The sequence below is a fragment of the Streptomyces sp. SID13031 genome, from assembly GCF_010548305.1.
GTDB lineage: Bacteria > Actinomycetota > Actinomycetes > Propionibacteriales > Kribbellaceae > Kribbella.
In genome coordinates, this window is record NZ_JAAGLV010000001.1 from 515,533 (window position 1) to 746,218 (window position 230,686).

The window sequence follows — 230,686 nt, forward strand, 5'->3', positions numbered from 1 at the left end:
GCCAGCTGGTGCGCCTCGACCAGGCGGTCGGCGATTTCGTCCTCCCGGCGCAGGCGCCGCGCAAGGTCCTCTTCGTCACCGGTGGCAGTGGCATCACGCCCGTCATGGGCATGCTGCGCTCCGGCCTCGACCGGCTCGACGATGTCGTCCTGGTGCATTCCGAGGCTTGCCCCGAAGACGTGATCTTCGGTGACGAGCTGCGTGCCATGGCCGACACGGGCCGGCTCCGGCTGGTCGAGCAGCACACCGACACCCACGGCCGGCTCGACGTCGCGGCGCTCGCTGACGTAGTACCGGATCTGGCTGAGCGGGAGACGTGGGCTTGCGGGCCTGCCGGTCTGCTCGATGCGCTCGAGGAGCAGTGGGCGGCCATGGACCTGCCCGGTGGCCTTTTCACCGAGCGATTCCGTACTGCGCTCGCTGAGCCCGGCGAGGGCGGTACCGTCCGTTTCACCGGGACGGGAACCGTCGTCGAGCTCGACGGCACCACCCCGATCCTCGACGCCGGCGAGCAGAACGGCGTCCTGATGCCGTCCGGTTGCCGGATGGGGATCTGCTTCTCCTGCGTACTGCCGCTGAACTCCGGTACGGTCCGCGACCTTCGCTCCGGCGACCTCACCACCGCCGCGCCCGGCGACGGCGTCCTCATCCAGACCTGCATCTCGGCCGCGGCCGGCGCGTGCGACATCGACTGTTGAGAAAGAGAATCCGATGACTGTGCTGCAGAAGAAGGCCGACAACCCGATCGCTCACCTCACGGCTGACGACATCGAGGAGATCGGCCGCCGGCTCGACGCGATCCGCGCCGAGATCATCGCCGAGCGTGGCGCGTCCGACGCGGCGTACATCCGCAAGGTGATCAGCGTCCAGCGCAAGCTGGAGCTGGGCAGCCGGGCCGTCCTGCTGGCGTCGCTGTTCCCGCCGGCCTGGATCATCGGTACCGCCGGGCTGTCGGTGGCCAAGATCCTGGAGAACATGGAGGTCGGCCACAACATCATGCACGGCCAGTGGGACTGGATGCGCGACCCGAAGATCCACTCGACCAAGTGGGAGTGGGACCACGCGTCGCCGTCGGAGCAGTGGAAGCACTCGCACAACGAGCTGCACCACACCTACACGAACGTGGTCGGCAAGGACAACGACCTCGGCTACGGCATCATGCGCGTCGACGAGGACCAGAAGTGGTACCCGGCGTATCTCGCGCAGCCGGTGTGGAACTTCATCAACGCGATGTTCTTCGAGTACGGCATCGCGGCGTACGACCTGGAGCTGGGCAAGAACCTGGCGACCAAGAAGCGCCGCCAGAACCCGGACTTCAAGGCCCGTTACAAGCAGGTGTTCAAGAAGATCCGCGGCCAGATGACGAAGGACTACGTCGTCCACCCGCTGCTGTCCGGCCCGTCGGTGCTGCACACGCTCGCCGCCAACTTCACCGCCAACGTCGTGCGCAACGTGTGGGCGCACTCGGTGATCATGTGCGGTCACTTCCCCGAGGGCGTGCAGACCTTCGAGAAGAAGTCGATCGAGGGCGAGACCCGCGGCGAGTGGTACCTGCGGCAGATGCTCGGCTCGGCCAACATCTCCGGCGGCCGCGCGATGCACATCATGACCGGCAACCTCTCGTACCAGATCGAGCACCACCTGTTCCCGGATCTGCCGAGCAACCGGTACCAGGAGATCGCCCCGCAGGTGCAGCAGCTCTTCCGCGACTACGGTCTTGTGTACACCACCGGCCCGCTCCCGAAGCAGGTCGCCTCCGCGTGGTCGAAGGTCTTCCGGCTGTCGCTGCCGAACGACTTCGCACAGAAGCTCGGTACGGCGGCACGGCTCGGCCTGGGACGCGAGCCCACCGGCCAGCTGACCGCCTGACTCATCAGCTGGCCGCTACCGCGAGTAGGAACCAGCCGGTGTGCGGGATCCACTGCTCGGCCCAGCGCCAGGAGTCGCCTTCGGGGGCGTCGGCGGGGAGGAACGCGATGTCCTCCTCGTCGGCCCACCCCGAGGTGACGCCGTTGACGATCCCACCCGGAAGGTTGGGAAAGTCGGACGAGTAGTCGGCGTTGTTGCGGCCGCGGCCTTGCAGCATCGAGCTGTCGAACGGGTTGCGGCCGGTGATCCAGGCGAGCTGGTCGTCGGCGAAGGCCTTCAGCCGTGCGCGGTCGTCGTCGGCGATCCCGTCGAGGCGGGCGCAGATGCTGGCGGCGGCTGACAGCGAGGCGATCGCCGCGTTCTCGCCCTGCCACCAGTAGCCGGTCTCGTTGGCGTGCGGGAAGAAGAACCCTTCGCGCGGCTCGCCGCCGAGCGGTTGGGCGAGAGAGCGCGGATACCCGAACGGGTTGGGGACAGCGGCCGTACGGTCCAGTACGTCGAGCATCGCGCGGACTGCGGTCTCGCGGGCCGGCGCTGCCTCGGGGGAGTCAGGCAGGACCTCGGCGAATCGCAGCAGCGCGAGGATCGGCAGGCCGGGTTCGGCAGCATGAAAGAACGGCCTACCGGCCTCATCAGCCTGAAACCACCCCGGATCGCCATCGCTCGACCGATACCGATCAACCAGCAGCCGCGCCCGCCGCTCCGCGGCGGCTTGCGTCGTGCCGGTTTGCTGTGTGGCGGCGTCCGACTCCGCCTTCGCCAGTTCGGTGGCGGCCAGCAGTGCTGCGTAGTCGTCGATGATCGACTCGGTGTTGTCGAAGAGGTACGCGAGGTTGTGTTGCTCTAGGTGTGCGAAGGCTTCGCGGGCTGCGGTCAGGTAGTTGGCGCGGGTGTGGTCGCCGTCGGTGTCCAGTGTTGAGGCTCGGGCGAGGGCTGCGATTGCGAGGCCGCCGCCTTGGCGGTACGCCGCCTGGTAGCGGCTGGTTCGGACGGAGTTCTGGAGGGGCGCGGTGATCACGCGCTCCTCCAGGCGCTTGGTGAGGGCGTCGAAGATGCCGGTGTAGAAGTACCCGTCGGGGGAACGGAAGCGGGTCAGGAAATCTGCACCCCAGAGTGCCTCATCGCGCAACCGCGCGCCCAGGACCGGTACCAGCGCAGGGGTGTGAGCGGCCAGCTCGTCGCGAGCCGCGAGCATCGCCCAGGCGCACAGCGGGATCTGCTGCGGGCTCATCGTCGAGGTGTAGGTGAGATGCGAGAGGAACTTGCTCGTATCACCGCTGGCATCGAGCCACCCGCCGCGCGCGTCGACGGTCGCGCCGGACGAGTCGTCCCAGAACCGCGCGGCCCGGTCTTTGCGGTCGATCTCGCCACTGGATCGCATCGCCTTGAAGTAGGCGAGAACGTCCGACATCGTCTGCCGCTGCAGGCGTTCCGGGCCGACCACGAACGGTTCCGACGTCAACTCACCCGCACCGCTGACGACCCGCACGACATAGGTGCCTTCGGCAAGTACTTCGGGCAGCGGGATCCGCGAGTAGGGGCCGCCGGTCCAGCCGGGCACCCGTTCGAGCGGGCCGGGAAGGAGTACCGAGATCCCGTCCGGTCCGTGCAGCTCGGCGGTGAACGGAGCAGCCGGCAGCACGGCGATCACCGCCTTGGTTACCTCGGTCCCGTACCCGAGGTGGGCGACCAGTACGGCGGGGCTGTTCTCGTCTTTTGCCTGCACCGGATCATCCAACAGCACGGTGACGACCGCTGATAGCTTCGGCCGGGAAGATTCGTCGAGAAGGAGTGAGGGCGCATGCCGGGGACACTGGGAGAGCAATCGGCGGTGCGGGTGTGGGAGGAAGGCGGCGTCCGGCTGACGTTCGTCGTCGACGGCGCGATGGGGCTGGTTCCGCACGAGTTCTTCCCGACCATTCCGGAGTCGTACTGGGCGGCACATCCCGAGACCCTCGACGAGCACGGCCTGGTCGCGATGTCGGCCGGCGGCCTGCTGGTCGAACGCGACGGCCGCGCGGTGCTCCTCGACGTCGGTCTCGGGGACTACCAGGGGCCGATCCCACTGGGCAAGAGCGTCATCGGTTACGCCGACAGCGGCAGCCTGCCCGACGTGCTGAAGAGCGTCGGGCGCACGCCGGAGGACATCGAGGCCGTCGCCTTCACTCACCTGCACGTCGACCACACCGGCTGGGCGTTCACAGCCGGTGACGACGGCCGGCCGCGCAAGTACTTCCCGAAGGCCCGGTACCTCGTCGCCGACTCGGAGTGGGCGCCACATGGCCGCGGGGAGCTGATCCCCGGCGCGCCGCCGAGGTCCGCTGTGATCGAGCCGCTCATCCCCGAGCACACCGAGATCGCGGACGGGGAGGAGATCTTCCCCGGCGTCCACGCGCTCGTGACGCCCGGCCACAGCCCCGGCCACACGTCGTACGTGATCCAAGCGGGGGACACCCGGGTGATCGCCTTCGGCGACGCGTTCCACATCCCGACGCAGATCAGCAACCCCGGCTGGCCGTCCCGCCCGGATGTCGACGGCGAAGCGGTTCTCAAAGCCCGCGCGACCCTGCTCGCCGAGCTCGCGAAACCCGGCACGCTGGGCTTCGCGTGCCACTTCGGCGACCAGCCGTTCGGCCGGGTCCGGACCGGCGAAAGCGGCACCTCGACCTGGGAGCCGGTCCCGTCGACGGTGCTGCAGCCGACCCCACGGCTCCTGAAGGTCTGACCTTGTTCGCCGAGCTGTGACCTCAGCTTCGAGGCGCTGAACCGGTGACTGGACTAATCTAGCCAGATGCGCTCCGCCAGGACGGGCTTACGCACCGTCGCTCAGGCCATGGTGAAATTCCTTGGTGTGAGCGTGCTGGCCGGTGCGCTCGCGGCCGGGCTGGTGATCCCCTTCGCCGGGTTCGCGGGCAGTAGCACCAGCGGGGTGGCCGGGTCGGTGCAGGACCTGCCGGTCGAGCTCCAGACGGTGCCGTTGCAGATCCGGAGCCGGATCCTCGCGTCGGACGGCAGCCTGATCGCCACCCTGTACGAGCAGAACCGGATGCCGGTCCCGCTGAGTCAGGTCAGCCCGATCATGCGCAAAGCGATCATTGCGATCGAGGACGACCGGTTCTACCAGCACGGCGCGCTCGACGCCAAGGGGACGTTGCGCGCGATGGTCCGCAACCAGTCCGAGGGTGCGGTCCAGCAAGGCGGGTCGAGCATCACCCAGCAGTTCGTGAAGCTGAGTCTGATCGCGAAGGCCAAGACGGAGGCGGAGCGCGAGCAGGCGACAGCGGTCACGTATGAGCGCAAGCTGACCGAGCTGCGCTACGCGATCGGCGTCGAGGACCAGTACTCCAAGGACGAGATCCTGGAGAAGTACCTCAACCTGGTCAACTTCGGCGACGGCGCGTACGGCGTACAGGCTGCTGCTCAGCACTATTTCAGGACTTCGGCCAAGAACCTGACCCTCGCGCAGGCGGCGATGCTGGCCGGCGTGGTGAAGAACCCGACGGGCTACGACCCGACCAACGACCTCAAGCGGTCCAGAGAGCGCCGCGACGTCGTCCTGCGTCGGATGGCCGAGCTGCAGGTGATCACGCCCAAGCAGGCCGCCGCCGCGATCAAGACGCAGATCGACCTGAGCAAGCTGCGCAAGGTGCCGAACGGCTGCGCGAGCTCCAACTACCCGTTCTACTGCGAGTACGCCGTCTCGAAGCTGCTGGAGAATCCGGCGCTCGGGGCGACCGTGAAGGACCGCGACCACTACCTGAAGACCGGCGGCCTGACGATCAGAACCTCGCTGGACCCGCGGATCCAGGCGGCAGCGCAGGCATCGATCAGGTCGCATACCAAGACGACCGACACCGCCGTCGCGGCCATCACGATCGTCCAGCCCGGCAGTGGGCTGGTGAAGGCGATGGTGCAGAGCCGGCCGTACGGGATCGGCAAGAACCAGACGTCGTACAACTACAACGTCGAGAAGTCGTACGACGGTGGTTACGGCGGGTTCCAGAACGGCTCCACGATGAAGGCGTTCACGATCGCGGGAGCCCTGGAGAAGGGGCTGCCGATGAACTACAAGATCAACTCGCCCTCGCCGATCGACCTCAGCGGGAAGAAGTTCAGCACCTGCAAGGGGACGACGGAGGACCCGGACTACACGCCGAAGAACTCCACCAAGAGCGGCTACCTGACGATGCTCGAGGCGGCCCGGAACTCGACCAACACGTACTTCCTCCAGCTCTCCCAGCGCACCGGGCTGTGCGCGCCGGCCACCATCGCGGCCAAGCTCGGGATGTACAACGCGCAGACGCTCGGCCCGCTGGACCAGGTGGTGTCGTTCACGCTCGGCGTCGGCTACACGACGCCGCTGATGCTCTCGAACGCTTATGCGAGCTTCGCGGCCCGGGGCAAGTACTGCGCGCCGCTGGTGGTCACCTCGGTCCTGGACAAGGCGGGCCGGGCGATCAAGACTCCGGGCGTCAACTGCAAGCAAGCCATCCGCCAAGACGTGGCCGACGGGGTCAACCGGGTGCTCAGCGCGGTGATGGAGCCCGGTGGTACCGGTGGACGGCTGAACTTCGGCCGTTGGGATCTGGCCGGCAAGACGGGCACGATCCAGGACAACCGGGCCGTCTGGTTCGCCGGGTACGCACCCAACCTGGCCGCCGCCGCGGTGGTCGCCGACGCGACGTTGCCGTACACGAACCTGATGTACCGCCACACGCTTGACGGCGAGGACATCTCCGACCCGACCGGCTCCGGTACTGCGGGACCGCTGTGGAAGTCGGCGATGGAGGGCGCGCTGAAGGGCCTGCCGCTGCGCCGGTTCGCCGCGCCGACCGCCCGGATGGTCAACGGCACCCCCGCGCAGCAGAAGGCCCAGGCGGAGCAGGACAAGAAGTACGAGCTGTCGAAGAAGCCCAAGAAGCCACCGGTGAAGCCGGGCACGCCGCCGGTGGTTCCACCGCCCGTGATGCCACCGGTGATACCGCCACCACCGGTGATGCCGCCGCCGGTGAAGCCGCCCACGAAACCGACCGCGCAGCGCTGACGAACCAGCTCAGGAGCCGACAGTGAGCACCCCGGCGACCCCCGCCCCAGATCTCGTTGCCCAGGCGAAGGCCGACCTGGCCACCCGCCTCGGGATCGACGCCACCCAGGTGACCGTGGTCAGCTCCACCGAGGTCACCTGGCCGGACGGAAGCCTTGGTTGCCCCAAGCCCGGGATGTTCTACACCCAGGCGCTGGTCGACGGGACTCGTACGGTCCTCGAGGTCGAGGGCACCCGGTACGACTACCACTCGGGTGGCAGCCGGTCACCGTTCCTCTGCACGTCTTGAGCTGGACATTCACCCCTACCGGTTACGGTGATTGAGGATGTGAATCACCGACCGGAGGGCGAGTCATGCTGGGATTGCCGGCGCAGGTCAGCGTCTGCCTGTTTGATCTCGATGGAGTGCTGACCGATACCGCGGCGGTGCACGCGGCGGCGTGGAAAGAGATGTTCGACGCCTTCCTGCGCGACCGCGCGGCGGCGACCGGCGACGAGTTCGTGCCTTTCGACGCGCACCACGAGTACGACGCCCACGTCGACGGCAAGCCTCGCGCCGACGGTGTCCGCGACTTCCTCACCTCCCGGGGCATCACGCTGCCCGAGGGCGATCCGGACGATCCGCCGGGCAAGCAGACGATCAACGGTCTCGGCAACCAGAAGAACGTCGCCGTCCTGCGCCGCATCCACGACGACGGCGTCCGGGTGTTCGAGGGCTCCACGCGCTACCTCGAGGCGGCCAAGGAGGCGGGGCTGCGGCGAGTGGTGGTCTCGTCGAGCGCGAACACCCGCCAGGTCCTCGAGGTGACCGGCCTCGCCCCGCTGGTGGAGCACCGGATCGACGGGGTGACCATCCGCGAGCAGGGTCTGCGCGGCAAGCCGGCGCCGGACACCTTCCTCGAAGGGGCGAAATGGTGTGGCGTGGAGCCGTCCGAGGCGGTCGTCTTCGAGGACGCCCTGGCCGGCGTACAGGCAGGGAGAGCGGGCAAGTTCGGGTACGTCGTGGGCGTGGACCGAGTGGGCCAGGCCGATGACCTGAAGACGCATGGCGCCGACACCGTGGTGACCGACCTGGCCGAGTTGCTCGACCGTGCTGACCCGGAGGCGCTGCGATGATCGACCGCGGACCACACCCGATCGAGCCCTGGCAGCTGCGCGAGACCGAGCTGCCGCTGGACAAGCTGGCCCAGGCGGAATCCCTGTTCGCGCTCTCCAACGGCCACATCGGCCTGCGCGGCAACCTCGACGAGGGCGAGCCTTACGCGATCCCGGGCACCTACCTGAACTCCTTCTACGAGCAGCGCCCACTGCCGTACGCCGAAGCCGGCTACGGCTACCCGGAGTCGGGCCAGACCCTGGTCGACGTCACCAACGGCAAGCTGATCCGGCTGCTCGTCGACGACTCGCCGCTGGACGTCCGGTACGGCGAGCTGCACTCGCACGAGCGCTGCCTCGACTTCCGCACCGGGATCCTCAATCGGGAGGTCGACTGGACCTCGCCGGCCGGCAAGCGGATCAAACTGCGGACGCGGCGGCTCGTCTCACTGACCCAGCGTGCGGTGGCCGCGATCGAGTACGTCGTGGAAGCGGTCGACCAGCCGGTCAGGTTCGTGGTTCAGTCGGAGCTCGTCGCGAACGAGACCCAGCCGACGCTCTCCAAGGACCCGCGGGTGTCCGCCGTCCTGGAGAACCCGCTGGTGGCGGTCTCGCAGGACAGCGATGACGAAGAAGTAGTACTGGTTCACAAGACGAGGTTCAGCAACCAGCTGATGGCCGCGGGGATGACGCACGTGGTCGAGTGCCCCGCGCGGACCGAGGTGGACGTCGACGTCCGCGAGGACTGGGGCCGGACCACGGTCGTCTGTGAGCTGGCGCCCGGGCAGTCCATCCGGATCCTGAAGTTCCTCGCCTACGGGTGGTCGAGTCTGCGGTCGGAGACCGCGGTCACCGACCAGGTGTCGGCGGCACTGGTCGGCGCGAAGTTCTCCGGCTGGGATGGCCTGGTCGAGCAGCAGCGCGCATTCCTGGACGACTTCTGGGACGCGGCCGACGTGGAGGTCGAAGGCAACCCGGAGCTACAGCAGGCAGTCCGGTTCGCCTTGTTCCACGTCCTGCAGTCCGGTGCGCGCGCCGAGCGGCGGGCCATTCCCTCCAAGGGGCTGACCGGCGCCGGGTACGACGGGCACACTTTCTGGGACACCGAGGGCTTCGTACTGCCGACGCTGACCTACACGATGCCGGACGCCGCGGGGGACGCACTCCGCTGGCGGCACACCACCCTCCGGATGGCGAAGGAGCGCGCGGAGGTGCTCGGGCTGCGCGGCGCAGCCTTCCCGTGGCGCACGATCCGCGGGCAGGAGTGTTCGAGCTACTGGCCGGCCGGGACCGCCGCCTTCCACATCAACGCCGACATCGCGGCAGCCGTCAGTCGCTATCACATCGCCACCGGCGACGACGAGTTCATCAAGGACTGTGGGCTGGAGCTGCTCGTCGAGACCGCCCGGCTGTGGATGTCGCTCGGGCATCACGACCGGCACGGCAAGTGGCACCTGCCCGGCGTGACCGGCCCCGACGAGTACAGCGCCGTTGCCGACGACAACGTTTTCACCAACTTGATGGCCGCCCGCAACCTGCGGACCGCGGCCACCCTCGTGGCCCGGTTCCCGGATGACGCTCGCCGGCTCGGGGCGGACACGGAGGAGGAGGCGTCCTGGCGCGACGCCGCTGCCGCCGTCTACATCCCGTACGACGAGGAGCTCGGGGTGCACCCGCAGTCGGAGGGTTTCACCGACTACGCGCTGTGGGACTTCGAGGGCTCCCGGGAGAAGTACCCGTTGCTGCTGCACGCCCCGTACTTCGAGCTGTATCGCAGGCAGGTCGTCAAGCAGGCGGACCTGACGCTGGCGATGTACTGGTGTGGCGACGAGTTCACCGCGGAGCAGAAGGCCCGCAACGTCGACTACTACGAGCGGATCACCGTCCGCGACTCGTCCTTGTCGGCGTGCGTGCAAGCGGTGACGGCGGCCGAGGTGGGTCATCTCGACCTCGCCTACGACTACGCGTACGAAGCCGCACTGATCGACCTGCTCGATCTGCACCACAACAGTGGCGACGGACTGCATATGGCGTCGCTCGCGGGCGCTTGGACCGCTCTGGTGGCCGGCTTCGGTGGACTCCGGGAGCGCGAGGCCGGGCTTTATTTCGACCCGGCCCTTCCGATCGGTCTGAACAGGCTGAAGTTCAACGTCCGCTGGCACGGCGTCCGGCTGACTGTGCAGATCAGCCAGGACCAGGCCACGTACTCCGTGCACGACGGCCCGGACGCGAGCATCACGGTCTTCCACGCGGGGGAGAAGCTCAAGGTGACCGCCGGCAAGCCGGTGACCCGCCCGGTACTCCCGCGCAAGCCGTTGCTGGACAGGCCGACTCAGCCGGTCGGTCGCGAACCGTTGTCCGCCCTCGGCAACAGCACGTCGACCCGCCATCCACGCCACTAACCCTCTCGTCCGGGCGGAGACGAGAGGGCTAGCCGCGATCACGGGGTAGCTACGGAGTACAGGTCGGCTCGCCTGGCTGGGCGCCGAGGCTGACGGCGGTCCAGGCGGCCTTCACCTTGTTGTACTGGACGCAGGTCGCGTCGAGGTTCTTGGCCGAGTTCAGGGTGGCGATGCGCCACTTCGGGTAGCTCATCCCGGAGGTCTTCAGCATCATCGCGTTGTAGAAGATCCGGCCGGCTTCCTTGATCCCGATCCCGGTCAGCGTGCTGCTGTTGCAGGTCGGGCTGACCGGCTGGCCGTTGGTGGGATTGGAGCCCTCGGCAAGCAGGTAGAACCAGTGGTTCATCGGGCCGGCCGCGGCGTGCACCGACGAGGGCAGGCTGGTCGAGTAGCAGTTCGGATGGCCCGAGACCTTCGACGGGTTGTACATGTAGCGGATCGGGCCGTTGCCCTGCAGGTTGATCAGCTCGCCGACCTCGTAGTCCGGCTTGTCGTTCGGGTTGTTCAGGAAGTTCTCGGTCAGCGCGCCCCAGATGTCGGCGACCGACTCCTGGCTCGGATAGCCCGAGATGCCACCCGGCGTCTTGGCGTCGAGGCCGTGCCCGTACTCGTGGGCCACCACGTCGGTACCGGTGATCCAGGAGTTGACGTTGTTGCGGCCGAAGACGACGCCGCCGGGGTTGCTGGAGTGGTTCCAGTAGGCGTTGACGTCCGGCAGCCCGACCTCGGCGTCGGCCCAGTTGCCGCTGCCGTCGAGTCCGTTGCGGCCGTACCAGGTCTTGAGCAGATCCCACTCGCCCGCGGCGATGTACATGACGTCCACGCAGCCCGAGACCTTGTCGGTCTTGCTCGTGCTGCCCCAGACGTTGTCGGCGTCCGTCATGATCGCATTGGTGCTGTAGTCGATGCACGACAGGCTCGGGCGGGCCGGGTCCGTCATCCGGTACGAGCCACCGGACGACGTCGTACCGAAGTTCAGGCCGGCGCCGTTCCAGATACCGCGGCCGGAGCCGGAGGCGGTCTGCTCGGCGGAGTAGGCGACCTTCGCGGTCGTCGCGTCGACATAGACGAGCTCCTGCGCGAGCCCGTCACCGTGGTCGTGCGTGGCGTGCTTCGCCTTGCCCGCAACAGGGACTTCCCAGGCCAGTACAGGCTTGGGCTGACCAATCACCAGTACCACGAGCTTGGGCGTGCCCGAGCCGGTGACGGTGGTGAACGCCTTGCGCGCTGAGGCTGTCGCCTGCGCCGGCGTGAGCTTCGGGGTCGTCCCCACGGAGATGGTGGCCTGGGAGGCGGCCACCGTGGTGAGGACGTTGCCGGCGGCATCGGTCGAGACGACGGCATCGCCACCGACTACCTGCAGACCTTGATACGTCTTGTTGTACGAGACATAAAACAAGTCCTGGGTGTTGGCGTCGCCACCCTCGAAAACGCCGAGGCGCGAGTACTTCTCCTGGCTGCTCTTGCGCAGCGTGCCGAGGCCGGCGTTGACGGCGTGGTCGGCAGCCGCGACCGCGATGGCGGTGGCATCGGGCGGGTCGGCCGGAGCGGCCGCGCCGACCGCGACGCCGCCGTTGGCCATGGCACCGGCGATCAGAGCGGCGGCCAGACCGGTTGCCGCGGACAACTGGACGGCACGGCGTTTGCGCTGGGGTTTCGGAACTCTCACGTTCGTACTCCTCACGGGGGCGGTGTGAGAAGAACGGTGGCGAATCGGCCGGAATCCCGGCAAGCAATAGTCACCCTCGGTTGGCTCCACTCACCCAGAGCAAGGGCAACCCTTCAGGTGAACGGCTCTGCACCCCACGAACAGCTATGTCCGAACGAATGAACAGAGGGTGATCACTCGTTGACAATCCGCTCCCGGCTGTGGTCCGAACCAGCGGTGGCCGGCTGAGGCGCGACCTGCACAGAACCTTCACGAGTCGTCCGCCAATCCCGACCGGCCGGACTCCTAGGCTCAGGGCATGTCAGTCAGCGCAGGGGCCAGGATCCTCGTGGTCGAGGACGAGCCGGTGATCAACCAGGCGGTCACCGACCGGTTGCGCGGTTCGGGGTACGAGGTCGTCCAGGCCTGGGACGGGCCTGGCGCAGTCGCCCGGTTCGCGGAGACGGCGCCGGACCTGGTCCTGCTGGACGTGATGCTGCCCGGGTTCGACGGTCACGAGGTGTGCCGGCGGATCCAGGCCACCCGGCCGGTCCCGGTGTTGATGCTGACCGCGCGCGACGACGAGGCGGACATCCTGGTGGGTCTCGGTGTCGGCGCGGACGACTACCTCACCAAGCCGTTCCGGATGCGGGAGCTGGTGGCCCGCGTCGGCGCACTGCTCCGCCGGGTCGACCGCGCAGCGGAACTGGCCACCCGGTCGACGACCGACCTGGGCGACCTTCGGGTCGACGCGGCCTCCCGCCGGGTCTGGGTCGCGGACGCCGAAGTACACCTGACGCCGACCGAGTTCGATCTGCTGATCTGCCTGGCCGCGAGTCCCGGCGTAGTACTGACCAGGGAGAGCCTGTACTCCGAAGTGTGGGGCTGGCCGGGTGCCTCCGGGACCCGCACGGTCGACAGTCATGTGAAGGCCTTGCGCGCCAAGATCGGCGCCGACCGGGTCCGCACTGTGCACGGCGTCGGCTATGCGCTGGAGCCCGGCGGTGCAGCGTGAGCAGCCCGATCCTCAACCAGGTCACGTCGGTCAAGGTCAAGCTCGGGCTGCTCGTCGCGGTCAGTGTCACGGTCGCGTCGATCCTCGCGGCGACCGGCGCCGTCGGTAGCGTGCCGTTCTGGCTGACCGTTCCGGTGACGGTCGCGCTCGCCCTAGGCGTGACCCAGTTGCTGGCCGTCGGGATGACTTCGCCCCTGCGCGAGATGACCGCCGCGGCGCGAGGGATGGCCCGCGGCGACTACTCGGTCCGCGTCACTGCGACGTCGAGCGACGAGGTGGGAGAGCTGGCCCGAGCTTTCAACCGCATGTCCGAAGACCTCGCCGCCGTCGACCGCCAGCGCCGAGAGCTGGTGGCGAATGTGAGTCACGAGCTCCGTACGCCGCTCGCCGCCTTGTGCGCAGTACTCGAGAACCTCGTCGACGGCGTTGCCGAGCCGGATCCCGTTGCCCTCCGGACTGCGCTCGACCAGGCTGAGCGCCTCGCCGCCCTCGCCTCCGACCTGCTCGATCTCGCCCGGGTCGACGCGGGCAAGGCCAAGCTGTCCACCACCGAGGTGCCGATCCGCTCGTTGCTGGAGCGCGCTGTGGCCGAGGCGAAGGTGTCCGGCCGTGAGGTTCGGTACGAGGTCAGCGTCACGCCGTCGGCGCTCACGGTCCCGGCTGATCTCTCGCGACTTCACCAGTTGGTGGCCAACCTGCTCGACAACGCGTCCCGGCACAGTCCGGCCGGCGGGGTCGTGCGGCTGACCGCAGTGGAGACACCCGACGGCTGGCGGCTGGAGGTCACCGACGAAGGGCCGGGGATTCCTATCGCCGACCGGGATCGCGTCTTCGAGCGATTCGGGACGCTGGCCGAGACCGATGGCGGCGGAGGTACAGGTCTCGGCCTGGCGATCGCCCGTTGGGTGACCGACCTGCACGGCGGCACCATCCACTTCGTCGAGCCCGAGCCGCGCAGTTCCGGCGCCCGCGTACGGGTCGACCTCCCGCGCGAACCCAGACAGCAACACCACCTCCCCAGCAACAACCGGCCCAGCAACAACCTGCCCAGTAAGGCCAAGGAGTCAGCCATGACCCAACCGGTCAGTCCCGCACCGCCGTTACCGCCCGCACCCGCTGAGCCTCGCGTGCCCGAAACTCCGATGGACGCGCTGTTCGGCAAGTTCTGGCCCGACGCGCGCATTCCCGGGAACGTCCGGGCGGTCCTCTACAGCCTCGGCGTCGGCCTGCTGGGCGGCCTCATCCTGCCGTACCACGACCTCGGGATCGGGACGACGATCGTGTTGCTGGCCGCGGGTGGCGTGATCCTGCGCTTCAGCGCCAACCGGCACTCCCGCTTCACTCAGGCGTGCGCCGTGCTCTGCGGGCTGCTGGCGTTGACGACTGTCGTCCGCGACGCGGAGTGGATCGTGATCCTGTGCCTGCTGGCCGGCGGTGTGCTCTGCGTGGCCGGGCTGGTCAATGGCCGGAGCATGCCCGCGTTCATCTTGGCCGGTATCGCGTTGCCGCTGTCCGGATTGCGTGGGCTCCCCTGGCTGGGGCGTTCCCTGCAAGCCGTGACGAGCTTCAGGAAGAGCGCGGCGGCGGTTCGTACGGTCGTCTGGTCGCTGCTCGCCGTGGTCGTCTTCGGCCTGCTGTTCGCGTCCGCGGATGCGCTCTTCGCGAAGTGGGCGGGTGCGCTCGTCCCGGATCTGCAGCTGGATACCTTTGTTTTGCGGGCCTTCGTGGCCGTCTTCGTCGGTGGCGTAGTGCTGGCGGCGACGTATCTCGCGCTGAACCCGCCGAACGTCGAGACGGGCAATCGCACCGTCCGCCCGGTCGCCCGCCGCTACGAGTGGCTCGCGCCGGTACTGATCGTGGACGCCGTCTTCCTGGTCTTCCTGGTTGCCCAGGCGACCGCGAGCTTCGGCGGGCACGAGTACGTCGAGCGCATCACAGGGCTCACCTACGCGGAGTACGTGCACCAAGGCTTCGGTCAACTCACCGTCGCCACCGCCCTTACGTTGCTAGTGGTGTGGGCCGCAGCACGCAAAGCACCCCGTACTACGACCGCTGACGTGGTCTGGATGCGCAGCTCGCTCGGGCTGCTCTGCGTGCTGACACTGGTGGTCGTCGCCTCGGCCCTCTACCGGATGCATCTCTACCAAGAGGCCTACGGCTTCACCGAACTGCGTTTGCTGGTCGACGTTTTCGAGGGCTGGCTCGGTCTCCTGGTGGTCGGTGTGATCGTGACGGGCGTGACCCTCAAGGCGAGCTGGCTTCCCCGCGCGGCCCTGCTCAGCGGTGCCACCTTGTTGCTGGGGCTGGCAGCGATCAACCCGGACGCCTGGATCGCCCAGCAGAACATCGATCGCTACACCGCCACCGGCAAGATGGACTGGATGTTCCTGCACGGCCTGTCCGACGACGCCGCACCGACACTGGCCACGCTTCCGGAGAAGGAAGCGCACTGTGCCCTGCAGAGTCACAGCATCGATCGGCACGACTGGCTGGAGTGGAACTTCGGCCGCCACCGCGCCGAGCCCGTCCTGGCCGCCCAGCCCACGGGCACCGACAACCCCTGCGCCACCTTCAGTTCCAGGTGAGCTCGGTCTAGTAGGCGGCGACGACGTCGAGGACCCAGACCACGCCGAAACGGTCCTTCAGCATGCCGTAGAGGGAGGACCAGCCGGCTGGGGCGAGGTCCTCGACGATGTCGGCGCCTTCGGACAGGGCCTTCCAGTAGGTGGTGATCTCCTCGGCGCTCTCGCCGCGGATCGAGACATAGACCGGGTTGACGCCTTGGAGCAACGGGATGGTGGCGCCGGTCGACCACGCAGTACTGACGACGCTGGCGCTTGGTTGCCGGGACTCCGAGCGGGTCCGGTTCGGCTACCAGGCTGCCAACGGGACGCGATCGGAGCGGCTGGTCGAGCCGCTGCAACTCGTCCCGCTCGGCAGTCGCTGGTACCTGGTGGCTTATGACCTCGACCGGCATGACTGGCGGACCAACGGCGGTAACGGTGCTCATCTGGTCCTCAGTCGGGTCGTGTCGAGGAGGTCGAAGGCGCCGTCGGTGACGGCTGTCGCCGGGACCATGGCGAACGGCTGCGAGTCACCGAGCAACGGCGAGTGCAGTGGCACGAAGCCCTGATCCAGCAAGGCCACAGAGAAGTCGTCTGTCACGATGCCGCGGGCATCGATGACGCCGGTGGCGTGGGAGGGTGCGACCGACCTGCCACTCAACGGGCCGAAGGCAGCCCGCCCCGGACGCGGCCGCTGGACGAATCTGAGCGACCCCGGCACGAGGTTGTCCTGATACCCGTACTCCGCGTCCGCAGTGGACGTGCACAGATACTCGAGCGCAGCCGCCCACCCCGCCAGCAGCACTTCCTTTCGCGCAGCCCGCAGGTCGGACAGTACAGCCGGGCCGACGTCGTACAGCTCGGCGAAGACCCGTTGCGACCATCGCGGATCGGGCTCGCCCGGGACCGGCACCGAGAACACCAGCGACCGGAACAGCGGGACGAAGTTCTGTATCGGATCGACCGCCGCCGCCCGGTGCAGGGTGCTGATCGGGTCGTGGGTGACGTCCAGCCCGCCGAAGATACTGAGGTACGCCTCGCGGGTATCCGCCTTCAGTTTGGCATGCCCGCTCAGCACGTGCGGTTCGTAGTTGCGACGGGCCAGGTCGTCGATGTGCCCGAACCGGACGAAGTCGGCGCCGACGGCATCGGCGTACCGGCGGAGCGTTCGCAGGCCGTCGCCGAAGGGGGCGCCCGGATGGGAGCGGTAGTGTTCGCCGTCGTTGATCAGGTGGAAGTCCTGGACCCCCGGCGGATACACAGCGCGCAGCGTCGCGGCCAGCTCGACGATCCTGACGAGCATCGCGAGCTCGGCCAGATCGGGTAGCGGACCGGCAGCCTTCAGCCGGTTGCCGCAGTGTTTGACGGCGAACAAGAGCAGGTTCAGCCGTAGCGGTTCGCCCCGGGCGACCGTGGCTCCGAGGTCGCGCCGGACGTCGGCCGGCTGGTAGTTCGCCCGCGATCCGGCCCGGAACGGCCGCCGCTGGATCACCTCGTAGACCCGCTCGAGTGGATCTGTTGTTGCCCGGCGCACCTTTTCGGCGAGCGCGGCCGCGGACCGGTGCGCCGTGCTGACCAGCCGGTCGACCAACTCGTCGGTCTGCCTGGCCGACAGCCGGACGCCGCAGCGAGCGGCAAGCGGACCTGGCCGGAGATCACCCAGTCGCAGTGCCGACAGCGTCGTCTGGTGCGAGGTCGCCGGTTCGTCGCCCCAGTTGCGCGGAGCGTGGTCGAGGCTGTGACCGCGCAGTTCTCCGACGGTCTGAGCAGCTGATTCCTCACCGACCAGGCGGCCACCGAGATGGAAGAGCTCCGCCTCGAAACGGGCCCAGCCGGGTGGCCGCGCTCCGACGTACCGGACGACTGGAGCAGGAAGGTCCGCGCCTCGCCGCCGTGCCGCCTGCCGGCTTCTGACCAGCTCGGCGACCGCACGGACGGCTTGCTGGTCGGCGGCCGGTACGGAGTGGACGTATGGTGCCCAGCGCTCGTCCGCGCCGAGCAACTCGGCTGTCTCTGGCCGCAGGAACCGCAGCTCGGCGCGGATCAGTTCGGCGACCGCGGCCTCCCCGAACATCTCGGCCAGCAGGCCGACCGCTGTTGGTCCGCTGGTGGTCAGCTTGCTCGGCGAAGTGACCAGCACCCGGCCGGTGGGTCGCTGATCGTCATCGAGTTCGAAGTGGTTCAGCGGCGATCCGGCGTCGGCCAGCAGTAGGCCGTACTTGTCGAGGCCGGTCCGGAAGACCCGCAGCAGTGGGCGGACGAAGTACTCGAGCGGGTCGGCGCAGGCCACACCGGTGAGCTGGTCCAATGCGACTCCGCTGCTGCCCGGCGGAGCGGCGTACAGGCGGAGCATCGGGTCGGAGGCGAGTAGCTGTCCGAGGTCCATCCGTCAGTCCGTCGGCCGGCGGCCGATCAGGACCTGGGTCCAGATCGGTTCGACGAAGTGTCTGTCGGGGAGGGGCTCATCGGGCTGAGCCGCGAGCAGTGCCTCCCGCAGGTCGGCGCGGAAGTCGTCGAGGCGGTCGCCGAGCGCGGTCGGCGTGAGGTCGGGAACGGTCATCAGCAGGCCTATCAGTTCGTCGACTGTGTGACTGCGCTGCCAGTGCAGCTCGTAGCTGTCGATGCCGGCGAATGCGGATGCCGCTAGGACAGCCCGGCTCTCACCGCGCTGCAGTGTGTAGGTGCTCTGGCTGCTGGACGCGTCATCGCGCCAGCGTCGCCGGGACGGTACCCAGCGCTCTCGCGTCGCGTAGGCGGCCTCGGCCCAGACGGGCCGGTTGGGGGTGTCCGGCGCCAGTCCGCTCATGCTGCCGGTCACGATCACCACCGCGCCACCCGGATTGATCAGCTCGTCCAGAGCCGCCAGCGTCGCCGGCCGGTCCATCCAGTGGAAGGACGCCGCCATCAGCGCCAGGTCGAACGGACCGACCCCCAGCCCGGACAGAGTCTCCGAGCTGCCCTCCCGCCAGTCGATGCCGTCGGCACCCTTCTCGGCCGCCAGCGCGCGGCCGGCGGCAAGCATCTCGTGATCCGGGTCGACGGCGGTCACGGCGGCGACGTGCGCCGCCAGCCCGAACGTCGCCATCCCCGGCCCGCAGCCGAGATCGAGCGCGGTCTGCCGGCCGTCCAGACCGAGCCGGGTGGCCAGCTCGGTGAAGATCACGGCCGGATACTCGCTGCGGTACCGGACGTAGTACTCGGCCGCGCCGGCGAACAAACTCGGCAGATTGTTGCTCAAGGCATCGATCCTCACTGTCGTCTCCCTAGAGCGGCCACGCTAGCCGCCGGCGGCGGTCAACCGCCCGACCTTTCGAGCAGGATCGAAAACTTGGGTGCGGTGGCCTCTCGCCGACGTAATCTGCGGCCGGAGCAGTCCCGCGAGCCGAGGAGACAGATGCAGCCCGCCCGGATCACCATCGGCAGTCGGATCGCGCAACTCGCCGCCGAGCACCCGGACCGGACCGCCGTCGTCAGCGTGCCGCCCCGAGGCGAGCGCGCCGCACTGACGTGGGCCGAGCTGGAACGCGACACGAACCGGGCGGCCAACGGCCTGGCCGCGCTAGGGGTGACCGCCGACAGCACGGTCGCCATCGCGCTGCCGGCCGGGCTCGATCATGTGCGCGCGACGATCGGCGCCTGGAAGCTCGGCGCGCTGGTGATCCCGATCGACTCAGCCGCCTCCGCCCGCGAGCTGGACGCCTTCCGTGGTGCGATCGGTGACCACTTCCTGATCGACTCGCTCGACTGGTACGGCGACGACCCGCTTCCGCGCGAGGTCGTCGGCACCCCGCGCTCGGCGTCGCTCACCGGTGGCACGACCGGTCAGCCGCGGGTGATCCTCCGATCCAAGCCTTGGGTCTATGACGACGATCAGTTCCTGTCCGCGAGTGACCTCTCGCACGGTGTGCGGGAGGGGCAGGTGCAGTTGGTCGTGTTGCCGATGTATCACGCGGGCTTCGGTGCGCTCTACCAGGGATTCGCGCTCGGCCACCTGCTGGTGATCATGGAGCGCTTCGTTCCTTCGCTGTGGCCGAAGCTCGTGGCGGAGTACGGCGTGCAACACGTCCGGATCGTGCCGGCGTATCTGCGGATGCTGCTCGACGTGCCGGGCCTGGCCGATCACGACCTGTCGAGTATCGAGTCGCTCTACCACGGCGCCGGCCCGTGCCCGGAGCACGTCAAGCGGCGCTGGATCGGATTGCTCGGCCCGGAGCGGGTCTACGAGGATTACGGGAGCCAGGAACGGGTCGGTGCGGTGGCCATCCGGGGTGACGAGTGGCTCGCGCATCCAGGCAGTGTCGGCCGACCCGCCGACGGCGCGATCCGGCTCCTCGACGAATCCGGTGAGCCGGTCGGGCCGGGGGAGATCGGCGAGATCTACTTCCGTGGCGCGCGGCAGCCGCAGTACGTCGGGACGGGGGCGAAGCTCGCCGAGCGCGACGGCCACCTGTCCATCGGCGACCTGGGCCGGCTCGACGCCGATGGCTATCTGTACCTCGCCGACCGGCGGTCCAGCGTTCTCAACGTGGGTGGACAGAACATCTACCCCGCGGAGATCGAAGAGGTGTTGTCAGCACATCCGGGGGTTGCCGATGTCGCCGTCACCGGGGTGCCGCACGAGTATCTCGGCCAGAGCGTGCACGCGCTCGTCGTCCCGGCCGCTCCGATCGAGGTGAGCGAGCTGGAGGACTTCTGCCGGGCCAACCTGAGCGCGGGCAAGGTACCGCTGTCGTTCGCGCTGGTCGACGAGTTGCCTCGCCGGACCAGTGGAAAACTCCGCCGCGACCAGTTGACGGGACCGATCCGATGAACACTCCGGCCGTACACGACATCGACCTGGCCGCGTCGGCTTTCTGGCGGCTGCCCGAGGCGGAGCGCGACGCTGCGTTCGCCGTACTGCGCTCGGAGGCGGCGCCACGGTTCTACCCAGGTGACAGCGAGGCCAAGTGGGGGCTGCCGAGCGGGCAGGGGTTCCACGCGCTCGTCACGCATGCGGATGTCGGCGAAGCGACCCGGCGACCCGACGACTTCCGGTCCGGGCAGGGAGCAGTCAGCGTGATGGACCTGCCGGTGGAGTTCAACGAGGGGTTCAGCTCGCTCCTCAGCATGGACGGCGAACGGCATCGGCGGGTCCGCCGGATCGTCACCCGCGCGTTCGCGCCGCGCACGCTGGCCAAGCTGTCCGGCACGATCGACCAGGTCGCCGCGGAGCTGGTGACGGCGGCGGTGCGAGAAGGCGAAGGGGATTTCGTCGCCCAGGTCGCGGCGCCGCTGCCGTTGCGGATCATCTGCGCGATGACCGGCGTACCACCGTCGGAGTACGAGTTCGTCTTCAGCCGGTCGAGCCGGATCCTGGGCGCGTTCGACCCGGAGTACGCCGCCGGGCACCCGGATCTCGCGACGAACGTGCTCAGCGCCGGGGCTGACCTGATCGAGCTGATCGACGCCCTGGTCAAGGAACGGGAGACCGATCCGCGCGACGATCTGGCCAGCACGCTGATCCAGGCCGAGATCGACGGCGAACGGCTGACCCGGGCCGAGGTGGCGTCGTTCTTCATCCTCCTGCTGGTCGCCGGCAACGAGACGACCAGGCACGCGATCAGCAACGGCCTCCTGCTGTTGCAGGACAACCCGGACCAGCGCGACGTGTTGCTCGCCGACTACGACCGGTACGGCGGGACCGCGGCCGAGGAGATCGTCCGGCTCACCTCACCGACGGTCTGGATGCGCCGAACGGTCAGCCGCGACTGCGAACTCAACGGAAACCGGTACGCCGAGGGCGACCGGATGCTGCTCTTCTACTGGTCGGCCAACCGGGACGAGTCGGTGTTCGCCGATCCCACCCGGTTCGACGTGACCCGCGATCCCAACCCGCACGTCGGTTACGGCGCCGGCGGACCACACCATTGTCTCGGCGCGTTCCTGGCCCGGATCGAGCTGGTCGCCGTCTTCCGCGAGTTGCTGCGGCAGGCTCCCGGACTCCAGCTGACCGGTGAACGGGCGCGGCTGGAGTCGAGTTTCGTCAACGGCTACAAGCGCATCGGCTATCGGGTCTGACCAGGTTCGGAGGCGCTCACCAGTTCGGCGAACTCCGCCGTACTGGGATCCTCGAACAGCTCATAGACCTCCAGCCGGACGCCGAACTCGGCCTCCACCCTGGCCAGGATCCGGAAGGCGGCCAGGGAGTTCCCGCCGGCCTCGAAGAAGGTCGTCGCCGGTTCGCACTCGACGCCGAGCACCTCCGACCAGATCCGTCGTACCTGGTCCTGGTCGGTCATCGAGCGGCTCCGTTCGGGGTGAGGAGTGAGCGGGCGTAGCTGCCGACGAGCCGGTCGAGCACGTCGTCGGGGACGGTCGGCGGCTCGTCGATGCCCAGCGCGGGCAGGTTGTCGCGGCGGAACTTGAGTGATCGCGAGATGTACTTGCCGGTGTAGGTCATCCGCGCTTCCAGTACGCGTTCGAGCTGGTTCAGTGGAGCGGTCGCCACCTCGTCCTGCGGGGCGATCCGCAAGTCGACGGGAAGGTGCGCGCTGATCAGCTCGGCCACCTTCGCAGCGGTCACGGAGACGCTGTCGACGAGGTGGATGACCGGGGGATCGAGGTGGCCGAGATCGCGCGTCGCGATCTCGGTCATCCAGCGCACACAGGCATCCACCGGCACCAGATGCAGCTCGGCCGCGGGATCACCGATCACCCGGAGCAGTTCGTTCGGGCGCCGGCGAGTGATCGTGTGGATCGCGCGGATGTAGTCGTAGAGGCCGTAGTCGGTGGCCGCGCGGCCGGTGCGCGAGTCGCCGACGATCTGGCCGAGTCGCAATACGGCGCCGGGGGTATCGGCGTACAGCAGCTCTGCTTCGCGTTTGGTGTACTCGTAGTAGTTCCGGAACTCCTGCGGCTCAGCGGCCTGGTGCCAGACCTCTGGTACTTCGTCGGTGACGAGCCCGCAACTGTAGGCGGAGCTGACCTGGAAGAACCGCGAGCCGGTCGGGGCGTACTTGTGAAAGACCTCCAGCGCGGTCCGGGTGCCGTCGACGTTGACCCGCTGCAGCTCCTCGTGGTTGCCCGGGCGGAAGGTGATGGCCGCGGCGAGGTGCCAGTAGTCGCAGGGGTCGGCGAACAACTCCTCCACCTCCGCCTGCGTCAGCCCCAGGTCTGGTTCGTCCAGCGACCAGTTCAGCACCCGGAGACCGGTCAGGTCGAGGTCACCATCGGCGATCGCCGCGCCGGAGATCTGGTTGCGGACGGCATCGACAGGCTGCCTGGCCAACGCGACGACTTGGTTGCCATTAGCAAGGAGTCGGTGGATCAGGTTGGCGCCGACGAATCCGGTGCTCCCGTCGACGATCTGCAGGCGTACTGGTGTGCTCATCCGCTGTACCGCTGCCACAGCTCGCGGCGTCGCGTTTTGCCGCTCGACGTGCGCAGGACGAGACCGCGGGGGCCGGTCTCGATCCGTACGTCCGCTCCGCCCGTCTCCCGGGTCAGCACCGCCTCGGCTGCCGCTCGTTGCCCGTCGGTCAGGGTCTGCTCACACACCAGTACGGCGGTCTCGCGCCCGGCCGCGATGCCGAGCGCGATCGCGATTCGCCCGGCCGGCAAGCCGGTCTCGGTGGCCAGGCGGGCCTCGAGTTCCTCGGCGAACAGGTGCCGCCCTCGGACCTTCAGGCTGTCACCGGTCCGGCCGACGACGACCAGCTGTCCGGCGTACAGGAAGCCTGCATCGCCTGTCCTCAGCTGGGTTCCCGTCAGGCGAGTTGCCGAGGTCGAGCCGCCGAGGTGGGCCATTGTGCTCACCGATGGGCCGGACACGGCCACCTCGCCGAAATGCCCGGGTGGTAGCGGCTGTCCTTCGTCATCCAGTACTTCGAGCAGCAAGGCGGGATGTGGTTGGCCGCAGCAGGTCACCCAGCCCGGACCGGCGGGGACGGCGCCCAGTGGGCCCTGGTCGAGCACTGAAACGGGTTGACCGGGCACCATCGTGGACCAGTCGGGGCGGACCGCCAGCGGAGTCTCGCCGTGGGTGCCGGTGACGGCCAAGGTCGCTTCGGCCAGGCCATAGGCGGGGCGGAAGGTGCCGGGCTGGAAACCGTGCGGTTCGAGCAGGGTGGCGAATCTCTGCAGGACGAAGGGATCCACTCGCTCGGCGCCGACGATGGCGACTCGCCAGTTCGAGAAGTCGAGGCCCGCCAGGGCTTCCGGCTTGATCCGGCTGAGGCTGTAGGCGAAGCCGAAGGTGGGGGAGACGGCGACTGAAGCGCCGTCCGCGCCCAGGCAGCGCAACCAGCGCAAGGGATCGCGGATGAACTGGTCGGGGCGCATCGTGCGCAACGGGCTCTGGTTGACGATCGGGGTGAGCAGGCAGCCGATCAGGCCCATGTCGTGATGCAGGGGAAGCCACGTGACGGTCAGCTCGTCGCGGCCGAGGGCCAGCCAGCGGCGGATCATGCCGATGTTCGCGCCGAGGTTCGCCACCGTCAGCCGGATGCCGCGGGGGCGTCCGGAGGAGCCGGAGGTGAACTGCAGCAGCGCGACCGCTGCCGGGTCGGGGTTCGTGATGGCTCCGTCGGTCGCATCAGATGCTGGGTCTACCTTGAGGAGTGGTTGGGAGACTTGGCAGGTGAGGGCTGCTTTGGCGACGGCGGCAGTCAGGTGCTCGGCGATGCCCGCGTCGGCGATGACCAAGCGTGGGTCGGCTAGGGCGAGGAGATGGGCGGCGTGATCGACGTAGTTGTCGAGTGAGCCGAGCGCCAGTGGGGGAGCGAGTGGTGACGGTACGCCGCCGGCCGCGAGCACACCGAAGAAGGCAGCGACGAAATCGTCGACGCGGGCCAGCGTCAGCGACACCACGTCACCGGGCTCGACGCCTTGGTCACGAAGCCAGGCTGCGGTGCCCAGTGCGGCGGCCGCGAGTTCGGCGTACGACGAGGAGATCCACTCGCCGTTGTCGTCGAGCCAGGAGATACCGGCATCCGTCCGCGGCGAACCGAGCCATCCGAGCAGCGCACCGGAATCACTCAACTCAATGCCCGTTTCAGGGCCGGTTTCAGGCCTGATCCGACTGGTGACGAAAGTGGTGAGGTCGGCGACCGAGCTGAGGCCGATCAGTTCGGCGTCGTCGAAGGGCTCGAGGCCGAACTCGACCTGCAGGCTGACGAGCAGCTCCATCAGGTGGAGTGAGTCGAAGCCGAGGTCCTCCACCAGCCGCGCCGGGCCGGCCGGGGTGGCCGTCCCGACGGGTGCGTGGTCAAGGACGAGCTCGGCGACGCGGGCCGCGATGGGCATGCGATCTCCTTTTCGGTCCGGGGGTCGCGAGACTACGGACCGGAGAGGTTCATCCGGGGACCTGTTCGTCCTGGTCGAACTGTCTTGACAGGGCCGCCGGTTTTTGGTTTCGTCCGGCCCTGACACCGATTCGGGAGGGTTCGTGACGCGGGTACCACTGGCGTTCCCGCAGCACCTGCTGCGCTTCTTCGACGTGTTGCATCCGGGCCAGGCCACCGGCCCGGCGTTCGTGATCAGCGCGGCGTACCGGGTGACCGGTCCCGTTGACGAGGAGTCACTGCGGCTGGCGGTCACCGAGCTGACCGGCCGGCACGACGCATTGCGCGCCACCCTGCACGGCGGCGACGGAATGCCCTGGCAGGAGATCCATGAACCTGGTGCCGGCCGGTTCGAGGTGATCGACCTCACGGGCGGGGATCCCGATGAGCTGCTGGACGGCCTGGACGCCCGCGACCATCCGGGTAACCGTTCGCCGCTGCTCTGGGTCTACTACGCGAAGCTGGCGCCGGCGGACGGCGTACTGGCGCTGGTCGCGCACCACTCGGCGGCCGACGCGTGGTCGATGGATCTGCTCGTCCGCGATCTCGCCACTTGCTACGCCGCCCGCATCGACGGCGCACCGGCGCCACCTGTTGCCGCTAGCACCTATGCGGACTTCGCCGTCGACGACCAGGCTCGGCGCGACAGTCCGCGGTCGGCGCAGGCGCTCGACTATTGGGCGGCCAAGCTGGCCGACGTGGACGGTACCTCGTTGCCGTCCGATCGGCCCAGGGAGCTGAAGGACGACGGGATCCGGGCGCAGCTCCGGTTCGGCATCGACTCGACGCTCGCCGGCCGACTCGCGGCGGCTGCGCGTCAGGCGAGGTGCTCGCCGTTCATGATCCACCTGACGGCGTACCTGCTGACCCTGCGCGAGCTGACCGGTGCCACCGACCTCACCGTGCCGACGCTGACCTCCGGCCGTGGCCGGCCGGAGCTGGACGAGACGGTCGGCTTCTTCCTGAACGCGCTGCTGCTGCGGACGGATCTCAGCGGCGTGAAGTCACTCGGCGACGCACTGGCCCAGGTCCGCAAGACGTGTTTAGATGCCTACCGCAACGAACTCCCCATCCTGCGGCTGCTGGAGGAGGTCCCGGACGCCGGCCTGCTGCTGGCCGACGACTCCTTCGTGCTGATGCCGTTCCAGCACATCCCGCTGGGACGGCGGCAGCCCCGCCCGTTCGGTCCGGCGGCGACGTACGTCTCGTTCGACCGCCGGCCAGGCTCCCGGCCTCATGGCGTCGCTGTTCCACTGGACGGACTGTGGACCATCGACGAGCGCCCGGGTGGCCTGCTCACCGGCAAGATCTCCTATGCTCCGGCGCTGTTCGACGCGGCGACGCTGGCGGCTCATGCGGACACCTACCTGCGGCAGTTGGACGCGATCGCGGCCGGCTGAGGGCTGACCGGATTGCTCAGTTTTTGCCGTGATTCAGGGGTTCCGGGCAGGGATCGGCTGACCTAGACTCCGAGCCTCCGACTCGGATACAGGGAGGGGGCGTCATGCGCTGCATCGAGCCGCCAGACGAGAGCTGACCGTCGTACGACCCTGAAGTGTGGCGCTGCGCCCGGCGGTTCCGGCCCCGGGCGCAGTCGTCGAGGCACCCGGTATCGCTACCGGTCGACCGTGCGAGGACCGATGCCTGCCGTATCCGTTGACAGCCAGCAGCTCGATCAGAACATCAAGCGCTTTCATCAGCAGGTGGCGGCTGCTGGTTGCACGACCAGAGCGCACCTGAAGGCACATCGCACCATCGAACTGGCAGTGCGGCAGGTTGCGGCCGGTGCGGTGGGTGTTGCCGTGCACTCCGCGCAGGCCGCTCTCGACCTCGCCGCAGCCGGCGTGACCGACGTCGTGGTGGCATGGCCCTGGCAGGAGCCGTGGCGCTGGCCGCTGTATGTCAAGGCGGCCCACGAGCTCAAGCATTTCGCCGTCCACGTGGACACCGCGGAAACGATCACCGGCCTGGGGCGAGTGGCGGCCGCGGACGCCGTACAGATCGGTATCCGGATCGACCTGCGGCATACCCCGGCGGCCGACCTGCTTCTACTGGCCCGCTTGGCCGATGCCACCGCTGGCGTGCACCTCGAAGGGCTGACCGGATACCGGGGTCCGGAGACCCCTCAGGACATCGTCGACTTCTCCCTGCTCGGGCAGAGTCATGCCGAACACCTGGTCGAGGTTGCGGAGTCGATCCGGGCCGAGGGCATCGACTGTCCCGTGGTGAGTGCGGGTGGTACTCCGACCGCTGCGGGCGCGCTCCGCGTCGCCGGCGTCACCGAGATCGTCGCGGGAGCGTACGCGACCCTGGACGCCGGACTTGCCACCGCGGGCGCCTGCGACCTGACAGAGGTCGCCATCAGCGTCGCGAACGATCGCGCGGATCTACTGACCGATTGCGGCCAGCCCTGGGCTCCCGAGTCGGTGTCGGTTCCGGTGAACGGCCGGCTGGTGCCCGGCCACGTCTGCCCCTTGGCGAAGAACCTGATGCGCGGCAAAGTCGAGATCACCGTGCTGGATGGTGGTGTGCCGGTCGATCGCTGGCTGCCGCGCGGCCGTCCTGATCGCGAGTAGCCAGTGCCGACCCGGTTCTGGCTCTTCCTCTGCGCGCGAACGGTTTCAGTGCTCGGCAACTCTTTCGGGCCGATCGCTTTGGCGTTCGGAGTTCTCTCACTGCCCGGTACGACGCCCGCGACGCTTGGCGTAGTACTGGCTGCTCAAGGCGTTCCCCAGTTGGCGCTGCTACTGCTGGGCGGGGTGATCGGCGACCGGTTCCCCAGGTACCGGGTGCTCGTGATGGCCGAACTCGTGTCGGGTGTCGCGTACGCCGGTCTGGCGGCGATGTTGCTGACCGGGCGAGCACCGATCGCCGGGTTGTGCGCGGCTGCATTTGTCGCCGGAGCAGCCTCGGCCCTGCTGCTGCCTTCCCTCACCGGAACCGTGGCCGACCTGGTGCCCGCCGACTCGCTGCAAAGCGCCAACGGACGACTCCGGTTGGGCACAAACTCCGCCCGCATCGCCGGCGTGGTCGCCGCGGGGGCAACCGTCGCCTGGCTCGGGCCGGGGGTGGCGCTCGCGGTCGACGCTGCAACGTACTTTGTCGCGGCAGTGCTGCTGAGCGCGCTTCGGTTACCTGGTACGGTCCGCGCCGGCCGCCGGGACCTGGTGGGCGACCTGCGGGTGGGCTGGCGCGAATTCGCGAGTCGGTCCTGGTTGTGGACCACGGTGGCGGCGGCCGGTCTGATCAACGCGGCGTCTACGGCTGCTTTCGGCGTCCTCGGTCCAGCGCTGGCCAAGGACCGGCTCGGTGGTGCGTTGGCGTGGTCGCTGGTACTGGCGGGCTATGCGATCGGCATGCTGGCCGGTGTCGTCGTGGCGATCAGGTTCAAGCCGGCGCGGCCGCTGCCGACGGCACTCCTCTTCGCGCCGCTACTGTCGCTGCCGCTGCTGGCTCTCGGGTTCCGCGCGCCGTTGCCACTCATCGTCGTCGCAGCCGTCTGCGCCGGCGTCGCCACGGATGTCTTCGGCGTTCTGTGGGACACCATCATGCAGACCGAGGTCCCCGCCGACGCGTTGTCGCGGGTCAGCTCGTACGAGTATCTGTTCGCGCTGTCGCTGAAACCCGTCGCCGCGGTGGTCGCCGGGCTGGTGGCCACCGGCCTCGGTCCGGCCGCCGGGCTGCTCCTCTTCGGCAGCCTGATCGTCGTGGCCGCGGCGGGTGCGCTCACCAATCCGGCGGTCCGCCGCCACCTACCCCGACAAGACCTTGGAGTCCGCCCATGAGCGAGGGATACGTCGAAGGATTCGCCCAGGCCTACGACCAGTTCTGGCGCCCCTACCCGACCAAGTCGGCGCAGTCGCTGCTGAAACTGCTGGAGAGCTCAGCGCCGGACGCCCGCCGGGTCCTGGACATCGGCTGCGGCACCGGAATCGTGGCCGAGCAGTTCCAGCAAGCCGGCTTCGAGGTGACCGGGCTGGACAAGTCGCCGGCCATGCTCGCCCTGGCCAGGGCGCGTCTCGGCGAGGCGCCGGTGCTGATCGAGGGGGACGCGGCGGACTTCACCGTCGACGAGCAGTTCCCCGTCGCGGTGTCGACGTACGACATCCCGAACCACCTCGCGGACCTGGACCAGATCGCGGCCTATCTCCAGTGTGTGTACGCCGCCGTCGAACCGGGTGGGCTTTTCGCGTTCGACCTCGCCACCGTCGCGGGACTGCGTGGGATGAACACGGTCCAGATCCGCGACACCGAAGAGGCCATGCTGCTGTTCCGCGGTGCGTTGAACGAGAGCGCGGGTGTCGGCTTCTATCGCATCTCCGGAGTCGTCCGCGCCGAGGACGGCCGCTACGACCGGTTCGAGACCACAATGACCAACATCGTCGTACCGATCGACCACTTGCTGAAGCTGCTGGCCGACGCCGGTTGGGCCGACAGTTACCTGGCCGCCCAGGACGACCTGCTCACCCCGCTCGCGGAGGTGCCCGACACCTTGCGGCACGTATTTGTCATCTCTCGCAAGCCCTAGAGTCCCAGTGAGTGGAACTCCAAGCTGTCGGGGATCAGCTGTCACGGTGACGATGAACCATGACCGATACCTCTCTGGACCAAGCGGTGGTGGAGGCCTCGGACCGGCTCGCCCTGGCTGCTAGTACAGGATTCGCCTGTACGCCGGTACGCGACCTGATCGGGGCTGACGTCGCGGTGGCGTACGCCGTGCAGCAGCGTGGGCTCGCCGGCCGGATCGCGGCCGGCGCTTCGATCGTGGGGCGGAAGATCGGGCTGACCTCCGAGGCAGTGCAGCGGCAACTCGGGGTGGATCGGCCCGACTTCGGGGTCCTCCTCGACGACATGGCGTACCGCGACGCTGCCGCGCTGCCCCTCGAGCGCTTGCTACAGCCCCGGGTGGAGGCAGAGGTGGCGTTCGTCCTTGCCACTGGCCTGACCATTGGGCCGTTCGACGCTGCGACCGTTGCGGCGGCGGTTGACTATGCGGTTGCGGCCTTGGAGATCGTGGACAGCCGGATCGAGGGGTGGGACATCACCTTCGCCGACACGGTGGCCGACAACGCCTCGGCCGGGTTGTTCGTACTTGGCATCAAGCACGTCGGGCTGGATGGATTCGTCCCGCGGGAGGCCGCGATGGAATTGCGGCTCAACGATGAGGTGGTGTCGACGGGTTCTGGTGCTGCTTCGCTGGGAGATCCGTTGGCTGCGTTGGCCTGGCTGGCCACGACGGCGGTGGAGATGGGTGCTCCGTTGCGGGCGGGCGACGTAGTACTGAGCGGTGCGCTCGGGCCCGTCGTACCGGTCGGGGCCGGTGATGTCGTGGCTGCGACCATCAGCGGGCTCGGTTCGGTACGGGCCTCGTTCGTGGGGGCGGCCGGATGAAGGTCGCGGTGATCGGGTCGGGCAACATCGGCACGGACCTGATGATCAAGGTGCTCAAGGTGTCGTCGACGCTGGAGCTGGCGGCGATGGTCGGGATCGATCCGGCCTCGGACGGGCTCGCCCGGGCCGCTCGGCTAGGCGTTCCGACGACGGCCGGCGGGGTTGCCGGTCTGGTCGCGATGGACGGGTTCGACGAGATCGGGCTGGTCTTCGACGCGACGTCGGCGCCGGCGCATGTGGCGAACGCGGCCGTGCTGGCGGCGTACGGGAAGCGGATGATCGACCTCACCCCGGCGGCGATCGGGCCGATGGTGGTACCGGCCGTGAACCTCGATGTGCACCTGGACGCGCTGAACGTGAACATGGTGACCTGCGGCGGCCAGGCGACGATCCCGATCGTGGCCGCCCTCGCGGACGTCGTACCGGTCCCGTACGCCGAGATCGTCGCGTCGATCGCGTCGCGGTCGGCCGGGCCGGGGACGCGGGCCAATATCGACGAATTCACCGAGACGACGGCGCGGGCGATTGTGGCGGTCGGCGGCGCGGGCAAGGGCAAGGCGGTCATTGTGCTGAACCCGGCCGAGCCGCCGATGATCATGCGGGACACCGTGCTGGCCCTGGTCAATGCGCCGGAACCCCTTGCTCTGGAGGCGATCCGGGCATCCGTCGCCGAGATAGTTCAGCGGGTGGCCGGGTATGTGCCGGGCTATCGGCTGAAACAAGAGGTCCAGATCATGCCGGTCGACCAGCCTGTGCACCTGCTCACCCACGAGCCGGTTACGCATCAGGTGTCAGTCTTCCTGGAGGTCGAAGGCGCTGCGCACTACCTGCCCGCATACGCGGGGAATCTCGACATCATGACGAGCGCTGCGCTACGGATGGCCGAAGCGATGGCGCACCGACTGGAGGTCCGGGCATGAGGCTCTATCTGCAGGACGTCACCTTGCGGGACGGGATGCACGCCCTGCGGCATCGCATCGAGCCCGCGCGCGTCGCGGAGATCGCCTGGGCACTGGATCAGGCCGGGGTGGATGCGATCGAGGTCTCGCATGGCGACGGGCTGGGTGGAGGGTCGCTCGTCTACGGACCCGGCAGTCATACCGACTGGGCTTGGATCGAGGCCGCGGCGAGTGCGGTGACTTCAGCGCGGCTGACGACCTTGTTGCTGCCGGGGATCGGGACCGTCGAGGATCTGCGGCACGCGTATGACCTCGGGGTGCGATCGGTCCGGGTCGCCACGCATTGCACGGAGGCCGATATCAGCGCTCAGCACATCGCCGCCGCGCGAGAGCTCGGGATGGACGTGTCCGGCTTCCTGATGATGAGTCATCTCGCGCCGCCGGCCGACCTGGCGCGACAGGCGGCGCTGATGGCGTCGTACGGGGCGGACTGCGTCTATGTCACCGACTCGGGTGGGCGGCTGCTGATGCGCGAGGTGCGCGATCGGGTGCGGGCCTATCGCGAGGTGCTCGACCCGGCGGTCGAGATCGGCATCCATGCGCACGAGAACCTCTCGCTCGCCGTGGCCAACTCGGTGATCGCGGTCGAAGAGGGCGCGACCAGGGTCGATGCCTCGCTGGCCGGGCTCGGAGCGGGCGCCGGCAACTGCCCTCTCGAGCCGTTCGTCGCGGTGGCGACTTTGAATGGTTGGGAGCATGGCGCTGATCTGTTTGCTTTGCAGGATGCCGCCGAGGAATTGGTACGGCCATTGCAGGACCGTCCGGTGCGGGTCGACCGGGAGACGCTGACCCTCGGGTACGCCGGGGTGTACGGGTCGTTCCTGCGGCACGCCGAGACGGTGGCCGAGCGCACCGGTACCGAGGTCCGCGCCATCCTCGTCGAGGCCGGCCGCCGCCGATTGGTCGGCGGCCAGGAAGACCTGCTGACCGATATCGCGCTCGACCTCAGTCGACGGTGAATGTCGTACCAATGCCCATGCCGGTGATCCATTCGGGGACCGGTTCGTAGCTCGACCAGGCCAATGGCAGGCCGGCCGCGACCTGGCCGATCAACCAGCAGCGGAGCTCGTGGCCGCCCGTACCGGCGTTGGCCTCGAGCTTTTCGTGGCCGAGGTCGGCGATGGCTGACGGGTCGTTGTCGGTCAGGCGGTCCAGGAACCACTGGTCCCAGTCGGCGTTGACCGGCGCGCTGGGGTTGCCACCCATCGCGCGGACGCGCGGCTCGCGAACTGCCGCGAAGGCCTGGGCGTCGGCGCGACCGTGGATCAGCGCGTCACGACGGTCGCCGGTGACAGCAGGGTCGCGGGGGTCGTTGGACGGCAGCCAATGGGAGAGCCCGCCGCTGGCCGCGATCAGCACCCGGCCGCCGTACGGCGAGTTGCGCAGTGCCTGGCCGAGCGCGTGGCCGAGGGCGAAGCAGCGTTGTAAGGGCGGCAGGGGAGGGGCGGCGGTGTTGACGACCAGTGGGACCATCGGCAGGTCGACTCCGCCGGTGATCATCTCGTACCCCTGGACGACGCCGTGGTCGACGGTGAGCGAGTAGGACAGCGAGACGTCGAACCCGGCATCCGCCAGCCCGTCGTACGCCGACCAGGCGAGCTGGCTCGCCACCGGCAACGGGCCCGGAGTACTCCCGAAGTCGCCGAAGCCGACGGCCTGCTCGACGCCGAGCACGAACGGCGGCATCACGTCGTAGAAGTTGGCGTGGAAGTGATCGGGGCCGATGACAACGATCGCGTCCGGCTCCAGCCGCTCGACCGCGCGCCGGACCCGCTCGGCGTCCCGCAGGAACCGGCCGCCGGGAGCGGTTTCGTCAGCCGGCGGGAGCAGGGTCGCGAAGGGGCTGTGGGACATCCCGACGAAGCCGATCAGCTCAGCCATCGGACGGGTTCTTCCCGAGCAGGAGCCAGCTCCGGTGCGTTTCGAGGTACTCCGGAACCTTCTCCCACTGCGGCCAGTGCCCGGCGTCTTCGATCACGTGCAGTCGCGCGTCGGGCAGCCAGCCGAGCAGCAACTCCGCCTCGTCGAGTCCGCCGGTCGGATCGTGGTCGGTCCACAGCAGCAGGGTCGGCGCCTTGACCAGCGAGGCCCAGCTCGGGTCCCACGCGAAGTCCTTGCGAACCTCGGGATCCTGCAGCACCAAGGTGTTGGTGATGGCCTGGACGAACCCCGGCCGCGAGTAGACCTGGCGGCGGAGGTTCACCAGCTCATCGGTCACCATTTCCTTGTGGTGGAAGAGGAATTCCACCCGGCGCCGGACGGTCTCGTCGCTCGGATCCTGCACCGCGGCCATCGTGCTCTCCCGCAACCGCTGCATCACCTCAGGCTTGTTGGCGATGTTGCCCGGTGTGTTGAGCACGAGGCGATCCACCCGATCGGGATGCCCCGCGGCCGTCCACGCGACGACCCAGCCGCCGAGCGATTCACCCGACAGATGGGCCTTGTCGATGCCGAGCACGTCGAGCAATCCGATCAGGTGTTGCGTCAGTACGTCGATCGTGTACGGATAGTCGGGGAGCTCGGACCAGCCGTGGCCCACCATGTCGTACGCCGTGACGTGGAAGTCCTGCGCGAGGCCGGCCAGGTCGCGCGCGTACGCCTCGAGATGACCGCCCGTTCCGTGCAGGAGAACGAGTTCGGGGCCGGCGCCTGCCTGCAGTACCCGCGTACGGACGTTGCTGCCGGCAACCGGTACATCGACGTGGCGCAAGGTGTGATCGAGATCGGCGAGCTCGGCCCACACGCTGATGTGGTCGGGGATCGTCATGTCTCCTCCTGATGGTCGAAGCGGGCCCGCGCCTCGGTGAAGGTCGCGAGTCCGGCGCTTTCCCGGCGGGCCAGTCCGAACAGTCCGAGCAGCCGGGAGTTCTCGATGGTGAGGAACTCGACCGGCAGTTCGGGCGAGTCGTTGTAGTGCCGATGCCACGCCCACGGCGGGGTGTAGATGAAGGATCCGGCGCTCCACCCGACGGTCTCGGTGCCGTCGCCGGCCTCGATCTCGCTGTGGCCGTCGCCGGTGATCACGTAGTGCACGGTCTCGTGGTAGTGCCGCTGCATATCCGAGCTCTGGCCAGCCGGGATCGTCTGCCGGAACAACTCGAAGGTTGCTGTCGGCAACTGGCCGGCGATGCGCAGGGTGGTCGGATTGGGGACTGCGCCGGCCGGGATCGTGCTCAGCTCGTCGTCGTGGACGACGAGCGGGCGCTGCTCGCCGGGGCGGACGGTATGGGTGAGACCGGCGAGGAAGTCGGTCATCGTGAAGTCGGGTCCGGAGCTGGCCATGGAAGTCCTCTCAGGTGCTTTCCGTGCGGCCGCCGTCGACCGTCAGCACGGTGCCGTTGATGTAACCGGCTCCGGGCGAGGCCAGGAAAGCGATCGCGGCGGCGATCTCGCTGGCATCGGCCGGACGACCGGCCGGGATCTCGGCTTGGTCGTCGGCGACCGCGGCGGCCAGGTGGATTCCTGCAGCCTGAGCACGGCTCCGCAGGATCGCCACCCGTCGTGGCGTGAGTGTCGCACCTGGAGCGACGCAGTTGACGGTGACACCACGGTCGGCGTACCGCCGGGAGGCGAGCTTCGCGGCTGCGGTCGCCGCCGACCGCAGTACGGTCGAGCTGGCCAGCTCCGGCTGCGGCTGCCGGACCGCGGTCGACGTCACCACAACCACCCGCCCGAACCCACGCTCGGCCATCGCCGGCAACGCGGCCCGCATCAACGCCAGCGGACCGAGCAACAGCAGGTTGAGATCCTGATGCCACTGCTCATCCGAAACGTCGAGAACCCGACCAGGGGCCGGACCACCTGAGTTGGCGACCAGGACATCGAGAGCCCCAAACCTGCTCTGTACTTCGGCCACGAGGTCGGTCGCCTCGGCGGGGTCGGAGAGATCGCAGACGAGGTAGTCGGTGTCGCCGCCGAGAGCGCTTGCGGTTTCCTTCAGTGTGGCCAGCGTGCGTCCGGTCAGCACAACACGATGGCGGGCCTCGAGGAGCGCGGCGGCCGCTGCGGCCCCGATGCCACCCGCACCGCCACCAACCAGCGCAACCCGCCGTGTCGCCTCACCAACGGCGGCGGTGGGCGGGGGACTCGCGGCGTAGGGGTGACTGGTTTCCATGATGGGCTTAGATTCGTCTCATGGCTGAGGTAGACCAAGGATGAGTCCCGCTCCCCGGGACTCCGGATCCCCGACCGCCGACGCGGCGATCGGCTCGCTGGAGCGGGCCGGCGCGTTACTGGACGCGTTCGACGCCACGCATCGCGAGCTGGCGTTAGCAGACCTGGTCCGCCGGTCCGGCCTGCCGCGCTCGACCGTGCACCGGACGGCGACCCGGATGATCCAGCTCGGCTGGCTCGACAAGCCGCAAGACCGGTACCGGATCGGCAACCGGCTCTTCGAGCTATCCGGCCTGGCTCCGGTCAGACATGAGTTGCGCGAGGCCGTACTGCCGTTCCTGCAGGATCTCTTCGGCGCGGCCCGCACGACGGTGCAACTCGGCGTCCTCGACGGCGCGCAGATCCTGGTGGTCGAGAAGATCACCGGGCACCGGCCGATGCCGATGCTTTCCCAGGTGGGCGGCACGGTACCGGCCTACTGCTCCGGTCTGGGCCGGGCGATTCTGGCGTGGTCGGACGAGTCGACACTGCAAGACGTGCTGGCTGCAGGTCTGCCGCGACGGACGCCGCGGACCATCACGAGCGAGACAGCGCTGCGCCGGGAGCTGGCGCTGATACCGGATCGAGGTTGGGCGCACGAGCGCGAGGAGGGCAACGTCGGGATCAGTTGCGTCGCGGCACCCATCTTCGACTCGGCCGGTGAGGTGGTCGCCGCTTTGTCGGTCACCGGTCCCAGCAGCGTCGTCCTGCCCGACCGGATCGGACCGGCCGTACGGATGGCCGCGGCCGCCGCGAGCCGGGCCTATTCGACCCGCCGCTGGGCGCCGCGAAGCCGGCCGGAACCCGATTCCCAGGCCCGGTCCCAGCCCCAGTCCCAGCCACCGGGACAGTCTGTTGGCAGCTGATCAGACCTCCACCAGGCTGTGACCCAGACCACGCCGGATGGTGAAGGAGTAGGCCAATGCGCGTTGCGATCATCGGGGCAGGTGTCGCCGGACTGACCACGGCCAAGGTGCTGAGCCAGGCCGGTCATGAGGTCGAGGTCTTCGATAAGACGCCGGACGTCGGTGGAGTCTGGAGCAGCACCCGCCGGTACCCCGGTCTGACCACGCAGAGCCCGAAGGCGCAGTACTCGTTCTCGGACTTCCCGATGGCCAAGGCGTTCCCCGAGTGGCCGACCGGCGCGCAGGTGCAGGAGTACCTGGCGGCGTACGCGAAGGAGTTCGGGCTGGAGCCCGTACTGCGGTTGGAGACGACCGTCGAGTCCATCGTCCCGGATGGCGTCGAGTGGGTGCTGACCTCGCGGTCGAAGGGGACGCCGGGACAGGCGCAGTCCACCGGGACCTTCGACCGGGTGGTCGTCGCGAACGGGGTCTTCTGTGAACCGGCGATGCCGACTTATCCCGGGCTGGCCGAGTTCGGGGCCGCGGGCGGGAAGGTGATCGCGGGGACGTCCTTCCATGACGCGGAAGATGCCCGGGGCAAGCATGTGCTCGTCGTCGGCTACGGCAAATCCGCCTGCGACGTGACCGTGCCGATCAGCGAAGTTGCCGCGAGCACCGAGGTGATCGCCCGGCAGCTGCTCTGGAAGGTGCCGCGCAAGATCGCCGGCCGGGTGAACTTCAAGATGCTGCTGCTGACCCGGATGGGGGAGGCGCTCTTCAGATACCGGTACCTTCGCGGCTTCGAGAAGTTCCTGCACGGCCCCGGCAACCGCACCCGGCGTTCGATGCTGAACTCGATCGGGTCGGTCTCGGTGCGTCAGTTCGGGCTGGCCAAGCACGACCTGGTCCCGCGCGGGCAGATGGAGGGCATCGTCAAAGGGGCGATCGGCCTGGCCACCGAGGGCTTCTTCGAGGCGGTGGAGACCGGCGCGATCCGGGTCCGCCGCGACTCGACGATCAGCCGGCTGCTGGCTGTCGACGGCGAGCCCGCGGCGGAGCTTGCCGATGGCACCGTTCTGCCGGCCGACCTGATCGTCTGTGCGACCGGCTTCGTCCAGGGCGTTCCGTTCCTGCCCGAAGAGACCCAGCAGCGGATCTTCGATGCCCGCGGCAACTTCCTGCTCTACCGGCAGATCCAGCCCGTCGGCGTACCGGGCCTCTACTTCAACGGGTACAACTCGTCGTTCTTCAGCCCGCTCAACGCGGAGATGGCGGCGCTGTGGATCGCGGCCGACCTGGCCGGCGCCCTCGAGTTGCCGGACGACGCAGTACGGCGTACCGAAGCCGCCGCGCAGCTCGCCTTCATGGATGAGGCGACCGACACCCACCACTGCCGTGGGACGAAGATCATCCCGTTCTCGATGCACAACGTGGACGAGGTGCTCGGCGATCTCGGTCTGCAGATCAGCAAGGCCACCCGCGCCTCGCACTGGCTCAACCCGATCGCCCCCGCGGCGTACCGCAAACTGACCCCCGCTCTGCTCACCCGCCTCACCGAACTCGATCTCAAGAAGGAGCCGACCAACCATGGAAACCGACACGAGTTCTCCGGCCCAGCACCGGGCCGTCCGGTCCGGTGAGGGCACCAACGTCGGCGCGATCGGCCTGGGGATCTACACCCGGCTGACCGGCGCGGACACCAAGGGCGCCTACTCGCTCTTCGAGTACGTCGTACCGGCGGGGCTCGGTGGACCGCCGACCCACATCCACTCGCGCGAGGACGAGCTGTTCATCTGTATGCAGGGGCAGGTCCGGATCGAGCTCGACGGCCAGGAGCACGTGCTCGGCGCGGGCGATTCGCTGTTGATGCCGCGCGGGGTGCCGCACATGTTCCACAACCCGTTCGACGACGAGACCAGGATCGTCGCGGTGGTCTCGCCACCCGGGCTGGAGAACTACTACCGCGAGCTCAGCGAACTGCCGCCCGGCCCGCGGGACATGACGCTGGTCGCCCAGGTGATGACGCGGCACGGATTGTCGCTGAAGAAGTGACCACGCAGCCCCGCCAGGAGATGGTCCACGCGATGTGCGCGGCCGTCGACAAGGGCGACGCGGAGTCGTTCGGATCCTGGTTCGCCGACGACGCGACGTACCGGTTCGGCAACCAGGAGATCCTGACCGGCAAACCCGCCATCGTCGCCGCGACGGCGGGCGCGGCCGATGCGTTGCCATGGGTCCGCCACACGATCGACCAGATCGCCGAGCTGGGCGACCAACTCTTCTGCCGCTTCACCATCGAGACCGAATCGCCGGACGGCGCGGCATTGAGCCTCCCGTGCGTAACGGTGATCTGGCTCGCCGACGAACAGGTGGTCCACTACCGCGTCCACATGGACCTCACCCCGGCTTTCGGCTGACCCCGCGCGGGGATTGCTGCCCAGGCGGCGGAATCCTTGCCCGGGCGCGGGTAGAGGGCGTGGTGCTGTCGCGAAGGGTGCTGTGGATTCGTGGTGCTGTCGCGAAGGGGGCTGTGGATTCGGGGTGCTGTCGCGAAGGGTGCTGTGGATTCGGGGTGCTGTCGCCAAGGGGACTCTGGATTGCGTCGCCGGGCTGCGAAATGGTCCTAGTCGCGGCGATGCGCGTCAAGAGCGCCTCCGGCGTCCCTTCGGGATCGAACAAGTTCGACTCTTGACACCCACCACCACGACCAGGCAAAGACGCAGCTATCCCGGAGCCGCTGGAAAGACTGACCACAATGGATGGATCACCACCATCCCAAGGCCAGCCACCATCCGGGCACCATAGGCACCCAAGATTCCACCCGGCGAGTCACCATCCGAGTGACCCCGACGCCCCCGCCCCGCCGAACCACGCCCGGGCGGCATCCCACCAGGCTCGGCGACCCCGATTCCTCAGCCACTAGCGCGTTATCCGACCACTAGCGCCCTACAAGACGCTAGCGGTACAACAACCCGCCAGCCGACCCCCACCCGAACGATCCCAGCCCCCAAAACAGCACCATCACCGACAGACACACCTGTCACGTTTGGCCGCGAGGGCCGACCGGGACCGCCACGCACGCACAACTCGCCGCGAGCGCCCCGACACACCGAGGTAAGCGCTTGCCTACCGAGTTAGGTATGCACAGCAGCCCGTCGCCCCCAGCAACCCCGCCGCGGTGGAAACAAACTTGCACCTGGCGACCAAAAGTTACCCACTCAGCCCCCACTCAGCCCCCACCCCGCCCGACCCCGCAACCCGGCCGACCTCACCACCATTCCCCCGCAACCCGGCCGGCCTGACCCAAGATGGCCCCCGGCTCACACCTCCCCGCGGGATCCACATAGCTGCGTCCTTCCCTGGTCGAGACGATGAGGGTCAAGAGTCGAACTCGTTCGATCCCGAAGGGACGCGAAGCGCTCTTGACGCTCATCGTCTCGACCAGGACACTCCCGCAGCGGAGACCGCGAACCACAGTCCCCTTGGGACAGCACCACGCACACACCCCAACCCACGCCGAGCACCCCGCATCCACCCCAACCCCCACGCCGAGCACCCCGCATCCACCCCAACCCCCACGCCGAGCACCCCCGATATCCACAAAAGGCCGGGCTAGTTGCTGTTAGCAACTAGCCCGGCAGTGGGGCTCAGCTGAGGTAGTCGCGCCAGGGGCCGGTGATGGCGAGGGTGATGCCGGGGGTCTGGATGTTGACGAAGAGCACCTTGCCGTCCTCGGAGAAGGCCGGGCCGGTGAACTCGGAGTCGTTGAGCTGGTTGCGGGCGATCGCGTAGGTCGGGCCGCCGGGGACGGTGCTCAGGACGTGGCTGCTGGCCAGGCCGTCCTCGGCGAGGATGAGCGATCCCCACGGGGTGACGGTGACGTTGTCCGGAGCGTCGAAGTTGAAGTCCTCGTACTTCGCCGCGGCGCCCTTGTCGGCGGCCGGGTTCGCCGGGAAGTACGTGGTCAGCTGGATGGTCTCCGACTTGTAGTTGTAGAACCAGATCATGCCCTCGTGCGGGACGCCGTCGGCCGGGATGTCCGTGGTGCCGATCTTGGCGAACGAGTTGACCACGTAGACGCCGTCGTGGGTGCCGTAGACGCCCTCGAACTTCTTGCCGCGGGTGACCTGGCCGTCGGTGAGCTGCTTGCGGACCGAGACCGAGACCGCGTCGCGGTCGGGCACAGCAACCCACTTGACCCGGAACGGGCGGAGCAGTTGCGCCGAGGTCAGGTACGCGACGTCCGGGATCGGCTTGCCGTCGTCGTTGAGGATCGCCATCGCCTCGAAGGTGCCGAAGTTGACGTCCTGCAGGTCCTTCCAGCTCTCCTTGCCGAGCCGGTAGCCGGTCGGCGCGGTCCAGCGGTAGAAGGATCCGTTCGGGCCGGACGCGTCCTCGGACAGGTAGATGTGCTCCTTGTCCCGGTCGATCGCGACGGCCTCGTGGGCGAACCGGCCGAGCGCCTTGAGCGGCACCGGGTGGTTGGTCTTGCCGTCGGTCCAGACCTCGAAGACGTAGCCGTGGTCTTTCAGCCGGGTGGTGCCGTTGGCCTTGTTCTCGGTCTCCTCGCAGGTCAGCCAGGTGCCCCACGGCGTCGGGCCGCCGGCGCAGTTGGTGAGAGTGCCGGAGATGCCGACCCACTCGCCGTAGTTGGTGCCGTCACGGTCGACGTCGATGACCGTGCAGCCGCCCGCCGCGCCGACGCCGGAGTCGTAGACCGTGCCCGGGATCTGCGGGACGCCGAGCGGGTCGTTGCCGCTGATCTCGTGGTTCTGGATCAGCTTGTACCGCTTGGTGCCGTTGCCGAAGACCGCTGTGCCGTCGTGCAGCGTCGGGGTCGGCTGACCGGTCTTGAGGGTGGTCTTGCCGGCCTCGGTGACCACCGCGTACTTGAAGCCCGGCGGCAGCGCGAGGATGCCGTTGGGGTCGTCCATCAGCGGCGGGAACGGGCGGTCGGTCGGGAACGGCCGCGGGGCCGGTTCGGGAGTCGCCTGGGCGAGCGAGGGGACGGCGCCGACAGCGGCGAACCCGACCCCCGCGGTGCCGACTGCGGCACCACGGAGTACGGAACGGCGATCGAGTGACATGACTGGTGCTCCTTGGACATCGATGGGCCCCGATGGTGGACGCCCAAGGCAAACAGAACTTGAACAGTTCAGCGAGGGGTCAGCCGCAGTACCGGGTAGACCCGCTCGGACTTGGCCTGGTATTTCGCTATCCGTGGCTGGGCGGTCGCGATGAGCTGCCAGGCCTGCTCGCGATCGGTGCCTTCGAGTCGGTCCGCGGTGACCGGGACGCTCTTGCTACCGGGAAGTTCGATCGCCACCTGGTCGGGGTGGGAGATCAGGTTGGCGAACCAGTCGGGGTGCTGATTCCCGCCTCCTGACGCGATAATCAGCCTGCTGTCGCCGTCGGCGAACCACGCCAACGGGGACTCCCGCCGCTCGCCGCTGTGCCGGCCAACGGTGTGCAGGATCAGCACGTCCATCCCCATGAAGGTGCCGCGGTCATTGCGGACCTTGGTGTTCATCCGGGCGTTCATCCGGTGCTGCATCCAGCGCGAGAACCGTCCGGGCTTGCTGCTCTTCTGCTGCTTCGTGTTCTCCATGCCGCTGACGCTAGACGCCGCCCGCGGACCGCCGCTTCTCGATTCGTGATCGATCTGGGAGCGGGGTCCAACTGGCCAGTACGAACCGGTACGAGGGGAGCGGGTGGATTCGCAGGACGTCGATCCGGCGAACCGTTTCGCGGCGCAACCGCAGCATCGGGAGGGCGAGCCGGACCTGCTGGATCGCCATCGCCGGGGTCTGGCAGCGGGTCCGGAGGGTGAACTCGACGTCGCCTTCGACGTAGCAGAGGGTGGAGAGCAGGCGCATCGGTCGCGGCAGCCGGCGAGCGGCGTACCGGGTCGCGTAAAGGTCGCCCGCGGACGCGGGCCAGCCCGTTCGTACCCGCACCCGTACGTGGTACCGCGCCATACAGCCGATGATGCGCCTGCGGCGGCCAGCCCGCCAGCCTTGCGATGGTCCCGATCTGGTGACCAGGGGGTCGAGTGGTGCGAGAGTGGGGCTGGATCTGGGGGTTCGTAGTCGTACTCAGGAGGACGCGATGAGCGGTACCGAAACCAGTGACGATGCGAGCACGAACAGCGGCGCCGGGGTCGTCGACCTGAAGCTCGAGGCGATCGTCATCCCGGTCACGGATGTCGATCGGGCGAAGGCGTTCTACGGCAACCTGGGCTGGCGGCTGGACGCGGACTTCGCCTTCGACAACGGCTTCCGGGTCGTCCAGTTCACCTCGCCGGGCTCGCCGGCGTCGGTGCAGTTCGGGTCGAAGGTCAGCTCGGCGCCGGTCGGTTCGGCTCAGGGCCTCTACCTGATCGTCTCCGACATCGACGCGGCCCGGGCGGAGCTCGTTGCGCGTGGAGCCGAGGTCAGCGAGGTGTTCCACCCGGTGGCGCCGGGGGCGCAGTTCCTGTCCGACGACGGCGGCGCCGGTCGCGGCAAAGGCCGGGCGGAGGACGGCGCCAGCTACGGCTCCTTCGCCACCTTCAGCGACCCGGATGGCAACACCTGGCTGCTGCAGGAGATCACCCAGCGCCTGCCCGGCCGTATCGACTCCGGTGAGACGTCGTACGCCTCGGTGAAGGACCTCGAGGACGCGCTGGTCCGGGCGGCGACCGCCCATGGCGAGCACGAGAAGCTCACCGGCGAGCACGACGTGGAGTGGCCGGCCTGGTACGCCGCCTACATGGTCGCCGAGCAGACCGGCGCGGAGCTCCCGAAGTAGCCCACCGAAGTAGCCCACCGAAGGAGCTCAGCAGGGCGAGGCGAGGCGGCCGCCATCCCGCCTCGCCGGCGCTATCGTACGAAGATGGCCACCATTCGCTTCACTCAGACGACCACCGCGACGCCTGAGCAGTTCATCGCCGGCCTCACCGACTTCGGCCCGGGTCGTGGGGAGCTGTTCGGCAACAGCACCGACAACTACCTGAAGGTGCACGACCAGGGGCCTGGCCACGCCGACGTCACCGAAGGATCGAACGGGATCTGGGAGCGGCTGACGTACGACTGGACCGACCCGCACCACATCGTCCTCAAGACCACCGAGTCCAACCTGTGGGGACCCGGCTCCGGCCACGCCTACACGCTGACCGAGCGGCCCGACGGCAAGACCGACGTGGCCGTCACGGTGGACCGGGTGGGGATGGGTCTCAAGGGCAAGGCGCTGGGGCTGCTGCTGTCCGTCGCCGGCCAGAGCATCCTCGGCAAGGCCTTCGGGAAGACGCTCCGCGCGATCGAGCAAAGGGCGGCCAACGCCGGCTGAGAGGGAAGTCATGTTCGCAGGGCTGCACATGCCGTCGTTCGACCGGGCGACGGGCTGGCTGAACTCCGAGCCGGTGACGTCGGCCTCGCTGCGCGGTCGCGTCGTGCTGGTCGATTTCTGGACGCTGACCTGCATCAACTGGCTGCGCACCGAGCCGTACGTCCGGGCCTGGTCCCGGGCGTACCGCGAGGACGGCCTGGTAGTCGTCGGCGTGCACACCCCGGAGTTCTCGTTCGAGCATCAGCTCGAGCGGGTCCGGCGGGCGGTCGCCGAGCGGGAGATCGACTACCCGGTTGCCCTCGACAACGACTATGGGGTCTGGACCGCTTTCGCCAACCACTACTGGCCCGCCCTGTACTTCGTGGACCGCGACGGCGTCATCCGCGACCACCACTTCGGCGAAGGCCGGTACGAGCAGTCCGAGCGCGTCATCCAGCAGCTGCTCGGGATCGATCGTGAGCTGGTCTCAGTCGAGGGAATCGGCGTGGAGGCGGCGGCGGACTGGGCGCAGCTGCGGACTCCTGAAACGTATCTGGGGTACGCGCGGGGTGAGCAGTTCGCGGGCCTCGCCGGCGAATGGACGATCGGGCGAGAGCAGGTCGTCCTCGATCGACCCGGTGGAAGTATCGCCTATCGCTTCCACGCAAGGGATGTACATCTCGTCCTGTCGTCGAGAAGGCGGGATCCCATTCCCTTCCGGGTACGTCTCGACGGCGAGGCCCCCGGCGCGTCACACGGTCTGGATGTCGATGCTGATGGCAACGGATTTTTGCGGGACGGCCGGTTGTACCAGCTCGTGCGGCAAGGTGACGCGATCCGGGAGCGGACGGTGGAGATCACCTTCCTGGCGGCCGGCGCCGAGGCCTACGCGTTCACCTTCGGCTAGTCGTCCTCCTCAGTGCGCGGTCGTCGTCAGCGCCTGCAACCGGTGCTTGGCGGCGCGTTCGACGAACAGCGGCACGTAGTCGCGGATGGGATTGCCGTCGAACTCGGGCCGGCTCTCGACGACGGCTCGTTCGACGGTGTCGGGAGAGAGGCCGGGAAACACCTCTGTGAGTCGCCCGACGATCTCACGGATCGCACGGTCTTCCTCTGAGCGGTTCATACTTCTACAAGTACGCCGTCAACCGGTTTGGTTCAATCCCGTTCATGAAGTGTTCACCTGCTGCGTGCTCAGCCAATCGAGGAGGGCCGCAGCGATCAGCCCGCACGACCGGGACGGTGGTCACTCTGACACCCTGAAACGCCTGATAGCGCGAGTTACGATGGAGGTGCGCGGATCGCTCGAGTTCGCTGAGGCCGGCCCGGATTCACCCTGCCGGCGGCATCGATTCGTGCGGGGAGCAGAAGTGATCATCCTCTACGTACTCATCACGGCACTGGTCGTCGGCCTGATCGGGTCGGCTATCAGCTTCCGCGTCGTCAAGCAGTTCGAGCGCGGCGTCGTGTTCCGGTTCGGACGGGTCCGCCCGGAGGTCCGGGGCCCGGGGCTGGCGATGCTGATGCCGATCGCCGATCGGCTGCAGAAGGTCAACATGCAGATCGTCACGATGCCGGTGCCCGCCCAGGACGGCATCACCCGCGACAACGTGACGGTCCGCGTCGACGCGGTCGTCTACTTCAGCGTCATCGATCCGGTCCGGGCCACCGTCGACGTCCAGGACTACATCTCCGCGATCGCCCAGGTGGCCCAGACCTCCCTGCGATCGATCATCGGCAAGAGCGACCTGGACGACCTGCTGTCCAACCGGGAACGGCTCAACCAGGGCATGGAGCTGATGATCGACAGCCCCGCACTCGACTGGGGCGTGCAGATCGAGCGGGTCGAGATCAAGGACGTCGCGTTGCCGGAGACGATGAAGCGTTCGATGTCGCGCCAGGCCGAGGCCGAGCGCGAACGCCGGGCCCGGATCATCACCGCCGACGGCGAACTGCAGGCGTCGGAGAAACTCGCGCAGGCCGCCGAAGTGATGGCAGACCATCCGGCCGCGCTGCAACTGCGCTTGTTGCAGACTGTCGTCGAGGTCGCTGCCGAGAAGAACTCGACGCTGGTGCTGCCGTTCCCCGTCGAGTTGCTCCGGTTTCTGGAGCGCTCGACGCCGGCAGAGAGCGCCAAGCCGGCCGCGGCAGCACCGGTCGAGCAGGCACCAGCCGTGAAGAACGGCACGCCGGTACCGGCGGTGACGTCATCGGCTCCACCGGTCGCGGAACTGGCTGCGGTCCCCGAACCGACCGAGGCTGTCCCTACTTAGGAACAGTCCCCAAGCCCTATTGTCAGGGGATGCGAAGACGGTCGGCGTTCGCCTCGAGGCTGGTGCGGAGTGTCGGCGCCGGGGAGACGCCGCAGCTCGAGAACGACCTGCGGCGTGCCATCCTCACCGGCGAGCAGCCGCCCGGCACGCCGATTCCGATCGATGAGGTCGCGGCCTTCTTCGGCGTGAGCCCGATCCCGGTCCGTGAGGCGCTCAAGACCTTGCTGGCCGAGGAACTGGTCGAGCACCGGCCGCACATCGGCTACAGCGTGGCGAAGCTGACCTTCCACGAGTTTCGCGAGCTGTACGACGTACGGCAGGCACTCGAGTCGGCGGCGCTGAGGGCGGCGACGGCTACCGCTCGTCCTGGTGACGACGAGCGGCTGCTCGCCGTCCGCGAGGAGCTCGCGCGGGCCGTGGAGCGTGGCGACGAACGCGAGTACGACGTCGCCGCGCGCCGTTTCCACCTGGCGCTCATCCAGCCATCCGGGATGCACCGGCTGATCAGGATGTACGAGTCCGCGTGGAACATCACCCAGTCGGCCAGGCCGATGTCCCGCGTACCGGAGCAGGAGCGGGCCGAGTTGCACGCGGAGCATGAGCGGATGGTCGATGCGTTCCTGGCCCGCGACGCGGATACGCTGGTGGCCGAGTCGGACCGGCACTATGCGCACCTCGGCGAAGCGATCGCGCGGTTCGCCGACGACCCGGAGTGCTTCGCCGACCCGGCGTAATCCGGTGTTCATCGATGGCCGCTCCTATATTTGAGCGGAAATCCCGGCTAAACCCGCGGCGCACCCGGACGAAACGAGTGCTCCCTACCGTCGCTGCCATGACAGAGACCCTGACCGTCCCGGAGCGTGGGTACGATCCCCGGCTGACCAACGAGGATCTGGCGCCACTGCGGCAGCAGACCTGGTCGTCGTACAACATCTTCGCCTTCTGGATGTCCGATGTGCACAGCGTCGGCGGCTATCTGACCGCGGGCAGCCTGTTCGCGCTCGGCCTGACCAGCTGGCAGGTGTTCGTCTGCCTGATCGCCGGCATCTGCATCGTCCAGTTCTTCGCCAACCTGATCGCCAAACCGAGCCAGCTCACCGGGGTCCCGTACCCGGTCGTCAGCCGGGTCTCCTTCGGGGTCCGGGGCGCCAACATCCCGGCCATCATCCGCGGCCTGATCGCGGTCGCCTGGTACGGCGTGCAGACCTTCCTCGCCGCCGCGTCGCTCAACATCGTGTTCCTCAAGCTCTGGCCCGGGCTCGCGCCCTGGGCCGACGTCGACCAGCACGGGTTCCTCGGTCTGTCCACGCTCGGGTACGCCGGATTCGCCATCCTGTGGGTCGCCCAGGCGGCCCTGTTCTGGCGCGGGATGGACAGCATCCGCAAGTTCATCGACTTCGCCGGCCCGGCCGTCTACGTCACGATGCTCGCGTTGTGCGTCTACCTGCTTTTCAAGGCCGACTTCAAGATCGACCTCAACCTGGCCGACCACCACCTGTCGGGCTGGACGACCGTCGGCACGATGTTCGGCGCGATCGCTCTGGTGGTGTCGTACTTCTCCGGCCCGATGCTGAACTTCGGCGACTTCTCCCGCTACGGCAAGAGCTTCGCCGCGGTGAAGAAGGGCAACCTGTGGGGGCTGCCGCTGAACTTCGTCTTCTTCTCGCTGCTGACCGTGCTCACCGCGGCCGCGACGGTGCCGGTGTTCGGCGAACTCATCACCGACCCGATCCAGACCGTGCAGCGGATCGACAGCACCTTCGCGATCCTGCTCGGCGCCTCCACCTTCGTCACCGCGACCGTCGGCATCAACATCGTGGCGAACTTCATCTCGCCCGCCTTCGACTTCTCCAACGTCAGCCCGCAGCGGATCAGCTGGCGGATGGGCGGCATGATCGCGGCGGTCGGTTCGGTCCTGCTGACGCCGTGGAACTGGTACAACAACGACACCGCCATCCACTACACGCTCGGCATCCTCGGCGCGCTGATCGGCCCGCTCTTCGGCATCCTGATCGCCGACTTCTACCTGATCCGCAAGCAGCGGCTGGTGGTGGACGACCTGTTCACGATGGCTGAGGACGGCGAGTACTACTACTCGAAGGGCTACAACCCGGTCGCCGTCTACTCCGTGATCGCCGCCGGGCTGATCGCCGTCGGCTCGGTACTCGTACCTCGCTGGCTCGACGCGGCCTTGTGGGTCAGCGATTACAGCTGGTTCATCGGCTGCGGTGTCGGCTTCGGGATCTACACGCTGCTCGCGAAGCGGGCCGGCGTCGGTGCCGTCGAGCGGGTACCGGCTTGAGGATCAAGGTCATCAACGCCAACACGACGGCCTCGATGACGGCCAAGATCGGGGAGTGCGCTCGAGCCGCCGCAGGCCCGGGCGTCACCGTCGACGCGGTGAGTCCGCGCCAAGGCCCCGCGGCGATCGAGAGTCACACGGACGAGGCGTTCGCAGTACCGGGTGTACTGGAGGAGATCGCCGCCGGAGAGGCCGCCGGGTACGACGGTTATGTGATCGCCTGCTTCGGCGACCCGGGCCTGAAGGCGGCTCGCGAGCTGGCGGTCGGCCCGGTGGTCGGCATCGCCGAGGCCGGTATCCGGGTGGCGAGCTATCTGGGCCGCGGCTTCAGCATCGTCACCACGTTGTCCCGCAGCGTCGGGCACACCCGCGACCTGCTCGACGAGTACGGCGCCGCACGATCCTGCCTGGGCATCCACGCGACCGACCTCGCGGTGCTCGATCTCGAAACCGATCCGGTCGCCCGGGCGACCATACTGCGCGCCTGCGAGGAGGCGCTCGCCAAGGACGGCTCCGACGCGATCGTGCTGGGGTGCGCGGGAATGGCCGACCTGTGTCACGACCTGTCGGCCCAGCTGGGCGTCAGCGTGGTCGACGGGGTGGCAGCGGCGACAATCACCGTCGAGGGATTGATCCGGATGCGCCTCACGACCGGCAAGGGAAACGAGTTCGCGTATCCGCCCGCCCGGCTCGAGGGCGAGCGGCTGCTCTCAAGCTGAGTACGTCCGCGCGACCAACGAGATCAGCGGCGTCGAGGACATGTTGCCTGGGGCAACCAGTGGCACTGATCCCTAGCGGGTGACCCGGTCCACGCGGTGACCGGATTCGTCGAAGATGTGCAAGCGGGAGGTGTCCACTGCGAGGTGGACTCTGGAGCCCGTCTGCAGGCCGGCGGCCGGATTGATCTCGAGGACCAGGTCGGCTCGCCGGTGGGTCGCGGTGGCGGTCGGCTCGGGCTCGGTCGACAGGTCCAGCCGGCCCAGGCGGGTTCTGGCCTTGGACCGCAAACCCGCCAGCCGGCTGGTGAGGCGGGACAGGTGGGGCGCCGCGTGCCGCGTTCGCGGGCCACCGTCGGCGAAGGCCAGTCGTTTCGGCGTACGGGGTAGTGCGATCACCCCGACCAGATCCGGGTTGAGCATCTCGACGCCGCACTCGACGAAGGCGATCCACTGGTTTCCGTGGAACTCCAGTGTTCGCAGCTTGCCCGCGAGCTGGCCCGGTCCGCTGCCGGCAGCCGCCACGGTGAACGCATCCGAGCGGGCGCCCACGATGACCTTGGCGCCGTCGTGGCTGCTGAGGATCAGCGACCGGCGGTCGATCGGCGGCAACGGGATCGACTGGTCGCCGAAGTCGAGACTGACCCGGTGATGAGCGGTCACCCGGACCACCGCGGACATCAGGTTGATCCGCGGAGTGCCCAGGAATCCGGCGGAGAACGCGGTCGCCGGATCGTTGAAGACCTCGTCGGGAGTCCCGACGTCCTCGATCCGGCCGTCGCGCATGACGGTGATCCGGTCGGCCAGCGTGAGCGCCTCGATCTGGTCGTGGGTGACGTAGACCGTGGTGACGTTGAGGTCGCGGGCCATCGCGCCGATCTCCTGCCGCAGCTCGGTTCGCAGGGTCGCGTCGAGGTTGGACAGCGGCTCGTCCATCAGGAAGATCCGCGGTTGCCGGACGATCGCCCGGCCGATCGCGACCCGTTGCCGCTGGCCGCCGGACAGCGTCCGCGGCAACCGGTCGAGAGCGCCCTCGATCCGCAGGATCCGGGCCAGCCCGGCCGCCTTCGCGCTCGCCTCGGCCGGCTCCTCGCCGGCCATCCGCAACGGGAACATGATGTTCTCCCGCGCGGTCCGGTTCGGGTACAGCGCGCCGTTCTGGAAAACCAGCGCGACGCCGCGGTCCTTGGGAGACAGCTCGGTGCCATTGGTGCGCCCGAACCACAGGTCGCCGGCGGTGACCTCCTCGAGGCCCGCGATCATCCGCAACAGCGTCGTCTTGCCGCAGCCGGATGGTCCGAGCAGCACCATGAACTCGCCGTCGGCAACGTTCAGTGACACGTCGTTCACAGCCGGATACTTGCCGTCGTACGTCTTCGAGACTGAGTCCAGCCGGATAGCCGTCATCCCCACCCCTTTCGGGCTGAGGTGAGTACACCGCCCCACGCGAAGCTTGTCCAGGCCTCCGCGAATACGCTTGCAGGATGGACAACGAGGCGAGCTGGCGGGACAGGCGGCGGGAGGCATCGGCGGCCCAGGGTGAGGCGCTCCAGCGGCGCAAGGCGGCCGAGACCGCCCAGGCCCGGGAGTTGCTGGCCGGCTTCATCGCGAAGATGGAGGCCCTGGGCATCGAGCCGCGCCCGCTGAGAGCCCCGGTGGTCGGATCGGGCGCCAGCTACCGGACCGGCATTACCGGCTGGTACCTCCGCCGGAACGAGTCTCTCGCCGTGGATGCCGACGGCAACTTCTACATCCTCGGCACCCAGTCGAGCCTCAGGTCCCGCCTCGCCGGTGTCCACGTACTTCCCTCCGACCCGCCCCTGATCGTCGGTCTCGGCGCCCGCGACGGTGAATCGCTGCCGCTGAAGCAGTTGCTGGAGCTCCGGCTGGGTGAGATCGAGGGCTGATTCTTCTCAGCTGAAGTCGACTGAGAAGTACTGGGTCTCCTGGTACTCGCGGATGCCTTCGCGGGCGCCCTCGCGGCCGAGGCCGCTCTGTTTGAGACCACCGAACGGAGCGGCCGGGTCGGAGACGACGCCACGGTTCACGCCGACCATGCCGGCCTCGACGGACTCGGCGATCCGCAGGGCGTCCTGCAGCCGGCCGGCGTACACGTAGGCGGCCAGGCCGTACTCCGAATCATTGACCTGGGCAAGCATCGCCGCCTCGTCGGTCCAACTGATGATCGGCGCGACCGGCCCGAAGATCTCCTCCCGCACGATCCGCTGGCCGGGGCTGACCCCGGTCAGCAGGGTGGCGGGGTAGTACCAGCCGTTCGCCGGGACCGGCCCGGTGTTGGTGATCCGGGCGCCCTCGGCGACTGCCTCGTCGACGAGGCCGCTCACCTCCGCGACCGCCTTGGCATTGATCAGCGGTGCGACCTCTAGCTTGTCGATCGCCTCGCCGAACCTGGTCGCGAACTCGTCGGCCACCGCGGCGTGCACGAAGAACCGGTTGGCGGCGGTACAGGCTTGGCCGCCGTTGCGGAACTTCGCGATCAGCGCGCCGCTGACGGCCGCTTCGAGGTCGGCATCGGCGGTCACGATGAAGGGCGCGTTGCCGCCCAGCTCCAGGCCGGTGTTGAGGACGCGGTCGGCCGCCTGCGTGAGCAGCAGTTTGCCGACCCGGGTCGAGCCGGTGAAAGACAGCGCGCGGACCCGGGGATCGGCCAGCCAGGTGCTCACGACCTCGGCGGAGGACTCGGACTGGACGACGTTGACGACTCCCTCGGGGACGCCGGCCGCGGTCAGCAGGTCGGCGATCGCCTGTGCGGTAAGCGGTGTCTCGGAGGCGGGTTTGAGGACGACGGTGCAGCCGGCGGCGAGGGCGGGCGCGATCTTGCGGGTGGCCATCGCGGCGGGGAAGTTCCACGGCGTCACGAGCGCGGCGATGCCGACCGGGCGATGGGTGACGATCGTCCGGGTTCCACCGGCGGGGGAGGAGCCGTAGGAGCCTTCGGTCCGGACGGCTTCCTCGGAGAACCAGCGGAAGAACTCGGCGGCGTAGCTGACCTCGGCGCGGGCGTCGGCTTCGGACTTGCCGTTCTCGGCGGTGATCAGGGCGGACAGCTTGTCGATGTCCGCGACGATGAGTTCGTAGGCGCGGCGTAGAACCTCGGCGCGTGTCCTCGGTGCGGTGGCGGCCCAGGCGGGGCCGGCGGCGGCTGCGGCGTCGACCGCTGCAGTTGCTTCGGCGGCGGTGCCGTTCGGTAGTTCGGCGATGATCGCCTCGGTGGCCGGGTTGTAGACGGGGAAGGTGCGCAGGCCGGGCATCAGGTGAGTTCCTTGAAGACGGAGTCGAGGAGGTCGAGGCCCTCGGTGAGCAACTCGTCGGAGATCGCGAGCGGTGGGAGGAACCGCAGGACGTTTCCGTAGGTGCCGCAGGTGAGGACGATCAGGCCGCGCGCGTGGGCGGCGGCTGCGATCCGGCGGGTCAGGTCGGCGTCGGGCGTGTGGGTGCCCGGCTCGACCAGCTCGACCGCGATCATCGCGCCGCGGCCGCGGACGTCACCGATCCTCGCGTCGCTTGCCTGCAGGGCTTCGAAGCGATCGGTCAGGAGCCGGCCGAGCTCGCGGGCGCGGCCACTCAGGTCGTCGGTCTCGATCAGGTCGAGGACCGCGAGGGCGGCCGCGCAGGCGAGCGGGTTGCCGCCGTACGTGCCGCCGAGGCCACCGACGTGAGGAGCGTCCATGATCTCGGCGCGGCCGGTGACGGCGGACAACGGCAGACCGCCCGCGATGCCCTTGGCGGTCACGATGAGATCGGGGACGACGCCCTCGTGATCGCAGGCGAACAGGTCACCGGTCCGGGCGAAGCCGGTCTGTACTTCGTCGGCGATGAAGACGACGCCGTTCGCCTGGCACCAGGCGGCCAGCGCGGGCAGGAACCCGGGCGCGGGGACGACGAAGCCGCCCTCGCCCTGGATCGGCTCGATCACCACGGCGGCGAGGTTCTCGGCGCCGACCTGCTTCTCGATCACCTCGATCGCGCGCTGCGCCGCCGCCGGGCCGTCGACGCCGGAGTCCCGGAACGGGTACGACACGGGTGCCCGGTAGACCTCGCTCGCGAAGGGGCCGAAACCGTTCTTGTACGGCTGGTTCTTGGCCGTCATGGCCATCGTCAGATTGGTACGCCCGTGGTACGCGTGATCGAAGGCGACCACGGCCTGCTTCCTGGTGTACGACCGAGCGATCTTGACGGCGTTCTCGACAGCCTCGGCGCCCGAGTTGAACAGCGCCGTCCGCTTGTCGTGGCTGCCCGGAGTGATCCGGTTGAGCGCCTCCGCGACCTGGAGATAGCCCTCGTACGGGGTGACCATGAAGCAGGTGTGGGTGAAGGCATTGAGCTGGTTGCTGACGGCGGCGACCACCGCCGGGGCGCTGTTGCCGACCGTGGTGACGGCGATGCCGGAGCCGAAGTCGATCAGCGAGTTGCCGTCCACGTCGACGACGACACCGCCACCTGCGGCCGCGGCGTAGATCGGGAGCACGGTGCCGACGCCCTGGGCGACGGCGGCGGTTTTCCGGGTCTGGAGTTCGCGAGAACGGGGGCCGGGGATCTCGGTGATCAGGCGGCGCTCCTGCGGGAGTTTCGGCCCGCCTTCGATGAGGTCTGACATGCGCCCACGGTGACGCGGGTGGTTGCTGTCTGGCGATGGCAGCTCTGCACAACCTTGCTGGCTGGCCTGTGCAAAACTGGCAATATGATCCCGCTGTCTGCGCTGCTTGAGGAGGAAGGCCTCACGCTGCGACCGCTTCACCTTCCTCGGCCTGACGCGCGCCTGCGGTGGGTGGCGACGAGCGAACTGGTGGACCCCACGCCGTACCTCGAAGGCGAGGAACTGCTGCTGACCACCGGCCTGGCCATGTCGGGCTGGCGAGGTGAGTGGACCGCGTACGTCACCCGCCTCCGCGACGCAGGCGTGGCAGGACTTGGCCTGGGCACCGGCCTGACCCATCGAGTACCACCCCGAGGCCTGATCCGAGCCTGCGAGGAACTCGGCGTCAACCTGATCGAAGTCCCGCGCCTGACCGCCTTCGTCGCCATCAGCCGCCGCGCCGCCGACCTCCTGGAGAAGGAGGAGTCTCAAGCAGCCCGTACTGCCCTGGAACTGCAACGCCAACTGACTGCCGCAGCGGCGGGCTCCGATCCCGCCACCGCGATCCTGCGCCAACTCTCCAAATCCCTGAACGGCGTCGGCTGTCTACTGGCGCCGAATGGCCAGGTGCTGGCGGGGTCGCCGGGAGCTGTCGAGCTGGAGGAGATCCGGAACCGGATCAAAACGATGCGGCCGCAAGGCAGGCACGCGGCGCTGACGCTGAGCGAGCCGGGATTCGTGACCGTCGTCCAGCCGATCGGCCTGCACCAGCGCCCAGAAAGCTACCTCGTCACCGGCACCCCCGGACGTCCCACCGAGCCACAGCGGCGGGCGGTCGGTACTGCGGGCGCCCTGCTCTCCCTCGTCTCCCAACAGCAACGCGACCAGACCGACACCCGCCGCCGAGTAGCCGCCCGCGCCTTCGCCCTCCTCCTCACCGACGACCAACGCACCGCCGAACTCCTGCTGGACATCGCCCTACCCCACAACCCCACCATCCTCGCCGCCCATGCGCCAACAGCCTCCGCCGAACAGTCTGTCGACGACGCAGTTGTCGACGGGCTGGTTGTGGCGGAGGCTGCGTGTCCGCTTGCGGTGCTCGTCGAGGGGGAGCTGTTCGTCGTCAGCACAGCGGAAGGCGCGGAGCGCATCGCAGCTGAACTCGCGAGACTGGGGCTCCTCGTCGGAATAGGCAACCCAGCCGGCCCGCAGGGCCATGGCCGAAGCCCCCAGACTGCCGGACCGGACGGTCTCGGTGCGAGTCGGGAAACCGCCGTGCTGGCTCTCGCTCAAGCGACTGCCGCCTCGCCCGTGGTGCGGTGGAGCCAGCTTGTCCGCGAGGGGCTCAGCGCTCTGGTGGACGATCACCTTGCCGCCGCGTTCGCGGCTTCGTACCTGGAGTCGTTGACGGAGGAGCAGTTGGAGGTACTGCGGACCTTCCTCCGCCATCACGGGTCGCGGCTGAAAGTGGCTGAGGAGTTGGGGCTGCACCGGAACACGGTCCGCAACCGCGTCCGGCAGATCGAAGCGCAGCTGGGCGATTCGCTGGACAATCCCCAGGTCAGGATGACGGCCTGGTTCGCGCTGCAATATTCGGTGGCGGGTGGTCCGGGGCGCTGGTAACGTCCATCGTCTGTCTTTTCAGATCGAATCGAACCGGATGGCCTCCGGGGCGGGATCTTGCTCACAGCTGCCCACCCCCGACGATTCGAGGCTCTTTGTGATGGCCGAAACCACCCTGCTGCCCGCCGATCTCCAAGCCGAGCGAGACTTTCTCACCGAGGCGCGCGCGGCGCTAGCCCGCATGCACCACGTGGTGGAGGAGCGCGACGTCCCGCTGATCGGTGGCGAGGACAACGACGAACGCTTTACCAACGAAGCGAGCGAGCGGGCCAAGAAGCAACGCACCCAGGCGCTCGTCGACCTGCCCGACGTTCCGCTGTTCTTCGGCCGGCTCGACTACGAGGCCGGCACCATCGAAGGCCACGACCAGATCCACATCGGTCGACGGCACGTGCACGACGGCAGCGGCGTACCACTCGTCATCGACTGGCGCGCGCCAGTGTCCGTGCCGTTCTACCGCGCCACCCGCAGCGACCGCCAGCGACTCCTCATGCGCCGCCGCTACGGCTTCTCCGACCACGCCGCGCTGACCGGTTTCGAGGACGAGTCGTTGATCGGGGCCGTCGAGACCGATCAGGCCGAGACGTTCCTGCGCACCGAGATCGAACGTCCGCGCACCGGACCGATGCGCGACATCGTCGCCACGATCCAGCCGGAGCAGGACGACCTGGTCCGGGCACCGCTGCACCCGAGCGTCTGCGTGCAGGGCGCGCCCGGCACCGGCAAGACCGCCGTCGGCCTACACCGCGTGGCCTACCTGCTCTACACCGAGCGCGAGCGGTTGAGTCGCGGCGGCGTCGTGATCGTCGGGCCGAACCGCTCGTTCCTGTCCTACATCCGCAAGGTCCTGCCTGCGCTCGGCGAGGTCGACGTCCGCCAGATCACCATCGACGAACTGATCAGGCAGCCCGCCACGGCAGTGGACGAGCCCGCGGCCGCGCGGCTGAAGAGCGACGCCCGGATGGCACTCGTACTGCGACGAGCACTGTGGTCGCACGTCGGCGTACCGGCCGAGGGAATCCTTTACAGCAAGGGATCCCAGCGCTACCGGGTGCACGACTACGAGTTGGCGGAGATCGTCTCGGCCCTGCACGAGTCGACGAGATACGCGGCGGGGCGAGACGCCCTCGCGCAGCGGGTCGCGCACGCGGTACTGGTTCAGATGGAGCGGCGGGGCGAGTCGCCGGATGATCGCGTGCAGAATGCCGTGGCCCGCTCGAAGCCCGTGAAGACCTTGCTCGACGCGGTCTGGCCCAAGGTCGTACCGGAGCAGATCCTGCATCGGCTGCTCTCGAACGCCGAGTTCCTGGCGCAGTCGGCGGGGGAGGAGTTCACCGCGGACGAGTGCGCTGCCTTGCTTTGGGGCAAGCCGGTCCGCTCCTGGAAGTCGGCGAAGTGGTCGGTCGCGGACACCCTGCTGCTCGACGAGCTCAACGACCTGATCGAGCGCAGCACTGGCTCGCTCGGCCACCTCGTCCTGGACGAGGCGCAGGACTTGTCGGCCATGCAACTGCGTGCGCTGGCCCGCCGGTGCCGCACTGGCTCGGCAACAGTCCTCGGCGACCTCGCACAGGCGACCACGCCCTGGGCCGCGGGCTCCTGGGATCGAGTGCTCGGCCACCTCGAGAAGTCCGACGCCGTCGTCGCCGAGCTGGACCGGGGCTTCCGCGTACCGGACCAGATCATCGACTTCGCCGCGAAACTCCTGCCCCAGATCGCCCCCACCCTCGGCGTACCGCACGGCGTCCGCACAGTCGCCGACTCACTGAGCCTCGTCGAGACCGACGAGCAGTCCTTGGCCGGCACCCTCGTCGCCTCCTGCCGAACAGCCCTCGCCGGCGAAGGCTCGGTCGCCCTCATCGCCGCCGACGACCAGATCACCGCCCTGTACGACGTACTGGTGGCCGCCGGTCTCCAACCCGCTCTCCTCGGCGCGACAGAGGACGAGATGGACACGACCCGCCTGGTCTGCGTCCCGGCGACGCTCGCCAAGGGACTCGAGTTCGACTCCGTCGTGGTCGCCGAGCCGGCTCAGATCGTGGCAGCCGAACCTCGCGGCCTCCAACGCCTGTACGTCGTCCTGACCCGCGCCGTCAGCTCCCTCCGAGTCGTCCACGCAACCCCGCTGCCTGACGCCTTGAGCGTGGCAAGGTGAGGTGATGACCATCGAGGTTCGCCCGGCGTCGGTCTTCGAGGATGTCCGCGCCCTGGTCGGTCCGAAGTCGCTGACCGCCAATGTTTGCTGGTGTTTGAGTTATCGGATTCCGTCCAAGGTGAACAATGAGCTGCGCGGTCCCGAGCGTGGTGAGTACGTCGAGAAGCTGTGCCGTCAGAAGCCGGCTCCTGGGGTGCTTGCGTACGAGGGTGATGAGCCGGTGGGGTGGGCTGCGGTGGCGCCGCGGGCGGAGACTCAGTTCGCGGGCAATCGGCGGATCCCGCACGTGGACGACCTGCCGGTGTGGTCGCTGTGGTGTATCCGGGTTCGGCCTGGGCACCGCAAGTCGGGGCTCTCGCATGTGTTGATCGAGGGTGCGGTCGAGTTCGCCCGCGCCAACGGAGCGCCGATGGTGGAGGCCTATCCGCTCGACAACGGCGACGCCAAGGTCGACCTGACGATGGCCTACGCCGGGATCCGCAAGAACTTCGAGCGGGCGGGTTTCGTCAAGACCGCCGACACCACGTCAACGCTGGCAGGCCACCGCCGTGTTCTGATGCGCCTCGACCTGCGATAGCGCAAAGTCAGCTCAGCTGGCAGGGGCAGCCGATTCCGCCGTCACTGGCGGGTTTTTGTAGCACTGGCGTGCTGCATCATGCCAGCGGTACAACAACCCGCTAGTCGGCGCGGCGAGGGCCGTCTTCGCGCCCTCCCGCCGTGGGTGAACGTAAAGGGAGCCCGGGCGAGTGGTCGCCGGGCTCCCTTTGCGGGTGGTGTCAGGTCAGCTGAGGGTTGCGAGTGTGTCGTTCCAGGTCTTCGAGGGGCGCATGATCGCCTCGGCCTTGGCGGGGTCGGGCTGGTAGTAGCCGCCGAGGTCGACCGGGCTGCCCTGGACCGCGAGCAGTTCGTCGATGATCGTCTGCTCGTTGGCCGCGAGGGTTTCGGCCACCTGGGTGAAGGACTTCGCCAGGTCGGCGTCGTCGGTCTGCTTGGCCAGCTCCTGCGCCCAGTACAGGGAGAGGAAGAAGTGGCTGCCGCGGTTGTCGATGCCGCCGACGCGACGGGTCGGGGACTTGTCCTCGTTGAGGAAGGTCGCCGTCGCGCGGTCCAGGGTGTCCGCGAGGACCTGGGCGCGCGCGTTGCCGGTGGTCTGGGCCAGGTGCTCGAAGCTCGCGGCCAGGGCGAAGAACTCGCCGAGGCTGTCCCAGCGCAGGTAGTTCTCCTTCACCAGTTGCTGGACGTGCTTCGGCGCCGAACCGCCCGCGCCGGTCTCGAACAGGCCGCCGCCGGCCATCAGCGGGACGACCGACAGCATCTTCGCGCTGGTGCCCAGCTCGAGGATCGGGAACAGGTCGGTCAGGTAGTCGCGCAGCACGTTGCCGGTGACGGAGATGGTGTCCTCGCCCCGCCGGATCCGGTCCAGCGAGAACTTGATCGCGTCCACCGGGGCGAGGATCTTGAGGTCCAGGCCTTCGGTGTCGTACTCCGTCAGGTACTCGGTGACCTTGGTGATCAGCTTCGCGTCGTGCGCGCGCGTCTCGTCCAGCCAGAACACGGCCGGGTCGCCGGTGGCCCTGGCCCGGGTGACGGCGAGCTTGACCCAGTCGCGGATCGGCGCGTCCTTGGTCTGGCAGGCGCGGAAGATGTCGCCGGCGGCGACTTCCTGCTCCAGTACTACGTTGCCGTCGGCATCGACCACGCGGACCGTACCGGCCTGGGCCAGCTCGAAGGTCTTGTCGTGGCTGCCGTACTCCTCGGCCTTCTGCGCCATCAGGCCGACGTTCGGAACCGAGCCCATCGTCGACGGGTCGAAGGCGCCGTTCGCGCGGCAGTCGTCGAGTACGACCTGGTAGATCCCGGCGTAGCTGCTGTCCGGCAGGACGGCGAGGGTGTCGTGCTCGCCGCCGTCCGGGCCCCACATGTGGCCCGAGGTGCGGATCATGGCCGGCATCGAGGCGTCGACGATCACGTCGGACGGCACGTGCAGGTTGGTGATGCCCTTGTCGGAGTCGACCATCGCGAGCGCCGGGCCGTCGGCCAGCTCCGCGGCGAAGGACGCCTTGATCGCGTCGCCGTCGGGCAGCGCGGCCAGGCCGTTGTAGATCCCGCCGAGACCGTCGTTGGGGGACAGGCCGGCCGCGGCCAGCGTCTCGCCGTACTGCGCGAAGGTCTTCGGGAAGAACCTGCGGACCACGTGCCCGAACACGATCGGGTCGGACACCTTCATCATGGTGGCCTTCAGGTGCACCGAGAACAGCACGCCCTCGGCCTTGGCCCGGGCGATCTGGGCGGTCAGGAACTCGTCCAGCGCGGCGACGTGCAGCACGGAGGAGTCGACGACCTCACCGGCCAGCACCGGGATCGACTCACGGAGTACGGACGGCTGGCCGTCGGCGCCGGCGAACTCGATCCGCAGCGTGCCGTCGGCCTCGATCACGGTTGACTTCTCGGTCGAGCGGAAGTCGCCGGCGTCCATCGTGGCGACGTTCGTCTTCGAGTCGGCGGTCCAGGCGCCCATCCGGTGCGGGTGGGTCTGCGCGTACTTCTTCACCGAGGCGGGCGCGCGGCGGTCGGAGTTGCCCTCGCGCAGGACCGGGTTCACGGCCGAGCCCTTGGTGCTGTCGTAGCGGGTGCGGATGTCGCGCTCTTCGTCGGTCTTCGGCTCGTCCGGGTAGTCCGGGAGCGCATAGCCCTGGCTCTGCAGCTCCGCGATCGCGGTCTTGAGCTGCGGGGCCGAGGCGGACACGTTCGGCAGCTTGATGATGTTCGCGCCCGGCGTCTTGGTCAGCGCGCCGAGCTCGGCGAGCGCGTCCGGGACCCGCTGGGCCTCGGTCAGGTAGTCGCCGAAGACGGCGATGATCCGCCCGGCCAGCGAGATGTCCCGGGTCTCCACGCCCACCCCTGCCTGCGCGGCGTACGCCTGGATCACCGGCAGGAACGAGTACGTCGCCAGGGCCGGGGCTTCGTCAGTGTGGGTGTAGATGATGGTCGACTCAGTCACTCGCGTCTGTCCTCTGCTCCGTCGATGTCGCTCCTCGGGCCACCCCGTGGAGGCAACCCCACCTTAGTCGGCGGTGCGAGCGACTCCCTCAGTGAGTGGTGATGCTCACTGATTGGTCTGTTCGGAGGTGGCCGACCCCTTCCGCAGGCGGCTGATGAGGTTTACCTTCAAGGTCCATGTGAGCGCTCTCACGCGGACCATTCCCCCTCTCGCCCCCTTCCGCCCCGGAGGTGCAGTCGTGATACCCACCCCTGTCAAGAACCGTCGACGCCGCATGCGTTGGCGTGCGGCCGTCGCCGCGCTCGTCCTGGCCGTCTGCTCGACCCTCCTGGTGGGCGGCGTAGCGACAGCAGCTGACGACTACACCCAGTCGGCCACCTCGCTGAATGCGACTCAGGCCCAGATTTCGTTCACGCCGACCACTTCGGCGCTCTACGTCGACGTGCACTACATCGTCACCGGCCAGGGTCAGCAGAACTTCCGGATGGACCTCACTGGCGGCACCTGGCGCAAGACGGTCAGCGGGCTGTCCACGGGCAGCGTGATCGACTACTGGTTCACGTACGAGAAGAGCGGCCCGCAGTACGACACCCCGCACTTCAGCTACACGCACGGCGGCGGTACTACGACGGTCGCGACACCGACCTTCTCCCCGGCGGCCGGCACCTACGCGACCGCGCAGTCGGTGACGATCTCGACTGCCACGTCGGGTTCGACCATCCGCTACACGCTGGACGGCTCCACGCCGACGGCGTCCTCCGCGCTCTACAGCGGCGCGATCTCCATCTCCACCAACACCACGGTGAAGGCGATCGGCCTGAAGTCCGGCTCGACCACGTCCGCGGTCGCCACGGCCGGGTACGTGATCGGTACGCCGGTCGCGACGCCGACCTTCTCCCCGGCCGGTGGTAGCTACACGACCGCGCAGACGGTGACGATCTCCACCGCGACGTCCGGCTCGACCATTCGGTACACGGTGGACGGGTCCACGCCGACGGCGTCCTCGACGCTCTACAGCGGGCCGATCAGCGTGCCGTCGACGCGGACGGTCAACGCGATCGGCATCAAGTCGGGTCTCGCGAACTCCGCCGTCGCGAGTGCGACGTACACGATCGGTACTGCCCAGAGCTGCACGACGCAGCCCGACGTACCGAACTTCGGCCCGAACACGCGGATCTTCGACCCGAGCATGTCGGCCGCGACGATCCAGGCGCAGCTCGACGCGGACTTCAACGCGCAGAAGGACACGCTGACCGCGCAGATGGCGAACCGCCGGGTGGCGCACCTGTTCAAGCCGGGCGCGTACAGCGTGCACGACGACGTCGGCTACTACACCTCGGTCGCCGGCCTCGGCCAGAACCCCGGTGACGTCGTCATCAACGGCGCGATCACGGTCGACGCGTTCAACGAGTCCGACCAGGGCGTGGCGTTGCAGAACTTCTGGCGGTCCGCGGAGAACATGGCCGTGAACCCGATCGGTGGCTCGAACCGCTGGGCCGTCGCGCAGGCGGCGCCGTTCCGCCGGATGGACATCCGCGGCAACCTGCAGCTCTACCCGGCCAGCTACGGCTTCGCCAGCGGTGGCTACATCGCTGACACGAAGGTGTCGGGCGAGACCGCGTCCATCTCGCAGCAGCAGTGGTACACCCGGGACAGCAACCTCGGCAGCTGGGCCGGCGGCGTGTGGAACATGGTGTTCTCCGGTACGCCGGGCGCTCCGCCGACCACCTTCCCGAACCCGCCCGAGACCACGCTGGCCACGACTCCGGTCTCACGCGATGTGCCGTACCTGTACATCGACAGCGCTGGGAAGTACCGGGTGTTCACGCCGTCGCTGCGGACCAACGCCTCGGGCGCCAGCTGGGCGAACGGGTCCACTCCTGGTACCTCGATCCCGATGAGCCAGTTCTACGTGGTGAAGGCGGGCGACACGGCGTCGACCATCAACTCGGCGCTCTCGTCGGGGTGCAACCTGTTCTTCACCCCGGGCGTCTACCACCTCAACCAGACGCTCAACGTGACGAGGGCCAACACCGTCGTACTGGGTATCGGCTACCCGACGCTGATCCCCGACGGCGGGGTCAACGCGATGCAGGTCGCGGACGTCGACGGCGTCCGGATCAAGGGCATCCTGTTCGACGCCGGTACGACGAACAGCGCCGCGCTGCTGACCGTCGGCCCGTCGGGATCCTCCGCGAGCCACGCGGCGAACCCGACCACGCTGCAGGACGTGTTCTTCCGGATCGGCGGCTCGATCGCCGGTCACGCGACGACGAGTCTTGTTGTCAACAGCAACAACACGATCATCGACCACATCTGGGCCTGGCGCGCCGACCACGGCAACGCGGGCACCTGGGGCTGGACGCAGGCCACCGGCGATACGGGATTGCTTGTCAACGGCAACAATGTGCTGGCGACCGGGTTGTTCGTCGAGCACTACCAGAAGACCCAGGTGATCTGGAACGGCCAGGGCGGCAAGACGATCTTCTTCCAGAACGAGATGCCGTACGACGTCCCGAACCAGGCCAGCTGGAACCGCCCGAGCGGCCGCAACGGCTTCGCGGCCTACAAGGTCGGCGACAACGTCACCTCCCATGAGGCATGGGGTCTGGGCAGCTACAACTTCTTCAACGTCAACCCTTCGGTGAGCGCCTACAACGCGTTCGAGGTACCGAACAACGCGAACGTCCGCTTCCACAGCCTGTGCACGGTCTCACTCAACTACCAAGGCCTGATCACCCACGTCATCAACGACACGGGCGCCGTCACACCACCGGGCACAGTCCCGGTCAACGTAGTCAGCTACCCGTAGCTGACAGCGCGGCCTTCGATGTCGGCCGGGCGGACCACAAGGTTCGCCCGGCCGGCGACGGTCCGAGGTGGCGGCTACACCGGCTCAATCAGGAAGACCGGGAGGATTCGGTCGGTCTTGGTCTGGTAATCGGCGTAGTCGGGCCAGGCCTCGACCGATCGCGCCCACCACAGCTCGCGCTCCTCGCCCTCCAGTTCGCGGGCGGCGAAGTCACTGGTGACCTCGCCGTCCTGCAACTGGAGCTTCGGCTCGGCCTTCAGGTTGTAGTACCAGACCGGGTGCTTCGGTGCACCGCCGAGCGACGCCACCACGGCGTACTGGCCGCCATGCTCGACCCGCATCAACGGCACCTTGCGGACCTTGCCGGTCTTGGCGCCTCGCATGGTCAGAAGCACCACGCCCTTGCCCTGGTCGATCACCGTGGTCGTTCCGGCCTGCTCGATCTTCTCCACCATGTCCGCGACGAACGACATCGGGCTGGGGGCATACTCGGTTTCTGATGACATGCCACCCATCATACTGATGACGCGTCACCAATGCCAGAGCTCGCTAGGGCGAGCCATTCGCTGCGGGCTGGTCGGTCCGGTCGAGTGGCAGCGCTACCTCGATCACGGTGCCGTAGCCGATGTGGCTGACGAAGTCGATCGATCCGCCGAGCGCTTCGACCCGGTCGCGCAGCCCGATCAGACCCGACCCACGCCGAGGCTCGGCCCCGCCGAGGCCGTCGTCACGGACCCGGAGCCGCAGCCTGCCGTCGTGTTCGCCGAGAGTCACCTCGGCCTGCGACGCGTCGGCATGTTTGGCGACGTTGGTGAGTGCCTCGGACACGACGTAGTACGCCGCCGCTTCCACCGGCGGTGAATAGCGGGAGGCGGTGCCGATACTCAGCTCGACCGGGACCGCCGATCGCCGGGCAAGCATCCGGAGCGCCGCACCGAGGCCGCCTCTGGACAGGATCGAAGGGTGAATGCCGCGCGCCATCTCGCGAAGTTCGTCCACCACCTCGGTGAGGCCTTCGGAGAGCCGTTCGAGGTCGTCCCGGATCATCGGCAGGTGGCCGGGTACTCCGTCCTGGATGAGGCGCACTTCGAGCGCCAGTGAGACGAGCCGCTGCTGGGCCCCGTCGTGCAGGTCCCGCTCGATCCGCCGGCGGGTCTCGTCGGCGGTGGCGACGATGCGCGCGCGGGACCGGTTCAGCTTGGTGTGCGCCTCGGCGTTCGCGATGGCGGTGGCGACGAGTTCGGTGAAGGCGGCAATCTGTGCCTCCGTGTTCGCCGCGAAGGGAGCGTCTCGTTTGGTCGAGGCGGCGATCACGCCCCAGAGCTTGCCGTCCACCACGATCGGGCAGCCGATCGACGAGCGGATCCCCAGCGCACGCGCTTCGTCGGCGATCCCTCCGGTGGCGCCGGCGAAGCTGTCGAGCCGGACCGGTCCGCCGGTCCGCCGGACGTCCCGGGCCACGCTCAGCCCTTCGAGGTCGAACCGCGTGTCGACGGCCAGCTGAGCCGGCCCGCTGCTCCAGGCGGCGACCGCGGACACTGTCCCGTCCACCTCGTAGCGCTCCATCCGGGCGAGATCGGCCCCGCACAGCAGCCCGACCTCCCGGGTCACGGCCTTGAACACCGCCGGCGACTCGACCGACTCCGCGACCAGCGTCGCGACCCGCCGTAATCCGGACTGCTCCATTGTCAGCCGCTCCGCCTCGACGGCAGCCCGTCGCGACCGTGCCGCCAGTTCGGCCACCACGGCTGCAGTCACCAGGAACACGCCGAGCGCCACCGCGTCCCGCGCCTCTGCGATCCGGAAGGAACCCGCCGTCCGCAGGAACAGGACAGCGAAGACGCAGACACTGATGAGTGAGGTCAGCGCGGCCAGCCGTGCTCCCCACCCGACGGCGACCGGCATCACCGCGAACAGATAGAGCACCAACAGGCTCAGCGGCGGAAGAGCCGGCTCGAGCAGTGCGATGACCCCGGAGACGGCAGCCACCAGCGCCACGCTGGTCAGTACCCCGCGCAACCAGCGAGCGATAGGCAGATTCAACCGGGTCCAGGCCATCTCGTCGCCATCCTTCAGCCGAACGCTAGCAGTTGCCGGGTACTGCGCGATTCCCGCTAACCGGTACGGGAGTGGGCGTCTGCCAGGATGATTTGCGACCCTGGTCGGTCGAGTGTGGCAGGTATGAAGGCTTCCATGCACGTACTCCGAACGGCCGTGGCGATGACGGGAGTCGTCGTCGCGGCGACGGCCGGGCTGACCGCCTGTGGCGACAAGACGACGTCCACGGGCAGCGCCCCGCCCGCGAACACGAAAGTGGGCATCCTGCTGCCCGACACGGCGACCTCGCCGCGTTGGGTCTCCGCCGACCCCACCGAACTCCGCAAGCAGTGCACCGCGAACAACCTCACCTGCTACATCGACAACGCGAACGGCAGCGCGACCACCCAGCAGTCCCAGGCGCAGGCCCTGATCAACAGCGGCGTCGGCGTCCTGCTGGTCGTGAACCTGGATTCGGGTTCCGGCAAGGCGATCGAGGCTCTCGCCCAGCAGCACAACGTCGTCACGATCGACTACGACCGGCTGACCGCGGGCGGCACCGCGTCGTACTACGTGTCCTACGACAACGTGAAGGTCGGCGCGGACCAGGGAACTGCGCTGACTCAGGCCGCTGAGGTGAAGGGCAAGACTGCGGTCGGCTACGTCGAGATCGACGGGGCGCCGACCGACAACAACGCGGCCCAGTTCGCCCAGGGCTACAACTCCGTACTCTCGAAGCAGCCTGGCTGGACCAAGCTGGCCGATCAGACCGGCAACTGGGACGCCGCCACCGCGCAGACCGTGTTCACCACGATGCTCGGCCAGCACCCCAACCTCAACGCGGTGATGGTTGCCAACGACACCATGGCGCAATCCGTCATCAACGTGCTCAAGGCCCAGGGCCTCGCGGGCAAGGTCGCCGTCTCCGGGCAGGACGCCAGCGCCGGTGGACTCGACAACGTCATGGCCGGTACCCAGGCCTTCACCATCTACAAGCCGGTCGCCGGTGAGGCGGACGTGGCCATCAAGCTCGCCGGCCAGATCCTCGCGGGTCAGAAGCCGACCGCGCCGACGACGGTCAAGGATCCGACGAGCGGCCGCGAGGTTCCCGCGTACCTGGCCGATCCGACCGTGATCACCAAGGCGAACGTGGCCCTGCCCGTGACCGATGGCTACGTGACCGCCGCGGCCGTCTGCCCCACCCCCGCGCTGGTGAGCCTGTGCGCGGCCAACGGCATCAAGACGCCATGACGTCCCAGCCCATACCGTCCCAGCCCAGCCTGGAACTGCGGGGCATCGACAAGTCCTTCGGTCCGGTCCACGTGTTGTCGTCGGTGAACTTCACCGCCAAGGCCGGGGAGGTGACCGCCCTCGTCGGCGACAACGGGGCAGGGAAGACGACCCTGGTCAAATGCATCGGCGGCATCTACCGGGTCGACGCGGGGGAGTTGATCTTCGACGGCACGTCCCGCACCGTCAACGGACCCCGGGACGCCGGGCTGCTCGGGGTCGAGATCGTCTACCAGGATCTCGCGCTGGCCGACAACCTCGACATCGTCCAGAACATGTTCCTCGGCCGCGAGCAGGTCACCCAGCTGCGCACGCTCGACGAGAACTCGATGGAGAATCTGGCCCGGCAGGCGCTGACCTCACTGTCGGTGCGGACGGTCCGATCGGTGCGGCAGCGGGTGGCGAGCCTGTCCGGCGGCCAGCGCCAGACGGTGGCGATCGCCAAGTCGGTGCTCTGGCAGTCGAAGGTCGTCATCCTGGACGAGCCGACGGCGGCACTCGGCGTCGCCCAGACCGAGCAGGTTCTCGACCTGGTCCGCCGGCTGGCCGAGCAGGGCGTCGCCGTGATCCTGGTGTCGCACAACATGAACGACGTGATGCGGGTCGCAGACTCCATCGGCGTACTCTTCCTGGGCCGGATGGCGGCCCAGGTCAGACGCAAGGACGTGACCCAGACGCAGGTGGTCGAGTTGATCACGGCGGGTCGATCGGGTGACCTGGGGTTGTCGCCCGAAGAGTCTTCCGGAGCGGCCGTATGAGCGCGCAGGTCGACGACCTCGTCCAGCAGGACGAGCCCGGGCCGGACGAGCCGAGCGAGGGACTGGCCGCGCTGGGCGCCTACCTCAGGGACTATCTCGCCCGGGTGCGGGGCGGCGAGCTCGGCTCGATTCCGGCGCTGGTCGGCCTGGTCGTCATCACCGGCGTCTTCGCGTGGGTGCATCAGGGCTTCCTGAGCGCCTACAACCTGGAGGCGCTGGTGATCCAGGCGGCGCCGATCATCGTGATGGCGATGGGCCTGGTTTTCGTGCTGCTGCTCGGCGAGATCGACCTGTCCGCCGGCACGACGGGTGGCCTGTGCTCGGCCATCACGGCCGTCCTGATCCTGCGGCACGGGGCGTCGTGGTGGCTGGCGCTGGTCGTCGGTCTGGCCGTCGGTCTGGTCATCGGTTTCGGCATGGGCTGGCTGCGCGCCCGGGTGGGCATCCCGTCGTTCGTCATCACGCTGGCGACGTTCCTGGCGTTCCAGGGCGTCACCCTGATCCTCATCGGCGGCCAGGGGTCGGTGATCCTGCCCGACACCTCGCCGCTGATCAAGCTGGAGAACAGCTTCGTACCGCTCTGGCTCGGGTGGGTCCTGCTGGCGCTGGTCATCGTCGGATACGCCGCGATCAAGGTCAACGACGAGCTCCGGCGCCGGCGCTCCGGACCCTCGAGGGCACCGTTCTCCGTGATCGCGGCGAAGGTCGTCGTACTGGCGGTGCTCGGTGCGGCGTTCACGTACGAGATGGGGGTCAACCGCAACCTGTCCACCAACGCGTTCTTCAGCAACAAGGCGCAGGGCATGCCGTGGGTCGTGGTACTGCTGCTGATCCTGTTCACGGGGTGGAACTTCGTCCTCGGCCGGACGCGGTACGGCCTTCACCTGTACGCCGTCGGCGGTAACGAGGAGGCGTCGCGGCGGGCCGGCATCGTCGTGTCCCGGATCCGCATCTCGGTGTTCGTCATCTGCTCCGGTATGGCCGCCGTCTCCGGCGTCATCGCGGCCTCGCTGCTGCAGTCGGTGCAGTCGAACGCCGGCGCGGGCAACACCTTGTTGCTGGCCGTCGGCGCCGCGGTCATCGGCGGCACGTCGCTGTTCGGTGGGCACGGCCGCATCATCGACGCCGTTCTCGGCGGGCTGGTCGTCGCCGTCATCATCAACGGTATGAGCGACCTCATCCAGGGTGCGAACTCGGCCGGCTACGAGTGGGTCGTCACCGGCGCCGTGCTGCTCCTCGCCGCGGGCTTCGACGCGGTGGTCCGGCGAGCGCGGGCGACCTAGCGCGGTTCGATCGGAAGGTCGACGAGCAACGTGGTGCCCACACCGACCGGGCTGGAGACCGAGATCGTGCCATTGAGCGCCTCGACCCGGTCCGCCAGCCCGGTCAGGCCTGACCCGCGATCGGGCGCCGCGCCGCCACGTCCGTCGTCGCGGACCGACAGGCGCAAATGGCCGCCGCTGACCCGGGCGTCGATCCACACCGTCGATGCGCCGGCGTGCTTGGCCGTGTTGGCAAGCGCCTCGGACACGACGTAGTACGCACAGACCTCGACCGGCTCCGGTGGTCTGTCCACTACCTCCACGGCGACTTCCGACACGACCGGACTGCGGCGAGCGAGCGCCTTGAGGGCCGGACCAAGGCCGCCTTCGGTCAGGATCGCCGGGTGGATGCCCCGGGACAGCTCGCGCAGCTCGTCGAGCGCGGTGGTGAGTTCGTGTGCGGCGTCGGCGAGCTGCGCGCGTACCTCCGGGTGCTCAGCCGGTACCGCCGCCTCGCCCGCGCGGAGCTGCAGCGCAAGCGACACCAGCCGCTGTTGGGTGCCGTCGTGCAGGTCGCGCTCGATCTTCTGCCGGGCCCGGTCCGCAGCCGCGACGATCCGGACCCGCGAACCGGCCAGCTCCCGCCGTCCTTGCTCGACTGCCGCGGCCATGGTGTTGAAGCTCCGCTGCAGTACTCCGATCTCGCCCACGCCACGGCCGGGCACCCGGGCGCCCAGATCGCCCGCTGCGAGTCGCCCGGCCATGGCGGCGGTACGGCGTACCGGACGGAGGATTCTCGAGTTCAGGTACCAGGTGAACAGCGCCACCAGCAGGACCGAGCCGGTCAGGCCCGCGGCTGCGGCGATGATCGCGCGGCGGGCCACGTCGTCCGCGCTGTCCTGCCGCGCGACCGCCAGTTGCCCCTCGGCCGCGAGCAGCTGGTCGAACTGCGTTCGCATCGCGTCGACCCGCCGCTTGTCCTCCTCGGTCGCCGCCTGGACGTTGACGGAGGTCCTGTCCCGTCGGGCGGCGGCGATCAGCGGTTCGGAGTATTCGTGCAGGTAGGAGGTACCGGCCTGGTCGAGGCGCTCGGCACGGGCGTGCTGCTCGGCACTGCCCGCGACGAGGGCCTCCAGCGCGGTGGCCTGCTGCGGGAACGCCGCGCGCGCCTGCAGCCAGGGCTGCAGGAACTCCTCGGACCCGGTCAGCAGGAACCCACGCTGGCCGGTCTCCAGGTCGACGACCAGCCGCTCCAGCCGGTTGGCGGCGACCAGCACGTCTTCGGATTGCTGCGCCCGCTGCTCCATTGCCTGCAGGTCCGCCACCGATGAGAGCAGTACGGCGAAGGTTGCGCCGATCATCACGGCAAGCAGGCCGGTCGCGATCATCGTGCGAACGGTCAGGCCGCCCCTAAGGTCCACTGACACCATCGAGCGTCTCTGTGATGGCGGTGCCGGACAAGGCCGTCTTCGAGAGGAACCCGATCGCCGGGCTGGCGGCGATCAGGTCTGCGTAGTCCTCCTCGGAATGGAGGGAGATCAAGATGATCGGAGCCACGGCCCCGCCGGCCTGCTCAGCCAGGCGCCCGGCCAGCCGCAGCCCGCTCTCGCCGCCGAGGTCGATGTCGACCAAGAGCACATCGGGCCGCAGCTCGGCCGCGAGCCTGAGTGCCTGCGCACCGGTCGACGCCGTACCGATCACCGAGATACCGTCACGTTCCAGCACCGTCCGCGCGACCGCGAGAAAGTGGGCGCTGTCGTCGACGATCAGGCACCGAAGCATGTTCTTACCATGTCAAGGCGTTCCGCCGGCCGCATTCCCGGTAGCCGGAATGCGGAACCGGCTCCTCGCAACGAGCGGTGCGAGCCGGATCTGCTCACCGGTGACGAACCTCGAGGAGTGCGGCATGGGCCGCATCCGCGGTGAGCCGTCGCGCGACATCCTTCGCCAGCAGCCCCGCGATGACCGGCCCCAGCCGGCCCGTGCGCGGTGATGGCCGCAGCGGGTCCTCGACCAGCGCGGTCAGCGTCGCCAAGACGTCGGCCTTGGCGAACGGAGCGCTGCCCTCGATGACGGCGTACAGCGTCGCGCCGAGCGAGAAGAGGTCGGCCGCCGGCGCGGGCTTGTCGCCACGGAACTGCTCGGGTGAGATGAAGGCGGGGCTCCCTTCGAGCACCTCCCGCGGACAGTCCAGTTCGTCGTCATCCAGGCAGGCGATGCCGAAGTCGGTCAGCACCACCCGGCCGTCGTCGCAGAGCTGCACATTGGCGGGCTTGACGTCGCGGTGGACGACACCCGCTCGGTGGACGGCCCGCAGCGTGTCGAGCAGCCGCAGCCCGAGGTCGGCCACCTGGTCTATCGACAGCGGCCCGTCGTGCGCGACTGTGTCCGCCAAGGTGCGGCCTGACAGTGGTTCCATCACGATCCAGGGGAGGCTGCCCTCCCGCAGGACGTCATAGATCCGGACCACCCCGTCATGGTTGACCCGTGCGGCCGCCCGTGCTTCGTTGACGGCGCGCACCCGGGCCGCTCTGTTCGCATGCATCGACTTCGCATCGCGAGCGAGGTACTGCTTGAGAGCGACCGGCCGGCGCAGGAGTTCGTCCTCCGCCAGCCAGACCCGGCCCATGCCGCCTCGCCCCAGCAATGACTGGAGCCGGAATCGACCTGCGATCAGTCGACCGGCCGGCTCGTTCGCCGGTCCACCGAAGGGGCCGAGAGCTCCGATCGTCGGCCCGACCGCGACCGTGCTCTCCGTCAGTAGGTTCACTGGACTGATCGCAGGTCGCCGGTTTCTGAGCGAAGTATTCATACGCCAAGCGTCTGATGTCGCTGACCACGGAGTCGTCACCGGCTGCGGGCATCCCCTTTACCCGCTAGCGGGAAGTCGCGCTGGGCGGCAGCCGCAATCCTCCCACGTTCCTTGAACGCGACCGTCCGACCCGACGTATGAAGGGTAGAGAAAGCCCAATAGATCAAGGAGAAACGTCGAAATGAAACGCATCGCATTCGTGCTCGGTACGGCTGTGATCGGGCTGTCCACCCTGACCGCCTGCGGGGGTGGCGCCAGCGCGGCGCCGGCCGCGCCGAACACGCCCGCGCAGAGCACCCCCAGCCCGTCGGCTCCGGCCACCGGTGGCGCGGCCGCGTTGTCCACGGCCACCGTCGGGAACTTCGGCAAGATAGTTGTCGACGGCACCGGTCGCACCCTGTACGTCTACGACCTGGACACCGCGAACCCCTCGAAGTCGAACTGCGACGGCTCATGCGCGACGGCCTGGCCACCGCTGCTGGCCGGAACCGGTACGCCGAAGTTGACCGGCGTCGCTGCCACATCGGTGGGTACGGTGACCCGCACGGACGGCACCAAGCAGGTGACTCTTGCCGGGTGGCCGCTCTACTACTTCGCCCAGGACACCAAGGCCGGTGACGCGAACGGTCAGGCCGTCGGCGGGATCTGGTGGGTCGTCGGCCCGAACGGCCAGAAGATCACCACGAAGGCAGCCGCGAGCAACTCCTCCGGAACCTCCGGCCACTGATCCGCTCGTCCGGCGGCGCTCCGCGTAGTCGTTCGTGACCGAAAGGTCCTGGTACCCGGAATGTCTGGGGGAGCGGCGTACGAGAAGCTGGTCTTATGGTTCTGCGTTGCTTCATCGTCGACGACAGCCGCCACTTCCTGGCGGCCGCCCAAGCTCTCCTCGAGCGGGAAGGTTTCTCCGTGGTAGGCGTTGCGTCCACCACCGAGGAGGCGCTGCGACGGGTGGAGGAGGCCGAGCCGGATGTCGTGCTCGTCGATCTCGATCTCGGCGGCGAGAGCGGTTTCGAGCTCGTCCGGCGGTTTCAGCACGAGACCACCCTGGACCAGTCGAAGGTGATCCTGATCTCCACCTACTCCGAGGAGGACCTCGGGGACCTGGTCAGCGCCGCCCCGGTCGCGGCGTTTCTGTCCAAGACCCACCTCTCGGGCCGCGCCATCCGGCGGATCCTCGGTACCTGCTAGCAGGTACGACGGATTCCGGCCAGCGGTCCGACGGGATGGGCGCTCACCTGGACGACGCCGCTCGCCAGGCGGGCGATGCTCAGGAGGTGAGATCCCTGTGCCATACCGAGGACCTGAGGGACCGCTTCGAGGCCGAGGCGGTTCCGCTGCTGCCCCGACTGCGGGTCGCGGCCCTGCGGCTGACGAGGAATCACGCCGATGCGGAGGACCTGCTGCAGGAGACGTACCTGCGGGCCTACCGCGGCTTCGCCCGCTTCGAGCGCGGCACGAACCTGACCGCCTGGCTGCACCGGATCCTGCGGAACACGTTCATCAACGGTTACCGCAAGCGACAGAACGAACCGATGATGGTTCCCGCCGACCCGTGGCACTTCGACAGCTCCAGGGGCCACGTCGAGGCGTCCGCTGAAGCCACCGTGATCGACTCGATCGCGGACGAACGCCTGACGCAGGCGCTCGCGGCGCTGCCCGAGCGGTACCGGCGGGTGGTCCTGCTGTACGACGTCGACGGCTTCAGCTACCGGGAGATCGCCGAAATCGTCGGCGTACCCCGCGGGACCGTGATGTCACGCCTTCATCGGGGCCGAAGGACCCTCAGGGCGCGGCTGCAGCCGGCCGCCGACGGCGTGCACCTCGCCGCCTGAGCTGATGGCTGGTCCAGGCTCGGCGGGTGGCGCGGTGGCGATACCCTGGGGCATGACGATCAACTCGTCGGGCGAGCTGTCCGGGAGCAACGAGGGTGCCGGCCGCGCCCGGGTTCTGCTGGCCGAGGACGATGTCCTGCTGCGCGAGGGGCTGGCCAGCCTGCTCGAGCGGTCGGGGCTCGAGGTCGTCGGGCAGACCGGCAACAGCCAGTGGATCCTCCCGCTGGTACGCGAGTTGAAGCCCGACCTGGTCGTGCTGGACATCCGGATGCCGCCGACGAACACCACCGAAGGGCTGGACGCTGCCCGGGAGATTCGCAACGAGTTCCCGGCGACCGGCATCCTGGTGCTCTCGGCCCATGCAGAGGTCGAGCACGCGATGGAACTGCTGGCGACCGGTCAGCGGATCGGCTACCTGCTGAAGAGCCGCGTGACGGATGTGGACGAGTTCATCGACACGCTGGGGCGGATCGTCCGGGGCGGCTCGGTGATGGACCCCGCGCTGGTGCAGGAACTGGTGAGCGCCCGCCGCCACAACGACCCGCTCGCCGGGCTCAGCCCGCGGGAGCGCGAGGTGCTCGAGCTGATGGCGGAGGGCCGATCGAACGCCGGCATCGCCCGGCGGCTCTGGGTGACCGAGGGCACCGTGGAGAAGCATGTCCGGCATGTCCTCGCCAAGCTGAGCCTGCCCGAGACCGACGAGGACCATCGCCGGGTGCTCGCCGTGGTCACCTACCTGGAGACCCGCTGACCGGCTGATAGGTGATGCCGAACGGAGCGAAGACCTCGTGCAGGTAGCGGTCGCTCTGCTCGTCGTACGTCACGGTGTAGACCGCCGCCTCGCGGAGTTGCTGGATCGTCAGCGCGACGCCGGCCTTGCGGGCCACGATCATCTCGACGGAGATCAGCATCGCCATCGCGGAAGGCATCGTGGACGCCTGCGGAGCGGACTGCGAGAACTTCAGCCAGACCGGCCGGGTCGTTGCCTGATGCAACATCGAGCGCCGGACAGTGCCGTCGTGGTGAGGGATCGCGCCGCGCGATCCGGCGCGGGCAGCTGTCAGTTTTCGGGTGAGCAGCCTCGACCGGGCCGCCAGGGTACGGAACAGGGTCATGCTCTCGATGGTGGTCGACGCACGTTCGTTCGTCGTTGACGCCAGCCTCCCAATCGAGTTCCCGCTATCCGGTAGTCAGGACGGCCGCTGGCGGTGACGAAACCCGCGCGCGAAACCGGCACATTTGCAGAAAGCAGCGGCAGATGTCGCCGTCGAACCCGTCAGGAGGCTGCGGTCGTGCGGAGCAGAGAATGGGCCGTGGTGTCGGTGGCGCTGCTTCCACTGCTGGGGCCCGGCGTGCTCGGCAGCGGACCGGCCGGCGATCGGCTGCCTGCCGTGACCCACGTGACTTCGCCCGCGGACCGAGCCGAGGTGGCCGCCGCAGCGGTGGCGGCCGGTTCGCTGCAGCGACCCTATGTTCTGAAGGCGTTCGCAGCGGGACACAGCGTCGACGAGGTGGTCCGGTTCGCGAGCTTGATCCGGGGCAGGAAACCGATGTGGCTGCGGACCCACCTCAACCTGGTCGACCCCGACGGGTCATGGCTTGTCACCTACCACGCAGCTCTGGTGCGGCAGGTCGACAACACGACGTGCGGGTCGACGGTGATCCTGATGGCGCGAGCGATCGCCGATCCGATCTATGCGTTCTCCCTGACCAGCGGCGGCAGCGGCGACCGCGCGGCGGCAACGACCGACCAGTTCGAAGCACGTCTCGGCGCCGAGGAACAACGCATCCACGACGCGACCAACACCATCTGGCCGAAGAAGTTCGGTACCACACCATCGGGGGTGGCGGCCGAGCTGAACCGGTACGCAGGCGCGCTCGGTACGCGGTACGACGCCCAGCTCGTCGGCCGCCATGGTCAGGTGCTCCGCAACGCGGTGACGGCTGCTCGCTCCGGCCTGCCCGTCCCGGTCCTCATCGGCGATTGGCTCCCGCGCCACTACGTCCTGCTGATCGGCGTGGACTCGGAAGGCCTACTGTTCTACGAACCGGACCAGGCCACCCTGATCCGGGTCGGCGTGCAGGATTTCCTTGACGGCAAGGCGGACGCACTGGGATTTCCGCACGTCCAGGCCGTGATCGCACCGGTCAGGACAGGGTGATCAGGCGGGAGCCGTGGGCGGGGACTGCCTTGGCGGTCCAGGACTTGTTGGCCTTGCCGAGGTCCTGGCGATTCACCAGATCGCGGACCTTCTGCTTGCCGTGCAGACCGAGCTGGTTCCACTGCACGGTGATGTCGGATGGCTGGTCCCCGAGGTTGTAGACGGCGACGGCGAGGCGGCCGCCGGGGAGGCGCTTCTTCCAGATCTGCAGGGTTCCGGTGGCGACCTGGGTCGGGATCACGCCGGCCTGGTCGACCGCGATCACTTCACGATTGGTCAGGATCGAGACAGCCTTGCGGTCGATGTTGGCGAGGTCGCCGCCGACGTACAGGGGTGACGAGGCCATCGACCAGAACGTCATCACGCTCTGCCGTTCGGTGTCGTTGATGCCGTCCTGGATGCCCTTGCCGGTGTTGTTGTTGATCGGCATCGAGTCGAGGTCCGGCCAGTAGTTCGGCTTGACCACGTCGAGCCAGTTCGGCAGGTCCTCCCACCGGTTGTCGACCGAGCTGGTCCAGGTCGCCACGGTGTTGCAGTAGCACTCGACGTCGGTGTCGACGCGGACGCTGTTCGCCCAGGGGGCCAGCCCTTCGCCGGCGTCGCGTGGTACCGGCCAGGCGCTCGCGGTCAGCCACATCTTGCGGCAGCTCTGGTCGATCGCCTTGGACCACGCCTTGATGTCGGCGATGTTGTCGGTGGTGACGCCGTCGACCTTGACGAAGTCGACACCCCAGGAGGCGAAGCGCTTCGCGATCGAGTCGAAGTACGCCTGGGCGCAGGGTTTGGTGAAGTCGATCTTCCAGTCGCCGCCCCACATGTTGGTCTTGGTCAGCGGGTAGACGGTGATGTCCTGCGTGGTGCAGCCAGTGCCGAGGATCGGGGCGTTCTTGTCGTAGATCGCAGTCTGCAGGCCGGCACCGCCGTACAGGCCGATCTTGAGTCCCTTGCTGTGGACGTAGCGGGCCAGGCTGGCGATGCCGTTCGGGAAGCGCACCGGATCGGCTTCGGGAATGCCGTTGGCGTCGGTACGGAACTCCCAGCCCCAGTTGGCGTTCCAGCCGGCGTCGAGGTTGATGTTGGTGTAGCCGGCGTGTTTGAGGTTCTTGGCCATCGAGTCGGCGGTGGCCTTGATGTGGTCCTCGGTGAGCCACTTCGTTCCGTAGTCGGGGTTGCTGGAGGACTGGACGCTCCAACTGCTCCACCCCATGAACGGTTTGACGCTGAAGTCGCTCTTGGCTTCGGCCGTTGCACTGGTGGACACCAGCGTCGTGGCCAGGACAACGGGAAGGGCAGTCGCCAACGCGACGGCACGGCGGAAGAAACGGGCGGTGGGCATGGCGGGGTCACCTTTCGTCACAGGTCCGGTCGACCACGGATCCATGCCCGGCACCGTACGGTCAGTAACTTAACTCCGTCAAGAATCAGGCAGGCCTGGTGGGGTCAGCTTCTAAGCCGTCGACGTCCATTTGACAGGGTCGAGATGGGCTAATACGTTTCAAATCCGCCAGTATGTAAGGCATTCACGTATGTGAATTGAGGTTTGATGATCGCTGCGCTCTCCCCCCGCGTGCACACCTATCCGCTGCCCTCCATCTATCCCCTCTCCGAGGACTTCGCCGTGACGGTCAACGGGGAGAACGTGCCGGTGACCGCGTTCGCGCCGGAGCCGGGTGGTGGTGGGGTCGAGTACCACTACGCGCACTTCTCCTTCCGCGGCATGGTGGCCGTCCAGGTCAGTACCAGGCGCAGGATCACCTCGTACTCCGTCAGCCCACTCGCGTTGGAGATCCCGGCCGAGGTGACCGGGAACCGGCTGACCATCTCGCTCGACCGCAGCCGGTACCTGATCGTGAAGATCGACGACCTCCGGGAGCTGGTGATCGCGGCGGACCCGGAGGAGGTGGACCCGCCGGACGCCACCGGACCCGGGATCTTCAACGTCGTCACGGACTTCGATGCCGACCCGACCGGCCAGGCGTCGGCCACGACCGCGGTGCAGTCGGCGATCAATGTGGCGCACGAGGCCGGTCGTGGCGTGGTCTACGTGCCGGCCGGCGTCTTCAGCATCGGCAATCTCGTCCTGCGTTCGCGGGTGCAGCTCTACCTGGCCGGCGGATCGGTGCTGCGGGCAACGGGTAACCCGCTGGTCTATGCGACGAAGTTCCGCCACGACAGCCTCTCGATGGACGGCACCTGGCTGATCTCGACCGAGCCCGGGTCATCCGACGTCACCATCTCCGGGCGCGGGACGATCGACGGCCAGGGCGCGCGGATGCGCAAGGAGAGCGGCTACCTCAACCATCTGCTGGTGCCGGTCGGCACCAGGGGAGTCACGGTCGACGGGGTGATCGGCCGGGACTCGGGCTCCTGGGCGTTCCTGCCCAGCCGCTGCTCCGACGTGAAGATCACCAACTACAAGGGTTTCCAGACCCAGCGCCAGTTCGAGAACGACGTCCTCGATATCAACGAGTGCCAAGATGTCACTGTCCGGCACGTCATCGCGATCTGTGAGGACGACCCGTACTCGACCAAGGCGTGGGCAGAGGATGCCAACATCGCGCTCAGCTGGCCGCAGCCGCGGCAGCCGGTCGAGCGGGTGCTGTTCGACGACGTGGTCGCCTGGACCCACTGCGCCGCGTTCAAGGTCGGCAACGGTCACTACTCACAGCAGAGCGACATCACCTATCGCAATGGCTACGTCTACAACGCGACCCGCGCGATCGCGATCGACCCCTGCTACGGCAGCGAGCCCTGCACCCGGATCGTCTACGAGGACATCGACATCGAGTCCCTCGACCACGACCGCGGCAACCAGAGCTGGCTGCTGATCAACACCCGCGAGCGCGGCCTCGGGATCGGCCCGGTCTCCGGCGTACGGATCGAACGGGTCAACGTCCGCGACCCGGGCGGCATGAAACCTCTGGTTGCCGCAGGCAACGCGGATGGCGCGATCGACGACGTCGTACTGCGAGACGTCGTCATCGAAGGAACGCCGCTGCGGACCTTCGACCAACTCGGCATCAGCCCCGACCCACACGTCGAACAACCGACCGTCGACTTCGGCAACGGCTGAGGAGCCCGGTACTGTCGTAGGGGTCTGACGCGATGGTGATGCGAGGTGTGGGTGAGTAAGGGCTGGTGGTGGCTCGCGGTCGGTGCCGTCGTCGTGGCGGCGTGGGCTGCGCGCGGGGACGATTCGCCGGCTGACACTGCCGCGCCGGCTCAACCCACTGCCACGCCTTCGACGCCGAAGCCGTCCGAGTCCGAACCATCCGAGTCCAAACCATCCGGGCCGTCGAAAGCTACGCCCACGGGGATTCCTTCGGACTGGTACCGGAACTACGACCCGGCGCAGTTCGCAGTGCAGGTGCGGAAGTCGGCCGGCCGGGCGGACGTCAGCGCGCAGTTGCTGATGGCAATCCTCTACAACGAGGACTACAAGCCGCACGATCCGTCGCTGGAACGCTCGTGGCAGCGGATCAAGGAAGGCGCGGCGTTCGGGATCGCCAACATGCATCGGGCCGCCTTCGACGAGACCAAGCGTGGCCGCTTCGCCGGCCGGCAGTGGGAAGAACTGCCTGACCATCCCGAGCTCGCCATCGAGGCCGCCGCCTGGCATCTGCACGACCTGACCGCGCGGCTGGGCAGCCGGCGCGGGAAGTTCAGCAAGGACGAGTTGCTTGCCCTCGGCTACAACGCCGGCGGGGGCAACATGCGGTCCTTCGCGGCTGGTGCCAAGCCCGGTGCTCAGGCGCAGTCGTATCTCGACAACCTGCACGAGAACTGGGACAAAGCCGCGAAGGCCGTCAGGAACTAGCTAGCAGGGCAGAGTTCCGGCGCGCAGCGCATGGTTGCTGGTGTTGTCGTCGTCCGACCAGACGACTGCCTTGCGACCGGCCGAGCAGGTCGACTGCGGGGCGATGGCGAAGCCCTCGTTGTTGAGGTTGGACATCCCGGACGGCCGGTTGTACGTCGCTGTGACAGCGAACTTGCCCTGCGCGTTGAGGTCGAGCGTCTTCGTCTGCCCCTGGCAACTGTTGTCGCAGACCGCCCACAGGTGACCGGTCTCGGACTCGAACTCGAGGTCCATCACCGCGGAGAAGCCAGTGGCGATCGTTGCGACCCGGGTGTACGCGCTGCTGGACTGGTTGAGGGCGTAGGCGTAGATCGTCGCGTTGTCCTCGAGGCCGACGAAGTACAGGCCGGTGCCGTGACCGGCGTAACTGGCGGGGGAGTAGACCGCGCCGGTGTGCTCGTCGCGGAAGCCGTGCGCGGTGAGGAAGGAGTCGGGGATCCAGGAGATGCCTTCGAGGCCGCCGTTGGGGTCCACGTCGGGCAGGTCATCGGTGAGGTTCCACTCGCGGTTCGCGTTGAGCGAGGACGCAGTCGAGGTGGCGTCGAAGCGCAGTACCTTCAGCAGGCTGTTGTCGTCGTCCTTGTTGTCCCGCTCGGTCGCGGCTACGAGCCCATCGGGAGTGATGACCACACCTTCGGCATCCGGATCGCCCTTGCCGTTGCTGTAGTGCAGCGTGCGCCCACCGACCGAGTCCGGCTTCCACGTCGCCCCGCTGGGGACAAGGCGGTAAGCCTTCCCAGGGCCGTTGTTCACCGCCCACAGGACAGTCGGGGTCTGGAAGGAGAGGCCGCTCAGGTTCTTCCCGAACACGTTGCTGCCGTCAGCGGTGGTGACAGCGGATCCACCCGGCCAGCTGGTCGCCGCCTGAGCGCTCCAGCCGGCCGAAGTACCGGAGATCCCGAGTCCCGCAACAGCCAGAGCCACCACCGTGAGTCGTGCTTTTCCGAGCCAGCTCATCTCAGTCCTCTCTAGAAGGGCAACCGCCCGAGTCTCTATTGCCCCGACGACCACCATCTGAACAACCGACGTCGAGAAGTAGTCGGCTCCGAGCGAGGTTCGCGGTGGCGCTCCGGGTGCATGATCGGACCCATGGAGAACAGCGGCGACCTCGAGTCGATGCTCATGGGGTACCGGGTCTCCGCGGCGCTCAGCGTCGCGGCCGAGCTCGGACTGTCGGATGAACTGGCCACCGGGCCGCGGACTGTCGCGGAGCTGGCGACCGCGGTCGGGGCGGACGAGGAGACGCTGGCCCGGTTGGTGCGCGTGCTGGTCACGGTCGGGGTGTACGCAGACAACGACGGTGCCGTCAGCAACACGCCGCTCGGCGAAGGGCTGCGATCGGGCGTCCCCGGTACGCAGCGCCCGCTCGCCCGGACGCTCCAGGATCCAGCGCTCTGGGCGGCCTGGGGGCATCTCGGTCACAGCGTCCGTACCGGTGAGACCGCGTTCGAGGCGCTGCACGGTGTCGATGTCTGGACGTATCGGCAGCGGCAGCCGGAGCACAACGCGATCTTCAACGACAACATGACCGCGCGCAGCTGGAAGATCGCGGGAGCGGTCGCGGCCGCGTATGACTTCTCCGGGTTCCACACGGTTGTCGACGTCGGCGGCGGCCAGGGGATCGTGCTCGACGCCGTACTACGCAGCAACGACCACCTCACCGGCACGGTGTTCGACCGCGAACACGTCGTCGCCACCGAGCCCGAGACCGCGGCCCTCGCGCCGCGATGGTCAGCCGCGGCCGGTGATTTCTTCGCGGAGGTCCCGCCCGCGGACGTCTACCTGCTCAAGTCGATCCTGCACGACTGGCCGGACGACCGTTGCGTCGAGATCCTCCGCGTCTGCGCCGAGTCGCTGAACCCGGGCGGCGCGATCCTGGTCATCGAGGCGGTCCTCGGCCAACCCGGCCACGAGGCCGACGCCGCGTTCTCCGACCTCAACATGCTCGTACTCCCGGGCGGCCGCGAGCGGACCGAAGACCAGTACGCCGCCCTCTTCGCCGCCGCCGGCCTGCAACTGACCCGCCTCGTCGACACCCCCACCAGAATGTCGATCCTGGAAGCCGTCAAGGCCGGGCCGCTGGATCGCGCGTGACAGGATGTCGAGGTGCGTTTCTACTCTGGTGCGTCCGCTGCTGGTGACGAGGCGATGGAGCTGGCGATCGCCCATGCGATGGTGCGACGGGCTTCGAGTGGTGGGGTGAGCGAGGCGCTGCGGATCTACCGGCCGGCGGCGCCTGTGGTGGTGTTCGGGCGGCGGGATACGCGGCTGCCCGGTTTCGGGGCCGCGGTGCGGGCGGCACGGTCGGCTGGGTTCGAGCCGGTGGTACGGGCTGTCGGTGGGCGTCCGGTCGCCTATACGCCCCAAGCGCTGGTGGTGGACCACGTCAAGCATGAACCTCTCGCCCCCGATGGACTGGAGAGCCGGTTCCAGTACTTCGGTTCGTTGTACGCGGGCATCCTCGGCGACGTCGGCGTCGACGCGCGGGTGGGGGCCGTGCCAGGGGAGTACTGTCCGGGCGCCCACAGCGTCAACGCCCGGGGCGTCGTGAAGCTCGTCGGCACGGGCCAACGCGTCGTCCGCAACGGCTGGCTCTTCAGCACGCTCATCGTGCTAGGAGACGACGACCTGCTCCGGCCACTCCTGACCGACATCTACGCCCAGCTCGACCTCCCCTTCGACGCGGCGTCGGTCGGCTCGCTCTCGTCGGAGGTCCCCGGCTTCGACGCGGACACCTTCGAGCAGCGGGTCACCACGGCGTACGGCGTACTGGAACAAACGCCTATCGACGAGGCGACAAGAGAACTCGCGACCTCACTCGTCACCGACCATCGGGCGTGATGGTCTTCTCGAAGAAGGCCTGTACGAGAGCGGGCGCGATGCCGTGGGGGTGGTGGTCGGCGCCGGGACGGACAACCGCCTCCGAAGGGCCGCCCAGCTCGGTGTACTTCGCCAGGAGGGGCTCGGAGTTCTCGTCGGCCGGTACCGCGTGGTCGGCGTCTCCATAGGCGACCAGGAGTGGGATCCGGGCGGCGGCCAACGGGGCGAGCTTGCTGATCGGGCTGACGGCCGCGACGCCATCGAGGTCGGTCGCGTCCAGCCCGTAGATGTCGAGCAGCTGCCGCCACTCCGCGGGCGCACCCTTGCCGCGCCCGAGACCGCCCGGCCAGCTCCGCAGGTCGCAGACGGCGTTGTCGAGATAGATCCCGCCGACGCCCTCCGGGGGAGCTGCCACTCGGACCGTGACACCGTCGATCTCCCGGGTCCGCGACGGGTAGCGTTCCCGGTAGCTGCCGGCGGGTGTCCAGGAACTGAGCATCGTGACCCTTTTCGATCTGGGTGCGGACGGTTAGTTAACTGCGTCAATAATCTCGGGTCCCGATCTTGACTTCGGGTTCCTGAGGCCTCAGGGTTCCAATATCCTATCCGATATGCGGCTGTTGCCCCGCCGCTAAGTGAGGTCACCGAACATGGCCAGGTTCCTTCGTAACAAGGTGGCGCGAGGTGTGCTCGTGGGGGTGCTCGCTGCTGCCGTCCTCCCGGTCGGCTTGACCGCCTCGGCTGCTCAGGGTCCGCACGGGACGCCGCCCGCGCCGGGCGCTGCCAAAGCCGACACCACGACGAGTACCACGAACAGCAGCATCTCCATGCCGGCGAACGTCATCACCACGGGGAGCCCGTCGCTGGGGCCCGCGGGGGCGGCGGCGGCGAAGCCCTACATGGGGTGGAGCAGCTACAGCATGCAGGTGTACTCGAACGACGGCGGCAACTGGATCAATGCGGCCCAGATCATCGCCCAGTCGGATGCGATGCACCAGAAGCTTCAGCCGTACGGCTACAAGAACATCAACATCGACGCGGCCTGGAACGGCGGCACCGACGAGTACGGCCGGCCGGTGCCGAGCACGAAGCTGTACCCGAACGGGTTCCAGGCGGTGATCGACCACATCCATGCGAATGGCCAGAAGGTCGGCATCTACAGCATTCCCGGGATCTCGAAGGAGATGCTGGACGCCAACCTTCCCGTCTACGGCCACCCGGAGTGCCGGACGGGCAGCCTGGCCAAGCAGCCGCTGCAGCAGGGCGACTACTGGGGCTTCGGCTACCGCGTCGACATGGCGAACCCGTGCGCCCAGAAGTACATCGACTCGATCGTCGACCTGATGGCCTCGTGGGGTATCGACTTCCTGAAGTTCGACAGCGTCACGCCGGGCTCCGGCAAGAACGACCTGTCGCTCGACGCCCGTGACGAGGTCAAGGGCTGGTCGCAGGCGCTGGCCCGGCACAAGATCTGGCTCGAGCTGTCCTGGGCGCTCGACATCAACTACGCCGACTACTGGAAGTCCGTGGCCAACGGCTGGCGGGTCGACTGGGACGTCGAGTGCTACTGCCCTGGTGAGGCACTCACGGCGTGGCCGAACATCTCCCGGCTCTTCCCGAAGGCGGCCGACTGGTGGCGGCACGCGGGACCCGGTGGCTGGAACGACTTCGACTCCCTGAACGTCGGCAACGGCACGATGGACGGGATGACCAAGGACGAGCGCCGGACGGCGGCAACGCTGTGGGCCGTCTCCGCGGTTCCGTTCTATATCGGCAACGACATGACCAAGCTCGACCAGTACGGCGTGGAGCTGCTCACCAACCCCGAGGTCATCGGGGTCAACCAGGCCGGGCGTCCCGCGCAGCCGGTGTCGACCAAGACGAACCGGCAGGTCTGGTACTCGCTGAACGCCGACAGCTCCTACACCGTTGCCATGTTCAACCTCGGTACCACCGAGGCCAACATGACGGCGAACTTCGCGGATCTCGGGCTGGACAGCCCGGCGACGGTGCGCGACCTGTGGGCCAGGAAGGACCTGGGACAGGCCACCACCAGCTACACCGCGGCGGTCGTCCCCCCGCACGGCGTCCGGCTGTTCAAGGTCACGCCGAACAAGAAGGGCGCGATCCGCGTCAACGACGATGACCTGCGCGTCGCTTACCAGGGCGCCTGGCAGCGCAACGGCAACAACGAGGTCCCGGCGGTCTCGGAGCCGCTGGCCGTCACGGTGACCGACTCGGGCGCCCAGGCACCCCAGGCCGCCGCGACCTCCGGCGTACGGACCGTCGAGTTGAACAACGACGACCCGGGCATCGTCTACACGGGTTCGTGGAGCCGGAGTACCGGCCGTGGACTGGGCGACTACCAGGACGACGTGCAGTACACCGAGGGCAATGGCGACGCGTTCTCGTACAGCTTCGTCGGGAACGGCGTCGACTACATCACCGAGAAGGACACCTCGCAGGGTGAGGTCGAGATCTATGTCGACGGCGCCTTGAAGGCGACCGTGGACACCCACGCCGACTCGCGGTCCGCGCAGCAGCTGGTCTACAGCATCTCGGATCTGCCGAACGGCAGCCACACGATCCGCGGGGTGAAGAAGTCTGGCCAGTTCATGCTGGTCGACAAGCTGGTCGTCCGGCAGGAGAGCCTGCTGAACCCCGGTACCGCGGGCTTCGACAAGGCGGCTCAGGCTGACGTGACCACGGAGATCGGTCGCGATCCGGGCGAGCTGGTCTCGATCGCCAACGCCGGCAAGGTGCTCGTCAAGGGCACCGACTACACCCTCGCGGGCAAGGTCGTGACGATCAAGAAGGCGTACCTCGCGACGCAGCCGGTCGGCAGCACGAAGCTGGACTTCAGCTTCCGCGGCGACTACCGCGACGACGTCCACGCCGCGACGGTGAACGGCGCGGCCTTCGAGTTCGCCTTCAAGGGAACCGGCGTCGACTGGGTCACCGCGCTGGCGCCGGATCAGGGTGAAGCCGACGTCTTCATCGACAACGTGCTCGTCCGCCGGGTGAACCTGTCCAACCCGGTTCGGGTCACCAACCGCCAGGTCTTCACCCAAGCCGGGTTGAAGGATGGCAACCACACCCTGAAGGTGGTGAAGGTCTCCGGAGACGTCCTCCGCACAGACCAGCTCCGCTACACGTTCGGGAAGTAGGCAGAACCCCTTGGGGTGGTCCCCTTCCGGGCCACCCCAAGGGCGTTTGGGTTACCGGCGTGGCAGGTAGTCGGCGAAGGCCGCGGTGACTTCGTCGACGAACGTTTCCGGTGACTCCAGGGCGAGGAAGTGCCCGCCACGGGTCAGCTCCCGGTGGCGGAACAGCTGCGGGTATGCACGCCGTAGCGCCGACTCCGGCGGTGCGGGGAGATCTGGTTCGTTCGGTACGAGGACCGAGGCTGGTACGAGCACGGGACCGAATTCGTCACGGGGTTGGTCCTGGAGTGCGTAGAGCCGCATCGAACTGCCGATCGTCTGCGTGCACCAGTAGATCATCACCGTGGTCAGCAGATCGTCATCGCTGAGGCCGGTTCGGGTCGCCGGGTCGCTCCAGGTCAGGAACTTCTCGAGGATCCAGGCGGCCAGGCCGGTCGGGGAGTCGTTGAGCGCGTACGTCAGCGTCTGCGGCCGAGTCTCCTGAACGTGCGCGTAGGCGCCATGCGTCTGGTCCCATTGGGTACCGGCGGCATCGTAGGCAAGCGCTGCGTCGTCCAGCACCTCGTCCGGGGTGGGCAGAGTGAACCAGTTCGCGGTCTGGATGGCCCGCACGTCGGCTGAGTGGTGGATGCCCAGCCGGCTGACGACCCGGCCGCCGATGTCGTCGCCGTGCGCCACGTAGTGCCGGTAGCCGAGCACGTCCACCATCAGCTGATTGAACAGGTCGGCGAGGCCCGAACGACTCAGCGGCAGGTCGAGACATCGGTCGCTGAATCCGAGCCCGGGCAGCGCCGGGACGACCACCGAGAACCCGGCCTCTGTCAGCGGCTCCAGTACTGCGAGGTATTCCACGAACGAGCTTGGCCAGCCGTTGGTGAGCAACAGCGGCAAGGGATCGGGCCCGGAGCCCCGGACATGCAGAAAATGCAGCCCCACGCCGTCGACGGTGGCGCGAAACTGCGGAAACTTGTTGAGACGGCGTTCCTCGGCGCGCCAGTCGTAGCCGTCCCGCCAGTAGGCCAGGAGCCCCTCGATCCGCTCGATCAGCTCCGGCGTCTCACCGCCGTCAAGGATGGCCGGTGTCGCTGGTCGCGCCGCCTGCAGCCGTGCCCGCAGATCGTCAAGGACGGAGTCGGGCACCTGGATCTGGAAGGGAGTCACCTGGGTCGACGGCACTCCGTCACAGTACTTGCCCTTAGACGAAGGCCGACTGTCCGGTGATGGCTCGGCCGACGATGAGTGTGTTCATCTCGCGCGTACCTTCGTAGGAGTAGATCGCCTCGGCGTCGGCGACGTAGCGGCCGACGTTGTGTTCGAGCAGGATCCCGTTGCCGCCCAGGAGTTCACGGGCGTACCCCACCGTCTCGCGCATCCGCACGGTGCAGAACATTTTCGCGAGTGACGCGTGTTCGTCGTAGGCGAGGCCGGCGTCCTGAAGCTGGGACAGCCGGGTACAGAGAGTGGCGGACGCCGTGGTGTTGGCGAGCATCTTGACCAGCAGATCCTGGACGAGCTGGAACGACGCGATCGGCCGGCCGAACTGTTGCCGCTCGCCCGCATAGGCCAGAGCGTGACGGTAGGCGCCGCGGGCACACCCGACGGCCATCCAGGCGACGCCGGCCCGGGTCATCAGCAGCACCTTGGCGGTGTCCCGGAAGGACTCAGCGCCCGCCAGCCGGTTGGCCTCGGGTACGCGGGCGTCGGTGAGCGTGATGAGGGCGTTCTGGACGACCCGCAGGGCCATCTTGTCCTCGATCTTGGTGGTACCGAACCCAGGCGTGTCCTTCTCGACCACGAACCCCTTCACCTGCCCATCGGCCTCGTCCCGGGCCCAGATCACGATCAGGTCGGCGAAGGTCGCGTTGCCGATCCACTTCTTCTGGCCGTTCAGCACCCAGCTGTCGCCATCGCGCCGCGCGGTCGTCTGCAAACCACCAGACGCACCGGACCCGACCCCGGGCTCGGTGAGCCCGAAGGCGCCGATCAACTCCAGCGCCGCCATCCGGGGGAGCCACCGCTGTTTCTGCTCCTCGGATCCACACAGGTAGATCGACCCCATCGACAATCCGCTGTGCACACCGTGGAAGGTCGCGATCGACGGGTCCGCGGTCGCCAGCTCCATCGCGATCAGCCCGTCCAGCAGATAGCTCCGCCCCGGGCAGCCATACCCCTGGTACGGCGTACCGGCGGTGCCGAGGTCGTGCAGAGCCGGCAGCAACTCGAACGGGAACGACGCCCGCGACCAGTGCTCGTTGATGATCGGCGCGACCTGCTTGTCCCCGAAATCCCGGACGGCGTGCAGCAGCGCCCGATCCGGCTCGTCGAGCAGGGCCTCCAGCGAGTAGAAGTCGATCGGATCGGTGCTCATACCTACTCCTCAGCTGGACAGGAACTGGGTGATGACCGGTGTCAGCGCCGGCGCCTCGGTGACAAGTTCCACGTGCCCACCGGAGTAGACGTGGAGCTCGGAGTGGCGGATCAGCCGGGCCATCAGGCGCGCGTTGACGAGCGGGATGATCGGGTCGTCGTCACCACTCAGGATCAGGGTGGGCTGCCTGATCAGCCCGAGGAAGGGCAGACTCGTCCAGCAGGCACCGGCCGCGAGCTGGAAGAGGTACCCGCGCTTGGAGCCGGCCCGCACCTGGGCGCTGAACACCCGCCGGATCTCGGCCGAATGCCGTCGCGCGCTGCCGCCGTACAGGTACCCCGCCAGGCCGGCGGCGTACTCGGGATCGTTGAAGCGCCGGGGCGTCACCATCTTCAGCAGGGTGGCCGGGCTTGCGGGAACCATGAGCACGCCGGTGGCCGTGCTGATCAGGACCAGTCTCCGGACCGTTCCCGGATGCTGGACGGCGAGCTGCTGTGCCAGCCCGCCGCCCCACGAGAATCCCAGTACGTCGACCTGCTGGTAGCCGAGCCGGTTGAGCAGCCGGCGGGTCAGCCACGCCAGCGCGGGGAACGAGTACGGCAACGGCCCGACCGGCGAGCCGCCGACACCGGGCACGTCGAACCGGATCACCTCCAGCTCCGGATCCAGCGCGTCGACCGCCGGTTGCAGCACCTCGAAGGCAGCGCCGATCCCGCAGAGCATCAGCAGGGGAGTGGCATCGCCGGCACCCCGCCTGATGTCGTAGCGGATCGGCTGCCCGGCCACCTTGACGGTCTGCGGTTCCACCTGGGCTCCCGTCGTCATGCCGCGTAGACGTAGCTGCCGGGGGCCGGGTCCAGTGCGGGAAGCCCGGCGCCGCCCGGTTCGGCGGGGGCGTTCCGCAGCCGGCCGCCTCGCTCGGTCAGCCAGTTCACCAGGTCCGGCCACCACGATCCCTGCATCGTCGTTGCCGTGCGCAACCATTGCTCGGGGTCGGGTGGGTTGCCGTCGTTCACCTGGTACGTCGCCTTCGGGTTGCCGGGTGGGTTGACGATCGAGGCGATGTGTCCGCTGGTGGACAACACGAACCGGTTCTCGCCGCCGAGGAGCTGGGTACTGCGGTAACACGACTGCCAGGGACAGATGTGATCGGCGATCCCGGCGACGATGTACGCCGGTACGCCGACCTTGCCGAGGTCGACCGCCGTGCCGAGCATCGTCGCGGCACCGGGGTGGGTGAGCGTGTTGCCCAGGCCGAGCTCGACGAAGTCGCGATGCAGCGCGGCCGGCATCCGGGTGGTGTCGGCATTCCAGAACAGGACGTCGAACGCGGCCGGCTCTCGCCCCTGGAGATAGTTGTTGACCCAGTAGTTCCAGATCAGGTCGTTCGGCCGCAGCCAGGCGAACACCTCGGCCAGCACCCGGCCGTCGAGGTATCCACGCGACGCCGAGGCCGCGATGGCCGCGGCGGCGACTCGTTCGTCCATCGCTGCCGAGGCCAGCCCCGCACGACTCTGATCAAGTACCGTGACCGCCAGGGTCAGGCCGGCCACCCGGTCCGCCTCACCGCGATCGGTGAGTACCGACATCAGCATCGAGGCCAGCATCCCGCCCGAGCAGGTGGCGAACAGCTGGATCAGGTCGGACCGGCAGATCCGTTGTACTGCGTCCATCGCTTCGCTGATCGCCTGCCCGTAGGCATCCAGACCCCAGTCGCGGTGCCGCGCGTCCGGGTTGCGCCAGGAGATCGTGAAGACCTGCAGGTTCTGCCGCAGGAGGTACTCGGTCAGGCTGCGCCCGGGGGAGAGGTCGACCACGTAGTACTTGTTGATCACCGGCGGCACGATCAGCACCGGGATGGCCCGGACCTTGTCAGTCTGCGGCGTGTACTGGATCAGCTCGAGCACCTCGTTGCGGAAGACGACGGCACCCGGGGTGGCCGCCACCGTGGCGCCGACGCTGAACGCGGACGGCTCGACCATGCTCGGGACCCGCGGCGGAGTGGCCAGGTCGCGCAGCAGATGGCGCATTCCGCGCACGCCGCTCAGCCCCGCCGTGTCGATCAGGGCCTTCCAGGCGGCCGGGCTGACCAGCGGATTGTTGCTCGGGGCAAGCGCATCGACGAGGTTGTCCACCACGAAGGACATCCGCTCGTGGTCCCGCCAGTCGAGCTGCGCCTCCTTGGTCAGCGCGCCGGCGGTCTCACCGGCGGCCAGATAGCCCTGGACCAGCCGGCGCAGGAAGGGGTTCTGGGTCCAGGCGGGGTCGGCGAACCGCCGGTCGCGCGACGAGGGCGCGCGATCCGACGTACCGGTGGTGATCCGGCCGAGGTCGACCGCGAGATCGGCGAGCCGCCGGCTGACCACGCCGGGCCGGACCGCGAGGTTGCTCGCCATCCGGATCCACGCGGAGTTCGGCAGGAAGCGGCGCAGCGGCCCGATCGCCGCCGCGGTGAGCAGGAAGTCGAGCGGTGCGGCCAGCTCCTCGGCCTGGGCAGGTGTGGTCATGCCAGGATCCCTTCGGGAATCTCGATCGCCCGCCGCAGGATCTTCCCGGTCGGTCCTTTCGGCAACTCGTCGACGATCCAGACCACCCGCGGATACTTGTACGCCGCGATCCGCCGCTTCACGTGGTCGCGCAACTCCTCCGGCGTCGCGGCCGAACCGGCCTTGAGCTGGACGGCCGCGCCGATCTCCTCACCCAGCGAGGGGTGCGGGATCCCGATGACGGCGGCCTCGGCCACCGCCGGATGCTCGTAGAGCACCTCCTCGACCTCGCGTGGATAGACGTTGTAGCCGCCACGGATCAGCAGGTCCTTCTTGCGGTCGACGATGAAGAAGTAGCCGTCGTCGTCCTGCCTGGCCAGGTCCCCGGTGCTGAGCCAGCCGTCGGCATCGATCGCCGTCGCGGTGGCTTCGGGCTGGTTCCAGTAGCCCTTCATGACGTTGTGGCCGGCGATCTGGATCTCACCGATCTCCCCGGTCCCGACCGGCTGGCGGTGATCGTCCACCAACCGCATCCGGACGCCTTCGATCGGCGTACCGATCGAGCCCGGTTTGCGTTCGGAACGGGGGTGGTTGAACGCCGCCACCGGCGAGCTCTCCGACAGTCCGTAGCCCTCCAGGATGATGCACCCGAACGCGTCCTCGTAGTTGTGCAGCACCTCGACCGGAAGAGCCGCGCCGCCGGAGACGCAGCACCTCAGCGTCGATACGTCGTACCGGTCGCGGTCGGGGACGCCGAGCATCGCGGCGTACATCGTGGGGACGCCCTCGAAGACGGTGACCCGGTCGCGCTGGATCACCTCGAGTGCCTTCGCCGGCGTGAAGCGGGGGATCAGGGTCAGCGTCGCGCCGTTGGAGATGGCCGTGTTCAGCCCGCAGGTGAGGCCGAAGACGTGGAAGAGCGGCAGGCACCCCATCACCACGTCGCCGGGGCCGATCTCGAACAGGGTCCGGGCGCTGACCGCCTGGTTGCGGTTCAGCCCGCCGTGGGTGAGCTCGGCGCCTTTCGGCTTTCCCGTGGTGCCGGACGTGTAGAGCAGGACGGCGGTGTCGTCGTCGGCGCGGCTGACCGGATCGGTCGCCGGCTCGAGGGCCGCCAGCATCGCCTCGAACTCACCGGGGGCGACGATCAGCAGGTCTGCCCCGGCAACCTTCGCCCCTGCCGCGGCCTCGGCTGCGACCTCCGGCGACGCGAGCAGCAGCCGTGCGCCGGAGTCGTCGAGGTAGTACTTCACCTCCCGTTCCTTGAGCAGGGGATTCATCGGTACGACGACGGCGCCGGCGCGGAGGATGCCGTAGTAGGCGATCGGGAACTGGGCGACGTTCGGCAGCATCAGGCCGACCCGGTGGGCGGGGCCGATTCCGCGGTCGCGCAGCAGCGTCACCAGTTGCGAGGCGAGCCGGTCGAGGGCGCGGTAGCTGAGCACCTCGTCGTCCGTCCGGACCGCCGGCTGGTCGGGATACATCGCCGCGGACTCGGCGAGATTGTGACTGAGATTGGTCATCGCGGGCTCCCCGGCTCGGTACTACGTCCACGATCCGCCCGGCGCGCGCCGCTGTCATTGGCCGGGCGGACAACGTTGTGAGCCGTTTGTGCGGGCGGCACAGCAGCGGTCCGGAAGTTCGGGTCGGCGAGCCAGGTGCGCAGGGGGTGCGGACTGCGAATCTCTTGTCACCGGCCGGAACCCAGCCCCGGCAGCACCGAAAGGACACTCCGATGATCGCCTTCCTGATTCCCGTCCTGTTCTTCGTCGCCTTGATCCCGATGGTCGGCCTGCGGGTGCTGGCCCACAAGCTCGGCTGAGCTCAGGGTGCGGCAGGCGACAACACGGATCCGGCCAGCCAGCGACAGGCGACGAGCGCCAGCTCGAGTTCCAGGCGCTCGTCGTCCAGCGACCGGCCGCGTTCCTCCAGTGCCTTGTCGACGCGGTACTTCACGGTGTTCTTGTGCAGATGGACCCGCTCCGCGGTGGCCAGATAGCTGCCCTTCTCGGCCAGGAACACCTGCAACGTCTCCCGCAACCGCGCGGCCGTCTCGGTGTCGGCCGCCAGCGAACCCAGTGCGTTCCGCACCAGCCGCCGGGTCCCTTCCAGATCGGCGGCCAGCATCGCCGCCGCCCGCACCTGCGGATCGGTGAAGGCGGTGACCCGGTCGGCCCGGTCCCGCCCCGCCAGCGCCACCTGCCGAGCCCGCAGCGCCTCCAGGTGGGTGACCCGGAAGCCGTCCGCCCCGGCCGCCGGCGATCCGATCGCGATCCAGTGGTTCGGGTCCGGATCGGCCTCGACGGCGATGTCCGCCCGGCCGCGCCCGAGCGGGATCCAGCCCCAGGCGGTGGTCCGGTCCCGGGGTACGAAGAGTGGTTGCCCTGAGCAACCGGCTGCCGCCGCCGCCTGCTGGAGCAGGCGTTCCAGCTGACGCAGGTCCTCGTCCGCGGACGACTTCGAGGTGCACCACAGCACGACGCCGACGTGGTTCTGCCGGAGCCGGTAGCCGAGCGCGCCCTCGGCGACGGCCAGGTCGACCGGGTCGCCCCGGAGCAGCTCCTCGATCATCGCCCTGCGGACCGTGTTCCGGTTCGCCAGCCACTGCACCCGCTCAGACTCGTAGGCACTGACCACCTGCTCGGAGATCCGGTCGATGTAGCGGAAGGTCGTGTCGACCATGATCCGCCCGGCCGCGAGCGCGACCGACTGGTCGGTGTCCTTGGCCAGCTCGTCGAAGGCCCAGTCGAGGACCAGCTGCTGACCCAGCCGGTACGCGCGGACCAGCGCGATCGGTGCGACCCCGCGCTGGGCCAGCCGGCGCGCGTACTCCTCGGCCGCCGACGGCGTGGAGACCGTGCCGACGTCGATGCCGTAGCGCAGGATGTGCGCGACCGTCTCGAGGTTGCTCTCGATACTCGCCCCGAGCAGCTCGACGATCAGCTGGTCGCCCTGGAGCTCCTCGATCGTCTCGGCCAGCACCTTGTGCAGGACGCCGGTCAGGTCGGGCAGCCCGCCGCCCATCAGGGTGGCGATCGCGGTCACCCGCGCGACCGCGGCCTCCTGCAGCGTGTCAGTAGCCATGGCGTCCGCCTCCTAGGCCTCCGATTGTGCGCCCGTCCGGATCAGCTGTCAGCTCGCGAGCACGAACGGCGCGTCGAGCTTCGTGTCCCGCGCACAGGACCGGACAGGGTCCGGATTCCTACCGTCGAGGGCAACCAGATCGGAGGACCTCGTGACCACACTCGACTATCTCCCGTGGCGGCGACCGGCGGCGTACGACTACCTGCCCGCCGTCCGCGATGCCCGTCAGGACCTGACCTACGCCGACCTCGGCGCCTGGACCGATGCCGTCGCCGAGCAACTCGCCGGGTACGGCGTGGGACCCGGCTCGGTGGTCGCGGTGATGCTGCCGAACCGGGTCGAGCTGCTCGTCGTGATGATCGCGGCGTGGCGTCTCGGCGCCGCCGCGACACCACTGAACCCGATGTTCACCGCGCACGAAGCGGACTACCAGATCAACGACGCGGGTGCCGCGGTCGTGGTCAACGCCGGCCCGGACGCACCCAACGGCGGCTGCCCGAGCATCGGGGTCCAGCAGCTTCGCCGTACCAGCCGTGCTGACCGTAGGCTCCCACCGCCGGTCACCGAGGCGGGGGACCTGGCACTGCTGATCTACACGAGCGGCTCGACCGGACGGCCCAAGGGCGTGATGCTCACCCACGGCAACATCGGCGCGATGGCCTCGATGATGGCCGAGCACCTGAAAATCACCGGCGACGACCACTGCCTGCTGATCCTGCCGCTGTTCCATGTGAACGCCATCTGCATCAGTTTCCTCACGCCGATCGCGGTCGGCGGTCAGCTCACGGTGCTGCAGCGGTTCCAGCCGCTGGAGTTCCTGGCCGCGATCGAGCAGTACCGGCCGACGTACTTCTCCGCCGTACCGACCATCTACTCGCATCTCGTGTCGCAGCCCGCCGAGGTCGCGGCCGACACGTCCTCGATCCGGTTCGCGATCTGCGGGGCGGCCCCTGCCTCGACGGAGTTGCTGGCGGCAACCGAGGAACGGTACGGGTTCGGCCTCGTCGAGGGCTACGGCTTGACCGAGGGCACCTGTGCGTCGACGGCCAACCCGGTGGACGGCGTACGCAAGCCGGGCACGGTCGGCGTCGCGCTGCCCGGGCAACGAGTCGGGATCGCGGCGCCGGACGGCACGCTGGTACCGACGGGGGAGCGCGGCGAGGTCGTGATCCAGGGCGCGAACGTGATGCAGGGCTACCTGAACCGGCCCGAAGCCACCGCCGACGCGCTCGGCGACGGCTGGCTGCACACCGGTGACGTCGGCATCCTCGACGCCGACGGCTATCTGCGGATCGTCGACCGGATCAAGGACCTGATCATCCGCGGCGGCGAGAACATCTACCCCAAGGAGATCGAGACCGTCCTGCACGCTCACCCCGCCGTTCTGGAGGCCGCCGTCATCGGCGCCCCGCATCCGGTGTACGGCGAAGTCCCGGTGGCCGTGGTCGCGCTGTACCCGGATCGCGTCGTGGAGATCGACGAGCTGCTCGCGCTCTGCCGGACCAGGCTGACCAAGGTCAAGGTCCCGGTGGCGATCCACCTGGTCGCGACGATCCCGAAGAACCCGGTCGGCAAACCCGACAAACCCACCCTGCGCCAGCAGTTCCAGTCCTGAGAGGAGCATCGTCATGGGATTCACGAAACCGTCGGTTCCGCCGGTGGAACCGGACAAGGTGTACGACCTGCCGTACCTGGAGCGGATCAAGGTGCTGTCCCGGTACTGGGCCGAGGAGGGCTTCGGATCGCCGAAGATCTTCCACGTCATCTATGTGCTGAAGCTGCTGTTCCTCTACATCCTCGGTGGCTATCTGGTGGGTAGCCTGACCTCGGGCTTCAGCCCCTTGCACCCGGGCGAGTTCTGGAACGAGCCGGTGCTCTACCAGAAGTTCGTCCTCTGGACCGTGCTGCTGGAGGTGCTCGGCGTGGCCGGCTCCTGGGGTCCGCTGGCCGGCCACTTCAAACCGTTCACGGGCGGCTTCCGCACCTACGGCCGGGTGGACACGATCCGTGAACCCCCGTGGCCGGGCAAGGTCCCGTTGACTGATGGCGATCGCCGTACGCCGGGTGATGTCGCGCTGTACGTCGCGATCATCGTCACGCTGGTGCTCTCGCTCGTCCTGCCGTCCGTCGACGACGCTGCGCTCACCGCGCACGGCTTCACCGGTGGCCGGGTCGCGCCCTGGCTGATGGTGGTCCTCGGCGTACTGCTGATCGCGCTCGGCCTGCGGGACAAGGTGGTCTTCCTGCAGGCGCGTGGCGAGCAGTACCTGCCCGCGCTGGTGTTCTTCGCGTTGTACGGCGCCGTCGACATGATCGTCGCGCTCAAGCTGCTCATCGTCATAGTGTGGGTCGGGGCGGGCTTCTCGAAGTTCGGCAAGCACTTCGGCATGGTGGTGCCGCCGATGGTGAGCAACACCCCGTGGGTTCCGTTGAAGGCGATGAAGCGGATCAACTACCGGAACTACCCCGACGACCTGAGGCCGTCGCACAGCGGCAACCTGCTGGCCCACGTCGGTGGCACTCTGGTGGAGATCGTCACCCCGTTGGTGTTGCTGTTCTCGACCGACAAGACCGTGACGATCGTGGCCGCGGTCCTGATGATCTGCTTCCACGTCTTCATCACGTCGACCTTCCCGCTGGCGGTGCCGCTGGAGTGGAACGTGCTGTTCGCCTTCGCCGCCGGGTTCCTGTTCCTCGGCAACCCCAACTGGGACGGGTTCGGCCTCGCGGACATGACGCCGTGGCTGCTCGTGCTGACGGCCGCCGCGCTGCTGTTCTTCCCGGTACTGGGCAACCTCAGGCCGGACCTGGTGTCCTTCCTGCCGTCGATGCGCCAGTACGCCGGCAACTGGGCGTCCGCGACCTGGGCGCTCGCGCCGGGTGCGGAGCAGCGGCTGAACGAGAAGCTGGTGAAGCCGGCGCCGATGGTCGTCGACCAGGTCGCCGAACTCCTCGGCAGCCGGGGCGCCGCCGAACTCGCGCTCTACCAGGTGATGGGCTGGCGGGCGTTGCACAGCCAGGGCCGGGCGCTGAACTCGATCCTGATCGATCAGCTCGGCGAGGATCTCGACCACTACGCGATCCGGGAGGCCGAGTTCATGACGAACTGCATCATCGGCTTCAACTTCGGCGACGGTCACCTGCACGACCACCGGTTCATCGCCTCGATCCAGAAGCGCTGCGGTTTCGCGCCGGGCGAGTTCATCGTCGCCTGGATCGAGTCGCAGCCGGTGCACAAGAGCTACCAGCGGTATGTGGTCATCGACGCGGCGCTCGGTATCGTCGAGCGTGGCACCTATCAGGTGGCGGACGCGGTGGCCGAGCAGCCGTGGCTGCCGAACGGGCCGATCCCGTTGACCGTCGAATGGCGGCTGGACGGCTACGAACGGGTCCGCTACCCGCGAACGACCGCGGCGGGTGCGGGATCATGACCAAGGCAATCGTCGTCGGGAGTGGGCCGAACGGCTTGGCCGCCGCGCTCACTCTCGCCAAGGCCGGGGTGGAGGTCGAGGTCCTCGAGGCCGCCGACCACCCCGGCGGCGGCACCCGCAGCAGTGAGCTCACGCTGCCCGGACTGATCCACGACGAGTGCTCCGCCTTCCACCCGCTGGCCGTCGACACTCCGTTCTCGCGGTCGGCCGATCTGGCGCGGTTCGGGTTGACCTGGCGGTGGCCGGAGGTGCAGTACGCGCATCCGCTCGACGGTGGCCGGGGTGGCGCCGTCCTGCGATCTGTCGCGGAGACCGCTGCCTCGCTGGGCCGTGACGGTCATCGGTGGCAGCAGGTCTTCGGCCCGCTGACCAAGCAGTTCGACCGGATCACGGCGGACTTCCTGCGGCCCGTCGTACGGGTGCCGTCGCATCCGCTGGCGATGGCGCGTTTCGGGGCGCTGTCGGCAGTACCGGCGTCTGTGCTCGTCAGGGGATGGTCGGAAGAGGCAGCAGCGCTGTTCGGTGGGGTTGCGGCGCATGCGTTGCGACCGCTGTCGGCGCCGTTCTCGTCGGCGATCGGAGTGGCTCTCGGTACGGCGGCTCACGCGTACGGCTGGCCGGTTGCGGAAGGGGGGTCGGGGGCGATCAGCCGGGCGATGATCGCGGCCTTGGAGTCCTTTGGCGGCAAGGTGGTGACCGGCGTACGGGTCTCGTCGCTGGAGCAGCTCGGTGACGCGGATCTGGTCATGCTCGACGTCGCGCCGAGAGCTGCCGTGCGGATCGTGGGGGAGAAGATGCCGGCCCGGGTCCGGCGGCCGTTGCTGCGGTTCCGGCATGGGCCGGGCTTGTTCAAGGTGGACTTCGCGTTGTCCGGCGACGTGCCGTGGACGCATGAGGCCTCTCGGCGGGCCGGCACTATCCACTTGATCGGAGACTTCGCCGAGCTGGCCCGCGCAGAGCAGGACGTGGTGTCCGGACGGATGCCGCAGCGGCCGTATCTGTTGGTCGGGCAGCAGTACCTCGCCGACCCGTCTCGTAGTGAGGGCAGTCTGCGGCCGCTCTATGCGTACGCACACGTGCCCAGCGGTTTCCGCGGCGACGCGACCGCGGCGATCGAATCTCAGATCGAACGCTTCGCCCCCGGCTTCCGCGACCTGGTCGTGGCCCGTGGGGTGCGGACGACCGCGCAACTGGAGGAACACAACGCGAACTACATCGGCGGCGATGTCACCACCGGCGCCAATACGGTACGGCAGTTGGTCTTCCGGCCGCGAGCGACGCTGAACCCTTATGCGCTTGGGGTTCCTGGGGTGTACCTCTGCTCCGCTGCTACTCCGCCCGGCGCGGGTGCACATGGAATGTGCGGCTACAACGCCGCCCGCGCGGCACTGGCGAGTTTGCGATGAACCGCGCGCAGGCCGCCATGAACGGCAGTCTCCGGCAGCTGGCCGACGAGTTGCCGCCCGAGCGGGGCTTCCTGGTCGTGCTGGCCGATCCGCCAGGTCTGCCGAGGGTGGAGCAACGGCTGCGGATCCTCGAGATCCCGTCTGCCTGGCAAAGGTTGCCGGGTCTGACCATCGGCCTCATCTCCCCGAGCCCCGGCGGTCTCGACCGCGTGGTCGAGATGGTCCGGCGCAATGCGATGGGCCGCGTCGGAGTGAGCCCGTTGACCGGCGATGCCGCTCAGGTCGACGTGGCCTTCCGGCTGGCCCGTACCGCGTTGGCGGCCTCGACGGCAGCCGATCCGGTGATCGTTTTCGACGAGTCGCCGCTGGCCATGACCGTCGTCGCCGACTCCGAGGTCGCGCAGCGCGTAGTACAGGTTGTGCTGGGTGGGCTGGACGACCTGCCTCCCGACGATCGCGAGATACTGCTCGACACTCTCGGCACCTGGTCCACCCACAACGGCTCCGCCAGCGAGACCGCCATCCACCTGTACTGCCATCCCAACACCGTTCGCTACCGCCTCCGCCGCCTCGAGGAGCGTACCGGCCGCTCCCTGACCGACCCCCGAGCGGTAGCCGAACTACTCCTCGCCCTGGAAGCTCTCCAAAGCGTCGCGAAGGGCAGTGCGTGAGGCGACACCGAGCTTGGGATACAGCCGGTGAAGATGGGATCCCACCGTGCGGTGGGACAGGAAGAGCCGATCGGCGATCTGCTTGTTGGTGAGCCCGGTCGCGGCCAGCTCGGCGATCTGCCTTTCCTGCGCCGTCAACGCAACCCCGGCGGCCTCCGGCTGGACGGCGTACGCAACACCGGCCGCCCGGAGTTCCTCGCGGACCCGTTGGGCGAAGCCTTCCGCGCCGATCCGTTCGAAGGTCTCCAGGGCCGCCCGAAGGTGCACCCGGGCGACCGCGATGTCATGAGTACGGCGGAGCCATTGTCCGTAGGCGAACTGCACCCGGGCGTGCTCCCAGGGCCACCGTTCGGCCTCAGGGATCGCCAAGGCCGCCTCGTACAACGCTCCTGCCTGGTCGTCCTGGGTGGTCAATGCTTCCGCGCCGGTGATCATCAGCGCGATCCGGGGGCCGATCCGTTGCAGGCCGGCCTTCCGGGCGGCTGCGACGTGGGCACGAGCCTGATCCAGGTGACCGGAACGGACTGCTGCCTCCACCAGATCGAGTACCACCCATCGGCCCGGAATGCCGGCGCTCGGGGCGCCGGGCGGGGTGACCCGCGCGGCCTGGACCAGGGCCTCTTCGAAGTCGCCCCGTCCCATCGCCGCGAGGTTGCCTGCCGACCGGGCATAGGCCTCGGTCACTCCCATCCCACGCGGAGCCGCCCAGTTCGTGGTCTCGGTCCGGCGGGATCGGGAGAGGTCCGCGTTGCCGCGCAGCGCCGCGCCCGATGACAGCAGGGCCCGGATCTGGCCCTCCCAGAAGTGGTAGCCGTAGACCGCGGCCAGGTCCAGTCCCTCCTGGGCCAGCCGCTCGGCCTCGTCCCATTGCCCGTGAACGTAGGAGTCGTGGCAGAGCAGCATCAGCCCGGGGATGACCATCGCCACCGCCCCGCCGTCGCGCTCGCGATCGATCATCCGCGTGACCAGGTACCGGTAGTCGGACATGACGTCCATCGCAACGGCCGCGAAGGCCAGCGGCATGAGCTGCCAGGGCGCCGCGTCCGAGGGCAGCGCCGCGAAGGCCTGAGCAAGGCCCTCCCGCACCGCATCGGCAGTGCGGGACGGATCGACGTACGCGTCGTGGCACAAGCGGAACGGGATGACCGCTTCCGGCGCGAACCAGGCCATGGCTTTGTCGAGCAGCTCCCATGGTTCCGGCTGGAGCGAGTAGAGGCTGACGAGCAGCAGCGCGTACAGAATCCCGTCGGAGTCCCACCGGCGGTCGTTGCCCGCCGTCCGGTCGAGGGCGTCGAGCGCCTGGGTCAACAGCCGGTAGGCGGCATCGACGTCACCCTCCTGGTTGGTGAGGAGGTGCGCGGTGGTGGCGAAGACCAGCCCGGTCGGCGTGTCCGGTGCCTGGCCGGCGTCGGCCAGCAACCGCGGTACTTCGTCGAGCTGGCCGGTGAGGTTGGCGAGAGAGGCCGCCTCGATCAACCGCCGGGACCGGTCGGCCGCGTGCGGACTGAGTTCAGCGGCCCGGATGAGCGCCGTCACCGCCGTGGCCGCCCCGGCCCGCCGCCGGTCCCGGATCGCCGCCGGGTCCAGCTCCCGGTACGCCTCGGCGGACGGTTCACTGCGCCGCCAGGCCGACATCGCGGCGTGGTCCAAGGCTCGGGCCACCGCTTCGTCCGGGCCGGGCGCAGCCTCGGCAAGATGCCAGGCACGGCGTTCGGGGAAGCCTGCCATGGCTTCGGCGAGGCCCTGGTGAGCGACTCGGCGTTCCCCCGCCGGTGTCTGGTGCACGATCGCGGAGCGGATCAAAGGATGCGGGAACCAGACCCGACGGCCATCGGTATGCACCAGGCCCGCCCGCACGGCCGGTGCCAGCTCCTCGACGGCCGCCGGGCCTTTGAGCGCAGCCGGGTTCAGATCCGGCTCCAGAGCGGCGGCGAGCAGCACTCCTCTAGTTGCTTCAGGCAACGTTCGGAACTGTTCGGCGAAGGTGGCCTGCAACCGCCAGGACAGCGGCAGGAATTCCGGCAGCGGGTCCAGGCCGGACCGTTGGCGGTCGTCGAGCAGTGCGGGCAGCTCCCGGAGTACGAGCGGGTTGCCGGCGGCATCGGCCAGCGTTCGCCGCCGTACAGGTGCTGCCAGGCCGGGCCAGTGGAGGTCCAGGAAGGTCACCGCCGACCGTACGTCGAGCGGCGCGATGACCAGTTCGGGCAGCTGGAGCTGGTCGAGGAGAGCATCGGCACCGGTCCGCGCGGTCGCCAGGAACACGATCGGGTCGTGGCCGAGGCGGCGCGCGACGAAGCCCAGCGTGGTCGCGCTGGCGGGGTCGATCCAGACGACGTCGTCGACGATGAGCAGCAGTGGTCGCTCGGCGGCGACCTCGCTGAGGAGATGGAGAACCGCGGTGGGGACCAGCGGGTTCGGTGGCAGACCTGGTACGAGGTCCAGGACCTGGCGGATGGCCTGGCGGTGCGGGCCGGGGAGTCGGTCGACGTGGTTGCGGAGCGGGTAGAGGAGCTGGTGCAGTGCCGAGAAGGCCAGCCCGGCCTCGAACTCCGCACCGAAAGCGCGCAGGATGAAAAGGCCACCGGCTGCTGCCCGCGCCGCCGCGGTGTCCAGCAGAGCGGTCTTGCCGATTCCGCGGTCGCCGCGCAGTAGCAGGGCGGGGTGGGCTCCGGGGGATCTCTCGAGCAGCGAGTCGATCCGCTCCAGTTCGGCCCTGCGCCCAACGAGGTCTGACGTCAACGCGGAGATCCTTTCGGCACTGGTGGTGATCGGACTCCTGCGGGAAGGACAGGACGGCCACTGCCAGGATCCGATCCGGCCGCGCCGATGTCGATGTGCGCGCCCACAACGTTCGGCGGCCGCGCCGGTGGCGGGCGACAGCGCACGAAAAGCCGAGAGGTCGAGCATTATCCGCAGACCACGCCCCCCGGCGCGCTCCTACGGTGGTGCTGAGTCGGTGGCCGGGAACGGCCACCCCGAACCACTGAGGAAGGCATCAGACATGAAGAAGCTCTCGGAGCAACTCAGCGACCTGTCCGACCGGACGAAGCGGACCGAGGACGTCGTCGACGCCGCGAAGGAGAAGAACCGGGAACGGCTGCAGGAGCAGAAGGCGCAGCTGCAGACGGCCGTCAGTACCGAGCAGACCCGGATCGGCGACCGGGCGACCAAGGCGCAGGCCGACGCCCGGACGAAGTGGCAGGACCTCCGAACTGGTATGGACAACCACTTTGCCGACCTGCGGTCCAAGGGCGAACAGCACAAGGCCGAACGCGACCTGAAGCGGGCCGGCCGGCGCGCCGACGACGCGGAGCTGGATGCGGCCGAGGCGATCGACTTCGCGATCTACGCCCTGGACTACGCGGAGTACGCCATCGTCGACGCCACCATCGCCCGCGCCGACGCCGACGATCTCGCCGCGGCGAACTGACGTCTGACCGGTCGGATGAGTTCCACGGACAGGGCCGGCCAGCCACACCATCCCGCCGTCGTGGCGGTCAAGGCGAAGCGAGCGGATGACTTCCAGCTGCGGATCGCCGATGCGATCACCACGTTCGCCGGGTCGATGACGTTCGTCTACCTGCACGCCGCCGGGTTCGCGCTCTGGATGCTCGTGGTCGAGCCCAGTCCGTGGCCGACGCTCACCCTGATCGTCTCGCTCGAGGCGATCTTCCTGTCCACGTTCGTGATGATCGGGCAGAACCGGCAGTCGGCGTTCCAGGAGGCCAAGGCGGATCACGACTTCACCGAGCAGGAGCTGGAACTCAAGGACAACACCCAGCTCACCCGGCAGATCCACACGCTGACCACCGAGCTGCATGCCCATCTGATCCGGTCGTCGCCTCGTCCTTAGCCTGCTGGGGACCGCAGGGTTCTACCATCGGCAGATGGAGACCGGGTACGACGACGGGGCGCTGGACCGGCAGATCGCCGGGCTGGCCGCCGCCTTGCTGGAGCGGCTCGACGAGCTGGCCGAGGCGATGGCGGAGTGGATCCGGAAAGAGGTCACGGCGTACGTGGACGACACCCTCGTCCCGTACGCCGATCTCCGTGCGGACTGTCACGCGCAGCTGCGCTCGATCCTGCCGAGGCTCTGCGGACCCGAACCCGCCGACATCTCCTATGCCCGGCAGAGCGGCCGGCGGCGGGCCGAACTGGGGGTGCCGCTGGCCAAGGCGATGGACGCCTACCGGGTCGGCGGCAGGTTCATCTGGGAGGCGCTGGTCGCCGAGGCGGAGAGAACCGGCTCACTCGGCAGCGAGGCACTGGTTCGGGCCGCCTCCAGGATCTGGCTGATCCTCGACGACTTCACCGACGCGATGGCCGGCGCGTATCGCGACGCGGTCGCCGAGCGCATCGTCGGCCAGGAGCACGAACGCTCAGCCCTGGTGGAGGCGTTGCTGGAAGGGCGGATCACCGAGAACGAAACCCTTTGGGAAGCCGCCGAGATCCTCCGGATCTCCCGTCGCGGCCCGTTCGTCGTGGTCGCCGCCGAGGTGCCCGAGGTCGGCCGGCAGGCGCTCCCCGAGATGGAGGCCCGGCTGCGGTCGGTGGGGATGGCGTCAGCCTGGCGACTGCTGGCGGACCTGCAGGTGGGCATCGTCGTACTCCCGGAGGACGACCGGATCGACCAGCTCGTCACCGCGCTCGAGAAGCACGCCCGGCACCGGGTCGGCGTCAGTCCGCAGTACCCGACCCTCGAGGGGACCCGCGAGGCGTTGCGGTTCGCGAAGTTCGCGATCCTCGGCACCGCGCCCGGTGCCGGGGTCACGCTCTTCGACAGCGCGCCGCTGGCGGTGACCGCGGCCAGTACGCCGGAAGTGATGGCGCGAATCGTCAGCTCGACCCTCAGTCCGCTGGACTCGCTGCCGGTCGCCGATCGCGAGCTGTTGCTGGACACTCTGGAGGCTTGGCGCGACGGCGGCGGCTCGACCGAACAGGCGGCCAAGCTGCTCTTCGTCCACCCCAACACGGTCCGCCAGCGACTGCGCCGGATCGCGGAGCTGACCGGTTGCACGCTGACCGCGCCGCGTCACGTCGCCCAACTCTGCCTGGCCCTCGAGGCGGTGCGGCAGCAGCAGGGCTGACGATTTGGGTCATCGGTGCGTCGGATTGCGGATGCCCGGCGCGCACCCCGCCTCCTAGCGTCAGATGCATGACCCAGCACCCCGTACTGTTGCCCTCCGCCGATCGCCGGCTGGGCAGGTTGTCGATCCTGACAGTCACGACGTCGCGGATGACCCTTCGGCACACGGTGCGACCGGCCCGGGCCGATCCCGAACCGAGTGTCGTCGTCGAGCTGCAACTGGCCGGCCGGCGGTCCGTTGTCCAGGGCGATCGGCGAACGACGCTGGGCCCCGGCGATCTCGTCCTGCTCGACTGCCGCCGGCCGTACCTGTCGACCAGCCTGGACCAAGCCAGTCAGTACTCGGTCCGCATTCCGACGGCGGAGCTGGCGCTGCCCGACCAGGCGCTCGCCCACGTCGTCGGGGTGCGCCTCGGCTCAGAAAGTCCGGTCGTGAAGCTCGCGGCGACGTACCTGACCCAGCTGGTCGGTCTGGGCGCCGAAGCGGACCTGGATGTCTTCGAGGCACCGACGATCGAGCTGATCCGGGCTGTGGTCGCCAGCCGGCTCGACGACGGCGTACCGGCCGTGGAACCGCCGGAGAACACGCTCGCCCTGCGGATCATGGAGTTCGCCCGGCAGCACCTCACGGACCCGGACCTGACCGCGACGAAGATCGCCCGGGCGCACAACATCTCGGTCCGGCATCTCTACACGACGATGTCGCGGTCCGGCATCGTGCTGGGGGAGTGGATCCGGGGCCACCGGCTGGAAGGCTGCCGGCGCGAGCTCGCCCGGAGCGCGGTGTCCGGGCGGACGGTCTCCTCGATCGCGCACGCCTGGGGTTTCGGCGATGCCACCCACTTCAGTCGCACCTTCCGCGAGTCGTTCGGCATGTCCCCGCGCGAATGGCGCGCTCTCCACAACTGAGCAAGACCAAACAAGGAGGTTCGATGATGTTCTCTTCCGTCTCGTCGTCACTGGTGTGGCGTGGCCTGCTGGCCGTCGCGATCGGCGTGGTGTCCGTTGCCTGGCCGGACGTCACCGTCGGCGCGCTCGTGATTCTCTTCGCGGTGTACGCCTTCGTCGCGGCCGCCGCCGATGGCGCCCGCGCGTTCGCGGGCCGCAGCGCCGGCCCGGTGGTCGGCTATCTCTTGCTTGCCCTGCTCGACATCGTCGCCGGCATCGCCGCGCTGGCCTGGCCGGGTATCACGGCGCTCGTGCTGACGATCTGGATCGCCGCCTGGGCCTTCGTCTCCGGTGTGATCGAGGTGGCGATGGCGTTCCGGCAGGGCGAGAACGCCGGGGAGCGGGCGATGTGGGCGCTGACCGGGCTCGTCTCGATCGCCCTCGGTGTCGTGCTGGGGATCCGGCCGGACCTCGGCGCGGTCAGCCTGGCCACGGTCTTCGGTCTGTTCAGCATCGTGTACGGCATCTCCACAGTCGTGCTGTCAGCGCAGCTCCGGCGGGCCGGGTCTGCCGCCCACGCGCTGGCTCAGCCGGCCCACTGACAGCCATGGCAGACGATGAGCGCCGGCGGCTCGCCGAGCCGTCCGGCTCACCTTCGGAGTGGGCGCTGTGGGGCCCGTACCTCAGCGAGCGCCAGTGGGGGACGGTGCGCGAGGACTACAGCGCAGACGGCTCCGCGTGGACCTACTTGCCGCACGACCACGCGAGGTCTCGGGCGTACCGGTGGGGCGAGGACGGTCTGGCGGGTTTCAGCGACCAGGAGCAGCGACTGTGTTTGGGGATCGCCTTGTGGAACGGACGCGACCCGATCCTCAAGGAGCGGGCGTTCGGTCTGACCGGACCGGAGGGCAACCATGGCGAGGACGTCAAGGACTACTGGTGGTACCTGGACGCGGTACCCAGCCACGCGTGGAACCGGTGGCGCTATCACTACCCCCAGAACGAGTTCCCGTACGCCGAACTGGTGGCCGAGAACGGGCGCCGCGGCCGTGACGATCCGGAGTACGAACTGCTCGACACCGGCGTCTTCGACCAGGACCGGTTCTGGATCGTCGACGTGACGTATGCCAAGGGGAGCCCGACGGACCTGCTGATGACCGTACGGGTCACCAACGCGGGGCCGGAGCGGGCAGAGGTGCACGTCCTCCCGACGGCTTGGTTCCGCAACACCTGGAGCTGGACTCCGGACGCGCCGCGACCAGAGCTGGTCGCGATCGGGAACGCCGCCGTCGGCATCAGCCATCCAGTGCTCGGCGAACTGGAGCTGCTCGTCGCCCCGGGATCGGACGGTACGCAGCCGGCACTGCTCTTCTGCGAGAACGAGACCGACCTGGATCGCCTGTACGGCGTGCCATCCTCGACGCAGTACCCGAAGGACGGCATCAACGACCATGTCGTGTCAGGCGCCTGCTCGGTCAATCCGGCCCGGGTAGGGACCAAGTGTGCCGCGTGGTACCGCCTGCGAGTGGACCCCGGCTCGGCCGTCGAGCTGCGGTTGCGGCTGCAGCCCACGGCGTCGGGCTCCGATCCGCGGACCGCGCTCGGGACGGACTTCGACCGGGTCATCGCGACCAGGCAGGCCGAGGCCGACGACTTCTACGCCGACCTGACCCCACCGGCCGCGTCGGCCGACGAGGCGATGGTGATGCGGCAGGCGTTCGCCGGGATGCTGTGGAGCAAGCAGTTGTACGCCTTCACCGTGGCCGACTGGCTGGACGGCGATCCCGGACAGCCGGTACCCCCGGCTTCCCGGCGTACCGGCCGGAACAACCGGTGGCGCAGCTTCGATGCCTTCGACATCATGTCCGTGCCGGACAAGTGGGAGTACCCGTGGTTCGCGGCCTGGGACCTGGCGTTCCACTGTGTCGCGCTGGCTCACGTGGATCCCGGGTTCGCGAAGAACCAGTTGCTGCTGATCTGCCGCGAGTGGTTCCAGCACCCGAACGGCGCGCTACCGGCGTACGAGTGGGACTTCGGTGACGTCAATCCACCGGTGCAGGCATGGGCCGCGCTGGAGGTCTTCGCGATCGACGGCGGCCGCGACCTCGACTTCCTCGGCCGGGTGTTCGACAAGTTGATGGTGAACTTCACCTGGTGGATCAACCGGGAGGATGCCGACGGCTCCAACGTGTTCGAGGGCGGCTTCCTCGGGCTGGACAACATCGGGCCGCTGGATCGATCGCACCTGCCGGTCGGCGGCCTGCTGGAGCAGGCGGACGCCACGGGGTGGATGGCCGGCTACGCCTTGTCGATGGCCACCATCGCGGCCATCCTGTACCGCACCGGGCAGCGGCCGGGACTGGACCTGACGATCGAGTACCTCGAGCACTTCGCCGCCATCCGCGGCGCCTTGGAGCGGCAAGGGCTGTGGGACGACGCTGACGGCCTCTTCTACGACCGACTCGTCACGCCGGGCGGTACCGCGGTGCCGCTGAAGGCGCAGTCGATGGTGGGCATCATCCCGATGCTCGCGGCGGCCGTCGTCGACGGGCCGGCGCTTGACCAGGCGGTTGCTCTGGGCAAGCAGTTCGCCGGGTTGCTGGAGCGGCACCTGGATCCCACTGCGGCGTCCGGGTCGCTGCGAGGGGGTCCGGGCGATCGGCGGCTCCTGGTGGGGGCCGTCGGGGTGGATCGGGTCACGCGGTTGTTCCGCAGGCTGTTCGACCCGGAGGAGTTCCTCTCGCCGTACGGGCTGCGGTCGTTGTCGGCGTACCACCGCGATCACCCTTATGCGGTTGACGTCGAGGGGGTCCGGGCCGGCGTCGACTACGAGCCGGCCGAGTCCACCACGGGGATGTTCGGTGGCAACTCCAACTGGCGCGGACCGGTGTGGTTCCCGCTGAACTACCTCGCCACCAGTGCGCTGCAGCGCTATCACCGCTTCTTCGGCGAGGACTTCCGGGTCGAGTACCCGACCGGCTCGGGGAATCTGCTGACGCTGGACACCGTGGTCGCCGACCTGTGGGACAGATCGGTAGCGATCTTCCTCGTCGGCCCGGACCGGCGCCGGCCGTGCTTCGGCTGGGTCGAGCGCCTCCAGCAGGATCCGAACTGGCAGCACAACCTGCTGTTCCACGAGTACTTCCACGGCGACAACGGAGCCGGCCTGGGCGCCTCGCACCAGACCGGCTGGACAGGACTGGTTGCCGACGTCATCCGTCGGCGGCACGGCGTGGTGCCGTCCGTCGATGACGTCATCAGCCGCATCCAGAGATCGAACCAACCAAGATGAAGGAGGACATCATGTCCTGGGACGACGATGTAGTGCGCGGCCTCGTCCTGCAGGCGCTGATGCTGGACAGCCTGGTACCGGCGACGGTCGACGCCAGGGTGGTGGACGGATTCGTCACGCTGTCCGGCACGGTGAACTGGCAGTACCGGCGCGACGAGGCCGACCTGGTCGCCTCGAACATCGCCGGCGCGCTCGACGTCTTCAACGACCTCGAGGTCGCGCCGCCGCTGCCGAGTGCCGCGGACGCCGAGGATTCGATCAGGAAGGCCTTCGTGCGCAACGCCGCCCTGGATGCTGACGGATTGCTGGTCTCGACCTTCGAGGGTGCCGTGACCGTCAGGGGTGCGGTCCGTTCGTGGGCCGAGCGCAACGAGGCGGTCGCCGCTGCCTGGGCGGCACCGGGGGTCACCTCGGTCCGTGACGAGTTGACGATCAAGTACTGATGGACGGCCCAGGCGTGGTTTCGCGGTTACGCCGCGGGCGTCCGCGGCTGGGCCGCCGGCCACCTCCCGGGCTGGGGCTCCCGGTCCGGTCGTGCTCGATCCTGGTGTCCGTGACCGGGCTGATCGGGCGGTCGGTCTATGACCGGAGGGGGTGTCCGGTCGGCCGGGTGTCCGACCTTGTTGTTGCTTTGGGCAATGGTGGGCGGCCGCCGTTGCACGGGATCCTGGTCCGCAGTCGCGGCAAGGTCGCCTTCATCCCGTACACGGCGATCGCGGGGATCTGTCGCTGGGAGGTGTATCTCACCACTTCAGGACTCCAGCCGCACCGGCCTCCGCAGGGCGGCGGGTTCATGGCCCTCGCCGGTGAACTGCTCGATCGCCGGATCCTGACTGTCGGTGGCGTCAGGATCGCGCGGGTGTCGGATCTCGTCCTGGCCTGCCTGGTCGACGAGATCCAACTGGTCGGCGCCGACGTCAGCATCCGTACTGCGCTCCGCCGGGCCGGCACTCCCTGGTTGAGGCGTCGGGTCGCCGCTCGCCACGTCTACGACTGGCAGGTCGTGAGCGTGAACCCTCGGGCTTGCACTGTCGCACCGCTACCTGACGCCGGTTGAGAGTAGACGGAGGTCGCGGCCGCGCTGGACGGCCGACGAGCGGTCGGTGGCGCCGAGCTTGGCGTAGATGTGGCGGATGTGGGTGTTGACGGTGTTCACAGAGACCGACAGCTCGCCGGCGATCTCCGGGCGGGTGAGGTTGGTCGGCAGGTAGCGAAGTACGCGGAGCTCGCTGGGGCTCAGGGCTTCGGACGGTCCTGGTACGACGGTGTGGTCATTGCCGTGGATGGCGTCGAGGATGTCGCTGACCAGGGCGGCGTGCGACGTACTGTGCGGTGGCAGGGCTTCGAGCAACTGCCGGCCACCGGTGATCGCGAAGGGGAGGATCAGCCGGTCTGGTTCGGCCAGTTGGAGTGCGCGTTCTACGGCTGCCTGCGCTGCGCTCTCGTCACCGAGGTCATGGCAGGCGAGTGCGTCCAGCAGGTTGGCCTCGACCAGGGTGATCGGAGCACCGCCAGCGGCAGGGCGGAGTACGTCGCGGGCTCCGGTGGGGTCATGCTCGGCGAGGCGGAGCACGGCGGTCGCGTTGCGGACCTCGTCGGTGCCGGCCAGCTGATCGTCGACGGCGGCGAGGGCAGCTCGGGCCTGGTCGAGCTCCCCGAGGCGGACGTGGGTTGCGATCGTCAAGCCGGTGATCCGGGGCGTCAGCGCGTGGTTGCCGGCGATCCGGGCGTTGAGATCGCCGGCGGCTGCGAGCTCGGCCAGCGCCTCGTCGTACCGGCCGCGGACCGCCCCGAGGGTCGCGGTGACCAGGTGGATGAGTAGGCGGATGCCCGGCTCCGCGCCGGCCTGGGTGGCGTGCCTGGCGCGGTTCAGCCATTGCTCGCCGTGGTCGAACTCGCCCGTCCGGATGAGGATCCAGGCAAGTGTCGCCTGCGCGGGTGCGATGACTGGTTCGGTGTCCCAGCCGTGGTGGGTCGCTTCCTCGATGGCGTTCTCGCAGTACTGCCGGGCGAGGGCGAACGAGTGACCGGTGGCGGTGAATCCGAGGTGGGCGAGGCAGGCGACCTCGACGTACGGCCGCCCGATGTCGCGAGCGAGGGTCGCGCCCTCCAGCAGGTACTTCTCGCTCTCCGGCAGCCGCAGCGACCATGCTTCGGTGACGCCGAGGTTCAGCAGTGAGAGGGCCCGCAGGTCGTTGCTGATGGCAACATCTGCGGTGGACTGCCCGGACGCTGCCGAGGGCAGCGCGTCCACCTGCTCGAAGACGCCCTCGAAGTTGCCGCGCAGCCGTGCCGACAGCAGGTCCAGGGATGCGATGGCCGTCCGGAGCCGGTACTGCCGGCCGGGCGGTGTCGTCGCGGCGTACGCCCTGACCACGTCAAGGTGCGCGTCGGCCTGGTCGAGGTGGAGCTGGTCGAGGTCGGCGATCGCGTGCACCAGGGCCAGCCCGGGGGAGTCCTCGCCGATCCGGGCCGGAAACGTGCGCAGCAGGACCGCGACGGTCCCGGCCTGGCCGTCGAGGGTGAGGCTGAGGGCGTGGTCGGTGAGGAGCTGGGCCGCCTCGGTCCAGTCACCGGCGGCCTGCAGATGGCGGATGGCGTCGGCGGTGTCCGAGTGGTCGGCAGACCAGCGCGCTGCGATCCGGTGCAGGTCGGGGACGTCTCCGGGGGCAGTGCGACGGAGCTCCAGTCGCAGCAGGTCGCCGAACAGGTGGTGGTAGCGGAACCAGCTGCGAGCCGGGTCGAGTGAGACGACGAAAGCGTTGGCGTCCTCGAGGTCCAGCAGGATCCGTTCCGATCCGGTGGCGCCGGTGAGCAGGTCGGCCAGCTCGCCATTGACCCGGTCCAGCAGGGCAGTACGCAGGAGCAGGCGTCGTACCTCTGACGATTGCCGGTCGAGCATCTCGGCCATCAGATACTCGGCGACCGTGCGGTCGCTGCCGGAGAACTCGGCGACGAACCGTTCCGGCTGCGGGTGCCCGGTGAGAGACAGGACTGCCAGCCGGAGCCCCGCCGCCCAGCCCTCGGTCCGCTCGTACAGCGTGGTGACCACTTGGTCCGGCAGTCTGATCCCGGCGGCGGTGAGCAGCTTGCGCGTCTCGTCCTCGGTGAAGCGCAACTGCGGCGCCCGGATCTCGGCCAGCTCTCCGGCCAGCCGGAGCTGGTGAAGGCGCAGCGCGGGGTCACGGCGGGTGGCGACGACCGCGTGGACCTCCGCGGGGAGGCTGGTCAACAGGGCTGCAAGCTGCTCGTTGGCCTCACTGGACGTCAGCTCATGCAGGTCGTCGATGATCAGGACGGTCGGTTCGCCGGATGCCGAAAGCTCGGTCAGCACCTTGTCGACCATGGCCTGCCCGTCGTACCCGGGTGCCGGAGCCGGCGGCTCGGTGCCGCGGATCACGCCCAGCAGGGTGAGCCAGAACAACTGCGCGTCGTACTGGCCGGGCTTGACGGACAGGAAGACGATCCGGCGGTCCCGGCGCCGCCGATCGGCCCACAGGCGCAGCAGCGAAGTCTTGCCACTGCCGGCCGGCGCCGAGACGACCGTCACTCGCTTCTCGGCCGCGTGATCCAGCGCGGCCATCAGGTCGCGGCGGTCGACCAGTCCAGGCCGTGCCGCGCCATCGTCTCCAGGCACCCGCTCAGCCTACTCGCGAAGATCACCGGAATCAGGTGACGACCGCTCACCGGGCACGCGGCGATGCTGAATGCGTTCGGATGCCGCAGCCGTGAGTGCCGAAATCTCCCGAAAGGTCTGTCATGTCATCAACCTCGAACCGCCGGTCCTTCCTCGCCAAAGGCGCGGCGCTCGCCGCAGTACCGGCCGTGGCCGCGATGGCGGGCGTCGCTGAGCCGGCGTACGCCGATGACGCGTTGCCCGACTACGCGCCGATCCCGCCGTCCGCTCTCGGGCCGGCGCTCAATGCGCAGGGGTACTACGTCGGACGGCTGGAGAGGAACCTGTACTGGGTCACCGACGGCACGTACCAGGCCGCGTTCCTGACCACCAGGGACGGGGTGGTGCTGTTCGACGCACCGCCCACCATCGGCCACAACCTGCAGCGCGCGATCGACGAGATCGCCTCCGCCAACGGCGTGTCCAACAAGGTGACCCACCTCGTCTACTCGCACCACCACGCCGACCACGTCGGGGCCTCGTCCTTGTTCGGCCGGCATGTGGTCCGGGTCGGCCATACCGAGACGAAGCGGTTGCTTGCCCGGGACAACGATCCGGCGAGGCCGGTCCCCGATCTGACCTTCGAGACCCAGCGCACGCTCCGGGTTGGTGGCGAGCGGATCGAGCTGGCCTGGCATGGGACGAACCACACGCCCGACAACATCTACATCCACCTGCCGAATCACAACACGCTGATGCTGGTCGACATCAACCTGCCCGGCTGGGTTCCGTTCGCCAGCCTCAATATCGCCGAGGATGTTCCCGGCACCATCGCGGCCCCCGCGAAGGCTCTGAGCTACCCGTGGAAGCACTACATCGGTGGTCACATGGGCCGGCCTGGCACCCGGCGCGACATGGTTGTCTACCAGCAGTATGTGACCGACCTCGTCGACGGCGTGAAGAAGGCGCTGGTCGCCGTCGATCCGACGCCCTTCTTCGCGAAGTACGGGAACAACACGTGGGCCGCGGTCAAGCTGTACCAGGACGCGCAGGCGGAGTACGCGGCCGCACCGGTGATCAAGAAGTACACCGGCATCCTCGCCGCTGCCGACGTCTACACGGCCAGCACCGCGTTCCTCATCCTCGAGTCGGTCCGCCTCGACCTCGGCGTCGGCTCGCAGGTCCACCCGTGACCGGAGCGCTCGGCGGCTCCTTCGCGCTCGGCCCGTTGCGTGTGCAGCGGGCCGGGTACGGCGCGATGCAGCTGGCCGGCGACGGGGTCTTCGGGCCGCCGGGAGACCACGACGAGGCGTTGCTCGTACTACGCACGGCTGTTGCGGCCGGCGTGAGCCACATCGACACCGCGCAGTACTACGGACCTGGCACGGTGAATCGGCTCATCCGCGAGGCGCTGCACCCTTACCCGGACGACCTGGCGATCGTGAGCAAGGTTGCCGCCGGCCCTGGCACCGATGGGGCAGTGCTTCGTCAAGGCATCGAGGACAATCTCATTGCGCTCGGCACCGACCGGCTGGCGGCGGTAAACCTGCGAGTGGCGGATCCGTCCGAGCCGCCGGGCAAGGAGTTCGACGCGCAGCTCGCGGCAATGGTCCGGGCCCGCGAGGAAGGCCTGATCGACGGCATCGGGCTCAGCAACATTTCCCGCCGGCACCTGTTGCATGCGGTCGCCCGAACCGAGATCGTCTGCGTGCAGAATCTCTTCAACCTGGCCGACCGGAGATCCCTCGACGTCCTCACCGAATGCGAGACCCGCACCATCGCGTTCGTCCCGTACTGTCCACTGGGCCTGTCCGGCGACCAACGGCGCCGCCTGCTCACCAACCCCACGCTCGTCACCCTGGGCGCCGAACTCAACGCATCGCCCGCCCGGCTGGCACTCGCCTGGCTGCTCGACCTGGCACCGAACATCCTCCTCATCCCAGGTACCCGCATCCGGGCCCACCTCACCGAGAACCTCGCTGCCGCCGACCTCAGCCTCGACGACGCGATTCGCACCGAGCTGAGCCGGTTCGTCCTCAGCTCATAGATGTGAAAGGAACCAGTCGCGGGCTGCCTGGGAGGCCACGCGACCACGAGTTCGTCCGGTAGCCGGGGTTTCAGTAGGCGGTACAGGCGGGTCTCGTCAGCGGCCGTGGGTGCGGTCGTCGCGTTCTGGTTTGTGGTGGGTGGCGGCTGGTTGGGTTGAAGCAGGTATCGCAGTGGGGGACCGGAGGCCTGCTGGGTAGTTGGTCGCGGCAAGGGACTGGAGTTTGCGGAGTTCGGGGTCGAGGGTCTGCTCGGGGCCGGCGCCTGGGCGGCGGTAGACCTCGTCGCCGGTCTTGCGGCTGAGGATGCTCGTCGTACCGTCGGGGGAGATGTCGATCTGGTTCCCGCGGGTGGTGGCTCGTAGGCCGCCGTCCGCGGTGCGTTCGGTGAAGTCCTCCCGCGGCGGATACATCCGGCCGTCGAACTTCAAGCCAGGGTTGGGATCTCGCGGTACGCCGCTGTACTGCTCCTCGACCTCGTCCAACGTCGTGGCCAGCTGGGTGAACGCTTCGCTGGCGGTCCGAGCCGGCGGGAGTTGGTCCAGCCGTTCGTAGACGAGGGCCAGTCGCTCCGGCAGGGACAGTGGTTGCTCATCGGGCACGTCGGCGGTGCTCCTTCGCAGGGTGGCGGCGGTCAGCCGTCGAGGCCGGCGCGCGCCGTGCGCAGGGCTTCGGCGAAGGAGGCGACGGTCACCGAATGGCCGGTGAAGGCTTCGTCGTCGCTGGGGTCGACGGAGACTCCCCATTCGGTGCTCGTCCCATCGATCAGGACGACGCGCTCGGCGGCCCGGAGGACGATGGACACGGCGCCGGAGGAATGGACGGTCACAGTCCGCGGCGTACCGGCCCCGAAGGTTTCGTCGATGGCCTGGCCGATGTCGTGCTGGCTGACATTGGTCATCCTGAGTTCCCCTCCATGGTCCGATCGAACGAGTGACGAGTATAGATAGGCCGAAGCTCAGCAGCCCCCGTGGCCTGATCCGGACATCAGGGCAGCCGGATCTTGACGGGCTGAACAGGGCGCACCTACGGCTTCCCGTCGTACTGATGGGCGGTATCCGCAATTGCCCGAGGCGGTCAGCGTCGGCATCGACGACCTGTCCGGCGCGGCAGGTGACCGACCATCTGATCACCGCACACCAGCGCCGGCGGCTGGTCCATCTCGGCGGTCCGTTGGGGCACCAGGTCACGATCGAGCGCCGCGAAGGCTTCCGTCAGGCGCTGACCGCCGCTGGTATCGCGCCATCGGATGAGGAGTGGACGGGAGACTTCAGCGAGGAGTCCGGTCGCGATCTCACCCGTCAACTGCTTGAGAAGGGCGACGTACCGGGTGACGTGGCCATCGTCGGATTCGATGACTTCGGGCTCGCGCGGGTGACCACGCCAGGCATCACCACGGTGCGCATCCCCGCCGAGGAGCTCGCCCGCGCGGCCACCGAGAGGCTCTTCGACCTGATCGGCGGAGCCCGTCCACTGGAAGCTCACCTGACCCTGCCCCTGGAGATCGTCATCCGAGGGTCCTGCGGCTGCTTGTGAATTAAATCTCAAGAGTTGGGAGTCGGGTCATGCCTCACGTAGGGTGATTAGGTAAGGCTTGCCTAATTCAACTGGGGAGATCGTGACAGACCTCCGAGTCGCCGTCATCGGCGCCGGGCCTGCGGGAATCTACGCGGCCGACATCCTGACCAAAGAGCACGATACGGCCCGCGTCGATCTGATCGAGCGGCTACCCGCCCCGTTCGGGCTGGTCCGGTACGGCGTCGCGCCGGACCATCCGCGGATCAAGGAGATCATCAAGGCGCTGCACCGGGTGGTCGGCCGGGACCGGATCAGGTTCCTCGGCAACGTCGAGTACGGCGTCGACCTCAAGCTCGAGGACCTGCGCCGGCACTACGACGCCGTCATCTTCGCCACCGGCGCGATCACCGACCGCGAGCTCGCCATCCCGGGCGTCGACCTGCCCGGCAACCACGGCGCCGCCGACTTCGTCAGCTGGTACGCCGGCCATCCCGACGTACCGCGTGACTGGCCGTTGGACGCGCGCCACATCGCGGTCATCGGAGCCGGCAATGTCGCGCTCGACGTCGCCCGGATGCTGGCCAAGCCCGCCGACGAGCAGCTCACCACCGAGATCGCGGACAACGTCTACCAGGGGCTGAAGGCCAACCAGGCCACGGATGTGCACGTGTTCGCCCGGCGCGGTCCGGCGCAGATCAAGTTCACCCCGATGGAGCTGCGCGAGCTCTCGCACTCGCCGTCGGTGGATGTGATCGTGCACCCGGAGGGCTTCGAGATCGACGAGGCGAGCCAGCGCGCGATCAACTCCAACAAGGGCACGCGGCTGATGGTCGACACGCTGCTCAAGTACCTCGAAGCCGAGCCCACCGGCGCGGAGCACCGCATCCACATCCACCTGTGCCATGCGCCGGTAGAGGTGCTGGGGACCGACCGGGTCGAGGGGCTGCGGACCGAGCGCACTGAGCTGCAGGGCGACGGAACGGTTCGGGGCACCGGCGAGTACGTCGATACGCCTGTGGAGGCGGTCTATCGTGCGGTCGGCTACCTGTCGTCGCACCTGCCCGGCCTGCCGTTCGACCACCAGGCCGGGGTGATGACCAACGATCGCGGCCGGGTCCTCGATATGGACGACGTACCGCTGGTCGGCCTGTATGTCACCGGCTGGATCAAGCGCGGCCCGATCGGCCTGATCGGCCACACCAAGTCGGACGCCGCCGAAACGATCGCCAGCCTCCTGAACGACCTCGACGGGCTGCCGCGTCCAGAGGTGTCTGATCCGGATGCGATCCTCAGGCATCTCGCCGACCGGGGCGCGACCGTCGTCGATGCCGAAGGCTGGTCGCGACTGGATGCGCATGAGATTGCCCTCGGTCAGGACCAGGGCCGCGAGCGGGTCAAGGTCGTGCCCCGCGAGGGGATGATCCGGGCCGCCAAGGGCTGACGGCCGGCCGGCGGCGACCGCTGCGACCCGCGTCCGGAATGAACCGGGCACCGATCTGTGTTGACATGTCAACCAAGACTTTGATTGATTGACAGAGCAGATGGGAAGGGACGCGTGATGAGCGAGCTGTTGTTCGGTCTCGACACCTTCGGGGACATTCCGGAGGATGACGAGGGCCGGCTGATGTCCGGTGCGGCGGCGATCCGCCAGGTGATCGAAGAGGCGGTGCTCGCCGACCAGCTGGGCGTCGACGCGGTCGCGCTCGGCGAGCACCACCGGCCGGAGTACTCGATCTCCACTCCGGAGACGGTGCTGGCCGCGATCGCCGCCCGTACCTCGCGGATCAAGCTCGGGTCCGGCGTGACCGTGCTGAGCTCGGACGACCCGGTCCGGGTGTTCCAGCGGTTCGCGACGGTGGACGCGATCTCGCAGGGGCGGGCGGAGGTCATCCTCGGCCGCGGTTCGTTCACCGAGTCGTTCCCGTTGTTCGGCTACGACCTGCAGGACTACGACGTTCTGTTCGAGGAGAAGCTGCAGCTGTTCGCCCGGTTGCTGGACGAGAAGCCGGTCACCTGGAGCGGGACCACCCGGGCCTCGCTGGAGGACGCCGACGTCTTCCCCAAGACCGAGTCGGGCCGCCTGACGACGTGGGTCGGGGTCGGCGGAACGCCGCAGTCAGTGGTCCGTACGGCGTTCTACGGTCTCCCGCTGATGCTCGCCATCATCGGTGGATCGCCGGAGCGGTTCGCGTCGTACGTTGATCTGTACCGGCGGGCGTCCGAGCAGTTCGGTACCACCGCGCAGCCGGTGGGGATGCACTCGCCGGGCTTCGTCGCCGACACCGACGAGGAGGCGAAGGAGGTGTACTGGCCGCGGTACAAGGTCATGCGGGACCGGATCGGGGCGTTGCGTGGCTGGCCGCCGGTGAAGCGGGCGGAGTTCGACGCCGAGGTCGCCAACGGTTCGATGTACGTCGGTTCGCCCGACACGGTGGCGCGCCGGATCGCCGACGCGGTGCGGAAGCTGGACGTCGGCCGCTTCGACCTGATCTACACGGCCGGTTCGCTGCCGGTCAGTGCTCGCCTGAAGGCGGTCGAGCTGTACGGCGCGAAGGTGGTCCCGATGGTTCGCGAGTTGCTCGAGTCGGAGCCGGCGCAATGACGAAACCGGTGATCGGCATCCTCGGCGCCGGCAAGGTCGGCACCGTCCTCGCCCGGCTGGCGGTGGCCGCGGGGTATCGCGTCCTGCTGGCCGGCTCGGGTGAGGTGTCGAAGATCGCGCTGATCGTCGAGGTCGTCACGCCCGGAGCAGTGGCGACCACGGCGGCCGAGGTCGCGGCGCAGGCTGACGTAGTGATCCTCGCGCTCCCACTCGGCAAGTACCGCAACGTCCCGGCGGAGGCACTGGACGGCAAGCTCGTGATCGACGCGATGAACTACTGGTGGGAGATCGACGGCCACCGCGACGACCTGACCGATCCACGGACGTCCTCCAGCGAGATCGTCCAGGACTTCCTGTCCGGGGCACGCGTGGTGAAGGCGTTCAACCACATGGGCTACCACGATCTCGAGGGCGGCGCCCGCCCAGCCGGTACGCCGGATCGCAAGGCGATCGCCATCGCGGGGGAGGCCGACGATGCCGCGCAGGTCGCGACGATCGTCGACGCGCTCGGGTTCGACCCGGTGCTGGCTGGGCCACTCGCGGAGGGCGTGCGGTTCGGACCCGACACCGAGCTCTTCGGCGCCAACGTCGACGCCGCAGCGGTCCGCGCCATGCTCGCCTGTTTCCCGGAAACCCCACGCGGTCAGCTCATCGCGGGCACGCGATCATCCGAAGACGAAGACGAAGATGCGGCCTAGGTCTGCCTGGATGGTTCGGGCGGCAAAGGACTGACAGCGACGGGCTCCTTCCTGCGCAGGAGCAGGGTGAGCAAGGGGCCTGTCATGGCGGTTGTGACCAGTGCCATCACGACCAGCAGTGAGTAGAGACGGGTATCGAGAATGCCGAGCTGGAGGCCGAGGGCGAGGACGATCAGTTCGGTCAGCCCACGGGTGTTCATCAGGACGGCCAGCATCGCGGCTGGGTGGCGCGGCTGACGGCCGAGCCGGGCACCGAGATAGACGCCAACGAGCTTTCCGCCGATGGCAGCGGCCAGGATGAGAGCCAGTTCGCCGATGCCCTCGGCTGTCAGCCCGGACAGGTTCACCTGCAGTCCCGCGGTGACGAAGAAGATCGGCAGCAACAGCGTGGTGCTGAAGGTGTCGACCCGCTCGTGGATGACCTGGTGCAGCCGTTCGGCACCGGCGCGCGGCATCAGGACGCCGAAGAAGAAGGCGCCGAAGATGAAGTGCAGTCCCAGCCACTCGGTGGCGGCCGCGGAGAACATCAGGCCGGCGACGACGACCACGAGCCCGGTCGCGCCGGGGTCCTGGCTCGACGCGAGCCTGCGCAGCAGCGGCCGGACGACGAACAGCATCACCGCCACGTACGGGACGGCCAGTAGGAGACGCCACTGGTGCTGACCTGCGCCGAGGGTGGCGACGACCGCGGCCAGGATCGTCCAGGCGGCGATGTCGGCGATGGCAGCGCAGGTCAGGGCGAGTCCGCCGACGGTCGTCCGGTGCAGCTCGCGGTCGCGCAGGATCCTCGCCAGGACGGGGAAGGCGGTGATGGACAGCGCCGTACCGATGAACAAGGCGAAACCGGGCATCGAGTTGTTCGGGCCGCGGAGGACGAAGGCGATGCCGAAGCCGAGCGCGAAGGGCACCACGATCGCACCGGCCGAGGTGGTCAGGGCCGCCGTCGAGTTGCCGCGCAGCAACCGGTGGTCGATCTCCGTGCCGACCAGGAACATGAACACCGCCACGCCCAGATTCGCCAGCGCGGACAGCAAGGGACGGGTATCAGCCGGGAACAACGCGGTGGAGACGGCACCGTGGAACAGCGTCGGCCCGAGCAGGATGCCGGCCGCCATCTCACCGATCACCCGCGGCTGACCGAGGCGCTCGGCCAGGCTGCCGACCAGCCTGGTGAACACCAGGATGACGGCGAGACCGACGAGCAGAAAGAAGGCCTGATGTGTGGTCACAGGGCATCGACCATCCTCACGTGACTCAGCCGGGAAGGCGGGGCGGAATTCCGTTGCGACAGCTGCCGAAGTACGGCGTCCGGCAGCGTAACCAGGGCCGGCCGGGGGATGGAAAAGTATCGCGTTACGTAATTCCCCCGTTCGGCCGCCGAAGTGGCTGTCCAGGAGTTTCGATGACGTTCGGATGACGATTGAATTCCACCACGGTGACCGATGTCCGGCGCGGAAGGCAATTCCCCGGAAAGGACCCGGGCCCGGCTCGCCGATGGGTTCCCGAGCCCCGTGCCGGGTTGCAACACTGGACGTGTGCGACCCGATGCGGCGAGCGACCAAACCTGCCTGATGTGCGGGAACGCGCTCCCGCCTGCCCGGCAGAACGGACCGCGTGCGGGCCGGCCCGCCAGGTACTGCTCGAACGCGTGCAGGCAACGGGCCTTCCGGCACCGCACCGGTACTCGCGATCGGATCGGCCGGTGGGACGCGGACGCCGTGGACGAGCCCGGCGACCGGTTCGTCGGTCGCCGGCGCGAGCTCACGCTGCTGAACCGGCAGTTGCGCGCGTCCCGGCTGGTCACCCTGACCGGGCCGGCCGGTGTCGGCAAGACCCGGACCGCGCGCGAGTTCGTCGGCTCGCTCGGGACCGTGCCTTTCTACCTGGTGCCCTTGGATTCCGTCAGCCAGCCGGCCCAGGTGCTCGCGGCCGTGGCCGCCGCGATCGGCGTCGACGGCCGGCGGCAGGCGATGCTGGACGCGGTGGTCGAACAGCTCGCGGTGAACCGGAGTCTGCTCGTCCTGGACAACTGCGAGCACCTGCCCGAGGCGTGTGCCGAGTTGATCGAGCGGTTGCTCGGCCGCTGCCCGCGCCTGCGCGTGCTCACCACCAGCCGCGAGCCGCTCCGCGCTCGGGGTGAGGTGGTGGTCCGGCTCGGTGTCCTGTCGCTGCCGAAGTCCGGTCAGGCGCTCGGCAAGGAGAAGGTGCTGGCGACCGAGGCCGCCAAACTGTTCGTCGACCGGGCATTGGCCGTCGATCCGGGTTTCGCGGTGACCGAGGAGAACGCGGCCCTGGTCGCGCAGATCTGTTGCCGGGTCGACGGTTTGCCGTTGGCCATCGAGCTGGCCGCCCGCCGCGTCAGCGCGGTGCCGCTCGCCGAGGTGCTCGCCGGGCTGACGGATCAGCTCGGTCTGCTCACCGATGGCATCCGCACCGGGCCACCGAGGCACCGGGAGTTGCGGGCCGCGATCGCCTGGAGCTATCGGCTGCTGACCGCGGGGGAGCGGTTGGTGTTCCGGCGGATCTGCGTGCTGGAGAGTGACTTCGACGTACCGGCGGCCGCCGATGTGGTGGGGGTGGAAGCGGCATCCCTCGCGACCACCCAGCGCGTGCTGTGGTCGCTCGAAGCGAAGTCGCTGATCCAGCGTGTACTTCCCGCGGAACCGGACGAGCCGCGGTTCCGGCTGCTCAACACCGTGCGCAACTACGGGCTCGAGCGGCTGGCCGCGGATGCTGAACTGATGGCGGCCCGTGATCGCCTGGCCGAGCGGCTGGCGCGGATCGCGGGCCCGGCCGTGAGCAGCTTCTTCTTCGGTGGCTCGGCATCGGTCGAGGTTCTGCGCGAGCGCGACAATCTGGTCGCGGCGGCCGAGCACACCGCGCACAGCGCCGACGAACGCCACACCGTACTGGCGGTCGCGCTGGCCCGGATGTCGTGGCACCTGCAGCAGACCTCCGCAGGAACGGACCTGCTACGGCGGGCGATCGCACTCGATCCGGACCGCCGTACCGCGCACCACTGCGACCTGTTGTCCACGCTGGCTTGGCTGACGGCCTTGAATCGCGACTACACCGAGGCTTTCCGGCTGGCGATCGAGGCCGTCGGACTGGCTGCGCGGCGCGACGTACCGGCGCAGCTGACCCGGGCACTGGATGTGCTCGGCCGGATCCATCTGTTCCGCGACGAGTTCGGCCAGGCCGTCGAGGCATACCGGGGGTGCGTCCGGCACGCGCCCGCCGAGGACCGGCCGATGTGCCTGCGAAACCTCGCGTGGGCGCTGGTGCTGGCCGGCGAGGTGGGGGAGGCAGCCACGTTGATGACGCAGACGTCGTCCGAGGATCCCGTGGTCTCGCTGCGGATGCGGGGTGCGCTGATGCACACCTCGGGCCTGCTCCAGCTCGCGGAAGGCGACATCGCGGCCGCGGAGAAGACCTTCGCCGCTGCCCTCAAGGCCACCGCGGCGCACAGCTACTACGCGGCGTACTCGATCGAGGCGATGGCGCTGGTGGCTGCCCGGCAGGACGACAACTACCGGGCGTCGATCCTCTTCGCCGGTGCGGCTGCCACCCGGGAGACGCTCGGTCTGGATGCGGAACCCGCGTGGCAGCGGCAACTCGACGCGGCCACCGGGCGGGTGCTGGTCGCGCTCGGGCACCCCAGGGCCGGCGCGTCGGTGGCCTATGGCAACGACCTCAAACTCGATCAGCTGGTGGCGTACGCGTTGCGCCGGTACCGCGAGGACGACGTACCGGCGGCCGCCGGCGAACCCACCGACCACCCGTTGACCGATCGCGAGCTGCAGGTCGTCGCGCTGGTCGCGGCCGGGCTGACCAACCCGCAGATCGCCGGCCGCCTGCACATCTCGGCGAGCACCGTGAAGACGCATCTGGCCGGCATCCGGAACAAGCTGGAGTTGCGCTCGCGGACCCAGATCGCGGTCTGGTACACCGCCGTCCGCCAGGTTTCGTAACGCCGCTTCCACCCGCGCCCGGTTGGTCGATACCGGTGGTCGCGCAGATCGGTGAAGATCATTTCTGTTCGCTGAAAAGCGCCTTCTCCGAATCAGCGGAAGCACGCCATCTGTTGTTATCCCGGAATTAACTCCGGGATCCAATGAAAGGCGAATCGATGACGTCGCAGAAGACGGCAGAATTACGGGACAAGCGGGCCGCGGCCTGCCCGCGCGAGCTCAGCATCTACTCGCTGACCACCGGCGACGGCGCCGGCCGGGCGCGGGAACTGTTCGGCGCGCTGGCCGAGCGAGGACCGGTGCACTGGGACCCGTACGTCGCCGCCTGGCTGATCTGCGGCGTGACCGAGGTGACGGCGGTACTGGCCGACGACCGCTTCTCGTCGTACCGGTCGGCCTACTCCCACGGCGAGGCCCCGGCGGCCGGCGAGACCGATCTGAACGCGGTCGCCGCCCGGATGCTGCTGCTGAAGGACGGCGCCGACCATCTACGCCTCAAGCGGGTCGTCCAAGCGGTGCTGTCGCCACGCCGGATCAAGGCGCTGGAGCCATGGATGCGCGAGCTGGCCGCCGAGTTGCTGCCCGCCGGGTCCGGGCCGATGGACTTCGCCGGTACGGTCGCCCGCGACTTCCCGCTACGGGTGCTCGCGAAGCTGCTCGGCATCCCGGCGGCCGACCTGCCGATGGTGCTGGCCGGTTCCGACGCGATGACCGAGATCGTCGGCGGGCTGAACCCGACACTGGACGAAGAAGTCCATCGCAAGGCCAGGCGGCTGCACGACTACGCCCTCCGGATGGTCCGGGAGGCTCGCGCCAACCCACGCGATGACGGCACGACGGATTTCGTTGCCGCCGCTGATGCAGCCGGTGGGTTCGACGACGCCGACATCGCGGCGAACCTGGTGATGCTGATCGCTTCCGGCCATCAGACCCTTCCCGGCTTCCTCACGCTGTCCCTGCAGGACGCGTTCGCCCAACCGGACAAGGCGCTCCGGCCAGTACCGGACGCGCTTGCCCATGTGACCCCGTCGCGCTTTGTCGGCCGGGTCGTCACCGAGCGGGTGGAGCTCGGCGGCTGCCTGCTCGAGACTGGGGACGCGGTCGTCGTACTGCTCGCCGCAGCGAACTGGTCGCTTCCGCCCGCCGAACCGGGCAAGCCGCTCAGGCATCTCGCCTTCGGGCACGGACGCCACCGGTGCGCTGGCGCGGCGATGGCCGAGCTGGAGGCAGCTGTGATGTTCGACCGCCTCGCCGCCGTCTGCCCGGTGACCGGGTCCGGCACGCCGACCCTCAACACCGACGTCAACCTGCCGGCTCTGACCAGCCAGCCGATCGAACTGCCCGCCACGACCGGGTGCCCGACACATCCCGTCATCTCATCGGAGGACATAGACCATGGACACCAGTGATCTCACCGACAACCGGATCAAGCACGTCGTCATCCTCGGCGGCGGTACCGCAGGCTGGATGACGGCCGCCTACCTGGGCAAGGCCTTGCAGGGCACCACCAAGATCACCGTGCTGGAGGCGCCCGCGGTGCCCCGGATCGGGGTCGGCGAGGCGACCATCCCGAACCTGCAGTCGGCCTTCTTCGACTTCCTCGGCATCCCCGAGGACGAGTGGATGCGGGAGTGCAACGCGAGTTTCAAGGAGTCGATCAAGTTCGTCAACTGGCGCACGCCGGGCGCCGGGCAGGCCACGCCGCGGCTGCGGCCCGATGGTCGCGAGGACTACTTCTACCACGCGTTCGGAGTGCTGCCGAACCACGATCAGGTGCCGCTGTCGCACTACTGGTTCAACGACCACCACCAGGGCCGCACCGATCAGGACTTCGCTTTTGCCTGCTTCCCGGTGACCCCGGCGATGGACGCGCACAAGTCTCCGCGCCGGCTCGACGGGACCCGGGTGGCCAGCTACGCCTGGCACTTCGACGCGAACCTGGTGGCGGCCTTCCTGTGCAGGTTCGCCGTCCAGAAGCAGGGCGTGAACCACATCAGCGACCAGATGACGGAGGCGGTCCAGGACGAGCGCGGCTTCGTCACCGCGCTGAAGACCAAGGGCGGCCGGACGATCGAGGGCGACCTGTTCGTCGACTGCTCGGGCTTCCGTGGGTTGCTGATCAACCAGGCGATGGCCGAGCCGTTCATCGACATGAGCGACCACCTGCTCAACGACTCCGCGGTCGCGGCCCAGGTCCCGCACGACGACGAGGCCGACGGGATCGAGCCGTTCACCTCGTCGATCGCGATGTCATCCGGCTGGACCTGGAAGATCCCGATGCTCGGCCGGTTCGGCAGCGGCTACGTGTACTCCTCGAAGTACGCCGGTGAGGACGAGGCGATCGCCGAGTTCAGCGCGCTGTGGGGGCTGGACCCGAAGAACACCGACTTCAACAAGATCCGGTTCCGGGTCGGCCGCAACGAGCGGGCCTGGGTGAAGAACGTGGTCAGCGTCGGGCTGGCGTCCTGCTTCGTCGAGCCGCTGGAGTCGACCGGGATCTACTTCATCACCGGCGCGCTCTTCCAGCTGGCCAAGAACTTCCCGAACCTCGGCTTCGACCCGGTCCTGATCGAGCAGTTCAACGCCGAGATCGAGACGATGTTCGACGACACCCGGGACTTCATCCAGGCGCACTTCTACTACTCGCCGCGCACCGACACCCCGTTCTGGCGGGCGAACAAGGAGCTGTATCTGGCGGAGGGGTTCCAGGAGAAGGTGCAGATGTACAAGTCCGGGATGGTCGTGAACATGCCGATCATCGAGGAGACCGGCTACTACAAGAACTTCGAGGCCGAGTTCCGCAACTTCTGGACCAACAACAACTACTACTGCGTACTGGCCGGGCTCGGCGTCCTTCCGGACCAGCCGCTGCCGTCGCTGGCCTATCGGCCCGAATCGGTGGCAGGTGCGGAGTCGGTGTTCGCCGACCTGCGCCGGCAGCAGGAGGAGCTGCTCTCGTCGCTGCCGTCGACCTACGAATACCTGAAGCAGTTCCACGGAAAGTGACTCGGGCCGGGGACAGGAAGGCGGAGCCAATGCGGATCGGGATCGTAGGGGCCGGGGCGACCGGGACCAGTGTGCTCGACACGCTGGCCCGGCTGTTGCCGGACGGAGCGGCGGTGACCGTCTTCGAGGGTGACCGCTACTTCGGTCCGGGGCGCGCTTATCGCCCGGGCAGTGGAGCTGCGTTGGTGAACCTGACCGCACCGAAGATGTCGCTGCGGCCCGACCAGCCGGGACACTTCCAGGACTGGCTCCCCGCGGACCACCCCGAGTTCGTGTCCCGCGAGCTGTACGGCCGCTATCTCACCGAACTCTTCACCGACGCAGCTGATCGGCTCGGCGCCACCCTCATCGGCGAGTATGTGGTGGCGATCGCGCGAGTCGATGGGTCGTACGTGGTCCGAACCGGCCAGGCGGCGTTCACCTTCGACGCGGTCTTCCTCTGTGTCGGTGCGGCCACGCCATCGGACGTCTACGAGCTGGCCGGTACGCCGGGCTTCGTGGCCGACCCGTACCCGCTCGACACGATGCCGAGCCTCTCGCCGGAAGCCTCGGTGACAGTGCTCGGTACCGGGTTGTCGGCAGTGGATGCAGTACTGGAGCTGATCCAGCGTGGGCATCGCGGCCGGCTGCGGATGGTCTCGCGCAGCGGATACCTCCCCGGTGTCCGGGACACCCGCACGAAGCCTGTCCTTCGCAGCACCGGCGCGGAGGTGACCAAAGAACTGTCCCTGCTCGACCTCTACCGGATGGTCAGCGGCGAGTTCCGGGCACAGAAGATCCCGATGACCGAACTCTGGCAGGAGTTCCAGTCAGGCGAGGACCCAGCTGCCAGATTGCGACGGCAGTACGGCCAGGTGCTTGCAGGCGCACCGGCGCTGCCGGTGTTCCTGGCGGTGGCCGGACACCTGCTGGAGCACCAGGCCTGGCGGCTTTTCGGCGACGAGACCCGAGCGGTCTTCCTGCGAGACTGGCATGGTCTGGTCGCCACGCTCTGCGCACCGATGCCCGCCAGGACGGCGAGACGACTGGTCGGCCTGCTCGACGACGGCCTGCTGCGGGTGTCGGCCGGCCTGACCGGGATTCATGCGCACCACAACGGCTACACGGTCAGCACCGGCCAAGGTGACTTCGAGACGTCGTACGTCGTCAACACCATCCGTCCCAACCCCGTACCGCTGCCCGGCCGCGCCGCCGAGCTGATCGGCAGCTTGCTGGCCGGTGAGCTCGCTGACACCCATCCACTCGGCGGGCTGCGACTCGACGCCGAAACTGCCACGGCGCTGGACGGCACTGGGATGCCCAGTCCCGGCCTGTACGTGCTCGGCGAGCTCGCCATCGGTGAGCTGTACGTCGAGACGACAGTTCTGACCGCGATCACCCACCGCGTCGGGCAGGCGGTCCACCACCTGCTCGGCCGCTCTTCGAAGGGGGCAGCATGACCAGCCTGATTCCCGCGCTGATCGAGGACCGGATCCGCCGGACCCCGGACCGGTTGTGCCTCAGCGGTCCCGACGGCGACCTGACCTATCAGCAGGTCGGCGACCTGACCGCCGTCCTGGCCGAGGACCTCGTAGCCCAAGGTGTCGAGCCCGGTGAGATCGTCGCGGTCGACGCGCCCCGGTCGACCTTGGGCGTATGCCTGGCGCTGGCCGTCTGGCGGGCCGGCGCGGCGTTCCTGCTGTTCGATCCGATGCAGCCGGAGTTGCGCCGCCAGGAACTGCTGACCGACGCCGGCGTCCGGTTCCGGATGGGTGCTGTCGGCAACGAGGCGACGGTCGACGTGGTGAGCGAACAGGACCCGACTGTGGTCGACGACCTGGCCTACGTCGTCTACACGTCCGGCTCGACCGGTACGCCGAAGGGCGTGCTGTGCCGGCACAGGTCGCTGCCGCCGATCGTCGAGATGGCGATCGAGGGGTTCGGGATCGCCGACACCGACCGGGTGGCGATGCTGGCGCCGTACCACGTCGAGGGTGTCGTCTTCGAGTTGATGGCGGCGCTCGCGATCGGTGGCAGCCTGCACATCCCCGGACCGGACGAGCGGCAGGGTGCTGTCGAGCTGACGAAGTTCCTGCGCGAGCACGAGGTCAGCGTTCTGGTCGGTACGCCGACCCGGCTCGGGGATCTCGATCCGCTGCGGCTGCCGGCGCTGCGCGTGGTGATCAGTGCGGGGGAGGACCTCGCGCCTGAGCTGGCGCGCCGGTGGGCTGATGGGCGGCGGCTGATCAACAGCTATGGCGTGACTGAGGCGACGATCGCGAGCACCTTTGTGGTCATCTCGCCGGATGTCGAGCGGGTGCCGATCGGGCGGCCGATCGCGCACAACACTGTGCTGCTGCTGGATGCGGAGCGGCGGCCGGTCGCGGCGGGCTCGGCTGGCGAGTTGTATCTCGGTGGTGCCGGGGTTGCGGCTGCTTATCTGAACCAGCCTGAGCTCACCGCCGAACGGTTTGTCGAGGTGGACGGTGCCCGGATGTACCGGACCGGCGACTTTGCGGAGGCTGACGAGAACGGACTGCTGTACTTCGCCGGGCGGCGCGATGCGCAGGTGCAGCTGGGCGGGTTCCGGGTCGAGCCGGGGGAGGTGCGGGCGATGTTGCATGGTCATCCAGGGGTGCATGACTGCGCTGTTGTCGCGCGGGATCAGCGGTTGGTCGCGTACGTCGTGTCGGTGGGTGAGGCTGTGGCGCCGGCGGAGTTGCGGGAGTGGCTTGTTGAGCGGTTGCCCGCTTACCTGGTGCCCTCTCGGTACGTCGTACTCGACGAACTACCGCGGACCGCGTGGGGGAAGGTGGATCTTCAGGCGTTGCCGGACATTGCGTCGGTCAAGCAGGGCGATCAGCTCACCTTGGGCAGCGCGGCGGGTCAGGATGCGGCAGGCGGGCAGGGGCGGCCGGTGCAGGTTGCGATGGCTGTTGCTGTGGGCAACCTGTTGGAGCTGGGAGAGATCGGGGTTGATCAGTACGACGAGGACCTGTTCCTGCTCGGGCTGACGTCGATCCTGGTCGCCAAGCTGATCCGCCGGATCGAGGCGGAGCTCGGCGTCCAGCTGAGCCCGGTCGACGTGTTCGAGCACCCGACGATCGGCGAGCTGGCCGAGGTCGTCGAGCTGCTCAGGTTCGCGGCATGACCGCCGTCCGGAGTCTGTGGTTCCCGCGGCTCGCGCGAAGTGAGGCGACCCGGGTCCGGCTCGTGTGCTTCGGCGGTGCTGGTACCGGGTCGACCGAGTTCGCGACCTGGCAGGCCGGATTGCCTTCTACTGTTGAGGTTTGGGCCGCTCAGTTGCCCGGGCGCGAACGGCGGATCCGGGAGGCCCCGGCGGCGAGCATGGCCGAGTTGGCCGATCCGCTGGCCGCTGAGCTGCGGCTGGAGGACGACGGCACCCCCTGGGCGTTCTTCGGGCACAGTTTCGGCGCGCTGATCGCCTACGAGGTCGCGCGGCGGCTCGCCGGTCAGGTAGCACTGGCCGGGGTGGTCGCCGCCTCCAGCGTCGTACCGCACCTGCAAGCCACTCGATTGCCCGTCACGTCCGATGACGACGAGACCTTGCTCGCCTGGGCCGCCGCTGCCAACGGCACCGAGGCGGGCCTGCTTTCGGATGCCCGGTTCGCTCGCTGGCTGGCGGAAGACCTCCGGGTGACCCTGCGAATCCGGCGCGAGTATCCGTCCACGGCGCCAGAGCCGCTGCCCTGTCCGGTGCTGGCGATCGGCGGCGCGGGCGACGCCGACGCCACCGCGACGGACCTCGCGCAGTGGCAGCAGTACACCGCCGTCGGCCTCGACCAGCTCGAGCTCGGCCAAGGCCATTTCTTCCTGCGTGACGACCGCACCTCCTTGCTGACAGCCCTTTCCAGCCACCTCGCCAACTGGACACTAGGGAGTACCTGATGTCTCTCGAACTCACCACCTATGCAGACCAAGGAGTCACCGCGGCTGTCTCGCCAACGGACTTCCGGATGATGATGGCGAACTTCCCCACCGGGGTATCGATCGTGACAGCGATCGGCAACGGCGGGGCGCCGATCGGGATGACGTGCTCGTCGGTGTGCAGTGTCTCCGTCTCGCCGCCGACCCTGATCGTCTGCCTGCGCAGGGAGAGCCCGACGCTGGCCGCAGTACTGGCCCGCGGTTCGTTCGCGGTGAACCTGCTGCACGAGGGCTCCCGGTCCAAGGCGGAGCTGTTCGCCTCGGGGCAGTCCGATCGCTTCGACCAGGTCCGCTGGCGGCACGAACCGGGGTACGGGGGACCGCATCTCGTCGAGGACGCGCACGTGGTCGGTCATTGCCGGGTCGGGCAGACCGCGTTCGTCGGCGATCATGCCGTCGTGTTCGGCGAGGTCCGGCAGGTCGGCAGCCATCCGGAGGAACGCCGGCCGCTGCTCTACGGCCTGCGCGACTACGCGGCCTGGCCGGTGCCGGAATGACGACCACGCGCCCGCAGGTGCCGACCGCCCCCCGGCGCCTGCCGGGTGCTTTGCCCTTGATCGGGCACGGCCTGGCGATGCGGCGCGAAGCGTTGGACTTCATCGCCGGAGCCCGCGAGCACGGCGAGGTGGTCGAGCTGCGGTTGGGCCCCAAGCCCGCCTATCTCGTCACCTCGCCGGCTGGCGTTCGGGACTTGCTGGTCAACCACAGCCAGGTGACGGCCAACGGTGTCCTGTTCGAGAAGCTCAAGATCCTTGGCGGCGACGGGATCGGCAGCATCTACGGCCCGCCGCACCGCCGACGGCGAAGACTGCTCACCCCGCTGTTCAGCCAGCAGCAGGCGGCCGGGTACGGCGAGGTCGCCGCCGCGGTGACCGCGGAGAAGGCTGACTCCTGGTCAGACGGCCAGCAGATCCGGCTGGACGAGCACCTGCACGAGATGGCGGCGGCCATCGTCGTCCGCAGCCTCTTTCCCGGCGGCGGAGTCGCCGCGGTCGCCCGCGCGGCCCAGGATCTGCCAGTCGTCTTCAAGGGCGTCGCCAAACGCGCCTACGCGCCGACTGAGCTGCTGTTCGCTCTGCCGACACCGGACAACCAGCGCTTCGCCGCGGCCAATCGGCGATTGCACGGGTTGGTCGACGACATCATCGAGGAGTGCCGGCGCGACCCCAGCGAGACCGGCATGCTCGCGGCGCTGCTCGCCGCCCGGGACGAGGAGACCCAGGAGCCGCTGACCCACGCGCAGGTGCACGACGAGGTGATGACGATGTTCTTCGTCGGCACCGAAGCGTCGGCGGCGGCGTTCGGCTGGATCTTCCACCTGCTGGATCGCCACCCCGAGGTGGCTTCCCGGGTACACGCCGAGCTGGACGAGGTGGTCGGCAAACGACCGGTCGGGTACGCCGACGTCCAGCGGCTCGGCTACCTGCGGCAGGTGACGCACGAGGCGCTGCGGATGTACCCGCCGGGTTGGTTGTTCCCGCGGATTCCGCAACAGGATCTGGTCATCGCCGGCTACCGGATCCCGGCCGGTACCAACGTGTTCTACAGTCCCTACGCGCTGCATCGTGATCCGGCCTCCTTCGCCGAGCCGGACCGGTTCGACCCGGACCGCTGGTCGGCCGACCGGGCTGCGGCGATCCCGCGGGATGCCTATCTGCCGTTCGGCGAAGGGGCTCGGACGTGTATCGGCGGTGCCTTCGCCTTGTCGGAGGCGATGATCGTGGCCGCCGGGCTGCTGTCGCGCTGGCGGCTGATCGGCGTCGACGGCCACCGGGTCACTCCCGTCGCGGCGACGACTCTGCATCCGGATCGGCTCGACATGGTCGTCCGGGCCCACTGACGGTTGCTGCCAAGGCCGCCCGGCGATCAACTGCGGCAGGCCTTGGCAGCAACCGATGATCAGGGTTTGCGGCCGATCCCCGCGTAGTGGCCGGACCGATCGGGATCGTCGGCGCCGACGCCACCGGGCTCGGGTCGCCAGCGGGCGGTGAAGACCACGCCGGGGTCGACCAGTTCGAGCCCGCCGAACAGCGCGGTCACGGCGGTCGCGTCGCGGGGAAACATCGGGGCGGCGGTACCGGCGAAGAACTCGACCGCGGCGGCCATCTCGGTCTCGAAATTGTCGGCCGTGAAATGAGTCAGGGCAAGGTGGCTGCCGGTACTCAGAGCGGTCAAATAGCGGTTGATCAATCCGGCCGGATCATTGCCGTCCGGGAGATATTGAACAACGCCCAGAAAGAGCAATCCGATGGGTTTCTCGAAATCCAGCACCGCGCGGGTGCCCGGATGGTCGAGAATGCTTTCCGGGGCCCGGAGATCGGCCTCGACGACGCCGATTCCGGTGGTTCCGTCGAGGAGCCGCAGGCTGTGCTCGACGGCAGTCGGGTCGTTGTCGACGTAGACCACCCGGCAGCCCGGATCGAGCGCGCGGGCGGTCTCGTGCACGCTCCCAGCGGTGGGAATGCCGGAGCCGATGTCGAGGAACTGGGTCACCCCCGACGTCACCAGATACCGCACTGCCTTGACCAGGAACTCCCGGTTCAGCAACGCCATCCGGCGAAACGGGGCGACCGCGTTGAGGCGGTCGCCGACCGCCCGGTCATCGGCGGAGTTCTGCGTTCCGCCGAGCATATAGTCGTAGATCCGGGCCGAGGTCGGCTTGCCGGTGTCGAGCCATTGCGTGGATTCACTCACTCGAACCTCCTGGACGGCAGAAGAATGCTGCTCGAAGAAATATAGCAGCGGAATCCGCCGATGAATATCCGTCCTATTAAGCTGCGGCCGATGGCCCGGGAATGACGGGTATCGGTCATGGAGACCAGGTGAGCGGCGGATGAATTCGCCGTCGAGCACGTGGCCGGGCGGCGACCGGCGGCTACTCTCTGCTCAGGGCCGTACCTGGGGGAGTGATGATGGTGTTCGGGCGAGCGCGCGCCTGCTGGGCGCTGCTGGTCGCGGCGGCGCTGGTCGCCGTCGCCGGCTGCGGTGGTGGTACCGGATCCGGCGATCCGGACAAGCTCGTGCTGGGGGTGATCCCGTACGAGAACTCCAGCTCGGTGGCCGACGACTGGAAGCCGTTCGCCGCAATGCTCGAACGGGAGAGCGGCCGGCCGGTCGAGCTGACCGTGCTGACCGACTACGCAGCCCTGATCGAGGGGCAACGCGCCGGGACGATCCAGCTGGCGATCTACGGCCCGCTGTCCTACGTGCTCGCACACGACAGCGGCGCCGGCATCGAACCGCTCGGCGTCGAGATCGTCAGCAAGGGCGCCAAACCGGAGTACCGCTCGTACCTGGTGACCAAGGCCGACTCGCCGCTCCGCACGCTGGCGGACCTGCGCGGCAAGCGGATCTGCTTCGTCGACCCGAACTCGACCTCCGGCTACCTCTACCCGGCCGCCGCCCTGCTCGCCAGCGGCATCGGTGCCGACGGGTACATCGCCCGGTACGCCGGCGGGCACGACGCCACCGTACTGGGCGTCCGCGACGGCGACTGCGACGCCGGTGCCGTCCAGGACCGGCTGTTCGACCACGCGCTGCCCGCCGAGGGCCGGATCGAGCCGGGCGGGTTCAAGAAGATCTGGACCTCGGGCCCGATCGCGAACGGGCCGCTGGCGGTGTCGACCCGGCTGGATCCCGAGCTGCGCAAGACGCTGGCCCGGGCGGTCACCGAAAACGGCAACGCGGACGCGCTCGGCATACCGGAGCTGGCTGGGGTGTGGGGGTTCGCGCCGGTGTCCGACGCGTTCTACGACTCGGTCCGGGCGGTCTGCAAGGCGACGAAGGTCAAGCTCTGTGGCGGCTGAGCCGCCCGTCGTTCGGTTCAGTGCGGTGACGAAGACCTACCGGGCCGTCCCGGCGCTCGACGACATCGACCTGGAGGTACGACGCGGCGAGGTGGTCGTGTTGCTCGGGCCGTCGGGCTCCGGCAAGTCGACGCTGCTGCAGCACGTCGACGGGCTTCAGGCGGCCACCTCCGGGCAAGTGACCGTGTTGGGCATCGATCCGGCTGCGGCGGGCGAACGCGAGTTGCGCCGGTTGCGGCGCCGGATCGGGTTCGTCTTCCAGGGGTTCCAGCTCGTTGGCCGGTTGTCGGCCCTGGAGAACGCGTGCAGCGGAGCGTTGGGCAGACTGAGCGGACCGCGCCTTGGCCTGGCGACTTACCCCCGGTCGATCCGTCGGGAGGCGACTGAGCAACTCGCTCGGGTCGGACTGGGGGATCAGTTGCTCCAGCGGGCCGACACGCTCTCGGGCGGACAGCGGCAGCGGGTGGCGCTGGCTCGGGCGTTGGTGCAGCGGCCGGAGATCCTGCTGGCGGACGAGCCGGTTGCCTCGCTCGACCCGGCGTCGGCCGAGACCGTGCTCGGCCTCCTCCGGGAGATCGCGCGGGAGGACGGGCTCACCGTGCTGTGCAGCCTGCACCAAGTCGCCCCGGCACTGTCCCTGGCAACCAGACTGATCGGCCTGCGCGATGGGCGCGTGGTCGCCGACAAGCCGGTGGCCGAGGTCGACGAAGCGACGCTTGCCCTCGTCTACACGGCGGCCGAGTGAGCAGAGGGGACCGAACAGCGAGGACGATCCTGGCCGTTCTCGCTGTGCTCGGCGCATGGTCACTCCTCGCCCTGGCCGCTGAGGCCGGGCCGACGCTGAGCGGTTTCTCGAACGCGGGCAACTTCCTGCGCCGGGCCTGGCCGCTGGACTTCCCTCCGATGGCGGAGATCCTGCGGCAGACGGGCAAGACGCTGGCTGTGGTCCTGCTGGCAACTCTGTTGTCCGTCGTACTGGGCATCGTGCTCGCGACCGCGGCCACCACCTTCGGCCGGCCGGTCGGCTTGATCGCACGAGCTGCTGCGACGGCGGCCAGAGCAGCACCCGACGTCGTCCTCGCGGTGATCCTCATCCGCTTCCTCGGCCTCGGCGCGCTGCCCGCGGTACTAGCCATGGGACTGCACTCTGCGGGGATGGTCGGCCGGCTCTACGCGGAGGCGATCGACCAGGCCGATCCTCAACCCCAGCAGGCGTTGCGGGCCGTGGGTGCCGGGCGGTCGCAGGTCTTCTGTACCGCCGTGCTGCCGCAGGTGACGCCGGCGTTCATCGCGATCGGCCTGCACCGGTTCGACATCAACCTGCGCATCTCCGCGATCCTCGGCTACGTCGGTGCGACCGGTATCGGCACCGAGCTGGCGTTGTCCTTCGGTCGCCTCGACTACGCCCGTGGGATGGCCTGGGCCTGCATTCTGTTCGTCCTGTGCGCGCTGACCGAACTCTTGTCCGGCGCGATCCGCAAAGCGGTACTCGAAGACACCGGCGGCTCATCGCCGCTGGGCCGCAGGTTGTTCCTCGTCGCGACCCTGCTCCTGATCGGCTGGTCCGTCGCGAGCAGCGGTGTGCTCGACCTCGACCCGGCCGGCGGTTGGTTCGAGACGCTGAAGCTGTTCTGGCCACCCGGTACGGCGGGTGCCGACCTCGGCCAGGCCTTGCTCACCACCGTCCAAGTCGCCTTCGCCGCGACCCTCCTCGGCTCCGTCCTCGCCGTCCCGCTCGGCTCGTTGGCCGCGCGCAACATCGCGCCCAACCGCTTCGTCTACCTCGTGTCCCGCACCCTCGTACTGATCGTCCGTGGTCTGCCGGAGCTGGTGCTCGCCATCGTGTTCGTGGTGATCACCGGTCCCGGTCCGGTTGCCGGCACCCTCGCACTCGCCCTGGGCGCCTCCGGGTTGCTGGGCAAGCTCGTCGCCGACTCGCTCGAACACGTTCCGCCGGGGCCGGCGCTCGCGCTGCGTAGTACGGGCGCTTCCCGTGCACAGACGTACGTCGGCGCCACCTTCCCTCAGGCGGCGCCGACGATCGTGGGCAACATGCTCTATCAACTGGACGCCAACCTCCGAGCCGCGACGCTGCTCGGTATCGTCGGTGGCGGTGGGATCGGCCTCTACCTTCTGCAGGCCATGCGAACGCGCGAGTACGAGGTCGTCACGATGATCCTGCTGCTCCTCTTCGCTGTCGTCCTCGCACTCGAGCTCCTGGCCGGCTGGCTGACCCGCCACCTGCGCTGAGGATCACTGCCTGAGACTTACTGCTGGTGCGGTGCCTTGTAGTTCTTCGCCAGGTCGGCTTCGAAGAGCTGTTGCACGTACTTCGTCCCGCCGGCCGCCGAGGCATCCGGCTGGGCGACGTACACCTGGCGCGTCGCCGGCGACCCGGACTTGGTGAAGTCGAGGGGAGCGACCAGGTTGCCGGTGTCGGCCGAGGTGGTCTGCTGCATCGCCTTGTGGATGCCGTCGCGGGTCAGATCCTTGTTGTCACAGGCCTTCTTCAGGACCGATCCCCAGACCTCGGCCACCGCGTAGCCGTACGGGACACCGGCGTTCGGAGGCTCCTTGTAGCCGGCCGACTGGTACTTCTGGGCGATCTCCTTGGCCTTGGGGATGTCCGCGGAGTACGGCACGGTGCTCGCCACGATGTAGAGCTTGTCCAGCGCGTTCGCCGCCGGGCTCTGCAGCAGGACCGGGTCGAAGCTCGGGTTGTTGCCGAGGATCGGCACGTTCAGCCCGAGCGCCTTGTTGGCCGCGGCGGCCGAGCCCGTCTGCTTCGGCGTGGTGGTCAGCAGGATCGCCTTGACGCCCTTGCCCTTGAGGCCGGTGACGACGTTCGTGAGGTCGGTGTCGGTGGAGGTGATCTTGACCTCGGACAGGTTCAGCTTGTGCTGCTCGGCGTAGTACTTCGACCCGCGCAGCCCGTTCGCGCCGTACTCGCCGTCGACGTAGATGTGCCCGACCGAGTCACCGTCCTTGATCATCCCCTTCTCCTGCAGGTAGCTGAGACCGTCGATCATCTCCACGTCGTACGTCGTGCCGACGATCATCACGTACGGGTTGCCGAGCAGCTCCGACGACCAGGACGCGGGCGTCGTGGTCACCTTGTCCGCCACGATGTTCTTGCCGAGCGCGGCCATGATCGGCGAACCGGTCAGCTGCACGAACCCGAGCACCTTCGGCTCGATCTGCGGATAGAGCGTCTTGGCGGTGTCCGCCTTGTAGCCGTGGTCGACGACCTCCAGTTTCACCTGCCGGCCGCACACCCCGCCGGCCGCGTTGAAGTCCTTGGCCCACAGCTCGTTCCCGTGGGTGATACCGGTCGACAGGCTCTTGAACGCGCCGGACAGGTCGGCCATCACCCCCAGGGTGATCTGGTCACCGGTCACGCCGACACCCGTCTGGACGCCGTCGGCCGAGCTCGTGTTCGTCTCGGCGCCACCCTTCGTACTGCACGCGGTGAGGGACAGTGGCAGCACCAGTGCCAGTGTCACGGTCAGCAGACGCTTCATGGTCTCAGCTCCTTGATTCTGCGGCCGAGCGCGGCCAGACCGCCGGGTTCGAACAGGACGACGAGCACGATCGCTGCGCCGTAGACGAATGAACTGACCAGCACCGGCGTGACGGAACCGGTGAACCAGCCGAGGTCGGTGGAGTACAGGGTGAGGACCTGGGGGAGTCCGTAGACGACCAGCGCGCCGACCACCGCGCCGGTGACCGAGCCGAGCCCGCCGATGATGACCATCGCCAGGAAAGCGATCGACGTGTTCACGCCGTAGGTGCCGAACTCGTTCTCGTCGGGCTTGAGGATGTCGAACCAGAGCACGGTCATCACCCCGGCCAGGCCGGCGTACGCAGACGAGACGGCGAAGACGGTCGCCTTGGTACGCCGGACGTCGACCCCCATCGCGGCGGCCGCGGCCTCGTTGTCGCGTACTGCCCGCCACGAGCGGCCGACGCGGGCTCCGACCGCTCCACGAGCCAGCCAGTACGCCAGTGCGAGCAGTGCGAGGAACAGGTACCAGAGCCGTTCGGTACCGCGCAGTGGTACGCCGGCGATGACGAGCTCGCCTTCGTTGGAGAAGGAGAACCCGAACAGCTCGAAGGTCGCCGGAGCCCGCCCGGTCGACGTACCGCCCGTGAAGCTCTCGACCGCCTGACCCAGGTACAGGCCAAGGAACACCAGCGAAAGCGACGCGACTCCCAGATAGATCCCGCGGAGCCGGCCCGCCACCGGGCCGAATGCCATCCCGGCCAGCGCGCTGATCACGACGGCGCCGACCAGCGACAGCAACGGATCGAGCCCCAGCCCGACGAGCTCGCCCGTCGGCCCCGACAAGACCGTGTATGACGTTGCGCCGACCAGCAGGAAGAAGCCATGGGCCAGGGACAGCTGCCCGGCCTGGCCGCTGAGCAGCGTCAAGCCGATCGCGCCGACCGCTCCGATCATCATGTACTGCCCGGCCTTGAGCCAGGACGCATCGAGGTAGAGCGGCAAGGCGAGCAGCACGATCGCGACCGGGATCCACAGGAGCCTAGACACGAGTCGTCTCCCTGGTACCGAACAACCCAGCGGGCCTGATGACGAGGACGACGAGCATCACGAGGAAGACGGCGCTCTTGGCGAAGGCGAACGAGAGGTAGTACGTGGACAGCGCGTCCACCAGGCCGACCGTGATGCCACCGACGATCGCACCGACCGTCGAGTCGAGCCCGCCGATGATCGCGGCGGGGAAGGCGGCCAGCGCGATCGAGTGCGTACCCCGGGACAGCCCGGCGCCGGAGAAGTCCTGGGTGGCGATGAACAGCACCGAGACCCCGGCCAGCAGACCGGCCAGCAGCCAGACCGATGCGGTGACCCGCGAGCTGCGGATGCCCACCAGAGCAGCCGCCTCGGAGTTCTCCGCCTGCGCTCGCATCGCGATTCCCCAGTTGGTGTAGCGGGAGGCGAGGAAGAACGCGGTGATCAGCACGGTCGCGACCACCAGCGCCAGCAGGTGGGTACGGAACAGCGTGATCCCACCGACCTGGAGGGGTTTCGCGTCCCACGCGTCACCGATGAACGGGAGCGAGACGCCCAGCCGCCGGACCACCTCCTCGGTGATGATCACGTCCACCCCGATGGTCAGCAGCGCCAGGCTGAAGGGGTCGGCGAGCCGGGAACGGGCCAGCAGCAACCTTTCGATCGCCAGCGCCAGTACGCCGGCGCCGATGATCCCGACGACTGCGCCGCCGGCCCACCCGAGAGTGTCCTTGGTGACCAGGACCAGGTAGCCGCCGAACAAGACGAGTGAGCCGTGCGCGAAGTTGACCACCTCGGTGGCCTTGAAGATCACCACGAATCCCAGGGCCAGCATCGCGAACACCGCGCCCTTGCCGAGGCCGTTGACCATCAACTGCAGGAAGGTCGTCATGCTGTCACTCCGAGATAGGCCTTGATCACGTCGGGATTCGTCTGTACTTCGGCCGGCGTACCGTCGGCGATCACCCGGCCGAAGTCGAGCACCGTGACCTGGTCGGCGATCCCCATCACCAGGTCCATGTCGTGCTCGACGAGCAGGACGGCGATCCCGAGATCGGACCGGATCTGCCCGATCGTCGCGGCCAGCTCGGCCGTCTCCTCGGTGTTCAGCCCCGCGGCCGGCTCATCGAGCAGGAGCAGTTTCGGCTCCAGGGCCAGGGCGCGGGCGATGTCGACCTTCTTCGCGACGCCGTACGGCAAGGCGCCGAGCGGTTGATCGACAGTCGCTCCGATGCCGAGGAAGTCGCAGATCTCCTGGGCACGCAGGGCGTGCCGTCGTTCCTCGCGGCGGGTCAGCCGGAGCCCGCAGGCGATGAAACCGCCACGGGTGAGCGTGTACCGGCCGAGCATCACGTTGTCGAGGACGGTGGAGTGCGCGGACAGGGCAGTGTTCTGGAACGCCCGCCCGACGCCGAGCCTGGCCACTCGATGCGGACGGAGCCGCAGCAGGTCATGCTCGCCCAGCCTCACGTTGCCGGACGCCGGTCGGTACAGGCCGCTGATGACGTTGAAACAGCTGGACTTCCCGGCGCCGTTCGGACCGATCAGCGCATGCAGCGAACCGGGCGCCACGGTGAACGAGACGTCGTCGAGCGCGTGCAGTCCACCGAAGCGCAGGGTGACCTGATCCACAACCAGCGAGGTCATCAAGACCACCTGGCCAGGGATTTGTGCTCCTGCGCGGGAGCACCGAGATAGTGCTGGTGTACGCCGTCCGCGACGTCGGCCGCAGCTCCGGACAGGGCGACCGAGCCGACTGCGAGCACGACGGCCTGGTCGGCCACCTCGAGTGCCATCGCGGCGTTCTGCTCGACGAGGACGACGGCCGTGCCCTGGGCGTGGATCTCGCGGATGGCCTCGCCGATCCGCTCCACCAGCTTCGGTGCCAAGCCCAGTGACGGTTCGTCGAGCAGTAGGAGTTTCGGCCCGGCCATCAGCGCGCGGCCGATGGCGAGCATCTGCTGCTCCCCGCCGGACAGCAGGCCGGCCCGCTGGTTCGCGCGTTCGGTGAGCAAGGGAAAGAGGGCGTCCACCCGCCGGCGAGCGGCTGCTCGGTCAGCGGCCGACTTGACCGCGATGCCACCGGCCCGCAGGTTCTCGGCCACCGTCATCCGGGCGAAGATCTGCCGCCCTTCCGGTACGCCGACGACGCCGTGCCGGACGATCTGGGCGGCATCGAGCCGGTCGAGCCGGGTCTCGCCGTACTGGATCGTCCCCGCGGTCACCAGGCCGCGGTGCAGCCGGAGCGTTCCGGAGATGGCTCGGAGCAGGGTGGACTTTCCCGCGCCGTTGGCACCCAGGACGGCCAGGACACCGTCGTCGGGGACGTCGAGATCGACACCGTGCAAGGCGTTCATCGAACGGCCGTAGCGCACACGCAGCTTCCGGATGGTCAGCACTGACGGGTCCTCCGCATCTCCGGCCGCTTCGCCGGTGGCGGACAGTCTGCGAGTTTGACCCGTCGGCCCCACACCCCCATCTGGAGAGGTGGGCTATAACAACCCGGCCTCGCTTGCCTTGACGATCGCCTCGACCCGGTTGCGCGCGCCCAGTTTGTGCAACGCGGACTGGAGATAGGTCTTCACCGTGTTGCGGGTCAGTCCGGTGGACTCGGCGATCTCGGGATTGGTCCGGCCCTGGGCGGCGTACCGGATCACTTCGTACTCCCGCCGGGTCAGGCCACTGCGGGCCAGGGCGTCCGAGCGTTCGATGTGGTGTGGCTCGATCCGCGGGTCGATGACGCGTTCGCCGCGCAGTACCTGTCGCAGGGCCGCTGACAGGTCGGTGCCGGCGACATCCTTGACCAGGGCCCCGTTGGCGCCGGCGTCGAGGGAGGCGGTGATGCCGTGGTGGTCGGCGTGCGCGGTGAACACGACGATCTTGCCGGCCGGGTGCACCTTGCGCAGCTCGCAGATCACCTCGGGGGCCAGCATGTCCGGTAACCGCAGATCGAGCAGGATGAGATCGGGGCGCAGCTGGGCGATCTGGCCGACCGCCGCCTGGCCGGACTCGGCCGAGCCGATGACGGTCAGCGTCGGGTCCGATCGCAGCAGCAGGGTCACGCCGTCGCGGACGACCGGGTGATCGTCCACCACGAACACGGTCGACATCATCGCGGCAACCAGCAGCGCAGCGTGCAGCCGCCGTCCTCGTCGCGGACCAGGCTCACGTCGCCTCCCAATCGGATCGCCCGCTCGGCCAGCGACCGGACGCCGAGCCCGCTGCTCGGACTGCTCTCGACCTCCGCGGTGCTGTCGTCGGCGACGACCACGTGGATGCCGCCGTCGTCGGCGGCGCCCAGGCTCACGATCACCGACTGTGGGTCGGCGTGCTTCTCGACGTTCAGCAGGCCTTCGCGGACGACGGCGACCAGCAACGCGGTGCGTTCGGCGTCCAGTGGTGCCACGGTGGCGAGCTGGACGAAGCGCGCCGGTACGCCGGTCCGCGCCTCGAACGAACGGGTGTACTCGGCGATCTCGACCGGGAGAGCGCGCTCCGGGGTGGTGTCGGCCATCACCAGCAACGACTCCCGCAGCGCGGCCGACGCGGCGGAGACGTCGGACTCCAGCCGGCGCAACCGGTCGACCAGAGTGGGGTTGTCCTGCACCGATTGGTGGAGATCACGCACCTGGACGCCGATCATGAACAGCAAGGCGCCGACCGAGTCGTGCAGGGCACTCTGCACCCGCAGCCGTTCCGCGGCGATCGCGTCGACCTTGCCGGCCTCGGCCACGTCGGCGATCCGCAACGCCGTCGAGGCTTGATCGGCGATCTCCTGCATCTTGCCGACGGCGGTGTCGCCGAACGACCCGGCGGTCCGCATCGCCGCGTAGGCGAGGGCGATCGTCCGGCCGTCAGCGCCGATGATCGGCACGGCGAGCATCCCGCCGATGCCTTCGTTGCGGACCTGGGCGTCGAAGTGGTGCGTGATGGACGCCGAGCTGATGTAGTCGTCGACCCGGACGGCCGTCCCCAGCGCAAGGACCCGCCCGCCGATGCCCTGACCGACCGGGACGACGAGATTCTGCAGCTGATTGGTCCGGGTGCCAGACATCCACCGGACGACGGCCTGGTCCGGCGCTTCCAGATCGGCGACGAAGCCGGAGTCGGCTCCCGCCGAGACCCGGATGAGGCGCGCGGTGCCCTGCAGCGCCACCACCCGGTCCATCACGGTCAGCAGGCCGTCGCGCTGACGCAGTAGCTCGTCGAGCGCAGTGAGCCGCTCGGCCACCTGGTCAGCAGCACGCTCGGTACTCACCTTGTCACTCTCGCACACAGGATCACAGGCACGGTATCTCCATCTGGAGAGGATTGTGCGCATACTCGGGTCTGCCTAAGGTACGTGAAAATGAGGTCAAATTCATTATTGTCCGTACTGCGGGCGGCCGGGCTGGCCACCTTGCTGGTGGCCGTCGGGCTGCCGGCGTCGGCGGCGATGTCGTCGGCCCCGGTGGCCATCAGCGTCGTGTCGAACACCAAACCCGAGTACGTCAGCGGTGCTGACGTGCTGGTCAGGGTCAGCCGGGCGGGGAAGGTCCGGCTCAACGGGACTGACGTCACGGCGAGCTTCGCCGTTCAGCCGGACAAGTCGCTGCTCGGCCTGGTGACCGGGTTGCGCACCGGGGCGAACGTGCTCACCGCCGGGGACGCGTCGGTGCGGGTGACGTCCCATCCGCTGTCCGGTCCGGTGTTCGCCGGCCCGCAGCAGGTCCCGTTCTACTGTGAGACGACCGCGTTCGGGCTGGCACCGGCGTCGCAGCCGTTGTGCGAGGCGCCGACGAAGGTGTCCTACCTGTACCGGACCAAGGCGGGAGCCTTCCTGCCTCTGGCGGATCCAGCCGGCCGACCGGTCGATCTCGCGACGACCACTCTCGATGGGCGCTCGGTGCCGTACATCGTCCGGCTGGAGACCGGCACGATCGATCGCGCTGTCTACCAGTTCGCCGCGCTGTACGACGGTACCGAGCCCTCACCGGTACGGTCCCAGCAGAACTGGAACCGGAAGCTCGTCTACACCTTCGGCGGCGGATGCAACGCCGGGTACCACCAGGGGAGCCAGACGGGCAATGTCGTCAACGACCTGTTCCTGTCCCAGGGGTACGCGGTCGCGTCGTCCACGCTGAACGTGCCGGAGACGAACTGCAGCATCGTCATCTCCGCTGAGGCCGCGATGATGGTCAAGGAGCACTTCACCGAGACCTACGGTCCGGTGCGGTACACGATCGGCTGGGGTGGCTCGGGCGGCAGCGTCAACCAGCACGACATCGCGGACGGGTATCCGGGAATCCTCGACGGCATCATCCCGGGGGTGTCCTTCCCGGACATGCTCACGGCCTTCACCTCGGCGGCCGACTGCAGCGCGCTCAACCGGTACTTCGCGACCAGTTCGCTCACCGAAGTACAGAAGACCGCGATCACCGGCTTCGTCAGCAGCAGTCCTTGTACGTCGTGGCAGGCGGGCTTCGGGCCCAAGATGACGCCGACCGGGAGCTGTGACCGGAGGCCGGGCGCGCCGATCCCGCCGACGGCGTTCTGGGATCCGGTCCTGAACCCGACGGGCATCAGGTGCATGGGGTCCGAGCAGTGGGTCAACCAGCTCGGTCGCGATCCGGAGACCGGGTTGGTGCGGAGTACTCGGGACAATGTCGGCGTCCAGTACGGACTGCAGGCTTTGCGGTCGGGGGTGATCTCGGCTGCTCAGTTCGCGGATCTCAACGCGAAGGTCGGCGGCGTGGACGAGGCCGGCCGGCTGGTCGACCAGCGGTCAGTGGCGGACCCGGTGGCGCTCGGGATCGCCTATCGCGACAATCTGCTGGCCCGCGGTGGGCTGGGGCTCCGGTCGACGCCGATCATCGACCAGCGCACCTACGCGGACCGGGCCGGGTTCGGCATCGACATCCATACGACGGAGCAGTCCTTCGTCACCCGGGATCGGTTGCTCAAGGCAAACGGTACGGCGGCGAACCAGGTGATCATCATGTCGTCGCTGGATCCGGCCCAGGCCGGCGCGGCCGCGCAGTACGAGCTGGCTGCCATGGATCGGTGGCTGGCCGCGATCACGGCTGACACCTCGCAGCGCAGTGCGCAGGAGAAAGTGATCGCCAACAAGCCCGCGGTTCTGAGCGACGGCTGCTACCTGTCCGCCACGCAACGGATCCAGGAGAAGCTGGTCTACCCGCCTGCGGGCAAGTGCGGCGCGGCCTACCCGGTGGCGGCGAACCCGAGGATCGCGGCAGGGTCGGACGTGGGGATGTCGAAGCTGAAGTGTTCCCTGAGGGCACCGAACCCACGTGAGTACGGGGTGGTCTTCTCACCGGTAGACCTGGCGAAGCTGCGCCAGGCCTTCCCTTCGGGTGTTTGCGACTACAGCCGGCCCGGAGTCGGGCAGCAGCCGGCGTCGGGGACCTGGATCGACTACACCCAGTAGAGCTCAGGCCGTGATCCCGCCGTAGACGAACCCGACGAGGGTGTTCAGGTTGCGGCGGGATCCGGCCGCGCTCAGGTGCGCCGTGGTGTAGCAGTGGTTCTCCAGCAGGCCCACCACCATCTGGGCCAAGGCGGCGGACTCGGCGACCGGTTTGCCGAGCTGGGTCCGGAGCTCCTTGATGTGGGCGCGCCAGATGGCGACGTCGTTGGCCCTGACCCGGCCGTGGATCTCGGCGAACTCGGGGTCGGAGACGGCGGCGTCGAAGATCGCGACCATCTCGGGCAGGTACTCGCGATAGGACCGGCAATAAGCCTGTACGTGCTCGCGCACATCCTGCTCGGTGGCCATCGTGTGTTCGTGGCCGGACGCGTGCGCGACCCGGTCGTGCCGCGCCTGCAGGAACTCGTCGGCGAGCGCCTTCAGGACGGCAGCCTTGGAGGGGAAGTACCGGTAGATGCCACCGGTCGCCCGACCGGCCTCCTCGGTGATGTCGACGATCTTGGTCGCCGCATAGCCCTGGCGGGCGAAGACCCGCCGGGCCGCCGCCTTGAACTCCTCGGCAGTCCGGTCCGACTTCGTCATAGCCATGGCTTCATCCTTAGCGCCGATGAAAGTGACATCACTTTCAACCCTAGATCATGGCACCCTTGGGTCGTGGCTTCTTCTGCGAATACCTCTGGTGAGTACAACCGGGACAGCGACTACATCTCCACCCGGATCACGGCTGACGGCCGGGACGGCTATCCGGTCGAGCCCGGGCGGTACCGGCTCGTGGTCGCGCGGGCCTGTCCGTGGGCGAACCGGGCGATCATCGTCCGGCGGTTGCTCGGGCTGGAGGACGTGCTGTCGATCGGCTACTGCGGGCCGACGCATGACGAGCGCAGCTGGACGTTCGACCTCGACCCGGGTGGCCTCGACCCGGTACTGCGGATCCCGCGGCTCCAGGACGCGTACTTCAAGCGCGACCCGAAGTACCCGAAGGGCATCACGGTGCCGGCGATCGTCGACGTACCGACCGGTGCCGTGGTGACCAACGACTTCGCGCAGTTGACGCTGGACTTGTCGACCGAGTGGACGGAGTACCACCGGGAGGGAGCGCCGCAGCTGTATCCGGAGCCGTTGCGAGCGGAGATCGATGAGGTTGCCAAGCGCATCTATACCGAGATCAACAACGGTGTGTACCGCTGTGGTTTCGCCGGCTCGCAGGAGGCCTACGAAGCGGCGTACGACCGCCTGTTCATCACGCTCGACTGGGTGTCCGACCGGTTGCGTGACCGGCGGTACCTGGTGGGCGAGACGATCACCGAGGCCGACGTCCGGCTGTTCACGACGCTGGCGCGCTTCGACGCCGTCTACCACGGGCACTTCAAGTGCAACCGCAACAAGCTCACCGAGCTGCCGGTGCTGTGGGCGTATGCCCGGGACCTGTTCCAGACCCCGGGCTTCGGCGACACCGTCGACTTCGCCCAGATCAAAGAGCACTACTACGTAGTGCACACCGGCATCAACCCGACCCAGATCATCCCCAAGGGGCCGGACTTGTCGGGCTGGGTCACCCCGCACGGCCGCGAGGCACTGGGCGGCAAACCTTTCGGCGACGGCACCCCTCCTGCGGCCGAGCGGTGACAAGCGGTCACTATGATGACCGTATGCATTGGGGTGAGCAGGTCGCGGTACGGGGTGCCCGGGTTCACAACCTGAAGAATGTTGATGTCGACGTGCCGCTGCGGCAGCTCGTGGGGTTGACCGGGGTGTCCGGGTCGGGGAAGTCGTCGCTTGCGCTCGGTGTGCTCTACGCGGAGGGCTCGCGGCGGTACCTGGAGGCGCTCTCGGCATACACGCGTCGGCGCCTGTCGCAGGCTGCTCGGGCGGATGTGGATGCCGTGGACGGCGTACCGGCTGCGATCGCGCTGCACCAGCGACCCGCAGTACCGGGGGTTCGCAGCACGTTCGGCACGGCGACGGAGCTGCTCAACTCGCTGCGGCTGATGTACTCGCGGCTGGGGGAGCACCTGTGTCCCAATGGGCATCGTGTCTCGCCGACGCTCGAGATCGCCTCGACAGCGCATCTCACCTGCCCTACCTGCGGAGAGCGGTTCGCCGTGCCCGGGGCGGAGTCGTTCGCCTTCAACAGCGACGGCGCCTGCGAGACCTGCGCGGGCACCGGTGAGACGCGGCAGATCGACCAGCAGACGCTCGTACCGGACGAGTCGCTCACGATCGACGAAGGTGCGGTGGCGTCCTGGGGATCGTTCGGCGCGGGCCTTCTGCCACAGGTGGTCGCCCTGCTGGACGTGCGGACCGACGTGCCGTTCGAGGACCTGACGCCGGCCGAACGCGAGATCGTGTTCAACGGTCCGGAGACGAAGCGGACGGTCGTTGTCGCGAGCAAGAAAGGCAACGCCTTCGAGCTCAACGCGACCTATCGCAACGCCAATCGGGTGATCGAGGACGCGCTCGGCAACGCGCAGAGCGAGAAGGCGGTGGCCCGGCTCGACCGCTTCGTCCACGTCGCCGAGTGCCCGGCCTGCGGCGGCTCCCGGCTGAACGAGCGGGCGCGATCGGTGCGGCTGAACGGCGTCACGCTCGACGTGATCTCGACCTGGAGCCTCGACCGCACCACTGACTTCGTCCGGAAGTTGCCGTCGAGCGCACCGGCGGAGCTCAGCTTGATGGCCGCGCGGATCGTGGAGGCGTTCACGACGACGGCTGAGCACCTGCTCGGGCTCGGACTCGGCTATCTGTCGCTCGGCCGGGCCTCGCGCACCCTGTCGACGGGTGAGTTGCAGCGTGTGCAGCTCAGCCGGACCCTGCGGAGCAGCGCGACGGGTCTCCTGTACGTCCTCGACGAGCCGTCCATCGGGCTGCACCCGAGCAACATCGACGCGCTGATGGACGTCGCGCGCCGCCTGGTCGAGACGGGCAACTCCGTGGTGCTCGTCGATCACGACGTCCGCGTACTACGGCATGCGGACTGGCTCATCGAGATCGGCCCGGGCGCCGGTTCGCACGGCGGCCAGATCGTTGCCACCGGCACCGTCTCGGACCTCGAGTCGACGCCTGACTCGCTGATCGGCGGCTTCCTCAGTGGCCGGGAGCCGTCGGTCGTCCGCCCGCGCGTGCCGGTGGACGATATCTTCAGGCACGGCCGGATCCGGATCGAGACCGGCCCGCGCTTCACTCTGCAGGCCCTCGAGGCCGAGTTCCCGCTACGGCGGCTCACGGCCGTGACCGGGGTGTCCGGGTCGGGGAAGACCACCCTCATACTGGACAGCCTCGCCGCGGCTTTGGTTGCGCAAGGCAATAGACCCAAGCACGTACGTCAGCTGGATGCCGGCGGGATCGAGCGGACCGTCATCGTTGATGCCGTTCCGATCGGCCGGAACGTACGGTCGACCGTGGCGACGTACAGCGGTGTCCTCGACGAACTCCGGCGAGCCTTCGCCGGTACCGAGGAGGCGGCAGCCCGCGGGCTGAAGGCGGCCGATTTCTCGTACAACACGGGAAGTCTGCGCTGCCCGCAGTGCGATGGAACCGGGCAGGTCTCACTGGACGTGCAGTTTCTCCCCGATGTGGAGATCCCTTGCCCGCTGTGCGAAGGCAGCCGGTACAGCCCGGATGCGGAGGCCGTGACCCTCGATGGCTTGAGCATGGCCGCCGCTCTCACCTTGACCGTCGAGCAGGCTCGGACGAAGTTCACCGGCCTGCGCAAGATGCAGGCGCGGCTGCGGACGCTCGACGAGGTCGGGCTCGGCTACCTCCTTCTCGGTGAGGCGACACCTGCGCTGTCCGGGGGCGAGGCGCAACGCCTCAAGCTGGTCGCGGACCTCGAGAAGCGCCAGCAGGGCACGCTGTTCATCTTCGACGAGCCGAGCGTCGGCCTGCACCCGGCCGACATCCGGGTCCTGCTGAGTGTCTTCGATCGCCTCATCGACGCGGGCGCGACGGTCATCGTGATCGAGCACGACCTCGACATGATCGCCAACGCCGACTATGTCGTCGACCTGGGCCCGGGTGCCGGTGCCGACGGCGGCCGCGTGGTCGCCGCCACCAGCCCGGCGCTCCTCCCAGACTTCCCCGAAAGCGTCACTGGCCGGTACCTACGGGCTGCCCTTTCGGGCTCACCTGATTAACTCGCTGAAGTTAGGGCAGGCTAGCCTTAGTTCATGCGACTTCATCCTCTGATCCGTTCGTCAGCTCTGGTGGTGGCCGTGATGGTCGCCTTGGCCGGATGTGGGGGTGGGAGCGAGAAGGACGACACCGCGGTCGCCTTCGCCAAGGTGTCGACCAAGTTCGGGGAGATCTCGATCCCGGCCGAGCCGAAGCGGGTGGTGGCCCTGGGGTGGGGCGATGCCGAGACGGTGTTGGCGCTCGGGGTCGAGCCGGTCGGCGCGAGCGACTGGCTCGCCTTCGGTGGCGAGGGGGTCGGGCCGTGGGCCACCGGCCGGTACAAGCAGGCGCCGCAGAAGATCGGCACGCTGGAGCCGGAGTTCGAGAAGATCGCGGCGTTGAAGCCCGATCTGATCCTGGACACCAAGTCGAGCGGGGACCAGACGCGGTACGACACGTTGAAGGCGATCGCGCCGACCGTCGGCGTACCGACCGGCGGCGATGCGTACAAGGTGTCCTGGGAGAAGCAGACCGAGCTGGTCGCCGCGGCGCTCGGGCGGGTGGATCAGGGGCGCCAGCTGATCGCCGCGACCAAGGCGAAGGTCAGCCAGACGGTTGCTCAGCATCCTGAGTTCGCCGGCAAGACGATCACGCTCGGATCGCGGACGAGCGAGGGGTACGGCGCGTATGTGAGCGGTACCGGGCGGGTCGATTTCGTGCAGCGGCTGGGGTTCGAGAACAACCCCAAGGTGGAGGCGCTGGCGACCGAGGGGTTCGCGATCAAGGTGTCGCAGGAGAAGCTCGACCTGCTGGACGCCGACCTGACGGTGATGGCTCCGATCGGGGTCGACGCGGCGAAGATCAGCGACGATCCGCTGTTCAAGGCGGTCCCGTCGGTGAAGGCCGGACACGTGGTGGTCTTCACCGACAAGACGCTGAGCAGCGCCTTCGCGACCGACTCGATCCTGTCCATCGGCTACGCGCTGGACAAGGTCGTCCCGCTGTTCGCGGCCGCGTTGCGCTGACCTCAGGAATCCCAGATCGGCCCCAAGGCCGGGATGCCCAATCGCTCCATTCCGTGCACGACCGACCAGGTCAGCTTCTTGTTCGACACACAGATGACGGCCTCGGCGGCAGAGGACTCGTACGCCGAGTAGGTCAGCTTCACCATGTCGGGTTTGCCGTGCTGGTCGGTGTCCCAGATCAGGGCGTCGGGCTGGGCGGCGACGATCTCGTCGACGATTTCCTGCCCGTAGGTCTTCACCGGGTCACGAGTCACCCACACCAGCTTGCTTGGCACCCGGGACGCGAGGATGTGCGCCAGTACGGGCCCGATGCCGCTGCCGGTCACCACGTAGACGACCCGGTTGAAGACCGTGCCGTAGTTGGCCATCCCGGCAGTCGCGACGCCCCGCACCCAGACGTGCGTCGGGGGATTGTCGATGAACTCGCTGGTCCAGTCGCCGGCCCGGGAGATCGCCATCCGGAAACCTGGCGCGCCCGGCGTCGGGATCACCGCGAAGCTGTGCCACTGCTTCAGCGGGTGCCGCGAGATCGACCGGGTCGACCCGGCCATCGGCCGGCTCTGCCTGGCCTTGACCAGCGCGACGTGGGATGACGGGCTGGTGACCTCGATCGGGATCCGGCGCAGCAACATCCACGGCACCAGCGAGCTGATCGTCGTCAAGGCGAGCACCCACACTGTCGGCGTACCGGCGATTGCTGCCGGCAACGACTCGGCGCCGCGTCGCTCGGACACGAGCAGCACTGCGCCGATCCAGAAGAGGGCCGAGAGCCCCCATCCGCCGAACCGGTGAACGCGCTCGAACAGGTCGTGGTGCTTGGTACGGAAGCTTGGCCGCGAGGTCATCACGATCGCCAGCAGGAGGAGCGACTGTCCGTAGTACACGGACTGCAGCCCGAGGCCTACTTGCCCGATGGCGACGACGGTCAGGCCCAGGAACCACAACGTCCCGCAGACGGCGCCGCCGACGTGCAATCCGCCCAGGTGATATCCCTTCGCCAAGGCCCATCGCAGCCGCAGCGGCCACGATTTGGGCACCTGCATCACCACGCGGGAAAGTGCGTTCACGAAGAACTGCTGGCGGATGAGAATCCCCAGCGCGAAGTTCACCTGGGCGATCAGCGCGACGTTGGTGACCTCGGCCCACCAGTGATTGCCCAGCCCCCAAGCGAACACCACCCCGTTGCTCAGCAGGACGTACAAGGCCAGCCGATGGCTCTGCATCAGCCGTGGATGCTTCATGATCCGCCGCCGCCACGGCAGCACTGCCGGTAGGACGACCTCCTCCGGTACCGTTTCGACCGGACGCGACAAAACCCCTGCTGTACTCATGAAAATTCCCCCAGAATTTCCAGACCCACCCCGATGCCGGGCCGATTCAGCCCGTATGGAAGCTGAGACGCCTCGGCACCCCACCCCGGTTGAGACCCACCCCTGTGTCGAACCCCACTGCAACCAATCCGCGCCCGGAGCGTCCTGGATGCAACCGGACCGGTCGGGGCTTCCGTCTTGAGGGGGACATGGAGAGAGTCGGAGGCGGTATGGCTGAGCGGGACCGGGAGTATGTGGAGTTCGTCGAGGCGACGAGTGCGTCGCTGCGGCGGACGGCGTTCCTGGTATGCGGGGATCGGCATCGGGCGGACGACATCGTCCAAGACGCGTTGTACAAGCTGTATCTGTCTTGGCCGAAGGTGCAGCGAGTGGCGAATCCGTTCGCGTACGTCCGCCGGATGGTGGTCAACGCGGCGTACGACGGGGGCCGCCGGCCGTGGCGACGGGAGGTCTCGATCGCCGAACTGCCGGACCGGGTCGACCGGCACGACTTCGTCAGCGGGCATGCCGAGCGCGACGAAGTACTCGATGCCCTTCGCGGCCTGGCGCCACGACAACGTGCCTGTGTGGTCCTGAGGTACTACGAGGATCTGTCCGTCGAGCAGACGGCGGAGATCCTCGGGTGCTCTGCAGGCACGGTGAAGAGCCAGGCGGCACGAGGTCTCGACACTCTCCGGCAGGCCATCGACAAGACGCGGCGAACGAGCCGGGCGCAGTGAAGGAGAACGAGATGGACGACGTACGTGAGGTCGGCGCAGAACTGCACCGCCTGGCCGAGGCCGAGGAGCTGGATGCGTTCGACTCGGGGGCACTGGTTCAGCGGGGCCGGCGGGGAAGACGGCGCCGCAAGCTGCTCACCGCGGGTGGCGCGGTAGCAGGTGTTGCCGTGGTCGCGCTCGCCGCTTCAGTGCTTCCCAACCTCGGCGGCGAGGGAAACCAGGTAGGAGTCGCCGGCCACCCCGGGCAGAGCTCGCTGTTTGAGCCGGTGCCCGGTGTTCCGAGCGGTGAGGCCGGCGCCGGTCAGACGATAACGAAGGCGGAGGCCGCGCGCCGCTGCGCGCTGCGGTACCCCAAGGAGAAGCGACCGCTGCAAGGGGAAGGCGACCACCCCAAGTCGGGGCAGGTGGCGATGTACAAGACCGCGATCGGCGAGAAGTACGCGGTGTGCACGATTCCCGGCGGAGACAAGCCGACGGCCGCGCTGGTCGCGGCCGCGGCGAAGGATCCGCTGCCGACCACTGCCGCCGGTCAGTTGCGGAACTGTTCGGTGGAGACGTGGGTGGACCTGACCGGCTGGCAGTTGATGGCAGTCGACCAGTCGAAGCGTCTCGCCACCACGTCCCTGGTCGCGGTCTCCCCCTCGGGGCGGAAGGCGGTCGCCTGTCAGCTCGGGTCGAAGGAGGAGTGGACGGAGGTCGGTGACTTCCAGTTCCTGACGCTGGGCTCGCTCGATCCGAACGAGCCAGTCCTCGCTCCCGCCAAGGGTTCCCAGCACGCGGACCTGTATGCCGGGGGCGGTGGTGGCGGCGGTTTCTGCCCCGGAACACCTTGTACGAACGACTACCACTTCACCGGCTGGGGTCGAGTGTCCTCGAAGGCGACCAAGGTCGTGCTGCAACTGAGCCCGGGCGCGACCCATACGGTGCCGGTCAAGGACGGTTGGTTCGCCGTCTCCTGGCTGACCCCGGGCGTGGGCAAGTTCGCCACCAAGCTCACGGCCTATGACAAGACAGGAAAGATCGTCAAGGTCATCAACTAGCACTTAGCGGCCCGGCGCGGGTGGAGACTGATCGCCATGAGCGAGCTGACGAAATCCAGCGCCGTGGTGATCAATCGAGCCGACGGCAGGGACGATGGCGAGGACTGGACCGAGGACTACCAGGAGCTGCCCGGTGGCGCGGGCATCTCGCTGATCCTCGAGTCCACCAGCCAGGCGGGCGTCGGTCCTCGCCTTCACCTGCACCACTACCCGGAGACCTTCATCATCCGGCGCGGCTCGGCGACCTTCACCGTCGGTGACGAGCAGCTCGTCGGCAGGGCCGGGCAGATCCTGGTCGTGCCGGCGGAGACTCCGCACAAGTTCTCCACCGGGCCGGAGGGCTACGAGGCCATCCACATCCACGAGAGCTCCAGCTTCGAAACCATCTGGCTGGAGTGATGTAGCTGTTCCTTCAACTGCGTGACGGCGGACATCGGCGTCTCCTCACTGGCATGGTGGTCATTGGAACAGCGGGCGGGCGGCCGTCCTCGCTCGCCGTACGCCCGCCCGCTGGTCTTTGAAGGAGCCTTCAGCCTCGGGAAACCGAAGGCTCCAGCTTGGGGTGACGGAACCGGCACCGGGCGGCAATCACTCCGCTCCAGAGGCTGGATGCCGGTTCCGTCGGATCAGGTCCGCGAACTAGTCGCGGGGGTCGTACGGACGTTGAGGCGGGTAGGCCAGTTCGTTCTCACTGAGCCGCTCGCAACGCAGTTCACGTCCGGGCAGTCCCTTGATGCGTAGCCGGATCACGTCGGCGTACCGCTGGGCCAGTTCGGTCGGCGCTACGTGCTCTTCGATCAGCATGTCGCCGAGCCAGAGCTGCACCTTCCACCGGTCCGGTTCGGTCATCGCTTCGCCAGCGCCGCCCGTACCGGCTCGTTGGTCACCCGCAGGGATGGAAACCGCTGCCGCATCAACGCCTCGTAGCGCCCGGCCCTGTCATCGCTGCCGGTGAAGTCCGCGATCGGACACGCTCCGAACCAGACTCGGACCCGTCGGCGGCTCACTCCGGATCCTCGATCAGATCACCTGCGAGGTCCCGCTCACCGCGCAGATAAGGACCGAATGCCCAGCGGTGCTCCTGCGGGCAGCGGGCCATCAGGTCGTCGAACTCGGCCTCGGAGAGCGCGTGCTGGCTCCGGAGTAGGTGATCCCTGCGATCGCGCTTGAGGCTGGCGACCACATCAAGGCCGCCGAGATCGCTGCCCTTGTACGCCCCTCGGACATCCCCACGACGGGACGTCGCATCCGCTTCCTGATCGACCACGCACGAGCCCTGCACGGACTCAGGGGACGAGACGACGATGTCACCCACCTGTTGCGCCAAGCCGAGAAGCTGGGCGCAACCAGGACCCGCCACAGCGTCTGGGCGCGTGAGATCGTGAGCGAGATGGTGCTCCGCGCACGCCGCGACGCTGGCGGGCGAGAACTACGCGGACTGGCCGACCGCATGGGTCTGCTGTCCGCTCTCTGACTCCGACCAGCAAGCGACCCCGGCGCATCAGCGCCGGGGTCGCCTGTCGAGGCGCGCGCTGCCTCGATCACTGCTGATTCCTGACGAAAGCCTGGCGTTCGGGCCGGATTTGCGCTGAGATCGGGGGCTGCGGGACGCCCGGTCCCGGTTACGGAGGCATAGTGAAACCCATCGCCCGGCTGGTCATGGCTCTTTTCGCGGCAACCGTCCTCATCGGACCCGCGAGTCTGGCAGCAGCCGCTCCGGTGGCCCCGGCCGCTCAGCACCGGCCGACTTGCTCCGTGGTCTGGTTCGACCTCGGCAACACCCTGGTGGACACCAGAGTGCCTGGGAAGACCACCTGGATGCCCGGCGCATTGCGCCACTTGTGGCTGCTGCGGAGCGTTGGCGTGCCGATCGGCCTGATCACCAATGTGCCGCCGGAGTGGGGTGCGACCGACGCCGAGCGCGCCGCCGCGACCAAGGCCTTCGTCAACTCGACCTGGTCCGAGTCCCAGCCGTTCCCGTGGGAGTGGTTCGGCGACCGGATCCTGACCCCGCGGACCAAGGCCGAGTCCAAGCCGGCACCCGCGTTGTTCGAGCGTGGCCGGGACTCGGCGGCGCCGTGCCGGTCGTTCTACGAAGGTGAGACGCCCGGTGAGATCACGGTGGCGGAGCAGTCGGGGCTGACCGGGTATCTGATCGGTCAGCCGGACCGCCCCGCCTACCTTCCGGTGTGGCGCGTGCTGGTGCCGTTTCTAGCTGGGTAGGGCAGCTTCCAACCCGTCGAGGACGGCGCGGCAGTCGCGGAGGAGCGTCGGCGCATCCGCGGCGGTCAGCAGGAAGACACCCAGCCAGTTGCGGGATCCGCCCGACGGGTCGAACTCGGGGACCCGAGTCCCGGCGGGCAGCATGAAGGCGGGCACGGGCTCGACGGTGCTGCTGGGGGAGAGCAGGGTCGACCAGTCCACCTTCTCGGGGTGCCACAGCGGCTGGGTCTGCCACGGGGTACCGGCGGAGTCGGCGGGCACCACGGCGACGGAAGCAGCGGCGCGCCCGCCGTCCACCAGCATGGCCGGCGGGTAGTCGACCTGCTCGCCGAGTTGCTCGCGGATCAGCATGCCGATCGGGTCCAGGTCGAAGACGACCTCGACCTGCCGGGTGGTCAGCAGGCCGCCGAAGCGGGCTCCTACCTCGATCACCACGAGCTCGCCGTCCGCGCGCAGCTTGAGCTCCGTGTGGGTGCCGCAGGTGTCCAGCCCGAGGGCGTCGACCGCACGCCGGGAGACCTCCTCGATCCGCCGCTGCAGCTCCTCGGGCAGGACGCAGGGCGACGTACTGGCGACCTCGATGTACGGCGGTACGGTCGGCAGCTTGGCGGTGATCGCCAGGGCGTGGTACTTGCCCTTGGCAACGATGCCCTCGACGCTCAGGTAGTCGCCGTAGCCGGGCTCCGGGTACCAGCCCTCGGTGGTGCCGTCCATGATCTCTTCGACCAGCCGGTCGGCATCGGTGTTCTGCTCGTACAGCTCGTTCATGCCGACCTGGCCGCCCCGCTCCAGCGCCTGCTCGATCTCCGACCAGGCGTCAGCGACCTGGTCCTGCGAGGTCAGTACGAGCTGGGCCACGGAACCGGCGCCCCAGGCCGGCTTGAGCAGCAGCGGCGGGGTCAACGCGGCCAGCGCGCCGTGTAGGTCGGCGGCGGAGTCCACCCGGCGGAACCGGGGGATCGGCACCCCCGCGGCCTGCCAGGCCTGTCGCATCAGTCGCTTGTCCCGGGCGACCCGGATGCCCGGGCCCGCACCGGCCAGGCCGAGCCGGTCCGCAGCGTTGGCCACGGCCAGTACTGCGAACTCGGACAGCGTGAACAGCGCGTCCGCGCCGAGCTCACTGGCGTGCGTGACGATCGCCTCGACCACCGGCTCACCCGGCGTCAACCCGCCGGGGTGCACGGTGATGCTCGTGCAGCACGGCTCCCAGATCTCCTTGCCGGCTTCGGGCAGCGGCGACAGCGCGAGCACGTGCAGCTCGCCGCAGGCTGCGATCCGGGGGAACGCGGTCTCCAGCGGAGCGCCGCCCTTGACGTAGACGTAGAGGATCTTCTTCACGCGACGCTCTCCTTGGTGGCCGCGCGGTCGCGGCTTCGAATGATGAATAGGGCGAGGGCGATCATCGCCACGGTGACGGCTGCGGCCAGCAGGACCAGGAAGCCCGACATCGCGCCCCGGGCGAGGAATCCGCCCAGCACGAAGACGACGAGCGCGCAGACGGCGCGGTCGGCGAGCGACTCGACGGACAGCAGCGTGGCCCGGCGGGCGGGTTCGGTGATGGCCTGGTTGACCAGCTTGCGCTGCACGGGGAACGCGAGTCCGGACGCGAGCGAGAACACCGCGAGGCAGGCCATCGTGCCGACCAGGCCTAGCGGGATGACCGCGGCCAGCGCGACAGCCATCAGCACGGTCAGCACCAGCACCACCCGGAGCTGTCCGAACCGGGCCAGTACTTTGGAACGCGCGGCGCCGGCCACCTCGAACACGGTCGTCGCGGCCATCAGCACGCCGAACCAGTGCAGCGGGAGGTCCTTCGACTCCAGGATCGGCTGGAACAGATTGGCCTGCCCGATCCGGACCAGCGTGAAGATCGCGATGCCTTGGGCCATCAGCAGCATCAGCCGCTTCGACGAGCGCAGCGACCGCAGCGCACCGGCGAGCGCGGGTAGTACCGGCTCGACCGTCGCCGGGTCCTCGGCTGTCTTCGGGAGAGCGGGGAAGCCCAGTGCGATCACGGCCGCGATCGCGCACGTCACCGCGGACAGCAGGTAGGGCGATGGGCCGTACCACTGCATCAGGAACCCGGCGGCGGGTAGACACGCGATCCGGCCGATCAGGGTCCAGGCGCGGGCCGATCCCTCGGCGCCCTGGTACGCCGTGTCGTTGCCGGTCCGGTGCAAGTACTCATATAAATAAGCACTGCCCGCACCCGAGAACAGCGAGTGGGCCAACGCGATCAACAGGAACTGGGCGAGGAACCCGCCGAAGGTGGCGTGCCAGACCGGGATCACGTTCGCCACGACGAGGATGACGGCGCCACCCTGCAAGCACCGGCGGTAGTCGAACCGGTCGGCGATCATCCCGGTCGGGATGTCGAGCAGGCAGAACGCCAGGTAGAAGATGCTCTGGATGGAGAAGATCTCCTGGTCCGACAGACCGGCGGTCCGCTGGAAGACGTAGAAGACGGGCAACCACCACAGCAGTCCGGCGAACAACTGGAAGGCGTTGTAGCGGCGGATCACCCGCGCCGCGTCGGGGCTCGTCGAGACCTTGCTCATGCGGCGAGCTGGTACGGACGGCACTGCAGCAGCACGATCCGGTCGCCGTCGACGAGCCACTCGACGTCAACGGGAGCGTCGACGGATCCGTCGGCACCCGCGAAATGGGCCTGGAGCAACCGTCCGATCAGGGCGAGCCGGCCGAGGGTGGCCTTCGCCTGGTCGTCCACGTCGGATGGTTCGGCGCCCATCGCCACCGTGCGGCTGCCGCCCTCCATCGTGTTGTAGAGGTGCTGCAGCGGGTCCCGGGTACCGGATACGACGTCGTCGACCGAGTTGCGGGCGAGGTTCAGCAGGACGGAGCGGAAGTCGGTCCGGTCGAGCGGGTTGGTGGTGACCATGACGCCACCGAGCTCGCCGTCGAGCTGCTGCTGGATGACGACGCCCATGAAGCAGTCGGACAGCCCGATCCCGGCTTCGTCGCGGAGCAGTACGCCGCGGGTGGTGACGAGGGAGGCCCAGACCCGTTGGATCGCGTGGATCACGTCCTCGATCGACTTGACCTCGGGGACCGACTCGTAGATCCCGGCGGCGGAGAAGCCGATCAGGTCCTCGGCGTTGGACGAGCTGCGGACGACGACGCGGCCGGCGCCGGTGAGGTGGCGTAGTACCGAGTCCTCGATCAGGGTGCGCAGCTCGGCCGGCAGCGGGGTGTCGCGGATCAGGCCGCCGAGTTCGGCGCACAGGCCGTCGATCTCGCCGCCGAGGGCGAGGGCCATCTTCAGTTTGCCGATGGTCTGCTGGATCGCCGGCGACGACTCCAGGAACTGCTGCTGCAACGCGAACGGCAGAGCGATACCGCGCGGCACGACCGCGTGCTCGGTGACCATCCGCTGGGCCGCCTGGTCCAGTACGCCGGCATCCGTGCCGGTGGTCTCGAGCTGACGGGCGAGGTACTCGAGCAGGTGCGGTCGCGGCGGCCGCGGCGCCTGGTAGAAGCCAAGCCAGTAAGGGGATCCGTCGCGCAGTACCGCCGTCAGCTCGCCGAGATTCGCGGCCTTGGTGCCGAAGCGGTGGGCGTCGGTGGACCTCAGGTGTTCCAGCGGAAGGATCTGGGCGGCGGCCAGGTCGGGCTTGCCGATGTCGACCTGGGTGGTGGCCCACGGCGGGCCGTCGTCGATCGAGTCGGGCCGGGACACCGTTCGTACGGCCAGCTCCGGGGCAGCCTGGTCGACGGTCACCTCGACCCAGTCGCCGTCCAGCTCGGCAAGGTTGGTCAGCGCGCCCTGCTGGATGGCGTTCGGGATACCCCAGCCGGCCGCGAGCACGTTGGTGTGCGACAGGGGGGTGGTGTGCCGGGCATTGATCAGCCCGGACAGCCGCGGGATGTCGTCGGGCATCCGCTCCATCACCAGGATGTCGTGCCAGCGCACGGGGTCGGTGGTGGTTCGGTAGGCGGCCTCGTCGGCGAACACGCGCAGGCGGCCGATCGTCGTACCGGGGTTGAGCGGGACGTACGGCGCGGTGGAGTACAGCTCGTGCGCGAGGATCAGGGGCAGCTGCTCGGCCGACTCCCGCAGGAAGCTTTCCTGCAGGTGGTTGGCGGGCTTCAGCAAGACCGGGACCGCGTCGTCGACGAGGGTGCGGACCGTGCGGTAGAAGGAGCGCAGCAGGTCGGGGCCCATCGTGTCGACCTCGACGGTCTCCAGCGAGACGAACAGACCGCCGTACTCCGGACGGTCGTGCAGCGCGAGCGTCCCGAGCAGGAAGCGCCGGTCATCGGCGCGGTAGACGGAGTCGTTGAACGCATCCAGATTCCGGGCCAGCTCGGCCCGCGTCATGCCGAGGATCCGCTCGGCGACGTACTGGACGTGCAGCATCCGCTCGGCGCCGTCGATCAGGTGGACGGTCGAGGTCTCCTGGTCGAGGACGAGCTTCACATAGGGGTAGCCGGCGACCGTGGTCGCGAGGCCCGAGAAGTCGGCCAGCGTAAGGCGATCACCGGGCAGCGGGGGAACGATGGCGGTCAGGTCAGAGGGGGCGGGGGCGGTAGGCACGAGAGATCACAATAAGGTAAAGGCTGCCACTCACGGTAGTTCGCGTAACCCTCTGTGAGCACAATCACGCATAGCGAGATTGTTGCTGGAGGCAACTGGTGTGGTACTTAATCGATTCACTAGGTTTGGGTGGATCGATGCGCGTTAGCGCACGGCAATCCATATATCTGTGCAGGTTATTGCAGCATTGTCTTGACGGGGCGGAGCGGGATAGCTTTACTTGGCGTTATCCCGGGCGAGGTTCTGGGGTGAAATGCACCCAGCCGGTGCGGGCCTCTGTGGTGGCTCGGAGTCCGGTCGTCAGGCGCCAGGGCTCGCGGCCCGAGGCGGGGTCGCATGCTCGTGAGCGGCGGAGCGATTGTGTCCGAATCCCCTTTACTTTCGAGTGATCCAGGCGTTTTCCTGGGAGTTGACGGCGGGGGTACGAAGACCGCGTTCGCCCTGGTGAGCAGTGCTGGTGAGTTGCTCGCCAGCGCGCTGGCGCCCAGTTCCTACTACCTCGGGCAGAGCATCGACCTGGTCGAGGAGGTGCTGCGCGAGGGCGTCGACTCCGTCTGCGGCTCGGCAGGGGTTCCGCCTGAGCAGCTTGCCTACGCTTTCGTCGCGCTCCCCGGTTATGGCGAGGTCAGCGGCGACGTCGAGACGCTGAACGCGATCCCCGGTCGCGTTCTCGGCCATCAGCGCTACAGCTGCGACAACGACATGGTCGCCGGCTGGGCCGGATCGCTGGGTGCCGTCGACGGGGTCAACGTCATCGGCGGTACCGGGTCTATGGCGTACGGCGAGAACAACGGCCGCGGGCTGCGGGTCGGTGGCTGGGGGGAACTGTTCGACGACGAGGGGTCGGCGTACTGGATCGCGATCCGCGGGCTGAGCGCCTTCGCGAAGATGTCCGACGGCAGGCTGTCTCCAGGCCCGCTGCGCGAACACCTGATCGCGCACCTGCAGCTCGCCGCGGAGCTGGATCTGGTCGACGTCGTCCTGAATCGCTGGCAGGGCGATCGAGCCAAGATCGCGTCCTTGGCGCGACTGGTCTCCGCGGCTGCGGCGGACGGCGACGACACCTGTACTGCGATCCTCCGCGAGGCCGGGCAGGCCTTGGCCGGCTTGGTGATGTCCACGGTCGACCAGCTCGACTACGCCCCTGGTCAGGTAGTACCCGTGTCCTGGTCGGGCGGTGTCTTCACCAGCGACGAGGTTCGTACTACGTTCGAGAAGCAACTCGCCGATGCCCCGGTCGAGTTGCGCGATCCCATGCTCCCTCCGGTGGTCGGTGCTGCCTTGTATGCAGCTCGTTTGGCAGGCAGCCCGTTGAACGCCGAGACCGTCGCCAAGCTGCGCACCGCCACCGTCGCCCAAAGTGCTAGTGATGAGTGACCTCGCATCCACGGCGACAGCCTTGGCCCGCATCGCGGACATTGTCGAGTGGAGCGGTGGACATCGACGAGAATCGGTGGCGTGACCATATCCCCCGAGGCGTCGTATCGGCTGCGCTACGGAGCCGGGGCGTCGTTCGACGTACCGGCTCAGTGGAGCGAGGTGCTCGAGCAGCAGTTGGCTCATCGGTCGGTGCGCAGTTATCGCCCGGACGCCGTTTCCGATCAGACGTTGGCCGCGCTGATCGCGGCGGCGCAGTCGGCGCCGACGTCGGGGAATCTTCAGTTGTGGAGTGTGGTCGCCGTTCGGGACGACGAGCGGCGGGCCCGGCTTGCGCAGCTTGCCGGTGATCAGCAGTTCATCGTCGAGGCTCCGGTACTGCTGGTCTGGCTGGCCGATCTCGCGCGGGCGCGTCAGGTGACCACGGCGCTCGGCTCGGCGACCGCCGAGGGCGCCGACTTCGTCGAGGCTGCGTTGCTGTCCTTCATCGACGTCGCTCTCGCGGCCCAGAACGCTTCGCTGGCTGCCGAATCGCTCGGTCTGGGCACGGTGTTCGTCGGAGCCATTCGCAACCGTCCGCTCGAGGTTGCTGCCGAGCTCGGCCTGCCCCCGAACGTCTTCCCGGTCTTCGGTCTCACGGTCGGCCATCCCGATCGCCTCGATGAGACCGCCGTCAAACCACGGCTGCCGCAACAGGCGGTGCTGCACCACGAGCAGTACTCCCTGGAGCCGCAGGCGGCGCACGTCGAGGCATACGAGGAACTCCTCAACGCCTTCTACGCAACGGCCGGCCTTCCCAGCAGTTGGGTGAACCGAGTGGCCCATCGCTTCGGCAGCATCGCCGGCCTGAAAGGCCGCGAGCACCTCCGCACCGCCCTCAACACCCAGGGCTTCGAACTCCGCTGACGCTCAGGTAGCCAGGCTCCGCAGCTGGGCTTCACGGACGCCGGGGGTTTGGCCTTGGACCAGAAGGAAGAGGGCTGAGCGGGCGTGGAGCTGTGCGGTGTCGTCGTCGACCAGACCTCGGCCGGCACGGGAGATCAGCAGCGCGCGAGTGAGGGTGCCGAGGGCCTCGCCGATGGCGACCTTGAGGACGACCCTTTCCTCGACACGCAGTGGGGCTCCGGGGCCTGCCGCTGCGACTTCGTCGGTCAGTGAGTAGGCCTGCTGGCGGATCTGGGCGATCCGAGGCGCCCAGACCTCGGCCACCTTCTGCGCTGCTGGATGTGGGGAGGCGCGAAGCTCGTCGAGAACGGTCGCGGCCAGTCCGAAGTGATGTGCCCGGGCGTCGGCCGCGCCGGCGACATCTGCCGTTCGCCAGGCGTCGAGATCCTGTACGGCGATGACGTGGCTCTCCGGCACTTTCACGCCGGTCAGCGTGACGCGCTCGGTACGGCTGCCGGTTGCGGCGCTGAGCCGGAGCGGAGTACCGACGGCACCCGCGCCGATGGGGAGTAGCGCGTAGACCACGCGTGGCCGGCCGGGATCGCCGTTGTCGACCCCGGCGACGCCGATCCACTGGTTGAGGCCCCAGCCGCTGACCCACGAGATGGTGCCTTCGAAGACCCAGCCGTCGCCGGTACGCCGGGCCGCGATGTACCGGTCGGGATAGCGCCGTACGTCGCTGAGTGCCACCCCGAGGAGCGCCTCGCCGCGGAGCACACGACCGGCCAGCTCCGGATCGAAGCTGGACCCCGGTTGCTCGACGGCCTGCCGGATCCGGGCCACCTGTGGCGCATGCTGCGCCCAGACCAGCCAGGTGTTGTAGCAGCCCGCGGCGATCAGTTCGTGCAGGCGACGATCGGCGGCACGATCGAGATCGGCACCGCCGTACTCCGCCGGCGCGAGATGGTTGAGGGCTCCCATCCTGGCCAGGTCGCGCACGGTCTGCTCGCTTACGCCGGTCCGGTCGGTCTCCAGGGCGCGGGGCCGGAGTACGTCGGTCGCATACTCCTCGATCCGCGCGACCAAAGGGTCGATCGTCCCCGTCATCTCTCGTCCTCCGGGCCTAGCTTCGGGAGAGTTGGGTGCCGGCGCTGCCTGCCAGTACCGCGGTGGTGTCGTCCAGCGAGCCGATCGCGGCTCTGCCAGGGGTTTCGGTGACGAACTGGCGGGCGGCGGCGACCTTCGGGCCCATGGAGCCAGGTGGGAAGGCGAGGTCGTCGAGGTCGGCGATGGTGATGTCGTGAAGTGGCCGCTCGGACGCGGTGCCGTAGTCGACGTAGACCGCTGGTACGTCGGTGAGCATGACGAGGAGGTCGGCCTTGAGCTGGGTCGCGATCAGGGCGGCGACGTAGTCCTTGTCGACGACCGCCTCGACGCCGGTCAGGCCGTGGGGTCCTTCGATGACGGGCACGCCGCCTCCGCCGGCGAGGATCACGGTCGTCTGGTTCTGCAGGAGGATCTCGGCGGCGTCGAGCTCGACGATCCGTTGGGGTCTGGGGGACGCGACCACTCTTCGCCAGCTGTTGCCGTCGCGGCGGATGCTCCAGTTGTTCCGCTTGGCGAGCTGGTGGGCCTTGTCCTCGGCGTACCCGGTGCCGATGAACTTGGTCGGGCTGTTGAAACCGGGGTCGTCGGCGGCCACCACGGTCTGGCTGACGAGGGCGACGATCGGGTGCACCAGGCCGGCGTTGGCGAGGGCTTGCTGGAGCCAGTAGCCGATCATGCCCTGGGTCTCGGCGACCAGGTCGCTGAGTGGGTACGAGCGGGACAGGCTCGGGTCGGCGATGCTTTCGAGGGCGAGCAGACCGACCTGCGGACCGTTGCCGTGGACAAGTACCAGCTCGTGTTCGGCGGCGATCTTGGCCAGCGCGGGTGCCGCTGAGACGAGATGCGCGAGCTGGATGGCGGCATCGGGCTTCTCGCCGCGACGCAGGAGGGCGTTGCCGCCGAGTGCGATGACTATGCGCATGGTTTCAGCTTCCCACGGTGGCGGTCGTCGAGCGCTGTCCCTGGCTGTGTTGAGCCGGACCCTGATCAGCTGGGGTGCACGTTGAGGGGCGCGCGTAACTCCAGCACGGTGCCATGCGGCTGGTTGGACTCCAGCCGTACGGCACCACCCAGCGAGGCGGCTCGTTCCTCCAGGTTGCGCAGACCACTGCGCCGGTCCGAGCCGCTGATGCCAATGCCGTCGTCGGAGATCCGGGCTGTGACCTCCGTGCCGGTCACAGTGATCTCGATCCTGACGGCACCGGCCTGAGCGTGCCGGACCACATTCGACAGCGACTCGCGCACCGCGGCGACGATCTGCGGCCGCACCGACGCTGGGACGGCCGTGTCGATCGGCCCTGTGCAGAGCAACTCGGGCCGGAAACCCAACGGATCGGAGTACTCGCGGACAAGCGCTTGGAGGTCGGCGCGCAGCGAAGGCTTGCCGGGCTGGCTCTGCAACTCGAAGATCGCGGCGCGCAGATCGCGGATGGTGGCATCGATGTCCTCCACCGCCTTGGTGATGCGTTCCTGTACCTCCGGCTGGACCATCCGGTGCATGCCCTGCAGTTGCAGGCCGGTGGCGAACAGCCGCTGGATCACCAGGTCGTGCAGATCCCTGGCGATCCGGTCACGATCCTCCAGTACTGCGAGGACCGATCGGTTCTGCTGAGCTTGCGCCCGGTCGAGCGCCAGCGTCGCCTGGCTGGCGAACATCCGGACCAGATCGGTCCCGGCCGTCACGCCGAGAATGGCCCCGCGCGCGGCGGCCACCATCAGGATTCCGCCCGTACTGCCCTCGCTGCGCGGCAGCGGGACGAAGATGGTCCGGCCGAGCTCGCCGAGTTCGGGGAAGTCCGCCAGCCGGCCGGTCTCCTTCGCGAGCGTGCAGAGGTCTTCCACCACCACCTGGTCCTCCCCGCCCAGGACGTCGCCGAGGATCGGCCGGTCGGCCGGAATCCGGCGGCCCAGATAGCTCTGGAAGGCCGGCGGTCCGTCGAGAACCTGAATCACCAGGTCGCCGTGTTCGAGCAGGAAGACCGCGCCGAGCACGGATCCGGAGACCTCGCGGGCCCGGGCGGCGATCAGCTGGAGCGCCTGCTGCGAATCGAACTCGCCGAGCATGAACTGGGTGATCTCGGCCGTGATCTCGTACCAGCGACGGCGGCGCTCGGTGTCGGCGTACAGCCGGGCGTTGTCGATCACCACGCCGGCCGCGGCCGCGAGCGCGGTCACGGCGCGCTCGTCGTCCGCGGTGAATTCGGCGCCGCCCGCCTTCTCGGTCAGGTAGAGGTTCCCGAAGGCGTGTTCGCGGGTCCGGATCGGTACGCCGAGGAAGCTGCTCATCGGCGGGTGGTTGGCGGGAAACCCGAAGGAGCGCGGGTGTTCGGCCAGGTCGGTGAGTCGCAGCGGGGTCGGGTGGTCGATCAGCAGGCCGAGGATGCCGTGACCTTCGGGGTACGGGCCGATGGCGGCGATCTCGTCGGCGGTGACGCCGTGGGTGATGAAGCGGACGAGGCGCTTGCCGTCGTGACCGACCACGCCCAACGCGCCGTACCGGGCTCCGGCCAGTTCGCAGGCGGCGGTGACGATCCGGTCCAGCGTGCTGGTGAGGTCGAGGTCGGCGCCGATGCCGACGACGGCGTCGAGGAGGGCCCGGAGGCGTTCCTGGGAGTCGATGATGTCGTCGACGCGGCCGAGGAGTTCCTGCAGCAGGGCGTCGAGACGGACTCGGGACAGACCGGTGAATTCGAGGGTTCCTTCGTCCCAGGTAGTGCGATTCTTGTCTTCTTTCCCGCCGGTACCGGCCATGCGGCCCACCGTACGGAATACCGGCCCGATTAGATACCTACGGTGACCGGTGCTCTGGTCGCTCGCCCCAGGCGACCAGGCGGCGGCCTTCGAGTACTTCGATGGCCAGCCGGATGAGATGGCGCTCGCGGTTGGGGGCCCAGGGTCGTACCGGCAGGACGCTTTGGATGACAGCCGCCTCCTCCGGGTCGATCAGGGAGAGGCGGCCGGTGGCGGTCACGGTCCAGCCCAGGTGTCGTTCGTGGTCGACGTCGTCCACCTCGAAGGCGACCACGTCGGCGCGCTGCGCGGCGCGGTACTTGTCACCGTCCGAGGTGGCGAAGATGACCGCGCGATCGTCGAGGACGAAGTTCACCAGCCGGACGGCGGGAAGGCCTCCGCGGGTGAAGACCAGCCGGCCGAACGGTACTGAGGAAATGAGCTTCAGGGATTCCTGCTCGGCCAGGATCTGCAGACCGGTGTGGTCGAAGCGCCGCGGCGGGGTAGTCATCTGGGCCCTTCTGGGAGATGGTGACGGCAGGGCCTCCGGTTGCCCTGCCGATGAGTCCATCGAACGTCAGGAGCACCGGATCAGCCCAGGGCCGGAGGCCCCGAATCGACGGGACCTTCAGCGGGTGAGGTCTCGGATCAGACTCGGGATACGCGGATAGCCGGAGATAGGCGCATACTTGTGTTGATGGAGCCCTCCCGCGCGACGACGCGTCGTCACCTGTCCACGAGTCCCTTCAAGCCCCGGGTGCCCGCCCCGATCAAGACGTTCGAGGTCGGCGACCGGGTGTCCCACGACAAGGAGGGCCTGGGCCGGATCAACGCGGTCGAGGGCACTCACGCAGTCGTGGTCGACCTCGGCGACGGCAAGCTGCTGCGAGTCTTGTCCCCGTTCGACAAACTGCACACGCTCTGACCCGCCGACCGACGACGCCGCCCTGACGTCGTACGGTCAGCAGCGCGTTACCCAGAGTTTCGAGCCAGCGATGGCCGGCGTCTCACCGACGCTGCTGAGGTGATGCCCCCTTGTCTCCTGCACGGAGATTCGAGCGCGGCGCGGAAAACATCGGACCGGACTTGTATCACCGGCGGATCTTGTGACTCCGACCTGTCGAGAGCCGATGGGGTGGGGGATCGGTTCCAGCCCGGGGGGAGGGGCTGACGCGGTACGTGATGGTTCAGAGGGGGGACCACGTACCGCGTCAGCTTCCGGGTTAGCGCAGCGCGTCCTCCGGTCGCAGGATCGCGCCGACGCCGGGGATCGACTGGGTCAGGCTGTAGGCGAGCAGCGAATCCGCGGCCTGCCGGGCGCTCTGGCCGGTGACGGACATCCTGGCGGCGATCAGCCCGGCGACCAGCGGCGTCGCGAACGACGTACCGCTCCAGGACGCCATCCCGTCGAAGGTACGGATCGTTCCCGTGTTCGGTCGTTCGGTGCACTCGTAGTCGCCGGTGAGAAACGCGTTGACGAGGTTCTCGCCGGGTGCGTACACATCGACCCAGGTGCCGAAGTTGCTGAACGACGCGCGGCTCTCCCCATCAGCTGCGAGGGCTCCGACCGAGACCACCTCCGGTGACGCCGCGGGCCAGAAGTACTCCCGATCGCCGTCGTTCCCGGCCGCCGCGACGAGCACCAGGCCGTTGACGCGGTTCAGCCTGGTCTGGATGAAGACGTCGAGGCCGACCGACGGGATGCCGAAGCGGGTCTTGGTACCGGCCGAGAGGCTGATGATGTCGGGTGACTCGGCCAGCGCCTCGGTCAGCTTCTCGGCCAGGTCGATCTCCCACATCGCGCCGGCCCGGTCGAAGTAGCTCTTCACGACCACCTCGGTCTTGGGCGCGATCAGCCGCAGCACACCGGCGATGAAGGTGCCATGACCGGCGTACGGCCGGATCAGCCCGGTGCCCGGGTCGAACGCCACCTCGGGGTCGCCGGTGACGCCGTCCAGCCAGGAGGCGTGTGGCGCGTCCGTCCAGCCGACGTCGATCACGACCACCTTGACGCCGTTGCCATCGGCGTGGCCGTCACCCTTCGGCGCCGGGTCGATCCCCGCCGGGACCTCCTCGGGTTCCGTTGCAGGGCAGGGACTGACGCTGGGGGACACGAAGAAGAGATGCACCGGGGTCACGACGCCGACGCCGAGCCGCAGGTCGGCGTACCGGAGGAAGCGCTGGGTGTCGGTGCGGGCCCGTGGCGCCTCCTCAGGGACTTTGGCGGGAAGGTCGAGCTGGGTCACGCCGCTGATCCCGCCGTCGTGCGCCGTACCGCCGCCGAAGAGCCGGATCACGCGCGGAAGATCCTCGTCCCGGACCACCACCGAGCCGGCCCGGTACAGATAGTCGACCCCTGCGGTGCGCCACTCCCGCGGCTCGATCTCGAGCTCCTTGCCGAACGCCTTGATCAGCAGGTCGACCTGGTCGACGAACTTCCAGCTGGCATCGTTGCCTTTCGGGTCCTCTTGCGGGTTGTCGTCCGGATTTTTGTCTGTCACGTGTTTCCTCCCCTGATGCCGCCGGAACACCCGGCAGGCCAGTTAGCATTTCACTCTGCCGACTACCGAGGGGGTATGTCGAGGTGGCGACGGTGCCGGAGCAGTTGTTGACGCTGGCTTTGGCGCGCCCGCACGAGGCGATCGCCGGGGCCCAGCGGCTGCTCGCGACCGATCCACCGGTGCTCGACGCGTCTATCGCCCGGCAGGCGAGTGGTATCGGCCTGCGCCAGCTGGGCGACATCGGCGGGGCGATCCGGGAGCTTCGGCTTTCGCTGCGGCTGGCCGAGCAGTCCGGGAGCGGGCAGCGTGAGCTCGACGCGCTGGCCACGCTCGGCGCGACCCTGGGACGCGCCGGCCAGGGCAAGCAGGGGCTTGCGTGCCTCGACCGCGCTGTCGCCGGTAGTACAGGGGCCTTCGCCGGCCGGGTGCTGATCCGGCGCGCTGACGTGCTGCTCGTGCTCGGGCGGCACCAGGAGGCGCTGGAGGACCTTCGCAACGCGGTGAGCCGGCTCCGGCGGGCCGGTGACCAGGTCTGGGAGGCGCGGTCGCGGAACTACCGCGGCTTCGTCTACCTCACGCTGGGCCGGACGCGTCAGGCCGACGCGGACTTCGCCGTCGCCGAGCGCCTGTACGCCGCGAGCAGTCAAGCGTTCGAGTCGGCCGAGGTCGGTCAGAACAGGGGACTGGTCGCGTTCGCTCGGGGAGATCTGCCACTGGCGCTCGAGTATCTCGGCACCGCGGGGCAGCGGTTCGAGGCATTGGGTGTCGTCTGGCCGGAGCTGGCGATCGACCGCTGCGGGGTGCTCCTCGCGGCCGGGCTGATCGGCGAGGCGCGGGACGAGGCCGATCGAGCGGTAGCCCAGATGGACAAGGACGGCGGTCAGCCGACGAAGCGGGCCGAGTTGCTGTTCGCGGCCGCGACGGTGGCGCTGGTCTCGGCGGACCCGGTGACCGCGCGCGAACGTGCCGAGGAGGCGCGCCGGCTGTTCTCCGCCCAGCGCCGGCCGTGGTGGTCCGCCAGGGCGACGATGGTTCAGCTCGAGGCGCGTCATCAGGCCGGTGGCCAGGGCCCACAGCTACTGCGTCGCGTGATCGAGACGGCGGCCCGGCTCGATCAGCTGGGGGCTGCGGAAGCCCCCGCCGCTCATCTGCTCGCCGGACGGATCGCTCTCGCCGAAGGGCGTCGGGTGACAGCGGATCGCGAGCTGGAGCGAGCCTCGCAGTACCGCCGGGGAGCCCCGCCGCTCGCCCGTGCGCTGGCGTTGCTCGGCAAGGCGCTCCGGTCAGAGGCCCGTGGGGATGTCAGCGGGATGCTCGCCGCGTGCGCCCGCGGCCTCGACGTACTGGATGAGCACCGCCTGATGATGGGCGCGACGGAGCTGCGAGCCAGGGCCACCGCACATGGTGCTGAGTTGGCCAGTTTGGCGTTGCGTGACGCCGTACGCCGCAACGACCCGAGGCGACTCCTGTTGTCTAGCGAGCGATGGCGGGCGACCGCCCTGGCTGCTGAACCGGTGCGCACTCTCGGAGACAGCGAGTTGGTTGCCGATCTGGCCGCATTGCGGGAGGTCGTCCGGCGGTCGGAGCGCCTACCCCTCGATACCCCCGCCGGGCAGGCGCTTGAGCGCGACCGGCGGCGGCTCGAACATGCCGTCCGGTCGCGGACCCTGGAGGCGCCGGGCGGTTCGTCGAGCGCCGGCGAGCGGTTCGACCTCGATCAACTGCGTGCAGAGCAACGAGAAACGACCTTGGTCGAGATGGTCGAGGTCGACGACATCTTGCACGCGATCGTGGTCCGCGATGGGCGGATCAGGTTGCATACGGTCGGTCCGCTGTCGGCAGCGTCGTTCGAGGTCGAGCGCGCTCGGTTCCGCCTCCGCTGGCTGGCGCGAGGCCGTCCGCCGACGGGGCCGGGGCTGGACGTCATCGGCGATCGGCTGTCGGCGGCAGTGCTCGGCGACGCCGCGACGGATCTCGGTGACGGGCCAGTGGTGATCGTTCCACCTGGCCGTCTGCAGGCGCTGCCCTGGCATCTGCTGCCACCGCTGGCCGATCGGGTGGTGAGCGTGGCGCCGTCGGCGGCGATGTGGATGCGGGCGCGCCGGCTTCGGCCACCACCCGAGCGGAAGGTGGCGCTGGTCCTCGGGCCGGGTCTCACCTCGGGGTACTCCGAAATACCATCGCTGGTCGAGCGGTACCCGGAGGCGACTGTGCTCGGCGGGGGAGCGGCGACCGCGGACGCCGTACTCCGCGCACTGGATGGTGCCTGGCTCGCGCACATCGCGGCGCACGGGACGTTCCGGTCGGACAGTCCGCTGTTCTCGTCACTCCAGCTGGATGACGGGCCGCTCACCGTGTACGACCTCGAGCGGCTCCGGCAGGCGCCGTACCAGCTGGTCTTGTCCAGTTGCGACTCCGGACTCGCGCAGCCGGTCGGCGCGGACGAGTTGCTCGGCCTCACCAGCAGCCTGATGCCGCTCGGTGCGGCCGGCATTCTGGCGAGCGTGGTGCCGGTGAACGACCGGGCCGCTGTCCCGTTGATGACGGCGGTGCATGACCGGCTTTCCGCCGGAGGTTCACTCGCCGAAGCGCTGGCTGCGGCTCAGGCCGGCGCGGGCGATGATCCGGTGGCGGTCGCCACCGCGGCTTCCTTTGTTGTGCTGGGAATGTGAGGCGGAGATGTATCAACAGGTGCCTTCGAGGCTCCGTTCGTGTAAAGCTCTCTCGCTGCGTACGGAGGGGGCACGGTATGCGCGATGACCCGGCCGTGATCCGGTTGGTGGAGGGGGCCCGGAGTGGTGACAAGGGGGCTTGGGACGAGTTGGTGGAGCGGTACGCGCCGCTGGTCTGGTCCGTCAGCCGGCGGTTCCGGTTGTCGGCCGAAGACGTCGCCGACGTCGGTCAGACCGTGTGGTTGCGGCTGATCGAGCGTCTTCCCGAGCTGCGGGAGCCGGCAGCGTTGCCCGGGTGGATCGTGACGACCACCCAGCACGAGTGCTTGCGCCTGGTACGGATCGGACGGCGTACCGAGGCGACTGATCCCGCGGAGGTCTCGCCGGATCTGTCGGACCAGGCGCGGGCGGTCGACGAGGAACTGCTGGCCGATGAACGGCGCGAAACCGTGCGGGCCGCATTCGTTCAGTTGGCGCCTCGCTGCCAGTCGTTGTTGTCGATGCTGGTGAGCGACCCGCCGGCGGCCTACTCGGAGATCAGCCAGAAGCTACACATGCCGATCGGAAGTATCGGGCCCAACCGGGCTCGTTGTCTGGAGCGGCTGCGCAGTGCACCGGCTCTAGCCAGCCTGATAGCCGAACCCAAATTACGCAGCAGGAACAGCAAAGCCGTCAAGGCGAAAGGGGGTGAGCAGCATGACCGACCAGTGGTGGAACGATGACGATGAACTGCTCGAAGTACTGCAGGAGGCGATGGCCACTGAGCGGGAGCTGCCGCGCGACTTCGTCGAGGCCGGCAAGGCGGCCTACGCCTGGCGCACGATCGACGCCGAGCTGGCCGCGCTCACCTACGACTCTGCCTGGCAGACCGAGGAGCTCAGCCTCACCCGGACGGAGAGCGCGGAGCTCCGGACCCTGACCTTCGCCGCTGAGGGCCTGACCATCGAGCTGGAGCTCACCCCGCACGAGGTGCTCGGTCAGCTCAGCCCGCCCCAGCCCGGAACCGTCAGACTGGCCTCCGACATCGACGCCGTCGGCGCCCTGCCGATCGACGACCTCGGCTTCTTCATCGTCCGCCCCGTCCCACGCCACCCGTTCCGCGTCATCTGCGAAACCGCCACCGGCACCACCGTCCTGACCGGCTGGATCTCGCCGTAGCCCAGCGGGCAGTCAGCGGAATGGATCGTGGTCGACCTCCTCTCGTACTGCGGGCAGTGCGTTGCGCAGATCTGGGATTCCGACCGATCCGAGTGCGAGGCGGAGGGCGTGCGGCACTGTGGATGTCGTCGCGAAGGGCTCGGCGGTGGAGACCGCGATGCGCCGGTCGGCCAGCGCCGCGGCGATCCGGTCGGGACGCGCGTCCTGCGGCAAGGGCAGCCAGACGAAGTACGAGGACGGGTGCCCGACACCACCCAACCCGGCCAGTACCTCCGACGCGATGGATTGCCGTAGCCGGGCGTCGTCTCGCTTCTGCTCCTCGAGGCGATCGACGGTCCCGTCGGTCAGCCACCGGCAGGCGAGGGCCGTCGTCAGCCCGGGGGTGTGCCAGGTGGTTGCCCGGATGATGCGCTCGAGGGCCGGTACGAGTGCCGCGGGGGCCGCGATGAAGCCGATCCGCAAACCGGGCGCGACGCTTTTCGACAGCCCGGACACGTAGACGGTGAGGTCGGGCGCGAGCGTCGCCAACGGCGGTGGCGCGTCCTCGACGAGGTACGCGTACGAGGCGTCCTCGATGATCGAAACGCCGTACCGGTGGGCGATGGAGACCAGCTGGGCGCGCTGGGAGTGATCGAGCACCCAGCCGAGCGGGTTGTGCAGAGTCGGCATCGCATAGACGGCGCGGACCCGGCGTCGCCGGCACAACTGTTCGAGGGCCTTCAGATCGGGCCCGATCTCGGTCACCGGCAAGGGCGCCGGTTCCAGCCCTAGCGTGCGTGCGAGCACGACGAACCCGGGATAGGTCAGCGCGTCCACCGCGACGACGTCGCCGGGCTGGAACAAGGCCATCGCCGTTACCGCGAGACCCTGCTGGGCGCCGTTGACGATCAGGATCTGTTCGCGGCCGACGTCGAGTCCCCGCCGGTGCAGGTGACGAGCGACCGCGTCCCGGTCCTGGTCGCGGCCGCGAGGTGGTTGGTAGCGCAGCAGCGCATCGAGGTCGCCGCCGGCAGCCAGGTCCCGCAAAGCCTGGCGCAGTAGCTCGGCCTGGCCTGGGACTGCGGGGTAGTTGAAGCTCAGATCGAGAGCGTCGACCGCCACCGACCGTTGATCGAACTCCTCGCCGGCCGCAGCAGCGAGGTCGCGCACGAACGTGCCCCGGCCCTGCTCGGAGCTGACCAGGCCCATCCCTTCCAGCTCGGCGTACACCCGGGAAGCGGTCACCACCGCGATCCCTTCGTCGGCCGCCAGTTTGCGATGGGTGGGCAAGCGGTGGCCGGCCGGCCACCGGCCGTCGCGGAGCTGCGCCGCCAGCGAATCGACCACGCCCTTGTACTTCGGCACTCTCACCGCCGAATTGTATCCATGACAATTTGTGGATCGTCATGGATCAACGCTCCTACCGTGGGCCGTAGACCGAAAAGGAGCCCTGGTGCACATCGCGATCCTGACCTTCGACGGCTACAACGAACTCGACTCCCTGATCGCCCTCGGCATCCTCAACCGGGTCAGCGAACCCGGCTGGCGGGTGTCGATCGCCGGGCCGGCGCCGCGGCTGCGTTCGATGAACGGCGTCACCATCGACGCAACGATCGACCTCGACGAAGCCTGCGAGGCCGACGCCGTCATCGTCGGCAGTGGTCGGCAGACCCGCGAAGTCGTCGAGGACCCCGCCATCATGGCTTCCCTGCGCCGCCTCGATCCCAACCGGCAACTGCTGGCCGCGCAGTGCTCCGGCGCCCTCGTGCTGGCCAAACTCGGGCATCTGACGGACATACCGGCTTGTACCGACCTCGTGTCCAAGCCGTGGGTCGTGGCCGCCGGCGTGGAGGTCCTCAACCAGCCGTTCTTCGCCCGCGGCAACCTCGCCACCGCCGGCGGCTGCCTGGCGTCGACGTACCTCGCCACTTGGACCATCGCCCGCCTCCACAGCCTCGACGCCGCCAAGAGCGCCATGCACTACGTCGCCCCCGTCGGCGAGAAGGACGAGTACGTCGCCCGGGCACTGCTCAACGTCACGCCCTACCTGGACCCGTCCCCGACCAAACTCGAGACCCTCAAGGTTTGAGTGCGGTGATCGCAGTGGTCAGGGTGTCGACGGATGCGGCGGTGGTCTCGAAGGTCAGGGGTGGCTCGGGGTTCCAGGGCAGCACCTGACCGGCGCGTACGGCGGGGATCTCGGCCCAGGCGGGGATGGTGGCCAGTTGATCGTCGCCGAGCGAGTTGGGGCGTTGGTCGTAGAGCAGGATGTCTGCGGGATGGCTGCTGGTGAGGTTGGTCCACTTCACCACTTCCCAGCCACCCTTCGCGGTGGTCGGCGTGAAGGGCAGGCCGGCCTCGGCCAGCAGACGCAGGCCGGGCCAGTACGCCGGGTTGGCGACGTACGCGTCGGTCGGCGTGCCGCCGGACAGTGCCGTCACCCGCACCGCGGGTTGTTCGTTCACAGCGGCGGTCAGCCGGGCGAGCGCCGACGTCAGGGCTGTCTCGTCATCCGGTACGGCCGACGCGTCGGTCAAAGCTCCCGCCAGCTGATGAAAGCGCCCGATGATCGCCTCGAGAGCCGGCTCCCCGGCGATGCGGATAAGCAGGACCGGCGCGATGCCGGCGAGCTCGGCCGCGACGGTTTCGGAGAGGCCGTACACCTCGCCGGCATAGCTGACCCCGACGAGAAGATCAGGCTGCAGCGTCCTGATCAGGTCGTGGTCGACAGCGTCGCCGGAGCCGACGGATGGCACATCCAGGCCCGCCAACGCGGGCTGGGCGCCGGCGTCGGCGTGGTGCTGGGAGCCGAAGTAACCCACGACGGGCACCCCGAGACGTACCAGCGTCTGCGCGGCCTGGGCGTAGGCCAGCACCCGGGCCGGTCGATTCGCCACCTCGACGTGGTGTCCAAGATCATCCTCGAACGACCAGTTGCCAGCCGCCATGCTGTCCCCCTTCTTCCCGCAGAGCCGAAGTGCTCACCCCTGCGCGCCGAATTCACCCATCATGTCCGGCACCATCATCGCCCCCGCACCACACCGGGAAACCTCGATCTCGGCATCCGGCGGCCGAACAGCTTCTCGCCCGGTCCACGGGTTCAGGTGGCCGTGTTCACTGGTTGAGGAGGTCGGCGGCGAGGAGTTGTTGCCAGATCTCGGACTGGTCGACGACGGTGACGCCGAACTTCTCGGCCTTGGTGAGTTTCGCGGCGCCGACGTCGGCGCCGGTGATGAGCAGATCGGTGGTCGCGGAGACCGACGAGGCGATGGTCGCGCCTGCGCGCTCGCAGAGTCGCTGGAAGGCCGGGCGGGCGACCTTCTCGCCGGAACGCGGGTCGCTGATCGCGCCGGTGACCACCACCGTCTTGCCCGCCAGAGGTGCGCCGGCCACGACGACCGGCGGGAGGTCTTCCTCGCGCACGTCGAGCGACACTCCGGCCGCACGGAGCCGCTCGAGCTCGGGCCGCAATCGGGTGAGGTGCTCGATCAGCGAGGTGGCGACCTTCAACCCGATGTCCTCCACCGCAACGAGGGCGTCGACGCCTGCGTCGGCGACCTCTTCCAGTGAGCCGAAGCCCGCTCGGCACATCCTGGTCGCGGTGCCCTCGGACGCCATCGGGATCGCGAGGCCGATCAGCGCCCGGCGGAGGCCGACCTGACGACTCGCTTCGATCGAGTCGATCATGCGGGTCGCCGAGACCTCGCCGACGCGGTCGAACTCGAGCAGCCGGTCCTTGGTCAACCGGTAGAAGTCCGAGGGGTGCTCCAGGATGCCCGCTTCGGCCAGCCGCTCGATCCAGACTCCGCCGATCGCGTCGATGTCGGCCGCGGCACGCGATGCCCAGTGGATCAGCCGCCGTACGGTCTGGGCCGGGCAGGCGACGTTGGTACAGAACAGTTCGCGGCTGTTGCCCTGCTCGGTCAGTGCCTGCTCGCATGACGGGCATACGCTCGGCGGCACGATGTCGCGCTCCGCGCCGGTGCGCTTGGAGGCGTCGAGCACTCCGGCGACGAATGGGATGACGTCGCCTGCGCGGCGTACCAGGACTGTGTCGCCGATCTTGATGCCGCGGGCGCGGATCACTTCCTGGTTGGCCAGCGTCGCGCGGGTGACCGTCGTACCGCCGACGAAGACGGGCTCCAGCCAGGCGACCGGCGCGATCTTGCCGGTTTTGCCGACGTCCCAGACCACGTCGGCGAGCACGGTCGTCTTCTCCTCCGCGGCGAACTTGAACGCCAGCGCGCCACGCGGCGAGCTCGACCTGGTACCAGCGGCGGCGAAGGCGTCGCGATCTGCCAGCCGTAGTACGGCGCCGTCCAGGTCGTAGTCGAGGTCGTTGCGCTGCTGCTCGATCGTGGTGATCACCGCCTGCGCCGCGACCGCGTCGTCGCAGTGCCGCATGTCGGCGACGGTGAACCCGAGCGTCTGCAGCGCGCGGTCCAGATCGGCGTCGGTGTTGTCGGGATCGCTGAGCAGGTCGAAGGCGAGGAACTGCAGTCGCCGCTCGGCGACCGTGGCCGGGTCCTTGGCGCGCAGGGTGCCGGCAGCGGCGTTCCTCGGGTTGATCAGAGGCTTGTCCTGGTGGGCCGCGTTGTAGGCGGTGAAGGTCGAGCGCAACATGACCGCCTCACCGCGGACCTCGATGCGGCCCAGTACGTCGAGCCGCGCCGGTACTCCGTCAGCGAGCGCCCGCACCAACGGCGTCACGTCGTCGCCGGTCGTCCCATCGCCGCGGGTGATCGCCCGGGCCAATTGCCCGTTCTCGTAGACCAAGGCCAACGACAGGCCGTCCAGCTTCGGCATGACCACCACCGACTGGCCGGGAAAGCGGCCGAAGAAGGCCTCCACCTGCTCCGGGCGAGTCGCCTTCTCCAGCGACAGCATCGGCCGCGAGTGCCGGATCGGCGCATGCAGCACCGCGGGCGCCCCCACCTGCTCCAGCGGGTTCGGGTCGGGCGCCAGCTCAGGATTGGCGCCGATCAGCGCCCGCAACTCGTCCTCGACCGCGTCGTACTCCGCATCGGCAACTGTCGGCGAACCCCGGTAATAGGCGTCGCGAAGTACCACGATCTGATCGGCAAGTTCCTGAATCCGCTCCCCAATGTCCACGGCCCAAGACACTACCGGCGCACTCCGACAACCGGTGGGAATGGCCCATGGGCGTGGGGGCGGAATGGACCAGTGATGGCGGCATTTCGCGCCGTACCGTCGAGACATGATCCTTTTGCAAGACCTCTTGGTTCCTGAGACCGCCGCCTCATCGGCGGCCTTGGAGGTGGCCGCCGCTTACCAGTCCGCCGCTTTGCAGAGCCACTCGCGCCGGGTTTACGTGTGGGCGGCGGCCTACGCCGAGCAGCAGGGCATCCGGTACGACGCCGAGCTGCTGTTCGTGGCGGCGATGTTCCACGACATCAGCCTGGTGCCTGAGTTCGACAGTCATACCGTCTCCTTCGAGGAGGCCGGCGGCCATGTCGCCCGGGTGTTCGCCGCCGGCGCCGGCTGGCCGAGCGAGCGCCGCGAGCGCCTCGGCGAAGTCATCGTCCGGCACATGTGGCCCGACGTGGACGCGGCCGATGATCCCGAAGGTCACCTGATCTCGCGAGCGGCCGGGCTGGATATCGCAGGCAGGAACCTCGACGACTTCACTCCTGCCTTCCGGGCCGAAGTACTCCGGCAGTTCCCCCGGCTCGGACTCACCGACGAGTTCCTCGCCTGCTTCCAGGCGCAAGCCGAACGGAAGACGGGCAGCTCCGCCGCTCGCGCCGTCCAGTCCGGCCTCAGTGCCAGGATGGCCGCCAACGGCCTCGACACCGACGAAATCTAGCGACTGCGCCCGACCGTCGCCGGATTGTTGCCCCCGACACCTATCGCCGCTGGTAGTTGAATGACTACTGAGTGTGGTATGTAGGTGAAGGCTCTCGCCACAGGTGCGACTGAACGGGGACATTCAGATGGCTGGTCGGCTGCGTCTGCTGCTTGCTGTGCTGTTGGTGGCCGGCTCGGGATTGGTGCCACCGGCAACGGCTGCGGCGGAGACGATCCGGACCTTCGGCAAGGTGTTCGGCGCGCAGGTGAACGGCGCGATCCGGATCACCGGCAACTCGCTGGAGACCTGTGACACCACGGTCACCACCTGCAGGGCGGCCTTGGCGGGCAGCAGTGCGAACGCGTCGAACAACGAGTGGGCGATGCGACTGCTCGACGCCGACTCGGACTCCTCGACGAAGTCCTCGTCGGCGGCCACGGTGAGCCTCCCCGACGGCGCGAAGGTTCTGTTCGCGGGCCTGTTCTGGGGCGCCACCCGGGCCGCCGGCACCGGCGGTACGGCGAGCAGCGGCGACGGTAAGTCGATCAAGCTCCGGGTCCCCGGCCAGACGGCGTACCAGGCGATGGCCGCGGGGCGCACGGACTATCTGAGCGCCACCACCCAGGACTACTCGTCGTACCTCGATATCACCTCGGTCGTGCAGACCGCTGGAAACGGTGAGTACTGGGGTGCGGACGCAGCGGCCGGCACAGGTGCCGATCGGTACGCCGGTTGGAGTCTGGTGATCGCCTACGAGCACCCGAACGAGCCGCTGCGCGACCTGACCGTGTTCAACGGCTATGCGCGGGTGACCACGGGCGACGTGATCAAGACCAGCATCTCGGGTTTCCTTGCGCCGCCGAGCGGCCCGGTGAACGCGCGCTTCGGCAGCGTCACGTACGAGGGTGACGCGGGCATCAGCGGCGACTACTTCGCGGTGAACGGCACCCGGCTCGCGGACGCGCAGAGTCCGTCGGCGAACTTCTTCGGGAGCCGGGTGACCGACGCGGGTGCGAACCTCACGAACCGGACGCCGGCGAGTCTGAACAACCTGGGCCTGGACGCGAAGGTCGTGGACGCGGCCGGCATCCTGCCGAACAGTTCGACCAGTGCCGAGCTCACCTTCGCCAGTACCGGTGACTTCTACTACCCGGCGGCGCTGACCACCCAGATCGACCTCTACGCGCCGGCGGTCCACGGCACCAAGACGGTCCGCAACCTGTCCGGCAACGACCCGGCGAAGATCGGCGACACGCTCGAGTACACGCTGAGCTACGGCAACACCGGTGACGATGACGCACTCCGGTCCGCGGTGCGTGACGCGCTGCCGCCGAACACCACCTTCGTGCCCGGCTCGCTCGGCGTGGTCTCCGGCGCGGGGACGGGAGACAAGACCGACCAGGCGGGTGACGACCAGGCGGAGTACGACGCTGCCTCGCGCTCGGTGCGGTTCCGGGTCGGCATGGGTGCGAACGCCACCACCGGTGGACGGCTCGGGACCAACGACAGCACGACGGTCCGCTTCCGCGTCACGCTCGACGACGCCTCGGCCGGGACGACGGTGGTGAACACCGGTTACCTGGACTACACGGCCGAGACGCTCGACAAGCCCTACAGCTACCGTTCCGACGAGGTCCGTACGCCGGTCGCGGAGTCGGCCGACATCGTGCTGACCAAGACCGGTACGCCGGATCCGGCCCCGGCCGGGGGCGAACTCACGTACACGATCGTTGCCCACAACAACGGTCCGAGTACGGCGCGGGAGGTCGCCGTCACCGACACGCTGCCCGACGGTGTCGAGCTCGTATCAGCCAAGCCGACCCAGGGTTCTTGTACTGGCAAGGTCGACTGCGCGCTGGGTGATGTGGCCCCCGGTGGCGAGGCGAGCATCACGGTGATCGTCCGTGTCCCGGCAGCCACCACTGCGACCGGCCTGACCAACGTCGCCACGGCAACGAGTTCCACCTCCGACCCGAACCAGAGCAACAACAACGCCTCGGTGACCACGCCGGTGACGCGGTCCGCGGACCTCTCCGTCGACAAGGCGGTCACGCCGGACGACCCGGCGCCCGGCGAGGTGGTGAAGTACACGCTGACGATCCGGAACAACGGGCCGTCGGATGCCGAGCAGGTCCGGATCGCAGACTCGCTCCCAGCCGGTCTGACCCTGGTCAAGGTCGAGGCGCCGGCTCCTGCGACTTGTACGGCGGCCGGCCAGGACATCACCTGTACGACCGACCGATTGGCCGGGAAGTCGGCGCTGGTCGTCACGATCACCGCCGCGCTCGACTCGGCGTACCAGGGTGATCCGCTGGTCAACAAGGCCGGCGTCAGCAGTACGACGCCGGATCCGGACCTGTCGAACAACACGGATACGGCGACCGTGACGCCAGGGAAGCCGAAGGCAGACCTGGTCGTCGCCAAGCAGACGATCACGACGCCGGTCGTTGCGGGCAGGCCGGTGACCTACCAGATCACCGTGCGGAACGACGGCCCGTCGGACGCCCAGGCAGTCCAGGTGGCCGACAACCTGTCGGCTGACCTGACCGGAGCCAGCGCGGACACGACCGCCGGTACTTGCACGGTGTCGTCCGGCCAGGTGCGGTGTGCGATCGGTGACCTCGGCTCCGGCTCGACCGCCACGGTGACGGTGACTGCGACCGTCGCTGCGACGGCGACCGGCTCGTTGGTGAACACGGCCAGGGCGAGCAGCACGACGCCGGATCCGGAGACCTCGAACAACACTGGCAAGACGGCCGACGACCTCACCACGAGCGCCGACCTGGTCATCACGAAGACCGCTCAGCCGGTCCCGGTCCAGGCCGGGCGACCGGTCACGTACACGCTGAAGATCACGAACAACGGGCCGTCCGCGGCCAAGACCGTGAAGGTGACCGACCCGGTGCCGGCGCCGCTGCAGTATGTCTCGGCGACCACGTCCCAGGGCGATTGCAGTCAGGCTGACGGCACGGTGACCTGCGCAGTCGGCACGGTGGCTCCGGGCGATACCGTCACGGTGACCGTGGTGGCGAACGTTCCTTCCGGTACGCCGCCGAACCAGCTAGACAACACCGCGAAGGTCTCGTCGCCGACCCCGGATCCCGTACCGGACAACAACTCCGCGACGTACACGCTGCTGACCGGCGCGCAGGCGAACATCACCCTGGTCAAGACGACGAGCCCCGATCCGGTGGCCGCGGGGACGGCGATCACGTTCAAGCTCACGGTCGGGAACGCGGGTCCGTCCGACGCCCAAGGTGTCACTGTGGAGGACGTGGTACCAGGCGCGGTGACCGACGTGACCGCCTCGGCGACCGGCGGGGCCACCTGCACGGTTGCCGACGGGCGAGTTCGTTGCTCGCTCGGCACACTGGCCTCAGGTGACAGCTTCGTGGTCACTGTCAATGGAACGGTTGCCCCAGGCGCCGAACCCGGTGAGCTGGTGAACACCGCAACCGCCGGATCGCGCACGCCGGAGGATCCGACCGAGTCCGACAACACCTCGACCAGTACGACGACAGTCGTTGCCAAGGCTGATCTGTCGATCACCAAGACCGCTCCGGCGACGGTTGTCGCTGGCAACCAGTTGAGCTACCAGTTGACTGTTCACAACGCGGGACCGTCCGATGCCGTCGCGGCCGTGGTCACCGACACGCTGCCGGCGGGTACGAAGTACGTCCGCGGCTCCAGCCCGGCCGGTGACTGCCTGCAGGATCCGGCCGTCGCCGAGCCGGTGGTGAGCTGCCCCGCCGGGCGATTGGCGCCTGGTGGTGAGACGGTCGTGACGATCGTGGTGACGGTTGCGTCCGACGTGCCGGCCGGGAAGTTGACGAACAGCGCGACGGCGAGCTCACAGACTCCGGATCCGAACGACCAGAACAACACCGGCACGGCCGAGACCACGGTGAGCGCCTCGGCCGATCTGTCGATCGCGAAGTCGGTCGAGCCGTCGCCGCTGGTCGCGGGCGGCGAAGGTGTCTATTCGCTGAAGGTGCACAACGCGGGCCCGTCGACCGCGCAGGCGGTCACTGTCACGGACGAGGTGCCGGCCGGCCTGACGTTGCTCACGGCAACTAGCGCTGATGGTGCTTGCACGGTGACCGGCGCAGCCGTCAGCTGCGTGCTTGGCGCGCTGGCGCCGGGTTCCGACGCCGTCGTCGTACTGCGGGTCAAGGTCGCTTCGGCGCAGACCGGTGCGATCACCAACTCCGGCAGCATTTCTGCTCAGACGCCCGATCCGGACCCGGCGAACAACACCGGCACGGTCACCACGAACGTCGTACAGTCCGCCGACCTCGAGGTGATCAAGACCAGCGACGAGAAGTCGGCGACCGCGGGCGGGGGAGTGACCTATCGCGTCTCGGTGGTCAACCACGGCCCGTCGGATGCCACCTCCGTCGAGGTCGCGGACACCTTGCCGGCCGGGCTGACGCCGATCAGTGTCGAGACAGGCCTGGGTTCGTGTACGACAACGGGGCAGGCCATCCGCTGTGCGCTCGGGACTCTCGCCGCGGGCGGTACGGCGACCGTGGTTGTCACGGCGGCGCTGGACTCCGGGTACAGCGGGACCAGCGTGACCAACACCGCCACCGCGACCTCGCCGGTGCCGGACCCCGACGTCGACAACAACAGCTCGACCATCACCATCCCCGTCGGCACCAGCGCGGACGTCGCCGTCACCAAGCAGGCAGAGCCGGCCGGCGTCACTCCGGGCAGCACCTTCGACTACACGATCGTGGTGACGAACGCGGGTCCGTCGGTCGCGCGTTCGGTGGTCGTGGCCGACACGATGCCGGCCGGTGTGAGCGTGGTGTCCGCGGGCAAGCCCTGCCAGGTCGACGGCGCCGCTGTCCGGTGCGAGCTTGGCGACGTACCAGTCGGGCAGTTGATCCTGTCGATCCGGGTCCGGTTGGCTCCGGGGTACGACGGGGCGACGCTGACCAACACCGCCACGGCGACCTCGCCGACACCCGATCCTGACAAGGACAACAACACCGGCAAGATCGTGTCGCCGGTGACGGCCTTGGCCGATCTGGCCATCACCAAGACGATGAGCCCGGCCGATCCGGTGTCCGGTCAGCCGGTGAAGTTCACCCTGACCGTGCAGAACAAGGGGCCGTCGGATGCCCGGACGGTGGTCGTCACCGATGAGCTGCCTCGCGGTCTGACGAAGGTCTCCGCCAAGGGCGCCGACGGCGTGACCTGCACGGTGCTGCCGCCGACGCGCACCGGAGCATCCGACGCGCCCGAGGCCGGCACTGTGCAATGCAGTACGGCGTTGCTCGCGGAAGGCGCGACGATCACGGTCATCGTCACGGCTACTGTCGTCCCTGGATTCACCGGCGCGCTGGAGAACGTCGCGCGGGTCGGTGCGGCGACCTCGGACCCGGTGATCGGCAACAACGAGGCGAAGGCGGGCGGCCGGACCAGCCAGTCGGCCAACCTCAGCGTGCTCAAGACTGCGTCGAGCGCGAGCGTGGTGGCCGGGCAGAACCTCGGCTACACGATCGCCGTGCACAACGCCGGACCTTCGGCCTCGCTCGGCGTGACGGTGACCGATGAGCTGGCCGCCGGACTGCGACTGCGGAGTACGCCGGGCAATTGCGCGACCCACGGACAACGGGTCAGCTGCGCCATCGCCCGGATCAACCCCGGCGAGACCACCCGGATCGTGCTCGAGGTTGCGATCGAAGCGGCGTACGGGAAGAAGTCAGTCACGAACACGGCGACCGCGACGTCGAAGACCCCGGACGCGGATCCGGGTGACAACACCAGCTCGGTCACCGTCAAGGTAACGAAGCCCGGAATGCCCACGCCGACGCCGAGTCCCCAGCCGCCGGGCAGCGACCTCGGCGACACCGGTGGCCCAGTGGGACTGACCATGGTCCTCATGGCCCTGGCCCTGGTGCTCGCAGGCGGCGTACTGCTGGTGGTCACCCGCCGAGCCGGACGCCGCAGCCACTGAAGACGGCCTGGCGCCCACCAGCACACGGCTGACTGAGTTCAGTCACAGCGCCTGAGTTGCACCAGGTCTCGCCTCTAGCCCCAGCTCGAGGCGAGACCTGCTGTGGCCAGGGCTTAGGCCTGCCGACTCGTGAGGCTGGATCGGCTCGTTGCGGAACATTCGGCGGTAGGCGGTGGGGGAGACCCCGGCGTTTTCGCGTAGTTGCTGTCGCAGGTTGGTGCCGCTGCCCAGGCCGGTCCGATCGGCGATCTGGTCGACTGTCAGTTCGGTGTCCTCCAGCAGTTGCCGGGCATAGTCGAGCCGCTGAAGGGCTAGCCAGTTGCCGGGACTCACGCCGGTCTCGGCGCGGAATCTGCGGGTGAAGGTACGCACGCTCATCCGGGCGTGCTCAGCCAGCTCGATGAGGCTGAGCGGCCGGCCGAGTTGCTCGGCGGCCCACGCGCGGGTGCCCGCTGTACCACCGTCTCGTACGGGTGGGATCGGCCGGCGGACGTATTGTGCTTGGCCGCCGTCGCGTCGCGGCGGTACGACGCAGGCGCGGGCCACGGAGTTCGCCACTGCGCTGCCGTGGTCGCGGCGGATGACATGGAGGCACAGGTCGATACCGGCGGCCACCCCGGCGGAGGTCAGTACGTCGCCGTCGTCGATGTAGAGCACGACGGGATCCACCTCTACGGCGGGGAACAGTTGCTGGAGTTGCTCTGCCTCGGCCCAGTGGGTCGCAGCGGGCCGGCCGTCGAGGAGGCCGGCGGCGGCTAGTACGAAGGCGCCCGTGCAGATGGCCAGCAAGCGAGTGCCTGGGCGGATCTGCTCGAGTGCGCGTAGTACGGACCGGTCGAGCTGGCCGTAGGAGTCGAGGATCTCCTGGAGCATGTGCGACGGCGGGATCACGACGGAGTCAGCAGTGGCGAGCACCGAAGCGTCGTACTGGACGTTGATGGTGTAGCCGTCGGAGGTCTGCACGGCTGAGCCGTCGACCGTGCACGTGACGACGTCGTAAAGCGGGTGCTCCGGATCCTCCGCTGCGAAGGCGCCGCCGAAGATCCGCGCCGGGATGGCGAGCTCGAAGGGGACAACGCCAGGCAGCGCCAGGACGGCGACGCGATGCGGGCGGGCAAGTCGGACAGACATGGCCCGATAGTTTCACATGATGTCCATCAGGCCAGTAGGCAAGCCTGGGACGCCGCGAAAGACTCGGGTCATGACAGCGAACGAGAAGACGATGCAGGCAGTGGTCGCCAAAGGCAGCGGTGGGCCTGAGGTTCTGCAACTGGAGCAGGTCGAGCGCCCGGCGCCCGGGTTGACCGAGATCCTGGTCCGGGTCCGTGCGGCCGGGATCAACCCCACGGACTGGAAGGCGCGCGCCGAGGGGGGCCGCCTGTCCGAGAAGGATTTTCCGGCGATCCTGGGCTACGACGTGGCCGGCGTGGTCGAGGAGGTCGGGATCGGGGTGACCTGGTTGCGGGTGGGCGACGAGGTGCTGGGGATGCCGAAGTTCCCGGTGCTGCCGGGCGCCTACGCGCAGTACGTCGTTGCCCAGTCGCGGCAGTTCGTGCGCAAGCCGGAGGTACTGAGTTTCGAGCAGGCCGCCGGACTGCCGCTGGCCGCGCTGACCGCGTGGCAAGGCCTGGTGGAGACCGGACGCCTGCGCTCGGGAGAGCGCGTGCTGGTGCACGCGGCGGCGGGCGGAGTGGGTCACCTGGCTGTGCAGATCGCCAAGAGCCGTGGCGCGTACGTGATCGGCACCGCGAGTGCGGCCAAGCACGATTTCCTTCGCTCGCTCGGAGTCGACGAGGTGATCGACTATCGCACCGAGGACTTCGTCGACGTACTCCGTGCGCAGCCGGTCGACCTGGTCTTCGATCCGATCGCGGGCGATACCGGTCTTCGCTCGCTCCAGGTGCTCAAGGACGGCGGCTCCTATGTCTCCATCCTCCCCGTCGACGAGGCGACCGCCCAGGAGGGGCGACGCCGTGGCATCCGAGCTGAGTTCACCCTGGTGGAGCCCGACCGGCTGGCCCTGACCGCGATCACCGACCTCGTCGAGCAAGGCGAACTGCGGGTCGAGATCGACTCGGTGTTCCCCCTCGCCGAGGCAGCAGCGGCCCACCGCCGCGGGGAGACCAACCAGGCCACCGGCAAGATCATCCTCCACGTCACCTCTGAGTCCTGACCCGAAGGCCTCTCGCCACGCGCACGGATGATTACTCAGCGTGTGCGTCGGGTATGAGCGACTTGGCGTCCGAAGCGGGCGTTTGAAGTGGTGAAAGGGGCAGGCGAATGGCCGGGGTGGTGGTCGGCGATCTCGACGATGTCCGACGCCGACCACGACGACAAGGTGTCGCTCGACGAGCTGATGACCGTCGTCGACCAGCTCCCGGCGATGGACGAAGGGTTCCCACGACGGCATCGAGGAGGTCTTCCCGAAGCTCGACCTCAACGGTGACGGTCACCTGTCGCGCCAGGAGTTCCGCGAGCTGTGGTCGGGGTGCTGGCGCGACGACGACCCCGAGTCGCCCTCGCAGTGGGTGTTCGGGCCTTACTGACTCAGACCTTCGGGCAACCAGCCGTGGCCGGGCAGCTACAAATCAGCGGCCAGAATTCATGCTGGAGTTGGAGCGGGTACAGGGCTCTCGGCGATAGCGTGCGGGAAGTCGATGACTCGGAGGAATCATGACTTCCCGCCCCGCTCCCGCACTGCTCCGGCGCCGTCTCGCGCCGGCCGCGTTGCTACTACTACTCGCCGTTGTTTTCCAATCCCAGCAGGCGATTCCGGCCGCCGCCGTCAACATCACGGCCAGCGATCTGCTGGCGACCCTGACCGTTCAGGTGGAGAACGGCACCGGGTACGACCGGGCCCTGTTCCCGCACTGGATCGACGCCGACAGCGACACCTGCGATACGCGGGAAGAGATCCTGATCGCCGAATCCACCACGACACCGTCGACCGGCACCGGGTGCAAGGTCAACTCGGGCACCTGGAATTCCTGGTACGACGGCGCCACCTGGACCAACCCGAGCGACGTCGACATCGACCATGTCGTCGCGTTGAAGGAGGCGTGGGACTCTGGCGCGCATGCCTGGACCACCGCCAAACGCCAGCGCTACGCCAACGATCTCGGCTACGCATGGTCGCTGGACGCGGTGACCGACAACGTGAACCAGTCCAAGAGCGACAAGGACCCGGCCCAGTGGCTGCCGCCGCTGACCTCGGTCCGCTGCGCGTACGCGATCCACTGGACGGCTGTGAAGTACCGGTGGAAGCTCTCCATCGACACGACCGAGAAGAACGCGCTGGCCGCGATCCTCACCGGTTCCTGCGGTAGCACCTCGATCCCGACTCCGCCTTCAGGCACCTGACCCCTGGCCCGCAGGATGCCGCATCCGCCCTTTCCCCTGGGCAAGGGCGGATGATGGCGGTATGACGAGTTTCGAGACGGACCGCGAGACCCTGCGCGCACTGGCCGACGAAGGCAACGAGAAGGCACAGGACCGGCTTGCCGACCTCGCCGACGAACGCGGGGATCTCGAGGAGCTGAGCGAACTCCTCGACGAAGGCTGCATGCACGCGGGCGAGCTACTGACCCGACGGGCAGCAGCCGCCCGTGACCTACGGGAGCTGCAGAGAATCTCAGACGCCGGCTACGACGAGGCAACCGACGTCCTCAACAACCTCCTCGACCCGCCCGACAAGCACTGAGCCTCTCGTCCTTCCGCTCCGGACCGCTGGTTGAGACGCGACCTTACGAACCGCGAGTTCGGCTTCGACCGGCACTCGCGCAACGCGCGCACGATCGCCAACCGCAACCCCCGCGACTGGAAGGCGGCGTACGTCGGCGGCGTCGGCGTCGTAACTCGTCCCCACGCCGGATCCGGAGCCGCAGCTCGGCCGAGAAGGCCTTGCTCAGTGAGCGGCTCTTGTCGTGCGGGATGTACTGCCCGGCCAGGACACCGGTCACCTGAGGCTTGGTCTCGGGCATCAGTCCTGAGTCGATAGGTCTTTCGGCACCTCATCGGGTGACCACGGGCTCTGCCCGCGGCCGGCGTCCGTGGGTCACGATCGGAGCAGCCGCCCGAATCGGAAGGAATCATCGTGTCCTCTACCGCGCTGCCCCCCGAAACTGTCCGCCCGGTCGTGGTCGAGGTCGACGGATCCGCCGAAGGGCTGCGCGTGCTCGACTTCGCCTGCGCCGAGGCGATCCGCGACGACGCCGGCCTGGTGCTGGTCGCCGCGCATCGGGCCGCTGACGCGGTGATCAGTGGGGAACTTCAGCCGTCGGCCGAGCGGGCTGCCGAGTTCTTGCGGATCGCCGCCGCTCACGTCCGCCGCCAGACCGGTACTGCCCTCGAGATGACAGCGGTCTGTGCTGCGGGGACGCGGATGAAGGTGTTGTCCGCGACGGCCGGCGGTGCCCGGGCCTTGGTCATCGGGCGCGAGCGCCATCGTGGGCCTGACCGCTTGATCGCAGCTCGTAGCAACCTGCTCCTGGCCCGTCGGACCGACTGCCCGCTGATCGTCGTACCGGGCTCGTGGAAGCTGTCACCGTTGCAGCGAGATGTCGCAGTCGGCGTCGACGGTACTGCGCTGTCGTCCGAGGCAGTCGGGTACGCGTTCCGCGCGGCGGCTGCCCGTGGCGGCAACCTGATCGCGGTTCACGCCGCTCCCCGCTTCTCGGCTCCCGACGGCTTGTGGGTTCGCAAGGCGGAGCTCGAGCTCATCGAGGTGCTCGGAAGGTGGTCCGCGGAGTACCCCGGCGTGAAGGTGACCCGGTACCTGACCTGTCGCCCGGTCGTCGCGGCGCTGCTGCACAAGTCCCGCGAGGTGAGCCTGCTGGTGCTGGGCGCGCACGCGGGAATCCTCCCGATCGGCGATCCGATCACCCGCCGCGCGATGGCGGTCGTCGACGGACCGGTCGCGATCGTGCCGCACCGCCCGGCGTACGCGAACCAGCCCGCCCAAGCGCGTCCCGTCGACAACCTCATCACGACGGTGAACTGACTTGTCATCAACTCTTTTGCCTCTCAAGGAGGACTCCGAGTGATCACCATCGAACAGAAGCCCGGCTCAGCTGGTTGGGCGCACGCCTCGAGTGGCTGGGATGCGTTGGCGATGGACGGGTCTGTTGTCCACGTCCGTCCGTTGCGTCCCGACGACGAAGAGGCGTTGAAGGATCTGAACCATCGGGTTTCGGACCGCTCGATCTATCTGCGGTTCTTCGCGCTCGATCGCCGCGGTGCGGACGCGCAGGCGCATCACCTCGTGGCGCCCCCTGCGGCTGACCGCCAGGTGGCGTTGCTCGCCGAGGTCGCGGGCCGGGTGGTGGGCGTGGGCAGCTTCGAGCTGATCCGGGCGGGTGAGGCCGAGATGGCGTTCCTGGTCGATGACGTGGTGCAGGGTCGTGGGATCGGTACTTTGCTGCTGGAGCAGCTCGCGGCGATCGCCCACGAACGGGGGATCCGTCATCTGCTCGCGGACACGTTGGCCGTCAACGGGCCGATGCTGTCGGTCTTCACCAGGTCTGGCTTCGAACAGGTCCATACCCTCGATCAAGGCGTCGTCGAACTGTCCTTGGACACCGACTACGCGCCGACCGGGGTCGACCGGATGGCCGAGCGGGAGCGTGCGGCCGGCGACCAGTCGCTGCGTCGGCTGCTGACGCCGGCCTCGGTCGCGGTGATCGGCGCGGGACGCAAGGCGGGCGGGATCGGCCACGAAGTACTGGCCAACCTCGTCGAGGGTGGCTTCACCGGCGAGTTGTTCGCGGTGAATCCGCAGGCCAAGGAGATCGAGGACATCACCTCGTATCCGTCGATCGGGGCCGTTCCCGGTCCGGTGGATCTGGTGGTGATCGCAGTACCGGCGGCCCAGGTGCCCGCAGTACTGGAGGAGTGCGGCCAGGCCGGTGTCGGGGGAGTGGTCATCCTGACCGCTGGTTTCGGTGAGTCCGGCCCGGAAGGGCGGGAGATCCAGCGCGGCCTTGTCGCCACCGCCCGCAAATATGGTCTGCGGCTGATCGGCCCGAACTGTCTGGGCATCGCCAACACCGCACCGGCCGTCCGGCTGGAGGCGAACTTCGCGACGGTGCGCCCGTTGGCCGGAACTCTCGCGCTCGCCGCACAGTCCGGTGCGGTCGGCGTCGCGGTCCTCGACCACGCCAGTCGCGTCGGTCTGGGGATCTCGGAGTTCGTCTCGCTGGGCAACAAGATCGATGTCAGTGGCAACGATCTTCTGCTGCACTGGTGGCAGGAGCCTCGTACTGATGTGATCGGCCTGTATCTGGAGTCGTTCGGCAACCCACGCAAGTTCGGCCGCCTTGCCCGGTTGGTGGGGCGGACAAAGCCGGTACTGGTGGTGAAGAGCGGCCGGTCCAGCAGTGGACGCCGTGCGGGCGCCTCGCACACGGCAGCCGCGGCAACTCCGGACACGGCCGTCGACGCGCTGTTCGCGCAGGCCGGCGTACTGCGGATGGACACGCTGGAGGAGTTGGTCGAGACCGCCCGGGTTCTCGCCGGCCGGCCGCTGCCCCATGGTCGGCGCCTTGGGGTCGTGGGCAATGCCGGTGGCGCCGGCGTCCTGGCCGCGGACGCGGCGGAGACGCTCGGTGTCGAGGTTCCTGAGCTCAGCGAACTCACCCGCAAGGCCATGGCTGAGGCAATGGGCACGGCAACGGCAGGCAATCCGACCGATCTGGGTGCTGCAGCGTCCACCGAGGTGCTCGAACGAGCGATCAAGGTGTCGCTGGCCAGCGGTGAAATCGACGCGCTACTGGTGGTCTTCGCCGCGACCAGAGCAGGTGACGTTGACGAGACGTACGCCGCGATCGCGCGAGCCGCTGCCGGTGCGACGATCCCGGTGGTCGTCAACTGCCTCGGAGCCCCCGACGCAGCGCCACAGGTCGAGCTCGAAGACGGCGGCCGGTTGCCCGTCTTCCCGTTTCCCGAGGGCGCGGTCCGGGCGCTCAGCCAGGCGATGCGGTACGCCGAATGGCGCGCCCGGCCACAGGGCGTCGTACCGGCGTTGCCGGACGTTGACCTCGATGGCGCTCGGGCTGTCGTCGCGGAATTCCTTGCGGCGACTCCTGAGGGTGGCTGGCTCGATCCGCACGCGGCTGAGCAGCTCATGCGTGCCGTCGGCATCACGATCGTGCCGACTGCGTCTGCCGACGATCGCGCCGGCGCCGTCGCTGCGGGGGAGCGGCTGGGATATCCGGTGGCGCTGAAGACCGCGGCTGCCGGTGTCGTTCACAAGACCGATGTCGGCGGCGTGCACCTGGGGATCGCCGACAGCGCAGACCTCGGTACTGCGTACGACGCGGTGGTTGCGGCAGTCGGCGATCCGCACGTGGTGATTCAGGCGATGGTGCCGGCTGGGATCGAGCTGGTCGCCGGGCTGGTCCGCGATCCGTTGTTCGGCCCGATCCTGATGGCCGGGAGCGGTGGGGTGCTGACCGATCTGCTGGCTGATCGGCGCTGGTGCGGGGTGCCGCTGACGGATCTGGATGCCACCGAGATGGTGCGCTCGTTGCGCTGCGCGCCGCTGCTGGCCGGATACCGCGGTGGGGAGCCGGCGGACGTTCCCGCAGTACTGGAAGTTCTGCACCGGATCGCCCTGCTGGCCGAGAACCTCCCCGAGGTCACCGAGCTGGACGTGAACCCTCTGGTCGCAACTCCGGCAGGCGCGTTCGCCGTGGACGTGAAGGTCCACCTTGCCCCGGCCGTCAGCGAACCCGCCGCCTACACGCGCCGACGTAGCTGAGCGGTGGTGACCACACGGGGCACTCCCGTGTGGTCACGACGGCGGTCAGTCGCAGTTATCGCAGATTCCGTTGGCCGGGGTCTGCAGGTTGCATTTGGGGCACTTGTTGATCGGGCGCTCCGCGATGGCGGCCTTGCGGGCGCGTGCGCGGGCGGCGCCGAGCTTCGGCGGGATCATCGCGCTGCCACCACCGGCAGGCAGGCCGGCTGCCTCGAAGTGACGGTAGTTGGCGAGGCGCTCGTGGGAGGCGTGGACATCCGGGTCCGGGGGAGTGGTACCCGTCGCTGCGCCGACGATGGCGGCGTACCCGTCGAAGACGCTCTCGTCGGGGTTGACGCACAGCGACGACAGCATCGGCTCACCACGCCGCAGGCTCTCCGCGGACACCTCGGCGAGCACGCCACCGATCCACTGCCGGGTCGGCTGCTTGGTCCGGATGCCGGTCAGCTCCTGCACGCCGGTAGCGATGTCCTTGTGCTGTACGAGCGCCTGGTACTTCTTGGCTGCGACGAGGAGTATCTCCCGCGCGGCGCCAGCCCACTCGGTCCGTGCGGTGGTCATGCCGACATCGGAGACTTCGCGCCAGGCGCGTTCCTCTACATCCGGCAGTTCGTGGTCAGGCGCGGCGACATCGGAAGTGGACACTGTGGAGAGCCTATCCGGCCATCCCCAATCAGCGAAAACCGCCGCCACGATCAGAGTCGGACAGACCGGCCACCCGACGATCATGTCGGCGGTCGAAGTACTGGGAGTCACCATGTCATAGCATCGAGTCATGGTTATGTCCGAGGACACCAACATCCCCCAGCTCGTCACCGACCTCCGTACGACCTTCGACTCCCGCGTCACCAGGCCGGTCGAGTGGCGTCGGGAGCAGCTCAGCGCGCTGAAGACCATGTTGCTGGAGCAGGACAAGGACTTCGTCGGCGCGCTATACGCCGATCTCGGCAAGCCCGCCGAAGAGGCGCGCGGGACCGAACTGATGTTCGTCGTCAACGAGATCGACCACACTCTGGAGAACCTGGAGGCCTGGCTGGCGCCGGAGCCGGCGCCATTGCCGGAGAAGCTGCTGCCTGGCACCGCGCAGGTGATCCGCGAGCCGCTCGGTGTGGCGCTGGTGGTCGGGCCGTGGAACTACCCGTTGCACCTGGCCCTCGCACCCCTGGTCGGAATCCTTGCCGCGGGCAACGTCGCGGTGGTGAAGCCGAGCGAGTTGTCGCCGACCGTGTCCGCGGCGATCGCGCGGCACGTTCCGGCGTACCTGGACTCCTCGGCGGTGGCCGTGGTCGAGGGTGGCATCCCGGAGACGACCGAACTGCTGGAGCAGCGGTTCGACCACATCTTCTACACCGGCAACGGCCTGGTCGGCCGGATCGTGATGACGGCCGCCGCGAAGCACCTGACCCCGGTGGCGCTCGAGCTCGGCGGCAAGAGCCCGGTGATCGTGGACACCGACGTCGATCCGGTTCTGGTCGCCGGGCGGCTGGTCCGGGCCAAGTTCCTGAACGCCGGCCAGACCTGCGTCGCCCCCGACTACGTGCTCGCGATCGGTGACCCGGGTCCGCTGGAGACAGCACTGGCGGACGAGGTACGGCGGAAGTTCGGCGACGACCCATCGACGAGTGAGGACTACGGCCGGATCGTCAACGAGCGCCACTTCGACCGGCTGTCCGGCTTGCTCGGCAGCGGCCGCGTGGTGGTCGGCGGCGAGACCGACAAGGCCTCGAAGTACATCGCCCCGACGGTCCTCGCCGAGGTCGCCCCGGACTCGCCGGTGATGGGCGAGGAGATCTTCGGCCCGATCCTCCCGATCCTGACTGTGCCATCCCTGGACGCGGCCCTGGCCTTCATCCGCGACCGCGACAAGCCGCTCGCCCTCTACGCCTTCACCGACTCCGACGAGACCAAGCACCGCATCCTCACCGAAACCTCCTCAGGCGCCGTCGGCTTCGGCCACCCGGTAGTCCACCTCACCGCAACCGACCTCCCCTTCGGCGGCGTCGGCGAGAGCGGTATGGGCCGCTACCACGGCAAGTACTCAATAGACACCTTCAGCCACCTGAAAGCCGTCCTGGACCGCCCCCTCGACTGACACCCGGCGGGCGATACGCCCAACCCGTCAGTCGACCACTGCGGGTGGGACTTGCTTGTCGGCCAGGTTGGTCGTCTCGCGTTTGCGGGGGAGCATCAGGGCCGGTATCAAGGTGATGACGACCAGCACCCAGGCGACCCAGTAGCTGTGCGAGAACGCCGTGGCGGCGTCGACCAGTCCGCGAGCGACGGCGCCCGGATCGAGGTGGAGCGCGGCGAAATTTTCCGGGCGGGTGTTGGACAGGATGGCCGCATAGGTCTCGCGCAGTCCTCCGCCCAGCCCGGGGACGTCCTGCGTGCCGGGGATGATCGGCGAGTTGTTGAGCTGGTTGGTGAGGATGACCGACATCGTCGCCACGCCGCAGGAGGAGGCGATCTGCTGGCTGATGTTGAGCAGTGTCGAGCCGCGGGCGACCTGGGCTCCGGACAGTGTCCGCAGTGCCGTGGTGAACAGCGGCATCATCGTGGCGCCCATTCCGAAGCCCATCACGGCCAGCATGGCGATGATCAGGGGGTACGGCGTGGTGGCGGTGATCTGGGTCAGGCCGAACATGCCGACCACGATCAGCGCGAGCCCGACGGGGACGATCCGGCCGATCGGGATCTTGTCGACCAGTCTCCCGGCGATCGGCATGGTCACCATGGCTCCGAGTCCTTGCGGTGCTACCAGGAGACCGGCGTGCAGGGTGGACTCGCCGCGGATCTGCTGGAAATAGGTGGGCACCAGGAGGAGCCCGCCGAAGAATGCGGCGGCGAACAGGAACATTGTCACGATCGAGATGGTGAGATTGCGGTTGCGGAACAGTCGCAGGTCGAGCAGGGGGTGTTCCGGGCGGAAGGAGTGCCAGACGAAGGCCGCCATCAGCAGTACTCCGGCCAGTACCGAGACCCATACCCGTGGCGCGCCGAAGTCACCGTTCTCGGCCGGCAGGGAGGAGATGCCGAAGAGGAACAGCGCGAGCCCGGGGGACATCAGCGCCACCCCGAGGAGGTCCAGGGACTCCGACCGCTGCGGCTCGTCCTTGGCCAGGGCGAACCAGGCGTAGACCAGGGCGATCACGCCGAGTGGCAGGTTGATCAGGAAGATCCAGTGCCAGCTCGCCACCTGGATCAGCCAGCCGCCCAAGATCGGTCCCAGGATCGGGCCGAGGAGCATGGGTACGCCGAGGATGGCCATCAGCCGGCCCATCCGGTGGGGTCCCGCGGCCCGGGTCATGATGGTCATACCGAGCGGCATCAGCATGCCGCCGCCCAGTCCCTGGAGGACGCGGAAGCCGATCAGCATGTCGATGCTCGACGCGGTCGCGCACAGGGCCGATCCGGCGGTGAAGAGGAAGATCGCGGTCATGTAGAGCCGCTTCGTGCCGAACCGGTCGGCCGCCCAGCCGGTCAGCGGAATCACGGTCGCGAGCGCGAGCGTGTACGCCGTGACCGTCCAGGCGACGTGGGAGTAGGAGACCGGGCTGTCGGTCGTGCCGAACTCGTCCTGGAAGGTCGGCAACGCGACGTTGACCACGGTGATGTCGAGGATCGACATGATGGCCCCGAGCACCACGACGCCGGCGATCTTCAGCACGGCGGCGTCGATGTGGTCAGGGTAGTCGGACTGGACTGCTGGCTGGCTCATGGTTCCCCCTCGCCGCGGATCCCGGTCCCAGCCGACATTACGCGCCGGTCCCCGGCGTACACGAGCACATTCTTCAATCGGTCTGGCACTCAGGCGGGAGGCCCAGCTGCGAACGACGTCCGGGCCGGATCCCGTGGGATCCGGCCCGGACGGTCTCAGGACGCTAGTTGACGATGATCTTGTCGACCTCGATCGTGACGCCCTTGACGAGTGGTGTGGAGGTTCCGGTCGTGACCGTGCCGGTGCCGTGTTGCACACCCTTGATGTTCATCGAGTAGGTCATCGAACCGCCAGGCGCGCCTGGCGTGCTCAGGACCCGGTAGTCCTCGATCGGCGGGCCGGTGATCTGGCTGCCGGCCGTCCCGTCGAAGTTCTCGGCGCCGACCGTGAGGCCGTACGCCGGGCCTGGGTCACCCGGCAGGTTGCCGGGGTCGTAGGTGTACGTGATGTCCTCGGCGCCGTTGGAGCCGATCCACTGCTGGAACACCTTCAGTGTGTTGGTGCCGAACAGGAATTCACGCCACTCGATGACGAGCCAGCTGTTAACCCCATCGGTCAGGCTGCCGGCGAGGATGCCCGGAGCTCCGGTGCCGTCGAGGTCGGTCCAGTAGGGCGCGAGTACGTTGTTCGGACGCGCGGGGTCGGGCAGGTTCTGCGGTGTGAACTGGATGTCGTCCGACCCCGAGGTGCCGCCGGCGACCGAGTAGCCGTCGGAGACCACGCCGATCCGGTTGTACGACTGCCCGGCGAAGAGATACGGGTCGACGTTGAAGTTCAGCGCCTGCTCGTCCCCGATCGGGATCGGCGTGATGCCGAAGAGGTCCAGCGGCAGGTAGCCCGCCGGGCTCACTCCCGGCGCGATCACAGGCCGGTCAGGCTGGCGTCCTGCCAGCGTCGCGGTCTTGGTCGCGATCTGGGTGCCGACCTTGGTCGCGCCGGTGACGCTGTTCAGCCGTAGCTGCGAGCTCAGCGTGCTGAGCGCAGTGACGTTGGTGGTCTGCAGGCTGTTGTTCTGCACGGTCACGGTGCAGGTCGATTGCCCGGTGTTCCGCGGGATACTCGACGGCGTGCAGGTCTGGTCGATCGGCACGATGCCTTCCTGGCGGAAGAACGCGACCGGTAGGTGCAGGGCCCGGCTGCCGCCGACCTGCTTGAGGTTGACCTGACCGAAGTACTGGCCGTCGGGCAGGTCAGGTGCGGTGATGGCGATCGTCAGCTTCTGGCTCTTGCCGGGCTTCACCGAGAACACCGGCGGCAGCACGGTGATGTTCGCCCCGCTGACGGTCGTGCCGGTGGCGGTGAAGGCGAGCGTGGAGTTGGTGACGTTCTTGACCGTCCGCTCGGCCGTGATCAGGCCTGGCATGGTCGGCGCGTTCACCGACGGCACGTTGAGGTCGATCCGGTTCAACGCGTCGGTGGCCGAGGCCGCGTAGTTGGCCGCCGTCTCGTCCAAGGTCAGACCGGGGTCGCCGGCCTTGGTGAGGTCGATCCGGCCACTGCCGTAGTCGAACGGATCGGCCTGGGTGACCCGGTCCGGCTTCTTGACCGTGGTCTTGGCGGTGGTTTGCAGCGCGGACTTGGCCTGCCCCGCCGTCCACGTCGGGTGCAGGGCGAGGACGAGCGCGGCGGCGCCGGCCACGTGTGGAGACGACATCGAGGTACCGGCGATCGCCTGGTACAGGTTGCCGGGCGGTCCCACCGCCGGGGACTCGGGAGTCGGCGTGGCTCCGGCCAGGATGTGCAGGCCGGGCGCGGTGACATCGGGCTTGAGGAAGTCACCACCGGGGCCGCGCGACGAGAACGACGTCATCACGTCGCCCTGCCAGGTGGTCTTGGTGCCCTGGGTGAACTTGGCGGTGGTACCGGGGTGCGCCGCGAGGAACGCCAGCAGAGCGTCGGCGTCGGGCTTCTCGAGCTGCGCGGCCGGCAGCCAGTGGTTGTCGGTGAAGACGTCGGACGGACTGGTGGTGTTGTACATCAGCATGCCGAGCGCGCCGCCCAGCTTGACGTTGAAGCCCTTCATCACCCGGCCGGGGGTGAACTGACAGGCGACGATCTTGCCGATGAAGATGCCCGGCGGCGCCGGGGTGTTACAAGTCGCGTCGTTGTACGGCGGCGCGGACGCGAGGACGACCGGTGCCGGGGTACTGACGCCCGCGGTGATCGAGACGCCGGAGACCGTGGCGGTCGCGCCGCCGCCGGTCAGCGTGATCGCCGAGCGGAAGGTACGGCTCTGCGTGGACGCCGCGACCGTGGTGACCCACGGGCTGCGGTGGTCGGTGGTGTTGGCGCCCGGACCGGAGTTGCCGGCCGAGGCGGCGACGAACACGCCGGCTGCGTATGCGTCCAGGAAGGCGAGCTCGACCGGGTCGCTGTACGGGTCGCTGCCGCCGGAGATCGAGAAGTTGATCACCCGGACGCCGTCGAGGATGGCCCGTGCGACGGCCGCGGCCGAGTCGCTCGGGAAGCAGCCCTGGGCGCCGCAGACCTTGTACACCGACACGGCGGCTGCCGGGGCGATACCGAGGATCGCGCCCCGGTCGATGCCCAGCGGGTTGGCGTGCGCGACCGGTCCGCCGGCCGACGTCGTGGCGGTGTGCGTGCCGTGACCGTTGGAGTCACGCGCGGAGTCGGGGTAGGTGTCGCCCCCGATCACCTCGTTGTAGGTGTCGAGGAACGGCCGCCCGCCGATCAGCTTGCGGTTGCAGGTGAACACGTCGCTCGCCGGCGTCAGCGGGTTGTCGCCGAAGTCGCACACGCGTGGCGTGGCGTCAGTGGTTGCCGGCGGCACCGGCAAGGTACCGGGGTCGGCGAACGAGGGGTGCTCGGGCCAGGCGCCGCTGTCCAGGATGCCGACGATGATGCCCTTGCCGGCGTTGGCCGAGCCGCCGAGCTGGTTGTAGATCGTCGGGGCGCCGATGAAGGCGCCACTGGAGTCGGTGAGCAGCTTCTGCGGGTTGTCCTGCTGGATCGCGGCCACACCGGGCAGCTTCAGCAGATCGCGTGCCTTGTTCGCCTGCACACTCAGCGACATACCGCCGTACACAGTGCGTAGCTTCTGCCCGGCTTGCGCACTCGGAACCTTCTCGCGAAGTGCGGCCAGGAAGGTGTCCTCCACTGTCGTCACATGCTTGAGGTACTTGGTCGCGTTCGCGCTCTTGGGGTCAAGGCGCTTGCCGGTGACCGACGGGCTGGTGCCAGGCAGCCCTTTGAGCTCCCCGCGGTACGCGGCCAGCGAGTCGTAGTCGAGCTTGACGACGACCCGTACCTGCTTGGCGGAGGTGCTGTTGACGAGTGCCGGGTCGCTCTTGGCGAGCTGACCGCTGGGCGACTTGGCGCCGTTGACCGTACCGGCGAGCGTCAGTGGCGTCGCGGTCCAGGTCTGGCCGGTCGGGACGGTGGGGGATGGGTCGGCAGCCTCCGCGCTCAACGCGGGCAGAGAGGCGGCGATCAGCAGGCCGGCGGACAGGCCGGCGATGGTGGTGCGTCGAGTGATGCGGATGTGGGTCCGGGCTCTGGACCTCATGTGGGCCTCCCGTGAAGGCAGATGACGCCGTCAGCGAAGGAGGAAGGCGCGGGACGTCGGGCACCACTACGGACCCCTCAGCCCTGTGACCGATCCCCCCCGGGTACCGGCGTACCGGCAGACACCCCCTACGGCACCCACCTGAACCGAGGCTAAGCCACAACCTCGTACTCGGCTAGACCTCCGCCCGCACTGGTATGTCCACCGCCAAACTCAAACGATTGCCGAAATCACCTACCGCCAGCGCCGTGTCAGCGCGGTGTCAGCGTCGTTGGTGATAGTGGTTCTGCACAATCGTTGCTACGACTCCCTGCCTGGAGGCAGACCGACATGTTCTATCGCATCGGGCGCGCCGTCGTCCGCCATCCCATCTGGACGATCGTGGCATGGGTGTTCATCGCGGCCGCGGTCGTCGCCACCGCGCCCAGCCTGCCGTCCAACAGCGACCAGAGCAGCTTCCTCCCGAAGAGCTATGAGTCGATCCAGGCTGCGGAGCTTCAGCAGACCGCCTTCCCCAGCAGCTTCACACCGTCCGCGATCGTCCTCTACCAGCGCGCTGACGGCGGCAAGCTCACCCCGGCTGACCTGAAGGACGCCGCGGGGATCACCACCCAGCTCGGCGCCAAGAAGATCGACCAGGTGCAGCAGGTCGTGCCCGGCCCGCCGTCGAAGGACGGCCGTTACGTCATGGGTCTGGTCTCGATGAACTCCGAGAACCAGGGTCAGCCCAGCCAGCTCGACGCCGCGAAGACGCTGCGTGCCGACGCCAAGGAGCTCGCGAAGGGCACTCAGCTGGACGCCAAGCTCGGTGGCTCGGCGGCGCAGGGGCTGGACCAGCAGGAGTCGTCCAACCGCGCCAATGTGCTGACGTTCGCCGGTACCTTCCTGATCATCCTGATCACGCTGCTGATCATCTTCCGCTCGCCGATCCTCGCGCTGCTGCCGCTGGTCGTCCTGCTGGCGCTGGTGTCCACCACGGCGAACGCGTTGATCGCCGACGCCTCCAAACTCTTCGGGCTGGAGGCGAACAGTTCGGTCTCGGCGCTGTTGATCGTCGTACTGCTGGGAGTCGGCACCGACTACTACCTGTTCCTGATGTTCCGGTACCGGGAGCGACTGCGGGCCGGCGATGAGCCCAAGCTGGCCATGATCAACGCGGTCGGTCGGGTCGGCGAGGCGATCGCCTCGGCAGCCGGTGCGGTGATGATCTCGTTCCTCGCGCTGCTGCTGTCCACGCTCGGCTTCCTGAAGCAGATGGGCCCCGCGCTCGCCATCAGCGTCGCGGTGACCTTGATCGCCGCGCTGACGCTGTTCCCGGCGATCTGCTCGTTGATCCCGCCTCGTGCGCTCTTCTGGCCGTCGAAAGCCTGGCGCACGGAGCCCGCCAACGCGCGCTTCGCGGCTCTCGGGCGTGGAGTGCAGCGCCGCCCCGGCCTGTACGCCGTTGTCTCCGGCGTGATCATGGTCGCGCTGGCGCTCGGCACGCTCGGTTTCAAGGCCACCTTCGACCTCGCGGCCGGTTCGATGCCGCAGACCAAGGAATCGATGGTCGTCCAGACCCAGATGCAGAGCGCCTATTCGGCCGGTGCCGCGGAGCCGACGTCCGTCCTGGTCACCTCGACCGGCGGCGGCCCGATCGATCAGGCGGCCCTGCCGGCGTACGGAGCGAAGCTCAGTGCGATCTCCGGCGTCGCGGAGGTCTCGCCCGCCGAGCTGAGCAAGGATGGCAAGACGGCGAACTTCACGGTCACCTTGAAGTACGGGTCGGCCACTGATCAGGCGCTCGAGGTGATCGGCGACGTGCGCAACGTCGCGCACGCCGAGGCACCGCCGGGCTCGAAGGCGCTGGTCGGCGGCATCACCTCGATCTTCAAGGACATCAACGCAGCGGTCAACCACGACTACCGCACGGTGTTCCCACTGGCCGCGCTCCTGATCATGGTCATCCTCGGCTTGCTGCTGCGCAGTGTCGTGGCCCCTTGGTACCTGATGGCCTCGGTGGGGCTCGGCTTCGCCGCCACGCTCGGGGCGACCGTACTGATCTTCCAGAAGGGCCAGGGCCATTCGGGGCTGATGTTCATGCTGCCGGTGATCATGTATCTGTTCGTGGTTGCCATCGGCACCGACTACAACATCTTGATGATCTCCAGGCTCCGGGAGGAGGCGCGGGAGGGCCGCGAGCCACGCGAGGCGGCCAGTATGGCGGTGCGGCACGCCGGCCCGACCGTGGCCGCGGCCGGGTTCATCCTGGCGGCCACCTTCGCCACCTTGATGCTGGCCGGCAACTCGCTGCTGACCGAGATGGGGTTCGCCGTCTCCTTCGGCATTGTCGTCGCCGCGTTCGTGATGGCGATGTTCTTCACCCCGGCCCTGACCGCCCTGATCGGTCACGCCGCCTGGTGGCCTGGCCAGCAAGACCGGAAAGCACCGGCCGCCGCGGCAACGGTGGATTCCGACACCCGACCGCTCGACCTCTCGACGAAGAACTGACAGAAACCCCAGCCGCGACTACTTCGGCAACTGCCGAAGTAGTCGCGGTCAGTCGTGGCGGGGGAGTAGGTGCGCCTTGAGTGAGACGCGGACCGACGTGACCGTCTCGGGCAACCACCCGACCACTCGCGAACGGCTTTGCCGGTCTTCAGGTCCAGCGCGGCGAACAGGCCGTCGCCGTACCCGTCCCGATAGGCGGGCCCGCCGAGCGCGAAGGCGCTCCCGCTGAGGAGCTCGTCCACTGCGTAGTCGCAGGTGCTCCAGCGCTTCTTGGCCGCCGCGAGGTCGACTAGGGCGGTACAGCTGCCGTCATCGGCCTGCGAGACGATCGACGCCGCGAGCTGGAGGTCCGACGACACCGCGGACGGCGTCGGTACGGCATTGATCGGCTTCGGTGCATCGTCGCCGGCAGTCCACTTGTAGAGGGTCTGCTTCTCGCTCTTGGACGATGCGCTGAAGTAGATCTCGCTCCCTTGGACCGCGTGCACGATCGGTCCGTGCTCACCCGTGCGCTCCAGCGAGTACTTCTCACCGCTGGCGTTGTCGCGCCAGGTCAGCGTGAAGCGAGGAAGTTCGCTGCCGTCCGCAGCCCTGCCAGCTTGATGCTCCGATTCATGGTGCCCTCCGAAATGAGTCCTCAGTGTGTCGTACGGAGGGCTTTGATGATCGGCGGACACGATCGGTTCACGACACCGGCGAAAAGCCTCCGGCGGCGGCATCGTCTATTTCTTGCAAAGATCGATCGGGATATTGCGTTGATGTAACTGTGGCGTTACGGTCTGGCCAGCACCGTCCCCACCGCTCGGCGACTACCGCCCCTGTCGAGAGTGAGCAGCGCATGTCCCGGTCAATCGAATCCTGGAGTGGGAAAGCCCGCGTCGGCGTGCTCGCCGTCTGCGGTGCACTGGTCGCCGCCAGTCTTGCCGTCATGGCGGCCGTGCCGGCCTGGGCTGCTGCGTCGGGTGGCGTCGGCGCCACTTTGCCGTACGTCGAAGTACAGGCCGAGAACTCGGCTACCAACGGGACCGTCATCGGACCGAGCGCCGCCTACAACACGCTTGCCGCCGAGTCGTCCTATCGCAAGGCGGTGACGTTGCAAGGCACCGGCAAGTTCGTCGAGTTCACGACGCCCACGGCGACGAACTCCATCGTGTTCCGCTACAGCATCCCGGACACCGGGACCGGGTCGGTCTACACGCCGCAACTGTCGCTGTACGTCAACGGGACCAAGGCGCCCAACTTCACCCTGACCAACGCGTACAGCTGGTACTACGGCGGCTACCCGTTCACGAACTCGCCGGGGAGCAACCCGCACCACTTCTACGACGAGGTCCATCGGCTGTTCCCGACCACCTACCCGGCCGGCACGAAGTTCCGGCTGCAGGTCGACGCCGAGGACACCGCTTCGTCGTACACGATCGACTTCGCCGACTTCGAGAACGTCGCGGGCGCTCTGACCCAGCCGGCCGGCTCGGTCTCGGTGACCAGTACGGGCGCGGACCCGACGGGCGCAGCGGACTCCACTTCCGCGTTCAACTCAGCGATGACCCAAGCCGGCGCCGGCGGCACTGTGTGGATCCCGGCGGGGACGTTCAAGATCCCGGGTCACCTGATCCTGAACAACATCACCATCAAGGGCGCGGGGATGTGGCACTCGACCGTCGTCGGTGCGGCGCCGGGCTTCTACGGCAACTACGCGCCCAACGCCAGCAGCGGTGTACACCTGTCGGGCTTCGCCATCTTCGCCGATGTCCAGGAGCGCAACGACGGCGCCCAGGTGAACGGCATCGGTGGGGCACTGAACAACTCCACCGTGGACCGGGTGTGGATCGAGCACGAGAAGGTCGGCGCCTGGATGGACGGCCCGTTCACCAACCTGGTCTTCAACGGCATGCGCATCCGCAATGTGACGGCCGACGGCGTCAACTTCCACAACGGCGTCACCAACTCCAGGGTCACCAACAGCGATCTGCGCAACCTCGGCGACGACGGCCTGGCGACCTGGGCCGAGCAGAACGCCGACGTCAACGACTCGTTCGACCACAACACGGTCCAGTACCCGATCCTTGCCAACGGCATCGCCATCTACGGCGGCCACGACAACTTCGTCACCGACAACCGGGTGATCGACGCCGGCCTCTCGCAGGGCGGCGGAATCCACGTCGCGCAGCGGTTCGGCTCGACCACGCTGGGGCGCACAGACGTTCTGCGCAACACGATCATCCGGTCCGGGGGGCTGGACCCGAACTGGCAGTTCGGGGTCGGCGCGCTGTGGTTCGACGCACGGGACGGCGCGATGACCGGCCTGACCAACGTCGACAACCTGCTGATCCAGCAGAGTCCGTTCGAGGCGATCCAGTTCGTCTCGGGCTCGAACATCAGCAACGTCAAGATCAACAACGCGACGATCCAGAACACCGGTACCTGGGTGGTCCAGGAGCAGGTCGGCGGCTCGGCGACCATCACCAACAGCACCGCCACCGGCACTCAGGCGCCCGGACCGATCTACAGCTGTGGCGTCGGCTTCACCCTCACCGACGGCGGCGGCAACTCGGGCATCTTCGGTGCCACCCAGTGTCAGAACCTCACCGCGCCGGCCTTTCCGCCGTACCTGCCGGACAACGGATCGCAGATCTCGATCAGCCCGACCGCGCTCAGCTTCGGCTCCACCGCGACCGGTTCGTCGAGCGCGCCGCAGGCCGTCACCGTCACGAACAGCGGCACCGCGGCGGCGCCGGTCGGCTCCGTCGCGATCACTGGTGACTATGGTCAGACCAACAACTGCGGCACCAGCATCGCGGCCGGCGCCTCGTGCACGGTCAACGTGACCTTCAGTCCGACGGCGGCGGGCGGTCGAACCGGAAACCTGACCGTCACCGCCGCTGGGGTCACCAACACCGTCCCGCTCTCGGGCACCGGCGTCGCGCCCGGGCCGATTCTCACCCCGAACCCGAGCAGCCTGTCCTTCCCGGACACCGCGGTAGGAAGTTCCTCGTCGACTCAAGCTGTCACGGTGACCAACTCCGGTACTACGTCGGCGACCGTGTCAGGCGTGACCGCCACGGGAGACTTCAGCCAGACGAACAACTGCGCGAGCGTCGCGGTCGGCGCCTCCTGCACGGTCACCGTCACGTTCCGGCCGACGGCGTCGGGAGCACGTACCGGCGGCGTGACCTTGACCAGCAACGCCAGCCCGGTCTCGATTTCCCTGACAGGTAACGGGATCGGGACCGACACCAACCTCGCGCTCGGCAAGCCGGCCTCGGCGAGCAGTCAGGTCAACGGCACGCAGCTTCCAGCCACGGCGACGGACGGCAACGCGAGCACCTACTGGGAAAGTGTCAACAACGCCTTCCCACAGTGGCTGCAGGTGGACCTCGGCGCGGTCCGCAGCATCGGCAAGGTGACGCTGAAGCTTCCACCGACCACGGCATGGGGCACGCGCACGCAGACGTTGTCGGTCCAGGCGAGCAGTGATGGGTCCACCTTCAGCACGCCGGTCGCCTCCGCGACGTACACCTTCACCTCGCCCGCCAACGTTGTGAACATCACCGTTCCGGCAACCAGCGCCCGCTATCTGCGGGTCAACATCACTGGCAACAGCGGTTGGCCCGCCGGGCAGGTATCGGAGTTCGAGGTGTACCCGAGCGGTGGCACCCCGATCAACACTCCGATTCTGAGTACGAGCCCGTCCTCGCTCACCTTCGCGTCGCAGGCGCTCAACACGACAAGTGCCGCCCGGGCGGTCACCGTGACCAACACAGGCGGCCTGGCCGCCTCGGTCTCGAGCATCACGGCTTCGGGGGACTACACGCAGACCAACAACTGCGGCAGCATCGCGATCAACGCCTCCTGCACGGTCAACGTCAGCTTCCGGCCGGTCGCGTCCGGGACTCGTACGGGGACGTTGACGATCAACAGCAATGCGACCAACGGCCCCACCACAGTCGCGTTGTCCGGTACCGGCGCTGGTGCCACCAACACCAACCTCGCCGCGGGCAAGCCCACCAGCGAGTCCAGCCACAATGACGTCTACCAGTCGGGCAACGTGACCGACGGCAACCAGGGGACGTACTGGGAGAGCGCGAACAACGCCTTCCCGCAGTGGGTACAGGTCGACCTCGGCTCCGCCAACAGCGCCGGCCGGATCGTCTTGCAGTTGCCTGCCGGATGGGGAGCACGCACCGAGACCCTGTCCGTCCTCGGTAGCGCCGACGGCACAACCTTCAGTACTGTCGTCGGATCCGCGACCTACTCCTTTGCCCCTGGCAACAACAACACGGTGACCATCACCTTCGCCCCGGCGACCGCGCGCTACTTCCGGCTGAACCTCACGGCGAACACGGGGTGGATCGCAGGTCAGATCTCCGAGTTCCAGGTCTGGAACTCCTAGCCAGGAACACGCCACTCCCGACCCTGTGCAGCCAGAGAGGAAGACCATGCGCCCTGTTCCGCCCCGCCGACTGGCCGCCACCGTCCTGACGATCATCTCCATTACGGCCGTACTCGTCACGCCGGCCGCCGCCCATCAGACCGCTGGGAACACCGCCGACGCCGTCGCCGGCGCCACTGTGCCGTTCACGAGCTACGAAGCCGAGGCCGGTTCGCTCGGAGGCGGCGCGACCTCGGTGTCGCTGACCGCCGCGCCGACGACGCAGTACTCGAGTCCTTCGCTGGAGGCATCCGGGCACGCTTACGCCCACCTCGCGGGCACCGGCCAGAGCGTGCAGTGGACCAACACCACCGGCCGCCCGATCAGCGCGGTCACCGTCCGGCTGAGCATCCCCGACAGCGGTAGCGGTGGTGGCCAGACCAGCACGCTGAACCTCTACGTCGACGGAGGTCTGCGCCAGGCGCTCAACGTCAACTCGAAGCAGACCTGGCTGTACGAGGGCAACAACAACTACAACGGCAACAGCCAGAGTCCCTCCGACGGCAACCCGCGGGTGTTCTTCGACGAGACGCGCACCTTCGTCACCGGTACGCCGATCGCCGCGGGCAGCACGTTCACGTTGCGCAAGGACGCCGGCAACTCGGCTGCCTTCTACGACGTCGACGTCGTCGACGTGGAGAGCGCGCCGGCTGCCGTTGCCCAGCCCGCCAACTCGATCTCCATCACCGACTGCGGCGCGGTCGCCGACAACACGCCGACCAACGGTGCGGCCTCCCCAGCGTCGGTCGACAGCCGGGCCGCCATCCAGAACTGCATCAACCAGGCGCAGTCGCAGGGCAGAATCCTGTGGATCCCGGCCGGCACCTTCTACGTCAAGGGGACGCAGGGTCTGCAGGCCCAGGGCATCACGATCGCAGGTGCGGGTGCCTGGTACAGCACGATCTACCGCGACGTCCCGCTGCCGAACAGCACTCCGCTGCCCGCGTTGTGGGGCCTGAACTCGACCACGATCCAGAACTTGCACGTCGACTCCAATGCGACCAGCCGCGCCAGCGTCGACGGCGCGGGCGGCTCGATGGACATCACCGGAACGAACTGGGTGGCCGACGGGATCTGGACCCAGCACACGCTGTCCGGCTTCTGGGCCTCCGGCGCCGGTGGCACCATCCGGAACAACCGCCTCACGACGATCTGGGCCGACGGCGCCAACATCAACAACGTCTCGATGGGCAACTCGGTCGGCAACAACCTGACCATCACCAACAACTTCGTCCGTGGCACCGGTGACGACGCGCTGGCGATCAACTCGGTCAACTACAACGACATCGACGGTACGCGGGTCTTCTACACCCCGATGGCGAACGCGGTGCTGACGAACAATACGTCGATCGCCCCCTGGGGCGGCAAGGGCATCGGCGTGTACGGCGGCAGCGGTCATCGGATCGACAACAACTACGTCTCCGACACCGCCCGCTACATCGGCCTGGGCCTGGGGCGTTTCGGTGTCAACGGCAACGACCTGCTGTCGGCCACCGTCACCGGCAACACCGTGGTGCGCTCCGGTGGAAATGCGTACAGCCAGGGGCAGCCGGCGTTTCACATCGGGAATGGCGGTGACGGGCAGAACGTCGGGGTGGTCGACCGCGTCACCGCGACCGGCAACACCATCCTCAACTCGGTCTACGACGGCATCGGCTTCTCCACCTCGACCAACACCCAGCTCCAGAACAACACCGTCACCTCGCCGTGGCGCAACGGCATCGTCGTCGCACCGCCGTTCTATCCCGCTCCCTCCGGATCCGCGACGATCACCGGCAATACGGTCAGCGGCGGTGGTACGCCGTTCATCAACAACTCGGGCGGGTTCACGGCGTCCCTCAGTGGCAACAGTTGGCAACAAGGTGGTTCGCCCGAAGGGCCGTTCGCCGGTACGCCGGCCGCGATCCCCGGCACTGTGCAAGCGGAGAACTACAACACCGGCGGCCAGGGCGTCGCGTACAACGTGGGCTCGGTCAACGGCAGTGCGAACAGCTATCGCGCCGACGGCGTCGACCTCGAGTCCACTTCAGATACCGGCGGCGGCTACAACGTGGGCTGGACCAGCAGCGGCCAGTGGTTCCACTACACCGTCAACGTCGCCACGGCCGGTACGTACAGCGTGGCGATGCGCGTCGCGACGCCGGCCGCGGTGACCAACGCATTCCATCTGGCCAGCGCTTCCGGTACCAACCTCAGCGGCAATGTCAGCCTCCCATCGACCGGCGGCTGGCAGAACTGGTCAACCGTCACCACTCAGGTGACCCTGCCGGCCGGGCTGCAGACTCTGACTGTCTACCAGGACAGCGGCGGCTGGAACCTGAACAGCCTGCAGTTCACCAGTGGGTCGACGACCACGAACCTGGCGGCGGGCAAGCCTACCGGCGAGTCCTCGCACAGCCAGGCCTATGCGTCGGGCAACGTGACCGACGGGAACCAGTCGTCGTATTGGGAAAGTACGAACAACGTGTTCCCGCAGTGGACGCAGGTAGATCTCGGCTCCGCTCAGTCCGCGAGCCGGGTGGTGCTGCAGTTGCCCGCTTCGTGGGGGGCGCGTGACCAGACCTTGTCGCTGCTCGGGTCGACCGACGGGAACACCTTCACGACGGTGAAGGCCGCCGCGGCGTACACCTTCTCGCCCGCGGCGAACAACACGGTGACCGTGACCTTCCCCGCGTCGACCCAGCGGTACTGGCGAGCGACCATCACCGCAAACACCGGCTGGCCGGCTGGACAACTGTCTGAATTCCAGATCTGGACCTAATAGACAGCGACGCAGATTCGCCACCTTGGGGGGTTTGTTATCTGGTCGTTATCTACTAGTGTTCGTCGCTGTCGCGGGGATAGGCCGCGCGTTGAGCTGGGAGATGAGATGCGACTGCCACATACACGGCGGTCCAGGGCAGTGGTCGCGATTGCCGCGACCTGCGCGACCGCCGTCGCCGTCGCCGGAGTGACGGTGGCCCTGGGAAGAGGCGGTGACTCGGACCTGTCCGCAGGTACGACGCCGGCCGGTAGCGGGGCGGGCGGCTCAGACCCGGCCTCGACCGGGGCCAGTACGAAGCCCACGGTCAGCAGGCCGTCGACCGGTCAGCCCGCCAGGTCATCGACCCAGCCGGTCCGCAAGCCGCCCAGCCCCTCAGCGGCGAAGCCCTCGACAAAACCGACCACGAAGGCCACCGCGAAGCCCACGAGCAAGCCGCCGACGAAGCCGGACCCGATCCCGCAACAGGGCAATCCGCTATCGCAGACCAGCGGCTTGTACGTCGACCCGCAATCCGAGCCGGTCTACTGGGTCGGCGCGCACGGTGGTGACTCGCGGCGGGCCATCATCAAGGCCGGGATCGCCGATCGCCCGATCGGGCGCTGGTTCAACGGTGATGGCGCGGACGCGTCGGACGCGCGGGCCTACGTGTCGGCGGCGTCGCGAGTCCGCAAACTCCCGGTGCTCGTCTTCTACCACCACCCGGAGCGCGATTGCGAGGCCGGCGAGGGGGCTGCGAGCGCTGCGGCGTACCGGTCATGGATCGACTCGATGGCCGCGTCGATCGGCAAGCGTCCCGCCGTCGTCGTCCTGGAGCCGGACGCGCTGCCCGGGCTCGACTGCCTGAGTTCGTCGGCGCAGACCACCCGGCTGTCGCTGGTCAGCTACGCGGTCGAGCGGCTGCGGTCCTCCGCACCGAACACCTGGACGTATCTGGACGCCGGCCACGACGACTGGAACCCGGCCGCCACGATGGCCAAGCGGCTCAATGCCGCCGGCATCGCGCACGCTCGCGGGTTCGCGCTGAACGTGTCGAACTACCAGTCCACCGCCCGCAACGTCAGCTACGCCCAAGGCGTCAACGCGGTCCTTGGCTCGGCCAAACACTTCGTCATCGACACCAGCCGCAACGGCAACCCGCTGAACGGCGACGACTGGTGCAACCCGACCGGCCAGCGAGTCGGCGCCGCACCTCGTACCGGGGGTGCCAGCGGCCTCGACCTGCAGCTCTGGGTCAAACCACCAGGCGAATCCGACGGCGACTGCGGCCTCGGCACCGGCACCGAGGCCGGCGACTTCAGCCCCGCCATCGCCATGAAACTCCTAGGCCACTAGGGCGTTAGTGAGCGAGTTCACTAGCTACACCCTGAGGCCTCTTGTGCGAGTGGCGCTCTCTCGCGGCATCCAACAGCGCTCAGAAGCCGATGTGAAGTCGCCCTAGTTCACAGTCGTCCCACATTGAGTACGAAAGCTTCGTCGCTTCCGGTGCGACCGGTTCGTCTCGGTGCTGGGGAGGTACTGGGATGAGACGTAGTGTCCTTGCTGCTGCGCACGTGATCGGCATGATCGGGTCGAGCCTGTTCGGTGTGTCGAGCCCGACGGCTGATGCGGCCGGATCGCATCCGGCTGCGTCGAAACCCGGGCCGGTCGCCGCGACGAGTGCCGCACGTCCGGCCCGCTCTGCACAGGCCTCGTCGCCGAGTAGTGGCGCGTCCGCGGCGGAACGCGCCGCGTCGGCGCAGGCTCACGCGAGTGGGCGGCGCGTCGAGGTCGTTGCGAAGCGCAACGAGTCGACTGAGACGTTCGCCGAGCCGAACGGCACGTTCACGGCCGTGTTGCACGCCGGGGCCGTACGGGCCAGGACGCCACACGGGTGGGCTCCGATCGACACGATCTTGCAGCGCCGCGAGGACGGTACGGTCAGTCCCGGCGCAACAGTAGTGCCCATGGCGTTCTCCGGTGGCGGCTTGACACCGCTGGTGCGACTGGGCGGTGCCGACAAGCACGTCGAACTCGTCTGGCCGACACCTTTGCCGAAGCCGACGCTGTCCGGCGATACAGCGACGTATGCCGACGTCCTGCCGGGTGTTGATCTGCGCCTGAGCGCCGGCTCAGGCGGCTTTCACCAGGTAACCGTCGTCAAGACCCGCGCGGCAGCCGGCGATCCGAGAATTGCCAAGTTGCAGTTCGGTCTGCGCACGACCGGCCTGACGGCTCGTAGCGGCAACAATGGCGCGTCGGATCTGGTCGACAGTACGGGCAAGGTCGTCTTCTCATCTCCCGCGCCGCAGATGTGGGATTCGGCGGGTGAGAGTGCCGCGGGCGCTCGCCTCGCCGGCAACCACACTGCGGTCGGACGATTCGAGTCGACGAAGGACACCATCACGGTGCTGGCGGACCAGCACCTGTTGAGCGACCCGGCCACGGTGTTCCCGGTGTCGATCGACCCGGACTGGTGGGCTCCTGCGGCCGGCTGGGCGAAGATCTTCTCCGGTAAATCGACGACGTCCTACTGGAATGGCGGCATGGACGTCGAGCCGGCAGGCTCCCGGTTCGCCGGCCAGAACCTCGCGAAGGTCGGCCAGTGCTATGCCGCCGCCGGCGGCTGCAACGGCATCGGTGCCGCACAAAGCTTCTTCCAGTTCGACATCACGGGCCTGCACGGTGCCAAGGTGATCGCTCAGGCCGGGGTGACGACGGGTGCGGAGTTCAACGCGCACGAGGTCTATGCGCCGACCTGCACGCCGCCGGCCGGATCCAACTTCGCGATGGACCTGTACCAGGCGAGCTTCGACGGCGCCCAGGGATACACCTGGGCCAATCGGCCGTGGACCGGCCTGCCCATCGGTGCACCCCGCTGGGAAACACACGGCTATTCGTCGTCGTGCGCAGCGGCGTGGGTCGGTTGGGGCGTGGGCGACTGGGTGCGCTACGCCAACGACAACAGGGCGCGCTTCGCGACGTTCATGCTCCGTGCGAACAACGAGAACGACCAGTGGGGCTGGAAGAAGTTCGACGGTTACCAGTTGCTGGTGCACTACGACTGGCCGCCGTACCAGCCGTCGAACCTGTCGACCTCAGCCGGTACGAACACGCTGCCGTGCTCGGGTGAACAGTTTGTCAACAACGCAACGGGCGACATCACCTTGCGGGCGACGGCCTCCGACCCCGATGCAGGTCAGACGATGTACTTGAACTTCGAGTGGTGGGATCGTTCGCACACCACCCAGCTCGGGTACAACCACCTCGGCCCGCAGAGCAATCCGTCCGTGTATACCGGCAAGATTCCCAAGGGATCGTTCGCGAGCGGCACGAAGATCTCATGGCGGGCCATCACCGGCGACACGATCATCAACGGGCCGTACTCGGGCTGGTGCGACCTGACCATCGACAACGACGCGCCGGCCGCGCCGACTCTGACACCAGACCAATTACCCACCGTCCGCGCAGGCGAGTCGATGACCGTCACGGCTCGCGCACCGGACGGCGGGGACACGGCCACGTTCCGCTATGGCGTCACGCAGGGCGGCACTTGTACGACGACGACGTCTGTGAACGCGGCGCCGCTCGGAGGCTCCGCAACCTTCACCGTGACCCCTTTGGCTCCATCGCTGTCGTGGAGCCTCTGGGTGGAAAGCATCGACCGGGCCAACAACCACAGCAGCTGCGTACGGCGTGATTTTCGGGTCGATCCCGGTACTGCGGCAGTGGCGCACTGGCCGTTGGACGGTGATGGAACCACTAGCGTCCCCGACAGCTTGCATCACCATGACGGCACGGCCGGCGGCACCACTGGATGGGCCAACGGCCGGCTCGGTGATGCGCTCAACTTCGACGGCGTGACCGGGAGCGTCTCGACCTCAGGCGGTGCAGCGGTCGACACCTCGCACTCCTTCAGCGTGTCGGCCTGGGCCCGATTGGACGCCTTGGACAACACCTCCCGCTCGGTGGTGAGCGAGGACGGCAACGACGTCAGCGGGTTCTTCCTCGACTACCGCGGCGATACACACAAGTGGGCGTTCTGGATGCCGAAGTCCGACTGCAGTTCCTGCGGCGGGGACTTCGTGGTGGCCAGCCCGCAGCTCGGCGTTTGGACGCATCTGGTCGGCGTCTACGACGCGACGCGTGGTCAGATCTCCTTGTACGTCAACGGGACCCTAGCCGGCACAGCGGCGCACACTACGCCGTGGCAGGCTACCGGAGCAGTGCAGCTGGGCCGCTCCAAGTACTCCGGCCGGCCGGCCCAGTACTGGTACGGCGGCATTGACGAGGTGCAGCTCTACGACCGGGTGCTGGGCGACCTGCCGTTCGTCACGGGCTCGAGCGAGGAAGCCATGCGGAGCGAGATCGATCGGTTGGCCGGCCCGCCCGTCGAGCAGGCCTCCTACTCGTTCGATGAAGGTGCCGGTCTGAAGGCCGGCGACGGGTCGGGCAGCTACCGCACCGCGACGCTCACCGGCGGCGCGAGCTGGACGACGACGGCACAAGCTCGGCTCGGCAACAGTGCGCTGCGGGTCAACGGCTCGAACTATGCCGCGACGAGCGCGGCGCCCGCCGTACGGACCGATCAGAGTTTCACAGTCATGACGTTCGCCAATCTCGCCGTCGCGGACGGCGCTGCTGAGTCGATCGTGGGTCAGGACGGCCCCCAGTCCGAGGGATTCAGCCTGCGCTACTTCGGGGGCCGGTGGTCGTTCGGCCTGTCATCGGCCGATGCGCCGAGCCCGACGATCATCGAGGCGACGTCAGACCCGGCCAAGCCCGCCACCATGCCCGACGCAGGCCACTGGATGCACCTGACCGGCGTGTATGACGCCGGTGCCCGCCAGGTACGGCTCTATGTCAACGGCGCGCTCGTCAACACCACCGACGTACCCGCCGGAACCTTCATCTCGAACGTGCCCGGCGGGGTGATCATCGGGCGAGCCAAGCGCGGCGGCGTGGCGACGCGCTTCTTCAACGGCTCGGTCGACGAAGTGCAGATCTACAACGGGGTGCTGCCCGATCGGCAGATTCGCGATGCGAGTGCCCGGCAGGTGCCGCGTGAGCCGTCGTTGCTCGAGGGAGCGTTCGAGCGATTCGCGAGCCATGACGGACGCCATTTCGTCGGCACCGGACCGCGACCGCCCGGGTTCCATCTGGAGGGTCCACTGGGCATACCGGCTTTGCCTGGCCCCAATACGCGGATGATCTTCTCCTGCCGCTACTCCAGTGGTTACTTCCTGGATTCGTCGCCGACGTGCTCGAACTACGAGGTACTGGGCGCTGCTGGGCTCATGTACACCAGCCCGCCGACCGGGGTGCCCTACGCCGCCGTATATCGCTGCCTGACGCTCGCGAACAGTGATCACTTCGTGTCGTTCGATTCGACTTGCGAGAGCACCCCGGACAAGGTTCGTACTGAGTTTCTCCTTGGCTACACGAGGCTCTATGCGCCGCTCGTCCGGTACGTCGGACCCGATGGCGATCACTGGTCCAGTCAGCACGGCGGCGGGATGCCTGCGGCGTACGCGCCTGAAACGCGGCTCGGCTACGTGTCGATGGGCGGCATCGGGTCCGCGCCGATGCTGGAGATGTGCCGGACGGGCAGCGGCGACGAATTCCTCTGGACCGGCACCGGGTGCGACGGCCAGACCGCTCTCGGGATGTCGACCGGCTGGGTATGGACCACCCCACCCGACCCACAGCACCCGCAGAACAACGCGCAGCTGTTCGCGTGTCAGGGCAATGACGGTGAGCGGTTCGAATCGCTCGATGAATTCTGTGAAGGCGCACCCGATGCCGGTGTTGCGCTCGGCTACGTGATCCTCGACCCGAAGGACGGTTCGTCATGAAAGCTCGCCGGCCGATCGCTTCCTGTACCGCGCTGATCGTGGTGTTGGGACTCGTCAGTGTCGTCCCACAGACGTCGGCGAGTGCCGCAACGTGGCCGCCGAGCCAGCCAGACGCGCCGCATCTGGTGAAGGACTTTCCCGTCCCGGTCAAGCCCCGGCCGGTTGATCCGGCCACCGTGGCCGCCGAGGCGACCACACCCCGTGCGGCGTCCTGGCCGGCCGCCGGTGCCGTGGACGTGACGCTCGGGGCTCCCGCCTCCGGAGCCGTCGCTTCGGCGCGTGCCGGAGGGTTGCCGCTCCGGTTGGGGGCACCGACCCGCACCGTCAGCGGCGGCACTGCTCTGCCCTCGAAGGTGCGGATCGAACTGCTCGATCGTGCGTCGACGCAGAGGCGGGGTGTGGACGGGCTGTTGCTTCGGCTGCGCCGCGCCGATGGCGAGGTGTCGACTGCCGCAGTATCGCTGACGGTTGACTATTCAGCGTTTCGCCAGGCCTATGGGGGCGACTGGGCCACGCGGTTGAGACTCGTCCGGTTGACCGACCATGGTCCGGCGCAGGTGCTGCCGACGAAGAACGATCTGGCCGGCGCGCGCCTGTCCGCTGACGTCACCGCAACCGCAGCGGACACGACCTATGCCGTCACCGCGGCTCCGAACGGGCAGACCGGCGATTACAAGGCAACCTCGTTGGCGCCGGCGGGTAGCTGGGCGGTGTCGACGCAGTCCGGAGACTTCGCGTGGAGCTATCCGATCACCGTCCCGTCGGCACCGGGTGGGCTGGCACCGACCCTGGGTTTGTCGTATTCATCTGGTTCGGTGGACGGCCACACGGCAGCCACGAACAACCAGCCGTCCTGGGCCGGTGAGGGCTGGTCGTTGTGGCCCGGCTCCATCGAGCGCGGCTACAAGTCCTGCGCGGACGACATCACTGATCCGGCGAAGAAGACCGGCGACGAATGTTGGGGCGGCGACAACGCAACGATGTCCCTTGCCGGTCAGTCGTCCCAGCTGGTCTACGCCGGCAACGACACCTGGCGGCCCAAGAGCGACGACGGGTCACGCATCCAGCACGTCGCAGCCGGTGATGCCGACGGCTACAACAACGGCGAGTCATGGAAAGTGACCACGACCGACGGCACCCAGTACTTCTTCGGGCGTACGACGGCGTCAGCGTGGACCGTGCCGGTGTTCGGCAACGACGCCGGCGAGCCCTGCAACCACGCCACCTTCGACACGTCGTCCTGCCAGCAGGCCTACCGGTGGAACCTCGACTACGTCATCGATACGCACGGAAACACGATCACCTATACCTACGCGCCAGAGACGAACAACTACTCGCGCAATCTGAACGGCGCGGCGCCGGCCCGATACGTCCGCGGCGGGGTCCTGCAGAGTGTCGAGTACGGCGGTCGCGTCGGTGAGCATCCGCTCGCGCAGGTCTGGTTCGACTCCGTCGAGCGAGGCGGCCCCGACGTACCGACCGATCAGGCGTGCGCCGACGGCGCGAACTGCGGCAGCCGCTACTCGCCGTCGTTCTGGTCCACCAAGCGTCTCTCGACGATCACGACACGGGTGTGGGACGGGGCTCGGTACCTAGACGTCGATCGGTGGACGCTGCGCCATTCCTACCCGGCCAACGATGACCACACCACGGCATCCTTGTGGCTCAACGGCATCACGCACACCGGCCTGGCCACCGCCCCGAACATCACCCTGCCGGAGGTGAGCTTCGACGGAACACAACTGCCCAACCGGATCAACTCTGACACCGATGGATTGTTGCCGCTGGACAAGTGGCGGCTGTACAGGATCAACACCGAGTCCGGCGGCACGGTCTCCATCAACTACGTCGGCAGCGACTGCTTGCCGACCGCGCTGCCCGTAGCGGCGACGAATACCAAGCGCTGCTTCCCGGTGACCTGGACCCCCGAAGGTAACCAGTTGACCCATGACTGGATGAGCAAGTATGTCGTCGGCACGGTCAGCGAGGAGGACCGCGTCGGCGGGCAGCAGACACAGTCGACCAGCTACGACTACCACCTCGGTACTCCGGCGTGGCACTTCGACGACAACCCCCTGGTGCCCGAGATTCGGCGCACCTGGAACCAGTACCGCGGTTTCGACAAGGTAGTGGTCATGCATGGCGACCCGGCCAAGGGCCCGCCGTCCGCGACGCAGTTCACCTACTTCCGAGGGATGAGCTTCGACCACCAGCCGTCCGGAAGCCGCGGCAACGTCTGGGTCGTCGACTCGCAGAATGCGAGGTTCGACGACGCCGAGCAGTGGCGGGGCTTTCTCCGGGAGAAGATCACCTACAACGGCGTGAATGGCCCGGTCGTGAGCAGCGACATCATGGATCCGACGCAGGGCGGCCCGACCGCGACGCAGGGTTCGCTGAAGTCTTACGTCGTGCAAACCAGCAAGGTACGGACACGCACGGCGGCGCCCACGCTGCCCTCGGGCTGGCGCACTACCGGGGTCGACACGACCTACAACGCCGAGGGTCTGCAGATCACCTCGAACGACCTCGGTGACGTCGGCGTCGGCACCGATGACCAATGCACCACCACCACCTACGCACGCAACGACTCAACCTGGCTGATCGACCTGCCCGCAGAAGTCAAGGTCGACGGCGTCGCCTGCAGCCAACCCCGCACCTACCCGCTTGACGCGATCGCTGACGAGCAGACCTTCTACGACAGCGACGCCAGCACCGCTCCGGGCGCGCCACCCACGACCGGTAACGTGACGAAGACCAAGCAGCTCAAAGCATATTCGGGCGCCACGCCGACCTTCGTGACGACCAGCACCGGCACCTTCGACAGCTACGGCCGCGCGGTCAGCAGCACTGACGCGCTAAATCGCACGAGTACCACCGCATACACGCCAGCGGCGGGCCTCCCCACTACGACCACGGTCACCGATCCGGCAGGCTTTGCCACGACGACCGGCCTGGATGTGCGACTCGCTCGACCGACCGCTGTCACCGACGCCAACCAGAACGTCAGTTCGCTGGCCTACGACGCGCTCGGCCGGCTCACCGGTGTGTGGCTGCCCGGGCGCAAGATATCTGACGGTCCCAATACCCGCTACACCTACGACGTCCGCAACAGCGGGCCGAGCTCGGTGGCGACCGACTCGCTCGCACCCAACAACAATTACCTGACCAGCTATGCGCTCTATGACGGCTTCATGCGCGCCCGGCAGACCCAGACACTCGGCAACGGTGGACCGGGCAAGCCTCCGGTACGGGTCCTGACCGACACGCTCTACGACTCGCATGGGCTCGCCTTCCAGAACAACGGCCCCTACTCCGATGCAGGTACGCCTGGCACGTCACTGGTCGGCATCGCCGACGTCGAGGTTCCATCGCGCTCAGTCACGACGTTCGACGGCGCGGAACGACCTACCGATTCGGCGCTGTTCTCGATGGCCGATCCGAATCCCCTATCCCGCACACACACCGCCTATTACGGCGATCACGTCGACGTCACCCCACCCACTGGCGCGACTCCGACCTCGACGTTCACCGACGCGCGGGGGCGAACCACGCAGTTGTGGCAGTACCACGGCGGAACACCCAGCGGCGAGCACGACGTCACGATGTACACGTACAACAAGGCCGGGCAACCCGACACGCTGACCGACACGGCCGGCAACCGGTGGAGCAAGACCTATGACCTGCGCGGGCGCAGGATCGCCGCGGTCGACCCCGACGCGGGCAATTCCACCTCGACCTACGACGACGCCGGTCAGCTGACCTCCACCACCGATGCGCGCGGCGTCACACTCGCGTACACCTACGACAAGGTCGGTCGTAAGACCGAAGAGCGGCAGGGCGTGGGTGGGCCGCTGCTGGCGTCGTGGACCTTCGACCCGGTGATCGGCGGCGTGCCGGTCAAGGGTCAGCTGGGCTCCTCGACCCGCAAGGTCGGCAACGACCTCTACACGACGACGATCACCGGCTACGACGCCGGATACCGGCCGACGAGCAAGACCTTCACGCTTCCGGCCAGTCAGAGCCAGCTGGGCACCACCCCCTTTGCTTATAGCTACAGCTACAAGCCCGACGGCAGCCCCGCCACCGTCGACGTACCCAGCCTGCCCGGCGCAGCAGCGGAGAAGCTGACCTACTCCTACAACAGCCTCGGCCAGCCCGTCACGATGTCCAGCGCTACGACTACCTATGTGCATGACGCGGCCTACACCGCGACCGGGCAGCTGTCGCAATACCAACTCGGTACCGCCCCCAAACAGGTCGCGGACACGTTCTATTTCGACCGGGCCACAAGCCGCCTGATCGAGTCGAAGGTCGACCGCCAGGGAGCGGCTGGCCCGATCTCGGACCAGTTCTACAAGTACGACCCAGCCGGCAACGTGACGTCGATGGCCGACACAGCGGTGGCCGACAACCAGTGCTTCGACTACGACGCGTTGCGCCGGCTCACCGAAGCATGGACGACCACCACGGCCAGCTGCGGCGCACCGGGAGGTCTTGTCGGCGGCCCAGCCCCGTACTGGACGTCCTACACCTACGACGCGATCGGCAACCGGCTGTCCCAGACCGCGCACAGTACCGCTGCGCTAACCGGCACTAACAGGGCCACGACCTACAACCATCCGGCAGCGGGCCAACCCCGTCCACACGCGCTCACCTCCGTCAACGGCGCCGGCCTCTCTGCGACCACCACCTACGCCTATGACCCGGCCGGCAACATGATCAGTCGTCCAGGACAGACCCTGACCTGGACGCCCGAGGGCAAGGTGGACACGATCACGACCGCGGCCGGCACCACCACCACCAACACCTACGACGCCGACGCCAACCTGCTTGCAACGAGCGACAGCGCCGGCAGCACGCTCTACCTCGACGATGCCGAGTTGCACTACTCGAAAGCTACCAACAAGCGGACAGCGACCCGGTACTACTCCTTCGGCTCGATCACAGTCGGGGTACGAGCTGGCTCCGCGCTCACCTGGTTGATGGCCGACCATCACGGCACCGACTCGCTCTCGGTCGACAGCGCCTCGCTCGCGACGACTGCGCGGCGCACCGATCCGTTCGGCAACCCGCGGGGCACCACACCACCTGCCTGGCCCGGTGATCGCGGGTTCGTCGGCGGTGTGAATCAAGCCGGAGTCGGCCTGACCCACCTCGGCGCCCGCGAGTTCGACACGCAGACCGGCACGTTCCTATCCGTAGACCCGGTGATGGATCCGAACAACCCGCAACAGCTGAACGCCTACGCGTACGCCAACAACAACCCGACCACGATCAGCGACCCGTCCGGCACCTTCTACTACCTCGAGAACGACGGCAAGAAGACCGCGCCATCGGCAGCAGCGACGAAGAGCGTCGCAGCTGCGGACCCGGTCCGCCGTGCCGAGCGAAAAGACAAACGGTTCGCCAGCGGCGGCAACCGAGACATGATCCTCATCCAGAATCGGAACACGCCGGCACCGGTTCCCGTCGACTGGGCCTGCGCCACCGGAAGCGGGATGTTCTACGGAACCGACCATTGCGGCCCGGACAGCGTGCGGCGCGCAGACAAGATCGTGAAAGACCGGTATGACGATTACCTTGAGAGAAGGGAACACCAGTCGGTGTCGATTTGCGCCTCGGCCGGATTCGCGCTTATCGCAGGCCTGTCCGCCGAGGGCTGCCTATCCTTGGACGTACACGGCGTAACGGCCAACGGCAATATCTCGGCCCAACTGAATCCGAAGATTGGCTTCTCGGCCGGCCTCGACGTTCGGGGCAGCACCAACGACGCTGCAGGCGCGAATCGCAACCCAGGCGCTGTGCGAGTCGAGAAGACAGTCGTCCCCGGGGTCAAGCTCGGACGGTACAAGACGGGATCGGTCAGCGTGCAAGTCAACTACAACCCAAACACCGGGGAACGGAACAACACAGTAAAGGTCGGCCTCATCGGTACGGACTTCGGCGATATACCTGAACTCGGCTTCGGAAAAGTCCCGGGGTACCTTCCGAACACCGTCAAGTATTCCCTTTTTGCCGGCAACACGGGATACATCTTCCGATGGTGATCCGCCGCCACGGTGGGGAGCGTGGAGATCGGGGGCCCCAGGTCATAGGCGCAGGCGGCTACTGGCCGGCGTCGAGGGGCTGTTAGATGTTGGTGGCGGGGTGGGAGCGGCGGTATTCGAGTCTGGCGAGTGCTGCGAGGATCAGGGCGATTACCACCAGGCCGACGGCGAGGGACCATTCGAGTGAGCCGCTGCCGTGGTCGGGGTCCCAGCCGGTCAGTAGCTCGATCCATTCGCGGGTGATGAGGGTCAGGATGGCGAGTGCGGCGGCTGCGGCGCTCAAGCCGAGCTCGATCCAGAACAGTTTGCCGGGGTTGTTGGTCATGGTGTCGTACCTCCCAGTAGTCGGTGTGGTCAGAGCCGCACGGTCAGGGTCCAGCTGTTGAGCTTGCCGAGGTCGCGGCCGTCCTTGTCGACGACGACGAGCGTCCAGTCGCCGTAGGCGGCCAGGCCCACGAAAGCGGCGAGTGGCTGGCCGGTGCCGCTGGTGTAGGTGGTGATCAAGTGGTCCACTTCGGTGCCGCCGCGACGATGGAGCGTGACTCGTTTGCCCGTTGGGCCGCGCAGGCTGACTCCGAGGTCGCCCGCCTGCGCATGGGTGATGTCGACAGACAACGTCAACCCTGCAACGGTTCCGGCCTCGCTCACCGTGACCTGGTTCTGGAGACCGGCACTCTCGGCCGGGATCGTCGAGCCGAGCAGGGCCTCCAGCCGTATCGAGGGCCGGTCGGGGCCGACTGCTGCCGCCAGCCCCCAGGCGTCCAGTCGCCCGACGTCCACCGGTGCGTGGTCGGCCACCTTCAGCGCCCAGCTTCCCCCGGTCGGCGTCCCCTCCAGTTCGGCCAGTGAAGCGACCGACCCCGAGTCGTACGAACGCCGCAGGTCTCCGGCGCCGCCGCCAGCCCGATCGTGCAGTACGGCTGAGCGGCCGTCGGGAGCCACCAGGGTCACCACCAGGTCACCTCGGAACGAGTGGGTGATCGCGACATCGACTGTCAGCGACTGCACCGGTCCGGCGTCCGGTAGCGAGACAGTGGAGACCACGCCTTCCGCGTCGGCGTCCGGGATCGCCAGGCCGGGTGTCGCCTCGGCTCGTACGACCGAGGTCGACGGAGTCGGCGGAGACTCGAAGTCGGCGACGATGCCCGCCAATTGCGGTCCATCGGTCTGTGCGCCCGGACCCATCCCGTACCGGGCGAACACCTCCCAGGCGGAGTGCACGAATCGGGCGGTGGCCGTGTCCTCGTCCCCGCGTGCGAGTGAGAACTGCCGGGCGGCGAGCAAAATCGCGTCCCGTAGAGCCAGCAGGCTCGGGTTGGCGGAGGTGAGCTTGAGGGCGTCGACCACGATCTGCAGGGTCTCCGTCCGGCCGAGCCGCCGGGCCAGCGACATCAGTGCGGCGCACCACAGCTCACCGATGTCGTGGACTTTGCTGTACTGCGGCGAGCCGAGGTCTGCGTAAGTACCGGGGTAGTCCTCGGTGTAGGGGTGCCGGCGGATCCCGTTAGGACGGGAGACCACCCAGTCGCCGACGACGGTCTTGCCGAGCAACGAGCACGCGACGAAATCGCTCAAGCCCTCGCCCGACCCGCCCGACTGGGGGGCGTCCAGCGAGGTGTCGTCCAGCGGGCCGCCGACGAGCCGGTTCGACAGGCCGTGGGTGTACTCGTGGTAGACCACGTCCGCGTCCAGCGCGGTGTGCCGCTGGGTCGAGTCGACCAGGCCCATGTTCATCACCGGGGCAGACCCGTCGGCCGGGGTGGCCATGTTCGCCGTGCCCCAGACCACCCCTGGGTGGACTCGGGCGAACACGGCGTCCCCTGCCCGGCCGCCGCGCCCGAGCGAGCTGACCTGGAAGTTGCCGTCGGGCTCCCGGAAGCCGAGCAGGTACAGCGCGTCGTGCATCGCGGCGCAGTACGAGAACACGTTCAGGACAAGCTGGTCCGGCTCATTCTGGCCAGCGGGCGCAGCGAACACCACGCCGCCCGCGCTCGACGCTCCCTGTACGGTCCGGCCAGTAGCGAAATTGATCGCGCGTACCGACGCCCCGGCCGTGGTCGTGTCGAGCAGCCAGGGGTCCGGGAACCCGGCAGGCAGCCCAGGGGGCACAGGCAGGCCGTAGCTCTCCAGGGGCAGCGGGAAGTCGACCTCTTGGCGCGCCTCGCCCGAGTGCAGTACGACTTGTCCGTGGCCGCCGAGCCCGTGGGTGAGCCGCCGGCAGAGCAGTACCCGCCCGTCCGCGGCGTCGATCACGAACCTGTACTCCGGTGCGCCTGGCACCTCGATCCGCAGCTGCCACGAGAGCCGCAGCCGGCCGTCGAGCGGGAACCACACCAGCGACACCGTTACCGGGCGTTCGAACGCGGTGGACTCGAAGACCGCCGCCCGGTCGGGTCGGTCCTGCGGCGAGGTGACCAGCCGCGCGGCCGGGGACCCGGCATCAGGCACCGGCTCGGTGAACGATTGGCCGAACGGATCGACTTCCTCCTCATCGCCGCCGGCCGCAAGATGCGCGGTCGCCACCTCGAGCGCCTCTGCCGCCGGGATCGCCGGCTCGACCGCGAGGTCGTCGGCGATCGTGTACGACCGGCCGGCCACCTCCAGCAGCTGACCCGTCGGGTCGAAGCGAACCGTCTCGCTCGCCTCGTACACGCCGATTCCCTTGTACTGCTGCCGAAGATGCACGGCGACGCCGTCGGCCGACGTGGTCTGGTAGCCCGGGTCGGCCAGGTACTCCGGCGCCTGTTCCGGAGCCAGGCCGAGGGCAGGCCCGACGTTCTGGACGTGCGACAGCGCCCGCCTGACGTAGTCTCCGTGACTCGCGGGCGCGTCCCGGGAGACCACCACCGCGGGGTTTCCGGTGGTCGCGTCGAAGCTGACGATCTGCAGGTCGTGCTCGCCCGGCAGGTCCGCGGACACTGCCTCGGCGGCGGCATGCAACTCCTCTCGTCGCTCCTCGGCGACAGTCGAAGCGGCAGCTGCCGAAGCGGCCGTTTCCTTACGGAGGTCGACTTCTCTGGCCATGGCAGGTGTCCTTTCGTGGGCAGGGGATCAGGCGACGACATCGAACAGGCGAAGAGCGACGCCGGGCCGTCGGCCGGCGAAGGCGTGGATGAGGTCGTGGGTGGCGAAGGTGGCCGGTACGTCGGTACGCCGCCCGGCCCGGTCGTCGTCGGCAACGCAGAGCAGCAGCTCGGACCGCGGGGCGACACCGCCAGGGTCCCAGGTGAACTCCTCTATGTGAGTACTGCCGGCCGGTACCGGCGGTGTCGCGTTGGCCACCTCGGTGGCCGTGATGGGCGTGGCAGCGAGGTCGAGCCGGAACAGCCGCAGCCGGGTGTTGACCGAGTCGACAGTGCCCGTGTTGCGCACCCGGAGGTAGAGGGAGTTCGCAGCGCCGGTCTTCAGCACGTCATGACCGAGCGCGGCCCGTACGGTGAACAGGGCAAGGCGATCCGCGACGGCAACTGGCGCGGGTGTGGCTGCCAGCTCGGCAAGGTGCGCCCCACCGAGTACCGGGTGTCGCCGCCCGCCGCCCTCGGGGGAAGCGGCCACTCGCAGGTCGATACTCGCTACCTCCGCCTTGGCCGGTACGCCGGTGAGCTCGCAGGCCAGTGAGATGGCCCGGCGGATGTCGGCGTGCCGCGCGTGGGTCAGGTCGGGGATGTCGGCCGGGTCGCCGTCGAAGCGGATGACGGCCCGCGGAGTGACCTCGACGTGCAGCACTGGTCCGGCCCTGAGGTCCAGCGGCCCGGGATGGGCCAGCAGGTTGTTGCCGCTGACCGGGGCGAAGCCGATCGCCGCCACTGCCGGCCCGCTGATGGTCATCGTGCTGGAATCCGAGCAGTCCAAGGCGACACCGGCGAGCAGCCGCACATTCACCACGCCGTCGGCGCCGGCGAGTCTGAGGTCGTCGATGATCGCACGGGCGACATACTCGCGCCGGACGAACACGGTGCCCGAGAAGCGCGTGGGGGAGAGGTCGACCGGTACGGCAACGTTGCCTCCGGCAAGCAATACGGTGATCGTCAGCGCGGTCGCACCGGCGAGTGCGAACGCGTCCGTGTGCAGCGAGGTCTGCAGCCGTGGTGCACCGGGTCCGCCGACCGGGAAGCCGAGCGGCGCGGCCGCGGTACCGGCTGCCCGGAGCGTCGCGCCACCGGTGCCCTCCAGCACGAACCCGGTGATGGGTTCGTACGCCCCGATCGGCAGCCGCGCCTGGACGATCCGCCGTTGCAGCATCCGGACCACCTCGCTCGGCTGTACTGCGGCCGCCGCGCGGGCCTCGTCGGCGGCGGGCAGCAGCGTGAGGTCGGCCACCAGTGGTGCTGCCAGGCGAACGCCCAGGGCAGGACCAGGTCCTGCGGCGGCAAGGTTGCGGTCGTCGGCCGGGGCGACCGCGGCGACCCGGACTCGCCCGGCGACGCCGAGATCGCCGGCCGCGAACCCGAGCGCGATCCCCGCGGATGTGCCTTCCGCGGCGGCGACGTTCTCCACCACGATGTCGGCCGGGCCGGTTGCCCGCACGACGAGCGTCCGGTCGTCGTCCACCCGGCGGACGGCTACCTCGCGGAATGCGACCCGCCGCTCCACCGCGAGCAAGGCCGGGATCGCGGTCGGCCCACTGGTCAACGGATCCGACACCGCGGTGGTGAGGACGAGCAGACCGACCGAGTTAGTGCCGTCGAGTGCCGGCCAGGCGACGGGGAACGTCACGACACCGGTGTCTCCGCCAGGCACAGTGCGCGGCACCTGGCTGTCGCCACCGACTGTCCAGGCGCCCAGCGCGCCAGCCAGCGGCGGCGGTGCGGTCAGCCGGGTCCAGATGTCGGCCGGTAGTACCGGGATCCCGTCGTCCAGTGGAGCCCACAGCAGTACGACCCTGGCACGCTCGGCGGGAAGTCCACCCGGAGGTGGCACGGAGACCGGGCCGGTGTTGGTCACCTGCACCATCACGTCGGCCGCCGACCCGGCCACGATGTCGTCGTGCGGGAGGTCGAGGTCGAACGTCACGCCGTCCACGTCCGCGTCGGTGCCCAGGCCGGCGGGTCGCCGCCGGACGACCTTGAGGTCAGGTGAGCCGGTCGGAACCGTTCCGGCAGCGGCGGTACCGAACGAAGGTGCTGCCCGGGCAGGCCGGAACCCGTCGTCCAGTTCGGTGTTGCGCACGAGGAGGCGGACCTCGTCGGGTGGGTCGGCATCGAGCCGCCGCTCGTACGCACCACGGGTCCACAGGGCGGCTCGTAGTACGCGCTGTTCCGGATGGCTGACCAGGTCGACGACCTGCGCGTTCGGCAGCCCCTCGTTGATGGGAGCCCAGCTGTCGCCCGAGTCCGTACTACGGAAGACGCCGGCGTCAGTGGCGGCGAACAACACGGCGGGGTCAGCCGGATCGAGTTCGAGGGCGTGGACGCCGAGTGGGACGCCGCCGCTGACGATGCCTTGCGCGACCCCGCCGACGATGTGATGCCCGACTGGTTGCCACGTCTCGCCGCCGTCGCTCGTGCGGAAGACGAACGCGGAGTCGGCGGGCACCGCCGCCTCGCCGGACAGGCCGACCCACGCGGTCAGCGGGTCGGTGGGGTGCACCGCGATCGCCTCGACCTCACGATCGCCCAGCCGCATCTGTGGGTTGGTGCGGTCGAGCCAGGTGACGCCGCCGTCGCGGGTGACGTACACGCTGCCGTCCTGGCCACCGGCCCAAGCGGACGAAGGCGCGGCGAGACCGCCGGGCGACGCCGGTGGGGGAGCACCGAACTGGAGTTCGCTCACCCAGCCCTCGGCGGGCGCCACCACGAGATCCGCCCGCACCCGCACTGCGGGCGTCGCGGCGAGGTGCCTACTGATCAGGGTGTGCAGCTCCTCGACGGTGACAGCGCGGAGGTCAGCCACGTCGGCAGCAGTGAAGAGCAGCGGCGGCGTGGCCGCCGTACCGTCGGAGATCACCAGCTGGAGCGGCGGACCGGTCGGAGTGAGATCGATCCCGGCGTAGTTGCGCACGTTGGTCTTCAGATGCGCGACGGTGCGGCTGAAGACGCCCAGCCTGATCAACGGTGCGCCGGCAGCAGCAAGGGAGAGGCGCGCTGCCGCTGTTCCACTGAGTACCACCCGAGTACCGGCCTCCGACAGCAGGGCGACCCATGCGTTGGACGGCACTGCGTGGACGTGCACCGGGTCGCCGGCGAGGACGCCTGCGAGCGCAGCGGCGAGTTGGCCGGCCGTGACGTTCGCCGGGTCGGGGAACGCGGGCGGCTCGATCCGCACGGACCGTACGGCGCCGCCGTTGATCGTCACCTGCAGGGTCCTGACCGGGCCGGAGAAATCGCGGTTTGTGCGGAGGTCGAGATTGACCAGGTTGAGCAGCACAGAAGCCGGCCGGGCGGCATCGCCGTGATAGTCACCGCGATTGACCGCGAGCCGGGACAGACCGTCCGGCAGGGGATCCAGGGCGTCGCCGCCGAGGCGGATCAGGGTCGCGGCGCCTGCGTCGTGGGTGACCAGTTGTACCGCGGACGGCGTACGCCACAGCGACGGGAATGCCTCGACGGTATGGACCGGCAGCGTAGCCACCTTGCGGACGATGTCGGCCACGGTCACCTTCGCCAGGTCGATACCGTCGGCGGCCCGGAAGGTCACCGCATGCGCGACTCCGTCGACAAGCAGGCGCAACTCGTCGCCCTCCACCAACCGGTACGGCGCGGGCAACCGGCTCGCGATGACGAACCGGTCGTGGTCGGTGAGGTCGACGTGTTCGAACCGGCCACCGCGACCCGGCAGCAGGCCCAGCCGCCGAGCGCCGGGGGTGTCCACCACCTCGACCACGACGCGGGGCTCCGGCGGTGTCGGCGGGTAGAAGCGCAATGGCTTCGGTAGCCGGGTGCGTGGGCCGCCCGGTGCCGGTGGCATCCGGACCCGCAGTACGAACGAACGGCCGACCGTCTCGAGCGCGAACCGCTCGCCGGAGCCGGCTTTGAGACCGTAGAGCCGACCCCGTCTGGCGTGCAGGAGGCGCCCGGTGTCGAGCGGGTCGCGGGCCGTCTCGGGGACGAACACCGAGTCGTCGTCCAGCCCGTCGACGAGCATCCTGCGGGTCGCGGTCTCCGGGCTGTCGCGGGCCTCGTCGGCGAAGACCTGGTCGCGCAGCGCGGGGAACTGCAGCGCCGTGAGTCCGCCGTAGAAGCTGACGGCCAGTCGGTAGGGGTCGTCGGGGTCGAAGGTGCAGTACGCGCCGTCCCCGCCCATGATCGGCCGCCAGGTCTGACCGCCGGTACGAAGGTACGTGCCGTGGTCCTGGAGGCCGGTGGCGAGCACGTCGCGGACGAGCGGGCTCTGCGCGAGGTCGTAGGCCTGCGCGCCCTGGATGCCGGAGTCGCGCCGTTCCCAGCCGACTGTTCCGGGTGGCACCGGGCGGCCGCCGCCTACTGGCAGGGCCAACGGATCCGACCAGTTCGGTGTTGCGCGAGCGATGCCGCCGTCGTTGGCGACCCACAGCTGGGGTGGCCCCCCCGCGATGGTCACGCCGTGCTGGTCGGCGTGATGACCGCGCAGGCCGGCTCGATGCAGGGGCCAGGACATGATCCGGCGCCAGCTCACTGCACCGGGGGCGGCATCCGCATTCGTACTGACGTGCAGATACACCTGGCCGGTGACGACTCGCTTGGGATTGCCCGGCTCGACCGCGAGGACCAGGTCGTACACGGCCTGGCCGTCGTCGTGGAAGTCCGGGTGGTCGGCGAGCCGGGTCCAGGTCATCGACCTGCCCAGCGCCGCGTTGAGGTTCGTGGTCCGGAACAGGCCCAGGTGCCGTTCGTCCTCGTCGGCGAAACGGACGAAAGCGGTCGCCGCCGTGGCGATCGCGAGCTTGCCAGTGGCAGGCCAGGCAGCGCGAGCCGGCCGGGCGGCGATGACGGTGCAGAGCGCGTCGGCCGAGGCGAGCTCGGCCGTCACCGCCGCGACTGCGGCGGCCGGAGCGTTGAGGCGTAGTACTGCGGCCTCGCCGGCGACGCTGGTACCACGTACTAGCACCAGCCTGCGGTTGCTGGTGAAGGCGACGTCGCTGAAGAACGTGCCGGCGCCGTACGGCGGGTCCCAGGTCACGCCGCCGTTCAGCGTGCGGAAGGCGCCGTCCACCCCGACCGCCCAGGCGTGCAATGCATCTCCGGGGTCCACTGCGATCGCCTCGAAACCGCCGCGGTGCACCGGGTTGGCCGTACCGCCGCCGAAGTTGTCCCAGCTGTCGCCGCCGTTGGTGGAGACGAATACGCCGAAGCCGCGCAGGGTGTTCGGACCGGCTGGCGATGCCTCTCCCGTGGCCGCGTAGATCCGGGTCGGAACAGTGGGTGCGACCGCGAGAGCGCCGACCACCAGGCAGCGGCGGTCATGCCAGTCCGGCAGCGGCTCCCAGCGTCGGCCGGCGTCCCGGGTTCGCCAGACGCCGCCGCCCGCTGAGGCGGCGAACCACAGTTGCGGGTCGGCGACGCCCGGCTCGCCGCAGACGATCGCACGCATCCGCCCGGCGACGTTCCGCGGTCCGATCGGCACCCAGTTGTGGCGCGACCGGGGCTCCGCGCCGACGCTAGCGGCAGCGCGGCGTACGGCCCGCGGCCCGGCAGCCGGGGGAGCTGCGCGGCCTGGTGTCCCTAGCCAGGCAGCGGGCCACTCGGCGACCAGCTCTGGGTCCAGCGCGGGAGCGCCCGGCGACATGCTTGCCCGCGCGAGCAGTTCGTCGGGGCCGTCGTCGTCTTCGAGCTCGTCAGCCACGAGGGGCACCTCCCACCCGATGCGTGGTTGTCATACCGCCCCCAGGTCCAGCAGGTACCGGACGCCCTCGGTCAGTTCGGCGTTGGTCGGCCGGCGTACCGAGCCGTCGGGGAACCGGACGAGTGGTGTCGAGGCCAGCGGGAGTGGAGAGGCGGCGTCCGCCTGAGCATCCGTGGCGACCCGGATCCACGCCCGCCACAAGGGGATCCAGCCCATCGCCGCGACCAGGTCGGCTCCGACGGGCTGAGCGCCGGCGTACCCGATGGGCGGTGTCCGCACCAGCGGGTCGGGAGCTGCCACGGGTGCTCCGTCGGGCGGTGCGCCGCCGCTGACGAGGGTCTGCCACTCTGCCAGCCTTCGCTCGTCCAGGTTCCAGCGGCGGAAGACCTGCACCGCCTCACCGACAGCGGGGATGGGCAGGGCCGGCAGTACTCCGTCTGCGACGGTGACAGGACCGAAGGCCGGTGCCGCGGCAACAGCGAGGAGAGTGGCGAGGTCTGCGGCTGCCCCGAGTCCGCTGCCTTCCAGATCGCCTAGCGATGCCACTGGTACGACGGGGAAGGCGTCTGCGGACACCAGGCCTGCCGAGGTGGACAGGTCGGCGCGCGGCGCGTGGCGTAGTACGACGCCGGTCTTCTGGGTTTTGCCGACCGGCACGAAGGTCGCCTTCGCTACAGCGGCGTCGGCTGCAGGCCCGGGGTCGCCAGGATCAGCGAGACTGCGTGGCCAAGGCAGAGCCGGGTCGGGTGCTTTCGTGGTCCGCGCCGCAGCCTTGACGCCTGCCAGCGCTGCCGGGAGCAACTGCGCCAGCGAGGCGGCAGTAGTCCCTGCAGGAAGGCGGACCGGAGTCTCGACCCCGCCCGTGCGGAAGGTCACCAGGTCATCGCCGTGGCGCACTTCGAGAGTCCCGGCGCCCTCCCACCACACAGTGATGAGATCCCGCATGCCGCTCGGGTAGTCATGCCCGGAGAGGTCCGCCGGAACGGCCGTGTTCGGGTCGGACCACAGCGTCGAGTCGTCGAAAACCCTTGCCAGCGCTGCCGGTTCCGGCGGCAGCAGACCCGCGGCCGCGACCGAGGACAGCAGCGGGAAGTGCCGGTCGGAGCGCAGGAACCAGGACTGCCAGCCGCCCCCGTTGGACAACGAGATGGAAAGGATGATGCCGACGAGCAGCCACATGGCCGCCGTGAAGAGACTCCAGACGAGCCAGAACGGCCAGCCGGTACTGATCCCGAGCGCCTTCATCAGACCGGAGACGAGCAGCGTGAGGCCACCCGTCAGCGCGGGAATCGTCTGGATGGCGAACACCGTCGAATCGCCGGGGCGGCGCGACCCGGCGACCAGCGACCGGATCAATGCGTAGAGGTCGAGGGAGGCGAGCGGGGCGAACATGCCCAGCCACTGGGTGGTCGCGCTCTGCGTGGTGTCGCCCGAGGTGGCCAGCGCACCGGTGACGATCCCGGCCCGGGCCAGGAACATGATCAGCGAAGTGACGAAGACCTCGGTGTGCTCGTCGACCGCCGACCACAGGATCATCGAGTAGACGAACGGTGCGACGGACCCGATCCCCATCGACACGGCCAGGAGTTCGAACACCGACCGCGGGGTGACGGAGCCGGGCGCGAAGAACAGGCCCGCGTTCGGCAGCGTCCTGGCCGCGAGCATCGAGATCGACGGCGCCAGCAGGATGGGCGAGAGCAGGCCCCACCAGGCCGGCGCCGGCCACGACGACGTCCTCAGGTCGTCGAGCACCAGGTTGTAGGCGTTGCGCATCCGCACCGAGGTGAGCCAGTCACCGGTGTCCAGGCCTTCCTCGAACAGCGGGAATCCCAGCGCCCGCTGGGCCGGCAACCCGTAGACGTCGCTGAGGGCACGCAGGTAGCCGTCCCAGACCGCGGTCGGCACACTCTTTGCTGTCGGCAACCAATCGATCAGCGGCGCGGGCACGGCCTCGCCTCCCAGGAAACGGCGACGCAGATAGCGTTCTGCCGCGGCCGCGCCAGCCGATTGGGAGTGCCGATGCCAGTCTGCATTCGTGTCACGCGCGCGCAGTTCGGCCAACTGCGGGCCTACCATCACCCCGGCGGCGGCTGCGGCGAGCATGCCGCTACCGAACCCCCGTACTGCGGCTGCCGCGGCCGCGTCGGCTCCAGCCACCGCGAGTCCGGCCCTGGCCATTGCCAGCGGGAACTCGGAGGCGGGTACTGCGACCCGGCTGCGATAGGGGTCCGGAGTG

Annotated in this window: 180 protein-coding genes and 1 pseudogene (2 of these 181 running past the window's edge); 108 read left to right on the plus strand and 73 right to left on the minus strand. The window is 68.5% G+C overall.

What is annotated here, in order from left to right:
• A protein-coding gene (locus G3I17_RS02295) for a ferredoxin reductase (RefSeq protein WP_239062163.1) crosses the window boundary here: on the plus strand, nucleotides 1-698 show its 3' portion. 280 nt of this gene lie to the left of the window's left edge; only the last 698 of its 978 coding nucleotides appear in the window; its start codon lies off the left edge, out of view; the stop codon is at nucleotides 696-698.
• A gap of 13 nt (nucleotides 699-711) precedes the next feature.
• A complete protein-coding gene (locus G3I17_RS02300) occupies nucleotides 712-1,869 on the plus strand; it encodes an acyl-CoA desaturase (protein ID WP_164593425.1) in 1,158 nt (385 codons plus the stop codon).
• A 4-nt stretch (nucleotides 1,870-1,873) separates the two neighbouring features.
• Here the strand turns inward: G3I17_RS02300 and G3I17_RS02305 are convergent, their stop codons facing one another.
• Nucleotides 1,874-3,595, minus strand: coding sequence for a glycoside hydrolase family 9 protein (locus G3I17_RS02305; protein WP_164593426.1), 1,722 nt, complete (start codon nucleotides 3,593-3,595; stop codon nucleotides 1,874-1,876).
• 75 nt (nucleotides 3,596-3,670) lie between these two features.
• On the opposite strand from G3I17_RS02305, the gene G3I17_RS02310 reads away from it, so the two are divergent.
• The 5 genes from G3I17_RS02310 to G3I17_RS02330 all read left to right on the plus strand — a co-directional run bounded on the left by G3I17_RS02310 (nucleotide 3,671) and on the right by G3I17_RS02330 (nucleotide 10,410).
• Complete coding sequence (locus tag G3I17_RS02310) at nucleotides 3,671-4,594, plus strand: MBL fold metallo-hydrolase (RefSeq protein ID WP_164593428.1); 924 nt, start codon at nucleotides 3,671-3,673, stop codon at nucleotides 4,592-4,594.
• Between the two features lie 108 nt (nucleotides 4,595-4,702).
• Nucleotides 4,703-6,913, plus strand: coding sequence for a transglycosylase domain-containing protein (locus G3I17_RS02315; RefSeq protein WP_203589613.1), 2,211 nt, complete (start codon nucleotides 4,703-4,705; stop codon nucleotides 6,911-6,913).
• A 22-nt stretch (nucleotides 6,914-6,935) separates the two neighbouring features.
• Complete coding sequence (locus G3I17_RS02320; RefSeq protein ID WP_164593430.1) at nucleotides 6,936-7,202, plus strand: hypothetical protein; 267 nt, start codon at nucleotides 6,936-6,938, stop codon at nucleotides 7,200-7,202.
• Between the two features lie 65 nt (nucleotides 7,203-7,267).
• A complete protein-coding gene (locus G3I17_RS02325) occupies nucleotides 7,268-8,029 on the plus strand; it encodes a beta-phosphoglucomutase family hydrolase (RefSeq protein WP_164593432.1) in 762 nt (253 codons plus the stop codon).
• Nucleotides 8,026-10,410: a glycoside hydrolase family 65 protein gene (locus G3I17_RS02330; RefSeq protein ID WP_164593434.1), complete on the plus strand. Its 2,385-nt coding sequence runs from the start codon at nucleotides 8,026-8,028 to the stop codon at nucleotides 10,408-10,410. Before G3I17_RS02325 ends, G3I17_RS02330 begins: the two co-directional genes overlap by 4 nt.
• A gap of 49 nt (nucleotides 10,411-10,459) precedes the next feature.
• Here G3I17_RS02330 and G3I17_RS41485 read toward each other — a convergent pair whose 3' ends face one another.
• Nucleotides 10,460-12,079 (minus strand): M4 family metallopeptidase, encoded by a 1,620-nt coding sequence (locus tag G3I17_RS41485; protein WP_203589614.1) that lies wholly within the window; start codon nucleotides 12,077-12,079, stop codon nucleotides 10,460-10,462.
• 298 nt (nucleotides 12,080-12,377) lie between these two features.
• Here G3I17_RS41485 and G3I17_RS02340 point away from each other — a divergent pair, with 298 nt between their 5' ends.
• Nucleotides 12,378-13,073, plus strand: a complete 696-nt coding sequence (locus tag G3I17_RS02340) for a response regulator transcription factor (RefSeq protein WP_164593436.1) — start codon at nucleotides 12,378-12,380, stop codon at nucleotides 13,071-13,073.
• The gene (locus tag G3I17_RS02345; protein ID WP_164593438.1) at nucleotides 13,070-15,658 is read left to right on the plus strand and encodes a DUF4153 domain-containing protein; all 2,589 of its coding nucleotides are present in this window, start codon (nucleotides 13,070-13,072) and stop codon (nucleotides 15,656-15,658) included. Before G3I17_RS02340 ends, G3I17_RS02345 begins: the two co-directional genes overlap by 4 nt.
• A gap of 7 nt (nucleotides 15,659-15,665) precedes the next feature.
• Here the strand turns inward: G3I17_RS02345 and G3I17_RS02350 are convergent, their stop codons facing one another.
• The gene (locus G3I17_RS02350) at nucleotides 15,666-15,863 is read right to left on the minus strand and encodes a VOC family protein (RefSeq protein ID WP_203589615.1); all 198 of its coding nucleotides are present in this window, start codon (nucleotides 15,861-15,863) and stop codon (nucleotides 15,666-15,668) included.
• Between the two features lie 10 nt (nucleotides 15,864-15,873).
• Between G3I17_RS02350 and G3I17_RS40340 the strand changes: the two are divergent.
• A pseudogene (locus tag G3I17_RS40340) lies at nucleotides 15,874-16,062 on the plus strand (WYL domain-containing protein); the annotation flags it as partial.
• A 17-nt stretch (nucleotides 16,063-16,079) separates the two neighbouring features.
• Here G3I17_RS40340 and G3I17_RS40345 read toward each other — a convergent pair.
• Nucleotides 16,080-18,023 (minus strand): isocyanide synthase family protein, encoded by a 1,944-nt coding sequence (locus G3I17_RS40345; RefSeq protein WP_239062089.1) that lies wholly within the window; start codon nucleotides 18,021-18,023, stop codon nucleotides 16,080-16,082.
• Nucleotides 18,024-18,026: 3 nt separating this feature from the next.
• On the minus strand, nucleotides 18,027-18,890 hold the full coding sequence (locus G3I17_RS02360; RefSeq protein ID WP_203589616.1) for a class I SAM-dependent methyltransferase: 864 nt from the start codon (nucleotides 18,888-18,890) through the stop codon (nucleotides 18,027-18,029).
• A gap of 141 nt (nucleotides 18,891-19,031) precedes the next feature.
• Here G3I17_RS02360 and G3I17_RS02365 point away from each other — a divergent pair, with 141 nt between their 5' ends.
• Nucleotides 19,032-20,447 carry an AMP-binding protein gene (locus tag G3I17_RS02365; protein WP_164593444.1) on the plus strand — a complete coding sequence of 472 codons (1,416 nt, stop codon included), beginning with the start codon at nucleotides 19,032-19,034 and terminating at the stop codon, nucleotides 20,445-20,447.
• Nucleotides 20,444-21,694 (plus strand): cytochrome P450, encoded by a 1,251-nt coding sequence (locus G3I17_RS02370; protein ID WP_164593446.1) that lies wholly within the window; start codon nucleotides 20,444-20,446, stop codon nucleotides 21,692-21,694. Before G3I17_RS02365 ends, G3I17_RS02370 begins: the two co-directional genes overlap by 4 nt.
• Here the strand turns inward: G3I17_RS02370 and G3I17_RS02375 are convergent.
• The 3 genes from G3I17_RS02375 to G3I17_RS02385 are packed head-to-tail and all read right to left on the minus strand — an operon-like array spanning nucleotide 21,682 to nucleotide 24,919.
• Nucleotides 21,682-21,915 (minus strand): acyl carrier protein, encoded by a 234-nt coding sequence (locus G3I17_RS02375; protein WP_164593448.1) that lies wholly within the window; start codon nucleotides 21,913-21,915, stop codon nucleotides 21,682-21,684. The two genes, G3I17_RS02370 and G3I17_RS02375, sit on opposite strands and share 13 nt — an antisense overlap.
• Nucleotides 21,912-23,006, minus strand: a complete 1,095-nt coding sequence (locus G3I17_RS02380; protein ID WP_164593450.1) for an SDR family oxidoreductase — start codon at nucleotides 23,004-23,006, stop codon at nucleotides 21,912-21,914. The genes G3I17_RS02375 and G3I17_RS02380 overlap by 4 nt, the downstream gene beginning before the upstream one ends.
• Complete coding sequence (locus G3I17_RS02385) at nucleotides 23,003-24,919, minus strand: AMP-binding protein (RefSeq protein ID WP_164593452.1); 1,917 nt, start codon at nucleotides 24,917-24,919, stop codon at nucleotides 23,003-23,005. Before G3I17_RS02385 ends, G3I17_RS02380 begins: the two co-directional genes overlap by 4 nt.
• Nucleotides 24,920-25,061: 142 nt before the next feature.
• On the opposite strand from G3I17_RS02385, the gene G3I17_RS02390 reads away from it, so the two are divergent.
• From G3I17_RS02390 to dmpG, 7 genes are all read left to right on the plus strand, one after another.
• Nucleotides 25,062-26,357, plus strand: coding sequence for a condensation domain-containing protein (locus G3I17_RS02390; protein WP_164593454.1), 1,296 nt, complete (start codon nucleotides 25,062-25,064; stop codon nucleotides 26,355-26,357).
• A 240-nt stretch (nucleotides 26,358-26,597) separates the two neighbouring features.
• Nucleotides 26,598-27,533, plus strand: a complete 936-nt coding sequence (locus tag G3I17_RS02395; protein WP_164593456.1) for an alanine racemase — start codon at nucleotides 26,598-26,600, stop codon at nucleotides 27,531-27,533.
• Between the two features lie 3 nt (nucleotides 27,534-27,536).
• Nucleotides 27,537-28,742, plus strand: a complete 1,206-nt coding sequence (locus G3I17_RS02400; RefSeq protein ID WP_164593458.1) for an MFS transporter — start codon at nucleotides 27,537-27,539, stop codon at nucleotides 28,740-28,742.
• Nucleotides 28,739-29,485 carry a class I SAM-dependent methyltransferase gene (locus G3I17_RS02405; RefSeq protein ID WP_164593460.1) on the plus strand — a complete coding sequence of 249 codons (747 nt, stop codon included), beginning with the start codon at nucleotides 28,739-28,741 and terminating at the stop codon, nucleotides 29,483-29,485. The genes G3I17_RS02400 and G3I17_RS02405 overlap by 4 nt, the downstream gene beginning before the upstream one ends.
• Before the next feature lie 59 nt (nucleotides 29,486-29,544).
• On the plus strand, nucleotides 29,545-30,348 hold the full coding sequence (locus G3I17_RS02410; RefSeq protein WP_164593463.1) for a fumarylacetoacetate hydrolase family protein: 804 nt from the start codon (nucleotides 29,545-29,547) through the stop codon (nucleotides 30,346-30,348).
• Nucleotides 30,345-31,268 carry an acetaldehyde dehydrogenase (acetylating) gene (locus G3I17_RS02415; protein ID WP_164593465.1) on the plus strand — a complete coding sequence of 308 codons (924 nt, stop codon included), beginning with the start codon at nucleotides 30,345-30,347 and terminating at the stop codon, nucleotides 31,266-31,268. The genes G3I17_RS02410 and G3I17_RS02415 overlap by 4 nt, the downstream gene beginning before the upstream one ends.
• Nucleotides 31,265-32,266 (plus strand): 4-hydroxy-2-oxovalerate aldolase, encoded by a 1,002-nt coding sequence (dmpG, locus tag G3I17_RS02420; protein WP_164593467.1) that lies wholly within the window; start codon nucleotides 31,265-31,267, stop codon nucleotides 32,264-32,266. The genes G3I17_RS02415 and dmpG overlap by 4 nt, the downstream gene beginning before the upstream one ends.
• Here dmpG and G3I17_RS02425 read toward each other — a convergent pair.
• From G3I17_RS02425 to G3I17_RS02440, 4 genes are read right to left on the minus strand one after another with little or no spacing between them, the layout of a single operon-like run.
• On the minus strand, nucleotides 32,253-33,188 hold the full coding sequence (locus G3I17_RS02425) for a 2,3-dihydroxyphenylpropionate 1,2-dioxygenase (RefSeq protein ID WP_164593469.1): 936 nt from the start codon (nucleotides 33,186-33,188) through the stop codon (nucleotides 32,253-32,255). The genes dmpG and G3I17_RS02425 overlap by 14 nt on opposite strands.
• Nucleotides 33,181-34,074 carry an alpha/beta fold hydrolase gene (locus G3I17_RS02430; protein WP_164593471.1) on the minus strand — a complete coding sequence of 298 codons (894 nt, stop codon included), beginning with the start codon at nucleotides 34,072-34,074 and terminating at the stop codon, nucleotides 33,181-33,183. Before G3I17_RS02430 ends, G3I17_RS02425 begins: the two co-directional genes overlap by 8 nt.
• Entirely contained in the window at nucleotides 34,071-34,589 is a 519-nt protein-coding gene (locus tag G3I17_RS02435) for a cupin domain-containing protein (protein WP_164593473.1), read from the minus strand. Before G3I17_RS02435 ends, G3I17_RS02430 begins: the two co-directional genes overlap by 4 nt.
• Nucleotides 34,590-34,599: 10 nt before the next feature.
• Entirely contained in the window at nucleotides 34,600-35,421 is an 822-nt protein-coding gene (locus tag G3I17_RS02440; RefSeq protein ID WP_164593475.1) for an SDR family oxidoreductase, read from the minus strand.
• A gap of 40 nt (nucleotides 35,422-35,461) precedes the next feature.
• On the opposite strand from G3I17_RS02440, the gene G3I17_RS02445 reads away from it, so the two are divergent.
• Genes G3I17_RS02445 through G3I17_RS02460 form a run of 4 tightly spaced genes read left to right on the plus strand, consistent with a single transcriptional unit; the run spans nucleotide 35,462 to nucleotide 38,721 of the window.
• The gene (locus G3I17_RS02445) at nucleotides 35,462-36,325 is read left to right on the plus strand and encodes an IclR family transcriptional regulator (RefSeq protein WP_164593477.1); all 864 of its coding nucleotides are present in this window, start codon (nucleotides 35,462-35,464) and stop codon (nucleotides 36,323-36,325) included.
• A gap of 56 nt (nucleotides 36,326-36,381) precedes the next feature.
• Nucleotides 36,382-37,944, plus strand: coding sequence for an NAD(P)/FAD-dependent oxidoreductase (locus G3I17_RS02450; RefSeq protein ID WP_164593479.1), 1,563 nt, complete (start codon nucleotides 36,382-36,384; stop codon nucleotides 37,942-37,944).
• Nucleotides 37,892-38,356, plus strand: a complete 465-nt coding sequence (locus tag G3I17_RS02455) for a cupin domain-containing protein (RefSeq protein ID WP_164593481.1) — start codon at nucleotides 37,892-37,894, stop codon at nucleotides 38,354-38,356. The genes G3I17_RS02450 and G3I17_RS02455 overlap by 53 nt, the downstream gene beginning before the upstream one ends.
• Entirely contained in the window at nucleotides 38,353-38,721 is a 369-nt protein-coding gene (locus G3I17_RS02460; protein WP_203589617.1) for a nuclear transport factor 2 family protein, read from the plus strand. The genes G3I17_RS02455 and G3I17_RS02460 overlap by 4 nt, the downstream gene beginning before the upstream one ends.
• Before the next feature lie 1,230 nt (nucleotides 38,722-39,951).
• On the opposite strand, the gene G3I17_RS02465 is transcribed toward G3I17_RS02460, so the two are convergent.
• The 3 genes from G3I17_RS02465 to G3I17_RS02475 all read right to left on the minus strand — a co-directional run bounded on the left by G3I17_RS02465 (nucleotide 39,952) and on the right by G3I17_RS02475 (nucleotide 42,282).
• Nucleotides 39,952-41,391 carry an alkaline phosphatase PhoX gene (locus G3I17_RS02465; RefSeq protein WP_164593483.1) on the minus strand — a complete coding sequence of 480 codons (1,440 nt, stop codon included), beginning with the start codon at nucleotides 41,389-41,391 and terminating at the stop codon, nucleotides 39,952-39,954.
• A gap of 68 nt (nucleotides 41,392-41,459) precedes the next feature.
• Complete coding sequence (locus G3I17_RS02470) at nucleotides 41,460-41,912, minus strand: nitroreductase/quinone reductase family protein (RefSeq protein WP_164593485.1); 453 nt, start codon at nucleotides 41,910-41,912, stop codon at nucleotides 41,460-41,462.
• A 10-nt stretch (nucleotides 41,913-41,922) separates the two neighbouring features.
• Complete coding sequence (locus G3I17_RS02475; RefSeq protein WP_164593487.1) at nucleotides 41,923-42,282, minus strand: hypothetical protein; 360 nt, start codon at nucleotides 42,280-42,282, stop codon at nucleotides 41,923-41,925.
• Nucleotides 42,283-42,412: 130 nt separating this feature from the next.
• Between G3I17_RS02475 and G3I17_RS02480 the strand changes: the two genes are divergently transcribed.
• The 3 genes from G3I17_RS02480 (at nucleotide 42,413) to G3I17_RS02490 (ending at nucleotide 44,516) form a co-directional block, all read left to right on the plus strand.
• Nucleotides 42,413-43,093 (plus strand): VOC family protein, encoded by a 681-nt coding sequence (locus G3I17_RS02480; protein WP_164593489.1) that lies wholly within the window; start codon nucleotides 42,413-42,415, stop codon nucleotides 43,091-43,093.
• Nucleotides 43,094-43,177: 84 nt separating this feature from the next.
• Entirely contained in the window at nucleotides 43,178-43,630 is a 453-nt protein-coding gene (locus G3I17_RS02485) for a hypothetical protein (protein WP_164593491.1), read from the plus strand.
• Between the two features lie 10 nt (nucleotides 43,631-43,640).
• Nucleotides 43,641-44,516: a redoxin domain-containing protein gene (locus tag G3I17_RS02490; protein WP_164593493.1), complete on the plus strand. Its 876-nt coding sequence runs from the start codon at nucleotides 43,641-43,643 to the stop codon at nucleotides 44,514-44,516.
• A 9-nt stretch (nucleotides 44,517-44,525) separates the two neighbouring features.
• Here G3I17_RS02490 and G3I17_RS02495 read toward each other — a convergent pair whose 3' ends face one another.
• Nucleotides 44,526-44,735, minus strand: a complete 210-nt coding sequence (locus G3I17_RS02495) for a hypothetical protein (protein ID WP_164593495.1) — start codon at nucleotides 44,733-44,735, stop codon at nucleotides 44,526-44,528.
• Nucleotides 44,736-44,982: 247 nt separating this feature from the next.
• Between G3I17_RS02495 and G3I17_RS02500 the strand changes: the two genes are divergently transcribed.
• The 4 genes from G3I17_RS02500 (at nucleotide 44,983) to G3I17_RS02515 (ending at nucleotide 48,903) form a co-directional block, all read left to right on the plus strand.
• Nucleotides 44,983-45,882, plus strand: coding sequence for a slipin family protein (locus tag G3I17_RS02500; RefSeq protein ID WP_164594166.1), 900 nt, complete (start codon nucleotides 44,983-44,985; stop codon nucleotides 45,880-45,882).
• A 29-nt stretch (nucleotides 45,883-45,911) separates the two neighbouring features.
• Nucleotides 45,912-46,616 (plus strand): GntR family transcriptional regulator, encoded by a 705-nt coding sequence (locus G3I17_RS02505; RefSeq protein ID WP_164593497.1) that lies wholly within the window; start codon nucleotides 45,912-45,914, stop codon nucleotides 46,614-46,616.
• A 98-nt stretch (nucleotides 46,617-46,714) separates the two neighbouring features.
• The gene (locus tag G3I17_RS02510; protein ID WP_164593499.1) at nucleotides 46,715-48,184 is read left to right on the plus strand and encodes an NCS1 family nucleobase:cation symporter-1; all 1,470 of its coding nucleotides are present in this window, start codon (nucleotides 46,715-46,717) and stop codon (nucleotides 48,182-48,184) included.
• Nucleotides 48,181-48,903, plus strand: coding sequence for an aspartate/glutamate racemase family protein (locus G3I17_RS02515; protein WP_164593501.1), 723 nt, complete (start codon nucleotides 48,181-48,183; stop codon nucleotides 48,901-48,903). The genes G3I17_RS02510 and G3I17_RS02515 overlap by 4 nt, the downstream gene beginning before the upstream one ends.
• A 72-nt stretch (nucleotides 48,904-48,975) precedes the next feature.
• Here the strand turns inward: G3I17_RS02515 and G3I17_RS02520 are convergent, their stop codons facing one another.
• Nucleotides 48,976-50,307 carry an ABC transporter ATP-binding protein gene (locus G3I17_RS02520; protein WP_203589619.1) on the minus strand — a complete coding sequence of 444 codons (1,332 nt, stop codon included), beginning with the start codon at nucleotides 50,305-50,307 and terminating at the stop codon, nucleotides 48,976-48,978.
• Nucleotides 50,308-50,384: 77 nt separating this feature from the next.
• Between G3I17_RS02520 and G3I17_RS02525 the strand changes: the two genes are divergently transcribed.
• Nucleotides 50,385-50,807 carry a hypothetical protein gene (locus G3I17_RS02525; RefSeq protein ID WP_164593503.1) on the plus strand — a complete coding sequence of 141 codons (423 nt, stop codon included), beginning with the start codon at nucleotides 50,385-50,387 and terminating at the stop codon, nucleotides 50,805-50,807.
• A gap of 6 nt (nucleotides 50,808-50,813) precedes the next feature.
• Here the strand turns inward: G3I17_RS02525 and G3I17_RS02530 are convergent, their stop codons facing one another.
• Together G3I17_RS02530 and gabT are read right to left on the minus strand one after the other, a co-directional pair.
• Nucleotides 50,814-52,172, minus strand: a complete 1,359-nt coding sequence (locus tag G3I17_RS02530) for an NAD-dependent succinate-semialdehyde dehydrogenase (protein ID WP_164593505.1) — start codon at nucleotides 52,170-52,172, stop codon at nucleotides 50,814-50,816.
• Nucleotides 52,172-53,518, minus strand: a complete 1,347-nt coding sequence (gabT, locus tag G3I17_RS02535) for a 4-aminobutyrate--2-oxoglutarate transaminase (protein WP_164593507.1) — start codon at nucleotides 53,516-53,518, stop codon at nucleotides 52,172-52,174. Before gabT ends, G3I17_RS02530 begins: the two co-directional genes overlap by 1 nt.
• Nucleotides 53,519-53,602: 84 nt before the next feature.
• On the opposite strand from gabT, the gene G3I17_RS02540 reads away from it, so the two are divergent.
• The 3 genes from G3I17_RS02540 to G3I17_RS02550 all read left to right on the plus strand — a co-directional run bounded on the left by G3I17_RS02540 (nucleotide 53,603) and on the right by G3I17_RS02550 (nucleotide 57,852).
• Nucleotides 53,603-55,120, plus strand: coding sequence for a PucR family transcriptional regulator (locus G3I17_RS02540; RefSeq protein ID WP_239062090.1), 1,518 nt, complete (start codon nucleotides 53,603-53,605; stop codon nucleotides 55,118-55,120).
• Between the two features lie 100 nt (nucleotides 55,121-55,220).
• Complete coding sequence (locus G3I17_RS02545; protein ID WP_164593509.1) at nucleotides 55,221-57,275, plus strand: AAA family ATPase; 2,055 nt, start codon at nucleotides 55,221-55,223, stop codon at nucleotides 57,273-57,275.
• Between the two features lie 4 nt (nucleotides 57,276-57,279).
• Nucleotides 57,280-57,852, plus strand: a complete 573-nt coding sequence (locus tag G3I17_RS02550; protein ID WP_164593510.1) for a GNAT family N-acetyltransferase — start codon at nucleotides 57,280-57,282, stop codon at nucleotides 57,850-57,852.
• A gap of 204 nt (nucleotides 57,853-58,056) precedes the next feature.
• Here G3I17_RS02550 and G3I17_RS02555 read toward each other — a convergent pair whose 3' ends face one another.
• Nucleotides 58,057-60,276: an NADP-dependent isocitrate dehydrogenase gene (locus G3I17_RS02555; RefSeq protein WP_164593511.1), complete on the minus strand. Its 2,220-nt coding sequence runs from the start codon at nucleotides 60,274-60,276 to the stop codon at nucleotides 58,057-58,059.
• Nucleotides 60,277-60,550: 274 nt separating this feature from the next.
• Here G3I17_RS02555 and G3I17_RS02560 point away from each other — a divergent pair, with 274 nt between their 5' ends.
• Nucleotides 60,551-63,088 carry a chitobiase/beta-hexosaminidase C-terminal domain-containing protein gene (locus tag G3I17_RS02560; protein WP_239062091.1) on the plus strand — a complete coding sequence of 846 codons (2,538 nt, stop codon included), beginning with the start codon at nucleotides 60,551-60,553 and terminating at the stop codon, nucleotides 63,086-63,088.
• A 74-nt stretch (nucleotides 63,089-63,162) separates the two neighbouring features.
• On the opposite strand, the gene G3I17_RS02565 is transcribed toward G3I17_RS02560, so the two are convergent.
• Nucleotides 63,163-63,594, minus strand: a complete 432-nt coding sequence (locus tag G3I17_RS02565; RefSeq protein ID WP_164593512.1) for a nitroreductase family deazaflavin-dependent oxidoreductase — start codon at nucleotides 63,592-63,594, stop codon at nucleotides 63,163-63,165.
• A 43-nt stretch (nucleotides 63,595-63,637) separates the two neighbouring features.
• A complete protein-coding gene (locus G3I17_RS02570; RefSeq protein WP_164593513.1) occupies nucleotides 63,638-65,146 on the minus strand; it encodes a DUF4118 domain-containing protein in 1,509 nt (502 codons plus the stop codon).
• A gap of 123 nt (nucleotides 65,147-65,269) precedes the next feature.
• On the opposite strand from G3I17_RS02570, the gene G3I17_RS02575 reads away from it, so the two are divergent.
• Genes G3I17_RS02575 through G3I17_RS02585 form a run of 3 tightly spaced genes read left to right on the plus strand, consistent with a single transcriptional unit; the run spans nucleotide 65,270 to nucleotide 68,456 of the window.
• Nucleotides 65,270-66,376, plus strand: a complete 1,107-nt coding sequence (locus G3I17_RS02575) for a substrate-binding domain-containing protein (protein WP_203589620.1) — start codon at nucleotides 65,270-65,272, stop codon at nucleotides 66,374-66,376.
• Entirely contained in the window at nucleotides 66,373-67,173 is an 801-nt protein-coding gene (locus G3I17_RS02580; RefSeq protein ID WP_164593514.1) for an ATP-binding cassette domain-containing protein, read from the plus strand. The genes G3I17_RS02575 and G3I17_RS02580 overlap by 4 nt, the downstream gene beginning before the upstream one ends.
• Nucleotides 67,170-68,456 carry an ABC transporter permease gene (locus tag G3I17_RS02585; RefSeq protein ID WP_164593515.1) on the plus strand — a complete coding sequence of 429 codons (1,287 nt, stop codon included), beginning with the start codon at nucleotides 67,170-67,172 and terminating at the stop codon, nucleotides 68,454-68,456. The genes G3I17_RS02580 and G3I17_RS02585 overlap by 4 nt, the downstream gene beginning before the upstream one ends.
• Here G3I17_RS02585 and G3I17_RS02590 read toward each other — a convergent pair.
• From G3I17_RS02590 to G3I17_RS02600, 3 genes are all read right to left on the minus strand, one after another.
• The gene (locus tag G3I17_RS02590; protein WP_164593516.1) at nucleotides 68,453-69,823 is read right to left on the minus strand and encodes a CHASE3 domain-containing protein; all 1,371 of its coding nucleotides are present in this window, start codon (nucleotides 69,821-69,823) and stop codon (nucleotides 68,453-68,455) included. The genes G3I17_RS02585 and G3I17_RS02590 overlap by 4 nt on opposite strands.
• 22 nt (nucleotides 69,824-69,845) lie before the next feature.
• Nucleotides 69,846-70,217: a response regulator transcription factor gene (locus tag G3I17_RS02595; protein ID WP_164593517.1), complete on the minus strand. Its 372-nt coding sequence runs from the start codon at nucleotides 70,215-70,217 to the stop codon at nucleotides 69,846-69,848.
• A 94-nt stretch (nucleotides 70,218-70,311) separates the two neighbouring features.
• On the minus strand, nucleotides 70,312-71,205 hold the full coding sequence (locus G3I17_RS02600; RefSeq protein ID WP_164593518.1) for a serine/threonine-protein kinase: 894 nt from the start codon (nucleotides 71,203-71,205) through the stop codon (nucleotides 70,312-70,314).
• A 223-nt stretch (nucleotides 71,206-71,428) separates the two neighbouring features.
• Between G3I17_RS02600 and G3I17_RS02605 the strand changes: the two genes are divergently transcribed.
• From G3I17_RS02605 to G3I17_RS02620, 4 genes are all read left to right on the plus strand, one after another.
• Nucleotides 71,429-71,974, plus strand: coding sequence for a hypothetical protein (locus tag G3I17_RS02605; protein WP_164593519.1), 546 nt, complete (start codon nucleotides 71,429-71,431; stop codon nucleotides 71,972-71,974).
• 95 nt (nucleotides 71,975-72,069) lie between these two features.
• Nucleotides 72,070-72,435 carry a response regulator gene (locus tag G3I17_RS02610; protein WP_164593521.1) on the plus strand — a complete coding sequence of 122 codons (366 nt, stop codon included), beginning with the start codon at nucleotides 72,070-72,072 and terminating at the stop codon, nucleotides 72,433-72,435.
• 35 nt (nucleotides 72,436-72,470) lie between these two features.
• Entirely contained in the window at nucleotides 72,471-73,079 is a 609-nt protein-coding gene (locus G3I17_RS02615) for a sigma-70 family RNA polymerase sigma factor (RefSeq protein WP_164593523.1), read from the plus strand.
• A gap of 52 nt (nucleotides 73,080-73,131) precedes the next feature.
• Nucleotides 73,132-73,830 (plus strand): response regulator transcription factor, encoded by a 699-nt coding sequence (locus tag G3I17_RS02620; protein ID WP_164593525.1) that lies wholly within the window; start codon nucleotides 73,132-73,134, stop codon nucleotides 73,828-73,830.
• On the opposite strand, the gene G3I17_RS02625 is transcribed toward G3I17_RS02620, so the two are convergent.
• The gene (locus tag G3I17_RS02625) at nucleotides 73,808-74,194 is read right to left on the minus strand and encodes a hypothetical protein (protein ID WP_164593527.1); all 387 of its coding nucleotides are present in this window, start codon (nucleotides 74,192-74,194) and stop codon (nucleotides 73,808-73,810) included. The two genes, G3I17_RS02620 and G3I17_RS02625, sit on opposite strands and share 23 nt — an antisense overlap.
• A 177-nt stretch (nucleotides 74,195-74,371) precedes the next feature.
• Between G3I17_RS02625 and G3I17_RS02630 the strand changes: the two genes are divergently transcribed.
• Complete coding sequence (locus G3I17_RS02630) at nucleotides 74,372-75,241, plus strand: hypothetical protein (RefSeq protein WP_164593529.1); 870 nt, start codon at nucleotides 74,372-74,374, stop codon at nucleotides 75,239-75,241.
• On the opposite strand, the gene G3I17_RS02635 is transcribed toward G3I17_RS02630, so the two are convergent.
• Nucleotides 75,228-76,577 (minus strand): glycoside hydrolase family 27 protein, encoded by a 1,350-nt coding sequence (locus tag G3I17_RS02635; protein WP_203589621.1) that lies wholly within the window; start codon nucleotides 76,575-76,577, stop codon nucleotides 75,228-75,230. The genes G3I17_RS02630 and G3I17_RS02635 overlap by 14 nt on opposite strands.
• Before the next feature lie 207 nt (nucleotides 76,578-76,784).
• Here G3I17_RS02635 and G3I17_RS02640 point away from each other — a divergent pair, with 207 nt between their 5' ends.
• Nucleotides 76,785-78,314, plus strand: coding sequence for a glycosyl hydrolase family 28-related protein (locus G3I17_RS02640; RefSeq protein WP_164593531.1), 1,530 nt, complete (start codon nucleotides 76,785-76,787; stop codon nucleotides 78,312-78,314).
• A gap of 45 nt (nucleotides 78,315-78,359) precedes the next feature.
• Complete coding sequence (locus G3I17_RS39645; protein WP_164593533.1) at nucleotides 78,360-79,058, plus strand: transglycosylase SLT domain-containing protein; 699 nt, start codon at nucleotides 78,360-78,362, stop codon at nucleotides 79,056-79,058.
• On the opposite strand, the gene G3I17_RS02650 is transcribed toward G3I17_RS39645, so the two are convergent.
• The gene (locus G3I17_RS02650; RefSeq protein WP_164593535.1) at nucleotides 79,059-80,054 is read right to left on the minus strand and encodes a hypothetical protein; all 996 of its coding nucleotides are present in this window, start codon (nucleotides 80,052-80,054) and stop codon (nucleotides 79,059-79,061) included.
• A 132-nt stretch (nucleotides 80,055-80,186) separates the two neighbouring features.
• On the opposite strand from G3I17_RS02650, the gene G3I17_RS02655 reads away from it, so the two are divergent.
• Both G3I17_RS02655 and G3I17_RS02660 read left to right on the plus strand, forming a co-directional pair.
• Nucleotides 80,187-81,191: a methyltransferase gene (locus G3I17_RS02655; protein WP_164593537.1), complete on the plus strand. Its 1,005-nt coding sequence runs from the start codon at nucleotides 80,187-80,189 to the stop codon at nucleotides 81,189-81,191.
• Between the two features lie 12 nt (nucleotides 81,192-81,203).
• The gene (locus G3I17_RS02660) at nucleotides 81,204-81,938 is read left to right on the plus strand and encodes a lipoate--protein ligase family protein (RefSeq protein WP_203589622.1); all 735 of its coding nucleotides are present in this window, start codon (nucleotides 81,204-81,206) and stop codon (nucleotides 81,936-81,938) included.
• On the opposite strand, the gene G3I17_RS02665 is transcribed toward G3I17_RS02660, so the two are convergent.
• Entirely contained in the window at nucleotides 81,919-82,416 is a 498-nt protein-coding gene (locus G3I17_RS02665; protein WP_164593538.1) for a hypothetical protein, read from the minus strand. The two genes, G3I17_RS02660 and G3I17_RS02665, sit on opposite strands and share 20 nt — an antisense overlap.
• Before the next feature lie 151 nt (nucleotides 82,417-82,567).
• Here G3I17_RS02665 and G3I17_RS02670 point away from each other — a divergent pair, with 151 nt between their 5' ends.
• Complete coding sequence (locus G3I17_RS02670) at nucleotides 82,568-85,084, plus strand: X2-like carbohydrate binding domain-containing protein (RefSeq protein ID WP_203589623.1); 2,517 nt, start codon at nucleotides 82,568-82,570, stop codon at nucleotides 85,082-85,084.
• 51 nt (nucleotides 85,085-85,135) lie between these two features.
• Here G3I17_RS02670 and G3I17_RS02675 read toward each other — a convergent pair whose 3' ends face one another.
• Genes G3I17_RS02675 through G3I17_RS02695 form a run of 5 tightly spaced genes read right to left on the minus strand, consistent with a single transcriptional unit; the run spans nucleotide 85,136 to nucleotide 91,458 of the window.
• Nucleotides 85,136-86,257 (minus strand): epoxide hydrolase family protein, encoded by a 1,122-nt coding sequence (locus G3I17_RS02675; RefSeq protein ID WP_164593540.1) that lies wholly within the window; start codon nucleotides 86,255-86,257, stop codon nucleotides 85,136-85,138.
• A 19-nt stretch (nucleotides 86,258-86,276) separates the two neighbouring features.
• Nucleotides 86,277-87,449, minus strand: a complete 1,173-nt coding sequence (locus G3I17_RS02680; protein ID WP_164593542.1) for an acyl-CoA dehydrogenase family protein — start codon at nucleotides 87,447-87,449, stop codon at nucleotides 86,277-86,279.
• A gap of 9 nt (nucleotides 87,450-87,458) precedes the next feature.
• Nucleotides 87,459-88,256, minus strand: coding sequence for a poly(3-hydroxyalkanoate) depolymerase (gene phaZ / locus G3I17_RS02685; protein WP_203589624.1), 798 nt, complete (start codon nucleotides 88,254-88,256; stop codon nucleotides 87,459-87,461).
• 14 nt (nucleotides 88,257-88,270) lie between these two features.
• Entirely contained in the window at nucleotides 88,271-89,956 is a 1,686-nt protein-coding gene (locus G3I17_RS02690; protein WP_164593546.1) for an alpha/beta fold hydrolase, read from the minus strand.
• Complete coding sequence (locus G3I17_RS02695) at nucleotides 89,953-91,458, minus strand: long-chain fatty acid--CoA ligase (RefSeq protein WP_164593548.1); 1,506 nt, start codon at nucleotides 91,456-91,458, stop codon at nucleotides 89,953-89,955. The genes G3I17_RS02690 and G3I17_RS02695 overlap by 4 nt, the downstream gene beginning before the upstream one ends.
• Nucleotides 91,459-91,604: 146 nt before the next feature.
• On the opposite strand from G3I17_RS02695, the gene G3I17_RS02700 reads away from it, so the two are divergent.
• The gene (locus G3I17_RS02700) at nucleotides 91,605-91,757 is read left to right on the plus strand and encodes a hypothetical protein (RefSeq protein ID WP_164593549.1); all 153 of its coding nucleotides are present in this window, start codon (nucleotides 91,605-91,607) and stop codon (nucleotides 91,755-91,757) included.
• Nucleotides 91,758-91,759: 2 nt separating this feature from the next.
• Here G3I17_RS02700 and G3I17_RS02705 read toward each other — a convergent pair whose 3' ends face one another.
• Complete coding sequence (locus G3I17_RS02705; protein WP_203589625.1) at nucleotides 91,760-93,019, minus strand: helix-turn-helix domain-containing protein; 1,260 nt, start codon at nucleotides 93,017-93,019, stop codon at nucleotides 91,760-91,762.
• Between the two features lie 151 nt (nucleotides 93,020-93,170).
• On the opposite strand from G3I17_RS02705, the gene G3I17_RS02710 reads away from it, so the two are divergent.
• The 4 genes from G3I17_RS02710 to G3I17_RS02725 are packed head-to-tail and all read left to right on the plus strand — an operon-like array spanning nucleotide 93,171 to nucleotide 98,527.
• Nucleotides 93,171-94,634 (plus strand): AMP-binding protein, encoded by a 1,464-nt coding sequence (locus G3I17_RS02710; RefSeq protein ID WP_164593551.1) that lies wholly within the window; start codon nucleotides 93,171-93,173, stop codon nucleotides 94,632-94,634.
• Between the two features lie 13 nt (nucleotides 94,635-94,647).
• On the plus strand, nucleotides 94,648-96,450 hold the full coding sequence (locus G3I17_RS02715) for a DUF3556 domain-containing protein (RefSeq protein ID WP_164593553.1): 1,803 nt from the start codon (nucleotides 94,648-94,650) through the stop codon (nucleotides 96,448-96,450).
• Complete coding sequence (locus G3I17_RS02720) at nucleotides 96,447-97,856, plus strand: NAD(P)/FAD-dependent oxidoreductase (RefSeq protein ID WP_164593555.1); 1,410 nt, start codon at nucleotides 96,447-96,449, stop codon at nucleotides 97,854-97,856. The genes G3I17_RS02715 and G3I17_RS02720 overlap by 4 nt, the downstream gene beginning before the upstream one ends.
• The gene (locus G3I17_RS02725; protein ID WP_164593557.1) at nucleotides 97,853-98,527 is read left to right on the plus strand and encodes a helix-turn-helix domain-containing protein; all 675 of its coding nucleotides are present in this window, start codon (nucleotides 97,853-97,855) and stop codon (nucleotides 98,525-98,527) included. Before G3I17_RS02720 ends, G3I17_RS02725 begins: the two co-directional genes overlap by 4 nt.
• Here G3I17_RS02725 and G3I17_RS02730 read toward each other — a convergent pair.
• The gene (locus G3I17_RS02730) at nucleotides 98,477-101,266 is read right to left on the minus strand and encodes a LuxR family transcriptional regulator (protein ID WP_164593559.1); all 2,790 of its coding nucleotides are present in this window, start codon (nucleotides 101,264-101,266) and stop codon (nucleotides 98,477-98,479) included. The two genes, G3I17_RS02725 and G3I17_RS02730, sit on opposite strands and share 51 nt — an antisense overlap.
• Nucleotides 101,267-101,528: 262 nt before the next feature.
• On the opposite strand from G3I17_RS02730, the gene G3I17_RS02735 reads away from it, so the two are divergent.
• The 8 genes from G3I17_RS02735 to G3I17_RS02770 all read left to right on the plus strand — a co-directional run bounded on the left by G3I17_RS02735 (nucleotide 101,529) and on the right by G3I17_RS02770 (nucleotide 108,850).
• Nucleotides 101,529-101,957, plus strand: a complete 429-nt coding sequence (locus G3I17_RS02735) for a hypothetical protein (RefSeq protein ID WP_164593561.1) — start codon at nucleotides 101,529-101,531, stop codon at nucleotides 101,955-101,957.
• A gap of 15 nt (nucleotides 101,958-101,972) precedes the next feature.
• On the plus strand, nucleotides 101,973-102,380 hold the full coding sequence (locus G3I17_RS02740; protein ID WP_164593563.1) for a DUF1003 domain-containing protein: 408 nt from the start codon (nucleotides 101,973-101,975) through the stop codon (nucleotides 102,378-102,380).
• 34 nt (nucleotides 102,381-102,414) lie between these two features.
• Nucleotides 102,415-103,614, plus strand: a complete 1,200-nt coding sequence (locus tag G3I17_RS02745) for a helix-turn-helix domain-containing protein (RefSeq protein ID WP_164593565.1) — start codon at nucleotides 102,415-102,417, stop codon at nucleotides 103,612-103,614.
• Between the two features lie 68 nt (nucleotides 103,615-103,682).
• Nucleotides 103,683-104,522, plus strand: coding sequence for a helix-turn-helix domain-containing protein (locus tag G3I17_RS02750; protein ID WP_164593567.1), 840 nt, complete (start codon nucleotides 103,683-103,685; stop codon nucleotides 104,520-104,522).
• Between the two features lie 23 nt (nucleotides 104,523-104,545).
• On the plus strand, nucleotides 104,546-105,103 hold the full coding sequence (locus G3I17_RS02755; RefSeq protein ID WP_239062092.1) for a DUF308 domain-containing protein: 558 nt from the start codon (nucleotides 104,546-104,548) through the stop codon (nucleotides 105,101-105,103).
• Nucleotides 105,104-105,108: 5 nt separating this feature from the next.
• Nucleotides 105,109-107,793, plus strand: coding sequence for a glucosidase (locus G3I17_RS02760; protein WP_203589626.1), 2,685 nt, complete (start codon nucleotides 105,109-105,111; stop codon nucleotides 107,791-107,793).
• 11 nt (nucleotides 107,794-107,804) lie between these two features.
• A complete protein-coding gene (locus tag G3I17_RS02765) occupies nucleotides 107,805-108,236 on the plus strand; it encodes a BON domain-containing protein (protein ID WP_164593569.1) in 432 nt (143 codons plus the stop codon).
• A 167-nt stretch (nucleotides 108,237-108,403) separates the two neighbouring features.
• Nucleotides 108,404-108,850, plus strand: a complete 447-nt coding sequence (locus G3I17_RS02770) for a hypothetical protein (RefSeq protein WP_164593571.1) — start codon at nucleotides 108,404-108,406, stop codon at nucleotides 108,848-108,850.
• Here the strand turns inward: G3I17_RS02770 and G3I17_RS02775 are convergent.
• Nucleotides 108,833-111,430: a LuxR C-terminal-related transcriptional regulator gene (locus G3I17_RS02775; RefSeq protein ID WP_343238187.1), complete on the minus strand. Its 2,598-nt coding sequence runs from the start codon at nucleotides 111,428-111,430 to the stop codon at nucleotides 108,833-108,835. The genes G3I17_RS02770 and G3I17_RS02775 overlap by 18 nt on opposite strands.
• A gap of 122 nt (nucleotides 111,431-111,552) precedes the next feature.
• Here G3I17_RS02775 and G3I17_RS02780 point away from each other — a divergent pair, with 122 nt between their 5' ends.
• Nucleotides 111,553-112,602, plus strand: coding sequence for an MBL fold metallo-hydrolase (locus G3I17_RS02780; RefSeq protein WP_164593573.1), 1,050 nt, complete (start codon nucleotides 111,553-111,555; stop codon nucleotides 112,600-112,602).
• Nucleotides 112,599-113,456, plus strand: coding sequence for an aldo/keto reductase (locus G3I17_RS02785; RefSeq protein WP_343238188.1), 858 nt, complete (start codon nucleotides 112,599-112,601; stop codon nucleotides 113,454-113,456). The genes G3I17_RS02780 and G3I17_RS02785 overlap by 4 nt, the downstream gene beginning before the upstream one ends.
• A 96-nt stretch (nucleotides 113,457-113,552) precedes the next feature.
• Here the strand turns inward: G3I17_RS02785 and G3I17_RS02790 are convergent, their stop codons facing one another.
• Nucleotides 113,553-114,056, minus strand: a complete 504-nt coding sequence (locus G3I17_RS02790) for a hypothetical protein (RefSeq protein ID WP_164593575.1) — start codon at nucleotides 114,054-114,056, stop codon at nucleotides 113,553-113,555.
• A gap of 32 nt (nucleotides 114,057-114,088) precedes the next feature.
• Entirely contained in the window at nucleotides 114,089-114,355 is a 267-nt protein-coding gene (locus G3I17_RS02795) for a hypothetical protein (protein ID WP_164593577.1), read from the minus strand.
• Nucleotides 114,356-114,387: 32 nt separating this feature from the next.
• On the opposite strand from G3I17_RS02795, the gene G3I17_RS02800 reads away from it, so the two are divergent.
• From G3I17_RS02800 to G3I17_RS02815, 4 genes are all read left to right on the plus strand, one after another.
• Nucleotides 114,388-114,990, plus strand: coding sequence for a substrate-binding domain-containing protein (locus tag G3I17_RS02800; RefSeq protein WP_164593579.1), 603 nt, complete (start codon nucleotides 114,388-114,390; stop codon nucleotides 114,988-114,990).
• 79 nt (nucleotides 114,991-115,069) lie between these two features.
• Nucleotides 115,070-116,413: an FAD-dependent oxidoreductase gene (locus tag G3I17_RS02805; RefSeq protein WP_343238200.1), complete on the plus strand. Its 1,344-nt coding sequence runs from the start codon at nucleotides 115,070-115,072 to the stop codon at nucleotides 116,411-116,413.
• Between the two features lie 117 nt (nucleotides 116,414-116,530).
• The gene (locus G3I17_RS02810) at nucleotides 116,531-117,574 is read left to right on the plus strand and encodes an LLM class flavin-dependent oxidoreductase (RefSeq protein WP_164593583.1); all 1,044 of its coding nucleotides are present in this window, start codon (nucleotides 116,531-116,533) and stop codon (nucleotides 117,572-117,574) included.
• Nucleotides 117,571-118,272: an NAD(P)-binding domain-containing protein gene (locus G3I17_RS02815; protein ID WP_164593585.1), complete on the plus strand. Its 702-nt coding sequence runs from the start codon at nucleotides 117,571-117,573 to the stop codon at nucleotides 118,270-118,272. The genes G3I17_RS02810 and G3I17_RS02815 overlap by 4 nt, the downstream gene beginning before the upstream one ends.
• Here the strand turns inward: G3I17_RS02815 and G3I17_RS02820 are convergent.
• A complete protein-coding gene (locus tag G3I17_RS02820) occupies nucleotides 118,269-119,501 on the minus strand; it encodes a cation:proton antiporter (RefSeq protein ID WP_203589628.1) in 1,233 nt (410 codons plus the stop codon). The two genes, G3I17_RS02815 and G3I17_RS02820, sit on opposite strands and share 4 nt — an antisense overlap.
• 306 nt (nucleotides 119,502-119,807) lie before the next feature.
• Between G3I17_RS02820 and G3I17_RS02825 the strand changes: the two genes are divergently transcribed.
• From G3I17_RS02825 to G3I17_RS02860, 8 genes are all read left to right on the plus strand, one after another.
• A complete protein-coding gene (locus G3I17_RS02825) occupies nucleotides 119,808-122,243 on the plus strand; it encodes a LuxR C-terminal-related transcriptional regulator (protein ID WP_164593588.1) in 2,436 nt (811 codons plus the stop codon).
• Nucleotides 122,244-122,401: 158 nt separating this feature from the next.
• Nucleotides 122,402-123,652 (plus strand): cytochrome P450, encoded by a 1,251-nt coding sequence (locus tag G3I17_RS02830; RefSeq protein WP_164593590.1) that lies wholly within the window; start codon nucleotides 122,402-122,404, stop codon nucleotides 123,650-123,652.
• Nucleotides 123,639-125,249, plus strand: a complete 1,611-nt coding sequence (locus tag G3I17_RS02835) for a tryptophan halogenase family protein (RefSeq protein ID WP_164593592.1) — start codon at nucleotides 123,639-123,641, stop codon at nucleotides 125,247-125,249. Before G3I17_RS02830 ends, G3I17_RS02835 begins: the two co-directional genes overlap by 14 nt.
• Before the next feature lie 29 nt (nucleotides 125,250-125,278).
• Nucleotides 125,279-126,688 (plus strand): FAD/NAD(P)-binding protein, encoded by a 1,410-nt coding sequence (locus tag G3I17_RS02840; RefSeq protein WP_164593594.1) that lies wholly within the window; start codon nucleotides 125,279-125,281, stop codon nucleotides 126,686-126,688.
• Nucleotides 126,685-128,379 carry a non-ribosomal peptide synthetase gene (locus G3I17_RS02845; RefSeq protein ID WP_164593595.1) on the plus strand — a complete coding sequence of 565 codons (1,695 nt, stop codon included), beginning with the start codon at nucleotides 126,685-126,687 and terminating at the stop codon, nucleotides 128,377-128,379. Before G3I17_RS02840 ends, G3I17_RS02845 begins: the two co-directional genes overlap by 4 nt.
• Entirely contained in the window at nucleotides 128,376-129,137 is a 762-nt protein-coding gene (locus tag G3I17_RS02850; RefSeq protein ID WP_164593597.1) for an alpha/beta fold hydrolase, read from the plus strand. Before G3I17_RS02845 ends, G3I17_RS02850 begins: the two co-directional genes overlap by 4 nt.
• Nucleotides 129,137-129,673 (plus strand): flavin reductase family protein, encoded by a 537-nt coding sequence (locus G3I17_RS02855; protein ID WP_164593599.1) that lies wholly within the window; start codon nucleotides 129,137-129,139, stop codon nucleotides 129,671-129,673. The genes G3I17_RS02850 and G3I17_RS02855 overlap by 1 nt, the downstream gene beginning before the upstream one ends.
• Nucleotides 129,670-131,016 carry a cytochrome P450 gene (locus G3I17_RS02860; protein WP_164593602.1) on the plus strand — a complete coding sequence of 449 codons (1,347 nt, stop codon included), beginning with the start codon at nucleotides 129,670-129,672 and terminating at the stop codon, nucleotides 131,014-131,016. The genes G3I17_RS02855 and G3I17_RS02860 overlap by 4 nt, the downstream gene beginning before the upstream one ends.
• Nucleotides 131,017-131,075: 59 nt before the next feature.
• Here the strand turns inward: G3I17_RS02860 and G3I17_RS02865 are convergent, their stop codons facing one another.
• Nucleotides 131,076-132,029, minus strand: coding sequence for an SAM-dependent methyltransferase (locus G3I17_RS02865; protein ID WP_203589629.1), 954 nt, complete (start codon nucleotides 132,027-132,029; stop codon nucleotides 131,076-131,078).
• Nucleotides 132,030-132,088: 59 nt separating this feature from the next.
• Here G3I17_RS02865 and G3I17_RS02870 point away from each other — a divergent pair, with 59 nt between their 5' ends.
• From G3I17_RS02870 to phnE, 3 genes are read left to right on the plus strand one after another with little or no spacing between them, the layout of a single operon-like run.
• The gene (locus G3I17_RS02870) at nucleotides 132,089-132,982 is read left to right on the plus strand and encodes a phosphate/phosphite/phosphonate ABC transporter substrate-binding protein (protein ID WP_164593604.1); all 894 of its coding nucleotides are present in this window, start codon (nucleotides 132,089-132,091) and stop codon (nucleotides 132,980-132,982) included.
• Between the two features lie 25 nt (nucleotides 132,983-133,007).
• Nucleotides 133,008-133,727 carry an ATP-binding cassette domain-containing protein gene (locus tag G3I17_RS02875; protein WP_164593606.1) on the plus strand — a complete coding sequence of 240 codons (720 nt, stop codon included), beginning with the start codon at nucleotides 133,008-133,010 and terminating at the stop codon, nucleotides 133,725-133,727.
• A complete protein-coding gene (phnE, locus tag G3I17_RS02880; protein ID WP_343238189.1) occupies nucleotides 133,724-135,232 on the plus strand; it encodes a phosphonate ABC transporter, permease protein PhnE in 1,509 nt (502 codons plus the stop codon). Before G3I17_RS02875 ends, phnE begins: the two co-directional genes overlap by 4 nt.
• Before the next feature lie 17 nt (nucleotides 135,233-135,249).
• Here the strand turns inward: phnE and G3I17_RS02885 are convergent, their stop codons facing one another.
• From G3I17_RS02885 to G3I17_RS02915, 7 genes are all read right to left on the minus strand, one after another.
• On the minus strand, nucleotides 135,250-136,503 hold the full coding sequence (locus G3I17_RS02885) for an ABC transporter substrate-binding protein (protein WP_164593608.1): 1,254 nt from the start codon (nucleotides 136,501-136,503) through the stop codon (nucleotides 135,250-135,252).
• A complete protein-coding gene (locus G3I17_RS02890; RefSeq protein WP_203589630.1) occupies nucleotides 136,500-137,534 on the minus strand; it encodes a branched-chain amino acid ABC transporter permease in 1,035 nt (344 codons plus the stop codon). Before G3I17_RS02890 ends, G3I17_RS02885 begins: the two co-directional genes overlap by 4 nt.
• Nucleotides 137,527-138,405 carry a branched-chain amino acid ABC transporter permease gene (locus G3I17_RS02895; RefSeq protein ID WP_164593610.1) on the minus strand — a complete coding sequence of 293 codons (879 nt, stop codon included), beginning with the start codon at nucleotides 138,403-138,405 and terminating at the stop codon, nucleotides 137,527-137,529. Before G3I17_RS02895 ends, G3I17_RS02890 begins: the two co-directional genes overlap by 8 nt.
• Nucleotides 138,402-139,160, minus strand: a complete 759-nt coding sequence (locus tag G3I17_RS02900) for an ABC transporter ATP-binding protein (protein WP_164593612.1) — start codon at nucleotides 139,158-139,160, stop codon at nucleotides 138,402-138,404. The genes G3I17_RS02895 and G3I17_RS02900 overlap by 4 nt, the downstream gene beginning before the upstream one ends.
• Entirely contained in the window at nucleotides 139,160-139,870 is a 711-nt protein-coding gene (locus G3I17_RS02905; RefSeq protein WP_203589721.1) for an ABC transporter ATP-binding protein, read from the minus strand. The genes G3I17_RS02900 and G3I17_RS02905 overlap by 1 nt, the downstream gene beginning before the upstream one ends.
• Nucleotides 139,871-140,005: 135 nt before the next feature.
• Complete coding sequence (locus tag G3I17_RS02910) at nucleotides 140,006-140,626, minus strand: response regulator transcription factor (RefSeq protein WP_164593616.1); 621 nt, start codon at nucleotides 140,624-140,626, stop codon at nucleotides 140,006-140,008.
• Nucleotides 140,623-141,771, minus strand: a complete 1,149-nt coding sequence (locus G3I17_RS02915) for a GAF domain-containing protein (protein WP_203589631.1) — start codon at nucleotides 141,769-141,771, stop codon at nucleotides 140,623-140,625. Before G3I17_RS02915 ends, G3I17_RS02910 begins: the two co-directional genes overlap by 4 nt.
• A 90-nt stretch (nucleotides 141,772-141,861) precedes the next feature.
• Between G3I17_RS02915 and G3I17_RS02920 the strand changes: the two genes are divergently transcribed.
• Nucleotides 141,862-143,940 (plus strand): DUF6351 family protein, encoded by a 2,079-nt coding sequence (locus G3I17_RS02920; protein WP_164593621.1) that lies wholly within the window; start codon nucleotides 141,862-141,864, stop codon nucleotides 143,938-143,940.
• Nucleotides 143,941-143,943: 3 nt separating this feature from the next.
• On the opposite strand, the gene G3I17_RS02925 is transcribed toward G3I17_RS02920, so the two are convergent.
• Nucleotides 143,944-144,528 carry a TetR/AcrR family transcriptional regulator gene (locus tag G3I17_RS02925; protein WP_164593623.1) on the minus strand — a complete coding sequence of 195 codons (585 nt, stop codon included), beginning with the start codon at nucleotides 144,526-144,528 and terminating at the stop codon, nucleotides 143,944-143,946.
• Between the two features lie 66 nt (nucleotides 144,529-144,594).
• Here G3I17_RS02925 and G3I17_RS02930 point away from each other — a divergent pair, with 66 nt between their 5' ends.
• Genes G3I17_RS02930 through G3I17_RS02940 form a run of 3 tightly spaced genes read left to right on the plus strand, consistent with a single transcriptional unit; the run spans nucleotide 144,595 to nucleotide 149,075 of the window.
• Nucleotides 144,595-145,566: a glutathione S-transferase C-terminal domain-containing protein gene (locus G3I17_RS02930; RefSeq protein WP_164593624.1), complete on the plus strand. Its 972-nt coding sequence runs from the start codon at nucleotides 144,595-144,597 to the stop codon at nucleotides 145,564-145,566.
• Between the two features lie 23 nt (nucleotides 145,567-145,589).
• Entirely contained in the window at nucleotides 145,590-148,073 is a 2,484-nt protein-coding gene (locus tag G3I17_RS02935) for an excinuclease ABC subunit UvrA (RefSeq protein ID WP_164593626.1), read from the plus strand.
• 33 nt (nucleotides 148,074-148,106) lie between these two features.
• The gene (locus G3I17_RS02940) at nucleotides 148,107-149,075 is read left to right on the plus strand and encodes an iron-siderophore ABC transporter substrate-binding protein (RefSeq protein ID WP_164593628.1); all 969 of its coding nucleotides are present in this window, start codon (nucleotides 148,107-148,109) and stop codon (nucleotides 149,073-149,075) included.
• Nucleotides 149,076-149,077: 2 nt separating this feature from the next.
• On the opposite strand, the gene G3I17_RS02945 is transcribed toward G3I17_RS02940, so the two are convergent.
• Nucleotides 149,078-150,406, minus strand: a complete 1,329-nt coding sequence (locus G3I17_RS02945) for a hypothetical protein (RefSeq protein WP_164593630.1) — start codon at nucleotides 150,404-150,406, stop codon at nucleotides 149,078-149,080.
• 209 nt (nucleotides 150,407-150,615) lie between these two features.
• Here G3I17_RS02945 and G3I17_RS02950 point away from each other — a divergent pair, with 209 nt between their 5' ends.
• Genes G3I17_RS02950 through G3I17_RS02960 form a run of 3 tightly spaced genes read left to right on the plus strand, consistent with a single transcriptional unit; the run spans nucleotide 150,616 to nucleotide 152,564 of the window.
• Nucleotides 150,616-151,125, plus strand: coding sequence for a SigE family RNA polymerase sigma factor (locus G3I17_RS02950; protein ID WP_164593632.1), 510 nt, complete (start codon nucleotides 150,616-150,618; stop codon nucleotides 151,123-151,125).
• An 11-nt stretch (nucleotides 151,126-151,136) separates the two neighbouring features.
• The gene (locus G3I17_RS02955; protein ID WP_164593634.1) at nucleotides 151,137-152,165 is read left to right on the plus strand and encodes a hypothetical protein; all 1,029 of its coding nucleotides are present in this window, start codon (nucleotides 151,137-151,139) and stop codon (nucleotides 152,163-152,165) included.
• 36 nt (nucleotides 152,166-152,201) lie between these two features.
• Complete coding sequence (locus G3I17_RS02960) at nucleotides 152,202-152,564, plus strand: cupin domain-containing protein (RefSeq protein WP_164593636.1); 363 nt, start codon at nucleotides 152,202-152,204, stop codon at nucleotides 152,562-152,564.
• 240 nt (nucleotides 152,565-152,804) lie between these two features.
• On the opposite strand, the gene G3I17_RS02965 is transcribed toward G3I17_RS02960, so the two are convergent.
• From G3I17_RS02965 to G3I17_RS02970, 3 genes are read right to left on the minus strand one after another with little or no spacing between them, the layout of a single operon-like run.
• On the minus strand, nucleotides 152,805-153,014 hold the full coding sequence (locus G3I17_RS02965) for a hypothetical protein (RefSeq protein ID WP_164593638.1): 210 nt from the start codon (nucleotides 153,012-153,014) through the stop codon (nucleotides 152,805-152,807).
• A complete protein-coding gene (locus G3I17_RS39650) occupies nucleotides 153,011-153,172 on the minus strand; it encodes a hypothetical protein (protein ID WP_203589633.1) in 162 nt (53 codons plus the stop codon). The genes G3I17_RS02965 and G3I17_RS39650 overlap by 4 nt, the downstream gene beginning before the upstream one ends.
• Nucleotides 153,169-153,492, minus strand: a complete 324-nt coding sequence (locus tag G3I17_RS02970) for a hypothetical protein (protein WP_164593641.1) — start codon at nucleotides 153,490-153,492, stop codon at nucleotides 153,169-153,171. Before G3I17_RS02970 ends, G3I17_RS39650 begins: the two co-directional genes overlap by 4 nt.
• A 308-nt stretch (nucleotides 153,493-153,800) precedes the next feature.
• Between G3I17_RS02970 and G3I17_RS02975 the strand changes: the two genes are divergently transcribed.
• Entirely contained in the window at nucleotides 153,801-154,388 is a 588-nt protein-coding gene (locus G3I17_RS02975) for a hypothetical protein (RefSeq protein ID WP_203589634.1), read from the plus strand.
• Here G3I17_RS02975 and G3I17_RS02980 read toward each other — a convergent pair.
• Genes G3I17_RS02980 through G3I17_RS41965 form a run of 3 tightly spaced genes read right to left on the minus strand, consistent with a single transcriptional unit; the run spans nucleotide 154,377 to nucleotide 158,943 of the window.
• A complete protein-coding gene (locus G3I17_RS02980) occupies nucleotides 154,377-155,726 on the minus strand; it encodes an ATP-grasp domain-containing protein (RefSeq protein WP_164593643.1) in 1,350 nt (449 codons plus the stop codon). The two genes, G3I17_RS02975 and G3I17_RS02980, sit on opposite strands and share 12 nt — an antisense overlap.
• Nucleotides 155,723-156,946 carry an MFS transporter gene (locus G3I17_RS02985; RefSeq protein WP_164593645.1) on the minus strand — a complete coding sequence of 408 codons (1,224 nt, stop codon included), beginning with the start codon at nucleotides 156,944-156,946 and terminating at the stop codon, nucleotides 155,723-155,725. The genes G3I17_RS02980 and G3I17_RS02985 overlap by 4 nt, the downstream gene beginning before the upstream one ends.
• Nucleotides 156,943-158,943, minus strand: a complete 2,001-nt coding sequence (locus G3I17_RS41965; RefSeq protein WP_164593647.1) for a PEP/pyruvate-binding domain-containing protein — start codon at nucleotides 158,941-158,943, stop codon at nucleotides 156,943-156,945. The genes G3I17_RS02985 and G3I17_RS41965 overlap by 4 nt, the downstream gene beginning before the upstream one ends.
• Nucleotides 158,944-159,279: 336 nt before the next feature.
• On the opposite strand from G3I17_RS41965, the gene G3I17_RS02995 reads away from it, so the two are divergent.
• Together G3I17_RS02995 and G3I17_RS03000 are read left to right on the plus strand one after the other, a co-directional pair.
• Complete coding sequence (locus G3I17_RS02995) at nucleotides 159,280-160,320, plus strand: BadF/BadG/BcrA/BcrD ATPase family protein (RefSeq protein ID WP_164593649.1); 1,041 nt, start codon at nucleotides 159,280-159,282, stop codon at nucleotides 160,318-160,320.
• Between the two features lie 81 nt (nucleotides 160,321-160,401).
• On the plus strand, nucleotides 160,402-161,226 hold the full coding sequence (locus tag G3I17_RS03000) for an NADPH-dependent oxidoreductase (RefSeq protein ID WP_203589635.1): 825 nt from the start codon (nucleotides 160,402-160,404) through the stop codon (nucleotides 161,224-161,226).
• 3 nt (nucleotides 161,227-161,229) lie between these two features.
• Here the strand turns inward: G3I17_RS03000 and G3I17_RS03005 are convergent, their stop codons facing one another.
• From G3I17_RS03005 to G3I17_RS03020, 4 genes are all read right to left on the minus strand, one after another.
• Nucleotides 161,230-162,312, minus strand: a complete 1,083-nt coding sequence (locus G3I17_RS03005; RefSeq protein WP_164593651.1) for an acyl-CoA dehydrogenase family protein — start codon at nucleotides 162,310-162,312, stop codon at nucleotides 161,230-161,232.
• A gap of 16 nt (nucleotides 162,313-162,328) precedes the next feature.
• The gene (locus G3I17_RS03010; RefSeq protein WP_164593653.1) at nucleotides 162,329-163,234 is read right to left on the minus strand and encodes a carbamate kinase; all 906 of its coding nucleotides are present in this window, start codon (nucleotides 163,232-163,234) and stop codon (nucleotides 162,329-162,331) included.
• A gap of 65 nt (nucleotides 163,235-163,299) precedes the next feature.
• On the minus strand, nucleotides 163,300-165,063 hold the full coding sequence (locus G3I17_RS03015) for a GAF domain-containing protein (RefSeq protein WP_164593655.1): 1,764 nt from the start codon (nucleotides 165,061-165,063) through the stop codon (nucleotides 163,300-163,302).
• 37 nt (nucleotides 165,064-165,100) lie between these two features.
• Complete coding sequence (locus G3I17_RS03020; protein WP_164593657.1) at nucleotides 165,101-165,553, minus strand: pyridoxamine 5'-phosphate oxidase family protein; 453 nt, start codon at nucleotides 165,551-165,553, stop codon at nucleotides 165,101-165,103.
• Nucleotides 165,554-165,739: 186 nt separating this feature from the next.
• On the opposite strand from G3I17_RS03020, the gene G3I17_RS03025 reads away from it, so the two are divergent.
• The gene (locus tag G3I17_RS03025; protein WP_164593659.1) at nucleotides 165,740-165,967 is read left to right on the plus strand and encodes a hypothetical protein; all 228 of its coding nucleotides are present in this window, start codon (nucleotides 165,740-165,742) and stop codon (nucleotides 165,965-165,967) included.
• A gap of 298 nt (nucleotides 165,968-166,265) precedes the next feature.
• On the opposite strand, the gene G3I17_RS41970 is transcribed toward G3I17_RS03025, so the two are convergent.
• On the minus strand, nucleotides 166,266-167,543 hold the full coding sequence (locus G3I17_RS41970) for a S8/S53 family peptidase (RefSeq protein ID WP_164593661.1): 1,278 nt from the start codon (nucleotides 167,541-167,543) through the stop codon (nucleotides 166,266-166,268).
• 92 nt (nucleotides 167,544-167,635) lie between these two features.
• On the opposite strand from G3I17_RS41970, the gene G3I17_RS03035 reads away from it, so the two are divergent.
• From G3I17_RS03035 to G3I17_RS03045, 3 genes are all read left to right on the plus strand, one after another.
• Nucleotides 167,636-170,215 (plus strand): CHAT domain-containing tetratricopeptide repeat protein, encoded by a 2,580-nt coding sequence (locus G3I17_RS03035; protein ID WP_164593663.1) that lies wholly within the window; start codon nucleotides 167,636-167,638, stop codon nucleotides 170,213-170,215.
• Between the two features lie 77 nt (nucleotides 170,216-170,292).
• Nucleotides 170,293-170,937, plus strand: a complete 645-nt coding sequence (locus tag G3I17_RS03040) for a sigma-70 family RNA polymerase sigma factor (protein WP_164593665.1) — start codon at nucleotides 170,293-170,295, stop codon at nucleotides 170,935-170,937.
• Nucleotides 170,912-171,373 (plus strand): hypothetical protein, encoded by a 462-nt coding sequence (locus G3I17_RS03045; RefSeq protein ID WP_203589636.1) that lies wholly within the window; start codon nucleotides 170,912-170,914, stop codon nucleotides 171,371-171,373. The genes G3I17_RS03040 and G3I17_RS03045 overlap by 26 nt, the downstream gene beginning before the upstream one ends.
• A gap of 12 nt (nucleotides 171,374-171,385) precedes the next feature.
• Here the strand turns inward: G3I17_RS03045 and G3I17_RS03050 are convergent, their stop codons facing one another.
• Complete coding sequence (locus G3I17_RS03050) at nucleotides 171,386-172,723, minus strand: PLP-dependent aminotransferase family protein (RefSeq protein ID WP_164593669.1); 1,338 nt, start codon at nucleotides 172,721-172,723, stop codon at nucleotides 171,386-171,388.
• A gap of 82 nt (nucleotides 172,724-172,805) precedes the next feature.
• On the opposite strand from G3I17_RS03050, the gene G3I17_RS03055 reads away from it, so the two are divergent.
• The gene (locus G3I17_RS03055) at nucleotides 172,806-173,441 is read left to right on the plus strand and encodes a DJ-1/PfpI family protein (RefSeq protein WP_164593671.1); all 636 of its coding nucleotides are present in this window, start codon (nucleotides 172,806-172,808) and stop codon (nucleotides 173,439-173,441) included.
• On the opposite strand, the gene G3I17_RS03060 is transcribed toward G3I17_RS03055, so the two are convergent.
• Both G3I17_RS03060 and ligA read right to left on the minus strand, forming a co-directional pair.
• Complete coding sequence (locus tag G3I17_RS03060; RefSeq protein ID WP_164593673.1) at nucleotides 173,431-174,300, minus strand: ABC transporter substrate-binding protein; 870 nt, start codon at nucleotides 174,298-174,300, stop codon at nucleotides 173,431-173,433. The genes G3I17_RS03055 and G3I17_RS03060 overlap by 11 nt on opposite strands.
• A 166-nt stretch (nucleotides 174,301-174,466) precedes the next feature.
• Complete coding sequence (gene ligA, locus G3I17_RS03065) at nucleotides 174,467-176,464, minus strand: NAD-dependent DNA ligase LigA (RefSeq protein WP_164593676.1); 1,998 nt, start codon at nucleotides 176,462-176,464, stop codon at nucleotides 174,467-174,469.
• A gap of 106 nt (nucleotides 176,465-176,570) precedes the next feature.
• Between ligA and G3I17_RS03070 the strand changes: the two genes are divergently transcribed.
• Both G3I17_RS03070 and G3I17_RS03075 read left to right on the plus strand, forming a co-directional pair.
• The gene (locus G3I17_RS03070; RefSeq protein WP_203589638.1) at nucleotides 176,571-177,179 is read left to right on the plus strand and encodes an HD domain-containing protein; all 609 of its coding nucleotides are present in this window, start codon (nucleotides 176,571-176,573) and stop codon (nucleotides 177,177-177,179) included.
• A 127-nt stretch (nucleotides 177,180-177,306) separates the two neighbouring features.
• Nucleotides 177,307-183,126, plus strand: a complete 5,820-nt coding sequence (locus tag G3I17_RS03075; RefSeq protein ID WP_164593678.1) for a DUF11 domain-containing protein — start codon at nucleotides 177,307-177,309, stop codon at nucleotides 183,124-183,126.
• 42 nt (nucleotides 183,127-183,168) lie between these two features.
• On the opposite strand, the gene G3I17_RS03080 is transcribed toward G3I17_RS03075, so the two are convergent.
• Nucleotides 183,169-184,257: a helix-turn-helix domain-containing protein gene (locus G3I17_RS03080; RefSeq protein WP_164593680.1), complete on the minus strand. Its 1,089-nt coding sequence runs from the start codon at nucleotides 184,255-184,257 to the stop codon at nucleotides 183,169-183,171.
• Nucleotides 184,258-184,327: 70 nt separating this feature from the next.
• On the opposite strand from G3I17_RS03080, the gene G3I17_RS03085 reads away from it, so the two are divergent.
• From G3I17_RS03085 to G3I17_RS03115, 6 genes are all read left to right on the plus strand, one after another.
• Nucleotides 184,328-185,299: an NADP-dependent oxidoreductase gene (locus tag G3I17_RS03085; RefSeq protein WP_164593681.1), complete on the plus strand. Its 972-nt coding sequence runs from the start codon at nucleotides 184,328-184,330 to the stop codon at nucleotides 185,297-185,299.
• Nucleotides 185,300-185,386: 87 nt separating this feature from the next.
• Complete coding sequence (locus tag G3I17_RS03090) at nucleotides 185,387-185,572, plus strand: hypothetical protein (protein ID WP_164593683.1); 186 nt, start codon at nucleotides 185,387-185,389, stop codon at nucleotides 185,570-185,572.
• A gap of 227 nt (nucleotides 185,573-185,799) precedes the next feature.
• Nucleotides 185,800-186,486 (plus strand): HNH endonuclease family protein, encoded by a 687-nt coding sequence (locus G3I17_RS03100; RefSeq protein ID WP_164593685.1) that lies wholly within the window; start codon nucleotides 185,800-185,802, stop codon nucleotides 186,484-186,486.
• Nucleotides 186,487-186,547: 61 nt separating this feature from the next.
• The gene (locus G3I17_RS03105; RefSeq protein ID WP_164593687.1) at nucleotides 186,548-186,826 is read left to right on the plus strand and encodes a hypothetical protein; all 279 of its coding nucleotides are present in this window, start codon (nucleotides 186,548-186,550) and stop codon (nucleotides 186,824-186,826) included.
• A gap of 393 nt (nucleotides 186,827-187,219) precedes the next feature.
• On the plus strand, nucleotides 187,220-188,125 hold the full coding sequence (locus tag G3I17_RS03110; RefSeq protein WP_164593689.1) for a universal stress protein: 906 nt from the start codon (nucleotides 187,220-187,222) through the stop codon (nucleotides 188,123-188,125).
• A 39-nt stretch (nucleotides 188,126-188,164) separates the two neighbouring features.
• Entirely contained in the window at nucleotides 188,165-190,882 is a 2,718-nt protein-coding gene (locus tag G3I17_RS03115) for a bifunctional GNAT family N-acetyltransferase/acetate--CoA ligase family protein (RefSeq protein WP_203589639.1), read from the plus strand.
• Nucleotides 190,883-190,927: 45 nt separating this feature from the next.
• Here the strand turns inward: G3I17_RS03115 and G3I17_RS03120 are convergent, their stop codons facing one another.
• Entirely contained in the window at nucleotides 190,928-191,527 is a 600-nt protein-coding gene (locus tag G3I17_RS03120; RefSeq protein WP_164593691.1) for a hypothetical protein, read from the minus strand.
• 136 nt (nucleotides 191,528-191,663) lie between these two features.
• Between G3I17_RS03120 and G3I17_RS03125 the strand changes: the two genes are divergently transcribed.
• The gene (locus G3I17_RS03125) at nucleotides 191,664-192,974 is read left to right on the plus strand and encodes an aldehyde dehydrogenase family protein (protein ID WP_203589725.1); all 1,311 of its coding nucleotides are present in this window, start codon (nucleotides 191,664-191,666) and stop codon (nucleotides 192,972-192,974) included.
• 27 nt (nucleotides 192,975-193,001) lie between these two features.
• Here G3I17_RS03125 and G3I17_RS03130 read toward each other — a convergent pair whose 3' ends face one another.
• Nucleotides 193,002-194,600 carry a DHA2 family efflux MFS transporter permease subunit gene (locus G3I17_RS03130; RefSeq protein ID WP_164593695.1) on the minus strand — a complete coding sequence of 533 codons (1,599 nt, stop codon included), beginning with the start codon at nucleotides 194,598-194,600 and terminating at the stop codon, nucleotides 193,002-193,004.
• Between the two features lie 163 nt (nucleotides 194,601-194,763).
• On the minus strand, nucleotides 194,764-198,126 hold the full coding sequence (locus G3I17_RS03135; protein ID WP_203589640.1) for a S8 family serine peptidase: 3,363 nt from the start codon (nucleotides 198,124-198,126) through the stop codon (nucleotides 194,764-194,766).
• A 330-nt stretch (nucleotides 198,127-198,456) separates the two neighbouring features.
• On the opposite strand from G3I17_RS03135, the gene G3I17_RS03140 reads away from it, so the two are divergent.
• On the plus strand, nucleotides 198,457-200,616 hold the full coding sequence (locus G3I17_RS03140; protein WP_164593697.1) for an MMPL family transporter: 2,160 nt from the start codon (nucleotides 198,457-198,459) through the stop codon (nucleotides 200,614-200,616).
• Here G3I17_RS03140 and G3I17_RS03145 read toward each other — a convergent pair.
• Nucleotides 200,514-201,104, minus strand: coding sequence for a hypothetical protein (locus G3I17_RS03145; RefSeq protein ID WP_164593699.1), 591 nt, complete (start codon nucleotides 201,102-201,104; stop codon nucleotides 200,514-200,516). The genes G3I17_RS03140 and G3I17_RS03145 overlap by 103 nt on opposite strands.
• A gap of 350 nt (nucleotides 201,105-201,454) precedes the next feature.
• Between G3I17_RS03145 and G3I17_RS03150 the strand changes: the two genes are divergently transcribed.
• From G3I17_RS03150 to G3I17_RS03170, 5 genes are all read left to right on the plus strand, one after another.
• Nucleotides 201,455-205,009, plus strand: a complete 3,555-nt coding sequence (locus tag G3I17_RS03150; RefSeq protein WP_239062094.1) for a choice-of-anchor D domain-containing protein — start codon at nucleotides 201,455-201,457, stop codon at nucleotides 205,007-205,009.
• 46 nt (nucleotides 205,010-205,055) lie between these two features.
• Nucleotides 205,056-207,809 carry a carbohydrate-binding protein gene (locus G3I17_RS03155; RefSeq protein WP_164593701.1) on the plus strand — a complete coding sequence of 918 codons (2,754 nt, stop codon included), beginning with the start codon at nucleotides 205,056-205,058 and terminating at the stop codon, nucleotides 207,807-207,809.
• A gap of 108 nt (nucleotides 207,810-207,917) precedes the next feature.
• Entirely contained in the window at nucleotides 207,918-209,144 is a 1,227-nt protein-coding gene (locus tag G3I17_RS03160; protein WP_164593704.1) for a glycoside hydrolase family 6 protein, read from the plus strand.
• Between the two features lie 188 nt (nucleotides 209,145-209,332).
• On the plus strand, nucleotides 209,333-213,643 hold the full coding sequence (locus G3I17_RS03165) for a LamG-like jellyroll fold domain-containing protein (protein ID WP_164593706.1): 4,311 nt from the start codon (nucleotides 209,333-209,335) through the stop codon (nucleotides 213,641-213,643).
• Nucleotides 213,640-219,690, plus strand: a complete 6,051-nt coding sequence (locus G3I17_RS03170; RefSeq protein ID WP_164593708.1) for an RHS repeat-associated core domain-containing protein — start codon at nucleotides 213,640-213,642, stop codon at nucleotides 219,688-219,690. Before G3I17_RS03165 ends, G3I17_RS03170 begins: the two co-directional genes overlap by 4 nt.
• A gap of 82 nt (nucleotides 219,691-219,772) precedes the next feature.
• On the opposite strand, the gene G3I17_RS03175 is transcribed toward G3I17_RS03170, so the two are convergent.
• The 4 genes in view from G3I17_RS03175 to G3I17_RS03190 are tightly spaced (at most 30 nt apart) and all read right to left on the minus strand, a layout consistent with a single transcriptional unit that may run on beyond the window.
• Nucleotides 219,773-220,015, minus strand: a complete 243-nt coding sequence (locus G3I17_RS03175) for a DUF202 domain-containing protein (protein WP_164593710.1) — start codon at nucleotides 220,013-220,015, stop codon at nucleotides 219,773-219,775.
• A gap of 29 nt (nucleotides 220,016-220,044) precedes the next feature.
• A complete protein-coding gene (locus G3I17_RS03180; RefSeq protein WP_164593712.1) occupies nucleotides 220,045-222,714 on the minus strand; it encodes a M36 family metallopeptidase in 2,670 nt (889 codons plus the stop codon).
• Nucleotides 222,715-222,741: 27 nt separating this feature from the next.
• Entirely contained in the window at nucleotides 222,742-228,450 is a 5,709-nt protein-coding gene (locus G3I17_RS03185) for a hypothetical protein (protein WP_164593715.1), read from the minus strand.
• A 30-nt stretch (nucleotides 228,451-228,480) separates the two neighbouring features.
• Nucleotides 228,481-230,686: the final stretch of a hypothetical protein gene (locus G3I17_RS03190; protein ID WP_164593717.1), read on the minus strand. 3,566 nt of this gene lie beyond the right edge of the window; the window shows 2,206 of its 5,772 coding nt (coding positions 3,567-5,772); its start codon lies off the right edge, out of view — the gene reads right to left on this strand; it ends in the stop codon at nucleotides 228,481-228,483.

What these genes read in the sequence shown, in the direction of transcription:
- G3I17_RS02300 (WP_164593425.1), top strand. Translation starts at nt 712, where the DNA reads ATGACTGTGCTGCAGAAGAAGGCCGACAACCCGATCGCTCACCTCACG.
- G3I17_RS02310 (WP_164593428.1), top strand. Translation starts at nt 3,671, where the DNA reads ATGCCGGGGACACTGGGAGAGCAATCGGCGGTGCGGGTGTGGGAGGAA.
- G3I17_RS02315 (WP_203589613.1), top strand. Translation starts at nt 4,703, where the DNA reads ATGGTGAAATTCCTTGGTGTGAGCGTGCTGGCCGGTGCGCTCGCGGCC.
- G3I17_RS02325 (WP_164593432.1), top strand. Translation starts at nt 7,268, where the DNA reads ATGCTGGGATTGCCGGCGCAGGTCAGCGTCTGCCTGTTTGATCTCGAT.
- G3I17_RS02330 (WP_164593434.1), top strand. Translation starts at nt 8,026, where the DNA reads ATGATCGACCGCGGACCACACCCGATCGAGCCCTGGCAGCTGCGCGAG.
- G3I17_RS02340 (WP_164593436.1), top strand. Translation starts at nt 12,378, where the DNA reads ATGTCAGTCAGCGCAGGGGCCAGGATCCTCGTGGTCGAGGACGAGCCG.
- G3I17_RS40345 (WP_239062089.1), bottom strand. Translation starts at nt 18,023, where the DNA reads ATGGACCTCGGACAGCTACTCGCCTCCGACCCGATGCTCCGCCTGTAC.
- G3I17_RS02365 (WP_164593444.1), top strand. Translation starts at nt 19,032, where the DNA reads ATGCAGCCCGCCCGGATCACCATCGGCAGTCGGATCGCGCAACTCGCC.
- G3I17_RS02370 (WP_164593446.1), top strand. Translation starts at nt 20,444, where the DNA reads ATGAACACTCCGGCCGTACACGACATCGACCTGGCCGCGTCGGCTTTC.
- G3I17_RS02375 (WP_164593448.1), bottom strand. Translation starts at nt 21,915, where the DNA reads ATGACCGACCAGGACCAGGTACGACGGATCTGGTCGGAGGTGCTCGGC.
- G3I17_RS02380 (WP_164593450.1), bottom strand. Translation starts at nt 23,006, where the DNA reads ATGAGCACACCAGTACGCCTGCAGATCGTCGACGGGAGCACCGGATTC.
- G3I17_RS02385 (WP_164593452.1), bottom strand. Translation starts at nt 24,919, where the DNA reads ATGCCCATCGCGGCCCGCGTCGCCGAGCTCGTCCTTGACCACGCACCC.
- G3I17_RS02395 (WP_164593456.1), top strand. Translation starts at nt 26,598, where the DNA reads ATGCCTGCCGTATCCGTTGACAGCCAGCAGCTCGATCAGAACATCAAG.
- G3I17_RS02405 (WP_164593460.1), top strand. Translation starts at nt 28,739, where the DNA reads ATGAGCGAGGGATACGTCGAAGGATTCGCCCAGGCCTACGACCAGTTC.
- G3I17_RS02410 (WP_164593463.1), top strand. Translation starts at nt 29,545, where the DNA reads ATGACCGATACCTCTCTGGACCAAGCGGTGGTGGAGGCCTCGGACCGG.
- G3I17_RS02415 (WP_164593465.1), top strand. Translation starts at nt 30,345, where the DNA reads ATGAAGGTCGCGGTGATCGGGTCGGGCAACATCGGCACGGACCTGATG.
- dmpG (WP_164593467.1), top strand. Translation starts at nt 31,265, where the DNA reads ATGAGGCTCTATCTGCAGGACGTCACCTTGCGGGACGGGATGCACGCC.
- G3I17_RS02425 (WP_164593469.1), bottom strand. Translation starts at nt 33,188, where the DNA reads ATGGCTGAGCTGATCGGCTTCGTCGGGATGTCCCACAGCCCCTTCGCG.
- G3I17_RS02430 (WP_164593471.1), bottom strand. Translation starts at nt 34,074, where the DNA reads ATGACGATCCCCGACCACATCAGCGTGTGGGCCGAGCTCGCCGATCTC.
- G3I17_RS02435 (WP_164593473.1), bottom strand. Translation starts at nt 34,589, where the DNA reads ATGGCCAGCTCCGGACCCGACTTCACGATGACCGACTTCCTCGCCGGT.
- G3I17_RS02440 (WP_164593475.1), bottom strand. Translation starts at nt 35,421, where the DNA reads ATGGAAACCAGTCACCCCTACGCCGCGAGTCCCCCGCCCACCGCCGCC.
- G3I17_RS02445 (WP_164593477.1), top strand. Translation starts at nt 35,462, where the DNA reads ATGAGTCCCGCTCCCCGGGACTCCGGATCCCCGACCGCCGACGCGGCG.
- G3I17_RS02450 (WP_164593479.1), top strand. Translation starts at nt 36,382, where the DNA reads ATGCGCGTTGCGATCATCGGGGCAGGTGTCGCCGGACTGACCACGGCC.
- G3I17_RS02455 (WP_164593481.1), top strand. Translation starts at nt 37,892, where the DNA reads ATGGAAACCGACACGAGTTCTCCGGCCCAGCACCGGGCCGTCCGGTCC.
- G3I17_RS02465 (WP_164593483.1), bottom strand. Translation starts at nt 41,391, where the DNA reads ATGTCACTCGATCGCCGTTCCGTACTCCGTGGTGCCGCAGTCGGCACC.
- G3I17_RS02470 (WP_164593485.1), bottom strand. Translation starts at nt 41,912, where the DNA reads ATGGAGAACACGAAGCAGCAGAAGAGCAGCAAGCCCGGACGGTTCTCG.
- G3I17_RS02475 (WP_164593487.1), bottom strand. Translation starts at nt 42,282, where the DNA reads ATGGCGCGGTACCACGTACGGGTGCGGGTACGAACGGGCTGGCCCGCG.
- G3I17_RS02480 (WP_164593489.1), top strand. Translation starts at nt 42,413, where the DNA reads ATGAGCGGTACCGAAACCAGTGACGATGCGAGCACGAACAGCGGCGCC.
- G3I17_RS02485 (WP_164593491.1), top strand. Translation starts at nt 43,178, where the DNA reads ATGGCCACCATTCGCTTCACTCAGACGACCACCGCGACGCCTGAGCAG.
- G3I17_RS02490 (WP_164593493.1), top strand. Translation starts at nt 43,641, where the DNA reads ATGTTCGCAGGGCTGCACATGCCGTCGTTCGACCGGGCGACGGGCTGG.
- G3I17_RS02495 (WP_164593495.1), bottom strand. Translation starts at nt 44,735, where the DNA reads ATGAACCGCTCAGAGGAAGACCGTGCGATCCGTGAGATCGTCGGGCGA.
- G3I17_RS02505 (WP_164593497.1), top strand. Translation starts at nt 45,912, where the DNA reads ATGCGAAGACGGTCGGCGTTCGCCTCGAGGCTGGTGCGGAGTGTCGGC.
- G3I17_RS02510 (WP_164593499.1), top strand. Translation starts at nt 46,715, where the DNA reads ATGACAGAGACCCTGACCGTCCCGGAGCGTGGGTACGATCCCCGGCTG.
- G3I17_RS02520 (WP_203589619.1), bottom strand. Translation starts at nt 50,307, where the DNA reads ATGACGGCTATCCGGCTGGACTCAGTCTCGAAGACGTACGACGGCAAG.
- G3I17_RS02525 (WP_164593503.1), top strand. Translation starts at nt 50,385, where the DNA reads ATGGACAACGAGGCGAGCTGGCGGGACAGGCGGCGGGAGGCATCGGCG.
- G3I17_RS02530 (WP_164593505.1), bottom strand. Translation starts at nt 52,172, where the DNA reads ATGCCCGGCCTGCGCACCTTCCCCGTCTACAACCCGGCCACCGAGGCG.
- gabT (WP_164593507.1), bottom strand. Translation starts at nt 53,518, where the DNA reads ATGTCAGACCTCATCGAAGGCGGGCCGAAACTCCCGCAGGAGCGCCGC.
- G3I17_RS02540 (WP_239062090.1), top strand. Translation starts at nt 53,603, where the DNA reads ATGATCCCGCTGTCTGCGCTGCTTGAGGAGGAAGGCCTCACGCTGCGA.
- G3I17_RS02545 (WP_164593509.1), top strand. Translation starts at nt 55,221, where the DNA reads ATGGCCGAAACCACCCTGCTGCCCGCCGATCTCCAAGCCGAGCGAGAC.
- G3I17_RS02550 (WP_164593510.1), top strand. Translation starts at nt 57,280, where the DNA reads ATGACCATCGAGGTTCGCCCGGCGTCGGTCTTCGAGGATGTCCGCGCC.
- G3I17_RS02560 (WP_239062091.1), top strand. Translation starts at nt 60,551, where the DNA reads ATGCGTTGGCGTGCGGCCGTCGCCGCGCTCGTCCTGGCCGTCTGCTCG.
- G3I17_RS02565 (WP_164593512.1), bottom strand. Translation starts at nt 63,594, where the DNA reads ATGTCATCAGAAACCGAGTATGCCCCCAGCCCGATGTCGTTCGTCGCG.
- G3I17_RS02570 (WP_164593513.1), bottom strand. Translation starts at nt 65,146, where the DNA reads ATGGCCTGGACCCGGTTGAATCTGCCTATCGCTCGCTGGTTGCGCGGG.
- G3I17_RS02575 (WP_203589620.1), top strand. Translation starts at nt 65,270, where the DNA reads ATGAAGGCTTCCATGCACGTACTCCGAACGGCCGTGGCGATGACGGGA.
- G3I17_RS02580 (WP_164593514.1), top strand. Translation starts at nt 66,373, where the DNA reads ATGACGTCCCAGCCCATACCGTCCCAGCCCAGCCTGGAACTGCGGGGC.
- G3I17_RS02585 (WP_164593515.1), top strand. Translation starts at nt 67,170, where the DNA reads ATGAGCGCGCAGGTCGACGACCTCGTCCAGCAGGACGAGCCCGGGCCG.
- G3I17_RS02590 (WP_164593516.1), bottom strand. Translation starts at nt 69,823, where the DNA reads ATGATCGCGACCGGCCTGCTTGCCGTGATGATCGGCGCAACCTTCGCC.
- G3I17_RS02595 (WP_164593517.1), bottom strand. Translation starts at nt 70,217, where the DNA reads ATGCTTCGGTGCCTGATCGTCGACGACAGCGCCCACTTTCTCGCGGTC.
- G3I17_RS02605 (WP_164593519.1), top strand. Translation starts at nt 71,429, where the DNA reads ATGAAACGCATCGCATTCGTGCTCGGTACGGCTGTGATCGGGCTGTCC.
- G3I17_RS02610 (WP_164593521.1), top strand. Translation starts at nt 72,070, where the DNA reads ATGGTTCTGCGTTGCTTCATCGTCGACGACAGCCGCCACTTCCTGGCG.
- G3I17_RS02615 (WP_164593523.1), top strand. Translation starts at nt 72,471, where the DNA reads ATGGGCGCTCACCTGGACGACGCCGCTCGCCAGGCGGGCGATGCTCAG.
- G3I17_RS02620 (WP_164593525.1), top strand. Translation starts at nt 73,132, where the DNA reads ATGACGATCAACTCGTCGGGCGAGCTGTCCGGGAGCAACGAGGGTGCC.
- G3I17_RS02625 (WP_164593527.1), bottom strand. Translation starts at nt 74,194, where the DNA reads ATGACCCTGTTCCGTACCCTGGCGGCCCGGTCGAGGCTGCTCACCCGA.
- G3I17_RS02635 (WP_203589621.1), bottom strand. Translation starts at nt 76,577, where the DNA reads ATGCCCACCGCCCGTTTCTTCCGCCGTGCCGTCGCGTTGGCGACTGCC.
- G3I17_RS02640 (WP_164593531.1), top strand. Translation starts at nt 76,785, where the DNA reads ATGATCGCTGCGCTCTCCCCCCGCGTGCACACCTATCCGCTGCCCTCC.
- G3I17_RS02650 (WP_164593535.1), bottom strand. Translation starts at nt 80,054, where the DNA reads ATGAGCTGGCTCGGAAAAGCACGACTCACGGTGGTGGCTCTGGCTGTT.
- G3I17_RS02655 (WP_164593537.1), top strand. Translation starts at nt 80,187, where the DNA reads ATGGAGAACAGCGGCGACCTCGAGTCGATGCTCATGGGGTACCGGGTC.
- G3I17_RS02665 (WP_164593538.1), bottom strand. Translation starts at nt 82,416, where the DNA reads ATGCTCAGTTCCTGGACACCCGCCGGCAGCTACCGGGAACGCTACCCG.
- G3I17_RS02670 (WP_203589623.1), top strand. Translation starts at nt 82,568, where the DNA reads ATGGCCAGGTTCCTTCGTAACAAGGTGGCGCGAGGTGTGCTCGTGGGG.
- G3I17_RS02680 (WP_164593542.1), bottom strand. Translation starts at nt 87,449, where the DNA reads ATGAGCACCGATCCGATCGACTTCTACTCGCTGGAGGCCCTGCTCGAC.
- G3I17_RS02690 (WP_164593546.1), bottom strand. Translation starts at nt 89,956, where the DNA reads ATGACCACACCTGCCCAGGCCGAGGAGCTGGCCGCACCGCTCGACTTC.
- G3I17_RS02695 (WP_164593548.1), bottom strand. Translation starts at nt 91,458, where the DNA reads ATGACCAATCTCAGTCACAATCTCGCCGAGTCCGCGGCGATGTATCCC.
- G3I17_RS02705 (WP_203589625.1), bottom strand. Translation starts at nt 93,019, where the DNA reads ATGGCTACTGACACGCTGCAGGAGGCCGCGGTCGCGCGGGTGACCGCG.
- G3I17_RS02715 (WP_164593553.1), top strand. Translation starts at nt 94,648, where the DNA reads ATGGGATTCACGAAACCGTCGGTTCCGCCGGTGGAACCGGACAAGGTG.
- G3I17_RS02720 (WP_164593555.1), top strand. Translation starts at nt 96,447, where the DNA reads ATGACCAAGGCAATCGTCGTCGGGAGTGGGCCGAACGGCTTGGCCGCC.
- G3I17_RS02725 (WP_164593557.1), top strand. Translation starts at nt 97,853, where the DNA reads ATGAACCGCGCGCAGGCCGCCATGAACGGCAGTCTCCGGCAGCTGGCC.
- G3I17_RS02735 (WP_164593561.1), top strand. Translation starts at nt 101,529, where the DNA reads ATGAAGAAGCTCTCGGAGCAACTCAGCGACCTGTCCGACCGGACGAAG.
- G3I17_RS02740 (WP_164593563.1), top strand. Translation starts at nt 101,973, where the DNA reads ATGAGTTCCACGGACAGGGCCGGCCAGCCACACCATCCCGCCGTCGTG.
- G3I17_RS02745 (WP_164593565.1), top strand. Translation starts at nt 102,415, where the DNA reads ATGGAGACCGGGTACGACGACGGGGCGCTGGACCGGCAGATCGCCGGG.
- G3I17_RS02750 (WP_164593567.1), top strand. Translation starts at nt 103,683, where the DNA reads ATGACCCAGCACCCCGTACTGTTGCCCTCCGCCGATCGCCGGCTGGGC.
- G3I17_RS02755 (WP_239062092.1), top strand. Translation starts at nt 104,546, where the DNA reads ATGATGTTCTCTTCCGTCTCGTCGTCACTGGTGTGGCGTGGCCTGCTG.
- G3I17_RS02760 (WP_203589626.1), top strand. Translation starts at nt 105,109, where the DNA reads ATGGCAGACGATGAGCGCCGGCGGCTCGCCGAGCCGTCCGGCTCACCT.
- G3I17_RS02765 (WP_164593569.1), top strand. Translation starts at nt 107,805, where the DNA reads ATGTCCTGGGACGACGATGTAGTGCGCGGCCTCGTCCTGCAGGCGCTG.
- G3I17_RS02780 (WP_164593573.1), top strand. Translation starts at nt 111,553, where the DNA reads ATGTCATCAACCTCGAACCGCCGGTCCTTCCTCGCCAAAGGCGCGGCG.
- G3I17_RS02795 (WP_164593577.1), bottom strand. Translation starts at nt 114,355, where the DNA reads ATGACCAATGTCAGCCAGCACGACATCGGCCAGGCCATCGACGAAACC.
- G3I17_RS02810 (WP_164593583.1), top strand. Translation starts at nt 116,531, where the DNA reads ATGAGCGAGCTGTTGTTCGGTCTCGACACCTTCGGGGACATTCCGGAG.
- G3I17_RS02815 (WP_164593585.1), top strand. Translation starts at nt 117,571, where the DNA reads ATGACGAAACCGGTGATCGGCATCCTCGGCGCCGGCAAGGTCGGCACC.
- G3I17_RS02830 (WP_164593590.1), top strand. Translation starts at nt 122,402, where the DNA reads ATGACGTCGCAGAAGACGGCAGAATTACGGGACAAGCGGGCCGCGGCC.
- G3I17_RS02835 (WP_164593592.1), top strand. Translation starts at nt 123,639, where the DNA reads ATGGACACCAGTGATCTCACCGACAACCGGATCAAGCACGTCGTCATC.
- G3I17_RS02840 (WP_164593594.1), top strand. Translation starts at nt 125,279, where the DNA reads ATGCGGATCGGGATCGTAGGGGCCGGGGCGACCGGGACCAGTGTGCTC.
- G3I17_RS02845 (WP_164593595.1), top strand. Translation starts at nt 126,685, where the DNA reads ATGACCAGCCTGATTCCCGCGCTGATCGAGGACCGGATCCGCCGGACC.
- G3I17_RS02850 (WP_164593597.1), top strand. Translation starts at nt 128,376, where the DNA reads ATGACCGCCGTCCGGAGTCTGTGGTTCCCGCGGCTCGCGCGAAGTGAG.
- G3I17_RS02855 (WP_164593599.1), top strand. Translation starts at nt 129,137, where the DNA reads ATGTCTCTCGAACTCACCACCTATGCAGACCAAGGAGTCACCGCGGCT.
- G3I17_RS02860 (WP_164593602.1), top strand. Translation starts at nt 129,670, where the DNA reads ATGACGACCACGCGCCCGCAGGTGCCGACCGCCCCCCGGCGCCTGCCG.
- G3I17_RS02870 (WP_164593604.1), top strand. Translation starts at nt 132,089, where the DNA reads ATGGTGTTCGGGCGAGCGCGCGCCTGCTGGGCGCTGCTGGTCGCGGCG.
- G3I17_RS02885 (WP_164593608.1), bottom strand. Translation starts at nt 136,503, where the DNA reads ATGAAGCGTCTGCTGACCGTGACACTGGCACTGGTGCTGCCACTGTCC.
- G3I17_RS02895 (WP_164593610.1), bottom strand. Translation starts at nt 138,405, where the DNA reads ATGACGACCTTCCTGCAGTTGATGGTCAACGGCCTCGGCAAGGGCGCG.
- G3I17_RS02900 (WP_164593612.1), bottom strand. Translation starts at nt 139,160, where the DNA reads ATGACCTCGCTGGTTGTGGATCAGGTCACCCTGCGCTTCGGTGGACTG.
- G3I17_RS02905 (WP_203589721.1), bottom strand. Translation starts at nt 139,870, where the DNA reads ATGAACGCCTTGCACGGTGTCGATCTCGACGTCCCCGACGACGGTGTC.
- G3I17_RS02910 (WP_164593616.1), bottom strand. Translation starts at nt 140,626, where the DNA reads ATGATGTCGACCGTGTTCGTGGTGGACGATCACCCGGTCGTCCGCGAC.
- G3I17_RS02920 (WP_164593621.1), top strand. Translation starts at nt 141,862, where the DNA reads ATGAGGTCAAATTCATTATTGTCCGTACTGCGGGCGGCCGGGCTGGCC.
- G3I17_RS02925 (WP_164593623.1), bottom strand. Translation starts at nt 144,528, where the DNA reads ATGGCTATGACGAAGTCGGACCGGACTGCCGAGGAGTTCAAGGCGGCG.
- G3I17_RS02935 (WP_164593626.1), top strand. Translation starts at nt 145,590, where the DNA reads ATGCATTGGGGTGAGCAGGTCGCGGTACGGGGTGCCCGGGTTCACAAC.
- G3I17_RS02940 (WP_164593628.1), top strand. Translation starts at nt 148,107, where the DNA reads ATGCGACTTCATCCTCTGATCCGTTCGTCAGCTCTGGTGGTGGCCGTG.
- G3I17_RS02945 (WP_164593630.1), bottom strand. Translation starts at nt 150,406, where the DNA reads ATGAGTACAGCAGGGGTTTTGTCGCGTCCGGTCGAAACGGTACCGGAG.
- G3I17_RS02950 (WP_164593632.1), top strand. Translation starts at nt 150,616, where the DNA reads ATGGCTGAGCGGGACCGGGAGTATGTGGAGTTCGTCGAGGCGACGAGT.
- G3I17_RS02955 (WP_164593634.1), top strand. Translation starts at nt 151,137, where the DNA reads ATGGACGACGTACGTGAGGTCGGCGCAGAACTGCACCGCCTGGCCGAG.
- G3I17_RS02960 (WP_164593636.1), top strand. Translation starts at nt 152,202, where the DNA reads ATGAGCGAGCTGACGAAATCCAGCGCCGTGGTGATCAATCGAGCCGAC.
- G3I17_RS02965 (WP_164593638.1), bottom strand. Translation starts at nt 153,014, where the DNA reads ATGACCGAACCGGACCGGTGGAAGGTGCAGCTCTGGCTCGGCGACATG.
- G3I17_RS02985 (WP_164593645.1), bottom strand. Translation starts at nt 156,946, where the DNA reads ATGAGCAAGGTCTCGACGAGCCCCGACGCGGCGCGGGTGATCCGCCGC.
- G3I17_RS02995 (WP_164593649.1), top strand. Translation starts at nt 159,280, where the DNA reads ATGCTCGTGAGCGGCGGAGCGATTGTGTCCGAATCCCCTTTACTTTCG.
- G3I17_RS03005 (WP_164593651.1), bottom strand. Translation starts at nt 162,312, where the DNA reads ATGACGGGGACGATCGACCCTTTGGTCGCGCGGATCGAGGAGTATGCG.
- G3I17_RS03010 (WP_164593653.1), bottom strand. Translation starts at nt 163,234, where the DNA reads ATGCGCATAGTCATCGCACTCGGCGGCAACGCCCTCCTGCGTCGCGGC.
- G3I17_RS03015 (WP_164593655.1), bottom strand. Translation starts at nt 165,063, where the DNA reads ATGGCCGGTACCGGCGGGAAAGAAGACAAGAATCGCACTACCTGGGAC.
- G3I17_RS03020 (WP_164593657.1), bottom strand. Translation starts at nt 165,553, where the DNA reads ATGACTACCCCGCCGCGGCGCTTCGACCACACCGGTCTGCAGATCCTG.
- G3I17_RS03025 (WP_164593659.1), top strand. Translation starts at nt 165,740, where the DNA reads ATGGAGCCCTCCCGCGCGACGACGCGTCGTCACCTGTCCACGAGTCCC.
- G3I17_RS03040 (WP_164593665.1), top strand. Translation starts at nt 170,293, where the DNA reads ATGCGCGATGACCCGGCCGTGATCCGGTTGGTGGAGGGGGCCCGGAGT.
- G3I17_RS03045 (WP_203589636.1), top strand. Translation starts at nt 170,912, where the DNA reads ATGACCGACCAGTGGTGGAACGATGACGATGAACTGCTCGAAGTACTG.
- G3I17_RS03060 (WP_164593673.1), bottom strand. Translation starts at nt 174,300, where the DNA reads ATGGCGGCTGGCAACTGGTCGTTCGAGGATGATCTTGGACACCACGTC.
- G3I17_RS03070 (WP_203589638.1), top strand. Translation starts at nt 176,571, where the DNA reads ATGATCCTTTTGCAAGACCTCTTGGTTCCTGAGACCGCCGCCTCATCG.
- G3I17_RS03075 (WP_164593678.1), top strand. Translation starts at nt 177,307, where the DNA reads ATGGCTGGTCGGCTGCGTCTGCTGCTTGCTGTGCTGTTGGTGGCCGGC.
- G3I17_RS03080 (WP_164593680.1), bottom strand. Translation starts at nt 184,257, where the DNA reads ATGTCTGTCCGACTTGCCCGCCCGCATCGCGTCGCCGTCCTGGCGCTG.
- G3I17_RS03085 (WP_164593681.1), top strand. Translation starts at nt 184,328, where the DNA reads ATGACAGCGAACGAGAAGACGATGCAGGCAGTGGTCGCCAAAGGCAGC.
- G3I17_RS03100 (WP_164593685.1), top strand. Translation starts at nt 185,800, where the DNA reads ATGACTTCCCGCCCCGCTCCCGCACTGCTCCGGCGCCGTCTCGCGCCG.
- G3I17_RS03105 (WP_164593687.1), top strand. Translation starts at nt 186,548, where the DNA reads ATGACGAGTTTCGAGACGGACCGCGAGACCCTGCGCGCACTGGCCGAC.
- G3I17_RS03125 (WP_203589725.1), top strand. Translation starts at nt 191,664, where the DNA reads ATGTCCGAGGACACCAACATCCCCCAGCTCGTCACCGACCTCCGTACG.
- G3I17_RS03130 (WP_164593695.1), bottom strand. Translation starts at nt 194,600, where the DNA reads ATGAGCCAGCCAGCAGTCCAGTCCGACTACCCTGACCACATCGACGCC.
- G3I17_RS03135 (WP_203589640.1), bottom strand. Translation starts at nt 198,126, where the DNA reads ATGAGGTCCAGAGCCCGGACCCACATCCGCATCACTCGACGCACCACC.
- G3I17_RS03140 (WP_164593697.1), top strand. Translation starts at nt 198,457, where the DNA reads ATGTTCTATCGCATCGGGCGCGCCGTCGTCCGCCATCCCATCTGGACG.
- G3I17_RS03150 (WP_239062094.1), top strand. Translation starts at nt 201,455, where the DNA reads ATGTCCCGGTCAATCGAATCCTGGAGTGGGAAAGCCCGCGTCGGCGTG.
- G3I17_RS03155 (WP_164593701.1), top strand. Translation starts at nt 205,056, where the DNA reads ATGCGCCCTGTTCCGCCCCGCCGACTGGCCGCCACCGTCCTGACGATC.
- G3I17_RS03160 (WP_164593704.1), top strand. Translation starts at nt 207,918, where the DNA reads ATGCGACTGCCACATACACGGCGGTCCAGGGCAGTGGTCGCGATTGCC.
- G3I17_RS03165 (WP_164593706.1), top strand. Translation starts at nt 209,333, where the DNA reads ATGAGACGTAGTGTCCTTGCTGCTGCGCACGTGATCGGCATGATCGGG.
- G3I17_RS03170 (WP_164593708.1), top strand. Translation starts at nt 213,640, where the DNA reads ATGAAAGCTCGCCGGCCGATCGCTTCCTGTACCGCGCTGATCGTGGTG.
- G3I17_RS03175 (WP_164593710.1), bottom strand. Translation starts at nt 220,015, where the DNA reads ATGACCAACAACCCCGGCAAACTGTTCTGGATCGAGCTCGGCTTGAGC.
- G3I17_RS03180 (WP_164593712.1), bottom strand. Translation starts at nt 222,714, where the DNA reads ATGGCCAGAGAAGTCGACCTCCGTAAGGAAACGGCCGCTTCGGCAGCT.